General features: G+C 68.7%; 225 protein-coding genes, 1 tRNA gene, 4 pseudogenes and 2 riboswitches (1 of these 232 cut by a window edge). Of the genes and pseudogenes, 135 read left to right on the top strand and 95 right to left on the bottom strand.

Going from position 1 to position 226,159, the window contains the following annotated elements; all coding sequences use genetic code 11:
- From BM417_RS38910 to BM417_RS38890, 5 genes are all read left to right on the top strand, one after another.
- Window positions 1-2,175: the 3' portion of an nSTAND1 domain-containing NTPase gene (locus tag BM417_RS38910; RefSeq protein ID WP_093604868.1), read on the top strand. 540 nt of this gene lie to the left of the window's left edge; 2,175 of the gene's 2,715 nt are visible here — the last part of the coding sequence; its start codon lies beyond the left edge, outside the window; the stop codon is at window positions 2,173-2,175.
- 115 nt (window positions 2,176-2,290) lie between these two features.
- Window positions 2,291-5,023, top strand: coding sequence for an nSTAND1 domain-containing NTPase (locus tag BM417_RS38905; RefSeq protein ID WP_093604866.1), 2,733 nt, complete (start codon window positions 2,291-2,293; stop codon window positions 5,021-5,023).
- Between the two features lie 81 nt (window positions 5,024-5,104).
- On the top strand, window positions 5,105-5,848 hold the full coding sequence (locus tag BM417_RS38900; RefSeq protein ID WP_093604864.1) for an ABC transporter permease: 744 nt from the start codon (window positions 5,105-5,107) through the stop codon (window positions 5,846-5,848).
- Window positions 5,845-6,612: an ABC transporter permease gene (locus tag BM417_RS38895; RefSeq protein ID WP_245822573.1), complete on the top strand. Its 768-nt coding sequence runs from the start codon at window positions 5,845-5,847 to the stop codon at window positions 6,610-6,612. The genes BM417_RS38900 and BM417_RS38895 overlap by 4 nt, the downstream gene beginning before the upstream one ends.
- Entirely contained in the window at window positions 6,596-7,396 is an 801-nt protein-coding gene (locus tag BM417_RS38890) for an ABC transporter ATP-binding protein (protein WP_093604862.1), read from the top strand. Before BM417_RS38895 ends, BM417_RS38890 begins: the two co-directional genes overlap by 17 nt.
- Window positions 7,397-7,640: 244 nt before the next feature.
- Here BM417_RS38890 and BM417_RS38885 read toward each other — a convergent pair whose 3' ends face one another.
- Window positions 7,641-8,378, bottom strand: coding sequence for an IniB N-terminal domain-containing protein (locus tag BM417_RS38885; RefSeq protein ID WP_093604860.1), 738 nt, complete (start codon window positions 8,376-8,378; stop codon window positions 7,641-7,643).
- A gap of 175 nt (window positions 8,379-8,553) precedes the next feature.
- The gene (locus BM417_RS38880) at window positions 8,554-9,723 is read right to left on the bottom strand and encodes a 4-hydroxybenzoate 3-monooxygenase (RefSeq protein WP_093604858.1); all 1,170 of its coding nucleotides are present in this window, start codon (window positions 9,721-9,723) and stop codon (window positions 8,554-8,556) included.
- Between the two features lie 198 nt (window positions 9,724-9,921).
- On the opposite strand from BM417_RS38880, the gene BM417_RS38875 reads away from it, so the two are divergent.
- The 5 genes from BM417_RS38875 (at window position 9,922) to BM417_RS38855 (ending at window position 15,922) form a co-directional block, all read left to right on the top strand.
- On the top strand, window positions 9,922-10,917 hold the full coding sequence (locus BM417_RS38875) for an ABC transporter substrate-binding protein (RefSeq protein ID WP_245822572.1): 996 nt from the start codon (window positions 9,922-9,924) through the stop codon (window positions 10,915-10,917).
- Between the two features lie 219 nt (window positions 10,918-11,136).
- Complete coding sequence (locus BM417_RS38870; RefSeq protein WP_245822571.1) at window positions 11,137-13,932, top strand: sensor histidine kinase; 2,796 nt, start codon at window positions 11,137-11,139, stop codon at window positions 13,930-13,932.
- Window positions 13,929-14,351: a roadblock/LC7 domain-containing protein gene (locus BM417_RS38865; RefSeq protein WP_030468876.1), complete on the top strand. Its 423-nt coding sequence runs from the start codon at window positions 13,929-13,931 to the stop codon at window positions 14,349-14,351. The genes BM417_RS38870 and BM417_RS38865 overlap by 4 nt, the downstream gene beginning before the upstream one ends.
- Before the next feature lie 16 nt (window positions 14,352-14,367).
- Window positions 14,368-14,964: a GTP-binding protein gene (locus tag BM417_RS38860; protein WP_093604854.1), complete on the top strand. Its 597-nt coding sequence runs from the start codon at window positions 14,368-14,370 to the stop codon at window positions 14,962-14,964.
- Window positions 14,965-15,403: 439 nt separating this feature from the next.
- On the top strand, window positions 15,404-15,922 hold the full coding sequence (locus tag BM417_RS38855; RefSeq protein WP_218164703.1) for a snapalysin family zinc-dependent metalloprotease: 519 nt from the start codon (window positions 15,404-15,406) through the stop codon (window positions 15,920-15,922).
- Between the two features lie 42 nt (window positions 15,923-15,964).
- On the opposite strand, the gene BM417_RS38850 is transcribed toward BM417_RS38855, so the two are convergent.
- The 5 genes from BM417_RS38850 to BM417_RS38830 form a co-directional block, all read right to left on the bottom strand.
- Entirely contained in the window at window positions 15,965-17,797 is a 1,833-nt protein-coding gene (locus BM417_RS38850; protein WP_093604850.1) for a diguanylate cyclase domain-containing protein, read from the bottom strand.
- Complete coding sequence (locus tag BM417_RS38845) at window positions 17,797-18,597, bottom strand: SAM-dependent methyltransferase (RefSeq protein ID WP_093604848.1); 801 nt, start codon at window positions 18,595-18,597, stop codon at window positions 17,797-17,799. The genes BM417_RS38850 and BM417_RS38845 overlap by 1 nt, the downstream gene beginning before the upstream one ends.
- 98 nt (window positions 18,598-18,695) lie before the next feature.
- Entirely contained in the window at window positions 18,696-19,139 is a 444-nt protein-coding gene (locus BM417_RS38840; protein ID WP_093604846.1) for a hypothetical protein, read from the bottom strand.
- Window positions 19,117-19,734 (bottom strand): RNA polymerase sigma factor, encoded by a 618-nt coding sequence (locus BM417_RS38835; protein ID WP_093604844.1) that lies wholly within the window; start codon window positions 19,732-19,734, stop codon window positions 19,117-19,119. The genes BM417_RS38840 and BM417_RS38835 overlap by 23 nt, the downstream gene beginning before the upstream one ends.
- A gap of 54 nt (window positions 19,735-19,788) precedes the next feature.
- A complete protein-coding gene (locus tag BM417_RS38830) occupies window positions 19,789-20,676 on the bottom strand; it encodes a S8 family peptidase (RefSeq protein WP_245822570.1) in 888 nt (295 codons plus the stop codon).
- On the opposite strand from BM417_RS38830, the gene BM417_RS49535 reads away from it, so the two are divergent.
- Together BM417_RS49535 and BM417_RS38825 are read left to right on the top strand one after the other, a co-directional pair.
- Window positions 20,647-21,069: a hypothetical protein gene (locus BM417_RS49535; protein WP_245822569.1), complete on the top strand. Its 423-nt coding sequence runs from the start codon at window positions 20,647-20,649 to the stop codon at window positions 21,067-21,069. The genes BM417_RS38830 and BM417_RS49535 overlap by 30 nt on opposite strands.
- Window positions 21,066-23,654, top strand: coding sequence for a CHAT domain-containing protein (locus BM417_RS38825; protein WP_245822568.1), 2,589 nt, complete (start codon window positions 21,066-21,068; stop codon window positions 23,652-23,654). Before BM417_RS49535 ends, BM417_RS38825 begins: the two co-directional genes overlap by 4 nt.
- On the opposite strand, the gene BM417_RS38820 is transcribed toward BM417_RS38825, so the two are convergent.
- Window positions 23,651-24,445: a hypothetical protein gene (locus tag BM417_RS38820; protein WP_143138994.1), complete on the bottom strand. Its 795-nt coding sequence runs from the start codon at window positions 24,443-24,445 to the stop codon at window positions 23,651-23,653. The genes BM417_RS38825 and BM417_RS38820 overlap by 4 nt on opposite strands.
- 70 nt (window positions 24,446-24,515) lie before the next feature.
- On the opposite strand from BM417_RS38820, the gene BM417_RS38815 reads away from it, so the two are divergent.
- A complete protein-coding gene (locus BM417_RS38815; protein WP_093604840.1) occupies window positions 24,516-26,051 on the top strand; it encodes an FAD-binding oxidoreductase in 1,536 nt (511 codons plus the stop codon).
- Here the strand turns inward: BM417_RS38815 and BM417_RS38810 are convergent.
- The gene (locus BM417_RS38810; protein WP_245822567.1) at window positions 26,032-26,268 is read right to left on the bottom strand and encodes a YggT family protein; all 237 of its coding nucleotides are present in this window, start codon (window positions 26,266-26,268) and stop codon (window positions 26,032-26,034) included. The genes BM417_RS38815 and BM417_RS38810 overlap by 20 nt on opposite strands.
- 120 nt (window positions 26,269-26,388) lie before the next feature.
- On the opposite strand from BM417_RS38810, the gene BM417_RS38805 reads away from it, so the two are divergent.
- The 5 genes from BM417_RS38805 (at window position 26,389) to BM417_RS38785 (ending at window position 30,473) form a co-directional block, all read left to right on the top strand.
- Window positions 26,389-26,718 (top strand): TfoX/Sxy family protein, encoded by a 330-nt coding sequence (locus tag BM417_RS38805; protein WP_093604838.1) that lies wholly within the window; start codon window positions 26,389-26,391, stop codon window positions 26,716-26,718.
- 5 nt (window positions 26,719-26,723) lie between these two features.
- Window positions 26,724-27,242 carry a hypothetical protein gene (locus BM417_RS38800; protein WP_143138993.1) on the top strand — a complete coding sequence of 173 codons (519 nt, stop codon included), beginning with the start codon at window positions 26,724-26,726 and terminating at the stop codon, window positions 27,240-27,242.
- A gap of 94 nt (window positions 27,243-27,336) precedes the next feature.
- Entirely contained in the window at window positions 27,337-29,661 is a 2,325-nt protein-coding gene (locus tag BM417_RS38795) for an immune inhibitor A domain-containing protein (RefSeq protein WP_093604834.1), read from the top strand.
- A gap of 10 nt (window positions 29,662-29,671) precedes the next feature.
- Entirely contained in the window at window positions 29,672-30,118 is a 447-nt protein-coding gene (locus tag BM417_RS38790; protein WP_093604833.1) for a nucleoside deaminase, read from the top strand.
- Window positions 30,119-30,128: 10 nt separating this feature from the next.
- Entirely contained in the window at window positions 30,129-30,473 is a 345-nt protein-coding gene (locus tag BM417_RS38785) for a Rossmann-fold NAD(P)-binding domain-containing protein (protein ID WP_218164702.1), read from the top strand.
- On the opposite strand, the gene BM417_RS38780 is transcribed toward BM417_RS38785, so the two are convergent.
- The 6 genes from BM417_RS38780 to BM417_RS38755 form a co-directional block, all read right to left on the bottom strand.
- Window positions 30,458-30,823 (bottom strand): STAS domain-containing protein, encoded by a 366-nt coding sequence (locus BM417_RS38780; protein WP_177320847.1) that lies wholly within the window; start codon window positions 30,821-30,823, stop codon window positions 30,458-30,460. The genes BM417_RS38785 and BM417_RS38780 overlap by 16 nt on opposite strands.
- 21 nt (window positions 30,824-30,844) lie before the next feature.
- On the bottom strand, window positions 30,845-31,612 hold the full coding sequence (locus BM417_RS38775) for an iron-containing redox enzyme family protein (protein ID WP_143138992.1): 768 nt from the start codon (window positions 31,610-31,612) through the stop codon (window positions 30,845-30,847).
- Window positions 31,612-32,679, bottom strand: coding sequence for a carboxylate-amine ligase (locus BM417_RS38770; protein WP_093604827.1), 1,068 nt, complete (start codon window positions 32,677-32,679; stop codon window positions 31,612-31,614). Before BM417_RS38770 ends, BM417_RS38775 begins: the two co-directional genes overlap by 1 nt.
- 113 nt (window positions 32,680-32,792) lie before the next feature.
- Window positions 32,793-33,215, bottom strand: a complete 423-nt coding sequence (locus tag BM417_RS38765; protein ID WP_177320846.1) for a DUF4383 domain-containing protein — start codon at window positions 33,213-33,215, stop codon at window positions 32,793-32,795.
- Between the two features lie 42 nt (window positions 33,216-33,257).
- Complete coding sequence (locus BM417_RS38760) at window positions 33,258-33,977, bottom strand: SigB/SigF/SigG family RNA polymerase sigma factor (RefSeq protein ID WP_093604823.1); 720 nt, start codon at window positions 33,975-33,977, stop codon at window positions 33,258-33,260.
- 12 nt (window positions 33,978-33,989) lie between these two features.
- Complete coding sequence (locus BM417_RS38755; RefSeq protein ID WP_093604821.1) at window positions 33,990-34,454, bottom strand: SRPBCC family protein; 465 nt, start codon at window positions 34,452-34,454, stop codon at window positions 33,990-33,992.
- Between the two features lie 210 nt (window positions 34,455-34,664).
- On the opposite strand from BM417_RS38755, the gene BM417_RS38750 reads away from it, so the two are divergent.
- The 7 genes from BM417_RS38750 to BM417_RS38720 all read left to right on the top strand — a co-directional run bounded on the left by BM417_RS38750 (window position 34,665) and on the right by BM417_RS38720 (window position 41,758).
- Entirely contained in the window at window positions 34,665-35,441 is a 777-nt protein-coding gene (locus BM417_RS38750; protein WP_407656203.1) for an ABC transporter ATP-binding protein, read from the top strand.
- Window positions 35,438-36,256, top strand: a complete 819-nt coding sequence (locus BM417_RS38745) for an ABC transporter ATP-binding protein (RefSeq protein WP_177320845.1) — start codon at window positions 35,438-35,440, stop codon at window positions 36,254-36,256. Before BM417_RS38750 ends, BM417_RS38745 begins: the two co-directional genes overlap by 4 nt.
- On the top strand, window positions 36,253-38,073 hold the full coding sequence (locus tag BM417_RS38740) for an AMP-dependent synthetase/ligase (protein WP_093604815.1): 1,821 nt from the start codon (window positions 36,253-36,255) through the stop codon (window positions 38,071-38,073). Before BM417_RS38745 ends, BM417_RS38740 begins: the two co-directional genes overlap by 4 nt.
- Window positions 38,066-38,953, top strand: a complete 888-nt coding sequence (locus BM417_RS38735; RefSeq protein WP_093604813.1) for a branched-chain amino acid ABC transporter permease — start codon at window positions 38,066-38,068, stop codon at window positions 38,951-38,953. Before BM417_RS38740 ends, BM417_RS38735 begins: the two co-directional genes overlap by 8 nt.
- Entirely contained in the window at window positions 38,950-40,068 is a 1,119-nt protein-coding gene (locus tag BM417_RS38730; protein WP_218164701.1) for a branched-chain amino acid ABC transporter permease, read from the top strand. The genes BM417_RS38735 and BM417_RS38730 overlap by 4 nt, the downstream gene beginning before the upstream one ends.
- Window positions 40,069-40,081: 13 nt before the next feature.
- Window positions 40,082-41,368 carry an ABC transporter substrate-binding protein gene (locus tag BM417_RS38725; RefSeq protein WP_093604811.1) on the top strand — a complete coding sequence of 429 codons (1,287 nt, stop codon included), beginning with the start codon at window positions 40,082-40,084 and terminating at the stop codon, window positions 41,366-41,368.
- A 183-nt stretch (window positions 41,369-41,551) separates the two neighbouring features.
- Window positions 41,552-41,758: a hypothetical protein gene (locus BM417_RS38720; RefSeq protein WP_093604809.1), complete on the top strand. Its 207-nt coding sequence runs from the start codon at window positions 41,552-41,554 to the stop codon at window positions 41,756-41,758.
- Between the two features lie 58 nt (window positions 41,759-41,816).
- Here BM417_RS38720 and BM417_RS38715 read toward each other — a convergent pair whose 3' ends face one another.
- From BM417_RS38715 to BM417_RS38705, 3 genes are read right to left on the bottom strand one after another with little or no spacing between them, the layout of a single operon-like run.
- Window positions 41,817-42,773 carry a TolB-like translocation protein gene (locus BM417_RS38715; protein ID WP_093604807.1) on the bottom strand — a complete coding sequence of 319 codons (957 nt, stop codon included), beginning with the start codon at window positions 42,771-42,773 and terminating at the stop codon, window positions 41,817-41,819.
- Window positions 42,770-43,972 carry an MFS transporter gene (locus BM417_RS38710; protein WP_093604955.1) on the bottom strand — a complete coding sequence of 401 codons (1,203 nt, stop codon included), beginning with the start codon at window positions 43,970-43,972 and terminating at the stop codon, window positions 42,770-42,772. Before BM417_RS38710 ends, BM417_RS38715 begins: the two co-directional genes overlap by 4 nt.
- A 20-nt stretch (window positions 43,973-43,992) precedes the next feature.
- Complete coding sequence (locus BM417_RS38705) at window positions 43,993-45,351, bottom strand: CBM96 family carbohydrate-binding protein (protein ID WP_093604805.1); 1,359 nt, start codon at window positions 45,349-45,351, stop codon at window positions 43,993-43,995.
- 169 nt (window positions 45,352-45,520) lie between these two features.
- Here BM417_RS38705 and BM417_RS38700 point away from each other — a divergent pair, with 169 nt between their 5' ends.
- Window positions 45,521-46,099 (top strand): hypothetical protein, encoded by a 579-nt coding sequence (locus BM417_RS38700; protein ID WP_093604803.1) that lies wholly within the window; start codon window positions 45,521-45,523, stop codon window positions 46,097-46,099.
- On the opposite strand, the gene BM417_RS38695 is transcribed toward BM417_RS38700, so the two are convergent.
- On the bottom strand, window positions 46,062-47,048 hold the full coding sequence (locus BM417_RS38695) for a PHP domain-containing protein (protein ID WP_093604801.1): 987 nt from the start codon (window positions 47,046-47,048) through the stop codon (window positions 46,062-46,064). The two genes, BM417_RS38700 and BM417_RS38695, sit on opposite strands and share 38 nt — an antisense overlap.
- Before the next feature lie 76 nt (window positions 47,049-47,124).
- On the opposite strand from BM417_RS38695, the gene BM417_RS38690 reads away from it, so the two are divergent.
- The 3 genes from BM417_RS38690 (at window position 47,125) to BM417_RS38680 (ending at window position 49,899) form a co-directional block, all read left to right on the top strand.
- Window positions 47,125-47,778, top strand: coding sequence for a TetR/AcrR family transcriptional regulator (locus tag BM417_RS38690; protein ID WP_177320844.1), 654 nt, complete (start codon window positions 47,125-47,127; stop codon window positions 47,776-47,778).
- A gap of 50 nt (window positions 47,779-47,828) precedes the next feature.
- Window positions 47,829-48,242, top strand: coding sequence for a DUF3237 domain-containing protein (locus BM417_RS38685; protein WP_093604797.1), 414 nt, complete (start codon window positions 47,829-47,831; stop codon window positions 48,240-48,242).
- 85 nt (window positions 48,243-48,327) lie between these two features.
- A complete protein-coding gene (locus BM417_RS38680) occupies window positions 48,328-49,899 on the top strand; it encodes an alpha/beta fold hydrolase (protein ID WP_143138991.1) in 1,572 nt (523 codons plus the stop codon).
- 74 nt (window positions 49,900-49,973) lie between these two features.
- Here the strand turns inward: BM417_RS38680 and BM417_RS38675 are convergent, their stop codons facing one another.
- Window positions 49,974-52,775 carry a helix-turn-helix transcriptional regulator gene (locus BM417_RS38675; protein ID WP_093604793.1) on the bottom strand — a complete coding sequence of 934 codons (2,802 nt, stop codon included), beginning with the start codon at window positions 52,773-52,775 and terminating at the stop codon, window positions 49,974-49,976.
- Between the two features lie 160 nt (window positions 52,776-52,935).
- Between BM417_RS38675 and BM417_RS38670 the strand changes: the two genes are divergently transcribed.
- The gene (locus tag BM417_RS38670; protein ID WP_093604791.1) at window positions 52,936-54,156 is read left to right on the top strand and encodes a serine hydrolase domain-containing protein; all 1,221 of its coding nucleotides are present in this window, start codon (window positions 52,936-52,938) and stop codon (window positions 54,154-54,156) included.
- On the opposite strand, the gene BM417_RS38665 is transcribed toward BM417_RS38670, so the two are convergent.
- Window positions 54,153-55,100, bottom strand: coding sequence for an MASE1 domain-containing protein (locus BM417_RS38665; protein WP_218164700.1), 948 nt, complete (start codon window positions 55,098-55,100; stop codon window positions 54,153-54,155). The genes BM417_RS38670 and BM417_RS38665 overlap by 4 nt on opposite strands.
- A gap of 138 nt (window positions 55,101-55,238) precedes the next feature.
- On the opposite strand from BM417_RS38665, the gene BM417_RS38660 reads away from it, so the two are divergent.
- Genes BM417_RS38660 through BM417_RS38650 form a run of 3 tightly spaced genes read left to right on the top strand, consistent with a single transcriptional unit; the run spans window position 55,239 to window position 59,868 of the window.
- On the top strand, window positions 55,239-55,886 hold the full coding sequence (locus BM417_RS38660) for a zinc-binding dehydrogenase (protein WP_177320843.1): 648 nt from the start codon (window positions 55,239-55,241) through the stop codon (window positions 55,884-55,886).
- Window positions 55,887-55,919: 33 nt separating this feature from the next.
- On the top strand, window positions 55,920-58,058 hold the full coding sequence (locus BM417_RS38655) for a molybdopterin oxidoreductase family protein (RefSeq protein ID WP_093604785.1): 2,139 nt from the start codon (window positions 55,920-55,922) through the stop codon (window positions 58,056-58,058).
- A 28-nt stretch (window positions 58,059-58,086) separates the two neighbouring features.
- Window positions 58,087-59,868, top strand: coding sequence for an AMP-dependent synthetase/ligase (locus BM417_RS38650; RefSeq protein WP_093604783.1), 1,782 nt, complete (start codon window positions 58,087-58,089; stop codon window positions 59,866-59,868).
- A gap of 211 nt (window positions 59,869-60,079) precedes the next feature.
- Here the strand turns inward: BM417_RS38650 and BM417_RS38645 are convergent, their stop codons facing one another.
- Genes BM417_RS38645 through BM417_RS38625 form a run of 5 tightly spaced genes read right to left on the bottom strand, consistent with a single transcriptional unit; the run spans window position 60,080 to window position 65,070 of the window.
- Window positions 60,080-61,063 (bottom strand): LacI family DNA-binding transcriptional regulator, encoded by a 984-nt coding sequence (locus BM417_RS38645; protein ID WP_093604781.1) that lies wholly within the window; start codon window positions 61,061-61,063, stop codon window positions 60,080-60,082.
- A gap of 50 nt (window positions 61,064-61,113) precedes the next feature.
- Window positions 61,114-61,938, bottom strand: a complete 825-nt coding sequence (locus BM417_RS38640; protein WP_093604779.1) for an ABC transporter permease — start codon at window positions 61,936-61,938, stop codon at window positions 61,114-61,116.
- Window positions 61,935-62,825, bottom strand: a complete 891-nt coding sequence (locus BM417_RS38635; protein ID WP_093604777.1) for an ABC transporter permease — start codon at window positions 62,823-62,825, stop codon at window positions 61,935-61,937. Before BM417_RS38635 ends, BM417_RS38640 begins: the two co-directional genes overlap by 4 nt.
- Window positions 62,822-63,880: an ABC transporter ATP-binding protein gene (locus BM417_RS38630; protein WP_245822566.1), complete on the bottom strand. Its 1,059-nt coding sequence runs from the start codon at window positions 63,878-63,880 to the stop codon at window positions 62,822-62,824. Before BM417_RS38630 ends, BM417_RS38635 begins: the two co-directional genes overlap by 4 nt.
- Window positions 63,877-65,070 carry an ABC transporter substrate-binding protein gene (locus BM417_RS38625; RefSeq protein WP_245822565.1) on the bottom strand — a complete coding sequence of 398 codons (1,194 nt, stop codon included), beginning with the start codon at window positions 65,068-65,070 and terminating at the stop codon, window positions 63,877-63,879. The genes BM417_RS38630 and BM417_RS38625 overlap by 4 nt, the downstream gene beginning before the upstream one ends.
- Window positions 65,071-65,208: 138 nt before the next feature.
- Here BM417_RS38625 and BM417_RS38620 point away from each other — a divergent pair, with 138 nt between their 5' ends.
- Window positions 65,209-67,275, top strand: coding sequence for a PQQ-dependent sugar dehydrogenase (locus BM417_RS38620; protein ID WP_245822563.1), 2,067 nt, complete (start codon window positions 65,209-65,211; stop codon window positions 67,273-67,275).
- 48 nt (window positions 67,276-67,323) lie between these two features.
- On the opposite strand, the gene BM417_RS38615 is transcribed toward BM417_RS38620, so the two are convergent.
- Complete coding sequence (locus BM417_RS38615) at window positions 67,324-67,647, bottom strand: hypothetical protein (RefSeq protein ID WP_143138989.1); 324 nt, start codon at window positions 67,645-67,647, stop codon at window positions 67,324-67,326.
- Window positions 67,648-67,892: 245 nt separating this feature from the next.
- On the opposite strand from BM417_RS38615, the gene BM417_RS38610 reads away from it, so the two are divergent.
- A complete protein-coding gene (locus BM417_RS38610) occupies window positions 67,893-68,123 on the top strand; it encodes a hypothetical protein (RefSeq protein ID WP_093604771.1) in 231 nt (76 codons plus the stop codon).
- On the opposite strand, the gene BM417_RS38605 is transcribed toward BM417_RS38610, so the two are convergent.
- On the bottom strand, window positions 68,110-68,673 hold the full coding sequence (locus BM417_RS38605; protein ID WP_218164699.1) for a TetR/AcrR family transcriptional regulator: 564 nt from the start codon (window positions 68,671-68,673) through the stop codon (window positions 68,110-68,112). The genes BM417_RS38610 and BM417_RS38605 overlap by 14 nt on opposite strands.
- Window positions 68,674-68,781: 108 nt before the next feature.
- Between BM417_RS38605 and BM417_RS38600 the strand changes: the two genes are divergently transcribed.
- Entirely contained in the window at window positions 68,782-69,654 is an 873-nt protein-coding gene (locus BM417_RS38600; protein ID WP_093604769.1) for an alpha/beta hydrolase family protein, read from the top strand.
- 10 nt (window positions 69,655-69,664) lie between these two features.
- Here the strand turns inward: BM417_RS38600 and araD are convergent, their stop codons facing one another.
- From araD to BM417_RS38585, 3 genes are read right to left on the bottom strand one after another with little or no spacing between them, the layout of a single operon-like run.
- Entirely contained in the window at window positions 69,665-71,371 is a 1,707-nt protein-coding gene (gene araD / locus BM417_RS38595) for an L-arabinonate dehydratase (protein WP_218164698.1), read from the bottom strand.
- Entirely contained in the window at window positions 71,368-72,273 is a 906-nt protein-coding gene (locus tag BM417_RS38590) for a dihydrodipicolinate synthase family protein (protein WP_093604765.1), read from the bottom strand. Before BM417_RS38590 ends, araD begins: the two co-directional genes overlap by 4 nt.
- Entirely contained in the window at window positions 72,260-72,907 is a 648-nt protein-coding gene (locus tag BM417_RS38585; RefSeq protein WP_245822558.1) for a GntR family transcriptional regulator, read from the bottom strand. Before BM417_RS38585 ends, BM417_RS38590 begins: the two co-directional genes overlap by 14 nt.
- A 199-nt stretch (window positions 72,908-73,106) precedes the next feature.
- Between BM417_RS38585 and BM417_RS38580 the strand changes: the two genes are divergently transcribed.
- Complete coding sequence (locus tag BM417_RS38580; protein WP_093604763.1) at window positions 73,107-73,655, top strand: hypothetical protein; 549 nt, start codon at window positions 73,107-73,109, stop codon at window positions 73,653-73,655.
- Window positions 73,656-73,701: 46 nt separating this feature from the next.
- Here BM417_RS38580 and BM417_RS38575 read toward each other — a convergent pair whose 3' ends face one another.
- Entirely contained in the window at window positions 73,702-74,127 is a 426-nt protein-coding gene (locus tag BM417_RS38575; RefSeq protein WP_245822556.1) for a VOC family protein, read from the bottom strand.
- Between the two features lie 69 nt (window positions 74,128-74,196).
- Between BM417_RS38575 and BM417_RS38570 the strand changes: the two genes are divergently transcribed.
- The 5 genes from BM417_RS38570 to BM417_RS38550 all read left to right on the top strand — a co-directional run bounded on the left by BM417_RS38570 (window position 74,197) and on the right by BM417_RS38550 (window position 77,614).
- A complete protein-coding gene (locus tag BM417_RS38570; RefSeq protein WP_093604945.1) occupies window positions 74,197-74,844 on the top strand; it encodes a GntR family transcriptional regulator in 648 nt (215 codons plus the stop codon).
- A 58-nt stretch (window positions 74,845-74,902) separates the two neighbouring features.
- On the top strand, window positions 74,903-75,838 hold the full coding sequence (locus BM417_RS38565) for a DUF1996 domain-containing protein (protein ID WP_245822554.1): 936 nt from the start codon (window positions 74,903-74,905) through the stop codon (window positions 75,836-75,838).
- A 124-nt stretch (window positions 75,839-75,962) separates the two neighbouring features.
- Complete coding sequence (locus tag BM417_RS38560; RefSeq protein WP_093604759.1) at window positions 75,963-76,514, top strand: sigma-70 family RNA polymerase sigma factor; 552 nt, start codon at window positions 75,963-75,965, stop codon at window positions 76,512-76,514.
- Window positions 76,511-77,218 carry an anti-sigma factor family protein gene (locus tag BM417_RS38555; RefSeq protein ID WP_093604757.1) on the top strand — a complete coding sequence of 236 codons (708 nt, stop codon included), beginning with the start codon at window positions 76,511-76,513 and terminating at the stop codon, window positions 77,216-77,218. The genes BM417_RS38560 and BM417_RS38555 overlap by 4 nt, the downstream gene beginning before the upstream one ends.
- Before the next feature lie 51 nt (window positions 77,219-77,269).
- On the top strand, window positions 77,270-77,614 hold the full coding sequence (locus BM417_RS38550) for a hypothetical protein (protein WP_093604755.1): 345 nt from the start codon (window positions 77,270-77,272) through the stop codon (window positions 77,612-77,614).
- On the opposite strand, the gene BM417_RS38545 is transcribed toward BM417_RS38550, so the two are convergent.
- Together BM417_RS38545 and BM417_RS47255 are read right to left on the bottom strand one after the other, a co-directional pair.
- A complete protein-coding gene (locus tag BM417_RS38545) occupies window positions 77,604-78,548 on the bottom strand; it encodes a zinc-binding dehydrogenase (RefSeq protein WP_093604753.1) in 945 nt (314 codons plus the stop codon). The genes BM417_RS38550 and BM417_RS38545 overlap by 11 nt on opposite strands.
- A gap of 34 nt (window positions 78,549-78,582) precedes the next feature.
- Window positions 78,583-78,894 carry a hypothetical protein gene (locus BM417_RS47255; protein ID WP_143138988.1) on the bottom strand — a complete coding sequence of 104 codons (312 nt, stop codon included), beginning with the start codon at window positions 78,892-78,894 and terminating at the stop codon, window positions 78,583-78,585.
- A 220-nt stretch (window positions 78,895-79,114) separates the two neighbouring features.
- On the opposite strand from BM417_RS47255, the gene BM417_RS38540 reads away from it, so the two are divergent.
- The 3 genes from BM417_RS38540 (at window position 79,115) to BM417_RS38530 (ending at window position 81,311) form a co-directional block, all read left to right on the top strand.
- On the top strand, window positions 79,115-79,303 hold the full coding sequence (locus BM417_RS38540; RefSeq protein WP_093604751.1) for a hypothetical protein: 189 nt from the start codon (window positions 79,115-79,117) through the stop codon (window positions 79,301-79,303).
- A gap of 48 nt (window positions 79,304-79,351) precedes the next feature.
- Window positions 79,352-80,220, top strand: a protein-coding gene (locus BM417_RS38535) for an IS5 family transposase (RefSeq protein ID WP_407656199.1) whose coding sequence is annotated in 2 segments (ribosomal slippage) — window positions 79,352-79,720 and window positions 79,723-80,220 — 867 coding nt in all. Because the reading frame shifts where the segments join, the coding sequence is not laid out codon by codon here.
- Window positions 80,221-80,510: 290 nt separating this feature from the next.
- Window positions 80,511-81,311 (top strand): oxygenase MpaB family protein, encoded by an 801-nt coding sequence (locus BM417_RS38530; RefSeq protein ID WP_093604749.1) that lies wholly within the window; start codon window positions 80,511-80,513, stop codon window positions 81,309-81,311.
- On the opposite strand, the gene BM417_RS38525 is transcribed toward BM417_RS38530, so the two are convergent.
- From BM417_RS38525 to BM417_RS38510, 4 genes are read right to left on the bottom strand one after another with little or no spacing between them, the layout of a single operon-like run.
- A complete protein-coding gene (locus tag BM417_RS38525) occupies window positions 81,286-82,674 on the bottom strand; it encodes an aminobutyraldehyde dehydrogenase (protein WP_093604747.1) in 1,389 nt (462 codons plus the stop codon). The genes BM417_RS38530 and BM417_RS38525 overlap by 26 nt on opposite strands.
- On the bottom strand, window positions 82,671-84,287 hold the full coding sequence (locus tag BM417_RS38520; protein WP_093604745.1) for a thiamine pyrophosphate-binding protein: 1,617 nt from the start codon (window positions 84,285-84,287) through the stop codon (window positions 82,671-82,673). The genes BM417_RS38525 and BM417_RS38520 overlap by 4 nt, the downstream gene beginning before the upstream one ends.
- A 49-nt stretch (window positions 84,288-84,336) precedes the next feature.
- The gene (gene speB, locus BM417_RS38515) at window positions 84,337-85,275 is read right to left on the bottom strand and encodes an agmatinase (protein ID WP_093604743.1); all 939 of its coding nucleotides are present in this window, start codon (window positions 85,273-85,275) and stop codon (window positions 84,337-84,339) included.
- Window positions 85,272-86,714 (bottom strand): sodium:solute symporter, encoded by a 1,443-nt coding sequence (locus BM417_RS38510; RefSeq protein WP_093604741.1) that lies wholly within the window; start codon window positions 86,712-86,714, stop codon window positions 85,272-85,274. The genes speB and BM417_RS38510 overlap by 4 nt, the downstream gene beginning before the upstream one ends.
- Before the next feature lie 82 nt (window positions 86,715-86,796).
- Here BM417_RS38510 and BM417_RS38505 point away from each other — a divergent pair, with 82 nt between their 5' ends.
- The 7 genes from BM417_RS38505 to BM417_RS38475 all read left to right on the top strand — a co-directional run bounded on the left by BM417_RS38505 (window position 86,797) and on the right by BM417_RS38475 (window position 92,910).
- Window positions 86,797-88,194 carry a PucR family transcriptional regulator gene (locus BM417_RS38505; protein WP_143138987.1) on the top strand — a complete coding sequence of 466 codons (1,398 nt, stop codon included), beginning with the start codon at window positions 86,797-86,799 and terminating at the stop codon, window positions 88,192-88,194.
- A gap of 143 nt (window positions 88,195-88,337) precedes the next feature.
- Window positions 88,338-88,409 (top strand) — tRNA-Glu (locus tag BM417_RS38500).
- A gap of 119 nt (window positions 88,410-88,528) precedes the next feature.
- Window positions 88,529-89,191 carry an SAM-dependent methyltransferase gene (locus BM417_RS38495; RefSeq protein ID WP_093604737.1) on the top strand — a complete coding sequence of 221 codons (663 nt, stop codon included), beginning with the start codon at window positions 88,529-88,531 and terminating at the stop codon, window positions 89,189-89,191.
- 71 nt (window positions 89,192-89,262) lie between these two features.
- A complete protein-coding gene (locus BM417_RS38490) occupies window positions 89,263-89,934 on the top strand; it encodes a DUF4383 domain-containing protein (protein WP_093604735.1) in 672 nt (223 codons plus the stop codon).
- 84 nt (window positions 89,935-90,018) lie between these two features.
- Complete coding sequence (locus tag BM417_RS38485; protein ID WP_093604733.1) at window positions 90,019-90,699, top strand: M50 family metallopeptidase; 681 nt, start codon at window positions 90,019-90,021, stop codon at window positions 90,697-90,699.
- Window positions 90,700-90,786: 87 nt separating this feature from the next.
- Window positions 90,787-92,520 (top strand): arginine--tRNA ligase, encoded by a 1,734-nt coding sequence (gene argS, locus BM417_RS38480; protein WP_093604732.1) that lies wholly within the window; start codon window positions 90,787-90,789, stop codon window positions 92,518-92,520.
- 72 nt (window positions 92,521-92,592) lie between these two features.
- Window positions 92,593-92,910, top strand: coding sequence for a WhiB family transcriptional regulator (locus tag BM417_RS38475; RefSeq protein WP_093604730.1), 318 nt, complete (start codon window positions 92,593-92,595; stop codon window positions 92,908-92,910).
- On the opposite strand, the gene BM417_RS38470 is transcribed toward BM417_RS38475, so the two are convergent.
- Window positions 92,883-93,695: a SigB/SigF/SigG family RNA polymerase sigma factor gene (locus tag BM417_RS38470; protein WP_093604728.1), complete on the bottom strand. Its 813-nt coding sequence runs from the start codon at window positions 93,693-93,695 to the stop codon at window positions 92,883-92,885. The genes BM417_RS38475 and BM417_RS38470 overlap by 28 nt on opposite strands.
- Window positions 93,692-94,090, bottom strand: a complete 399-nt coding sequence (locus tag BM417_RS38465; RefSeq protein WP_245822553.1) for an ATP-binding protein — start codon at window positions 94,088-94,090, stop codon at window positions 93,692-93,694. The genes BM417_RS38470 and BM417_RS38465 overlap by 4 nt, the downstream gene beginning before the upstream one ends.
- A 191-nt stretch (window positions 94,091-94,281) precedes the next feature.
- Here BM417_RS38465 and BM417_RS38460 point away from each other — a divergent pair, with 191 nt between their 5' ends.
- Window positions 94,282-94,887, top strand: coding sequence for an ATP-binding protein (locus tag BM417_RS38460; protein WP_177320842.1), 606 nt, complete (start codon window positions 94,282-94,284; stop codon window positions 94,885-94,887).
- On the opposite strand, the gene BM417_RS38455 is transcribed toward BM417_RS38460, so the two are convergent.
- The gene (locus BM417_RS38455) at window positions 94,884-95,243 is read right to left on the bottom strand and encodes an STAS domain-containing protein (protein ID WP_245822551.1); all 360 of its coding nucleotides are present in this window, start codon (window positions 95,241-95,243) and stop codon (window positions 94,884-94,886) included. The two genes, BM417_RS38460 and BM417_RS38455, sit on opposite strands and share 4 nt — an antisense overlap.
- Before the next feature lie 152 nt (window positions 95,244-95,395).
- Window positions 95,396-96,064 (bottom strand): ANTAR domain-containing protein, encoded by a 669-nt coding sequence (locus tag BM417_RS38450; protein WP_143138986.1) that lies wholly within the window; start codon window positions 96,062-96,064, stop codon window positions 95,396-95,398.
- Window positions 96,065-96,317: 253 nt separating this feature from the next.
- Here BM417_RS38450 and BM417_RS38445 point away from each other — a divergent pair, with 253 nt between their 5' ends.
- The 9 genes from BM417_RS38445 (at window position 96,318) to gcvP (ending at window position 104,546) form a co-directional block, all read left to right on the top strand.
- Window positions 96,318-96,533, top strand: a complete 216-nt coding sequence (locus tag BM417_RS38445) for a hypothetical protein (protein WP_245822549.1) — start codon at window positions 96,318-96,320, stop codon at window positions 96,531-96,533.
- Between the two features lie 119 nt (window positions 96,534-96,652).
- A complete protein-coding gene (locus tag BM417_RS38440) occupies window positions 96,653-97,234 on the top strand; it encodes a CDP-alcohol phosphatidyltransferase family protein (RefSeq protein WP_093604720.1) in 582 nt (193 codons plus the stop codon).
- 42 nt (window positions 97,235-97,276) lie between these two features.
- Complete coding sequence (gcvH, locus tag BM417_RS38435) at window positions 97,277-97,660, top strand: glycine cleavage system protein GcvH (RefSeq protein ID WP_093604718.1); 384 nt, start codon at window positions 97,277-97,279, stop codon at window positions 97,658-97,660.
- Between the two features lie 113 nt (window positions 97,661-97,773).
- Window positions 97,774-98,223, top strand: a complete 450-nt coding sequence (garA, locus tag BM417_RS38430; RefSeq protein ID WP_093604716.1) for a glycogen accumulation regulator GarA — start codon at window positions 97,774-97,776, stop codon at window positions 98,221-98,223.
- A 48-nt stretch (window positions 98,224-98,271) separates the two neighbouring features.
- On the top strand, window positions 98,272-98,814 hold the full coding sequence (locus BM417_RS38425; RefSeq protein ID WP_093604714.1) for a MerR family transcriptional regulator: 543 nt from the start codon (window positions 98,272-98,274) through the stop codon (window positions 98,812-98,814).
- Between the two features lie 124 nt (window positions 98,815-98,938).
- The gene (locus BM417_RS38420; protein ID WP_030468959.1) at window positions 98,939-99,412 is read left to right on the top strand and encodes a bifunctional nuclease family protein; all 474 of its coding nucleotides are present in this window, start codon (window positions 98,939-98,941) and stop codon (window positions 99,410-99,412) included.
- 305 nt (window positions 99,413-99,717) lie between these two features.
- Window positions 99,718-100,284, top strand: coding sequence for a MerR family transcriptional regulator (locus tag BM417_RS38415; RefSeq protein WP_030476305.1), 567 nt, complete (start codon window positions 99,718-99,720; stop codon window positions 100,282-100,284).
- 87 nt (window positions 100,285-100,371) lie between these two features.
- Window positions 100,372-101,343, top strand: a complete 972-nt coding sequence (locus tag BM417_RS38410; protein WP_093604712.1) for a Clp protease N-terminal domain-containing protein — start codon at window positions 100,372-100,374, stop codon at window positions 101,341-101,343.
- Window positions 101,344-101,399: 56 nt separating this feature from the next.
- Window positions 101,400-101,495: riboswitch (glycine riboswitch) on the top strand.
- A 3-nt stretch (window positions 101,496-101,498) separates the two neighbouring features.
- A riboswitch (glycine riboswitch) is annotated at window positions 101,499-101,605 on the top strand.
- A gap of 49 nt (window positions 101,606-101,654) precedes the next feature.
- Window positions 101,655-104,546 carry an aminomethyl-transferring glycine dehydrogenase gene (gene gcvP, locus BM417_RS38405; protein WP_093604710.1) on the top strand — a complete coding sequence of 964 codons (2,892 nt, stop codon included), beginning with the start codon at window positions 101,655-101,657 and terminating at the stop codon, window positions 104,544-104,546.
- A gap of 46 nt (window positions 104,547-104,592) precedes the next feature.
- Here gcvP and BM417_RS47250 read toward each other — a convergent pair whose 3' ends face one another.
- Genes BM417_RS47250 through BM417_RS38390 form a run of 4 tightly spaced genes read right to left on the bottom strand, consistent with a single transcriptional unit; the run spans window position 104,593 to window position 106,444 of the window.
- A complete protein-coding gene (locus BM417_RS47250; protein ID WP_143138985.1) occupies window positions 104,593-104,775 on the bottom strand; it encodes a hypothetical protein in 183 nt (60 codons plus the stop codon).
- 12 nt (window positions 104,776-104,787) lie between these two features.
- Window positions 104,788-105,393, bottom strand: coding sequence for a class I SAM-dependent methyltransferase (locus BM417_RS38400; RefSeq protein ID WP_093604708.1), 606 nt, complete (start codon window positions 105,391-105,393; stop codon window positions 104,788-104,790).
- A gap of 11 nt (window positions 105,394-105,404) precedes the next feature.
- Entirely contained in the window at window positions 105,405-106,064 is a 660-nt protein-coding gene (locus tag BM417_RS38395; protein ID WP_093604706.1) for a maleylpyruvate isomerase family mycothiol-dependent enzyme, read from the bottom strand.
- 2 nt (window positions 106,065-106,066) lie between these two features.
- Window positions 106,067-106,444 (bottom strand): DUF3224 domain-containing protein, encoded by a 378-nt coding sequence (locus BM417_RS38390; protein WP_093604704.1) that lies wholly within the window; start codon window positions 106,442-106,444, stop codon window positions 106,067-106,069.
- 49 nt (window positions 106,445-106,493) lie between these two features.
- Between BM417_RS38390 and BM417_RS38385 the strand changes: the two genes are divergently transcribed.
- Together BM417_RS38385 and BM417_RS38380 are read left to right on the top strand one after the other, a co-directional pair.
- A complete protein-coding gene (locus tag BM417_RS38385) occupies window positions 106,494-107,465 on the top strand; it encodes a helix-turn-helix transcriptional regulator (protein WP_093604702.1) in 972 nt (323 codons plus the stop codon).
- A complete protein-coding gene (locus tag BM417_RS38380) occupies window positions 107,453-108,268 on the top strand; it encodes an aldo/keto reductase (protein WP_093604700.1) in 816 nt (271 codons plus the stop codon). Before BM417_RS38385 ends, BM417_RS38380 begins: the two co-directional genes overlap by 13 nt.
- A 21-nt stretch (window positions 108,269-108,289) precedes the next feature.
- Here BM417_RS38380 and BM417_RS38375 read toward each other — a convergent pair whose 3' ends face one another.
- On the bottom strand, window positions 108,290-109,996 hold the full coding sequence (locus BM417_RS38375; protein ID WP_093604698.1) for a substrate-binding domain-containing protein: 1,707 nt from the start codon (window positions 109,994-109,996) through the stop codon (window positions 108,290-108,292).
- 63 nt (window positions 109,997-110,059) lie between these two features.
- Window positions 110,060-110,932, bottom strand: coding sequence for a 3-methyladenine DNA glycosylase (locus tag BM417_RS38370; protein WP_093604696.1), 873 nt, complete (start codon window positions 110,930-110,932; stop codon window positions 110,060-110,062).
- Window positions 110,933-110,951: 19 nt separating this feature from the next.
- On the opposite strand from BM417_RS38370, the gene BM417_RS38365 reads away from it, so the two are divergent.
- Complete coding sequence (locus BM417_RS38365) at window positions 110,952-111,410, top strand: DUF1801 domain-containing protein (RefSeq protein WP_093604694.1); 459 nt, start codon at window positions 110,952-110,954, stop codon at window positions 111,408-111,410.
- Here the strand turns inward: BM417_RS38365 and BM417_RS38360 are convergent.
- The 3 genes from BM417_RS38360 to BM417_RS38350 are packed head-to-tail and all read right to left on the bottom strand — an operon-like array spanning window position 111,385 to window position 112,909.
- A complete protein-coding gene (locus tag BM417_RS38360; RefSeq protein WP_093604692.1) occupies window positions 111,385-111,630 on the bottom strand; it encodes a hypothetical protein in 246 nt (81 codons plus the stop codon). The genes BM417_RS38365 and BM417_RS38360 overlap by 26 nt on opposite strands.
- 5 nt (window positions 111,631-111,635) lie before the next feature.
- Window positions 111,636-112,439, bottom strand: a complete 804-nt coding sequence (locus tag BM417_RS38355; RefSeq protein ID WP_093604690.1) for a phosphotransferase — start codon at window positions 112,437-112,439, stop codon at window positions 111,636-111,638.
- On the bottom strand, window positions 112,439-112,909 hold the full coding sequence (locus tag BM417_RS38350; RefSeq protein ID WP_093604688.1) for a glycine-rich domain-containing protein: 471 nt from the start codon (window positions 112,907-112,909) through the stop codon (window positions 112,439-112,441). The genes BM417_RS38355 and BM417_RS38350 overlap by 1 nt, the downstream gene beginning before the upstream one ends.
- A gap of 167 nt (window positions 112,910-113,076) precedes the next feature.
- Here BM417_RS38350 and BM417_RS38345 point away from each other — a divergent pair, with 167 nt between their 5' ends.
- Window positions 113,077-114,405: a tetratricopeptide repeat protein gene (locus tag BM417_RS38345; protein ID WP_245822547.1), complete on the top strand. Its 1,329-nt coding sequence runs from the start codon at window positions 113,077-113,079 to the stop codon at window positions 114,403-114,405.
- Here BM417_RS38345 and BM417_RS38340 read toward each other — a convergent pair.
- Together BM417_RS38340 and BM417_RS38335 are read right to left on the bottom strand one after the other, a co-directional pair.
- The gene (locus tag BM417_RS38340) at window positions 114,398-114,757 is read right to left on the bottom strand and encodes an Imm63 family immunity protein (protein WP_177320841.1); all 360 of its coding nucleotides are present in this window, start codon (window positions 114,755-114,757) and stop codon (window positions 114,398-114,400) included. The genes BM417_RS38345 and BM417_RS38340 overlap by 8 nt on opposite strands.
- Window positions 114,754-115,182 (bottom strand): winged helix-turn-helix transcriptional regulator, encoded by a 429-nt coding sequence (locus tag BM417_RS38335; protein WP_093604684.1) that lies wholly within the window; start codon window positions 115,180-115,182, stop codon window positions 114,754-114,756. Before BM417_RS38335 ends, BM417_RS38340 begins: the two co-directional genes overlap by 4 nt.
- A gap of 79 nt (window positions 115,183-115,261) precedes the next feature.
- Between BM417_RS38335 and BM417_RS38330 the strand changes: the two genes are divergently transcribed.
- A complete protein-coding gene (locus tag BM417_RS38330) occupies window positions 115,262-115,918 on the top strand; it encodes an SDR family oxidoreductase (RefSeq protein ID WP_093604682.1) in 657 nt (218 codons plus the stop codon).
- 139 nt (window positions 115,919-116,057) lie between these two features.
- On the top strand, window positions 116,058-117,524 hold the full coding sequence (locus BM417_RS38325) for a multicopper oxidase family protein (protein WP_093604680.1): 1,467 nt from the start codon (window positions 116,058-116,060) through the stop codon (window positions 117,522-117,524).
- Between the two features lie 9 nt (window positions 117,525-117,533).
- On the opposite strand, the gene BM417_RS38320 is transcribed toward BM417_RS38325, so the two are convergent.
- From BM417_RS38320 to BM417_RS38310, 3 genes are all read right to left on the bottom strand, one after another.
- Window positions 117,534-118,037, bottom strand: coding sequence for a GNAT family N-acetyltransferase (locus tag BM417_RS38320; protein ID WP_093604678.1), 504 nt, complete (start codon window positions 118,035-118,037; stop codon window positions 117,534-117,536).
- Window positions 118,015-118,611 carry a dihydrofolate reductase family protein gene (locus BM417_RS38315; RefSeq protein WP_093604676.1) on the bottom strand — a complete coding sequence of 199 codons (597 nt, stop codon included), beginning with the start codon at window positions 118,609-118,611 and terminating at the stop codon, window positions 118,015-118,017. The genes BM417_RS38320 and BM417_RS38315 overlap by 23 nt, the downstream gene beginning before the upstream one ends.
- A gap of 84 nt (window positions 118,612-118,695) precedes the next feature.
- Window positions 118,696-119,391 carry a DUF2848 domain-containing protein gene (locus tag BM417_RS38310; protein WP_093604935.1) on the bottom strand — a complete coding sequence of 232 codons (696 nt, stop codon included), beginning with the start codon at window positions 119,389-119,391 and terminating at the stop codon, window positions 118,696-118,698.
- Between the two features lie 46 nt (window positions 119,392-119,437).
- Between BM417_RS38310 and BM417_RS38305 the strand changes: the two genes are divergently transcribed.
- Complete coding sequence (locus BM417_RS38305) at window positions 119,438-120,808, top strand: MFS transporter (protein ID WP_093604674.1); 1,371 nt, start codon at window positions 119,438-119,440, stop codon at window positions 120,806-120,808.
- On the opposite strand, the gene BM417_RS38300 is transcribed toward BM417_RS38305, so the two are convergent.
- Window positions 120,769-121,386, bottom strand: coding sequence for a GntR family transcriptional regulator (locus BM417_RS38300; protein WP_245822545.1), 618 nt, complete (start codon window positions 121,384-121,386; stop codon window positions 120,769-120,771). The genes BM417_RS38305 and BM417_RS38300 overlap by 40 nt on opposite strands.
- Before the next feature lie 55 nt (window positions 121,387-121,441).
- Between BM417_RS38300 and BM417_RS38295 the strand changes: the two genes are divergently transcribed.
- Both BM417_RS38295 and BM417_RS38290 read left to right on the top strand, forming a co-directional pair.
- Window positions 121,442-122,218 carry a carbon-nitrogen hydrolase family protein gene (locus BM417_RS38295; RefSeq protein WP_177320840.1) on the top strand — a complete coding sequence of 259 codons (777 nt, stop codon included), beginning with the start codon at window positions 121,442-121,444 and terminating at the stop codon, window positions 122,216-122,218.
- Entirely contained in the window at window positions 122,218-122,556 is a 339-nt protein-coding gene (locus BM417_RS38290) for a cupin domain-containing protein (protein ID WP_218164696.1), read from the top strand. Before BM417_RS38295 ends, BM417_RS38290 begins: the two co-directional genes overlap by 1 nt.
- Here the strand turns inward: BM417_RS38290 and BM417_RS38285 are convergent.
- From BM417_RS38285 to BM417_RS38275, 3 genes are all read right to left on the bottom strand, one after another.
- Window positions 122,553-123,578 carry a hemolysin family protein gene (locus BM417_RS38285; protein WP_093604666.1) on the bottom strand — a complete coding sequence of 342 codons (1,026 nt, stop codon included), beginning with the start codon at window positions 123,576-123,578 and terminating at the stop codon, window positions 122,553-122,555. The two genes, BM417_RS38290 and BM417_RS38285, sit on opposite strands and share 4 nt — an antisense overlap.
- Window positions 123,575-124,885 carry a hemolysin family protein gene (locus tag BM417_RS38280; RefSeq protein ID WP_093604664.1) on the bottom strand — a complete coding sequence of 437 codons (1,311 nt, stop codon included), beginning with the start codon at window positions 124,883-124,885 and terminating at the stop codon, window positions 123,575-123,577. The genes BM417_RS38285 and BM417_RS38280 overlap by 4 nt, the downstream gene beginning before the upstream one ends.
- Window positions 124,886-124,993: 108 nt before the next feature.
- Window positions 124,994-126,010 (bottom strand): LacI family DNA-binding transcriptional regulator, encoded by a 1,017-nt coding sequence (locus BM417_RS38275; RefSeq protein WP_093604933.1) that lies wholly within the window; start codon window positions 126,008-126,010, stop codon window positions 124,994-124,996.
- Window positions 126,011-126,132: 122 nt separating this feature from the next.
- Between BM417_RS38275 and BM417_RS38270 the strand changes: the two genes are divergently transcribed.
- The 3 genes from BM417_RS38270 to BM417_RS38260 are packed head-to-tail and all read left to right on the top strand — an operon-like array spanning window position 126,133 to window position 129,075.
- Window positions 126,133-127,275 (top strand): Gfo/Idh/MocA family protein, encoded by a 1,143-nt coding sequence (locus tag BM417_RS38270; RefSeq protein WP_093604662.1) that lies wholly within the window; start codon window positions 126,133-126,135, stop codon window positions 127,273-127,275.
- Window positions 127,268-128,287 (top strand): dihydrodipicolinate synthase family protein, encoded by a 1,020-nt coding sequence (locus BM417_RS38265; protein WP_093604660.1) that lies wholly within the window; start codon window positions 127,268-127,270, stop codon window positions 128,285-128,287. The genes BM417_RS38270 and BM417_RS38265 overlap by 8 nt, the downstream gene beginning before the upstream one ends.
- Window positions 128,269-129,075 (top strand): sugar phosphate isomerase/epimerase family protein, encoded by an 807-nt coding sequence (locus BM417_RS38260; protein WP_093604658.1) that lies wholly within the window; start codon window positions 128,269-128,271, stop codon window positions 129,073-129,075. Before BM417_RS38265 ends, BM417_RS38260 begins: the two co-directional genes overlap by 19 nt.
- 111 nt (window positions 129,076-129,186) lie before the next feature.
- Here BM417_RS38260 and BM417_RS38255 read toward each other — a convergent pair whose 3' ends face one another.
- The gene (locus tag BM417_RS38255; RefSeq protein WP_177320839.1) at window positions 129,187-130,221 is read right to left on the bottom strand and encodes a serine hydrolase; all 1,035 of its coding nucleotides are present in this window, start codon (window positions 130,219-130,221) and stop codon (window positions 129,187-129,189) included.
- Window positions 130,222-130,274: 53 nt separating this feature from the next.
- Here BM417_RS38255 and BM417_RS38250 point away from each other — a divergent pair, with 53 nt between their 5' ends.
- Both BM417_RS38250 and BM417_RS38245 read left to right on the top strand, forming a co-directional pair.
- Complete coding sequence (locus BM417_RS38250; RefSeq protein WP_322789014.1) at window positions 130,275-130,955, top strand: SDR family oxidoreductase; 681 nt, start codon at window positions 130,275-130,277, stop codon at window positions 130,953-130,955.
- A gap of 19 nt (window positions 130,956-130,974) precedes the next feature.
- Complete coding sequence (locus BM417_RS38245; protein WP_143138984.1) at window positions 130,975-131,580, top strand: alpha/beta hydrolase family protein; 606 nt, start codon at window positions 130,975-130,977, stop codon at window positions 131,578-131,580.
- Here BM417_RS38245 and BM417_RS38240 read toward each other — a convergent pair.
- Window positions 131,567-131,992 (bottom strand): MarR family winged helix-turn-helix transcriptional regulator, encoded by a 426-nt coding sequence (locus BM417_RS38240; RefSeq protein ID WP_093604652.1) that lies wholly within the window; start codon window positions 131,990-131,992, stop codon window positions 131,567-131,569. The genes BM417_RS38245 and BM417_RS38240 overlap by 14 nt on opposite strands.
- Before the next feature lie 82 nt (window positions 131,993-132,074).
- Between BM417_RS38240 and BM417_RS38235 the strand changes: the two genes are divergently transcribed.
- Entirely contained in the window at window positions 132,075-132,950 is an 876-nt protein-coding gene (locus tag BM417_RS38235) for a hypothetical protein (RefSeq protein ID WP_093604650.1), read from the top strand.
- Here the strand turns inward: BM417_RS38235 and BM417_RS38230 are convergent.
- Genes BM417_RS38230 through BM417_RS38215 form a run of 4 tightly spaced genes read right to left on the bottom strand, consistent with a single transcriptional unit; the run spans window position 132,934 to window position 136,232 of the window.
- Window positions 132,934-133,488 (bottom strand): S1 RNA-binding domain-containing protein, encoded by a 555-nt coding sequence (locus BM417_RS38230; RefSeq protein WP_218164695.1) that lies wholly within the window; start codon window positions 133,486-133,488, stop codon window positions 132,934-132,936. The genes BM417_RS38235 and BM417_RS38230 overlap by 17 nt on opposite strands.
- A gap of 8 nt (window positions 133,489-133,496) precedes the next feature.
- The gene (locus BM417_RS38225; RefSeq protein WP_093604646.1) at window positions 133,497-134,300 is read right to left on the bottom strand and encodes an alpha/beta fold hydrolase; all 804 of its coding nucleotides are present in this window, start codon (window positions 134,298-134,300) and stop codon (window positions 133,497-133,499) included.
- A gap of 19 nt (window positions 134,301-134,319) precedes the next feature.
- A complete protein-coding gene (locus BM417_RS38220) occupies window positions 134,320-134,751 on the bottom strand; it encodes a cupin domain-containing protein (protein ID WP_093604644.1) in 432 nt (143 codons plus the stop codon).
- Window positions 134,748-136,232: a GGDEF domain-containing protein gene (locus BM417_RS38215; protein WP_245822543.1), complete on the bottom strand. Its 1,485-nt coding sequence runs from the start codon at window positions 136,230-136,232 to the stop codon at window positions 134,748-134,750. Before BM417_RS38215 ends, BM417_RS38220 begins: the two co-directional genes overlap by 4 nt.
- A 147-nt stretch (window positions 136,233-136,379) precedes the next feature.
- Here BM417_RS38215 and ruvC point away from each other — a divergent pair, with 147 nt between their 5' ends.
- The 7 genes from ruvC to BM417_RS38180 all read left to right on the top strand — a co-directional run bounded on the left by ruvC (window position 136,380) and on the right by BM417_RS38180 (window position 142,606).
- Window positions 136,380-136,946 (top strand): crossover junction endodeoxyribonuclease RuvC, encoded by a 567-nt coding sequence (gene ruvC, locus BM417_RS38210; protein WP_177320838.1) that lies wholly within the window; start codon window positions 136,380-136,382, stop codon window positions 136,944-136,946.
- Between the two features lie 30 nt (window positions 136,947-136,976).
- A complete protein-coding gene (ruvA, locus tag BM417_RS38205; protein WP_093604640.1) occupies window positions 136,977-137,558 on the top strand; it encodes a Holliday junction branch migration protein RuvA in 582 nt (193 codons plus the stop codon).
- A complete protein-coding gene (ruvB, locus tag BM417_RS38200; protein WP_093604638.1) occupies window positions 137,555-138,568 on the top strand; it encodes a Holliday junction branch migration DNA helicase RuvB in 1,014 nt (337 codons plus the stop codon). The genes ruvA and ruvB overlap by 4 nt, the downstream gene beginning before the upstream one ends.
- Window positions 138,569-138,661: 93 nt before the next feature.
- Window positions 138,662-139,012 carry a preprotein translocase subunit YajC gene (yajC, locus tag BM417_RS38195; RefSeq protein WP_093604927.1) on the top strand — a complete coding sequence of 117 codons (351 nt, stop codon included), beginning with the start codon at window positions 138,662-138,664 and terminating at the stop codon, window positions 139,010-139,012.
- A 129-nt stretch (window positions 139,013-139,141) separates the two neighbouring features.
- Window positions 139,142-140,935 (top strand): protein translocase subunit SecD, encoded by a 1,794-nt coding sequence (gene secD, locus BM417_RS38190; RefSeq protein WP_093604636.1) that lies wholly within the window; start codon window positions 139,142-139,144, stop codon window positions 140,933-140,935.
- Between the two features lies 1 nt (window position 140,936).
- Window positions 140,937-142,091 carry a protein translocase subunit SecF gene (gene secF / locus BM417_RS38185; protein ID WP_093604634.1) on the top strand — a complete coding sequence of 385 codons (1,155 nt, stop codon included), beginning with the start codon at window positions 140,937-140,939 and terminating at the stop codon, window positions 142,089-142,091.
- 23 nt (window positions 142,092-142,114) lie between these two features.
- The gene (locus BM417_RS38180) at window positions 142,115-142,606 is read left to right on the top strand and encodes an adenine phosphoribosyltransferase (protein WP_093604632.1); all 492 of its coding nucleotides are present in this window, start codon (window positions 142,115-142,117) and stop codon (window positions 142,604-142,606) included.
- 54 nt (window positions 142,607-142,660) lie between these two features.
- Here the strand turns inward: BM417_RS38180 and BM417_RS38175 are convergent, their stop codons facing one another.
- Window positions 142,661-142,942 carry a hypothetical protein gene (locus BM417_RS38175; protein ID WP_093604630.1) on the bottom strand — a complete coding sequence of 94 codons (282 nt, stop codon included), beginning with the start codon at window positions 142,940-142,942 and terminating at the stop codon, window positions 142,661-142,663.
- A gap of 26 nt (window positions 142,943-142,968) precedes the next feature.
- Window positions 142,969-143,244 (bottom strand): hypothetical protein, encoded by a 276-nt coding sequence (locus BM417_RS38170; protein ID WP_143138983.1) that lies wholly within the window; start codon window positions 143,242-143,244, stop codon window positions 142,969-142,971.
- 283 nt (window positions 143,245-143,527) lie between these two features.
- On the opposite strand from BM417_RS38170, the gene BM417_RS38165 reads away from it, so the two are divergent.
- From BM417_RS38165 to BM417_RS38145, 5 genes are all read left to right on the top strand, one after another.
- Entirely contained in the window at window positions 143,528-144,748 is a 1,221-nt protein-coding gene (locus BM417_RS38165) for an HNH endonuclease signature motif containing protein (protein WP_093604626.1), read from the top strand.
- Window positions 144,749-144,827: 79 nt separating this feature from the next.
- Entirely contained in the window at window positions 144,828-145,682 is an 855-nt protein-coding gene (locus BM417_RS38160; protein WP_177320837.1) for a helix-turn-helix domain-containing protein, read from the top strand.
- Window positions 145,657-145,836, top strand: coding sequence for a DUF397 domain-containing protein (locus BM417_RS38155; RefSeq protein ID WP_093604622.1), 180 nt, complete (start codon window positions 145,657-145,659; stop codon window positions 145,834-145,836). Before BM417_RS38160 ends, BM417_RS38155 begins: the two co-directional genes overlap by 26 nt.
- A 24-nt stretch (window positions 145,837-145,860) precedes the next feature.
- Window positions 145,861-146,076: an SDR family NAD(P)-dependent oxidoreductase gene (locus BM417_RS38150; protein WP_245822541.1), complete on the top strand. Its 216-nt coding sequence runs from the start codon at window positions 145,861-145,863 to the stop codon at window positions 146,074-146,076.
- A gap of 84 nt (window positions 146,077-146,160) precedes the next feature.
- Window positions 146,161-148,446: a RelA/SpoT family protein gene (locus BM417_RS38145; RefSeq protein WP_407656198.1), complete on the top strand. Its 2,286-nt coding sequence runs from the start codon at window positions 146,161-146,163 to the stop codon at window positions 148,444-148,446.
- A 64-nt stretch (window positions 148,447-148,510) separates the two neighbouring features.
- Here the strand turns inward: BM417_RS38145 and BM417_RS38140 are convergent, their stop codons facing one another.
- Window positions 148,511-149,368 carry a peptidylprolyl isomerase gene (locus BM417_RS38140; protein WP_093604618.1) on the bottom strand — a complete coding sequence of 286 codons (858 nt, stop codon included), beginning with the start codon at window positions 149,366-149,368 and terminating at the stop codon, window positions 148,511-148,513.
- Between the two features lie 114 nt (window positions 149,369-149,482).
- On the opposite strand from BM417_RS38140, the gene BM417_RS38135 reads away from it, so the two are divergent.
- The 3 genes from BM417_RS38135 to BM417_RS38125 are packed head-to-tail and all read left to right on the top strand — an operon-like array spanning window position 149,483 to window position 152,072.
- On the top strand, window positions 149,483-150,196 hold the full coding sequence (locus BM417_RS38135) for an MBL fold metallo-hydrolase (RefSeq protein ID WP_093604923.1): 714 nt from the start codon (window positions 149,483-149,485) through the stop codon (window positions 150,194-150,196).
- Entirely contained in the window at window positions 150,193-151,449 is a 1,257-nt protein-coding gene (gene hisS, locus BM417_RS38130; RefSeq protein WP_093604616.1) for a histidine--tRNA ligase, read from the top strand. Before BM417_RS38135 ends, hisS begins: the two co-directional genes overlap by 4 nt.
- Window positions 151,446-152,072: a hypothetical protein gene (locus BM417_RS38125; protein ID WP_093604614.1), complete on the top strand. Its 627-nt coding sequence runs from the start codon at window positions 151,446-151,448 to the stop codon at window positions 152,070-152,072. The genes hisS and BM417_RS38125 overlap by 4 nt, the downstream gene beginning before the upstream one ends.
- Before the next feature lie 51 nt (window positions 152,073-152,123).
- Here the strand turns inward: BM417_RS38125 and BM417_RS38120 are convergent, their stop codons facing one another.
- A complete protein-coding gene (locus BM417_RS38120; protein WP_093604612.1) occupies window positions 152,124-152,960 on the bottom strand; it encodes a spermidine synthase in 837 nt (278 codons plus the stop codon).
- A 45-nt stretch (window positions 152,961-153,005) separates the two neighbouring features.
- Here BM417_RS38120 and BM417_RS38115 point away from each other — a divergent pair, with 45 nt between their 5' ends.
- Entirely contained in the window at window positions 153,006-153,359 is a 354-nt protein-coding gene (locus BM417_RS38115; protein ID WP_093604610.1) for a DUF1304 domain-containing protein, read from the top strand.
- Here BM417_RS38115 and BM417_RS38110 read toward each other — a convergent pair.
- Genes BM417_RS38110 through pnuC form a run of 3 tightly spaced genes read right to left on the bottom strand, consistent with a single transcriptional unit; the run spans window position 153,280 to window position 156,288 of the window.
- A complete protein-coding gene (locus BM417_RS38110; protein ID WP_093604608.1) occupies window positions 153,280-154,626 on the bottom strand; it encodes a YibE/F family protein in 1,347 nt (448 codons plus the stop codon). The two genes, BM417_RS38115 and BM417_RS38110, sit on opposite strands and share 80 nt — an antisense overlap.
- Window positions 154,627-154,660: 34 nt before the next feature.
- Window positions 154,661-155,722 carry an AAA family ATPase gene (locus BM417_RS38105; RefSeq protein WP_093604606.1) on the bottom strand — a complete coding sequence of 354 codons (1,062 nt, stop codon included), beginning with the start codon at window positions 155,720-155,722 and terminating at the stop codon, window positions 154,661-154,663.
- Entirely contained in the window at window positions 155,719-156,288 is a 570-nt protein-coding gene (gene pnuC / locus BM417_RS38100) for a nicotinamide riboside transporter PnuC (RefSeq protein WP_245822539.1), read from the bottom strand. The genes BM417_RS38105 and pnuC overlap by 4 nt, the downstream gene beginning before the upstream one ends.
- 26 nt (window positions 156,289-156,314) lie before the next feature.
- Between pnuC and BM417_RS38095 the strand changes: the two genes are divergently transcribed.
- Complete coding sequence (locus BM417_RS38095) at window positions 156,315-158,309, top strand: intein-containing Rv2578c family radical SAM protein (RefSeq protein WP_093604602.1); 1,995 nt, start codon at window positions 156,315-156,317, stop codon at window positions 158,307-158,309.
- 45 nt (window positions 158,310-158,354) lie between these two features.
- Here BM417_RS38095 and BM417_RS38090 read toward each other — a convergent pair whose 3' ends face one another.
- Window positions 158,355-158,702 (bottom strand): nuclear transport factor 2 family protein, encoded by a 348-nt coding sequence (locus tag BM417_RS38090; RefSeq protein ID WP_245822537.1) that lies wholly within the window; start codon window positions 158,700-158,702, stop codon window positions 158,355-158,357.
- A gap of 19 nt (window positions 158,703-158,721) precedes the next feature.
- Complete coding sequence (locus BM417_RS38085; RefSeq protein WP_093604598.1) at window positions 158,722-159,453, bottom strand: putative protein N(5)-glutamine methyltransferase; 732 nt, start codon at window positions 159,451-159,453, stop codon at window positions 158,722-158,724.
- A 138-nt stretch (window positions 159,454-159,591) separates the two neighbouring features.
- Between BM417_RS38085 and BM417_RS38080 the strand changes: the two genes are divergently transcribed.
- The 8 genes and pseudogenes from BM417_RS38080 (at window position 159,592) to BM417_RS38045 (ending at window position 168,857) form a co-directional block, all read left to right on the top strand.
- Entirely contained in the window at window positions 159,592-160,119 is a 528-nt protein-coding gene (locus tag BM417_RS38080) for a TetR/AcrR family transcriptional regulator (RefSeq protein ID WP_093604921.1), read from the top strand.
- Window positions 160,116-160,850, top strand: coding sequence for a TIGR03084 family metal-binding protein (locus tag BM417_RS38075; protein WP_093604597.1), 735 nt, complete (start codon window positions 160,116-160,118; stop codon window positions 160,848-160,850). Before BM417_RS38080 ends, BM417_RS38075 begins: the two co-directional genes overlap by 4 nt.
- Window positions 160,851-160,935: 85 nt before the next feature.
- A pseudogene (locus BM417_RS38070) lies at window positions 160,936-162,407 on the top strand (acyclic terpene utilization AtuA family protein).
- The gene (locus BM417_RS38065) at window positions 162,404-163,516 is read left to right on the top strand and encodes an acyl-CoA dehydrogenase family protein (protein ID WP_093604595.1); all 1,113 of its coding nucleotides are present in this window, start codon (window positions 162,404-162,406) and stop codon (window positions 163,514-163,516) included. Before BM417_RS38070 ends, BM417_RS38065 begins: the two are co-directional and overlap by 4 nt.
- Window positions 163,516-165,066, top strand: a complete 1,551-nt coding sequence (locus BM417_RS38060) for an acyl-CoA carboxylase subunit beta (protein ID WP_093604593.1) — start codon at window positions 163,516-163,518, stop codon at window positions 165,064-165,066. Before BM417_RS38065 ends, BM417_RS38060 begins: the two co-directional genes overlap by 1 nt.
- A gap of 5 nt (window positions 165,067-165,071) precedes the next feature.
- Complete coding sequence (locus tag BM417_RS38055) at window positions 165,072-166,904, top strand: ATP-binding protein (protein WP_093604919.1); 1,833 nt, start codon at window positions 165,072-165,074, stop codon at window positions 166,902-166,904.
- Window positions 166,901-168,040 carry an acyl-CoA dehydrogenase family protein gene (locus BM417_RS38050; RefSeq protein WP_093604591.1) on the top strand — a complete coding sequence of 380 codons (1,140 nt, stop codon included), beginning with the start codon at window positions 166,901-166,903 and terminating at the stop codon, window positions 168,038-168,040. Before BM417_RS38055 ends, BM417_RS38050 begins: the two co-directional genes overlap by 4 nt.
- A gap of 13 nt (window positions 168,041-168,053) precedes the next feature.
- Window positions 168,054-168,857 (top strand): alpha/beta fold hydrolase, encoded by an 804-nt coding sequence (locus BM417_RS38045; RefSeq protein WP_093604589.1) that lies wholly within the window; start codon window positions 168,054-168,056, stop codon window positions 168,855-168,857.
- Here BM417_RS38045 and BM417_RS38040 read toward each other — a convergent pair.
- Window positions 168,797-169,702: a hypothetical protein gene (locus tag BM417_RS38040; protein ID WP_093604587.1), complete on the bottom strand. Its 906-nt coding sequence runs from the start codon at window positions 169,700-169,702 to the stop codon at window positions 168,797-168,799. The genes BM417_RS38045 and BM417_RS38040 overlap by 61 nt on opposite strands.
- Window positions 169,703-169,883: 181 nt before the next feature.
- On the opposite strand from BM417_RS38040, the gene BM417_RS38035 reads away from it, so the two are divergent.
- From BM417_RS38035 to BM417_RS38000, 8 genes are all read left to right on the top strand, one after another.
- The gene (locus BM417_RS38035; RefSeq protein WP_093604585.1) at window positions 169,884-171,044 is read left to right on the top strand and encodes a S8 family peptidase; all 1,161 of its coding nucleotides are present in this window, start codon (window positions 169,884-169,886) and stop codon (window positions 171,042-171,044) included.
- A 77-nt stretch (window positions 171,045-171,121) separates the two neighbouring features.
- Entirely contained in the window at window positions 171,122-172,195 is a 1,074-nt protein-coding gene (locus BM417_RS38030; protein ID WP_322789013.1) for a S8 family peptidase, read from the top strand.
- Window positions 172,196-172,314: 119 nt separating this feature from the next.
- A complete protein-coding gene (locus BM417_RS38025) occupies window positions 172,315-173,484 on the top strand; it encodes a S8 family peptidase (protein ID WP_093604583.1) in 1,170 nt (389 codons plus the stop codon).
- Window positions 173,485-173,557: 73 nt separating this feature from the next.
- Window positions 173,558-174,589, top strand: a complete 1,032-nt coding sequence (locus BM417_RS38020) for a hypothetical protein (protein ID WP_093604581.1) — start codon at window positions 173,558-173,560, stop codon at window positions 174,587-174,589.
- 5 nt (window positions 174,590-174,594) lie between these two features.
- Window positions 174,595-174,969 (top strand): hypothetical protein, encoded by a 375-nt coding sequence (locus BM417_RS38015; RefSeq protein ID WP_143138982.1) that lies wholly within the window; start codon window positions 174,595-174,597, stop codon window positions 174,967-174,969.
- Between the two features lie 66 nt (window positions 174,970-175,035).
- Window positions 175,036-176,847 carry an aspartate--tRNA ligase gene (aspS, locus tag BM417_RS38010; protein WP_093604578.1) on the top strand — a complete coding sequence of 604 codons (1,812 nt, stop codon included), beginning with the start codon at window positions 175,036-175,038 and terminating at the stop codon, window positions 176,845-176,847.
- Window positions 176,848-177,131: 284 nt separating this feature from the next.
- Window positions 177,132-178,304, top strand: a complete 1,173-nt coding sequence (locus BM417_RS38005; RefSeq protein ID WP_093604576.1) for a hypothetical protein — start codon at window positions 177,132-177,134, stop codon at window positions 178,302-178,304.
- 53 nt (window positions 178,305-178,357) lie between these two features.
- Window positions 178,358-179,131 (top strand): SGNH/GDSL hydrolase family protein, encoded by a 774-nt coding sequence (locus BM417_RS38000; protein ID WP_245822533.1) that lies wholly within the window; start codon window positions 178,358-178,360, stop codon window positions 179,129-179,131.
- 3 nt (window positions 179,132-179,134) lie between these two features.
- Here the strand turns inward: BM417_RS38000 and BM417_RS37995 are convergent, their stop codons facing one another.
- The 5 genes and pseudogenes from BM417_RS37995 to BM417_RS37975 form a co-directional block, all read right to left on the bottom strand.
- The gene (locus BM417_RS37995) at window positions 179,135-180,961 is read right to left on the bottom strand and encodes an ArnT family glycosyltransferase (RefSeq protein ID WP_093604572.1); all 1,827 of its coding nucleotides are present in this window, start codon (window positions 180,959-180,961) and stop codon (window positions 179,135-179,137) included.
- A 38-nt stretch (window positions 180,962-180,999) separates the two neighbouring features.
- A pseudogene (locus BM417_RS37990) lies at window positions 181,000-181,689 on the bottom strand (dolichyl-phosphate beta-glucosyltransferase); the annotation flags it as partial.
- Between the two features lie 5 nt (window positions 181,690-181,694).
- Window positions 181,695-183,416 carry an ArnT family glycosyltransferase gene (locus BM417_RS37985; RefSeq protein ID WP_093604568.1) on the bottom strand — a complete coding sequence of 574 codons (1,722 nt, stop codon included), beginning with the start codon at window positions 183,414-183,416 and terminating at the stop codon, window positions 181,695-181,697.
- 18 nt (window positions 183,417-183,434) lie between these two features.
- On the bottom strand, window positions 183,435-184,829 hold the full coding sequence (locus tag BM417_RS37980; RefSeq protein ID WP_093604566.1) for a sensor histidine kinase: 1,395 nt from the start codon (window positions 184,827-184,829) through the stop codon (window positions 183,435-183,437).
- Window positions 184,807-185,532: a response regulator transcription factor gene (locus BM417_RS37975; protein WP_281251398.1), complete on the bottom strand. Its 726-nt coding sequence runs from the start codon at window positions 185,530-185,532 to the stop codon at window positions 184,807-184,809. Before BM417_RS37975 ends, BM417_RS37980 begins: the two co-directional genes overlap by 23 nt.
- A 109-nt stretch (window positions 185,533-185,641) precedes the next feature.
- On the opposite strand from BM417_RS37975, the gene BM417_RS48220 reads away from it, so the two are divergent.
- From BM417_RS48220 to BM417_RS37945, 6 genes are all read left to right on the top strand, one after another.
- Window positions 185,642-186,157 carry a hypothetical protein gene (locus BM417_RS48220; RefSeq protein WP_177320834.1) on the top strand — a complete coding sequence of 172 codons (516 nt, stop codon included), beginning with the start codon at window positions 185,642-185,644 and terminating at the stop codon, window positions 186,155-186,157.
- A gap of 89 nt (window positions 186,158-186,246) precedes the next feature.
- Window positions 186,247-187,899, top strand: coding sequence for a bifunctional metallophosphatase/5'-nucleotidase (locus tag BM417_RS37965; RefSeq protein ID WP_093604915.1), 1,653 nt, complete (start codon window positions 186,247-186,249; stop codon window positions 187,897-187,899).
- Window positions 187,900-187,973: 74 nt separating this feature from the next.
- Window positions 187,974-188,429, top strand: a complete 456-nt coding sequence (locus BM417_RS37960; RefSeq protein ID WP_093604560.1) for a hypothetical protein — start codon at window positions 187,974-187,976, stop codon at window positions 188,427-188,429.
- A 10-nt stretch (window positions 188,430-188,439) separates the two neighbouring features.
- Complete coding sequence (locus BM417_RS37955) at window positions 188,440-188,760, top strand: sunset domain-containing protein (protein WP_093604558.1); 321 nt, start codon at window positions 188,440-188,442, stop codon at window positions 188,758-188,760.
- 9 nt (window positions 188,761-188,769) lie between these two features.
- Window positions 188,770-189,264 carry a G/U mismatch-specific DNA glycosylase gene (gene mug / locus BM417_RS37950; protein ID WP_218164694.1) on the top strand — a complete coding sequence of 165 codons (495 nt, stop codon included), beginning with the start codon at window positions 188,770-188,772 and terminating at the stop codon, window positions 189,262-189,264.
- Between the two features lie 192 nt (window positions 189,265-189,456).
- On the top strand, window positions 189,457-192,297 hold the full coding sequence (locus BM417_RS37945; RefSeq protein ID WP_177320833.1) for an AfsR/SARP family transcriptional regulator: 2,841 nt from the start codon (window positions 189,457-189,459) through the stop codon (window positions 192,295-192,297).
- On the opposite strand, the gene BM417_RS37940 is transcribed toward BM417_RS37945, so the two are convergent.
- Window positions 192,287-192,838, bottom strand: a complete 552-nt coding sequence (locus BM417_RS37940; protein WP_093604554.1) for an NlpC/P60 family protein — start codon at window positions 192,836-192,838, stop codon at window positions 192,287-192,289. The two genes, BM417_RS37945 and BM417_RS37940, sit on opposite strands and share 11 nt — an antisense overlap.
- Before the next feature lie 146 nt (window positions 192,839-192,984).
- Here BM417_RS37940 and BM417_RS37935 point away from each other — a divergent pair, with 146 nt between their 5' ends.
- The 8 genes and pseudogenes from BM417_RS37935 to BM417_RS37900 all read left to right on the top strand — a co-directional run bounded on the left by BM417_RS37935 (window position 192,985) and on the right by BM417_RS37900 (window position 199,444).
- A complete protein-coding gene (locus BM417_RS37935; protein WP_093604552.1) occupies window positions 192,985-193,455 on the top strand; it encodes a hypothetical protein in 471 nt (156 codons plus the stop codon).
- Between the two features lie 32 nt (window positions 193,456-193,487).
- Complete coding sequence (locus tag BM417_RS37930; protein WP_093604550.1) at window positions 193,488-194,246, top strand: LLM class flavin-dependent oxidoreductase; 759 nt, start codon at window positions 193,488-193,490, stop codon at window positions 194,244-194,246.
- Between the two features lie 75 nt (window positions 194,247-194,321).
- A complete protein-coding gene (locus BM417_RS37925) occupies window positions 194,322-194,951 on the top strand; it encodes a DUF4041 domain-containing protein (RefSeq protein ID WP_177320832.1) in 630 nt (209 codons plus the stop codon).
- 94 nt (window positions 194,952-195,045) lie between these two features.
- Window positions 195,046-196,377: a DUF4041 domain-containing protein gene (locus tag BM417_RS37920; RefSeq protein WP_177320831.1), complete on the top strand. Its 1,332-nt coding sequence runs from the start codon at window positions 195,046-195,048 to the stop codon at window positions 196,375-196,377.
- Between the two features lie 57 nt (window positions 196,378-196,434).
- Window positions 196,435-196,941: pseudogene (locus tag BM417_RS37915) on the top strand (ATP-binding cassette domain-containing protein); the annotation flags it as partial.
- A 224-nt stretch (window positions 196,942-197,165) separates the two neighbouring features.
- Complete coding sequence (locus tag BM417_RS37910) at window positions 197,166-198,131, top strand: ABC transporter permease subunit (RefSeq protein ID WP_093604542.1); 966 nt, start codon at window positions 197,166-197,168, stop codon at window positions 198,129-198,131.
- 43 nt (window positions 198,132-198,174) lie between these two features.
- The gene (locus BM417_RS37905; RefSeq protein WP_093604911.1) at window positions 198,175-198,552 is read left to right on the top strand and encodes a GntR family transcriptional regulator; all 378 of its coding nucleotides are present in this window, start codon (window positions 198,175-198,177) and stop codon (window positions 198,550-198,552) included.
- A gap of 25 nt (window positions 198,553-198,577) precedes the next feature.
- The gene (locus tag BM417_RS37900; protein WP_093604540.1) at window positions 198,578-199,444 is read left to right on the top strand and encodes an ABC transporter ATP-binding protein; all 867 of its coding nucleotides are present in this window, start codon (window positions 198,578-198,580) and stop codon (window positions 199,442-199,444) included.
- Here the strand turns inward: BM417_RS37900 and BM417_RS37895 are convergent.
- Window positions 199,438-200,976, bottom strand: coding sequence for a phytoene desaturase family protein (locus BM417_RS37895; RefSeq protein ID WP_093604538.1), 1,539 nt, complete (start codon window positions 200,974-200,976; stop codon window positions 199,438-199,440). The genes BM417_RS37900 and BM417_RS37895 overlap by 7 nt on opposite strands.
- A gap of 266 nt (window positions 200,977-201,242) precedes the next feature.
- On the opposite strand from BM417_RS37895, the gene BM417_RS37890 reads away from it, so the two are divergent.
- Entirely contained in the window at window positions 201,243-202,481 is a 1,239-nt protein-coding gene (locus BM417_RS37890; RefSeq protein ID WP_143138980.1) for an ABC transporter substrate-binding protein, read from the top strand.
- 52 nt (window positions 202,482-202,533) lie between these two features.
- Here BM417_RS37890 and BM417_RS37885 read toward each other — a convergent pair whose 3' ends face one another.
- Window positions 202,534-204,864, bottom strand: a complete 2,331-nt coding sequence (locus BM417_RS37885; protein ID WP_245822531.1) for a Tex family protein — start codon at window positions 204,862-204,864, stop codon at window positions 202,534-202,536.
- Window positions 204,865-204,913: 49 nt separating this feature from the next.
- Here BM417_RS37885 and BM417_RS37880 point away from each other — a divergent pair, with 49 nt between their 5' ends.
- Both BM417_RS37880 and BM417_RS37875 read left to right on the top strand, forming a co-directional pair.
- Window positions 204,914-206,011, top strand: a complete 1,098-nt coding sequence (locus BM417_RS37880) for an alkaline phosphatase family protein (RefSeq protein ID WP_093604534.1) — start codon at window positions 204,914-204,916, stop codon at window positions 206,009-206,011.
- Between the two features lie 44 nt (window positions 206,012-206,055).
- Window positions 206,056-206,916 carry a patatin-like phospholipase family protein gene (locus BM417_RS37875; protein ID WP_245822529.1) on the top strand — a complete coding sequence of 287 codons (861 nt, stop codon included), beginning with the start codon at window positions 206,056-206,058 and terminating at the stop codon, window positions 206,914-206,916.
- On the opposite strand, the gene BM417_RS37870 is transcribed toward BM417_RS37875, so the two are convergent.
- The 7 genes from BM417_RS37870 to BM417_RS50160 are packed head-to-tail and all read right to left on the bottom strand — an operon-like array spanning window position 206,905 to window position 212,958.
- Window positions 206,905-208,218, bottom strand: coding sequence for an LLM class flavin-dependent oxidoreductase (locus BM417_RS37870; RefSeq protein ID WP_093604532.1), 1,314 nt, complete (start codon window positions 208,216-208,218; stop codon window positions 206,905-206,907). The genes BM417_RS37875 and BM417_RS37870 overlap by 12 nt on opposite strands.
- On the bottom strand, window positions 208,215-208,877 hold the full coding sequence (locus BM417_RS37865; protein ID WP_093604530.1) for an ABC transporter ATP-binding protein: 663 nt from the start codon (window positions 208,875-208,877) through the stop codon (window positions 208,215-208,217). Before BM417_RS37865 ends, BM417_RS37870 begins: the two co-directional genes overlap by 4 nt.
- Entirely contained in the window at window positions 208,853-209,686 is an 834-nt protein-coding gene (locus BM417_RS37860) for an ABC transporter permease (protein WP_093604528.1), read from the bottom strand. The genes BM417_RS37865 and BM417_RS37860 overlap by 25 nt, the downstream gene beginning before the upstream one ends.
- Entirely contained in the window at window positions 209,683-210,708 is a 1,026-nt protein-coding gene (locus BM417_RS37855) for an ABC transporter substrate-binding protein (RefSeq protein ID WP_093604526.1), read from the bottom strand. Before BM417_RS37855 ends, BM417_RS37860 begins: the two co-directional genes overlap by 4 nt.
- On the bottom strand, window positions 210,708-211,667 hold the full coding sequence (locus BM417_RS37850; protein WP_093604524.1) for a TauD/TfdA dioxygenase family protein: 960 nt from the start codon (window positions 211,665-211,667) through the stop codon (window positions 210,708-210,710). Before BM417_RS37850 ends, BM417_RS37855 begins: the two co-directional genes overlap by 1 nt.
- Window positions 211,668-211,711: 44 nt before the next feature.
- A complete protein-coding gene (locus BM417_RS37845) occupies window positions 211,712-212,827 on the bottom strand; it encodes an ROK family transcriptional regulator (protein WP_093604522.1) in 1,116 nt (371 codons plus the stop codon).
- Between the two features lie 41 nt (window positions 212,828-212,868).
- Complete coding sequence (locus tag BM417_RS50160; protein ID WP_322789012.1) at window positions 212,869-212,958, bottom strand: putative leader peptide; 90 nt, start codon at window positions 212,956-212,958, stop codon at window positions 212,869-212,871.
- Window positions 212,959-213,134: 176 nt separating this feature from the next.
- Between BM417_RS50160 and BM417_RS37840 the strand changes: the two genes are divergently transcribed.
- Together BM417_RS37840 and BM417_RS37835 are read left to right on the top strand one after the other, a co-directional pair.
- On the top strand, window positions 213,135-215,315 hold the full coding sequence (locus BM417_RS37840; protein WP_093604520.1) for a pentapeptide repeat-containing protein: 2,181 nt from the start codon (window positions 213,135-213,137) through the stop codon (window positions 215,313-215,315).
- A 222-nt stretch (window positions 215,316-215,537) separates the two neighbouring features.
- Window positions 215,538-217,607, top strand: a complete 2,070-nt coding sequence (locus tag BM417_RS37835) for a discoidin domain-containing protein (protein ID WP_407656197.1) — start codon at window positions 215,538-215,540, stop codon at window positions 217,605-217,607.
- A 13-nt stretch (window positions 217,608-217,620) separates the two neighbouring features.
- On the opposite strand, the gene BM417_RS37830 is transcribed toward BM417_RS37835, so the two are convergent.
- Window positions 217,621-218,526 (bottom strand): phosphotransferase, encoded by a 906-nt coding sequence (locus tag BM417_RS37830; protein WP_177320829.1) that lies wholly within the window; start codon window positions 218,524-218,526, stop codon window positions 217,621-217,623.
- Between the two features lie 71 nt (window positions 218,527-218,597).
- Here BM417_RS37830 and BM417_RS37825 point away from each other — a divergent pair, with 71 nt between their 5' ends.
- The 3 genes from BM417_RS37825 to BM417_RS37815 are packed head-to-tail and all read left to right on the top strand — an operon-like array spanning window position 218,598 to window position 220,958.
- Window positions 218,598-219,167 carry an RNA polymerase sigma factor gene (locus tag BM417_RS37825; RefSeq protein ID WP_093604518.1) on the top strand — a complete coding sequence of 190 codons (570 nt, stop codon included), beginning with the start codon at window positions 218,598-218,600 and terminating at the stop codon, window positions 219,165-219,167.
- Window positions 219,164-220,000 carry a hypothetical protein gene (locus tag BM417_RS37820; protein ID WP_093604516.1) on the top strand — a complete coding sequence of 279 codons (837 nt, stop codon included), beginning with the start codon at window positions 219,164-219,166 and terminating at the stop codon, window positions 219,998-220,000. The genes BM417_RS37825 and BM417_RS37820 overlap by 4 nt, the downstream gene beginning before the upstream one ends.
- 43 nt (window positions 220,001-220,043) lie before the next feature.
- Window positions 220,044-220,958, top strand: a complete 915-nt coding sequence (locus BM417_RS37815) for an alpha/beta fold hydrolase (RefSeq protein WP_093604514.1) — start codon at window positions 220,044-220,046, stop codon at window positions 220,956-220,958.
- On the opposite strand, the gene BM417_RS37810 is transcribed toward BM417_RS37815, so the two are convergent.
- Together BM417_RS37810 and BM417_RS37805 are read right to left on the bottom strand one after the other, a co-directional pair.
- The gene (locus BM417_RS37810; RefSeq protein ID WP_093604513.1) at window positions 220,868-221,371 is read right to left on the bottom strand and encodes a hypothetical protein; all 504 of its coding nucleotides are present in this window, start codon (window positions 221,369-221,371) and stop codon (window positions 220,868-220,870) included. The genes BM417_RS37815 and BM417_RS37810 overlap by 91 nt on opposite strands.
- 50 nt (window positions 221,372-221,421) lie before the next feature.
- Window positions 221,422-223,035 (bottom strand): WS/DGAT/MGAT family O-acyltransferase, encoded by a 1,614-nt coding sequence (locus BM417_RS37805; protein ID WP_245822527.1) that lies wholly within the window; start codon window positions 223,033-223,035, stop codon window positions 221,422-221,424.
- Window positions 223,036-223,256: 221 nt separating this feature from the next.
- On the opposite strand from BM417_RS37805, the gene BM417_RS37800 reads away from it, so the two are divergent.
- A complete protein-coding gene (locus BM417_RS37800) occupies window positions 223,257-224,075 on the top strand; it encodes an esterase/lipase family protein (protein ID WP_093604509.1) in 819 nt (272 codons plus the stop codon).
- Here BM417_RS37800 and BM417_RS37795 read toward each other — a convergent pair.
- On the bottom strand, window positions 224,072-224,851 hold the full coding sequence (locus BM417_RS37795; RefSeq protein ID WP_093604507.1) for a helix-turn-helix transcriptional regulator: 780 nt from the start codon (window positions 224,849-224,851) through the stop codon (window positions 224,072-224,074). The genes BM417_RS37800 and BM417_RS37795 overlap by 4 nt on opposite strands.
- Window positions 224,852-224,919: 68 nt before the next feature.
- On the opposite strand from BM417_RS37795, the gene BM417_RS37790 reads away from it, so the two are divergent.
- Window positions 224,920-225,654 (top strand): SDR family oxidoreductase, encoded by a 735-nt coding sequence (locus BM417_RS37790; protein WP_093604505.1) that lies wholly within the window; start codon window positions 224,920-224,922, stop codon window positions 225,652-225,654.
- 212 nt (window positions 225,655-225,866) lie between these two features.
- Window positions 225,867-226,159: pseudogene (locus BM417_RS37785) on the top strand (helix-turn-helix domain-containing protein); the annotation flags it as partial.

Below are 226,159 nucleotides of genomic sequence, written 5' to 3'. Positions count from 1 at the left end.
GTCGAGCTCGCCGAGGAGCTGAAGGACCCGCGGCAACTGCACCGCAGGCACGGGCACCTCGTGGTCGTCGACCAGTTCGAGGAGCTGTTCACGTTGTGCCGCAACGAAGAGCTCCGCCAGTGGCTGATCACGGCGCTCACCGGCTGCCAGAAGGTGGTGATCGGCATCCGGGCCGACTACTACGGCCACTGCGCGCAGTACCCCGACCTGGTCGAGGCACTCGAAGGCGCCCAGCTCCTGCTCGGCCCCATGACCCCGGACGAGCTCCGTCTCGCCATCACCGAACCCGCCGCGGTGGTGGGCGCCAAGGTCGAAACGGCGTTGCTGGCGCGGCTCATGGCCGACGCGGTCGGGCAGGCGGCCGTGTTGCCGTTGCTGTCGCACGCGCTCGCGCAGACCTGGCAGCACCGGCGCGGCATGACGTTGACCCTCGCCGGGTACGAGGAGGTCGGCGGCCTCGACCACGCCGTCGCCCGCACCGCGCAGGAGGTCTTCGACGGGCTCTCCCCGGCGGGGCAGGAGCAGGCGAAACGGATCCTGCTGCGGCTCGTCACCGCCGAGGACACGAAACGCCGCGCGAACCAGGCTGAGCTCGAAGCCGACGACGAGGTGCTGTTCGCGCTGGCGGCGGCGCGGCTCGTCGTGATCGACCGCGACGGCGTCGAACTGGCGCACGAGGCGTTGATCCGCGGCTGGCCCACGTTCCAGCGCTGGGTGGAGGAGGACCGCGAGAACATCAAGGCACAGCGCGAACTCACGCTCGCCACGCAGACCTGGGAGTCGCTCGACCGCGACGCGGGGGCGCTGTTGCGGGGACGCCGCCTGGCCAACGTTCCGGAAGGACTTTCCCTCAACGCCGGGGAACGTGCCTTCCTCGCGGCGAGCCTGGCCGCGGAACAGGAGGTCTCGGCGAGTGCCCGAAGACGCACCCGCCGCCAACGCCAGCTGCTCGCCGTGCTCGCGGCGCTCGTGGTCGTCGCCGCCAGCTCGACCGTCTTCGCCTTGCAGGCAGGCAAAGCCGCCGACGAGCAACGTGCCAACGCCGCCGTCCTGAGGGCCGTGGGCGAGGCCGCCGCCCTGCGTTCCACGAACCCCGCCCTGGCGCAGCAGGTCGCGCTCGCCGCCTACCAGCTCGTGCCGTTACCTCAGGCGCGCAACGGTTTGCGCCAGGAGGACGTGCCCTCCCAGGTACTGCGCGAGGCCCAGTCCGAGGTCACCGCGCTTGCCGTCGGGCCGACCCTGCAACAGGTCGTGACCGGGCACCGCGACGGCACGGTGGTGCTGACGGGACTGTCCGACCTGCCGGCACCGCGAGCCTCCTACGACGCCACCCGGCACTCCGGTGCCGTCACCGACCTCGCGATGGACTCGACCGGCGGCCTGGTCGCGTCCGCCGGCGACGACGGCAGTGTTCACGTCGTCGACGTGTCCCTGAGCAAACCACGCGAGCTGGCCGTGCTTCCCGTGCGCGCCAATGCGATCGCCTGGCAGGGCACCTCTCTCGTCACCACCGACGAGGACGGCGCTCTGAGCTTCTGGACGGACCTGCGCGGCGAACGCCCGAGGCTTCTCACCACAGCGCAGCTCGGCCTGGGGCCGCTGGCGGGCCTGTCGTTCCGCCCGGACGGCCAGGTCCTCGCCGCGGTCACCACCGGCCGCGCCGTGCACCTGGTCGACGTCTCCGATCCGCGCGACGTCAAGCTCCTGTCGCTGACCAGGGAGTTCGCCGGCAGCGCCCAGTTCGCCGGTGCCGAGAACCTGATGACCACCGCGCGCACGGCCGTGCACCTCTGGGACTCCACCGACCCGCGCGACCCGGTCCTGCGCGCCAGGATCCCGTCCGGTGGCGGCGAGGTCACCTCGGCCTGGCTCGGCGCCGGCCACGTCGCGATCGCCACCGACGACGGACTGGTGCGGCTCTGGCGGCTCGGCGCCCGCGAACCGGTGGAGCAGGCCCTGCTGCGCGGACACGCCGGGCCGGTCACCGCGGTCGGCCTGACGCCCCAGGGTGACGAGGTCGTGACGGGTGGTGCGGACCGGGCGTTGCGGCTGTGGAACGCCGACCCGCGCGACCCGGCGGTCAGGATCTGCGAGCAGGCCATTCCGCGGATGAGCCGCGAGGAGTGGGAGCAGTACTTCGGCGACCTCGACTTCACCCCGCCGTGCCGCGACTGAAGTCCCAGCATGCGGCAGGTGGAACGATCACGAAGCGCACGTCCGGGTGGTGAGCGGTTAGCAGGCCGTTAGACGGAGGGAGAACCTCTGGTGGACAATCCGGCCAGGAGGCGGCATGCCACGAGGGGAACGACCGCTGGGTCCGGAGGACACCGCGTTGCTGCGGTTCGCCGGTGACCTGCGCAGACTGCGCGACCAGGCAGGCAAACCGAGCTACCGCGAGCTGGCTCGGCGGGCGAACTACTCGCCGACCGCGTTGTCCGACGCGGCCGGTGGGCGGAAGCTGCCGTCGCTCGCGCTGACTCTGGCGTTCGTGCGTGCCTGTGAGTCCGATCCCGCCCCGTGGACCAGGCGCTGGCGTGAGCTGGCCGCCGAGCACACGCAGCCGTTGCACCCGAACACGCCGTACCCCGGCAACGCCCCCTTCACCGAGGACGACGCGAAGCGGTACTTCGGGCGCGAGTGCCTCGTGGAGCAGGTCGTCGAGTCGGTCAGGGCCAAGCCCCTCACCGTCGTCTTCGGCGCCTCCGGATCCGGCCGCACGTCGCTGCTGCGGGCCGGTCTGCACCCCGCCCTGGACGACGCCGTGGTGATCACGCCCACGCGGGACCCGATCCAGGACCTGGCCGTCGCCCTCGCCGAGGTCTTCGAGAACACCACCGCCGATCGCCTGGCCGAGGAGTTCCGGGAAGACCCCGACCACCTCAGGCTGCGGATCCGCCAGCACCGCCCCGGCCTCGTGCTGCTCGTCGACGACTTCGAGAAGGCACTGGACGCGGAGGACTTCGTCGCCGCCGTCACCCGTTGCCCCCACGTCGTGCTCTCCGTGCGCGCCGACCACGAGCAGCGCTGGCGCGACAAGCGCATCAACGGCACCGAGATCGTCATCGAGCCGATGAGCGCGGACCAGTTGCGCCGCGCCATCACCGAACCCGCCGCGAAGATCGGCGCCACCGTCGAGACCGCGGTGATCGCGCGACTGGTGGCCGACGCCGCGAACCAGCACTCGCTGCCGTTGGTGCAGCAGGCACTGGTCGAGACGTGGCGGCGCAAGCGCGGCATGACTCTGTCCCTTGCCGGCTTCGAGGAGTCCGGCGGCATCGAGCACGTCGTCGCACAGGCCGGAGAGACGTTCTTCGCGGGCCTGGGCGAGGACGACCAGCGCGCGGCCAGACAGATCCTGCTCAGACTCGTCTCCGTGCAGCGCAACGGGGTCGCGCAACGCCGCAGCCGAAGGCTGGACGTCGGCACCCCCCTGCTGGACCTCCTCGCGAAGGCCAGGCTGGTGACGCTCACCGAGGACGGCGTCGAGCTGACCCACGACGCCGCGCTGCGCTGGACGAGGCTCGCCGGGTGGATCGACGAGGAACGCGAGAACCTCCGGACGCACCAGCAGCTCGTCACCGCGATCGAGCTGTGGGAGGCGAGCGACCGCGACCCGCTGGCGCTCTACCGGGGCCTTCGGCTGCGCAAGGCCAAGGAGCTCGGCGAGTTCTTGACGGTGCGGGAGCGCCAGTTCGTCGACAGGAGCGTCAAGCGGGAGACACGCCGCTCGACGGCGTTGATCGCGGTCGTGGCGGTGCTGCTCGCGCTCGTGCCCGGCGGCGTCGTCTACACGCTCGCGAACGAACGCAAGATCACCGAGATGAACGACCGCGAGCTCGGCGGCAAGGCGCTGTCGCAGTCCGAGGCGTTGCTGGAGCAGCGCCGGCCGTACGCGGACAAGTTCGCGCTGGTCGGCTACGAGGTCAGCCCGTCGGCCGAGGCGGAGAAGGTGCTGCGGCTGGCCAGCGCGGTCGCGCGCGGCATCCCGTTCACCGGCACGCCCAAGGACGACGCGGACGTGGTGGTCGCCCCGCGCGGCGAGATGGCCGCGGTGACCGACGAGGACGGCACCGACCGGATGTGGAGCATCGACGAGGACAAGGCGGCGCCGGGCAAGAAGTTCGCCGACCGCCATCGGGTCGTCAAGCTCGCCGAACGCCGGGCCGTCACGAAGGACTTCAGCGGCCAGGAACACCTGTGGGCCGTCAACGACGCGGGTGACATCACCTACCTCACGGCGCTGCCGAGCCGGTTCCGCACGCTCGACCTGAGCCCGGACGGCTCGCGGCTCGTCGGCAAGGTCGGCGACGCGGTCGAGGTCGGGCTCCCGACACCGGACGAGTCCGAGCACGCGGAGCTCTACGACCTGGGCGACCCGCGCAACCCCCGCAAGCTGCCGATGCCGGTGCGCAACCCCGAGACCGTGGCACTGAGCCAGGACGGCCGTGAGCTCGCGACCGCCCTCTGGGACCGGGCCACCGGCACCACGACCATCGAGTTCTGGAGCATCGGCGGCACCGTCGAGTCCGCGGGGCCGCCGTTGGCACAGCACGTCTACGTCCGCGCCATCACCTACAGCGGCGACGGGCGCTGGCTCGCCGTCGAGCACTCGTCACCGGAGTCGATCGTCGAGGTCTGGCAACGCGTGCCGAGCGGAACGCCCGTGCTGCGCGCACGGCTCGACACCGCGTTGCGTGCCGGAGCGCGTGTCACGTTCTCCGACGACGGTCGCGTGGCGATCGTGCGCGACAACATCTTCGAGGTGCACCAGCTCTACCCGAACGACCGTGCGGCGGATCGGCTCGTGTACGTCGTCGGGCACGGCAGCTCGACGCGCGCGGTGTACCGGCCGCAGAACCGCGACTTCCTCGTGCGCCGAGGAGGCCAGGACCCCGAGCTGCTGCCGTACGACCTCGACACCGGTTCGATCATCAAGCGGATGTGTGAAAAAGACGGCGCACGGCTCACGGACTCCGAATGGGTTAAGAGCTTCGGCGAAGTGGAGCGCGTGGAGGTCTGCTGAACCGCCGCGATGTGTGGGAAACAACCCGGAGTTGAGCAACCACGCATTGTGAAGCAGAGATCCACTCTCTAGGGTGACCGAGTGCGTGCGTTCACAAGGGGACTACTCGGCATTGCCGGGTTCCTCGCGCTCTGGGAGCTCTTAGGACGCTCTCCCCTTCTACCTGCGGACGCGCTTCCGCCACCGTCCCTCGTGTTCGGTGAGCTCGTCACGCAGTTGACCTCTCCTGCCTTCATCAGTCATGTCGTGGCAACGGTCCTGGCGGTGCTGATCGCCATCGCCATCGCGATCGCCATCGCGGTGCCGAGTGGACTGGTGCTCGGCAGCGTCCCCGCCGTGCGTCAGGCGACTCGTGCGGTCATCGAGTTCCTGCGCCCGATCCCTTCTGTGGCACTGATTCCGCTCGCTCTGGTGATGCTGGGGTTCGGCCCGGAAACGAAGATCACGCTCGCGGTCTACGCGGCGCTGTGGCCGATCCTGTTCAACACCATTTACGCGCTCGACGAACTGGACCCGTTGCTTGTTGAGACATCACGGGTTTTCGGCACCGGACGCGTGGGCGTGCTGTTCCGCGTGGCGTTGCCGAGCGCGCTGCCGTTCGTCCTCACCGGAATCAGGCTCGCGGCCACGACGGCGCTGATCGTGATGGTGAGCGTCGAGCTCATGGCAGGCAGCCAGATCGGGCTCGGCTACTTCATCATGGAGGCCCGCAGCGGGCCTGGCCGGATGGACCAGGTGCTGGTCGGCACCGTGGTCGCGGGCGCGATCGGCGTCCTGCTGAACAACGGTCTTGAGCGCGTCCGCCGGCGTTGGGTGGCCTGGTGAACAAGTTCCTTCAACGGTGGACCGTGTTCGCCGGTCTTGTCGTCGTGTGGCAGTTGCTCGGCATGTTCGCCGAGGACCCGTTCTTCCCTCCGCCGTCCGACATCGTGACGGCGGCCTGGGAGTGGTGGGTCCTGGAGCCGCGGAACGTCACCGAGCACATCTTGCCGTCGATCGGCAGGCTGCTGTCGGGCTGGGCGATCGCCTCGGTGATCGGTGTGGCGCTGGGCCTGCTGCTCGGCCGCTCGGACCGGGCGATGGAGTACGCGGGACCGCTGCTGGTGTTCCTGCGCTCGATCCCGCCGCCCGCGCTGGTGCCGGTGTTCCTGTTGCTGTTCAAGACGGGCACGCCGATGCAGCTCGCGACGATCATCTTCGGCGTGATCTGGCCGGTTCTGCTCAACAGCGTGGACGGCGCCCGTTCCGTCGACGTGACCAAAGTGGACACTTCCGCGGTCTTCCAGATCCCGCGCTACCAGTGGGTTCTGGGCGTCGTTCTGCCCGCGGCCTCCCCGAAGATCTTCGCGGGGTTGCGCGTGTCCCTGTCCCTGTCCCTGGTGCTGATGGTCATCTCCGAGCTCGTGGGTACGGACAACGGCATCGGCTCACAACTCATTCAGGCACAGCGCGAGTTCGACTACACGCGCATGTGGGCGGGCATCGTCCTGTTGGGCGTGCTCGGCTACGGACTCAACACCGTGCTTCTGGCGGTGGAACGCAGGGCTTTGGCGTGGCAACCGAGGAGCAGGGATGAGCAACATGCTTGAGGTGGCCGACCTAGGCCACACCTACGGCGACTACGAGGCCATCGGCGGTCTCACCTTCACCGTCCGCGCCGGCGAGCTGGTGTGCGTGGTCGGACCATCCGGGTGCGGCAAGTCCACACTGCTGCGCACCATCTCAGGACTCATCGCGCCCTCCCGCGGTGACGTGTCCCTGAACGGTTCCCACCTCGCGGTGGTGTTCCAGGACTACTCGCGCTCCCTGTTCCCGTGGCTTTCGGTGCAGGGCAACGTCGAGTTCCCGCTGCGGTCCCTGCCGCGCGCCGAGCGGCGCGCCCGCGCCGCCGAAGCCCTGGAGTGGGTGGGTCTCGGCGCGGCGGCGAAGAAGCGGCCGTGGCAGCTTTCCGGTGGTATGCAACAACGTGTGGCTATCGCGCGCGCTCTGGCGTACCGGCCGGCGCTGTTGTTGATGGACGAGCCGTTCGCCTCGGTGGACGCGCAGACCCGGTTCGAGCTGGAGGACCTGTTGCTTCGCGTGCGCCGTGAGCACGACACGACCGTTCTCGTTGTCACGCATGACATCGACGAGTCGGTGTACCTGGGCGACCGCATCCTGGTGCTGTCCGGTTCACCCGCGAAGCTGGTGGCCGACCTGGAGGTGCCGTTGCCCGCCGAGCGCGACCAGGTGACGACGCGCACCGACGAGGCCTTCGTGGCGTTGCGCTCCAAGGTGGCGCGGCTGCTGAACGTCGGTGGCAAGCCCACGATGGACGTCGACAAGTGGGCTGCGGCGGAACGGGAATCGCTGAGCGAGACCGTCTCGTCCTGACAGTCGTTCAAGACAGATCCTGACAGTCGTTCAAGACAGCAGAGCCCCCGGACCACGCGGTCCGGGGGCTCTGCTGCGTTGTGGCGCGGTTGGCCTCACGAGGAGGGTGTATGGGCCAGGCGCACCGGAGAGAGCGTGCAAGCACCTTGTGGGGGCACTACAAGGCATGAGCCCCGGGTTGGCGCCCCGGCGCTCGCTTGGGCAACGCCCTGCCTGTGCTGGTTACTCGTTCAGAACACAGTGCTCAGAAGTGGATGTCGAGGTCGGCGCCGTTGCCGATGCCGCCGTCGAGCAGGTCGATGTCGCCCACCTTGACGTCACCGACGACCTGGCCGAGGTCGTTGTGCACGTCGCCGACCTGAGCGACGTCCTGCACCACGTTGCCGGTGACGTTGTCGGTCACGTCCAGGACGTCCTTGACGTCGACGTCCACCGAGCCGGCGACGTCCTTGACCAGCACGTCGGAGTCCACGACGTCCTTCACGAGCACGTCGGCGTCGAGGTCCTTGACGACCACGTCGGTCACGCCGTGCACGTCGGCGACGTCGGTCACCGTGCTGACGACGGAGTTGTCGTAGGCGATGCCGGTGACGTCCGAGACGACCTCGTTGGCGTTCACCGCGTCGAGGGTGCCGGTCACGTCGCCGAGGCCGTCGAAGTCCTTGACGAGCGCGGTGATCGCGGAGGGGGCGGCGACGTCGGCGATGCCCGTGACGCCCTCGAGGTTGCCGGTGATCAGCTTGAGGCTGTCGACGGCGGTCAGGTCGCCCGCCTCGACCAGGACCTTGTCGATGGCGTCGATCTTCACGACGGACGCGCTGTCGAGCACCAGCGGGAGGATCTCGTGGACGTCGACCGGCGAGATGTCGCCCAGACCCGCGGCCTCGAGAGTGCCTTCCGGGTCGAGCTGGAACGCCTCACGGGCGTCCAGGTCGCCGAGGAGGGTGAGGGTGAAGTCGTGCAGCGTGGTCTGGGTGGCCATGAAACTCGAGCTCCCTGTGGGTGGATCGGGGGATGTCGTGTTGAACCGTATGGATGAACGACATCCCCCAGCATCGGGAGTTGGCCCCAGATTGTGACGTGCTGAGATCCCTAGGGGGAGGGTGTCACCCGTTAGGGGGCCGGGGATTTCACCCTTGAGGGTCGACTTTTCGCCATCAGGGTCCGACGTAGTTCTCCGCGAACGTGGCGCGGTAAGCGGGGGACTCGGCCAGGTGCTCCAGCCGTGCCTGGGCCAACCGTCCGAAGAACGGGGAGCTGACGTCGGTGTGGATCATGTTGACCATCCACTGTGAAAATTCCTGCGCCCGCCAGACGCGGCGCAGGCAGTCCTCCGAGTAGGTCTTGAGACCGGTCTCGGATCCGGTGGCGTAGAAGTCGATAAGCGCACGTCCGAGCGTTGCGGCGTCGTTCATGGCGAGGTTCATGCCCTTGGCGCCGACCGGGGTGATGATGTGTGCTGCGTCACCCAGCAGGAAGAGCCTGCCGTAGGACATCGGCTCGACCACGTGGCTGCGCATGTCGAGAACGCGCTTCTCGATGATCTTTCCCTCGGTCAGTCCCCACGACGAGTCGTGCAGCGCGAAACGTTTGTGCAACGCTTCCCAGACCTGTTCGTCGGACCAATCGGAGGCCTTTGTTCCGACCGGCACCTGCAAGTAGAAGCGGGATATCGACGGCGACCGCAACATATGTCCCGCGAATCCATCTTCGTGCAGCGCGTAAATGATGGCTTTAGTCGACGGAGGGGCCTCCGCGAGAATGGCCAGCCACTCCACACCGTGCTGATGCGTGAATTCCGTCAGCACGCCTTCAGGAATGGACGGCCGGCTCACGCCATGAAATCCGTCACAGCCTGCCACAAAATCGCTGGTGATGGTCTCGCGGGCCCCGTCTTCGCTGGTGAAGGCCACTGAGGGGGACGAGGACGTCAGGTCGTGCAACTCCACGTCGCTGACCGAGAACCGGATGTCCCCACCCGTGTCCAGAAATCCCCCGATGAGGTCCTTGACGACTTCCTGCTGGGGGTAGACGTAGTGTTCGCGGCCGCCGTAGAGGTCGCTGTAGGAGACCTGGAACGCCTGGCCGCTCACGCGGAATTCACACGTACCGTGACGGTCTGCTTCCATCAGCAAACGATCTGCCAGTCCGAGTGACTCCAACATGGTTACAGAGCGGTGCTCCAAGACTCCCGCGCGTGCTCGGGTTTCCACATGGGTTCGACTAGCTTTTTCGAGCACAACGCAGTCGATACCTGACTGCTGGATCAGGTTTGCCAAGGTCAGACCGGCCGGCCCTGCGCCGACAACGGTCACGGAGCGCTTCAACTGGGGTTCTCCTAGCCCTAGACCTGCTGTGCTTAGATGCTCACCGCAGGTAGTTGACTGGAACCTGCTCGTGTCGGTCAACTGGGGTCTTTTGGAGCAGCGTCATTACTCTGAGTGGTTGACCGTCGCGATCCTTCCCCGCAACGACGACACCGCTCCGACAGGAGAGTGCTCCCGATGACTCGAAGAGTCCGCCGTATGGCCATCCGTGGCATCGCCCTTGCCACGCTGCTCGCCACCGTGGCGAGCTGTGGTGCGCTCGGCGGCACAGAGCAGGCACCCCAGACTGGCCAGAACACCGGTGGTCCGGTCGAGAAGGCCAAGATCACTCTGGGGGTCCTTCCCATCCTCGACGTGGCGTCCGTCCACGTCGCGATCAAGAGGGGTTACTTCGCGGCCGAGGGGCTCGAGGTCAACCTCAAGGTCATCGAGGGTGGGGCCAAGGCAATCCCCGGCTTGATCAACAAGGAACTGGACTTCACCTTCGGCAACTGGGTCTCGTTCTTCGCCGCCCAGTCGAAGGACGCCGCGAAGGCGGTCGACGGAATCAAGCTCATCTCCGACGGCTACCAGGCAAAACCCGACATGTTCCTGATCTTGGCCGGTGGTGACTCCGCTATCAAGGGTCCCGCTGACCTCGCGGGCAAGACCATCGCGATCAACACGTTCAAGAACATCGCGGAGCTGACCGCGAAGGCGACTCTCGAGGCCGCGAACGTGGACGTGAGCACGGTCAAGTTCAAGGAGATGCCGTTCCCGGACATGCAGGCCGCGGTCCAGAACAAGGCCGTTGACGCCGCCTTCATGGTCGAGCCGTTCATCACCCGCGCCCAGCGTGCCGCCGGTCAGATCAAGGTGCTGGACGCCGCGACCGGCCCGACGGACAACATCCCGATCGCCGGCTACGCCACCAGTGGCGAGTTCGCCAAGAACAACCCCAAGACCGTCGCGGCGTTCCAGCGAGCGATGGCCAAGGGGCAGGCCGACGCCACCGACCGTCCCACGGTCGAGCCGCTGCTGGTCGAGTACGCCAAGGTCGACAAGGAAACCGCTGGTCTCGTCCACTTCGGTGCCTTCCCGACCACGCTCGACGCGACGCGACTGCAGCGGGTCGTTCAGCTGATGCAGCGGTACCAGATGCTGGACAAGGAGCTCGACGTCAAGCCGATGCTCATCCAGCCCTCCGGTAGTTGACGAACAGCGCGGGTGGCTGTGATCAGGCCGTGATCACGGTCACCCGCGCGAACGTTTCCACCAGATGAATTATCGCTTAGGGGCCGTTTAGTCGCCCAGTTCAAGTTGTTGATTCTCGAACCAGCTGTTTTGTCGTCCGAACGGCGGTATGAGAACAGCGCGTTTTACTCCAAGATCCACCAGGTTTGCAGCTATTAAACGGGGCGGGGAGTGTTGACGGTGCGCGGTCGTGAGGACCAGCGAGGCATCGACCGGTTCCGCCTACGCAACTGGCGGTTGCGGAGCAAGCTCGCGGTGGTGTTGCTAGTTCCAGCCCTGACTACCGCGACTCTCGCGGGTCTGAGGCTGAACACCCAGCTCGACGACGTCGAACTCTTCGGCAGCGTCCAGCGCGAGCTCGCCGTGAGCCACCAGGCCGCGAAGGTGGAAAACGCTCTACAGGTCGAACGTGACTGGGCAGTGCAGTGTGTGGCCGCAGGCAGGCAGAACGCGTGTCCCGAACACGCCGCCCGCACGGGTCTCACCGACACTGAACTGGGCAAGTACAGGGATTCGGGCGCGACGGCCACGGCCTTGAGCGCGCCCCTGCAGGAGTCGTTCACGAAGTCGCTCCAGTCCCTCGACGGACTGGCGAGCCTGCGCGTGACGTTGCTGAGCACGAAGTACCCCGACGTCGCCGTGATCAGTGCGTACAACCAGATCATCGCGGCGCTCGGCACGGTGCACCGTGCCGCGGTGTCGAGCCTCAGCGAGCCGGAGATCGTTCCTCTGGTCACCGCAGCGCAGGCGCTCTACACCGCGCAGGAACAGCTCGGTCAGCAGAACTCGATCCTGACGTCCACCGCGCTGCGCAAGGGTTTCGCGCCCGGCGCCGCGGACGAGCTGCGTGCCGCGCAGTCCCGGCTGGACGCGGCGTTCAACGAGTTCAACGACGTGGCGTCGTCGGGCAACCAGCAGAAGTTCCAGGACGTCGTGTCCGGTGCGGCCGTGGACGGTCGCAACCGGCTGGTGCGGCTCGCGCTCGCGCAGGACGCCGAGCGCAAGCCGGTGACCATCACGGACGCCGAGGTGCTCAAGATCGGTCAGGACACCTCGAACCTGGTTCGCGAGGTCGCGACCGAACTGGAGAGTCAGGCCGACGCGACGACCACGCGCCTTGCCGACGTGGCACGGGGTTCCGCGTGGCGTGACGCCGGACTGGTCGCCATCTCGCTGCTGGTCGCGTTCGGTCTGATGGCGATGGTCGCGCAGTCGATGCTGCGGCCGCTGCGGGTGCTGCGTCGCAGCGCGCTGGATGTGGCACGCAACCAGCTGCCCGACGCGATTCGCCGAATTCGTTCGCACCGCGACCCCGAACGGGCCGCGGAGGAGGCGATCGTCCCGGTGCCGCTCAACACGACCGAAGAGGTCGGTCAGGTCGCCAGGGCGTTCGACCTCGTGCAGCGCGAAGCCGTCCGCCTCGCCGTCGAGCAGGTGGCACTGCGCGCGAACGTCAACGACATGTTCATCAACCTGTCGCGGCGCTCGCAGGCGTTGGTGGAACGGCAGATCAGCGTGATCGACAGGCTCGAGCAGGACGAGCAGGACCCGGACCACCTGGCGTCGCTGTTCGAGCTCGACCACCTCGCGACGCAGATGCGCCGCAACAGCGAGAACCTGCTGGTGCTCTCCGGCACGACGGTCAACCGCCGCGTCACCCGCCCGGTCGCGATCGCCGAGGTGCTCGGCGCCGCGGTGTCCGAGGTGGAGAAGTACGCGCGCGTCCAGATCGCGCCGACGCCGGAGCTCATGGTGCAGGGCCGCGTGGTCAACGACCTCGCGCACCTCGTGGCGGAGCTGCTCGACAACGCGACGGCGTTCTCCAAGCCGACCACCAAGGTCACGGTGCGGACGATAGAGACTCGCAAGGGCGAGGTCGCGATCCGCATCCACGACCGCGGCGTCGGCATGCAGGAGAACGACGTCGTCGAGTTCAACGCGAAGCTCGCCGAGCCGCCGGAGGTCGACGTCTCGGTGGCCCGCGAGATGGGCCTGTACGTGGTCGGCCAGCTCGCGAAGCGCCACGAGATCCGCGTGACGCTCGCGAACAACGACGACATAGAGGGCGGTGTCACCGCCCAGGTGATCCTGCCGATCTCGTTGCTGCACAAGGGAGCCGCGCCCGCGTTGCCCCTGCCGGCCGCGCCGCTGGCCGCCATCGAGTCCACCGGCACCGGCGAAGGCCTGTCCGGTGTGCCGAAGTGGACGCCGGAGCACCCGGTCGTCGTGCCGGCGCCCGCCACCGAGGACGAGAACTCCGGCCGGCACCGCATCGAGCAGACGTCGGCGGACGGCCTGTTCACCGCGCGGATCGAGGCGGACGAAGAGGCCGCCGAGGCCGGGTACTCCTACGAGCCGCCGGTCGAACGCCCGGCAGAGCCCGCCACGGAGATCTTCCCGGCGATCGTCGACGACGATCAGTTGATCTCGCACGACGACCTGTCGAGGTGGTTCCAGACCCCCTCGGCGCCCGAACCCTCTACAAAGGACGTTCCGTCAGCGGAGCCGGAACGCGCCGAGCACGACCGAGCAGCGCACGACGAAGCGGAGCACGACGCGGAGCTCGCCACCGTGAACGGCCTGCCCAAGCGGCAGCGTTCGGCGGCGGACACCGTGAAGATCGAGGCACCGACGGCGGTGCCGCGCGCGGTCGCCGACTACGCCGACTCCGACTGGGGCGCGGCGGACGAGGGCTGGAAGGCAGCGGGCGCGCTCGGCAACGGTGGTACGGCGCAGACGACGGAGAACGGTCTGCCCAAGCGCGTCCCGAAGGCGCGCCTGGTCCCCGGTTCGCTGCCGAAGCCGTCGTCACCGGCACCTCAGCTGACGACCGCCGTCGCCATCTCCGGCCGGTCCGCGGACCGGTTGCGTCAGCGGTTCGCCACGTACCAGAAGGGTGTCCAGATGGGCCGTGAGTCGCTCTTCGACTCGGCCGTCGGAGGCATCCCCGTGATCGCAGAAAGGGAACGCCAGTGACCACCGCGACTGAGGAACTGGACAACTTCAGCTGGCTGGTCGAGGACTTCGTCAGCAGGGTGGCCGGTGTCGCGCACGCGATCGTCGTCTCCGCCGACGGCCTGTTGCTCGCTTCGTCCGACCGTCTGCCGCACGACCGCGCGGAGCAGCTCGCCGCCGTCTCGTCCGGACTGGTCTCGCTGAACCTCGGCGCGGCGCGCTGTTTCGAGGCCGGTGAGGTCAAACAGACCGTCGTCGAGATGGAACGGGGCTATCTTTTCCTGATGTCCATCAGCGACGGGTCCTGCCTCGCCGTACTCGCCGCACCCAACTGCGACATCGGCCTCATCGGTTACGCGATGACCAGGCTGGTGGAACGGGTCGGTCTCCAGCTGACGCCGGAGATTCGCGCCCAGCTGCACGTTTCCATGAGAGCCTGAGTAGAGAGAAGTTCCCATGAGCAACGGTGCTCCGGGTCGTCCGGGGTCACCTGGGGCCGGCCTGACGGCGATGTCGGCGAAGATCGTCGTCGCGGGCGGGTTCGGCGTCGGCAAGACGACGTTCGTCGGGTCGGTCTCCGAGATCACCCCGCTGACGACCGAGGCCGTGATGACCCAGGCATCGGTAGGGGTCGACGACCTGTCGATGGTGCCCGACAAGGTGACCACCACGGTGGCCATGGACTTCGGCCGGGTGTCGCTGGACAAGGACCTGATCCTGTACCTGTTCGGCACGCCCGGTCAGCACCGGTTCTGGTTCATGTGGGACGACCTGGTCCGCGGTGCCATCGGTGCCGTGGTCATGGTCGACACCCGCAGGATCGACGAGGCGTTCGCGCCCATCGACTTCTTCGAGGACCGCGATCTGCCGTATGTGATCGCGGTGAACTGCTTCGACGGTCTGATGCACCACCGTGCTGAGGAGATCCGGGACGCGCTGACGATTCCGTCGTCGGTGCCGATAATTCCGTGCGACGCACGCAACCGGCAGTCCACGAAGCAGATCCTGATCGCGCTGGTGGAGCACGCGCTGCGCCAGCCGTCGTTCGCCTAGACCCGCTTCCCGCGGAAACGGGGCCGGTGCCGTGTGCACCGGCCCCGTTCGCGTTTGCGCGGAAACCACGCCCTACCACGGGATCGCGGAGCGCGGCGCGGCCGAGGACGGTGAGGATCGGGGATTCGAGCGCGGACAACGCCAGTTCTGCGCCGTATCGCCCTGATCGCCGTTCGGCCTTCTGGTCCATCAGAGCCAGAAGCGTGTGAACAGTTATTCGCCCGTTCGGCGGCGGCCGGTCCGGTGCGCGAGTTCGCGCGAAGTCCGGTAGTAGGGCGTGTTTCCCCTTGCTGTGCGGTAGTTTCGCGATTCGGGTCGTCCGATCACCTACGAACGCTCTTGACCGTGCCAGCGTTGGTTCACACTTGACTCTTCTTGTGCCCCAACGGCGCAGCGATACAGTCGGGGTGCAATTACCCTGCATTGCGAGGAGATTCCTGTGTCCCTGCGCAAAACAATTGCTGTGGTCGCCAGTGCTGCCGCCCTCTCGGTCGGTCTCATCGGCACCGCGGAAGCCGCGCCCCGCACGCTGACCTACAACTCGTCCGGCGCCGCTGAGTTCGTGGCGGCCGTCGACGCGGGCGCGAACGTGTGGAACACGCAGCTCCCGAACACCATCAAGCTGGTGAAGGTCCCTGGGAGCGCGAACATCACGATCGTCGCGGACAACGGCTGGCCCCGTGCCCAGACGACGAGCCTCGGCCGCGGCAAGATCTGGATGGGCCGCCAGGCGGTCACCGAAGGCCACGACAAGATCCGGATCGCCGCGCACGAGCTCGGCCACATCCTGGGTCTGCCGGACCGCCGGACGGGTCTGTGCACCGACCTGATGTCCGGCGCCAGCGCCGGCACGTCGTGCAAGAACCCCAACCCGAACGCCGCGGAGAAGGCCCAGGTCGTGCGCAACTTCGGCGGGACCGTGACGGTCCAGCCCACGACGTTCGAGGACGCTGCCTAAACGCACGTGGGTGGTTGTGGTCTCCCTGACGGCCACAACCACCTACAGCGAGACCACGAGATCCACGCCCAACGCCTGAAGCTCGTCCGGGTCGCCCGGCCCGCCGATCACGTGCACGCCGGCCGACCGCAGCAGCGGGACCATGAGCGCGAGCCCTTGCCGCGCAAGACGTTCCGAGGGCGGCTTGGCCAGCCGGACACCCCAGACCGGACTGCGGTCCACAGTGGACAGACCGGCGAACCCGCCGCCGAACTCGTGCAGCAGCACGTGCACGCCCATGTCGTGCAGCACTTCGAGGTTCTCCTCGCCGTCCGGCATCGACCGGACGTCCAGCGCCAGGAACAGCGACGACGCCGGGAACGAGTTGGCCCGCAACGTGGACCGCACGTGCGCCGCGAGGTCAGGGTCCCGCGACTGGTCCCTGGACAACCGGATCAGCACCGGCTCGCCGCGCGAACACGCGTCCTGCAACACCATCCGCGCGAGCCGGGAGGCCAGGCCGAGAGCGTCCGCGTGGGCGACGACGTCGTCGTGCCGGGTGGCACCCCACCGCAGCGATGCCTCCACGAAGGCGAGCGGTCCCGAGACCCACGACACCGGCGCGTACCGCACGGAGATCTCGCCGTTCTCGAAGGCACCGGGCATCGCCGCGATCCGCGCGAACCGGGTGCGGTCGGCGACGTCGGCCTCGTGGTCGTAGATCGCCCACTGCCTCTTGCCGCCGGCTTCCGCTCTTCGCAACGTCGAATGCGCGCGCCGCAGCACCGCCGTGGGATCCACGCCGGGGCCCGCGGTGTGCACGAAACCGATCGACGTCGACACCGCGACGCCGGCGCCCTCCAGGTACACGGGCTCGGACAGCTCCTCGTCGATCGTCGCCGCCAGCGCCGCGACGTCGGGGGAGCCCTGGATCAGCACCACGAACTCGTCGCCGCCGACCCGCGCCACCACCGCCTCCGGCAGCACCACCCGCAACCGCCGCGCCACCTCGACCAGCACCGCGTCGCCCGCCACGTACCCCAGGCCGTCGTTGACGATCGTCAGGCTGTCGACGTCCAAATAGCCCAGCGTGTGCGGCTCGCCGGTCGCGAGAGCGGACTCCAGCTTGTCGGTGAACGACGCCCGGTTCGGCAGTCCGGTCAGCAGGTCCGTCAACGACTGGTGCCGCAGCCATTCCTGGAGCATCCGCTGCTCGGTGACGTCCTCGATCAACGCCACGTGGAACTTCGGCAGCCCGTCCGACCCGCGCAGCACGGACAGCACGACGTTCGCCCACACCGTGTCGCCGTTGCCCTGGGCGAGCTCCCACTCGCGCCGGTCGGTGTCCACAGAGGACGCGATCATGCGCCGGCAGGCCGCGGCCAGCGCGCTCGCGTCCGGTTCGGCGAACAGTTCCTTGGGCATCTCCTCGTGCCCGAGGATGGAGGCCAGCGCCTCGTTCGCCTCCACGACCGCGCCGTCCAGGTCGAAGATCGCGATGCCCACCGCCGTGGTCGCGAAGACCTGGGCGAACCGGGCCTCGCTGTCGTGCAGGTCGCGCTGCGCGTCCTCGACGGCTTTCAACAGCGCGTTCTTGACCTTCTCCTGCTCGGCGAACAACTGGTCGCGCGTCGCCCGCACATATCCCGCCGCCAGTGCGCCGAGCACCTCGGGAGGAAACTCCGGCCCGAGCACCTCCAGCGTGCGGCGCAACGAGTCCGGCCCGGTGAAACGCTTGCGCACCAGCCATTCGCCGATGGCCACCGCCGCCCGCCCAGCACGCAGCCGGGCGGCGTGTTCCTCGAGGTGCTGCGTCAGCTTTCGCCGTGACATCGGCGAATACGCGCTCTCGATCAGAACAGCCGCCCAGCGCTCTGCGACGGACGCGGCGCTCATCAGGGCTTGCGACCCACCGCGGCGTAGAGGTTGGCCCTGGTCGGATCGTCGCCGACGTCCTCGGGCGTCTCCGGCCGCCACTGCGGCGTGAACACGACGCCGGGCTCCACGATCTCGGTGCCCGCCAGCATGTCCGTCACCTGGGCGCGGGTGCGCGGGGTGATCGGCTCCGCGGTCTTCGCGAAGATCTCCTTACCGGCCGCCATGGCCGCCGGCATGCTGTCCGCGGTGAAGTGCGACAGCGCCAGGTACGAACCGGACGAGAGCGAGTCCACGTAGCGGGACAGCACGCCCCAGGGGTCGTCCGAGTCGGGGATGAACTGGAGGACACCCACGACCAGCAGGCCGATCGGCTGGGAGAAGTCCAGGTGCTGCTGAGCCTGCGCCACGACCTTCTCCGGCTCGCGCAGGTCGGCCAGCAGCGCGGTGACGTCCTGCTCGCCCTCCAGCATCAGTTCGGCGTGCGTGATCGCGACCGGTTCGAAGTCGACGTACACGACCTTCGAGTCGGGGGCGACCTCGTGCGCCACCTCGTGCACGTTGCCCACGGTCGGGATGCCCGAGCCGAGGTCGAGGAACTGCCGGACGCCGCGCTCGGCCAGTTCCAGCACGACCCGGCGCAGATAGGCGCGGTTGCGCCGCGCCATGTCCCGCACCGGGAGGACCTTGATCAGCGCTTCCGCCGTCCTGCGGTCCGCCTCGAAGTTGTGTCCGCCGCCGAGCAGGTAGTCGTAGATCCGGGCGGAACTCGGAACCTCGACGTTGACGCCTTCCGGGACCCAGTTGACTCGATCGACCACAGCCACACCTCTCGCGATGCGAATTCTGAGCGTCGATAACCCTACTGGCCGCAGAGGTAGTCCGAACGAGGGAATTCAGCCATCACACGAATGGTGAGTCAGAGGATGAACCAATCGGTGCAACCACTTGCGAACCGGAACTTCACCGGTCCACGTGGCGCGATCCCCATGACGAACATCCCCAGTTCGTCGACCACCGCGGTTTCGTGGTCGCCGGTCGGCGTCACCAGCGTGACCGGCCCCGTGGCAGGCATCAGCTGGCCGGTGATCCCCGCCGCCGACACCTCCACCTGAAGCATCACGCCGTCCGCGTCGAACACCAGCTGCCGCGCCGTCGACGTTGACCGCGCACGGGCGAACAGCGTGTCGTCCAGCACGGAGTCGTACGACGTGATGAGCAGCAGTTCCTCGTCGATGTTCCGCCAGGTGAACGCGGCCTTCGCGGCCTCCACGAACTCCGGCGGCACATCGTCCGAAGGTGTGCTCAACGCGTCGCGCAAGGCGTCGAGCAGTACTTCGTCACTGTCCCAGTCGTGCCGCACCCAGCACACCTCCTCTCTTCGACGGCGATCCCAGGAACGCTGAGAGCGCAGGGGTCTTGCGCAACTTCTCCAGGCAACGTATCCGCGTCGGGCCGATGCTGCCGACCGGCATCGCGAGCTCTTCGCTCACGACCTGGTAGCTCGGCGGCGGATCGGTCATCAGCTTCGTCAGCAACCGCTTGCACTGCTCCGTGAGCTCGGCGAACCCATCGCGCAACGCCTGTCGCCGCTCCACGGCCAGCAGGTCCGCCTCCACGTCCGCGTCCACCTGCTCCGACTCCAGCGCGTCGGACTCGGACAACGGGTCGTAGAGGTGCGTCCGCTGCTGCACGCGCAGCACGCGCAGGCACTCGTTGCGGGTGGTCGTCATGATCCAGCCCGGCAGTGCCTCCGGCTCGCGCAGTCGTCCGATCTGCTCCACGAGCCGAAGCCACAGCGTCTGGTTCACGTCGGCCGCATCCGAAGGGCGCAGCCGGTGCTTGTAGATCACCGACACCACCAGCGGCGTGTAACGGTCCACGATCTCGTTCCACGCCGACTGATCGCCCTCGGCCGCCGCGCGTACGAGCGCGGCGATCGGGGATGCAGAACTCACGTCGACTCCTTGCGGTCACAACTGGCGGAGGCCGAGGTTGCTCCCCAGATACAACTATTTGACAAAAACTCCGTAGCCGGGATGGAGCTCCGGCCCGCTCAGCAGTTTGTCACGTGCCTGAGCTGCGCCGATGCCGTCCGACACCATCGTGGCGGCGATCCGGCCGGTGACCAGTGGCGCGGCGAACGACGTGCCGTACCACTCCGCCCAGAGCGCGAACGGCGTGGCTGCGGCCTCGCCCGGCAGCTGCCACTCGCCCTTGAGGTAGGTGGAGGCCCGGTTGCCGATCGCGCAGGCGTCGACCCAGTGGCCCCAGTTCGAGTAGAAGGCGGGGCCGATCGAACCGTCCCGCTCCTGCTGGGCGGCGGCGACGGCGGTGACCCCGCACAGCGCCGCGGGCCAGCTCGGCCGCTGCGTGCCCTGGTTGCCGGCCGAGGCCACCACGACGATGTCGCCGGGCAGGGCCTCGATGGTGCGCCGCAGCGGTTCGGAGGCGATGTCGTCCTCGGTGAAGCAGCCGAGCGACAGGTTCAGCAGGTTGATCTTCTTCTTGCCCAGCTCGGTGATCTTGCGGCAGAGCCGTTCCTCGTCGCCGAAGCCGTTCGGGTCGAGGCCGACCTCCGGGTCGAACGTGACGCCGGGCGCGGCGTTCTGGATGACGCCCGCGACGAACGTGCCGTGGCCGCCCTGCAACGCGAAGTTGTCGCCGTTGCTGTAGGCGGGGTCGACGTCGTCGGCCTCCTTGGCGTAGCGGCCGCCGAACCAGTCGGAGTGCTCGCTGTCGGCGCCCTGCGAGATGCCCGTGTCGATGATGCCGACCCGGACGTCCTTGAGGCGCTCGTCGAACTTCGGCGCGGACACCGGGTCGGTCGGGTAGGGCCGGTCGCCGGGGTTGCCCATGACGAGGCCGCCGTGCCCGACGATCACGTGGTGCGGCTGCACGAGGGGGACGCGCTCGTTCGGCCAGTTTCGTTGATCCCGCAACAGACGAACAATGCGGGGAATGTCCTCCGCGTTGTTCGGCAACGTCAATCGCGCCAATCCGGCGAATCCTTCGCCGGGCCGGGCGACGATGTTGTTTTCGCGCAGTTTCTCGATCACGCGTTGTTGGTCCTCGGCCGCGACGAGCAACTGGCCGGGTCGATAAAGGAATTCACGCCCGCGTTCGGCGTGGAAGCTGATGTTCTTGTCCTCGGCGATGAGCTGCAGGAAAGCTCTTTGGTAAAGCTCCGCGCTTTCTGGCGTTTTCGACACCACGGCCTCACTAAAGCAGCGTTGACGGGCACCCCGACCGAGCTTGATCAAGCTACCACAGCGGATAAAGTGTTGCCGTGACCGACTTTTGTGCGGAGGACGCGCTGGAGGCCAGGCAGCGCAACCCGCGCGCGGCCGTGGAGATGGCCCGCGCTGTCCTTCGCGCGACGGATGATCGCTCGGAATGGTCGATCGCCGAGCGCGCGATCGGCCTCGCGCTGCGGGAGATGCACGACTTCCCCGGCGCGGCCAGGCATCTGCGCCGCTCGATCAGGATCGCCTCGGACGCGGGGCTGCCCAGGCTGGCCGCCTTGGCCCAGATGAGCCTCGCGTGGGTGCTCGCCTACACGGGCAAGCAGAAGGCCGCGCTGACGTTGCTGGACGACGCCATGCCGGAACTGACCGGCGCGGACTCGGTGGCCGCCCTGATGCAACGCGGCGTCGTCTTCCACTACCTGACCCGCTACGACGACGCGCAGCGCGACTACACCGCGGCCATCGCCGGCGCACGTCGCGTGGGGGACCAACTGGTCGAAGCGCGCGCTCTCAACAATCGCGGCCTCGTGCGCGCGTACGTGGGGAACATGCGTGAGGCGTCGGCGGACTTCGAGCTGGCGGCTTCCTTGCTGGGCGAGCTCGGCCAGGAGCTGGGAGTCGCCGACGTGCACTGGAACGCCGGCATCATGGCGACCCGCGGCGGTGACGTCCCCGCCGCGCTGACGTTGTTCGACAAGGCAGAAGAGGTGCACCGGCGCCTCGACGTGATGCGGCCGGTGCTGCTGGTCAACCGGCTGGAATTGCTCGTCTCGGTGCCGCTGCTGGACGAGGCCCGCGCCGCGGCCGACCGCGCGATCACCGAGCTGAAGGCGCTGAAGAACCCGCTGGGCGTCTCGGAGGCCCTGTACTTTCGCGCCCGGATCGCGTTGCTGGACGACGATCCCGACGCCGCCAACTCCTTCGCCGCCGAGGCGCGTCGTCGGTTCCGCCGCGAGCAACGCCTGCTGTGGGCGGCCGGCGCGCGCTACCTGGAACTGCACGCGGCCGTGCTGCGCGGTGACCGTTCCCGTCCGCTGAGGCTGGCCTTGTCGCGGGTCGCCTCCGAGCTGGACGCGATGGACTGGCGGCTGCCCGCCCTGGAGGCCCGCATCGACGCCGGCCTGGTCGCCGCCGACCTGGGCCACCGCGCCCGTGCCGTCGCGGAGTTCTCCGTCGCCGCCGGTGCCCGCCTGCGCGGCCCGGCCGGTCTGCGCGTGCGCGGCTGGTACGCGGAAGCGTTGCGCCGCAAGCTTTCTGGCGACGTGCGGGGGACCTCCTCCGCGTTGCGCCGGGGGATCGGGCTGCTGGACGAGTACCGGGTGTCGCTGGGCGCGGCCGAGCTGCGGGCGTCGACCGGTGTGCAGGGCCAGGCTCTCGCGCTGGAGGGCTTGCGACTCGCGGTGGCCTCGGGGAACGCGGCGCGCGTGCTGTCGTGGACCGAGAGCTGGCGGGCCGGGGCGTTGCGGATGAAGTCCGTGTCGCCTCCCGACGATCCCCGGCTCGAGGACGCCTTGGCGTCGTTGCGCGCGGTGGCGGCCGACGTGGAATCCGCCGTGCTGGCCGGGAAACCCGCCGGTGTCCTGCGCGCCAAGCTGGTCCGCGCCGAGCAACGCGTCCGCGACCTCACCCGGCAGGTGTCCGGCGAGGTCTCCGTCTTCAAGCCACCGGCGGTCAGCTCACTTGTTTCCGCTCTGGGCTCGTCGGCGCTGATCGAGTTCGTGGAGTACGACGGCGTGCTGATGGCCGTCGTCCTGGCCGGCGGCCGCGCTTCGCTGCACTCCCTGGGCGCCGTGGAGGGAGTGGTCCGCGAGATTCGCCTGCTCCGCTTCGCCCTGCACCGCCTCGTGACCCTGCCGCCGCAGCTGCCGAACATGGCCGTGGCCCGCTCGTCGGCCTCGCACGCCGCTTCGTTGCTGGCTCGCCGCCTGCTCGACCCGTTGGCTTCGCGGATCGACGGCCGGCCTTTGGTCGTCGTGCCGACCGGTGCTCTGAACGGGCTGCCGTGGGCCGTCCTGAACCGCCAGGTGACCGTCGCGCCGTCGGCCTCGGTCTGGCTGCGCGCCACCTCGGTGCCTGATGCCTCCGGTGAGGCCGTACTGGCCGCCGGGCCGCGCATGGCCGCCGCCCCTGCCGAGATCAAGGCCATCAGCGCGCATGTGCCTGGACGCGTTCTGGTCGACGCCGAGGCGACCGTGAGCGCCGTGGCGTCCGCAATGGACGGTGCCGCGCTCGCCCACATCGCCGCGCACGGCTCGTTCCGCGTCGACAACCCGCTGTTCTCGGCTCTGGAGCTGGCCGACGGGCCGTTGACCGTCTACGACATCGAACGCCTGCACACCCCGCCGACGCTGGTGGTGCTGTCGGCCTGCGACACGGGGCAGTCCGCTGTCCGGCCCGGTGATGAGCTGATGGGCTTCACCGCTGCTCTGCTCGGGCTGGGCACCCGGACGTTGATCGCGCCCGTGGTGCCGGTGCCGACCGACGGGACGGCTCCGGTGATGGTGGAGCTGCACCAGAAGCTGGCCGCCGGGATGGCTCCGGCCGAGGCTTTGGCGGCGGTGCAACGGGCCTCTGCCGACGACGCTGCCTACGCGGCGGCCGTCGGCTTCGTCTGCTTCGGCGCGGGTTAGTGCGGCGGAGGCGTGGTGTAGAGGACCAGCGCGCTCTGGCCGGAACAGCCGATCTCGCCCGGCTGGGTCTGCACGCGCGGCGGGTGCCAGGCCTCGACCGTTCCGTTGGCCAGCCGCACTCCGTTGAGGCAGTCGCCACCGCCGGCGGCGATGATGCCGATGGCGCCGTCCTTGACGAACGCGTCGAGGCGCGGCTCCTTCCAGGGCAGCTTGGTCTCCGGATCGACCGGCATCGGCGGGAGTTTCGCGCGCAACTCCGCGAGCACCTCGTCCTGCGTCGGGGCGGGCGGCAGCGCGGTGAGAATGGTCTTGAAGGCTTCGGGGTAGTTCTCCGGAACGCCGGTGCGCTGGGCAGGCGGCGGCACGATCGGTTTGGCGTCGGCGGGGCAGCGGACGCGGTCGGGGCCGCCGTCGGTGACGCCGTAGTAGTTGAAGTCGGCGCGGTAGCAGGCGGTCACCGGGTCCTCATCCCAGAGCCGGAAGCTCGGCGGTGACTCGGAGGTGCCGGGGTCGTAGATCCGGAAGAGCAGGCCGGCGCGCACCTTCTGCGGGTCGTCGGTCGGACTGTCGGTGATCTCCAGGACCGCGAAGTACTTCTGGTCGGTGCTGCCCTCCAACGCGGAACGGGCGTAGGCGTTGCCGTCGGTGCCGCGCGGGTAGCCGATGCGCTCGGCGACCTGCCTGGCCTTCTCGTCGGTGGCGCTGTTGCCGTCCGGGCGTGTCATGAAGTAACCGGCCGCCACCACGGCGAGCACCGCCGCGGTCAAAGCCGTTGTCCCCCCAGGCTTCATGGCAGCGACGCTAGCGCTTTCCGCTCCAGGGCATTCCAGAACTCGAGCGTTTCGCTTATGGTTGCTCGTCATGACAACGAGGTCGTGGTGGGGCTGGGGCAACGTCGAGGACGCCGTCACCCCCGATGAACGCCGTGCGCTGGTCGAGCGGGTCCGGGCCGTGCTGCCGGACGCGGACCTGACGTTCCACGAGCCACCGGATCCGTCGTCGCTGGACCTGCCCGAGTCGCGCATCGACCCGCCGGGCGACCTCTACTCGACCGATCCCGTCGACCGGCTCGCGCACGCCCGCGGCCAGGCTTATCGCGACGTCACCCGCAACCTCGCCGGCGACGTCGGGCCGCTGCCGGACGCCGTGGCCCGGCCGCGCACCGAGCAGGACGTCGTGGACGTGCTCGACTGGTGCGGGTCGAACGACGTCGCGCTGATTCCCTTTGGCGGCGGCACTTCCGTCGTCGGCGGGGTCGAACCTCGTGACCTGGACCGGGTCGTCACGCTGGACCTCGGCAGGCTGGACCAGGTGCTGGAGGTCGACCCGACCAGTCGTGCCGCGCGGATTCAGGCGGGGGTGCTGGGGCCGTCGCTGGAAGCCCAGCTGAAGCCGCACGGGCTGACGTTGCGGCACTTCCCGCAGTCGTTCGAGTTCTCGACGCTCGGCGGCTGGCTCGCGACGCGCGCCGGTGGTCACTACGCCACGCTCTACACGCACATCGACGACCTGACCGAGTCGCTGCGGGTCGTGACGCCGAGCGGGATCTCCGAGTCGCGCCGGTTGCCCGGGTCGGGTGCGGGACCGTCGCCGGACCGGCTCTTCCTCGGTTCCGAGGGCACTTTGGGGGTGATCACGGAGGCGTGGATGCGGTTGCAGGAGCCGCCGGTGCACCGGGCGGGCGCCTCGGTGCGGTTCGCGTCGTGGGAACGGGCCGTCGAGGCGACGCGGCTGATCGCGCAGTCCGGGCTGCATCCCGCCAACTGCCGGCTGCTGGATCCGGCGGAGGCGTTCCTCAACGCAGGGTCGCCGTCGTCCGTGCTGGTGCTGGCCTTCGAGTCCGCCGACCATCCCGTCGACGGGTTGCTCGCCCGCGCGGTGGAGCTCTGCGGTGACGGCGAGGTCGTCGAGGGAGCGGCGCAGCAGTGGCGGAAGTCGTTCCTGCGCATGCCCTACCAGCGGGACGCGATGGCCCAGCACGCGATGATCACCGAGACGTTCGAGACGGCCTGCACCTGGGACCGCTTCGCCGGACTGCACGCGGCGGTGACGGAAGCGGCGACCGAGGCGTTGCGGAAGGTGTGCGGCATCGGCGTCGTCACGTGCCGCTTCACCCACGTCTACCCGGACGGGCCCGCGCCCTACTACGGCATCTACGCGCCGGGTCGCTGGGGCAGCCTCACCGCGCAGTGGGACGAGATCAAGGCCGCGGTGTCCGAGGCGCTCATCGAATCGGGCGGCACGATCACGCACCACCACTCCGTCGGCCGCGACCACATGCCCTGGTACACGCGCCAACGCCCGGACGTCTTCGGCGCGGCCCTGTCCGGTGCCAAGGCCGCACTGGACCCTCAGGGCGTGCTCAACCCCGGCGTCCTCACCACACGATCGACCTGAGGATCAGCGCCGCGATGAACACCACCGTGAACGCGAGGTCCAGCCCGAACCCACCGAACCGCACGGGCGGCAACACCTTGCGCACCGGCGCCAGCACAGGCTCGGTGACGCCGTGCGTCACCCGCCGCACCTTCCACACCCAGTCACCGCGCGCCTGCAGCGTGACCGCCCAGTCCACGATCATCCGGCCGATCATCACGAGGATGAACAGCGTCAAGATCCAACCGACGATCCATCCGACCAAGCCGAACAAGAGGGCCTCCTTACGTCCTGTATGTCCATGAAGCCACACGAAACTGAGAGGCGCCTGGCAACTCGCTGAGACAGTATTCAGCGTGTGGCGTACGACGAGGGCCTTGCCCACCGTCTGGGCGAGTCGCTGGGCGACCTTCCGGACCTGAGCACCAGGAAGATGTTCGGCAGCCTGGTGTTCATGTGGCGAGGAAACATGCTGGTAGGAGCCCTGGGCTCGGACCTGATAGCGCGCGTCGGCCCCGAGGCGCAGGCCGACGCGCTGGCCCAGCCGGGCGCCCGCGTCTTCGACTTCACCGGACGGCCGATGAACGGCTGGGTGGTCGTCGACGGCGAGGCGGTGGCGGAGGACGAGGCGCTGGAGGACTGGATCGCGCGGTGCCGCGAGTTCGTGGAAGCGCTGCCGCCGAAGTGAGCCTGGTGGAACGGGTCCGGGAGGAGCTCGACGGGTGGCGCGACATCACTGAGACGGAGGCGCTCGGTGGCGTCGTGTTCGAGTGGGACGGTGACCCGCTCGTCGGCGTGGTGGACGACGAACTGGTCGTGCGTGCCGAGGGTGGCGGCTGGGCGACGGTGACCGGGGACGTCGGCGAGTGGCTGGACCGGGCGGCCGGGGTCGTGCTCGACGAGTGCGTCGTCCGCTGGCACGGCGAGCTTCGCGCGGGCGGCCTCGACGCTTACCAGGCCATGCTCGCCCTCGTTCGCCACGACCCGGAACGCGAGCAGTTGCAGCGCATCCTGCTCGACGTGACCCGCGGCGCTGACCGGGGTCTCGCCCAGCTCGCCGTCACGTGCCTGGGACACGTGGGCAGGATCGACCGCGAGGTGCTGCCCGAGGTCGTGCCGCGGCTGCGGGAGCTGCTCGGCGATCCGGACTGCGCGGGCAGAGCCGAGGACGCGCTCGGCGACATCGACCACTTCGCCGGTCGCACCGACTGACAGCCTCATGTCCCTTTTCTCCCGACCTTCGGACGTGTCGAGCCGAAAATCCCCTACGTAGCGTGCGCTCGGGATTCCGAGAGGGGAACGACAAGTGCGAAGAGTTCTGGCGGGAGCAGCGGCGCTCGCGCTCATCACCGCTGGCATGGTCACACCGGCGACGGCGACGCCGCCCGCGCAGCCCGAGGCGCAGGAGACGCGGCAGTCCGACGAGCAGCCGCACGAGCTGGAGATCAAGCGCCGCGCGTTGAAGCAGCAGGCGCTCGCCGACGTGCTGACCGGTCAGGCCACGACCGAGAAGCGGGGGAGCAGCACCGTCGCGAAGGTCGGCAAGAAGCAGGACAAGGACCAGTACGTCGAGCTCAAGCGGGAGAAGACCGACAAGATCTTCGTGATCCTCACGGAGTTCGGCAACGAGCGGCACCCCGACTACCCCGACCGCGACACGAACCCGGCCACGCCGGGGCCGCAGCGGTTCGACGGGCCGGTGCACAACCAGATCCCGGAGCCGAACCGGGCCGTGGACAACACGACGATCTGGCGCAAGGACTTCAGCCAGAAGTACTTCCAGGACCTGTACTTCAGCCGCAAGAAGGACGCCAACTCCGTCGCGAACTTCTACGACAAGCAGTCGTCGGGCCGGTACACGGTCAACGGGCTCGTCACGGACTGGGTGAAGGTCCAGTACAACGAGGCGCGCTACGGCCGCAGCAACGGCTACCCGTGCAACGACAACATCTGCAACAACTCGCGTGAGCTCATCAAGGACGCGGTCACGCAGTGGGTCGCCGACCAGAAGGCCGCGGGCAGGACGACCGAGCAGATCAAGGCGGCGCTGGCCGAGTACGACCAGTGGGACCGCTACGACTACGACTCCGACGGCGACTTCAACGAGGCCGACGGCTACATCGACCACTTCCAGATCGTGCACGCCGGTGGCGACCAGGCCGACGGCGACCCGTTGCAGGGCGAGGACGCGCTCTGGAGCCACCGCGGTTACGCGTACAAGAACTACACGTCCGGTCCTGGCAGCAACAAGCTCGGTGGCGCGCCGATCGGTGACACCGGCATCTGGGTCGGCGACTACACCGTGCAGCCCGAGAACGGCGGCGTGAGCGTCTTCGCGCACGAGTTCGGCCACGACCTCGGCCTGCCGGACCACTACGACACCAACGGCGGCACGAACGGCGTCAACTGGTGGTCGATCATGGCCCAGAACCGGGTGAACGCCCCTGGTGAGGCTCCCGGCGAGCGCGCCAACGAGTTCTCCGCGTGGGACAAGCTCCAGCTCGGCTGGCTCGACTACGAGGTCGCGGTCGCCGGTCAGGAACGCGTCTTCGACCTCGGCCCGCACGAGTACAACAGCGCCAAGGCCCAGGGGCTCGTGGTCGTGCTGCCGGACATCTCGAAGAACTTCGACTACGGCGCTCCCTTCGCGGGCAGCAGGATGTGGTGGAGCGAGAAGGGCAACGACCTCGACCACTCCATGACGGCCCCGCTCGACCTGCGCGGCAAGACCAGCGCGTCGCTGACGTTGAAGGCGCGCTTCGACATCGAGGTCGACTACGACTACCTCTACGTCGAGGCGTCCAATGAGGACGGTAGCTGGACGCAGCTCGACGGCACCGCCGGTGGTCAGCCGTTCGCCCGCGACTCCGGCGACTCGCCGGCGATCAGCAGCTCGTCGGACAACCAGTGGGTCGACGTGAACGTGTCACTCGACGCGTACGCCGGCAAGAACACCAAGCTGCGCTTCGCCTACCGCACTGACGGTGCCCTTGCGTTGCAGGGCTTCTTCGCCGATCAGATCACGGTGACCGCGGACGGCGCACCGGTGCTGACGGACGGCGGTGAGACCGCAGGTCTGTGGACCACGCGCGGCTTCCGCACGACCGAGGGCAAGGAGACGAAGGCGTTCGACCAGTTCTACATCGCCTCGAACCGCACCTACGAGTCGTACGGCAAGTACAACCGGACCGGCCCGTACCGCTACAGCTTCCCGGACAAGCCCGACTTCGTGGAGCACTTCCCGTACCAGGACGGTCTGCTGGTGTCGTTGTGGAACACGAGCTTCCTCGACAACAACGTCAGCGAACACCCCGGTGAGGGCCTGATCCTGCCGATCGACGCCAACCCGGCGCCGCTCTACAACCTGGAGGGCCAGCGCTGGTCGCCGACCGTCGGCGGGTACGACGCGCCGTTCTCACTGCAGAAGTCGGACTCCTTCACGTTGCACGTCAACGGCAAGGCGTCCTACGTCCGCGGCGCGGCGGCCCAGCCGACGTTCGACGACACCAAGCAGTTCTGGTACGCCGAGCAGCCGAACGCGGGCGTGAAGCTGCCCGCAGTCGGTGTCGGCCTGAAGGTTCTGCGGCAGAGCGGCACGTCGATGACGGTGAAGTTGTACAAGACGAAGTAGCGTCGAATGCATGACTGCTGCTGAAGACATGCTGGCCGTCGCCGTCGAAGAGGCGCGGATGGGACTCGCCGAAGGCGGAATCCCCATCGGCGCGGCACTCTTCGACGGCGACGGCCGTCTGCTGGGCCGGGGTCACAACCGGCGAGTGCAGGACGGCGACGCCTCGATGCACGCGGAGACCTCGGCCTTCCGCAACGCGGGCCGCCAGCGCGGCTACCGCGGCACGACCATGGTCACGACCCTGTCGCCGTGCTGGTACTGCAGCGGCCTGGTCCGCCAGTTCGGCATCTCGAACGTCCTGATCGGCGAGGCCACGACCTTCCACGGCGGCCACGACTGGCTGGCCGAGCACGGCGTCGGCATCACCGTCGTCGAGGATCCCGCGCTGGTCGAGCTGATGACGACGTTCATCGCCGAACGCCCCGAGCTCTGGTACGAGGACATCGGCCAGGATTAACGTGGGACGCATGGCTTCTGTGCTGATCACCTCGGCCGCGACCCTGGACTCGCTCGACGTGCTGGTCAACCACGGCGGAGCCGCGGAGGAGACGTTCGAGGGCGCACTCGAAGGCGCGGCCCGCGTCCTGCAGGCCTACCTGCCGTTGCTGGAACGGTCGGCGGCCCCCGTCGTGGTGAACGTCAGCGGCCCTCAGGACTCGCCGTCCGCGGCAGCGGTCAACGTGGTCACCGTGCAGTACGCGAAGGCGTTCCCCCGGATGCGGATCAACGCCGCCGAGCAGAACACCGGCGCCGTCGAGCGGATGGCGCGGATCGGGCCGGACGGGCCGACCGGCGGCTACTTCGCCGAGTAGCGCTCCACGGCCTCGTCCATCGAGCCCAGGATCGTGAACACCGCGTCCAGCCCGGTCGCCTCGATCGGCCGCAACGCGGCCCGCGACGAAGCCACCACGACGAACTCGACGCCGGCCTGCGAAGCACGTTGCTGGCCGAGGACGAGAGCCTCCAGCCCGGCGGAACCCAGGAACTTCACGCCGCCCAGATCCACGACGATGGCCCGCTGCCCCTCAGCGACGTTGCTTTCGAGCGGTCCGGTCAGCTCGCCGCTGGACGTGGTGTCCAGTTCGCCGGACACGTGCAGCACGGCGACGTCCGGTGCGATCCGGTCGGCGACCACGGTGGCCAGAGCGGTGGGGTCAGGCACGCGATCTCCTTCAATGGGCGGTCAGCACCCCACGTTAACCCGGCTCGAAACCGGCGGTCGACGGCCCCTCAGCGAGGTGCGGCCTGCCTGCTGGGAAACGTGGACGTGCTGGGTCAGGCGAGCGTGCAGTTCGTGGCACGCGGCGAAGCCGAGGCGGATGTCGTCGGGCGGGCACTGGACGGGCAGCAGTTGCGCGAACGGGTCACCGCCGATCGTGTCGACCGCGGTCAGGAACCCGACCAGGGCACCGACCAGTCGCCGGTGCAGGCCGAACAACGACAGCGCGTTCGCGAGGGCCAGGGTCGGCGCGGGCATTTCGTCGACGCCGACGGACGGTTCCAGGTCGCGCAACGTCACGGTGAACAGCACCGAATGCGTCCGCTCGGAACGCGTGCCGTAGGCGTCGCCCTGGATGTCGCGCAGCACCGACCGCATCTCGCGGCGCGGCTGCCAGAACGCGTGGTGCTGCCGCAGTTCGGTCAGTCCCTCCGCCGACAACGCGGCGGGCGAGGTGACCTCGGTCAACGACCGCAGTGCCTTCTCCCAGCGCGCTTCCAGGGCCGCGTGGAACTGGGCCAGCGCGGGATGGTCCTCCCAGCCTGCGGCGACGTCGTCGAAGCCGCGCATCCGCAGCTCGTAGCAGATCCACAGCGACAGCTGGAGGTCGTCGTCGAGCCACGCGTCCCTGGTTCCGCCGCTGACGAGCAGCGCGGGCCGCGGTGGGGGCGGCAGGCGCAGCGCTGCGACCAGGGCTGAGCTCATGTGGCCGCGGGGAGCGGGGAGGCGCATCAGGTTTCCTCACGCGTTCGGGCGATCAGCATGTCCACAAGGGACTCGGGGTCCGGGCAGCGTCGTTGTCGAGCGGCACCGCAGCCGTTGTGGCGCAACCAGTCCAACTGCTGCTCCACAGTAGACAGAGTGCCACGATCGCGCAGCGCGACCGCGACGTGCTCGACGAGCGACACCGCTCGGTCGAACGCGGGGGAGAGTTTTCCGGTGTGTGGATCGGCGGCCAGTCCGTCGACCCCGTCGCGCGACGCCCGCCAATATGCCGCTCGCAGCACGGAATCGTCCACCCGCTGTTCGGAGGGTTCCGTCACGACGAGGGCCCGGATCAACTCCGCGAGAACCGCGACTTCCGTTGCCAGCTGGGGAATGTCCGCGACGCGCACCTCAACCGTCGGATGATCGGCAGAGGGGCGGACGTCCCAGTACACCATCGCCCTGTCCATCAACGCTTCCGAGCTGATCAACGCGTCCACGGTGCGGTCGTAGTCGGCGGGTCCGTTCCAGAACGGCGGCGGCCCGCTCACCGGCCAGCGCGACCACACCATCGACCGCCAGCTCGCGTACCCGGTGTCCTCTCCCCGGGCGTACGGGGAATTGGCGCTCAGTGCCAGCAACGTCGGCAGCCATGCCCGCAGCTTGTTCGACGCCGCCAATGCTTCGGACTTCGATGAGACACCCACGTGCACATGCAATCCGCACACGCCCGTTCCGGATACAAGTCTTCGATGGGAGTACTCGATCCGGTGATAGCGGGGGTCATCCGATCCGGGAGGGGGACCGGCCTCGCCGATCGGCGGCACGCCCGTCGCCACGAGCCGGCACCCGGCCTCGTCGGCGGCGTTCACGAGCACCCGCCGTCCCTGCCGCACCTGGTCGCTCAGTTCCTCGAAGGACGAGGTGACGCCGGTGGCCACCTCGATCTGGAACGGCGTCAGCTCGCCCTGCACGTCGAGGTCACCGGGCGCGCTGGAGATCTCCCTGACCCGTGGTGCCAGTGCCGCCGGCCGCCGCGAATCGGGATCTACCAGCAGGAACTCCTGCTCCACGCCGACCGTGTAGTGACTCATCGCGGGGCGGGTACCCGCGTTCCACGGTGATCAACCTCGGAGTGGCCGGATGAGACGGCGGCGCGGTCGGTGGCGCGGCCGGGGCGATCCGGAACGGGCGGTCCGCAGGCTGCTCAGACAGACTTGAGGGCGGCCCGGTCGCACTGCCGGCACCACGCGGCACCCTGCGCCGCGGCCAGCGACGCGAACCCGGCCAGGAAGTGCAGCGCGTTCGAGCCGGGGTTCACGTTCAGGAAGTTGACGACCTCGTCGTCGTAGCGGGCCAGGCCCAGCCCGAACAGCACCAGGAACAGCACCGCCACCAGCAGCGCGGTGCCGCTCAGCGCCTTCAGGCGGGGAGCGGACAGCAGCAGTGCGGCGCCGAAGACCAGGTGGATGACGTTCTGCAGGGGGTTGACGCGCAGCCCGAGGATCCAGGTCTCGGACTCGCCCGCGAAGGACGAGAAGCCGGTCACGAGAAACCCGGCCACTCCCCACAGCGCGAGCACGGCGCCAGTGCCGAGCGCCAGCTTCTGAGGCCACCGCAACCGGTTCATGAGGTCAGTATCGCCAGAAACGGACATGCCCGCTCGCTCATTTCACTCTTCCGCCAGCAGGTCGTGCCGCAGCTGCTCCAATGACTTGGTGAGCAGCCGCGACACGTGCATCTGGGAGATGCCGACGCGGCGGGCGATCTCGGTCTGGGTGAGCCGGCCGAAGAACCGCAGGACCACGATGGTCCTCTCGCGCCGGGGAAGGCCCCGCAGCATCGGCTGCAGGGCCTCGTGGATCTCGACGCCTTCCAGCGCCGGGTCGTCGACGGTCGAGCCTTCCAGCGAGTCGAGCGGCGCGAACGCCACGTTCTTCTCGATCCGCAGGCCCTCGTAGACGTCGGTGAGCGACACCCCCAGGTGCCGGGCGATCTCGGAGGGAGTGGGAGATCGCCCGGTCCGGTGCGACAGCTCGGCGGTGGCACCGTCGATCGAGTCGCACAGCTCTTTCAACCTGCGGGGGACCCGCACCGCCCAGCACTGGTCGCGGAAGTGGCGCCGCACCTCACCGGTGATCGTGGGCACGGCATAGGACAGGAAGTCCGTCTGCCGGCCCACGTCGAACCGGTCGATGGCGTTGATCAGCCCGACCGCCGCCACCTGCGCGAGGTCCTCGATGGGCTCGCCGCGTTCACTGAAGCGGCGGGCTATGTGCCGGGCGAGCGGGAGGTACTCGCGCACCAGCCGGTCCCGCAGCGCGTAGTAGCACCGCGAGTCACGGGAGGTGCGGGCGAGTTCCTCGAACGCCGCGTGCTGGTCTGGCGTCAAAGCGCACCGCGATCAGACCTGCGGCGGCGGCGTCACGTCGCCACGCCAGGCGCCGGTCTCGGTGCCGCGGTTCTCGATGAACTCCTTGAACCGCTTCAGGTCGCCCTCGACCCGGTGGCTGACCACGCCGAGCGCGGCTCCGGCCTTCTCGGTGAGGGTCTCGGGCTCGTACTCCATCTGGAGGTGCACCCGAGTCGTCTCGTTGTCGATGCGGTGGAACGTCACCACGCCGCCCTGCGGCGGGCCCTCGACCGACGTCCACGCGACGCGCTCGTCGGCGTGCTGTTCGGTGATCTCGGCGTCGAACTCGCGGACGACCCCGCCGATCTTCGTCGTCCAGTGGGTCCTGGTCGGCGTGACCTGGTCGATCTTCTCCACGCCGTCCATGAACGCCGGGAAGGACTCGAACTGGGTCCACTGGTTGTACGCCGTGCTCACAGGCACTAGGACGTCCACCGACTTCTCAATGGTGGTCACAAAACCTCCTCGATCGGTTGTCGTCATCAGGTGAGTACCCGGGTCGCGCCTCGTTACACATTCGACACCGGTCTACTGTGGACGGTCACGCTGAGTGCTGATCCAATCGCCATCTGCGCATCACGAATTCGCCCACAGTGGTCAAATCGCTATGTGATCCACGTAACAGGAGCGGCATACTGCGCGGTATGTAAGGGGCTCTAGGAGGCGCTGGTGCTCGAGGCGAACAACCTTGAGGTTGTCTACGACGACGTGATGCTGGTGCTCCGGGGCGTGAGCCTGAAGGTGCCCCAGGGCAAGGTCGTGGCTCTGCTCGGAGCGAACGGAGCTGGGAAAACGACGTTGATGAGGGCCTTCAGCGGCCTGCTCGACGTGCACGACGGCAAGGTCACCAAGGGCTCGATCACGCTCGACGGTGAACCGATCCACCGCCTCCCACCGGCGAAGATCGCCGACAGAGGCATCAAACAGGCCCTGGAGGGCCGCAGAATCCTGGCCGAGCTGACCGTCGAGGAGAACCTCAAGGTCGGCGGCCACGCGAGACCCAAGCGGCTCAAGCAGAACCTGGACCGCTGCTACGAGCTCTTTCCGCGGCTGCTGGAAAGGCGAAGACAGAGCGCGGGGTACCTGTCCGGCGGCGAGCAGCAGATGCTCTCGATCGGCCGGGCGCTGATGTCGGAACCGTCCTACCTCCTGCTGGACGAGCCCAGCCTCGGCCTCGCGCCGCTGCTGGTGCAGCAGATCCGCGACCTCGTCGTGAAGATCAACGAACAGGGCACCACCGTCCTGCTGGTCGAGCAGAACGCCAGCATGGCGCTCTCCATCGCCGACCACGGCTACGTGCTGGAGACCGGCAAGGTCGTGATGGACAAGCCGGCGCAGGCGCTGCTCGCCGACGACGACATCCGCGAGTTCTACCTCGGCCTCGGCACCTCCTCGTTCCGTGCGGTCAAGCACTACAAGCGCAGGAAGAGGTGGCTGTCGTGAGCGCCGACGTACGTGCCCCAACGGAGGCGCCGTCCACTTCCGTTCTGGAAGTCACCGACGTCCGGCTCGCGTTCGACGGCGTCGTGGCCGTCGACGGGGTGTCGTTCAGCGTCGAGGAGGGCGAGCTCTTCGCCATCATCGGCCCGAACGGCGCCGGCAAGACGTCCATCTTCAACGTCCTGAGCGGCGTCTACCGGCCGCAGCAGGGCACCGTGCGGTTCCGCGACCAGAACCTGATCGGCATGCGGCCGCACCGCATCGCCGCGCAGGGCATGGCCCGCACGTTCCAGAATATCGAGCTGTTCTCGCACCTCACCGTCGTCGACAACCTCATGCTCGGCCGCCACAACCACATGCGGTACGGCGCGCTGTCGGCGTTCTTCTGGCTCGGTAAAGCAAGGAACGAGGAGCTGAAGAACAGGGCCGCGGTCGAGGACGTCATCGACTTCCTGGAACTGGAGCAGTGGCGCCGGTTCCCGGTCGGCCTGCTGCCCTACGGCGTGCAGAAGCGCGTCGAACTGGGCCGGGCGCTCGCGATGGAGCCCAAGCTCCTGCTGCTCGACGAGCCGGTCGCGGGCATGAACGTCGAGGAGACCGAGGACATGGCCCGGTTCATCCTCGACGTCCGCGAGGAACTGAACATCCCGATGATCATGGTGGAGCACGACATGGGCCTCGTGATGGACCTCGCCGACCGGGTGATGGTCATGGACTTCGGCCGCCCGATCCGCACCGGCACGCCCGCGGAGGTGCAGCAGGATCCCGACGTCATCCGCGCCTACCTCGGCGAGCAGCACAAGAGCGTGACGCCATGACCACAACCGTTGTCACGCGGGTGAAGAACAGGGCCGAGCACACGCCCGACCAGATCGCCCTGCGGGCCAAGGACTTCGGCATCTGGCAGGAGGTCACCTGGTCCGGCTACTGGGCGAACGTCGAACTGGTCGGGCACGCGTTGCTCGCGCTGGGCCTGCAACCGGGCGACCGGGTCGCGATCCACTCCGAGAACCGCCGCGAATGGCTCTACGCCGACCTCGGCATCGTCGCGGCCAGAGGCATCACGGTCGGGCTCTACCCGACGAACCCCGCGTCCGAGGTCGCCTACCTCCTGTCCCACTCCGGCACGCGGATCCTCATCGCCGAGGACCAGGAACAGGTCGACAAGGCGTTGCTGGTGCTGGAGGACACCCCCGACCTGGAATGGATCGTCTACGTCGAGCCCCGCGGGATCAAGGGCCGCTACGACAACCCGAAACTCCTGGCCTGGGAGGACTTCCTGGCGCTGGGGGCGCAGCACCGCGACTCGTTCCCCGGTGAGCTCGCCGAACGCATGGCGCAGACCGAGCCCGACGACGTCATGACGTTGATCTACACGTCCGGAACCACCGGACCGCCGAAAGGCGCGATGCTCACCGTCGCCAACGTCGAGTTCGCCGTCCACGTGCTGGTGGAGGGCGGCGGTTTCACTTCGCCACCGCCGTCCCCCGCCGACGTCACGTTGTCCTACCTGCCGTTGTGCCACGTCGCCGAGCGCATCTTCACGACGTGGTTCAGCGCGGCCAGCGGCGTGCAGGTCCACTTCGCCGAGTCGATCGAGACGGTGCAGGCGAACCTGCGCGAGGTGCAGCCGACGATCCTGTTCGGCGTTCCGCGCATCTGGGAGAAGGTGCTGGCGGGCGTCACGATCGGCGTCTCGTCCGCTTCCCGGCTCAAGCGCACGACGACCCGGTTCTGGCTCAAACGCGCAGAAAGCATCGGCGAAACGCTGGTGCACAACGGCGGCAGGCACACGGGCAAGAGCCGGTTGGTCTACGCGCTGGGCTGGCTGTTCTGCTTCCGCGCGCTGAAGGCCCGGATCGGCATGCGCCACGTCCGGTACGCGGCGTCCGGTGCCGCGCCGATCGCACCGGACGTGCTGAAGTTCTTCATGGGCATCGGGGTGCCGATGCACGAGGTCTACGGCATGACCGAGAACACCGCCGTGGCGACGGGAAACCGGCCGGGCCGCGTCAAGATCGGCACGGTCGGCGAGCCCCAGCCCGGCACCGAGCTCCGGATCGACGAGGAGACCGGCGAGATCCTCACCAGGCACGGCGGCACGTTCGCGGGCTACTGGCAGGATCCCGAGTCCACCGGCCGGGTCCTGAACGACGGCTGGCTGCACACCGGCGACGTCGGCGAGTGGGTCGACGGCACGCACGTCAAGATCACCGACCGGATGAAGGACATCATCATCACCGCGGGCGGCAAGAACATCGCGCCGTCCGAGCTCGAGAACGCGCTGAAGACCTCCCCGTACATCAAGGAGGCCGTGGTGATCGGCGACCAGCGGGCGTACCTGGTGGCGTTGATCGGCATCGAGCTCGAGACGGTCGGCCACTGGGCGCAACAGCGCCGGATCACCTACACCACCTACCGGGACCTGTCGGAGAAACCGGAGGTCCTGGAACTGGTGCAGAAGATCGTGACCGAGGCGAACGGCAAGTTCGCCACGGTCGAGCAGATCAAGAAGTTCCGCATGTTCCCCAAGGAGCTCGACCACGAGGACGGCGAGCTGACCGCGACGCAGAAGGTCAAGAGATCCGCGCTGGGCAAGATGTTTGACGACCTCGTGGAGAGCATGTATGGATGAGTTTCTCCAGTCGCTGATCCGGGGTCTCGGCACCGGATCCATTTACTCACTGCTCGCGCTCGGCTTCGTGATCATCTACAAGTCGACGCAGGTGATCAGCTTCGCGCAGCCGGCGTTCATGCTGGCGGGCGCGGTGCTGGTCTCGTACCTCTCACCCGCGGTGTCGTTCGTCGGCGCGGTTCTCGTGGCCGCCGTGGTGATCGCGGTGCTGGCGCTGGGAGTCGAACGCACGGTGCTGCGGCCGATGGTCGGCAAACCGGTGTTCGTGGTCGCGATCATCACCATCGGCGTGGACGTCGTGGTCAGGGTGGTGACGAACGCGTTCATCGGCCTCGACGTCCGGCAGGTCGGTGACCCGTGGGGCCTGAACACGGTGAACTTCCTGGGCGCCGAGGTGCAGCAGCGGTATCTGGTGATGATCGCGACGACCGCTGTCGTGACGGTCGCGCTGTTCGCGTTCTTCCGCTACTCGCGGATCGGGCTCGCGATGCGGGCCGTCGCCTACGACCAGGAGGTCGCGCTGGCGCAGGGGATCTCGGTCGGGTCGGTGTTCGCGCTGTCGTGGGCGCTGGCGGGCGGGCTCGCCGCGCTGGCCGGCGTGTTCGTCGCGACGGGCGCCGGTGTCGACCAGCAGCTCTGGATCGTGGCGCTGAAGGCGTTGCCCGCGATCATCCTCGGCGGCCTGGAGTCGTTGGGCGGGGCGGTGGTCGGCGGGCTCGCGGTCGGTGTCGTCGAGTCGCTCTTCGGCACCTACCAGGGTGATTTCGCGCCGTGGCTCGGATCGAACTTCGGGCTGGTCGCGCCGTACGCGTTGATGCTGCTCGTTTTGCTCGTCAGACCGTACGGACTATTCGGCAAGAAGGAGGTGGAACGGCTGTGAAGAGGCCAACGACCATCAAGGGCAGGCCAGAGCTGTACACCTCTTACAAGCAGGACATGGGTTTCCTGAACACGCGTCCCAAACGCGCGTGGTCGGGCGGACTCGTCGTTGTCGCACTGGTGCTGCCGTTCATGATCACCGACGATCTGCTGCAGTTGCTCGCCACCGGGTTCGTGGCGGCGATCGGTGCGATCGGGCTGAACATCGTCACGGGCTACGCGGGCCAGGTCTCGTTGGGGCACGCGTTCTTCCTCGCGATCGGTGCGTACACGGGCGCGGCTTTGAGCGGCCCCGAGACCGGGCGGGTGATCGGCTTCGGCATCACGTCGCTGCCGATCTGGCTGCTGGCCTCGGGATTGGTGGCCGCGCTCTTCGGCGTCCTGGTGGCGCCGGTGGCGGTGCGGCTGCGGGGCCTCTACCTCGCGATCGTGACGCTGGGGCTGGTCTTCCTGGGAGAGCACGTGTTCCGGGAGTGGACGTCGCTGACCGGCGGCCCGGGAGTCGGACGGCCCGCGGCCGTGCCGGAGCTCTTCGGGGTGCGGCTGGATCAGGACAACGGGATGTTCACGGCGGCACAGCAGCTGTACCTGCTGATGTTCGTGCTGCTGGTGATCTTCGGTGTGCTGGCGCGGAATCTGGTGCGCTCGCGGGTCGGGCGGGCGTTCGCGGCGGTGCGGGACCGGGACCTGGCCGCGTCGGTGATCGGCGTCGACCTGACGAAGTACAAGGTCCTGGCGTTCGCGGTGTCCTCGTTCTACGCGGGTGTCGCGGGCGCGTTGTTGTTCGTGGTGAACGGGTTCTTCGATCCGGGCTCGTTCAACCTGCTGTTGTCAGTGCAGTACATCGCGATGGTGCTCATCGGCGGCGCGGGCACCATCTCCGGAGCGATCATGGGCGCGCTCTTCATCACCTTGCTGCCACGCATCACCAGGGAACTCCCCACGGTGCTGCCGTTCATCAGTGGTGACGCGACCGGCGTGATCACGGTCTTCCAGTTGGAGGCCGTGCTCTACGGCGTGCTCATCATCGTGTTCCTCATCGTCGAGCCACGCGGGTTGTTCGGCATCTGGGTCCGCGTCCGCAACTACTGGCGCACCTGGCCGTTCTCGTACTGAGGAGAGAATCCCCATGTCTGGTAAGAGACTCGGAGCAATACTGGTTGGGGCGTTGCTGCTCGCCTCGTGTCGAGGAGGGGATGGCGCGGCGCCGCAGGAGGGCGCGGGCGGCATCAAGGTCGACGCCGGAGTGACGAAGGAGGCCTGCCCCAACGCCGTAGACAAGTCCAAGGGCTGCATCTACCTCGGCACCATCTCGGACCTCACCGAAGGCCCGTTCAAGACGCTGGCCGTGCCGATCACGGACTCGCAGAAGGCGTTCTGGAAGCGCGTGAACGACAAGGGCGGCATCGGCGGCTACGAGATCGACGTCACCAAGTACGTCAAGGACAACAAGTACAACCCGCAGATCCACAACCAGGTCTACCAGGAGATCAAGGGCAACATCCTGGCGCTGACCCAGACGCTGGGCTCTCCCACGACCGTCGCGATCCTGCCGGACCTCGAGAAGACCCCCATGGTCTCGGTGCCGGCGTCGTGGACCTCGTTGTGGGGCCACGAGGAGGTCGTGCTGGAGTCCGGCGCGAACTACTGCGTCGAGTCGATGAACACCGTCGACTACGCCGCCGAGAAGATGGGCGTGAAGTCCGTGATGGCCGTGCACCTCGCCGGTGACTACGGCGACGACGCGGCGGCCGGAGCGAAGATCGCGGCCGAGAAGCGCGGGCTGACGTTCGAGAACGTGACCACCCAGAGCGGTCAGGACAACCAGGGCGGGGCGATCGACGCCGTCGTGTCGAAGAAGCCGGACCTGGTGATCCTGACGACCGGACCGACCGACGCGGCCGTGATCATCGGCCAGGCCGCCGCCCGTGGCTTCAAGGGCAAGTTCATCGGCACCTCGCCGACGTGGAATCCCGGCCTGCTCAAGTCGCCGGCCGCTCCCGCGATCAAGGCGCTGTACATGCAGTCGGCGCCGTGGAAGGCGTGGAACACCGAGTCCGTGGGACACACCGCGATGCGGGCCGCGCTGCCCGGCGTGACGCCGAACGACGGCTACACCGCCGGTTGGGTGTGGGCGTACCCGCTCAAGGCCGCGCTGGAGAAGGCTGCCTCGAACAAGGATCTGACGCGTGCCGGTGTGCTCGCCGCTGTGCGCCAGCTCACCTCTGTGGACTACGAGGGCATGCTTCCTTCGGGTGCGGGTAATTTCTCCGCTTCGCCCCAGGACGCACTGTTCCGTCAGTCGACCCTCTACAAGCCCGACGACGCCGCTCCGACCGGAGTGACGCTGGTAGAGGACTTCTTCACCGGTTCCACGGCAAAAGATTTCAAGTTCGAGAAGCCCTGCTACCAATGAACCGAACGGGTGACACCCGACGCTGAAAACGGACATCGCTGACTAGGCTCCCTGGTGAGCTTGTGTAGGAGGTAGTGAGCGGTGTTGTCGTGCGTCGAGGTTCGCCGATCCGCTGGAGGACTCCGGTTATTCGTTCGTCCCCTGGCCGCGTCGCGTTGGAGCGCGCGGCTGGGGTACGAACGGGTGTCGGAGTTGCTGGCCGCGATTCGTCAGGCGGAGTCGTGCACCGTGCCGGACGTGGAACTGCGGTACGTGCCCGACCAGCGCACCGGCGAGGCGGTGCTGGCGTGCGAGACGGGGTCCGTGCTGCTGGACGCCGACGAAGTGTGCGCGTTGCACGACACGCTGCGCGCGCACATGCCGGACCGGATGCGTCCCCTGCCCGTCTAGCCCGTCTGGCCCGGCTTGCGTGCGCGCCACTCGGTACGGTTCGCCCAATCCTGTCGATCTAGCTGATGGGCGCCGGTGAGCTTGCTTCCGGAACCAGGACAGCGGGCGCTCCGGTGCCGTCGGCGGGCACGGCCCACACGTCGTTCAGGCCGTCGTCGCGCTGGATGCCGTACGCGACCGTCCTGTCGTCGACCCAGGCCGGCTGGTCGTCGATGCTGCGGGTCTCGGCGAGTTCGGTGATCCTGCGCGTCGCGAGGTCGAGCACGGACACCCGCCAGCCCTTCTGCGGGTCGCCGTCCACCGCCTTCTTGTAGGCGATGCGGGTGCCGTCCGGGGACAGCGACGGGCACTCGACGTTGTCCGCGTCGGTCAGCGGGCGGACCTTGCGCGCCGCGAAATCGCCTTCGAGCAGGTAGCGGTGGCCGCCGGTGGACATGGTGGCGTAGAAGCGGTTGTCGTCGGCGGTGAACGTGACGCCCCAGTAGTTCGTGTCGACCGGTCGCTGGGGCATGCCTTCGACGGCGAACTCCTCCAGCGACGTGACCAGCGCGCCGGTCTTCGTGTCGAGGATGCCCGTGCTGGTGGAGAAACCGTTGGCGGCGTAGGAATGCCCGTCCACGAACAACGTCCACGCCACCATCCGGCCACTGGCCGACACGCGCGTGCGGTTCGGGAAACCGGTCAGCGGAACGGTTCTGAGTTCCTCGAGGTCGCTGTCGAGCACAGCGAGTTCGCTGGCCTTCAACGCTCCGGCCGGCCGCAGGCAGGAGATCGTGCCCGCGGCCGAGTACACGCGGTCGCAGCGCTGCTCGGTGACCTCCCGCGAGCCTGCCGGATCGGTGCGGGACACCGTGGACAGCTTGCCGTTGCTCAGGACCATCAGCCGCGGGCCCGCGCCGGTCGGGACGGACTGCGCGGCGTTCTCGGGTGTGGCACCGGACAGCGCGGTGTAGCCGACGGCGACGCCGCCGAGCAGGACGGCGGCGGTCAGCGTGATCAGCAGGCGCTTGTTCATTTGCGGCGTCCCAGCAGTGCGGCGGTGGCGATCAGGGCGCAGACCACCGCGACGGCGGCGATCCTGGTGGCGGCCTCGGGGCTCCAGAACTGCCAGGCGAGGCCGAACAGCACGGACGAGCCGAGGTAGGCGAGCGCCTGTCCACTTTGGATCAGCGCGATGCCGGTGGTGCGCAGGCGTTCCGGCAGGACCGGGCCCGCGAGCGCCATCAGCACGCCGTCCGTGCACGCGTAGAAGACGCCGTACAGCACCACGACCAGCACAAGGAGCGGCCAGCCGCCCAGCGGTCCGTGCAGCAACAGGTAGACGGCGGTCAGCGCGCCGTATCCGGCCAGCATGACCTTGAGCCTGCCGACGCGGTCGGCGAGCGCGCCCAGCGGTGCGGCGAGCAGCAGGTACACCAGGCTCGTGCCCACGGCCAGCAGCGGGAACCAGCCGAACGCCAGCCCTTCGCGCTTCTGCAGCAACAGGTACACGAACCCGTCGCCGATGGTGACCAGGCCGAGCAGTGACGCGGCCAGCACGATCTTCCGGACGGCGGGGTCCTTGAGCAGGGTGAGCTTGAGAGGTTCCTTGCGCCGCACGGGTTCCGGCCGGTCCCGGACGTAGAGCACGAGGACCAGCACGCCGAACGCGGCGATGCAGAAGCTGGTGACGAAAACGGCGTCGAACGACTGGGCGGAGGCCGCGAGCACGGCCATCGCGACCAGCGGCCCGGCGAACGCGCCGATGCCGTCCATCGCCCGATGCACGCCGAACGCCCGGCCCAGGTCACCGCTGGGGGTCGAGAGAGTGATCAGCGCGTCGCGTGGCGCGGTCCGCAGACCTTTGCCCGCGCGGTCTGCGGTGATCACGAAACCCAGTGCGGTCAGGGAGTTGCCGGCGGCCAGGAGCCCGAGCTTGGCCGCGGCGGAGAGCCCGTAACCGAAGCCCGCGACGGCCTTGCGCTTGTTCGTCCGGTCGGCGAGATAGCCGCCGGCGAGTCTGAGCAGGGTGGTGGCGCCGGTGTAGACGCCGTCGATCAGCCCGTACGCGGCCGGACTGAGCTGGAGGCCGATGACCAGGTACAGCGGCAGGATCGCGGCCACCATCTCCGACGACACGTCGGTGATCAGGCTGACCGTGCCGAGCGCGAAGACGTTGCCGCTCAGCCCTTTCCAGTTCGCTGACTTCGGTTTGTCGATCGTGGACAGGTACATCATCGGCCTCCAGCGGTCCGTCAGTGACAGTTGGTCGTGCCGCTGTCGGTGTAGGTCTTGCCCGCCTCGGGGACGAACTGCCAGTCGAAGCTGTTGCTGTGCAGCGTCAGCTTCAGCACACCGCGGGTGCCGGTGTTGCGGGCCTCGCTGTTGGGCTTGATCGTGCCGAAGCCGTACGCGCCCGCACCGCCCATGCCCGCGACGAACGACCTGATGCCACGCGCGTTGTCCAGCCCGCCGGTGGGGTTCTGCGGGGCGAACCGCTCGTACTGGTGGTTGTGGCCGAAGAGCACCAGGTCGGCGTTGGCGTCGTACAGCGCCTGGAACAACGGCCGGGTGGCCGTCGAGGGCGCGTGGTTGGCACCGCTGGTGAACAGCGGGTGGTGCCAGTACGCCGCGGTGCACGGCTTCGTGCTCGCCGCCAGGTCCTGCCGCAGCCACTGCTCCTGCGCGCTGCCCGCCGACATGCTGATGTTGGAGTTCAGCGACACGATGTGCCAGTTGCCGAGGTCGTAGGAGTAGTAGCCCCGGCCGGACGGCCCGGCCTGCGCGCCGAAGTAGTTGTAGTAACCCGTGGCGCCACTGGTGTTGTAGTCGTGGTTGCCGGGCGAAGGCCTGGTGCGGGCCTTGTGCCGGCCCCACGTGGGCTCGTAGTAGGTGTTGAACTGGCTGGCGGTGCCGTCCGGATAGACGTTGTCGCCCGTGGTCCAGACGGTGCCCTGGATGTTGTCCAGCAGCGCGGCGGTGGCCGTGTCACCGGAACCGGAGTCGGCGATGTCGCCCGCGCCGACCCAGACCGGGTCGCCGGGAGGCGGCGTCGTGCCGTCGGTGACGACGAGCTGCGGCGCGGTCGACCCGCTCTCGCGCGAGTCGTAGTCGGCGCCGTCCGTGCTGCTGGACGTGATGCCGATGCTGTAGGTGCCGTTGCCCGTGACGTAGCTGCTGACGTCGACCTCGTACCAGGCGTTGCGCACGACCGCGCCGAGCGAGCCGAGCGTGGCGCCGTCGACCGCGGGCTGGTTGTTCCAGGTGACCGCGGTCTCGGTCCAGCTGACGTTGGACATCGCCCGGAACGTGCCGCCGTTCGGGCTTTCCGCGCCGGAGACGTCGTCGGTGTGGATGCGCAGCTTGGCGTTGCTGACGCTGCCGCTGATCCCGGAGACCGTGAACTTGAGGAACGTCCGCTTGACCGGCGAGTTGTCGAGGCCGAGCTGGCCGGACGTGCCGTAGTTCGTGCCGGTCGACCCGTTGTCGACGTAGGTGTCGGCGGTGGGGGTGAACGTGGTCGTGGCAGCGTGAGCTGCGGTGGAGGCGGTGAGTGTGGCCGCCGTGACGATGACGCTGGAGAGCACGGCTAGGGGAGCCCTGCGACGTGACATGCCTGTCCTTGTGGTGGTGGGCGGACATGGGCCGTCGCGAAGGGTAGGGCTCAAATGAGCCATACGCGGTGATCGTTTGGCGGCCACTTGGTGAACGGCCGGAAAATCCCCCTCAGGGGTGGCTGTGGCGCGGAGGTATTTCCGCGCCGGACAGGTGCTCAGTACAGGTATGGGAGTCGAGGTCCACGACCCTCGCTGGCTCGCCGCCGTGCCGGGAGCCGAGCTCGTGGTCGCGCTGGACGAGGTGGGGTCGATTGCTGCCGACGGTCACCGGGTGACGGTGTTGATCGATCTAGTACCGGACAACGTGTCGATGCTGCGGAGTCTCGCCGCCGAAGCCGTGGGGGAGGGCGCCCGCAAGGTGCGCGTGCGCCCGTACGGCGTTGACCGGGTCGACCTGGTCTACGCGGCCGTGGAGCTGAACCGGGTCGCCGAGGACGACGCCGTCGAGGTCCAGTTCGACGTCACGTCCGCCTCGCTGCTGCGAGCAGACCCCACGGCGTTCGTGCGGGTCGATCCGCTCGTGGTCACGGCCGACGGGACGGTCGTGCCGATCTGCGCGGGCCTGGAGCGGTACGCGCTCGGTTCGCTGGGGTCGCTCGACGACCTGGTGGCCGCGTGGGACCCCGAACCCGTCCGGGACCTGTGCCGGGTGGCGCTGACCCGCGCGCTGGCCGACACCGGGCCGCTCGTGTCCTGGTACGAGCACCTCACCCGGACAGCAGACGGGATGCGGGCCGAGTGTTGATCACGCTCTCCGGGTCGACACCGACCTCCTCCGCCCGCGCGCAGCCGTAGTTCAGCCAGTCCAGCTGGCCGGGCGCGTGCGCGTCGCTGTCGATGGAGAACGTGCACCCGGCGTCGACAGCCAGGCTGAGGAGTCTGCGCGGGGGATCGAGCCGCTCCGGCCGTGCGTTGATCTCGACCGCCGTGCCGTGCTCCGCGCAGGCCTCGAAGACCTTCTCCGCGTCGAACTGGGACTCCGGACGGCCCTTGCCGACGACCAGCCGGCCCGTGCAGTGGCCGAGGATGTCGACGTGCGGGTTCTTGACCGCGTTGACCATCCTGCGCGTCATCTCGGCTCGCGGCATCTTCAGTTTCGAGTGGACGCTCGCGACCACGACGTCGAGCCGTGCCAGCAGGTCCTCGTCCTGGTCGAGCGAGCCGTCGTCGAGGATGTCGACCTCGATGCCGGTGAGGATCACGAACGGTGCCAGGCCGGCGTTCAGCTCGGCGACGACCTCGAGCTGCTTCTCGAGCCTGTCCCTGCTCAGTCCATTCGCGACGGTCAGCCGCGGCGAGTGGTCCGTCAGCACCATGAACTCGTGGCCGAGATCGCGGGCCGCCTCGGCCATGTCCCTGATCGGGCTGCCGCCGTCGGACCAGTCGGAGTGGACGTGGCAGTCGCCCTTCAGCTTCGCCCGCAGCTCCTCGCCGCCGGTGATGTCGACGTGCCGCAGCTTCGCCAGGTAGGCCGGCTCGCGGTTCGCCAGCGCGTCCGCGACGACACCGGCGGTCGACTTGCCGACGCCCTTGAGATCGGTGAGCGTGCCGGCCTTCGCTCGTTTCTCGACGTCGGCGGGGTCCAGCTCGGCGAGGACGGCGGCCGCGTTGCGGAACGCCTGGACGCGGTAGGTCGGCTCGCCGGCTCGTTCCAGGTGGAAGGCCACCTGCTTCAACGCCTTGACCGGATCCATGCCTCTTCCTACCTCATCTGGAACCATCACGCGGTTTTTGTTGTTGGAGCCCTGCCGATCAACGATGATGTCCGCCATGTCCCCACGTCCGGCCGGTGCGCCACCGGCGACCGGAGCCGGTTCACGGCGAAAGCGGAGCAAGGGCGACCTGACCTCGCAGGCCATTCTCGACACCGCGGAGCACCTGCTCCAGACGCGGTCGCTCGACGACATCGCCGTCGACGAACTGACCTCCGGCGCGGGAATCTCCCGTTCCACCTTCTACTTCCACTACGAGTCGCGCGAAGCCGTGCTGTACGCGCTGTCGGAACGGGCCGCGGAAGGCCTCTACGACTCGGCCGCGCTGTGGCTGCGGCGGGGCAGCGAACCACCGGAGGACTCGATCCGGCGCGCGATCGCGGGCACCGTCGCGTTGTGGCGGGCGCACGGCCCGGTGCTGCGCGCGGCGGTGCGGGCGCGCGACACGAGCGAGCTGGTGCGCGGGTTCTGGTCCGGGGTGGCGCGGCGGTTCGTGGACTCGACGGCGCAGCAGATCGAGATCGAGCGGGAGGCCGGGATCGCGGTGCCGGGACCGCCGACCGCACATGCCCTCGCCACCGTGCTGGTCACGATGAACGAGTCCATGTGCTACAGCCTGTCGCTCTCGCGGAGGTCGGCGGCACGCGACCGTGAGGCGGTCGAGACGCTGACCGCGGTGTGGCTGCGTTCGGTGTACGGGGTTTCCCGGTAGATAAGCCGCGTCCGTTGTTTCTCGACACCGTGTCGAATAATTTCGCGGCCATGGAACTCGTGCCCTTGGGCGTCATGACCGCGCAGCTGCGAAAGCCTTTGAGGTTACCGAAAACGCCCGTCGGCGATCGTCTCATCTACGAGGTCGAGTCGGGAACGTTCTCCGGCGACCGGTTTTCCGGGGTCATGCACGGCTCGTCGAGCGCGGACTGGCTGACCATCGGCCCGGACGGCACCGCGACCCTCGACGTGCGTTCCGTGCTGCGCACTCACGACGACGCGTTGGTGTATTTGCACTACTCAGGGCGGGTTGACGTCTCGAATGGCTTCGGTGCGCCGCTGTACGCGGCCCCGTTGTTCGAGACCGGCGACGAGCGCTACCGCTGGTTGAACCGCGTGCAGGCCGTCGCGAAGGGCGTTATGGACGGTCTCGTGCTGACCTACGAGGTGTGCGAGGTGCGGTGAATTTCACCCGACCTTCGGGGGTGTCGATCGGGTCGGCGACTGCGGAAGCGTTCCGTCGCTGGCCGACGATCGTGAGGGGTACGCGGTGAGGAAGCGTTGGGGTGCGGCGGCTTTGGTCGCTCCGCTGTTCATGTCTCTGGTGGGAACGGCCCAGGCGGCGCCGGGACCGTTGGACGAGTACTACAGCCAGACGATCGCCTGGGCCGAGTGTCCGGCCGGGTGGGTCACGCCCTCGACGGGGGTCGAGTGCGCCAGTGTCGTCGTGCCGATGGACTACAAGAACCCGGGCAACGGCAACCTGGAAATCGCCATCTCGCGCAAGAAGGCCACAGATCCCGCGCGCCGCAGAGGCGTGCTGATGACGAACCCCGGTGGCCCCGGCGGTTCGGGCCTCGGCGCCGTGCACTGGTTCAACGCCCAGACCGAGATGTTGAAGATCTACGACGTCATCGGCATGGACCCGCGCGGTGTCGGCCGGTCGACGCAGATCCGGTGCATCTCGACGCCGTCCGACGACGAGTTCCCTTCGCGCCCAACGGACTCGCAGCTCGCGAACTGGTCGGACTACGCCCGTGCCGTCGAGGAGAACTGCCAGCGCGGCGGCGGTGAGATGCGCCGGTTCATCTCGACCATGAACACCGCCCGCGACATGGACGTCATCCGCGGAGCCATGGGGGAGAAGAAGATCTCCTACGTCGGCTACTCCTACGGCACGCAGCTCGGCGCCGTCTACGGCTCGATGTTCCCTGCGCGCCTTGACCGCAGCGTGCTCGACTCCGCGCTGGACCCGTTGAAGACGTGGCACGAGCAGGACGTCGACGTGGTGGACGCGATCACCGACAACCTTCGCAAGTGGACGGAGTGGACCGCCGCCCGCAACGGCACCTACGGCCTCGGCACCACGCCTGCCGCGGTGCGCGCCGAGCTGGACGCGATCGCGGCGAAGCTGAAGACGGCCCCGTTCGGCGGCTACGCGGACGTGACCTCCTTCGACTACGCCGTCGGCGCCACCCGCTACCGCCGTTCCTGGGCGGCGTTCTCCCGCCACATCGCCTCGATCAAGGCAGGCGTCGCCGACCCCGCGGAGGCCTCCGCGATCGTGGCGGCGCTGAAGAAGGGCGACATCGAACCGACCTCGGCCGGCACCTTCCAGGCCGTGGTGTGCGAGTGGGACTGGTTCACCGACGTCAACACCTACTACAACGACATGAAGCGCTGGCGCGACACCAACCCGTACGGCGGCACTGTCGACTACATGGCGCCGACCAACTGCACGTTCCGCGCCTTCCAGCGCCCGGAGAAGATCCCGGCCATCACCCGCAAGTACCCGGCCGGCCTCGTCGTCAACTCCGACGGCGACACCCAGACCCCGCTGGCCAACGGCCGCGTCATGGCGGAGCACCTCAGCCAGCCGCTGATCAGCGTGTCGAACGACGGCCAGCACGGCCACTACGCGTTGCGCCGCAACGCCTGCGTCGACAACCTGGTCAACAAGTACCTGGTGTCCGGCATCCTGCCGGCCTCGCGGGTCACCTGTGCCGGCACGGACATCGCGGAGACCGTGCCTCCGGGTGCGGCGGCTTCGCTGGGCGCGCAGTCGGCCCGTCCGCTGAGCGACGTCCTGGGCGAGATCGCGGCGGAGACCAAGCCGTTCTGATCGCCTGAACGATCTTGTCAGACCTCGTGAGTAAGTTATGACGCAGGGGTTCCCAGCAAAGGGGGACCCCTGCGTCAGCGTTGCTGCATCGCGTCCAGCACGCGCGCGAGCTCCAGCCGTGACGAGACGTGCAGCTTCGCGTAGATCCGCGACAGGTACACCTCGATCGTGCGCGGGCTGTAGTGCAGCGCCGCCGCGATGTCCCGGTTCCGCATTCCCTGCTGCACCAGCCGTGCCACGTTCTCCTCGGCCTCGGTGAGCAGTCCCGGTGCCTTTGACCGCGCGCGCGGCACCTTGGCGCCGAGTGCCCGCAGCCTGGTGCCCGCCTGGCGCCGCAACCCGTGTGCGCCAAGGCGTTGGAACGCCGTGTAGGCCTCGACCAGCACCGGCACCTCGTCGTCGGAGATCTCGCCCAACGCGAGCTGCGCGCGTGCCTTCTCGAACTCCAGCCCGCCCAGCGCGGCCTCGGACACCGCCTCCCGCAACGACTCCACGTCCCGGCGGACGATCCCGGTGACGCGGCGGACGGTGGTGCGCGACCACGGCGACACCCGCGTGGCGGACACGTCAGAGAGCCGGGCGAGGGCCTTCTCCGCCGCCTCCGGGTGCCCGCGTTCCAGGTCGAGCTCGATCATCCGCGCCACCAGCACGCACGAGTAGGCGGCGTCCAGGCCGGAGCCGACGTTGTCGTCCAGCAACGCGTACGCCTGGTCGGCCTCGCCCCGCGCGATCAGGTACTCGGCCAGCGACACCGCGTGCAGGCGCGAGATGTTCACCGACTGCGGCGCGGGCAACGCGGCGAGCCGTGCGGCGACGTCGAGTTCGCCGCGCCACGTCCTGATCGACAGCTCGATCGCCTGCAGCACGCCGAGTGCCTGGTCAGCCTGCGCGGCCTCGACGTCGGGCAGCCAGCGGCCGATGCCGTCGAGCGCCGCGTCCCAGCGGCCGCCGAGCCAGTCCAGCGCCACCCGCGAGGCGGCCCGTTCGGCGCGGAAGCCGTGGGAGCCGACCTGGTCGAGGAGGTCCTCCGCCCGGCGGACGCGCCAGGACGCGTCGTGCACCAGACCCGCCAGCGCGGTGATGGAGGCGCAGACGGAGAGTGCCTGTAGTTCGAGCATCGGCTGTCCGTCGCTGTACGCCAGCGCCCGGTTCGCGTACTCGACGGTCCGGTCGTGCTGGAACAGCAGGGAGGTGAGCATCGCGAGGTGCTCGAAGACGATCACGCCCTCGGCCGGGGAGCTGATCGGCAGCGCTTCGATTCGGGCGACCTCGGAGACGGCGTCGTCGTGGCGGTTGTTGTAGACGAGGAGCACGGCGCGTTGGGCTTCCAACGACGCCGGCGCGTCTCCGCGTGCGACCTCGACGTCCGCCAATGCCATGGCTTCCGCCGTGCGGCCGACCGAGAAGAGCGACGAGATCACGGCGGTGGCGACGCGCGTGCGTTCCTGACCTGGTTGGAGGGACTCCAAGGCGGCGAGACCGGGGTCGATCGCCAGCGCCGGACGGGAGGCACGAGCCAGGACACGGCATTGCAGCGCCAGCAGCTCGGCGCGTTCAGGGGCGTTGCGCGGCAACAGCTGAAGCGCCCTGAAGCACAGCGCGGCAGCGGTCTCGGGCGCGGAGGCACGGGCCTGAGCGGCGGCCTCGGCGAGCACCCCGACGGCCACCCGGTCGCCGGGAGCGGCGGACTCGGCGAGGTGCCAGGCGAGTTGGAGGAGGTCCACGGGCAGGCCCTGCTCGCGGTCGTCCAGCAGCCGCGCCGAGATCAGCGAGTGCAGGTGACGGCGTTGCGCCGGGCCGACCTCGTGGTAGAGCGCCTCACCGACGAGAGCGTGCGAGAAGCGGTAGCCGTTGTCGTCGTGCACCACGATGTGCACGCGCAGCAACTCGTCGAACGCGGCGACGACCGTCTCCTCCGGGAGCGAGGCCACGCGCGCCAGCAACGAGATCTGGTCGAGTCGCACGCGCCGGAACACCGAAACGGCCCGTGCGACGAGCCGCGTGTCGTTCTCCAACGGAGCCACACGACGCAGCAACGCCTCACGCCGGGTCAACCGGATCGCGTCCGGTGACACCGCGAGCCGGGCGCGGTTGCCGTCCACCGTCACCAGGTCGAGCTCTCGCAGCGAGCGCGCGATCTCGGTGACGAAGAACGGATTGCCGTCGGATCGTTGCTGGACCTCGCGGGCAAGACCCTCGTCCACGGACGTCTGGAGGACGGCCTCGACGATGCGCGCGACGTCCGCGCCCGACAGCGGGGCCAGGTCGAGGCGCACGACCTCGGCGTACGGCTCGACGCGGTCCAGCAGAACCGCGTCGGCGGACCGGCTCGCGGTGACCAGCACGAGCGGTGCGGAGGACACGCGCCGCAACACCAGCGTCAGCAAAGCGAGGGAGTCGTCGTCGACGTGGTCGAGGTCGTCGATCAGCAACGCGGCGGGGCGCGTCGCGGTGAGCTCGGTGAGCAGCCGCACCACCCGGTCGCACGCGCGCCCGAACCACGCCCCGGCGTCCTCGTTGCCCGAGATCTCCAACGCCGCCAAGGCATCCGCACGGATCCTGTCCGGCGGCAGCGACCGGATCAGCGCCGCCACCGCGCCGTACGGGATGCGCTTGCCCAGCACGTCCGACGCCGACGTCAGCACCCCGCACTGCCGCTCCCGCAGCCGCCGCGCGATCTCCGTGAGCAACGACGTCTTGCCGATCCCCGGCTCACCGCTGACCTGGACCACGACGAGCCCGGTCGCCGGCGCCTGGTCGACCCGGCCGAGCACGGCGCGCAGTTCCGGTTCGCGGCCCACGAGCGGCGTGGTGCGCGGTGGAGTGTCGGCGATGACGGCCTCCCGGCGGGACTTCGGCTGCTCCGAGTCTTCCATGTGGGTGTCCTGGCCAGGCAAGCGCAGCTTTCCGTACCGGATCAGTCACTCCGGGTGCGCGTCGCAGGGCCGAACGTGTTAGTCGATGAGGGTTCCCTACTGACCCGTGGTTCCTCTCGGTGATGCCCTTGAGACAACCGCCGCCCGCCTAGGAGGGTCAATGTCGATCCAGGGAACCTGCGCCCCGCAGTTCGCAGAGGTGCGCACCGAGTTCGAACGCAACTTCGCCGAACGCGGCGAGGTCGGGGCCTCCGTCCACGTGACACTCGACGGCGAGCCCGTCGTGGACCTCTGGGGCGGTGTCGCCGACCCCGCCACCGGCCGCCTCTGGTCCGAGGAGACCATCGTCCACGTGTGGTCGTGCACCAAGGCCGCCACCGCGCTGTGCGCGCACATCCTGGCCTCGCGCGGTGAGCTGGACCTGAACGCACCGGTCGTGAAGTACTGGCCGGAGTACGGCGCGAACGGCAAGGACGCGACGCTCGTCCGGCACGTGTTGTCGCACCAGGCCGGCCTGCCCGCCGTCACCACACCGCTGCCCGCGGGCGCATTCTACGACTGGGACATGATCACCTCGACGCTCGCCGCGCAGCAGCCGTTGTGGGAACCGGGCACGCGGCACGGCTACCACGGCCTGACGTTCGGCTTCCTCGTCGGCGAGATCGTCCGCCGCGTCACGGGCCTGTCGCTCGGCGGGTTCTTCGAGAAGGAGGTCTCCGGCCCGCTCGGCCTGGACTTCTGGATGGGCCTGCCCGAGGACCTCGAACCGCACGTCGCCCACACGATCCCGGTCGACCCCACCCAGCCGGGGATCCTGCTGCCGTCGCTGTTCATCACCGCCCTGACCAAGCCGGAGTCGGTGCCGGGCCTGATGCTGCTCAACAACGGCGGCTACATGGCCCCCGGCGAGTCCGACTCCCGCCAGGCGCACACCGCCGAGATGGGCGCGATCGGCGGCATCTCGAACGCCCGCGGCCTGGCCGGTCTGTACCGGCCGCTCGCTCTCCACGGCGCCTACAACGGCGTGCGGCTGGTCGAGGAGCACCAGATCCCGCAGATGTCGAACGTGGCCGTCGCCGGGCTGGACGAGGTCGTCCTGGTGCCGACGCGGTTCGCGCTCGGTTTCCAGAAGGCCACCGACAACACCCACCTGCAGCCGAACGACCGCGAGGGCCTGCTGATCTCCGAAGAGGCCTTCGGGCACAACGGAATGGGCGGCTCGCTCGGGTTCGCCGACCCCGGAGCCAGGATCTCGTTCGGCTACGCGATGAACCGGCAGGGGCCGGGACTGGGCGTGAACGAACGCGGTCAGTCCCTTGTGGACGCTGTCTACCGCACGCTCGGCTACCGGCAGACGGGTGGCGGGACCTGGTTCCGCTAGCCGGGCGGCACGACGCGGCCGAGCCGTTTGCGCACACCGTCCTGCTGGTACCGCGCAACGGTGTCGGCCAGCTGCTCGCAGGCACGCTCGATGGACTCCCTGGCCTCGTTGCGCTCGCTGGTGATGGCGCTCAGGATCAGCCCGGTCAGCGCCACCGACCCGTTGAACGCCTGGAGCACGATCATCGTGGTCAGCAGTCCGGCGGTGGAGAACTGCCCGGAGGCCGCGGACATCACCGCGGCCACCGAGATGATCGCGGCGCACGGCGCGGCGATCGCGTGCTGGAACCGCAGCGCCGCCCAGATCAGCATCGGGAACACCAGGAACAGCAGCCGCAGCTCGGACGTCGTCACGTAGGCCGCGAGGACGGCGGTGACCACGAGCAGCGCGATGGCCTCCGCGAGCCGGCGGCGGGAGACGTTCCCGCGGCCGGTCAGGGTGACCAGCAGCGGCGTGAAGATCAGCACGCCCATGGCGTCGCCGGTCCACCACACCGCCAGCACGGCGGGCACTTCGCTCCACGGGACGACGCCGTCGATCTTCAACGCCGCCGCGCCGACCAGCGCGCTGACGAGCATCGCTCCCAGCGCACCCGCGAACACGAGCAGCATCGCGTCCTTCAGGCGGTTGAGCGCGGGCCGGAACCCGTAGCGCGTCAGCAGGTACCACGCGGTCAGCGGCGCGAGCGTGTTACCCACGGTGATCATCGCGATCGCGCCGGGTCCCGCGCCGAGCGCGAGGTTGGCGGACAGCGCGCCGAGCGCGATGCCGGGCCAGACCTTGCGGCCGGACATCAGCAGGGCCGCCACGGAGATCCCGGTCGGCAGCCACAACGGGGTGACCTGTCCCTTGACCAGTGCCAGGACGAGGCCCACCTTCGCCGTCGCGTAGTAAGCGATCGCCACCAGGGCGATCGTGACCGCGGTGCGGAGAGTGGCGTTCACCGCCACATGCTGCACCGGCGCACACCCGATCGCCATACCTCGCGACAGGGCGTACCCACCTGGACCCATGGCGTGGATTCTTAGCTGTTGTGGAAGCCGCACTACAGCCCGTCACCACAACGCCGTGAGATGGAGGGCATGCGCACAGCCGAGGCGGCCGACGAGGTCCGCGTGGAGGACGGCGGACGTCGCGTGGTGGTCGTCGCCGGCCGCCTGCGCCTGCCGGTCTCCGCGGGCGTCACGGATGCTCAGGCACTGACCCTCGCCAGAGCGGGCACAACGGCGTGGCACCTCCTCCGCACGTGCGCGCACCTCAGGCCGGACGAGTCGATCGTGGTGCACGACGCCGCGAGCGAGATCGGCGCGATCGCGGTGCAACTCGCCCGCAGTTTCGCGGCCGGCCGGGTCATCGCGACGGAGACCAGCCAGGCCCGCCGGCGCCGAGCCGTGAAGCTCGGCGCGGACGTCGCCGTCGACTCCGGCCGAGACGGTCTTGCACAGCGCGTGATCGGGGCGAACGAGGGCAGACAGGTCGACGTCGTGCTCGATCCCGGCGGCGCCCTGGAGGCCTCGTTGGACGCGCTGGCGCCGTTCGGCAGGATCGTCTGCTATGGCGCTGACCAGGACGAATCCATCAAACTGACGGGTCTGCTCGGCGGCTCACGCGCGGTCATCGGGTTCCGTTTCGAGCACACTCTCGACCGGCCGGACATGATCGCGAGGGCTGTCAGTGAGCTGTTCGGGTTGACCTCGGCTGGGCGATTGCGTCCGATGGCAGACAGCTAGTACTCGTTGGTAACAAGCCGCTTAAGGGGACCCATGAGGACCGTGTTCACGACCTGCCCGCTCTGCGAAGCGACGTGCGGGCTGGAGCTGACGGTGGAGGGCGACCGCATCACGAAGGTCCGCGGCGACCGCGAGGACGAGTTCAGCCGCGGCTTCATCTGCCCCAAGGGCGCCTCGCTCGGCACGCTCGACGCCGACCCCGACCGCCTGAGCACCCCGCTGATCAAGCGCGACGGCGAGTTCCAGGAGGCCACCTGGGAGGAGGCCTTCGCCTACGTCGACGAACGCCTGAAGGACTTCCCCGACCGCAACGCCGTCGCGATGTACCTCGGCAACCCGGTCGTCCACTCGCTCGCCGGCGGGCTCTACGCCGGACCGCTGCGCAAGGCCCTGGGCAGTCGGAACGTCTTCACCGCCAGCACCGTCGACCAGATGCCCAAGCACGTCCAGTGCGGCCACATGTTCGGCAGCATCTTCTCGATCCCGGTGCCCGACATCGACCGCACCGACTTCATGCTGGTGCTGGGCGCGGACCCGTTCTCGTCCAACGGCAGCCTGTGGACGGTCCCGGACGCGCCGGGCCGGTTCAAGGACCTGCGGAAACGCGGCGGCTCCTTCGTCGTCGTCGACCCGCGCCGCAGCCGCACCGCACAGGCCGCCGACCAGCACGTCGTGATCCGGCCGGGCACCGACGTGTTCCTGCTGCTGGCGCTGATCCACGAACTGTTCGCGCAGGACCTGGTCGATCTCAAGGACCTCGCCGGGCACGTCACCGGCCACACGGCGATCCGCGCGCACGTCGAGGCGTTCAGCCCGGACGCCGTCGCCGAACGCACCGGCATCGACGCCGGCACGATCCGTGCGCTGGCCAGGCAGCTGGCTGGGGCCGAACGTGCCGCGGTCTACGGCCGGATCGGCACGACGACCGTCGAGTTCGGCACGGTCGCGTCCTGGGCGGTCGACACGCTCAACGTCCTCACCGGCAACCTCGACCGTCCTGGCGGTGTGATGTGGCCGCTGCCCGCGCACAGCAGGCGCGGAACGGGCAGCGGCAAGGGTTTCGGCATCGGCCGCTGGCACAGCCGCGTCAAGGGACATCCCGAGGTGATGGGGGAGTACCCGGCCGTCACGATGGTCGACGAGATCGAGACACCCGGCGAGGGCCAGGTGCGGGCGCTGTTCACGATCGGCGGCAACCCCGCGCTGTCGTTGCCGAACTCGGCGCGCGTGAACGACGCTCTGTCCTCATTGGACTTCATGGTCAGCGTCGACCCGTACCTCAACGAGACGACGAGGCACGCGGACGTCATCCTGCCGACACCGCCGCCGTCCCGCCGCGACCACTACGACATCGCGTTCCTCAACAACTCGGTGCGCAACGTCGTGAAGTACTCGCGCGCCGCGATTCCGCTGGAGGAGGGCAGGGTCGACGAGACGGACATCTTCTTCCGGCTCGCCACCATCCTGGGCGGACTGGGCCCGGCGGCGGATCTCGACGCCATCGCCGCGTTCCAGCTGGCCGACCTCGCGAAGAAGGCCGGTGCCGACTTCGAACCCGAGGGCGAGACGCGCGAGGAACGCCTGCTGGACCTGAAACTCCGCACCGGCGCGTACGGGGTCTCGCTGCGGCAGTTGCTCGACCACCCGCACGGCATCGACCTCGGCCCGCTCACCTCGCGCCTGCCGGAGATCCTCCGCACGCCGTCCGGGAAGGTCGAACTGACCCCGCGGCCGATCATGGACGACCTGCCGCGCGTCCGGGAGGCGCTGGGCGCCCGCGAGACCGACCTGGTGCTCGTCGGCCGCAGGCACCTGCGCACCAACAACTCCTGGATGCACAACGTGCCCGCGCTGGTGAAGGGCAAGCCGTTGTGCACGCTGCTGGTCAACCCCGGCGACGCCACCCGCATCGGCTTGACCGACGGCGCGACCGCCCAGGTGACCTCGCGCGTCGGCAAGATCGAGGTGCTGGTCGAGGTCACCGCCGACATCGCGCCGGGCGTCGTCTCGATGCCGCACGGCTGGGGCCACGACCAGCCCGGCACGCGGCTCACCGTCGCCCAGGAGCACGCCGGCGTGAACGTCAACCTCCTCACCGACGACCTCCGCATCGACCCGCTCTCGGGCACCGCCGTGCTGAACGGCACCCGCGTGCAGGTCGTGCCCGCCTGAAGCCCTTCCCCAGCGCCTAGGAGCCGCCATGACCGCCGGTGTCACCATCCCGAACGCGGTGCAAGCCGTCCGCCGGATAGCCGACCTGCCGTTCCTCGCGGAGCAGGCGTACGGCGACGCGGTGGCGTGGCGGTTCAAGCAGGACGGACAGTGGCGCGAGCAGACCTACGCCGAGATCTCCGAACTGGTGCTGGACCTCGCGTCCGGGTTCGTCCACGCCGGACTGAAGGCGGGCGACCGGGTCTGCGTGCTCGCGAACACCCGTCCTGAGTGGACGGCGGTCGAACTGGCCGTGCTCGCGGCGGGCGGCATCATCGTGCCGATCTACCCGTCGAGCACGGCCGAGGAGATCGCCTGGGTGGTCGGCGACTCCGGCGCGTCGATCGTGGTGGCCGAGAACGAGGAGCAGTGCGTCAAGGTCGAGGTCGTCAGCCCCGAACTGCCCGAACTGCGCTCGGTGTTCTCGATCGACCCCGCCGGTGACCGCCCGCGGATCGCCGAGCTCCAGGACACCGGCCGCACCTCGCCGCTGGCCGACGTGCTGGACGTCCGCCGCGCCGCGATCAGGCCGGAGGACCCGAGCCTGATCATCTACACCTCGGGCACCACCGGGCCGCCCAAGGGCTGCATTCTCACCAACGCGAACTGGGTCGCACTTTGTCGCGTCGCGGAAGAGGCCCGCATCGACGCGATGACCGGAACCGTTTACCTGTTCCTGCCGCTCGCGCACGTCTTCGCGCAGATCATCATGTTCGGAACGATGTACCGGGGCGGTGCGCTGGCCTACTTCGGCGGCGACATGAAGGCGATCGTGCCGGAGCTGTCCGAGGTCCGGCCGACCTTCCTGCCGTCGGTCCCGCGCATTTTCGAGAAGATCTACACGTTCGTCACGTCGAACGTGCCCGCGGAGCAGCTCGCGCAGGCCGTGACGCTCGGTCTGGAAGTACGGCGCCGGCGTTCGGCAGGCGAATCCGTGCCGCCGGAAATGGCAGCCGCGTTCGAACAGGTCGACGCGCTGTTCGCCAACGTGCGCGCGGTGTTCGGCGGCCGGCTCGTGCAGGCGCTGTCCGGTGCCGCGCCGATCTCACGTGAGGTGCTGCGGTTCTTCCACGCGGCCGGGGTGCCGGTGCTGGAGGGCTACGGCATGACCGAGTCCACGGCGGTGGGCACCATCAACACGCTCGGCCGCTTCAAGCTCGGCTCGGTCGGCGCGTCCGGCCTGGCCGGGCTGGAGATGACCGTGGACTCCGACGGCGAGCTGCTGATGCGCGGCCCGCACGTCTTCGCGGGCTACTGGCGCAACGACGAGGCCACCGCCGAGACGCTGCGGGACGGCTGGCTGCACACCGGTGACCTGGGCGAGATCGACGCGGACGGCTTCGTGACGATCACCGGCCGCAAGAAGGACATCATCATCACCGCGGGCGGCAAGAACATCGCGCCGGCGAACGTGGAGAACGTGCTGCGCCAGTCGCGCTGGATCTCGCACGCGGTGCTGTTCGGCGACCGCAAGCCGTACTGTGTGGCGCTGATCACACTCGACGCCGACGAGATCGTGCCGTGGGCGACGGCGCGTGGACTGCCGTCCGACGTCGAATCATTGGTGGGTCACCCGGACGTGCGAACCCTCGTGCAGGAAGTTGTCGACGAAGCCAACTCGCACTTCGCCAGTGTTTCCCGGGTGAAGAAGTTCGTGCTGCTCACCAGGGACCTGTCCCAGGAGGAAGGGGAGCTCACACCGACGTTGAAGGTCAAACGCAACGTTGTACATCGACTTCACTCTGGGTTGTACGAAGGGCTCTACGAGTAACCCGTACGTACGAGAAATCCAAAAACAGGTACATCCACCCTGGCGGAATTCTTCCGCTCAGGGCAGAGTGGGACACCAAGCGGCGCTAGGCCCCCTCCCCCCTCGGGCCCAGCCGCTTCGCGGCCCCGGCTCAAGGCGTACTCCCCCCAGACGCCCAGCCGGGGCCGCCTTGCATTTCCAGTGCCGTGGCCCGTTTCGGGTCACGGCACTTTCACTTCCGCGGCGGTGTGGTCGTGCCGCGCACGATCAGTTGCGTCTCGGCCACGATCTGCGGCACCTCGGTGTTGTCCGAGTCCAGCCAGTCGAGCAGGAGGTTCACGGCGGTGCGGCCGGCCTGCGCCACAGGCATTGCCACCGTTGTCAACGCGGGCGAGCACAGCGCGGCGTACGTGAGATCGTCGAACCCGGTGACCGACACGTCACCAGGCACGGAGATGCCGCGATCACGCAGCCGTGCCAGCACGCCCAGCGCCATGATGTCGTTGTAGGCCACGATCGCCGTCGTGTCGGCCGCCACGGCCAGATCAGCCGCCTGCAGGCCGCCCTCGTAGCGCGGCGCGAACGGGCCGAGGTCGACCAGGTCCACCTTGTGCTGGGCGACCGCCTTCATCAGCCCGCGGCGACGCTCCTGGTTGGACCATGACGTGCGAGGCCCGTTGAGGTAAGCGATCCGGTGGTGTCCCAATGCGACGAGGTGGTCGATGATGGCGTGCATGCCGCCCGCCGAGTCCATCAACGCGGCGGGCACGCCCGGCAGGCGCCGGTTCAGCAGCACCAGCGACGTCGCGCCGGCCACCTCGTAGACCTGCGAGTCCTCCAGGCCCGGGGCGCACAGCACGACGCCGTCGACCTGCTTCGCCATCGCGTGCACGAGCTTCGCCTCGGCGACCGGGTCCTCGTCGCTGTCCGCCACGAACACCGCGTAGTCGGCCTGCATCGCCCGCGCCTGCACGGCCTTGAGCACGCCCGTGAAGAACGGGTTGTCGAGGTCGGGCACGACGATGCCGATGTTGCCCGTCTTGCCCGTGATGAGCCCGCGCGCCGCCCTGTTGGGCTGGTAGCCGAGCTCGGTCGCGGCAGCCAGCACGCGTGATCTGGTCTCCGGGCGCACGAGCTCAGGAGACGTCAGCGCACGCGAAACGGTGGCTACCGATACGTGCGCCCTGCGAGCCACGTCGCGGATGGTGACTGCCACAGATACCTCACCCTCAACTGCCGGTTGAAACAATCATGACGGGTCAGGCATCAAGAAGGGTCCTTGAGTCTGGTCACGAGCTGGGTCGGGTTCACAAACCTAAGCGCGATCACCAGTAACACCAACATCGACCCCGTGTAGATCACGGCCATCGAGTCGACCATCTGCTGTGGCCGGATGCCCGCCGACGACATCGCCTCGTACAGCGACACGACCAGGGTCTGGCTGGTCGGGCCCGCCGTGAGGAACGTCAGCTCGAACATGCCCACCGTCCTCACCAGCACCAGGATCGACGCCGCGAGGACGCCCGGCACGAGCAACGGCGCCAGCACGCGGGTGAAGATCGCGAACGTCGAGGCGCCGCACATCCGCGCCGCCGACTCGATCTTCGTGTCGATCTGCTCGATGAACGGCGTCATCGTCAGCACGACGAACGGCACGGCCGGTACGAGGTTCGCCGCGATCACCCCGGCCATGCTGCCCGCCAGCTGGAACTTGTAGAGCACCGTCGCGAGCGGGATGCCGTACGTCATCGGCGGCATCAGGATCGGCAGCAGGAACAGCACGTTGAGCAGCTTCTTGCCGGGGAAGTTGCGTCGCGCCAGCGCGTAGGCCGTAGGAACTCCGATGAGGACGGAGATCGCCACGACCGTTAGAGCGACCTGGAACGTCACGACCAGCACGTCCAGCAGCCGGTAGTCCCGCCACGCCTCGCCGTACCACTTTCCCGTGTACCCGTCGGGAAGCCAGGTGCCGAACCACGTCTCCGCGAACGAGTTCGTGACCACCGCGCCGACGATCCCCGCGAGGTTGAGCAGGAAAAACGCCAGAGCGCCCCACGTCAGCCATACAACAGGGCGAGCAGTGAGCTTCATCCCTTGCCTCCCGTCGCGCCGCGGTACAGGGTCGTGCGCCAGATCAGCACCACGCCGATCACGATCAGCATCACCAGCGCCATCAGCATCGCGATCGCCGATCCCAGCGCGAAGTCGTTGTCCCGCAACGCCGTCTCGTACGCGGCGATCGACATCACGTGCGTCTCGCCGACCGGGTCGCCGACCATGACCGCACTCGGGAACACGCTGAACGCCAGCACGAACGACAGGCAGAACGTGACGGCGAGCCCTGGTGCCAGCAGCGGCATGGTGATCGTGCGGAACCGCTGCCTGCGCGAGGCCCCCAGCGTCGCCGCGGCCTGTTCCAGCGTCGGGTCGATGCCGGACAGGTACGACAGCGTCAGCAGGAACGCGAACGGGAACCCGGTGATGATCAGGCTGAACAGCACGCCCCAGTAGTTGTGGGTGAGCTTCGCCGGTTCGTCCGCTCCCAACGCCATCCAGATGCGGTTGAACCACCCGGCCGGCCCGAAGAACGCGAGCAGCCCCTCCGCCGTCAGCACGGTGCCGAGGGTGATCGGGACGACCAGCACCGTCGTGAGCGCCCGCTTGCCCCGGAACCGCCCGCGCATCCGGAACGCGATCGGGATGGACGCCAGCACGTTGAACAACGCTGCGGGCAGCCCGAGCCGCAGCGTGATCCAGACGGTCTCCGCCAGGTAGGGGTCCGAGAAGAAGGTGATGTAGTTCTGGAACGGGCTGCCGCCGCCCTTGGGCTGGAACGACAGCTGCAACCCGTACAGGAACGGGTAGACGAACAGCAGCACCACGAAGACCGCGCCCGGCACCAGCAGCCACAGCACGCGGTCGACGCCCTTCTCGGCGAGCCGGTGCCGCAGCGACGCCCGCTCGAGCACCGCCGTCATGAGAACACCAGCACGCGTTCGACCGGCACCTTCAGCATGATCGTGTCGCCGGGCGCCAGCCGGGAGTTGGTGCGGACGTGCAACGGCGAACCGTCGCGCAGCCGCGCCTCCACCGCCTGCTCACGCCCGTGGTACTCGACGATCTCGACCACCGCTTCGAGCGTGTTCTCGCCGGATTCACCGACCACCGCGAAGTCCTCGGGCCGCACCGCCGCCACGGCCTCCGGCCCGAGCTCTTCCCGTTTGATCCCGACGAGCTTCACGTCGTCTCCAGTGTGGACGGTCGTGCGTTCGCCGTCCTGGGAGGTGACGGTCACCGGGATCATGTTGCGGTAGCCCATGAACCCGGCCACGTACCGGTTCACCGGGTGCGCGTAGACCTCCTCCGGCGACCCGACCTGCTGCACCTCGCCCAGCCGAAGGACCACGAGACGGTCGGCGAGGGCCAGCGCCTCCTCCTGGTCGTGCGTGACGTAGACGGTGGTGAGCCCGAGTGACTGGTGCAGCCGCCGGATCTCCGTGCGCATCTCCAGCCGCAGCGCCGCGTCCAGATTGGACAGTGGTTCGTCCATCAGCACCAGCGGCGGCTCCAGCACGATCGCGCGGGCGATCGCCACCCGTTGCTGCTGCCCGCCGCTGAGCTGGGCCGGGAACTTGTGCTGGTGCTCCTCCAGCTGCACGAGTCGCACGGCCTCGTCCACACGCCGGTGCAGTTCGGCCTTGGGCGTCCTGCGCATGGACAGCCCGAACGCGATGTTGCGCCGCACCGACATGTGCGGGAACAGCGCGTAGTTCTGGAACACCATCCCGAACCCGCGTTTCTCCGGCGGCAGGTCGTCGATCCGCTTGCCGTCCAGCGTGATCCGCCCGCCGGTGAGCGGCAGCAGGCCAGCCAGGCAGTTCAGCGCCGTCGACTTCCCGCACCCGGACGGGCCGAGCAGGGCGACGAACTCGCCGCCCTTGATCGTCAGATCCATGCCTTGCAGGGCAACGGTGTCACCGAACGCCCGCCGCACGTGGTCCAGGTGCAGCTCCGCGAAGCGGTGGCCGGTCACTTCTTGCCGATCTCTCGGTCCCACCGCTGGAACGCCTTCACCTGCTGGGTGGCCGGCAGCGACTGCTCCTTCGGGTTCTCCTCGATCAGCTTGTCGTACTCGGCGCGGCCGAACTTCGCGATGGCCTCCTGCGACTCCTTCGGCGCCATGTCCAGCGTGACGCCCTTGACCGCCGGGCCGGGGTAGAAGTAGCCCTTGTCGTAGGCCTTGGCCTGCTGCTGAGGCTCCAGCATGAACTTGATCAGCGCCAGGTTCGCCGACAGCACGTCCGCCGAGACGCCCTTGGGCACCACGGCGTAGTGCGCGTCGGTGACCCAGTGGAAGCCCTTGAACGTCGCGATCTTCATGCCCTCCGGCACCGAACCGAGCACGCGAGGGTTGATGTCCCAGCCGGTCGTCGAGGCGACCATCCACGACGTGCCGTTCGCCAGGTTCTTCATCACGTCGGTCGTGCCGCCGGGGTAGTTGTCGACGTACTGGCCGAGTTCCTTCAGGTACGCCCAGGTCTTGTCCCAGCCGTTCTCCGGGTCCTTGGGGTCCTTGTCTCCCAGCAGGTACGGCAGTCCCATGAGGAACGTCCTGCCGGGGCCCGAGTTCGCGGGCCGCGCGTACTGGAACTTGCCGGGGTGCGCCTTCGCCCACTCCAGCAGTTCGGCGGGAGACGACGGTGCGGCGGGCACCTTCGCGGGGTCGTACTCGAGCAGTGGCCCCGCCGGGTAGTAGGTGATCGCGACGCCCTGGTTCTGCGCCAGTTTCTGCATCTCGTTGGCGGCCGGAAGGTACACGTCCTCGAGCTTCGGCAGCTTCGCCGAATATTCGGGGAGCAGGGTGTGCACGAGTTTCTGCTCGATGACGCTCGCCAGGCCGTCCGTTCCGGTAAGCACCAGATGGGTCTGCGAGGTGCCCGAGTTCTGCTCGGCCTTCAGCTTGCCCGGCATGTCCGGCGCCGTCGCCTTGGTGGCGTTCACCTTCGACACGAAATCGGGGTGTGTCTTCACGAACTCGTCGATCATGCCCTGCGTGAGCTGCAGGTTGCCGGCCACGTCGAGCACGTTCAGCTCGACCGGCTTCGACGGCTTGTCGGGGACGGACGAGGGCGCGTCCTGCGCCTGTGGGGCCTCCGGCGCACCACACGCCGTGACGAGCAAGAGGGCGGGGATGACGAGCCGTAACTTCATTGTCCAGCGCATCTCGTGGCTCCCTAACTGACTCTGGACCTGGCGCGCGAAAACGTTTACGGTTTTTCTGTAACACTCGTACACCCGCCGCCGGGTCGAACGCAATGCCGCCGCCGCACAACCCGTTCCCAACGAAAGTGGGAGGCTCCTGTGGCACCCCGTTCACGGCGGTTGCCGGCGAGAACCGGCATCCTGGCCACCGCGCTCACAGTGGCGGTGAGTTCGCTCGTTTCCGCCGCGCCCCCAGCCGCCGCCGCGGATGTCCTGCTGTCCCAAGGAAAACCGGCGACCGAGTCGGCATCCGGTGGCGCGAACTACGCGCCTCGCAACGCCGTCGACGGCAACTCGGCGACGCGCTGGGCCAGCAAGTCGAACACCGACCCGGCCTGGATCCGCGTCGACCTCGGCGCGTCCGCGACCATCAGCAGGGTCCGGCTCCAGTGGGACCTCTCGTGCGCCAAGGCGTACCGGGTCGAGACCTCGGACAACGACTCCACGTGGACGCCGATCCACACCACCGCCGACGGCAAGGGCGGCGTCGAGGACCTGACGGTCGCCGGCCGCGGCCGCTACGTCCGCGTGTACGGCACCACGCGCTGCCGCACCGGCACGTCGTACGGCTACTCCCTGCAGGAGTTCCAGGTCTTCGGCAACACCGGCCCGGTCGACGGTGAACCGCCGTCCGCGCCCGCGAACCTCGTCGCCTCGGACGTCAAGCCGGACTCGGCGAAGCTGACGTGGGAGCCGTCGACGGACAACGTCGCGGTGACGTCGTACGAGATCTACAACCTGGGCCAGTTCGTGAAGTCCGTGCCCGGCACGTCCACCACGATGACGGACCTGAAGCCGAACACCACGTACGGCTTCTACGTCAACGCGAAGGACGCGGCCGGCAACATCTCGCAGGCCTCCAACACGGCGGAGTTCAAGACCCCGCCCGCCCAGGACGACCCGATCCCGCCGACCGCGCCGAAGAACCTGCGTTCCCCGGCACAGACCGCGAACTCGGTGTCACTGGCGTGGGACGCGTCGACCGACAACATCGGCGTGACGCGCTACGAGGTCTACAGCGCGGGCGCGAAGATCGGTGACTCGACCTCGACGTCGGCCACGATCGGCGGCCTCAAGGCGAGCACCGACTACAGGTTCACCGTCAAGGCCTTCGACGCCGTCGGCAACGCCTCGCCCGCGTCGAACGAACTGACCGCGCGCACCAAGTCCGGCGGTGACCAGGTCGGCGCCGTCACGCAGATCGCGACCGACAACGACGTGCCGTGGGGCCTCGCGTTCCTGCCCAACGGCGACGGCGTCTACTCGCGCCGCGACGCGCAGGACATCGTGCGCATCACGCCTTCCGGTCAGAAGACCACGCTGGGCAAGGTTCCCGGCGTCTCCGGCACCAACGGCGAGGGCGGCCTGCTCGGCATCGAGCTGTCCCCGACGTTCGCCTCGGACGGCCTGATCTACGTCTACCACACGGCTTCCGGCGACAACCGGATCGTGCGCGCGAAGATCGAGGGCAACGCCCTGACGGGCTGGACGACGTTGCTGACCGGCATCCCGCGCAACAAGTTCCACAACGGCGGCCGCCTGCGCTTCGGCGCCGACGGGAAGCTCTACGCGGGCACCGGCGACGGCCAGAACGGCGCGAACGCCCAGAACAAGCAGAACCTGGGTGGCAAGGTGCTGCGCCTGAACCCGGACGGCTCCGCGCCGTCGGACAACCCGTTCTTCAGCGAGGGCGGCAACGCCCGCTACGTCTGGACCTACGGCCACCGCAACGTCCAGGGCCTCGCCACGGACTCGCAGGGCCGCATGTGGCAGGCGGAGCTCGGCAACTCGAACATGGACGAGGTCAACCTGCTCCAGAAGGGCGGCAACTACGGCTGGCCGTCCTGTGAGGGAACGTCGGGCTCCTGCGGCGGTTACGTGGCACCGAAGAAGACCTTCTCGGTCGGCTCGGCCTCGCCCTCGGGCCTCGCGATCGTGAACGACGTGCTGTTCCTGGCGGCGTTGCGCGGCGAACGCCTGTACCGCATGCAGATCAGCGGTTCGTCGGTCGGCACCACGACGTCGCACTTCCAGGGCACCTACGGCCGGCTCCGCACCCCGGAGCCCGCGCCGGACGGGTCGCTGTGGGTCACGACGTCCAACGGGGACAAGGACTCCACGGCGGGCAACAGCTCCACCAAGCTGTTGAAGGTGGCGCTGAACTAGCGTTAGACGCCTTGAGGGGCACTCCGCGCGGAGTGCCCCTCATCGTCGTCAGGCGGACCGGGTCCGCCGCCGGCGCACGAAGATCGTCGTGACCACGTACGCCAGGAACACCAGCTGCGCGCCGACCACGGCCCCTGTCGCCCACGCGGGCGTTCCGTCGGGAAGTGCTCCCAACGCCAGCGTCGGCCCGGCCGTGCCACCGATGGTGGCGACGGTCAGCGACATCGAGTCGGTCAGCTCGTGCAACCGGCCCGACGGTCCTCTCACGTCCACGGCTTTGTCGTCGAACTCGATGCGCAGCTGTGCCGTGTCGCCAGGCTCGTCGTTCGGCTCCGGCTCGCCCAGGTCCGGAGTCACAACACCTGTGTTCACAAGTGTTCTCCTTGCAACCCGGCACCAACCGTTGCGCCCGATTTGAGCGCGGCGTCCGGGGGACCGTGTCGGCGTTCGCCACGAACACCTCGTCACGCGACCCTGGTGGTCGTCCCCCTAGACCACTGGGAAGCGCGTGGCGTTACGGTCCGCCGTCAGCATAGCGCCGCCCTGCCAGGGTTCCGCAACCGATTCGCCACATTTTCTGTGTCAAAAAGCTGCCGGACATGTGCGACCATGGGTGCATGGGAACCGAGCAGGGCAAGCCGGCCGTCGTCGAGCGCGTCAACGTCGCGTTGATCGCGGACTCGGTCGCCGCGCTGGGCAAGCTTCAGGCGCGCACCGGCATGAAGAAGGTCGACATCGTCAACCGCGCCGTGCAGCTCTACGAGTTCCTGGAGGCGCAGATGCGCGAAGGCAGGGAGCTCGTGGTGCGCGACGAGGACGGCATCGACCGCATCGTCAAGATCTTCTGACCGTCAGCCCGTTCAGCAGCAACGAGATCAACCGCCGCGGGTCGTAGCGCGGGTCGTCGTCCCGCCCGATGCACAGGTTGCCGATGCCGCGCATCAGCTCGAACGGCCGCACGTCGTCCCGGATCTCGCCTGCCTCGGCCGCCGCCGAGAGCAACGACTCGCACACCGGTCCGAGCCGGTCCAGGAAGTACGCGTGCAGCGACTCGAACCCGCTGCTGTCCGACTGCAACGCGTTCGCGAGTCCGTGCTTGGTCACCAGGAAGTCCACGAACAGGTCGATCCACGCCCGCAGAGCCGCGAAGGCGGAGTCCGAAGTGGACAGAAGGGTGGGTCCCGCTTCCGCGCACGCCTCGACCTGGTGCCGGTAGACGGCCACGACGAGGTCCGCGCGGGTGGGGAAGTGGCGGTAGATCGTGCCCATGCCGACGCCGGCCTCGGCCGCGATCTCGCGGATCGGCGCGTCGACGCCGGACCTGACGAACACCTCGGCCGCCGCCGTGAGCAGCGTCTGCTCGTTGCGCACGGCGTCGGCCCGCTTGCGTGGTGGCACGGCGCGCCCTCCCGGACTCGAACTCGCACGGTTGACAAAGCGGAACAGTGCTCCGTATCGTTCCGGAACGTCGCTCCGCTTGAGTGGACTGTACTCGAAGGGAACCCCATGACCGTCTTCACGGTGAGCCCTGTCGTTCTCGACATCCCCGGCAGGCCCGTTGACCTGCAGCTGAAGGTGTCCGCGCCCACCGAGGGCGTCGGCCTGCCGATCCTGCTGCTGTCGCACGGGCAGGGCTACTCGAACCACCTGTCCTCGCTGAACGGCTACGCGCCGCTGGCGAACCACTGGGCCGAGCAGGGCTTCGTCGTCCTGCAGCCCACGCACCTGAGCAGCAGGTCCCTGAACCTGCCCGACACCACGCCCGGCGCGCCCATGTTCTGGCGTTCACGCGCGGAGGACATGTCGCACGTCATCGACCGGCTCGACGAGATCGAGAAGGCCGTGCCGCAACTGCAGAACCGCTGGGACCGCACCAAGATCGCCGTCGTCGGCCACTCGATGGGAGGCCACACCGCGAGCCTGCTGCTGGGCATGAGGACCGAGGGCGTGAGTCTGAAGGACGACCGCGTCAAGGCGGGCGTGCTGCTCGGTTCGACCGGCCGCGGCGACGCGGTCACCGACGTGGTGAAGGAGCACTACTCCTTCATGCAGGACGCGGACTTCAGCGAGATGACCACGCCCGCGCTCGTGGTCGCCGGTGACGCGGACGCCTCCGAGCACCTGACCACGATGGGCCCGGACTGGCACGCCGACCCGTTCCACCTCGCGCCCGGCCCGAAGGACCTGCTCACGTTGTTCGGCGCGGAGCACGGGTTCGGCGGCGTCTCCGGGTACGACGTCGCCGAGACCACGGACGAGAGCCCCGAACGGGTCGCGGCCGTGCAGCAGCTCACCACGGCCTACCTGCGCGGTCAGCTGCTCGGCACCACCGACTGGCAGGACGTGGCCACCGATCAGGGCAGCATCGAGTCCAAATAGGACCCAGGACCTAGTGGGCGTTGGGCTCCGGGTTCGTACCGGGGCGTGACAGGAACTCGAAGTCGCAGCCCTCGTTGGCCTGCGTGATGTGCTCGTAGTACAAGGCGCCGTACCCGCGTTCGAACTTCGGCGGTGGCGCCGTCCACGCGTCCCGGCGACGCGCCATCTCCTCGTCGGAGATCTCCACGCGCAACACCCGCGCCTCGACGTCCAGCGTCACGAGGTCGCCGTCCCGCACCAACGCCAGCGGCCCGCCGATGTGCGCCTCTGGTGCCACGTGCAGAACGCATGCGCCATAAGAAGTTCCGCTCATCCGCGCGTCCGACACGCGCACCATGTCCCGGACACCCTCGCGCAGCAGCTTGTCCGGGATGGGCAGCATCCCGTATTCCGGCATGCCGGGCCCGCCCTTGGGACCGCCACCGGCCAGCACGATCACCGAGTCCTTCGTGACGTCCAACGACGGTGAGTTGATCCGTGCCTGCAAGTCCTTGTAGCCGTGGAAGACCACGGCGGGCCCGGTGTGCCTCCACAACGCGGGATCAGCCGCCACGTACTTGATCACCGCGCCGTCGGGAGCCAGATTGCCGCGCAGCACAGCCAGCCCACCTTCGAACGAAATCGGATCGTCGACCGGGCGGATCACCGCGGAGTCGTACACCTCGGCTCCTTCGAGGTCCTCGCCGAACGTCCGCCCGGTCACCGTGATCCGCTTGAGGTGCAACGACTCCCGCAACCGCGACAGCAACCCGCGCAGCCCGCCCGCGTAGTAGAAGTCCTCCATCAGGTGCTCGCCGGCGGGCTGCACCGAGGCCAGCACCGGCACCTCGCGCGACAACCGGTCGAAGTCGTCCAGCGACAACGGGATCCCCGACCGCCCTGCCATCGCGATCAGGTGGATGTACGAGTTCGTGGACCCGCCCAGCGCCAGCACGGTCCGAATCGCGTCCTCGTAGGCCTCCGCCGACACCACGTCGTCGATGGTCAGCCCCTCGCGCACCATCTCGACCACGCGCATTCCGGACGCGGCCGCCATCCGGTAGTGCGCCGAGTCGACGGCCGGAATCGACGACGCCCCGGGCAAGGTCAGTCCCAGCGCCTCCGCGGCGGCCGTCATCGTCGAGGCCGTGCCCATCGTCATGCACGTGCCGGGGGAGCGGGCCAGCCCGGACTGGATCTCGGCCCAGTCAGCAGACGAGATCGTGCCCGCTCGTTTCTCGTCCCAGAACCGCCACATGTCCGTGCCGGACGCGAGCTTCTCGCCCCGCCAGTTCCCGCGCAGCATCGGCCCGGCCGGCACGAAGACCGTGGGCAGCCCAGCGGAAGCCGCCCCCATCAGCAACGCGGGAGTCGTCTTGTCACAGCCGCCCATCAGCACGCAGCCGTCGACTGGGTAGGAGCGGAGGATCTCCTCGGTCTCCATCGACAACATGTTCCGGTACATCATCGGAGTCGGCTTCTGATACGTCTCCGACAACGTGGAGACCGGGAACTCCAACGGATAGCCGCCCGCCTCCCACACCCCGCGCTCGACCTGCTGAGCCCGTTCGCGCAGGTGCATGTGGCACGGGTTGATGCCGCTCCACGTGTTCAGGATCGCGATGACCGGCTTGCCGAGGTGCTCGGCCGGGTTCAGGCCGAGCTGCCGCATGCGGGCGTTGTGCGAGAACGCCCGCAACCCCTCACCCTCGAACCACGCAGCGCTCCGCAAGGTCACAGCAAGCTCCACGAGTTCAGCAGCACGCCCACGGCCGAACGATCAGCCTCCGACAGAACCGAAGCAGGCGGCCGCACGTCCCGACGGCACAAGCCGAGCTGTGCCAACGCTTCCTTCACCACGGACACGTTGTTCGCCGACTCCGAAGCGGCCCGCATCTCCTCGAACTTCCGGATGAACTCCCAGAACTCCATCGCCGCACCGAACTCACCAGCCTGCAGACAACGGAACATCTGCACCGACAACTGCGGCGCCACGTTCGCCAGGCCCGACGTGAACCCGGAGGCCCCGACCGCGAAGTACCCCGGCGCCGACAGCTCGGCCAGCCCGGCGACCCACGTCAGCCGCTCCAGCCCGGCATCCCGCGCGACCGACGCGAACCGCACCGGATCCGGCACCGCGTACTTCACGCCGACGACGTTCGGGCACGCGTCCGCCAGAGCGGCGATCTGCGCGCCGCCGATCCGCGGGTTCCGCACGTAGAGGATCACGCTCAGCTCGGGCACCGAGGAAGCGATCGCCCGGTGGTAGTCGACCCACCCGTCCAGCGAGACGTACGGGTGCACCGGCTGGTGGATCATGATCCCCCGAGCGCCGGCCCGATCCGCGAACCGGGCGGCGGTGACGGCGGACGACAGGTCGTGCCCGACCCCGGCGACGATCGCGGCACGGTCCCCGACCGCGTCCACGGTGATCTGCAGCGCGCGCTCGGTCTCAGCGGAGGACAACGTGTAGAACTCGCTCGTGTTGCCGTTCGGCGTCACGACCGAGACACCGCCCACGACCATCCGGTCCACGATCGCGGCGTAGTTCTTCTCGTCGATCGCCCCGTCCGCGTCGAACGGGGTCACGGTGATCGCCACGACGGACGCCAGCTGTGCGGAGAGGTCATCGAACGACATCGGGAAGCTCCTCGACTACTCGGTCGGCGAAGGTCTGGATGTGGCGGCGGAGCAGGTCGGCCGCGGCGTCACCGAACCCCTCCTCGGCGGCGACGAGGATCGCCCTGTGCTCGGCCTCCTCGGCGTCCCAGGTCGGGCTGATGCCCCAGCCCGCGACGGTGATCAACGCGGCCTGGTCGCGCAGCCCGTCGAGGATCTGGACCATCAACGGGTTGCCGCACCCGGCGTAGAGCGCGCGGTGGAAGCGGCGGTTGGCCAGGCTGCGTCGGGCCAGGTCAGAGGTGTCGTCCAAGGCCGATCGGGCCTCGCCGAAGTCGGCCCCCGCCACGACGGAACGGCGCAGCGCCTCGGGCTCCATCAGCATCCGCACGTCGTAGACGGACGCGGCCATCGCGGCGTCGACCGCGCGGACCGTGGCCCCCTTGTACGGGCTCATCACGACGAGCCCCGATCCGGCGAGCGTCTTGAGCGCCTCGCGCACGGGCGTCTTCGAGACGTTGAGCGTCGCGGCGAGATCGGTTTCGACGAGCGCCTGTCCGGGCTTCAGCTTTCCATAAAGAATCGCTTCTTTGATCGATTCCAGAACGAAGTCCGTCCGGGACGCCGGAAGTGCTCCAGCCCGGTCATACATCATATATGAGAGCGTAGGAGCTGCTGGAGACCCAGGTCAACCGTCTTGTGTGGGCTGCACAACGTCCTTGTATCTGCGTTGAACCAACTTCCTCATCGGCTCGTTTTGAAGGTGTTGGTCACCGCTGCGCGCGGGACTGGAGAAGGAGAAATTTGAGTGCATCGTTCCGCGTAACCGTGTCCATTGCCGCGTCCGCCAGCGCATGGCACCGAACGTCCTGGGCACCAACGAGTTGAACGAGAACGACATGCTGATGGAAGAACTGCCACCGGAGGCCATGCTTGACGGACCTCCACCGAACGCGGACCACCTGCTTCAGCGCACGCTGGGCACGGTCCGCGATGAGAGACATCGGGCCGTGCGTCGCCGTGGGCGCATCACGGCCCTGTCATCGACCCTTGTGGTCGCCGGAGTGCTCGCTGGGGGCGTCTGGATGGGCCAGGGCCTGGGGGTGGGTGGCACCGCCGACGCGCTCTTGCAGGGGACCTCGTCGACGGGCGCGCACATGGCCGTGCAGGTCACCGACACCGAGGGTGGCCTGAAACTGGTCGCGACGGTCGACGGGATGCAGGACGGGGAAGCCTGCTGGCTGGTCGTGCACACGAAGGACGGACGAACCTTCACCGCCGGCTCGTGGAGGGCGCACGGCGGTGAGGTGACCTTGGCCGGGTCCGCGATGGTGCGGGCGGGCGACGTCGCCGGGGTCAGCGTGGTGAACCACGATCGCCTGCCGCTGGTGACCGCCCAGTAGAGAGCCGCCCAATAGGAAGGCGCTCAGTAGAGACGTGGAGCAGGACTCAGGTCGCGAAGACCTGCGAGTCGTCGGCGAACGCCTTCACCTCGAGGGCGTTCCCCGACGGGTCGCGGAAGAACATGGTCCACTGCTCGCCGGGCTGCCCGGCGAACCGGCGGTAGGGCGCGATCGCGAACTCCGTGCCCGCCGCCTGAAGCTTGTCCGCGAGCAGCAGGAACGCCTCGACGGTGAGCAGCACCCCGAAGTGCGGCACGGGCACGTCGTGGCCGTCGACGGCGTTGTGCGCCGCCTCGGGTCTTGGCCCTTCGACCAGGTGCGTCACGAACTGATGGCCGAAGAGGTTCCAGTCGATCCAGCTGTCGCTCGACCGGCCTTCCGGGCAGCCGAGCACGCCTCCGTAGAACGCGCGGGCCTTCCCCAGGTCGGTGACGGGCACCGCGAGGTGGAAACGAGGGATGGTCTGGGTCACGTGATGACTTCCTTCCACACTCGACCCAGGAATTTGACCCTCCTGTTTCCGCGATGTCAACATTTGGACATGTCCCTTCCCGCGGTCCGGCCCGTCGCACGCAGAGGTGTCGCGGGGGAGGCCGCCGACCGGATCAGAGACGCGATCCTGAGCGGCGAACTGGCCGCCGGCACGGCGCTCAAGGAGGTCGAGCTCGCGAGCCGGCTTGGTGTCAGCCGCGGTTCGGTGCGCGAAGGGCTCGTGCTGCTCGAAGGCGAAGGTCTCGTCGTGTCCGAGTGGCACCGCGGCACGTGGGTGCGCGCGCTGGACCCGGAGGACGTCGAGGAGATCTACACGCTTCGCACGGCGCTCGACGTCCTCGCGATGCGGACGGCGGCGGTCAAAGCCCGGAATTTCGACGCTCTCGACGCGGTTGTCGGGGCAATGAAACTTGCCCGGACGGACGCCGAACGGGTCGCGCTCGACATCGAGTTCCACGACGCCGTGTACGCGGCGACGGGGCATCGGCGGCTCGTGGAGGCCTGGCAGGCGATCCGCAGCCAGGTCCACCTGTTCCTGCTCGCCCGGATCGTCGGCGACCCCTCCTACCAGGACAACGTCGTTCCGGAACACGCCGGTCTGGTCGCGGTCCTGCGCTCCGGTGACGCCGCGAAGGCAGGGCGTGTGGCAGAGGAACATCTGCGCGGTTCGTACGCGAAACTCGTGGAGCAGCGGTGACCGGTCCAAATGAGACTGGCCACTTTGGTTTGCCCGAACGGGTTGGCAGGCTGTGACCGTGGCCCGGAACAAACCGGCGACCTTCGCGGTCGCGGTGGTCGCGGTCCTCGTCGTCGCGGGCTCCGCGGTCCTGCTCAACGGCACGTCCAACGGCGCGCCGTCCGCTGACCAGTACGTCAGCGAGCTCGACCAGGTGCTCACCGAACCGAAGACGCCGAACGTCGTCATCCGGTGCGGTGCGAACGAGGAACGCCACCTCAACGCGGACAACCCCGTTGTCTCGCCAGGCATCCCGTTCGGCGCGCACCACACGCACGAGTACGTCGGCAACAGGTCGGCCGGCGCCAAGTCGACCGACGACTCTCTCGCGGCAGCGTCCACGACGTGCGAGAAGGACGACCTCTCGACCTACTACTGGCCAGTGCTGCGCCTGACCGACGGCACCGGCCACGACGCGCACGCGGACGGCGGCGGCCTGCACGGCAACACCGGTGAGGTGCTCAAGCCGAAGAGCGTGGAGATCCGGTACGACGGCAGCCCGGTGAGCCCCGTGCTGCCGATGCCGCGGTTCCTGCGCCTGATCACCGGCGACCCGTCGGCGTTCACCGACGACTACGGCCCGAACGTGCGGGCCCGGTGGGGCTGCTCGGACCAGCCGGGTCGCTACACGACGAAGTACCCGTTGTGCGGCAACGCGACCACCATGCGCAGCTTCGACTTCGGCAGCTGCTGGGACGGCAACAACACCGACAGCGCGTCGCACCGCACCCACGTGGTGTTCCCGCTGGCCGGCGGGATGTGCCCGGCCAAGACGTTCCCCATCCCGCGGCTGCACGTCACCGTGGGCTACGACGTCCCAGCAGGTCGTCCGTACGCGATCGACAGTTTCTCCGAGGAGTTGCGAGACCCGGCGACCGACCACGGGATGTACATCAACGTGATGCCGGACGCGCAGATGGCGGAGCTGGTCGGCCACCTCAACCGTTCCCGCTAACATCCGGCAATTCCATTTTTTGGTTGAAACCCGTTGAACCGAAGCTCTCTGTCGCTCGTGTGTCGGCTGAGGTCTTGAACAGGACGCCCGCAAGAGGTGTTCGCGGGCGGGGAGGAGTGGGTGGATGGCGGCTTTGTTCTCCCGCAAACGGGAGACCGCGGCCGACGAGGCACTGATCCGATCGCTCTACGAGGAGCACGGTCGGGCGCTGCTGGCGTACGCGACGCGGTTGACCGGCGATCGGGCGGCTGCCGAGGACGTGGTCCAGGAGACCCTGGTCCGAGCGTGGCGCCATCCCGACGCCCTCGTGAACGGCAAGGGATCGGTGCGCGGCTGGTTGCTGACGGTGGCGCGCAACATCGTCACCGACAGGGTGCGTGCGAAGGCGGCGCGCCCTCAGGAGGTGGCGGAGTCCCCGACGACGCCACCGATCGAACGCGACCACGCTGACCAGGTCGTCGACTCGGTGGTGGTGCTCGAAGCGCTCGACAGGCTGTCCTCCGACCACCGCGACGTGCTGATGGAGATCTACTTCCGCGGCCGGAGCGTGACGGAGGCGGCGGCAGCGCTCGGGGTGCCACCGGGAACGGTGAAATCAAGATCGTATTACGCGTTGCGAGCCTTGAGGGAGACCTTCGGAGGTCAGAAGGTCGCACTGAAGGGGGTGGCCGGATGACCACGCAGCACGACCCGCAACTGCTCGGTGCTTACGTTCTAGGAGCACTGGACGAGCAGGAGGTGCGTGAGATGGACGAGCACCTGGCGTCCTGCCCTGAATGCACGCGTGAACTCGGAGAGCTCCGCGACATGGAGGCCTTCCTCGGCGAGGTGCCGCCGGAGGCCATGCTGGACGGGCCGCCCGAGGGCGGCGATCTGTTGTTGCAGCGCACCCTGCGCCAGGTGCGTTCGGAACGAGGCGGCGTCGCGCGCCGTCGGCAGTACACGCTTGGTGCCGCTGCGGCTGTCGTGGCCGCGCTGGTGCTGGGCGCCGGAGTCTTCGTCGGTAAGGCCACTTCACCCGAAGTGAACTCGGCCCTTCCCACACCGACGGTGGCACCGGACCCGGCGGGCACCAAGCTCGCCACGTTCACGGACCCGGTGACGAAGGCGTCGATGACGGTGAAGGTCGTCCCCGCCGCCGGATGGGTTCGCACGAACATGGCGATCAACGGCATTCCCGAAGGCGAGAAGTGCCGGATCTTCGTGGTTTCGAAGGACGGCAGCCGCCAGGAGGCAGGCTCCTGGGTGGTGTCCAAGAAGGGCGCCGCCGAGGGCACGAACCTGGACGGTTCCGCGTTGGTCGACCCCAAGGACGTGCAGTCCGTGGTGGTCGAGAACTTCGCGGGCAAGAAGTTCGTCGAGGTGCCGGTGCAGGCGTGACCGACAGATAATGGGGTCGTCCTCTTTGGACGGCCCCATTATCCTTTCCGCATGTCCGGAATCTTCAACCTCGACTGGCCCGATTTCCCCGACCGCGACTACGAGACGTGGAACCCGTCGCGTGGCGCGATGCTGTGGGCCGTCGAGGTGTGCGCGGACCACGTGCGGGACGAGCGACTCGCCGTCTCGCTGCGGGAGATCGTGGACGGCGGATACGGCTACTTCGGGCTGAGCTTCTACAACCAGGAGCAGGCCGCCGAGATCGTGCGGGTCATCCGCACCGACCTCAAGGCAGCGACCGAGTTCGTGCAACCGATCGCCGAACCGCGGAACGCGATCATCCACGCCATGGTCGACGAACTCATCGGCATGGCCGACCGCTGGGTCACGGCCTGAGCACGACTTTCCCTGCCGTGGCACGCGATTCCAGCGCTTCGTGCGCCTTCGGGGCGTCCTTCAGCGCGAACGGCGGGTGGACCAGCGGCACGAACCGGCCGCTCGCCAGCCCCGCCATCGACTCGTCCTCCAGCGCCCGCAGCCCACGCCGCATCAGGCCGGGCCCGAGCGCGACGGTCGCCGTGAGGCTGTTCGCGAACAACGCCTCGGTGCTGATCGGCGTCATGCTCCCGGACGCCCAGCCGTAGATGACGTGCCGCCCGCCCGGTCCGAGCGTCTTCAACGCCAGCGCGCCCGCCTCGCCGCCGACGCCGTCCAGCACCACGGTCATGTCCTTGAGGCCGTCCGCCCAGCCGGCCCGGGTGTAGTCGATGGCGGCGTCCGCGCCGTTGTCCATGACGAGGTCGAGCTTCTCGGTGCTCGCGAGGCCGATGACCTGCGCGCCGACGTTGCGCGCCTCCTGCACGAACAACGCGCCCATGCCGCCGGCCGCCGACGTCACCAGCACGACGTCGTCCTTCGTGAGCTTCGCCGAGTCGAGCACCGCGACCACCGTGCGGCCGGTGCCGATCATGGCGACCGCCGTCTCGAACGACACGTCGTCGGACAGCGCGTGCAGGGCGCTCACACCGGCCACCGCGAGTTCGGCGTAGCCGCCGTTCGCCTGGCCGAGGTGTGCGACGACCCGGCGGCCGAGCCACTCCGGCTCGACGTCCTCGCCGAGGGCGGTGACGACGCCGGCGACCTCACGTCCGGGCGTCATCGGGAAGCCGACCGGGCCGAAGCCGCCCTTGCGGATCGTGGTGTCGACGAGGTGGACGCCGGCGGCGGCCACGGTGACGCGGACCTGGCCCGCGGCGGGTTCCGGGTCGGGAACCTCCTCGAACCTCAGGTTCTCCGCCGGGCCGAACTCGTACTGCCGAATCGCGAACATGCTCGTGACGCTACGAACTCCACTTAACTGGAGGTCAACAGTCACTACGCTTCGGCGGGTGTCCTCCTCCGTCTTCCTGAACAGGCCCGGCGAGGATCCCGCCTGGACCTTCAGCTGGAACGCCTCCGCCGGGATGGTCGACTGGGTGGTCGAGGTGCTCGAGCGCCTCGTTCCGAGCCCGGAACTCGCCGCCCGCCTCACCGCGCACCGTGACCACGGCCCCGACTGGCTCGCGTTCAACAACTTCGACGACGACGAGGTGCGCGAGATGGTCCGGGTGATCGGGCAGCGGCTGGAGATCGAGGCGCGCAAGCGCTTCGGAGACCGGATGGACGTGCGCGGCCACGTCCAGGAGCTCATCGACCTGGTGCTGGGCTGGGGCGGTGGCCGCGGCTTCTGGGGAGGGTTCCGAGACCCGTTCCCCCTGTGGGTGCCCAGGGACTTCGCCGTGCGCTGGCACAACGAGGAGCGCCAGGTGATCTGCTTCTGCTCGGAGCGGGGGCCGGACGAGCCCACGGACGTCCTTCTGATCTTCGAGGGCGTCACGGAGATGAAGGTCCCCCCCAGTGCTGAGCCGCGTCGCGGTCGGCCTGGTCGACGGTGGCTACTCGCTGACCACGCCGGACTTCCCGGACGGGTACGTGCTGGCCGAGGCGTTCCAGTACCGGGAGAACGACATCACGGACTGGGACGCGTTCGGCTCCAGGGAGTACGAGAAGTACGTGATGAAGATGCTCGACCACCCGCTCGACTAGAGCCTGTCCTGTAAGCCCGTTGATCTGGGCATCTGGTATTTCTCTGCAGTGGTTGGTCGTGGTGAGTTGACGGATCGTGCGTGGGCGGCGATCGCGCCGTTGCTTCCGCCGGTGTCGGGTGGTGGGCGCCGGTGGCGCGATCACCGTCAGGTGATCAACGCGATCCTGTGGAAGCTGCGGACCGGTGCGCCGTGGCGTGACCTGCCGGAACGGTATGGGCCGTGGAAGACGGCGCATGAACGGCTGCGGTTGTGGACCAAAGACGGCACCTGGGCGCGCATTCTGGACGAGGTGATCGTCAAGGATGACTCCGTCGGCGATGTCGAGTGGGTGATCAGCGTGGATTCCAGTGTCGTGCGGGCGCATCAGCACTCGGCCGGAGCCCGGAAAAAGGGGGCTGCGCGGCCGAAGTCGACGCCCTCGCGGTCGACGGGGAGGGACTCGGCCGGTCCCGCGGAGGGCTGAGCACGAAGATTCATCTCGCGGTCGACGGACGTGGACTGCCGATGCGGGTGGTGCTCACCGCCGGGCAGGCTGGCGACAACCCGCAACTGCTGCCCCTGCTTGACGGTATCCGCGTCCGGCGTGACGGGCCTGGGCGTCCGCGATCACGCCCAGACGTCGTGATCGCGGACAAGGCGTACTCGCATCCCTCGACACGGCAGGCATTACGCCGGCGCGGGATCACGTTCGTCAGCCCAGAACGCACCGACCAAATCGCTCAACGCGCGGCCAAAGGCGCACGTGGAGGACGGCCACCTGCGTTCGACACCGAGTTGTACAAGCAACGCAACGTGGTCGAACGATGCTTCAACCGGCTCAAGCAGTTCCGCGACCTTGCGACCCGTTACGCCAAGCGCGTCGCCTACTACCAGGCCGAACTCACCATCGCCGCCATCGTGCTCTGGCTCCGATGACTTACAGGACACGCACTAGTCGGTGGCGCGATATGACACGATCGTGTTGAAAACACGGTCGCGTGGAAAACCGTCATCGCGAGCCTGTTCCTGGTCACGTCGGCGCCTGTGGCGCCGGCGGCCGGGCCGGAGCAGGTGCCGCACGTCGTCGCGTCTCACTACCGCGGCCTGGGGGACGGCATCGGTCTCGGGCAGGCCAGGGACCGCCTGTGCGAGCTCGCCGCTCTGTGGCCGGCGGGGCCGGTAACACCTTCGGGTGCTGATCTTCGTCGGGTGGCCCGACTCGCGGAATGATCATGGTCGTGACGCTGGGACCGGAGTCGGTGACGTGGCGGCTCGGCTGGTACACCCGGTTCGAGCTGGTGGTGCTGGGCCGTGCCGTGCTGATGCAGGTCGCGCACCCGGTGATCGCGGCCGCGGTGCGCGACGGCTATCGCGCCGACCCGTTCGCGCGGCTGACGAGGACCATCACCTCGTCGCAGCTGCGGTTGTTCGGCGGTGAGCTGGCTGCCCAGGAGGCGGAGCGGCTGGTGCGGTCGCACGCGTTGATTCCCGGCGCGGACGAGGAGTTGTTCCGCTGGGTGCACGCGACCAGCTTCGACTCGCTGCTCACGGCGTACCGGCTGCTGCGGCCCAGGATGCCCGCGATCCACGAGGAGCGGCTGTACCGGGAGTGGCGGGAGACCGGGGAGACGCTCGGCATCAGGACGATGCCGAGCGATCTCACCGCGTTGCGCGACTACCTCGACGACGTGGTCGCCACCCAGCTGGCGTGCACGGACGGGGTGCAGAACCTGCTGGAGGCGTTCGAACTGCGGACCGGCAAGGCGCCGGGCACCGAGCACCTGCCGAGCGCCCTCTGGCCGTTGGTGCGGCCCGTCGCGGCACGGGTGCTGCCGGACTTCGCCGTCGGCACGTTGCCGGAGGCGTTGCGGGACAAGCTCGGTCTGGAGTGGACGGACCGGGACGAGCGCAGGCTGCGCCGGTGGATCCGGGTGATCCGGCTCGTCTCCGCGTTCGTGCCGGCCAGCCTGCTGCACTACCCGATGCCGTACAAGGCAATGCTCAGTGCGCGATCATCACGTGCTTGACGCGCGTGTAGTCCTCCAGGCCGTGCATCGAGAGGTCCTTGCCGTAGCCCGAGGCACCGAAACCGCCGTGCGGCATCTCGGACGCGACGAGACCGTGCGTGTTGACCCAGACGATGCCGAAGTCGAGCCGTGCCGTCAGTGACGCCACCCGGCCGGTGTCGCGGGTCCAGATCGAGGACGCGAGCCCTTGCGGCACACCGTTGGCGAGTGCGACGGCCTCGTCGTCGTTCGCGAACGCCTGCACGGTGATCAACGGGGCGAACGCTTCTTCTTGAACGAGCTCGTCGTCCTGCGCGAGGCCCGAGACCACGGTGGGTTCCAGGAAGAACCCCGCGGTGCCGTGCCGCTTGCCTCCACAGTGGACGGTAGCGGTGGAACCGGACAACAGGCCGAGCACGCGGTCCAGCTGGGCCTGGCTGTTCAACGGCCCGAAGTCGGTGCCGGGAACCTGGGCCGAGGCCGCCTTCACCAGTGCCTCGACGAACTCGTCGTGCACGGCGGAGTGCACCAGCACGCGTGACGCGGCCGTGCAGTCCTGGCCCGCGTTGTAGAACGCGGCGCCGACGATGCCCTCCGCGGCGGCGGCCACGTCCACGTCGTCGAACACCAGGACCGGCGCGTTGCCACCGAGTTCGAGGTGCGTGCGCTTCACGGTCGCGGCGGCGCTGCGAGCCACCTCGACGCCGGCGCGGGTGGAGCCGGTCAGCGACACCATGGCGGGCACGGGGTGCTCGACCAGCAACCGGCCGGTGTCGCGGTCGCCCAGCACGACGTTGAACACGCCCGCCGGCAGCACTTGAGCCGCGAGGGTGGCCAGCAGCACCGTGGACGACGGCGTGGTGTCGGCGGGCTTCAACACCACCGTGTTGCCCGCCGCCAGGGCCGGCGCGATCTTCCAGACGGCCATCATCAGCGGGTAGTTCCACGGCGTGATCTGCGCGATCACCCCGACCGCCTCACGGCGCTGGTACGAGGTGTGGCCGGGGATGTACTCACCCGCGGCGGCGGTGCCCAGAGCGCGGGCGGCGCCGGCGAAGAACCGGATCTGGTCCGCGCACTGCGGGATCTCCTCGTCCAGCAGGACCGAGCGGACCTTGCCCGTCTCGCGGACCTCCGCGTCGGCGACCGCCTCGGCGTTGGCCTCGAGGAGGTCGGCGAGCTTGAGGAGCGCGTGCTGACGTTCGCCGGGCGTGGTGCGTGACCACGCGGGGAAGGCGTCGGCGGCGGCCTGGACGGCGGCGTCGACCTCGGCGGCACGCGAGACGACCGCGCGGCCGAACTCCTCGCCGGTCGCGGGATCGACGAGCGGTGAGGTCTCCTGGGCGGAGGCTGAGGTGCCGTTGACGAAGTTCGCGACGATCACGTGTGCTCCAGATGCGTGGGGGCGAACATGCGCAACACCGCAGGCAGCACGACCACGTGCGGGCCGTCCCCGGCGAACGCCTTGGCGAGATCCTCGCGCAGCGACTCGGGCGTGCTGCGGGTGGCGGGCACGCCGAACGCCTCGGCGAGCGCCACGAAGTCCGGGCGGGTCAGTTCGGTGGCGGTGGCCTGGCCGAACGCGTCGGTCATGTACTCGCGCAGGATGCCGTAGCCGCCGTCGTCGACGATCAGCCACACGACCCGCGACCCGTGCTGCGCGGCCGTGGCCAGCTCCGAGATCCCGTACATCGCGCCGCCGTCACCGGACACCGCGAGCACCGGCCCGTCGACGGCCGCCGCCACGCCGAGCGCGGCGGGGAAGCCGTAGCCGAGCCCGCCGGCGCCCTGGGCGGAGAACTGCGCACCGCCGCGCGGATCCCAGGCCGACCAGGCCCAGTACGCGAGGATCGTCATGTCCCAGCAGGTCGGCGTGCCGTCGGGAACCGCGGCCCGCACCGCCGACAACACCTGCCACTCCAGGTCGAGCTCCTGGGTGGCCAGCCGTTCCCGCACGCTCGCCAGCAGCCCCAGCACCCGTTCCTCCGCGGCACCGTCCACCGCGCGGCCCGTCACGCCGGAAGTCAAGGCACGCAAGGCATGGCGGGCATCCGCGTGGATGCCGAGCGCCGGGTAGTTCGACTCCAGCTTGCCGAGGTCCGCCTCGATCTGGATCACCGCGCCGCGCGGCGCGAACGTCCGGTAGTTGCTGGACAGCTCACCCAGCCCCGAGCCCACGACGAGCAGCACGTCCGCGTCGGCCAGGAACTCCGTGGTGTGCCGGTCCTCCAGCCACGACTGCGCGGAAAGCGGGTGCTCCCAAGGGAAGTTGCCCTTGCCGCCGAACGTCGTCACGACCGGCGCCCGCAGTTTCTCCGCCAGCTCCAGCAGTTCGTCACGTGCGTGCAGAGCGCCACCACCAGCGAGGATCACCGGCCGGGCAGCACCGTCCAGCAACCGCACGGCCTCCTCGACCAGCTCCGCGCGTGGGTGCGACTCGCGCGCCGACCAGGACACCGACGTCACGGGCGGCACGGAAGCGGGCCCGAGCAGCACGTCCTGCGGGATCTCCACCCACACCGGCCCGAACGGCGCGGTCAGCGCGATCTCCCACGCCTCGGCCAGCGCAGACGGGATCTGCGACGCGTGCCGGACGACCCGAGCGTGCTTGACCACGTCCCGGAACGACGCCAGCTGATCGGTCAGCTCGTGCAGGTACCCGCCCCGGACCCCACCCAGCCCGGCGGAGGGGATCTGCGACGAGATGCCCAGCACCGGAGCCGAGCCCGCGGCCGATTCCTGAAGCCCGGCAAGGGTTTGCAGCGCGCCGGGCCCGGTCGACACCAGCAGCGGCGTCACCGATCCGGTGATCCGCGCATGGCCGTCGGCGGCGAAGGCGGCGTTGACCTCGGTCCGCGAACCGACGTAGCGCAGCTCCGATCGCCGCAGCGCGTCGAAGAGGCCGAGCGCGTGCTGGCCGGGGATGCCGAACACGGTGTGCGCGCCGAGCGCCTCCAGCGTCTCGACGACGACATCGCCACCGTTGCGCTCGCTCACACGCCCTCCCCAGCCGCCGCCCGACTCACGACGTCGTTCGTCGTCGCGCTCACAGGCCCTCCTTCAGTGCCAGCAGACTCACCAAGTCATACGCCACGTGCGAGGCCGCCACCGAAGTGATGTCCGCGTGGTCGTAGGCAGGAGCCACCTCGACCACGTCCGCCCCCACGAGGTTCAGTCCCCGCAGCCCGCGCACGATCTCCAGCAGTTCGCGCGAGGTCATCCCGCCCGCCTCAGGCGTTCCGGTGCCGGGAGCGTGCGCCGGGTCCAGCACGTCGATGTCGATCGACACGTACAGCGGCCGATCACCGATCCGTTGCCGCAACGCGTCCACGGTCTCGTCCACACCCCGCCGCATCACGTCCGACGACGTCACGATGCCGAACCCGAGCCGCCGGTCGTCCTCCAGGTCCTTCTTGCCGTACAACGGTCCCCGCGTGCCGACGTGCGAGATCGCCTCGGTGTCGAGGATCCCGTCCTCGACCGCGCGCCGGAACGGCGTGCCGTGCGTGTACGGCTCACCGAAGTAGGTGTCCCACGTGTCGAGGTGCGCGTCGAAGTGCAGCAGCGCCACCGGCCCGTGGATCCGCGACACGGCCCGCAGCAACGGAAGCGCGATCGTGTGGTCACCGCCGATGGTGACCAGCCGAGTGCCGTCGCGCTGTAGATCAGTGGCCGCGCCCTCGATCGTCTCGATGGCCTCGCCGATGTGGAACGGGTTGACCGCGATGTCCCCGCCGTCCGCGACCTGCACGCGTTCGAACGGCGACACGTCCAGACCGGGGTTGTACGGACGCAGCAGCCGGGACGCCTCCCGCACGGCCGAGGGAGCGAACCGCGCGCCCGGCCGGTACGAGACGCCGGTGTCGAACGGGACTCCCACCACCGCGACGTCCGCGTGCGCCACCTGGTCGAGGCGCGGCAGCCGGGCGAAGGTCGCCGGACCCGCGTAACGCGGGACCTTCGAGGAGTCGACGGGGCCGATCATGCGTTCACCAGTTCCTCTTCTGTCGCGTCACCGGCCACCCGGCGGTCCCAGTTCGCGAGCACCTCGGACGAGGTGGGCGGGGTGGCCAGGCTGACCAGGACGTACGTCACGAACGACGCGCCGAGGCTGTAGTAGATGGCCTCGTTGGCGTAGACGTCCACGAACACCATGAACCCGATCGCCGTCAGGGACCCGACCGCCATCGACACCATCGCGCCGAGCCGGGTGCCGCGCTTCCACACCAGACCGCCGATGATCGCGACCAGCAGCCCGCCGACGAGGATGTTGTAGGCGACCGTCAACGCGGCCACGACGTCGTTGAGCGCCACCGCGATGGCGATCGCGACGACACCGATCACGAGCGTGAACATCCGGTTGTCGTGCACGTCCGAAGCAGCATCGCGGCCAGCCTTGGCTTTCCTGCGCCAGATGTCGTTGGACGCCACCGTGGCGCAGGCGATGAGGGCACCGGACGAGGTGGACATCATCGCGGCCAGCGCGGCGGCGAGCACGAGTCCGCGCACCCCGGTCGGCAGCAGGTTCTCCACGATCGTCGCGAACGCCTCGTCCTTGTTCGCGATGTCCGGGTACAGGGCCTTGCCCGCGAGCCCGATCAACGCGCCCGCGACCGCGTAGACCAGGCAGTAGAGGCCGGAGGTGATGCCGCCCCAGGTGGCGACCTTCGGCGACTTGGCGGTGAACACGCGCTGCCAGATGTCCTGGCCGATCAGCAGGCCGAACACGTAGATCAGCAGGTAGGTGACGATCGTGCTGACGCCGATGTTGCCGACCTCGAACATCGCCGGGTCGTTGAGCCGAGCCTGAATGCCGTCGAAGCCGCCCGCGGTGGCGAGGCTGATCGGCAGCAGCAGGAACAGGATGCCGACCGTCTTCACGACGAACTGCACGATGTCGGTCAGCGTGATCGACCACATGCCGCCGAGAACGCTGTACAGCACCACGATGCCGCCACCGATGATCACGCCGACGGACTTCGGCAGTCCGAAGAGGACGTTGAAGATGGTGGAGTACGCGATCGTCGACGTGACGGTGAGCATCAGCGTGTAGGCCGCCATCACCAGGCCGGAGATCATGCTGGAGTTGCCGCCGTACCGGAGATCGAGCATCTGCGAGACGGTGTAGACCTTCAACTTGACGATCCGGCGGGCGAAGAGTGCGCTGAGCAGCAGGATGCCGAGCCCGATGGCGAACACCATCCAGGCGCCGGAGATGCCGAACTTGTAGCCGAGCCCGACACCGCCGATGGTCGACGCGCCGCCGAGCACGACGGCCGACATGGTGCCGGAGTACATCGTGAAGCCGAGCCTGCGTCCGGCGACCAGGTACTCGCTCTTGCTGGTGGCGCGGCGCATGCCCCACCAGCCCATGCCGATCATGCCGAGCACGTAGGCGGCGATCACCGCGTAGTCGAGAGCCACTGTCGGACCTCCTTGGGTTGCAGGTCACAGTAGGAACGCGCACTGGCGCCGGTAAGTGGTCGTTGTGCACAATCGGCAGACCATGGTTGTGCAAACCGTCCCACTGAAGGATCTCGTCGCGCGAGTCGATCTCGGGCTGACCGTCCTGTGTGGAGCCGACGCGCTGGACCGGCCGATCCGCTGGGCGCACGTGTCCGAGCTGGAGGACCCGACGCCGTACCTGGTCGGCGAGGAGCTGCTGCTCACGGCCGGCGTGCGGTTCCCGTCCGACGTGCCCGCGTACGTCGCCGGGCTGGTCGCCTCCGGTGTCTCCGCGATCGGGTTCGGCGTCGAGCCGGAGTTCCCGACGGTGCCGTCGTCGCTGGTGGAGGCCTGTTCGACGCAGGGGATGCCGCTGCTGGAGGTGCCGCCGTCGACCCCGTTCCTGGCGGTCTCGCAGGCGCTCGGCACGTTGCTCGCGGAGATCGCCGTGCGGGAGCAGCGGATGCTCGCCGACAGTCAGCGCGCCCTGACCCGTGCCGCGACCCGCGTCCGTCCGGTCGAGTCGGTGCTGACCACGCTGGCCGTGGTGCTGAACTGCCAGGCCGATCTCGTCGACGTCGTGAACGCGCCCGAGGACGTCGCCTCGCTCGTCGGGCGGGTCGCGTCGGGCCGGGGACCCCGTTCGGCCTCGACCCAGGTGGGTGAAGACCACGTCACGCTCGATCCCGTCGAGTCCTCGGTGCTCGTGGTGCGCCGATCGGCCCCGCTGTCGCCTGCCGAACGGGCCGTCGTCGCGGTCGCGCTGGCGTTGCTCGGGCTGCTGCGTCGGGACCTGGAGAGCGAACGCGGCCAGATCGCCCGGCTCGCCGCCTCCGCGTTGCTGCGGGCGGAGGTGTCCGGGGTGGAGAAGGTGCTCGGACCCGGCCCCCATCGGGTGGTGGCGGGGGAGTCGAAGGCGGACTACGACGTGCTGGCGCAGCGGTACGGGCCGCTGGTGTCGAAGGAGGGCGTCGGGTTTCTGGCGCTGGTGCCCGCGGGAGTCGAGGCGTCCGGGCCGGTCGGGGTGTCCGGCCCGGTGGAGGTGTCGGGCCAGGCAGGGCCGTCGCCGGTCTCCTCTCCCGGCGACACCGCCGCTCCCGTGTCCCGGTCCGCGATCGACACGGCGGCGGCCGAGGCCACGTCGTTGCTGGCCCGTGCCAAGGCCACCGGCGAGCCCGCCTTCCCGGCGTCCGGCCTGTCCTCTCTCGTGGACCCGGTGGCGGCACGGGAGTACGCCCGCCGCGAGCTCGCGGGGCTGCTGGGCCGCCCCGAACTGATCGACACGCTGAGGGTCTGGCTCGGCCAGCACGGCAGCTGGGACCGCGCCGCGGGAGTGCTCGGCGTGCACCGCAACAGCGTTCGGCACCGAATCTCACACGTCGAACGGTTGCTCGGCCGTGATCTTGGAACGGCCGACGCGCGGGCTTCGCTGTGGCTCGCGCTGACGTGGCTCGATTAATTCCTTTGCGGTGGGTGCGCGTTCTCGGTCATCATTGTTCCATGATCCGAGCAGATGAATGGGCCGGAGCGCCCTCCAAGCTGTGACCTGCTAGTTCACTTTCTTCTATTTCTGCGAGCATTTTTGTGTCAATGCTCGTTCCTGGCGTGTTCGTCTAGTGGTCAGGACGTCGGATTCTCAATCCGGAAACACGGGTTCGATCCCCGTACGCGCTACGTGGCCCGGTCTCAGTGGGGTGGACCGGGCCCTCCCGCAGAGGTGTCCATGTCAGACGGACCCAAAGAATCTTCGAAAACTTCGCCCGAATGGTCTAGGCGCCAGTTACGCTCTGCGAATGGCTGCGGTCCCCGCCTTCGCACGCTACGAGGTCGACGTACGTCGGCCGAATGCCGCACGGATCCATGACTTCTATCTCGGTGGCGCGCACAACTACGCCGCCGACCGTGCGTTCGCCAAGCAGGCAGTCCGGATCGACCCGGAGCTGCCGCTCGTGACCCGAGCGCAGCGGTCGTTCCTGCGCCACGCCGTCCGCCACTGCTGGGCGGCGGGCGTACGCCAGTTCCTCGACCTCGGCTCGGGCATACCGACGTGCGGCGCCACGCACCAGACGCTGCCGGACGCGCGCGTTGTCTACGTGGACTCCGATGCGGTGACGGTCGCGTTCTCACGTGGACTGTTGCGCGGCGAACCGCGAGCGTGCGCGATCGAGGCGGACCTGCGCCGTCCCGACCAGGTGCTCCGGCATCCGGGCGTGTTGTCCCATCTCGACCTTCGTGAGCCGTACGCGGTGCTGATGGTCGACGTCCTGCGGTACGTCGACGACGTCACCGGACCCGGCCGCGTCGTGCGCCGCTATCGGCACGCGCTCCCGGCCGGCGGGTTCCTCGTGGTGTCGCATCCGGCGCCCGTCGAGCAGCTGATGGAAGGTCTGTCCATCGAGGCGCCCGCGGTGGTGCCGGGGGCGTACGCGGGCATCGGGCGCAAGGGGCACGGCTGACACCGAGCGTTTGGTCCCTGTGAAGGTGGGGTAGTCCGCCGGGCGACAAGACACGGAGCCTGGAGGGCGAAATGACCCACCGCATCAAGGTCGCCGGTCTGCAGCCGGTGCAGCTGCTGGCCGGACTGGCCGGCATCGCGTTCATCGTGTTCGGCGTCGTGGGCTTCACCCGCACCGGGGTCGGCGACTGGGCCGCCAACTCGTTCGTGCTCGGGTTCTCGGTGAACCCGTTGCACAACACGGTGTTCGTGGCCGTCGGCGTACTGGGCCTGCTGATGGCCCTCGGTTCGGGTCTCTCGCGGCTGTACGGCTGGCTGCTGTTCGCCGGCTTCGCCGCGCTCTTCGTGTGGGACCTGATGATCACCGGGATCCTCGCCCAGAACCCGGCGGAGCAGTACGGCAACCCGCTGGCGGTCAACGCCAACGACAACTGGCTGCACCTCGGTCTCGCCGTGTTCGGCCTGCTGCTCGCGGTCATGCCCGCGCGCCGCAAGCTGGTCGAGGACGAGGAACCGGTGGTGCCCGAGCCGCGTTCGGAGGCGTTCCGCGACGAACGGGACGGCTCGCCGCGCGTCGAGCAGATGGACCCGACCGTGAGCACCGGACCGACCGCGCCCATCACCGAGCCGATCCCGACCGGCTCGGCCCGCAAGGACGCTGCCCGCACGGAGCCGATCACCCAGGAACAGGCGGTGGTCGACCCCAAGACCGAGCGGGTCAGCAAGGACAAGATCAAGCACTGATCCCCGGACGAACCACCAGTCCGGCACAGACGCGTCGTGCGAGCCCACATACGGCTCACACGGCGCGTCTGTTTCGATGTCGCGATGCCTTCCGAGTTGCTGACCGACGAAGTGCTGATCACGTGGGGAACCGCGCTGGCCGCGTTCCTGGCCGTCGCCGTGCACGGGCTGTGGCGGCTGACCCGCAACGTCATCACCATCGCGCACGAGGGCGGGCACGCGTTGCTCGCGGTGCTCTCCGGGCGGCGGCTGAGCGGGATCAAGCTGCACTCCGACACGTCCGGCCTCACCGTGTCCCGGGGCAAGCCTCGGGGGCCTGGGATGGTGCTGACGGCGCTGGCCGGGTACGTCGCGCCGTCGTTGCTCGGGTTCGGGGCGGCAGTGCTGATCACCAACGAGCAGATCCAGCTGATGCTGTGGATCAGCATCGGGTTCCTCGCGGCCATGCTGATCATGATCCGCAACGTGTTCGGCGTGCTGTCGATCATCGTCACCGGCGGGGCGTTCTTCTTCGTGTCCTTCTACGCCTCCGCGGAGGTGCGGGACGCGGCCGCGTACGTGTTCGCCTGGTTCCTGTTGCTGGGCGGGGTCCGGCCGGTGTGGGAGTTGCAGGTCAAGCGGTGGCGGCGGCAGGCTCCCCGCTCGGACGCCGATCAGCTGGCCTGGCTGACCGGGGTGCCCGCGCTGGGATGGGTGACGGTGTTCGGGGTGGTCAGCGTGGCCGCCCTCGTGGGTGGCGGGGCGTTGTTGCTCGGGCGGTGGTGACGAGGCCTTCCGGCGGGCGCTGTCACCACTGGTTTGGCGCGGGTGAAATACTTGTGCGAACAAGCCGGTGGTGGAGAGGTGGGTTCAGTGCTGCGTGGGGATGTCGGGCTTGAGCTGGGCCAGCGGGTCGCGCGGGCGTTGCGCGTCGCCCTGGACGTGGACATCACTGCCGAGGAAGCGCTGATCCGACCGTCCAACCGGGACGGTGCCGACTATCAGTGCAACGTCGCGATGAGTCTGGCCAAGAAGATCGGGAAGAACCCGCGTGAGGTCGCCGCGCTGATCGTCGAGCACCTGGACGCCCAGGACGCCATCGAGACGCCGGAGATCGCCGGGCCCGGCTTCATCAACCTGAAGCTGCGGCGGGAGTGGCTCGAGGCGCAGGCCGCGAACCTCCTGGGAGACGACCGGCTCGGCGTGCCGAAGACCGACGAGCCCCGGCGGATCGCCATCGACTACAGCAGCCCCAACGTGGCCAAGGAGATGCACGTCGGGCACCTGCGGTCGACGATCATCGGGGACGCGTTCTGCCGGCTGCTGACGTTCGCCGGGCACGAGGTCATCCCGCACAACCACCTCGGTGACTGGGGAACCCCGTTCGGCATGCTCATCGAGCACCTGACGGACGAGGGTCAGGGCGCCGAGCACGAGATCAGCGACCTCAACGCGTTCTACCAGCAGGCCCGGCAGAAGTTCGACAGCGATCCCGGTTTCGCGGACCGGGCGCGGCGCCGGGTGGTGTTGCTGCAAGGGGGCGACGAGGCGACGCTCAAGTTGTGGCACGAGCTGGTCGGGGAGTCGCAGCGGCACTTCAACCAGATCTACGAGCTGCTCGGCATCGGGTTGTCGGCCGGGGACAACTACGGCGAGAGCTTCTACAACCCCTACCTCGCGGACACGATCACCGAGCTGCAGCAGAAGGGTCTCATCGAGACCAGCGACGGCGCGCTCTGCGTGTTCCCGCCGGGGTTCAGCAACCGCGAGGGTGACCGGCTGCCGCTCATCGTGCGCAAGAGCGACGGCGGCTACGGGTACGCCACCACGGACTTCGCGACGGTGCGGTACTGGGTGCGGGACCGGAAGGTCGACGAGCTCATCTACGTCGTCGGGACGCCGCAGTCGCAGCACTTCCAGATGATCTTCGCGACGTCCAAGCAGGCCGGCTGGCTGGACGACGCGCACACCGCCGTGCACACCGGGTTCGGCACGATCCTCGGGGCCGACGGCAAGACGATCCGGACGCGGGCCGGCGGCACGATCAAGCTGATCGACCTGCTCACCGAGGCGGTCGAGAACTCGTACAAGGTGATGCCGCCGACGTCCGAAGTGGAGGGTGAGGAGAAGGACGCGCTCGCCCGCACGATCGGGCTGGGTGCGGTCAAGTACGCGGACCTCTCCAACGACCGGGAGAAGGACTACGTCTTCACCTGGGAGAAGATGCTCGCCACCACCGGCGACACCTCGGTGTACATCCAGTACGCGAACGCCAGGATCCTGTCGATCGGGCGCAAGGTCGGGCGCGTGCCCGCCGAGAACACGCCGCTCGTGCTGCAGGAGCAGGCCGAGCGGGAGCTGGCGTTGAAGCTGCTTCAGCTGCCCACCGCGATCCAGGCGGCCATCGACGAGCTGGCCCCGCACAAGCTGACGAACTACCTGTTCGAGACGGCTACGGCGTTCTCCGCCTTCTACAACGACTGTCCCGTCGCCACGGCGGAGACGCAGGAGCTGCAGGACTCGCGGCTGCACCTGCTCACGCTGACGTCGCGGGTGCTCACGCTCGGACTGTCACTTCTGGGTATCGGGGCACCCGAACGGCTGTAGCAGGTTTATCCCTGGTCAGACCACGGGTACGCAGTGATCGCAACTCTTTCCCCCAGCCCACCGGGAGTCGCGATGACCTGCACCACCCGTTTGCCCAAGCCGGTCACCGAGGTGTGGGACTGGCAGATGGACGGTCTGTGCCGCGGGCAGAACAGCGCCGTCTTCTTCCACCCCGACAACGAGCGCGGCTACGCGCGAGCGGCTCGGGAGGAGAAGGCCAAGGCGATCTGTGGGGCCTGCCCCGTGCTGGCACAATGCCGCTCCCACGCGCTCGAGGCTCAGGAGCCGTACGGCGTGTGGGGCGGCATGGGGGAGGACGAACGGCGCCAGATCGTCGTCGCGGCCCGGCGCCGTGTCCGTGCCTACTCCTCCAGCACGTCCCTGAGCTGACGCAACGTCTTCGCGAGCAGACGCGAGACGTGCATCTGGGAGATGCCGACCTTCTGCGCGATCTGGGTCTGGGTCATGTTGCCGAAGAAGCGCATGACCACGATCTTGCGTTCGCGCTCGGGCAGCTTCTCCAGCAACGGGTGCAGCGCCTCGCGTTGTTCGATCATCGCGATCTCGGGATCTTCCTCGCCGATCGTGCTGCCCAGCGAGATCGACGAGTCCTCCGACATCAGCATGTCGTCCAAAGACGCGCTCTGGTAAGCGTTTCCGGCCGCGAGTCCTTCGTGGATCTCCTCGCGTGACAGGCCCAGGTGCTCGGCGAGCTCCGACGGCGTGGGCGCGCGGCCCAGCGACTGCGAGAGCCTCGACGTGCCCGCGTTGATCGCCAGGTGCAGCTCCTTGAGCCGCCTCGGCATCCGCACCGACCAGCTGGAGTCGCGGAAGTACTTCCGGACCTCACCCATGATCGTCGGCACCGCGAACGACAGGAAGTCGCTGCCGCGGTCGGGGTCGAAGCGGTCGACCGCGTTGATCAGCCCCACCGTCGCGACCTGCACCAGGTCCTCGTGCGGCTCGCCGCGGTGGCCGAATCTGCGTGCGATGTGCTGGGCCACCGGGAGGTGTTCGGTGACGAGCCTGTCCCGCAACGTCTCGCGCGCCGGGCCGGCGGCGGTGACCGCGAGCTCGGCGAACAGCGGAGCCAGGTGGTCGTAGTCACCGGAGCGGGAGGACTTGGCCTCCGGCTTGGTCTCCTCCGTCTTGGTGGCCTCTTCCGCCCCGGTCACGCATCCACCGCCCCTGCCGTGGACTTCACGAGGTCGATGTGAACCACGAACCCTTCGGTCTCCTCGACTCTGGTCTGCACCGAGTCGACGAGCGCGGTCAGCACCCGCCAGCCGAAGCTGGCCTCGTCCGGGCCGGCCGCGGACTTCGCCGACACCTTCGCGGCGACGTGCACGGCACCCTTGTCGTCCACCGCGAAGTGACAGCTGAGCACCGCGTCCTGGGCCGCCAGCGTGATCAACGTCGAGCACGTCTCGTCCACGGCGAGCTTCAGGTCCTCGATCGAGTCGAGGTCGAAGTCCTGCCGCATCGCGATGTCCGCCGCGACCGCACGCACGATGGACAGCTGCGTGGGATCCGCCGCCATCCGAAGCTCGACGCCTGACAATTGAGTCACAGCCACCTCGTAGTCCGTTCTGCTGAAGGCGGGCACGTCTCCGTACCCGAATCGATCTCGTTTCACACGTGTATTAGCGCCGTGGCCTGGGAAGTCACCTGGCAGAAGCAATCAACGGGAGGGGCGCTGTGCTTGTGCACGAGGACTTCCTTGCCCTCAGATTCCCGGCAGACGCGCACGAGGTGGCGCCAGTGCGGCACCAGCTTCGCCAGTGGCTGCAAGGAACCGGCTTCGGCGAGGACGAGACCGGCGACCTCGTTCTCGCGGTCAGTGAAGCGGTCAGCAACTCCGTGGAACACGCCTACCCCGGCCCGGCGGGCGGCACCATCGAGGTGCGTGCCCGCGTCGACGCGGACGGCGCGGCGCGCGTCGACGTGGCCGACCACGGCCAGTGGCGCGTACCGCCTCCCGCGCTGACCACGCGGGGACGGGGACTTCTGCTCATGCGGGAAAGCGTGGACGAGGTCGAGATAGACCGCAGAGCGAGCGGCACCACCGTGCGCCTGCGTCGAGCCCGTTCGCCCGCACTGCCCGTGGCCCGGGCCACGCCTGAATGCGACATCCAGGTCCACGAGACCTCCTCCGGCGTAGTAGCGGTGGTGCGCGGAAACGTGCCGGCCGAGGCGGGCCCGTCGTTGCGTCGCACGTTGATCACCGCCGCGCGCGGCGGCACCGTGCCGCTGACCGTCGACCTCGGCGGGCTCGGCGTCGAGAAGAGCGGAGTGGAACAGGCTCTCCGCGACGTCGCCGAGGCGCTCACAGCCGCGGGGAACCGCCTCACCGTGAGGACGCGTTAGCCGAGGGCCGAGTCGACGGAGTCGTGCAGGCTGAAGACCTCGCCCAGTCCAGTGGCCTCCAACGGGCGCGTCACCGCCCGCGCGGTCGCCACCACCTTGAGGGCGGCGTTCTCTCGCTGGGCCAGCCGAGCGGCCTCCACGAGCACCGCCAGACCGGCGGAGCCGAGGAACGTCACGCCCGTCATGTCCACCACGAAGGTGCCGCCGTCGCCGATGCCGTTGACCAGGGCGTCGCGCAGCGTGGGCGCGGACACCATGTCGACCTCGCCGGACACGGCGAGGACCGTGGCACCGGGTGCCGGCTGCCTCACCGACAGCGCGATGGTCTGCTCCGCACGCGGGTCCTGCACAGTCACCGATGTACTCCCTCTCGCGATACAGGAACAAGGGGAGCCGCCAACGCAGCGGCTCCTGTGCGGCTGCTGGCTCAACCGCTGCGGACACCACCGTACGGGAGTGACCGCTCGACAGGACAGATCGAGCTATCCGTACCCGGACAATGGTCGGTTCAAACGCGCAGCGCCTCCCAAAGTCTTCGCGCCACGTCGAACGCGGCGGCCGGCGGCTCGACGACCTCCTCCGCGCTGTCCTCCAGCGTCCCGCCCACGACCAGCACCAATGCGGTGGCCACGTCCCGCAGCTTCACGTTGGCGTGCTGGCTCGCCCGCACCAGCAGTTCGAACGCCTCGCCGGGCGCGCTCGGCCGCGCTCCCATCACCAGGCCCTTCGCCTGTTCGATGTAGCGGCGGTGCTGGACCATCCGCACCATCTGGTCGGCGCGCATCACCTCGCCCGCGCAGAACTCGACCACCGCCGCTGCGGTCGCGATGAGCGGTTCGATCTCCTCGATGGCCTTCAGATCCGCGACCTGGGGCGAGTGCGAGAGGTACACGGTGAGCACCACCGGCCCGCTGTCCCCCCAGCTGCCCGGCACCGCGACCACGTCCATGCCGCCGACCTTGCCGGACACCTGCCGCTCGTCGCGCGAGGCCTCGACGAGCGGTCCCGCGCCGCTGGTCAGTTGCTCGGCGTCCAGCTCCACGGCGACCCCGAGGGCCTTCAGCAACTTGCCGTCCGGCCACACGCTCAGGCCCACGCCTTCGCAGCCGTCGAGCTGCGAGCACAGATGATCCATCACCCGCGAAATGAGTTCCGCACCGAATTTCACCTGGTTCACGCGCTGAGATTAGGCCCGGCCGATGAACTGGACGAGCCGTGCGGTCATCGTCGTACGACGAACGGTTGCGCAGGCAAAGACCCCGTCTTCCGTTCCGCTTCGGGCCCGAACAGCTCGGCGCGCGGTTCGATCCAGTTAACGCTTAGGACCCAAACAGGACACGTGTTCTGAACCACAGTCCGACAGAATTCGTTTCCAGGGATAACGCCGGAGCCCCGGTGCGCGACATCCCTGATGTCACGGAGGGACTGAAATGAGAACCGCCATGGAAACCCAGCCGATGCAGGACGCGGACTGCGATTCCGCTCTGCCGACCACGCCGTGCAGCGTGGTGTGGAGCCGGGGTCACGCCTACGTGCTCGAGGGTTTCCGCGCTCGCTGGGTGGGCCGCGACGACCGGGGCCGCCCGCACGCCATCACCGGTGCCGAGATGCAGCGCCGAGGATGGACGTTCACCCGGACAGCCTGAGATTTACCTGTAGGAAACGAACTAGGGATCGAACACAGGGCACCACCCGCAACCAGTCGCACCGCGTGCCGTGACGCCATCCGGCAGCCCTTGCGCAGTCACTCGTTTAGAGTGCGGGTGTGCGTGATCCGGCTGATCGCCTGCTGACGATTCCGAACCTGCTCAGCGTGTTGCGGCTGGCCGGTGTTCCGCTCTTCCTGTACCTGTTGCTGGGACCCCGCGAGGACGGCTGGGCGCTGCTCATCCTCGTCTTCGCGGGCTTCTCCGACTGGCTGGACGGCAAGCTCGCCCGCTGGCTCAACCAGATGAGCAACCTCGGCGCGCTGCTCGATCCCGCCGCCGACCGCCTCTACGTGTTCTGCACGCTGCTGGCGTTCGTGATCAGGGACATCGTTCCGCTGTGGATCGCCCTCGTGCTCGTGGGGCGAGAGGTCGTCGTCGGCATCTGCCTGCTGATCCTGCGGCAACGGGGCTGGGGCCCGTTCGAGGTGACGTACCTGGGCAAGGCCGCGACCTTCAACCTGCTGTACGCCTTCCCCCTGCTGCTGCTCGCGCAGGGCGACTCGGCGTGGGCGCAGGCCGCCCAGCCCGTCGCCTACGCGTTCACGGTGTGGGGCGGGGCGCTCTACCTGTGGTCGGCGCTGCTGTACGTCTACCAGTTCTTCCTGGCCCTGCGGGGTACACCTCGCACGGTCGCGTGAAAAGATCACCCCATACAGGTTCAGCACGAGGAGCGCAGTCAGTTGATTCCCGAGGAGCTTCGTTACACCGAGGAGCACGAGTGGGTCGCCGCAACCGGCGAGAACACAGTGCGCGTCGGCATCACCGACTACGCCCAGGAACAGCTCGGTGACGTCGTCTTCGTCCAGCTGCCCGAGGTCGGTCACACCGTGGCGGCCGGCGACACGTTCGGCGAGGTCGAGTCCACCAAGAGCGTGTCCGACCTCTACTCGCCGCTCGACGGTGAGGTCGTCGCCATCAACGACGCGTTGGTCCAGACGCCGGACTCCGTCAACACCGATCCGTACGGCGAGGGCTGGATGGTCGAGATCAGGCTGAACGACCCCGAGGCGCTGGAAGGCCTGCTGGACGCGGAGGCGTACAAGGCGTTGGTGGAGAAGGAGTGACGTCGATCTTTCGCCGGATCTTCGGCCGGAAGGGGAGCCGCGCTGAAGGCGGTGACCCCAACGCGATAGGTTTTACCGGAAGTGACGGATCCAGCAGCAGGAGGAGAGCTCAGGTGAGCACGAACGACGGCCCAGGCGTTCCGCCGGAGCAGTCCCCGGAGCGGACCTCCGTCTTCCGGGCGGACTTCCTCCAGGAGATGGAAGGCACCCCCGCCCCGGAGCCGGCTGTTGCCGGTGTTGACGCCCTTCCCGCCGGTTCCGCGCTGCTCGTGGTGAAGCGCGGCCCGAACGCCGGTTCCCGGTTCTTGCTGGACCGTGACACGACGAGTGCGGGGCGCCACCCCGACAGCGACATCTTCCTGGACGACGTGACGGTCTCGCGCCGCCACGCCGAGTTCCGCCGGGAGAGCGGTGAGTTCGTCGTGATCGACGTGGGCAGCCTCAACGGCACCTACGTCAACCGTGAGCCGGTCGACCAGGCCGTCCTCGCGAACGGCGACGAGGTTCAGATCGGCAAGTTCCGTCTCGTCTTCCTGACGGGTCCTGGCTCCGCGGGAGCCTGACGCGTGACGGCCGGGCGGCCACAACGCGGGGGCTCGAGCATCGGGGCTGTGCTCGCACAGCTTCGTCCCGAGTTCCCCGACGTCACCATCTCCAAGATCCGCTTCCTGGAAGCGGAGGGGCTGGTCCGCCCGGCACGCACCGCCTCCGGCTACCGCCAGTTCAGCGTGGCGGACGTCGAGAGGTTGCGGTTCGTGCTGTCCGCACAACGAGACAGGTACCTGCCGCTCAAAGTGATCCGCGAGCAGCTCGACTCCGTCCCCGAGGACGCCACGTCGCTGTCGCGGATCGATCTGCTGTCCCAGACCGGTTTCAGCGCCGAACAGCTGTCCCAGCTGGAGCGCGACGGTCTGCTGCGCGCCGGCCCAGGCGGCCGGTTCACCACCGAGGACATCACCGCGCTCCGCACGATCCGGACGATGACCGGGCTCGGCGTCGAGCGCGAGCACCTGCGCGCGGTCCGTGCGGCAGCCGATCACGAGGTCGTCGTGCTGAAGTCTTTCTCAGATCCCGAGACGGTTCGGGAATTGGCTGACCTGTTCACCTCGTTGCACACGTTGTTGGTGAGAGCGGGTCTGCGGCAATCATCTTGATCACTTTCTACCCGCAACAATTGAGCACACGGCCCGCTTGGCGGGTAGCGTCGAACGCATACGCCGGGGGATGCTCGGAGACGAACCGGGTACTCCCCAACGAGTCAGAGGGAGGCGAGACCCGATGAGTGAGATGCGCGTCGTGGGCGTCCGGGTGGAGCTGCCCCAGAACCAGCCGATCCTCCTGCTCCGTGAAACCGAGGGTGAGCGGTACCTGCCGATCTGGATCGGCTCCGTCGAGGCCACGGCGATCGCACTCGAACAACAGGGTGTCCGCCCTGCCCGTCCGCTCACGCATGACCTCCTCAAGGACGTCATCGGGGCACTGGGACGCAACCTCGAACAGGTGCGGATCACCGACCTCCAGGAGGGCACCTTCTTCGCCGAGCTCGTGTTCGACGGCGACGTGCGGGTGTCCGCGCGGCCGTCCGACTCGGTGGCGCTGGCGTTGCGGGTCGGCGTGCCGATCCACGCGGAGGAGTCCGTGCTGGCAGAGGCGGGCCTCATCATCCCGGACGAGCAGGAGGACGAGGTGGAGAAGTTCCGCGAGTTCCTCGACTCCGTCTCCCCGGAAGACTTCCGAGGTGCCGACACCTGAGTTTTCGGGGGTGTCGCACTCCGTCTCGTATGGACCGTGAGTCAGTTCGTTTGGATGTCCCTCGATCGGACTACTTACGGTCGTTTTATTCGCTAAACGATCACTAAACGTCACCTGAACGTCCCGGTTCGGGTGACGGTATGACTCTCCACTTGAGGTTGAGGGTCGCAACTCCCCGCGCGTCGCGTTGACCTGCCCTCGGACCGGTCCTACCGTCGAACTCGAGTGGACGTCGCTGGTTCGCGCGAGCTGACGTAGCGGCTTGACGGTCATGAGTTTCGTGGCCGTTCCGAGGGGAGGCAGGCGTGGTCGAGGAAGCGCCCTTGAGGGCCGAATCCGGGCTGCAGGGTGAACTGTTCCCGGACTCCTCGCTGCCGGACGAGCTCGTCGGTTACCGAGGACCCGCGGCATGTCAGATCGCGGGGATCACGTACCGGCAGCTCGACTACTGGGCAAGGACCGGGCTGGTCGCGCCGACGATAAGGATGGCGCACGGCTCCGGGAGCCAGAGGCTGTACTCCTTCAAGGACATCCTGGTGCTCAAGGTCGTGAAGCGGCTGCTGGACACCGGTGTCTCCTTGCAGAACATCAGGGTCGCGGTCGACCACCTGCGCCGCCGCGGCGTGCAGGACCTGGCGCGCATCACGCTGTTCTCCGACGGCACCACCGTCTACGAGTGCACCTCGCCGGAAGAGGTCGTCGATCTGCTGCAGGGTGGTCAGGGCGTGTTCGGCATCGCGGTCAGCGGTGCGATGCGCGAGATCTCCGGCACTATCCACGAGTTCCCGGCCGAACGTGCGGACGGCGTCGAGATCGCTCCGATGACCGAGGACGAGCTGACCCGCCGGCGTCGCGAGCGCGCCACCGGCTGACCGGCCCGATGATCGTGGCCGACCGGCGGTTCCACGTGGCCGGTCGGCAGCAGCGATCAGACCTCACCGATCCCTAGCGTCTCCGGTATGACGATCACCCCCTCCTATCAGGTCGTGAAGGTGCTGGAAGCGGCGGCGCAGCGCGCGTTGCGGCTGGAGTTCGGCTTCCTCGGCACCGAGAACCTGCTGATCTCGCTGATCGACACCATCGGGCCCGGCCGCAAGCTCGGCGTGAAGTCGCTGCGGGCCCAGGCGATGGCGCGGGGGTCCGAGCACTGGGCCGACGACGACGGTGGCGTCGTTCCCGAGGCTCATCCGGACGTCACGGCGTTGATGAACGTCGCCTGCGACCGCCTGCTCATCGAGACTTCGCCGTCCGTCAGCCGCGCGCTGGAGGAGTGTCTGCTCGCGGCGGCCGCGCAGGCCGGCGACGGCGTGCTGACCACGACCCACCTCTCCCTCGCGTTGCTGGAGCAGGGTTCCGGACGTGCCGCTGACCTGTTCGTGCTGCGCGGAGTGGACGTCGAGGTGACGGCCGCCGCTGTGCGAGCCGATGCCGCGCGGCCCCACGCGGAGGTCGAGGAAGCGCCCGCCGTGCGGTTGCTGCGCAAGGCGGGAGCGTTGGAAGGGGAGTCCGGCGGCGGGTACGTGCGCTGGCTGGTGCGCTGGGTCGCGCGCGGTCAGGGGCTGGGCGGGCCGGTGCTGACCGTCGTGCGCAACGAGGCCGGACGGCTGGCGGCCGCCGCGAGACGAGACGTCTCGTCCCGGGATCTGGTGGCCGCGGTGCTGACGGTCGACCACCAGCTGACGGTGGCGGGCCGGAGGCTGAAGCCGGAGTTCGAGTCCGGTGGCGCGGCGGCGTTGCGCGAGGCGGGGATCGAGCTGGCCGCGTTGCCCGTCGGCGGCGGCAAGGTGGAGCGTGCGATGGAACGGGCGAAGCTCGTCGCGGCCCGGCGCGGAGACGCCGTCGTGGGCACCCAGCACCTGCTCGTGGCGTTGCGCGACGACCCCGCGGACCCGTTGTCCGGGGCGCTGTCCGGTCTTGGCACTGAGATGTAGGTCGCCTCCCTGACGACTAGCGGGGCTGCCTGCGGGTATTCTTCTCGGGTAGTCGCTGAACTCAGGCGGGAGAGACCGGGCCCCGAGCCCGGCGCCGAAGGAGCAAGTCCCTCCCCGGGAACCTCTCAGGCATCCAGGACCGCCGAGCGAGACGCCTCTGGAAAGTGGATCACCAGGTGTTTTCTGGGGATCCCGCCGACGGTGAAAGCCCATCCTGACCGGTGGGTGAACCTCTCAGGCGCCCTTCGGGGTACGGACAGAGCGGGGAGGGCACCAGGACACGTGTGCCCGCAGCCCCCCGGAGGCGTTTGATGACGCAGGACCGCATTCCGCTCGCCGCTCTCGAGCACGGCACCCCGTTCGCCGACCGCCACGTCGGTCCGCGCCCCGCCGAACTCGCGCGCATCCTCGACGTCATCGGCGTCGGGTCGCTCGAGGAGCTGGCGCAGCACGCGGTGCCTTCGTCGATCCACGAACGCGACCTCGTGCTGGATCTGCCCGCCCCGGCCACCGAGACCGAGGCGCTCGCGGAGCTGCGTGAGCTCGCGTCGCGCAACCGCCCGATGACGCAGATGATCGGCCTCGGCTACTACGACACCGTGACGCCGGGCGTGATCCTGCGCAACGTGCTGGAGTCGCCCGCCTGGTACACCGCCTACACGCCGTACCAGCCGGAGATCTCGCAGGGCCGTCTCGAGGCGCTGCTGAACTTCCAGACCATGGTCGGCGACCTGACCGGCCTGCCGGTGGCGAACGCGTCCATGCTGGACGAGTCGACCGCCGCCGCCGAGGCGATGACTCTGGTGCGCCGCGCCGGCAAGTCCAAGTCGAACAAGTTCGTCATCGACTCCGACACGCTGCCGCAGACGCTGGCCGTCATCGAGACGCGCGCCGAGCCGCTGGGCATCGAGATCGTCGTCGCCGACCTGTCGCAGGGCATCGAGGGCCTCGGCCTGGGCGGCGACTTCTACGGCGTGCTGCTGTCCTACCCCGGCGCCTCCGGTGTCGTGCGCGACCAGGCCGCGTTGATCGAGGAGATCCACGCCGCCGGCGCGCAGGCCGTCGTCGTCGCCGACCTGCTGTCGCTGACGCTGCTGCGCGCGCCGGGCGAGATCGGCGCGGACGTCGTCGTCGGCACCACGCAGCGCTTCGGCGTGCCGATCGGCTTCGGTGGCCCGCACGCCGGCTACATGGCCGTCCGGTCCGGTCTGGAGCGTCAGCTGCCCGGCCGTCTCGTCGGTGTCTCCGTCGACTCCGACGGCTCGCTGGCCTACCGCCTCGCGTTGCAGACGCGTGAGCAGCACATCCGCCGTGAGAAGGCCACGTCGAACATCTGCACCGCGCAGGTGCTGCTGGCCGTGATCGCGTCCATGTACGCCGTCTACCACGGCCCCGAGGGCCTGCGGTCGATCGCGACCCGCGTGCACCGCCTGGCCACCGTGCTCGCCACGGGCCTGTGCGAGGCCGGTCTCGACGTCGTGCACGGCGAGTTCTTCGACACCGTCCAGGTCCGCGTCGAGGGCCAGGCCGCCGCCGTCGTCGAGAAGGCCCGTGAGGCCGGCATCAACCTGCGTCAGGTCGACGCCGACGTCGTGGCAATCGCTTGCGACGAGAAGACCACGCGCGCGCACATCGTCGCCGTGTGGGAAGCCTTCGGTGTCACCGGGTCCGATGTGGACGCGATCGACGCCGACACCGCCGACGGCATCCCGGCCGACCTGCGCCGCACCTCGGACTACCTGACCCACCCGGTCTTCCACGCGCACCGCTCCGAGACCGCGCTGCTGCGCTACCTGCGCGCGTTGTCCGACAAGGACGTCGCGCTCGACCGCAGCATGATCCCGCTCGGTTCGTGCACGATGAAGCTGAACGCCACCGCGGAGATGGAGTCCATCACGTGGCCGGAGTTCTCGACGCTGCACCCGTTCGCGCCCGTCGAGGACGCCGCCGGTCTGCTGAAGATCGTGTCCGACCTGGAGGCGTGGCTCGCCGAGGTCACCGGCTACGACGCGGTGTCGTTGCAGCCCAACGCCGGTTCGCAGGGTGAGTTCGCCGGTCTGCTGGCGATCCGCGCCTACCACCGCGCCAACGGCAACGCCGACCGCGACGTCTGCCTGATCCCGTCGTCCGCGCACGGCACCAACGCCGCGTCCGCCGTCATGGCCGGCATGCGCGTCGTCGTCGTGAAGTGCGACGACAAGGGCAACATCGACATGGGCCACCTGCGTTCGACGGTCGCCGAGCACGCCGACGACCTCGCCGCGATCATGATCACCTACCCGTCGACCCACGGCGTGTACGAGGACACCGTCCGCGAGGTCTGCGGCCTGGTCCACGACGCCGGCGGCCAGGTGTACGTCGACGGCGCGAACCTCAACGCGTTGATCGGCCTGGCCCGCTACGGCAAGTTCGGCTCGGACGTCTCGCACCTGAACCTGCACAAGACGTTCTGCATCCCGCACGGCGGCGGTGGCCCCGGTGTCGGCCCGATCGGCGTGAAGTCCCACCTCGCCCCGTTCCTGCCGAACCACCCGCTCCAGCCGACCGCGGGCCCGGCCACGGGCGTCGGCCCGATCTCGGGCGCCCCGTGGGGTTCCGCGTCGATCCTGCCGATCTCGTGGGCGTACGTGCGCATGATGGGCGGCGACGGCCTGCGCCGCGCGACCCTGACCGCCGTGGCCGCCGCGAACTACGTGGCCCGCCGCCTCGACGAGCACTACCCGGTCCTCTACACCGGCGAGGGCGGCTTCGTGGCCCACGAGTGCATCCTCGACCTGCGCCCGATCACCAAGGCCACCGGCGTGACGGTGGACGACGTGGCCAAGCGCCTCGCCGACTACGGCCTGCATGCCCCGACCATGTCGTTCCCGGTCGCCGGCACGCTGATGGTCGAGCCGACCGAGTCCGAGGACCTGGCCGAGATCGACAGGTTCATCGACGCCATGATCGCCATCAAGCACGAGATCGACCGCGTCGGCGCCGGTGACTGGCCCGTCGAGGACAACCCGCTGCGCAACGCCCCGCACACCGCGGCCTGCGTGACCGTCGGCGAGTGGAACCACCCGTACACCCGCGAGGAGGCCGTCTACCCGGCCGGTACCGGTGCTCCGAAGATCTGGCCGCCCGTCCGCCGCATCGACGGCGCGAAGGGCGACCGCAACCTGGTCTGCTCCTGCCCGCCGCTCTCGGCGTACGGCAGCTGATCTGGCTGGAGGAAGAACGGGCGCACTCGGGGGTGCGCCCGTTCTTTCACGCTCCGACGGGGCAGGTGTCGTCGCCGCAGTTCTCGTCGGTGCTGATTCCCGGCTTGTTCAGGTCGTGCTCGAACGCGAAGTGGAAGCAGTCGGGATGCATCCGCTCGAACAGCTCGAAGTCTTCCCGTTCCAGCTCCACCGTCTCGCCACACCGCTGACACGTCTGCTCTTCTGACACTCGCAAATGGTCTCACCCGCGCCGTGCGAACAGGACCGCGCCGTCGGTGCCCAGCAACCACTGCGCCTCCACGGTGAACCCGGCCTCTCGCAGCCACTCCGCCACCCGCTCGGGTTGCCGCAGGTGAACGTGCACGCGCATCGGATGCCCGCCGTAGCCCTGCGTCTTGAGGTTCGTGCGGTCGCCGACGTGAAAGCCCAGCTGCAGCAGCCCGTCCGGCCGCAACGCCTCCCGGAAGTGCCCGAACACCACGGGAACGAGGTCGTCCGGCACGTGGATCAACGACCACCAGGCGAGGATCCCGCCGACCTCCTGGCCGAGCGGCTCGGTCATCGACCCCACCTCGAACCGCAGCCCGGGGTGGTTCTCCCGCGCGAGCGCGATCATCGCGGGGGAGAGGTCGATCCCGAACGCGTCCACCCCGAGCCCGTGCAGCAGCGCCGTGACGTCACCAGGCCCGCAGCCGACGTCCGCCACGGGCCCGCGCACCTCCTCGGCGAACAGCCGCAGCGCCGCCCGCAGGTGTGGCAGGCCGTCGAGCAGCCCACGCGTGTAGCCCGCGTAGCTGACCGCCACCGTGTCGTAGGAGTCCCGCGTGTCCGCCAGCCAGTCGCTCACGCGGCCAGAAGCTACTCCTCGAACGGCTCCGGCCGGTGCCGTCCGAACAACGCCAGCGAGGAGATCCACACGTCCGGATCGCCGTCCCAGTCCAACGCCTTGATCTGGTCGGCCGACCGCCGCCCGCCGATGGCCCGCAGCAGCTCGAACGACGTCGTCCGCAACGTCCCGGCGGGCTCGCCGTGCCCGAGCACCCGGTCGCCGTGCTCCAGCGTGATCCGCAACGCCGGCACGTCGTTGTCCCGCATCCGCTGGTCGAGCTGCTGCAACGGTTTCACCAGCGCTGCCCGCACCTCGACACCGTCCCGATCGCCCGGAACCCCCAGCGCCGCACGGAGATCGTGCTCGTGCGCGATCACCTCGGACACGAGGACCGGCCCCATCGGCGTGTCGAACAACGGCTGGACCAGTGCGAGGTTCGCGTCCCACTCGGCGAAGGCGTCCTCCAGGGAGTTGTCGCGGCGGTCGCGCACCTGCCGTTCGCCCCACTCACCCGATTCCACGCCGTCGAACCGGCGGTCCGCGAAGTCGCGCAGACCGCCGGCGAGGTGCGCCACCACGTCCTTGACCGACCAGCCGGGCGTCGCCGCCACGGGTGTCAGCGGGTCACCGCCGTCGACCAGCGAGGTGATCCGGGTCTTGGCCGCGTCGTAGATGGGGGCGTTGGTCATCGTCAGACCTCGTACTCCAGGGTGTAGGTGCCGCTGCCATCCTCCGCCCAGTCCACCGTCACCGCACCTCGCGCGTTCAGGTACTTCCCGGTGCCGTCGACGATCTCGATGACGGCCTCCACAGAGGACCGGTACGCGCCGACGTGCCGCAGCACCAGCGTGCCCTCGTCCGCCACGATCTCCTCCAGCGCGGTCGTCCACGCCACGTCGTCGCCGTAGTACATGAGGTACCGGCAGCTTCCGACGCCGCTGACGTCGCCCGCGTAGCCGAACTGGACGTGCGCCTCGGTCAGCTTGCGTCCCTCGACCTCCTTGTAGGACCGGCCGTCCCAGGTCTTCTCGTCCCAGCTCTTCACTTCGATGGTTCCGGTTGCCTTCATGAGGACCACTCTGCTGGCAATTCCTGACAGATCGTGTCAGGTTTGGTGAATGAAATCCGGCAGGCTCCTCCAGGTCCTCCTGCTCCTGCAGTCCAGGGGCCGGATGACGGCCGACGAGCTGGCGTCCGAACTGGAGGTCTCGCCGCGCACGATCTACCGCGACGTCGAGGCCCTCTCGGCCTCCGGCATCCCGATCTACGCCGACCGCGGCCCGGCCGGCGGCTACCAGCTGATCGACGGCTACCGCACCCGGCTGACCGGCCTGACGACCGGCGAGGCGCAGTCGCTGTTCCTCGCCGGGCTCCCCGGACCGGCCGAAGCGCTGGGGCTGAAGGAGTTCGCGGCCGCCGCCCAGCTCAAGCTCCTCGCCGCGCTGCCGTCCGAGCTGCGGGACCGGGCCGACCAGATCCGTCAGCGGTTCCACCTCGACACCCCGACGTGGTTCCGCGGCGACGAACCGACCGAGCACCTCGCCGCGATCGCCGACGCCGTGTGGGAGCAACGCCGCGTGCGGATGACCTACCAGCGTTGGGGCAACCAGACCGTCGAACGCGAGGTCGACCCGTACGGTCTCGTGCTGAAGGCGGGCACCTGGTACTTCGTCGGCAGCGGCCGCACCTACCGCGTCTCGCGCGTGCTGTCCTTTCAGGCCACACCGGACTCCTTCGAACGTCCCAAGGACTTCGACCTCGCGCAGTACTGGGCCGAGTGGTCCGAGCAGTTCGAGGCCCGCATGTACGGCGAGCGCGTCACGGTCCGCATGACCCGCTCCGGCCTCGACAAGTCCCAGTACCTGCTCAGCGGCTACCAGGCACGAGTCATTCGAGACGCCGCGCCCGAACCTGGACAGGAGTTCGGCTTCCCCACGGAGTCACACCGGCACGTTGTGGCTGACCTGCTCAAATTCGGCGCGGACGTGGAAGTGCTGGCACCAAACGAGGTGAGACACGAACTCGTCGAAACAATCAAGGCGATGCACGACGTCTACAACGATGCGAAGCTACCCGCATGGTTCCGCTGATCTCGTTGAACAACGGAGTACGGATCCCGCAACTCGGCTTCGGCGTCTACCAGGTGCCGGAGCAGCAGGTGGCCGGCGCGGTCACGACCGCCATCGAGGCCGGCTACCGCAGCATCGACACCGCTGCCGCCTACGGAAACGAGTCCGGTGTCGGCGACGCCATCGCCGGCGTCCCCGACCTGTTCATCACGACCAAGCTGTGGAACGCCGACCAGGGCCACGACTCCACGCTGCGCGCCTTCGACGAGAGCATGCGCCGCCTGCGCCGCGACGTGCTCGACCTCTACCTCATCCACTGGCCGACACCCAAGCGCGACCTGTACGCCGACACGTGGCGTGCGTTGGAACGGCTCTACGCCGATGGCCGCGTGCGCGCGATCGGCGTGTCGAACTTTCACACCGCGCACCTGCAGCGCCTGTTCGACGAGTTCCCGACCACGCCGGCGGTGAACCAGATCGAGCTGCATCCGTTGCTGCAACAGGAAGAGATGCGCAAGGTGCACGTGACGCACCGCATCGTCACCGAGGCGTGGTCGCCGCTGGCGCAGGGCGGCGCGTTGCTGCGCGAGCCCGACATCGCCGGTCTCGCCGAGAAGTACGGCAAGACGCCGGCCCAGATCGTGCTGCGCTGGCACGTCCAGCTCGGCATCGTCGTGATCCCGAAGTCCGTCACGCCCTACCGGGTCAAGGAGAACATCGACATCTTCGACTTCGAGCTGGCCCAGGACGACATGCTGGTGATCACCGAGCTCGACAACGGCACCCGCACCGGCCCGGACCCCGACCGCTTCAACGCCGCTTAGACGACGAGCCGCGCGACTCGGTCAGGCGTTCGTCGACAGCACCTGACCGAGCGCCGCCTCCACGCCGTCCACGTTCTCCACCACCGACACCGACCCGCCGGTCGTCTGCGCGATGTCCGTCAGCGCCGCCTTGTCGACGTCGCCGCCGATCGCGATGAAGCTGACCGGCAGATCCGTCCCGTGCAGCTGCGACTTCAGCGCCGCCAGGTCGATCCCGCCGTCCGAGGTGCCGTCGGTGATCACCACGACCCGGTTGACCCGTCCGGCCACGAACCCGTCGTGCGCCGTCTCGTAGCAGGCCGCGAGCGCGCTGTAGAGCTGCGAACCCTCCGCGGTCTTGAGCGCGTCGATCGATCTGCGCAACGCGTCGCGCTTGTCCGCGACGGGTCCGGTCGCGACCAGCTGCTTGTGCGGCTTCGAACCGTCGAGGTCGCGGGCGAACTCCCACAGCCCGAACGAGCCCGACACCGATCGGTCGACCTGGCCGCGCAGTGCCGCCTTCACCTTGTCCAGCCGGGGTTTCATCGACGTGGACACGTCCGCCAGCACCGTGACGACCTGCCCGCCGCGGTCCGCCGACGCCCAGGCCGAGGAGATCTGCTGCGTGGTCGTCGCGTCGGCGGCGACGAGATTCTCCGTGACAGGGGACCAGGACACGCCCGGCGAAGGCGACGGACGGTCCTGAGTGGACTCGACCCGCAACCCGCCGGCGGCCAGGATGGCCTGCTGCTTCGGTTCGGTCGCGAAGTCGCGGAACGCCTGTGCCGCACGGACTTCCGCCTCGCCGACCTCGGTGCCGGCCAGCGCCACGTACGGGAAGTCCGCCACCGGGGCCGGTCCGGCCGGCAGCACGCCGACCAGAGGCTTCGACGGGGCCTCCTTGCCCGTGTTGTGCTTGAACAGGTCCACTTCGGACACCGGCGTGGCCGAGAAGCCCGCCGCGTTGACCGTCGCGCTGTCACCCAGGCGCCGCAACGCGTCCCGCGTCGTCGGCGGAACCTCCGGCGGCACCGTGGCCGCGAGCTTAGTCAGCGCGGCCTTCGAGGCGTCCGACCCGAGCGACTCCGGCGTGACGGGACCCACGCCACCGGCGAGCGCCGACTGGATCGCGAGCGCGGAGGCCGTGTTCGTGGCCGGATCGGGCATCGCGACGCTGAACCGGCCCCAGGACTGGCCGTACTTGCTCCAGTCCGTGACCTCGGGCATGTCCGACCAGCGGAAGTTCTTCAACACCGGCGCGGCGGCCTCGGGAGCCGCGAGCAGCACCGGCGACGTGCCGACGGACTTCGGTGCCGCGCCGACGAGCTTCGCGTTCAGCGCGGACAGCCGGTTCGCCCAGAGCGTCGAGTCGGGCAGCCACGCGTGGGGCCGCTTGCCGAGCTTCGACTCGTCCCAGGTCGTCGTCAGGCCTTCCAGCACCGCGGAGGAGTCCGCGGAAGTCACTTCGATCGCGATGCAGTGGTCGTACACAACGGGCCGTGTCGCGCTGTACGCGCGTGCGACGTCCCGGACGGCCTCCGCGATGCTCGGCGTCACGGCGACGCGCAGCACGGAGTCGCCCTCGCTGCAGTTCTGGGCCAAGGCCTGCGAGCGCTTGTCGAGCACGTCACCGGCCCACGACAGGGCGAGCCAGCTGAGGCCAAGCAACACCACGAGCACGACGATGAGCACGGGCCACTTGGCGATTCCGCGCTTCACCTTCGCCCGCAGAGTGCGGTGTCGAGACATCGATCCCTCACAACTACTCAGCGGCCCCCGACGACCGCCAATCACGCTAACAGGTGAACTTCGTCAGCGAAGTGAAGTCACTCCATGTATCGACTGGCAAACGAAGATGAGCCGTTCTCGCAACGGTCGTGCCTGCTCAGCGAACTCCGCCTGCCTGCGCGCGTACTCCGCACGCCCCTCCGGCGTCTCGATCCGCACCGGTCCGTACCCGAGTCCCGCCAGGTCGTACGGGGAGGCCTGCATGTCGAGTTCGCGCACGTCAGCGGCCAGTTCGAAGCAGTCGGCCACCAGATCCGAGGGCGTCGCGGGCTCCAGCTTGTAGGCCCACTTGAACAAGTCCATGTTCGCGTGCAGACACCCGGGTTGCTCGTTCAGCAACTGTTCGTCGCGAGTGGGCTGCAGAGCGTTACGCGGCCGAGCGGGTGGTGTGAAGAACCGGAACGCGTCGAAGTGCCCGCACTGGATCCGGCTCGCCTCGACCACCTGGTCCGTGCCGTCACTGCCCAGCCGCAACGGCCACGCGTTGTGCCGGACCTCCTCGGGCTGCTGCCGGTAGACCATCGCCCACTCGTGCAGCCCGAAACAGCCGAGCCGGGCAGGGCGGCTGAGTGTCGCCGTGAGCAACGCCCGCACGAACTCCAGCGTCTTGGCCCGCTGCCCGACGAAGCTCTCGACGTCGAGCGTGACGCCGTCTTCGGTGGCCTTGTAGTGCGGGAACTCCAGGTACTCGGCCGCGTCCTCCAGGACGACGCCGGGCCCCGGATGCCACCGTTCGAGCCGCACGGGCCGATGGCTGTAATAGGTGAAGAGGAAGTCCATCACCGGGTGCTTCTCTTTGCGAAGCTTCCGCTCCTGATGCGGCCCCGTGAACCGGCGGATGCGTGCGATGTGCGAATCGCGCAGTTCGTGCCATTGGGCTCGGGACAGGACCTCCACGAGCGATTACCGTACGCGCATGGTGAAGAGCCAGGCCTCCACGGTCGCCCAGTACCTCGCCGAACTGCCTGATGAGCAGCGTGCCGAGGTCGAGACCGTGCGCGACGTCATCCTCGCCCACCTCCCCGACGGCTACGTCGAGGCCATGGACTGGGGACTGATCACCTACGGGGTGCCGCTGGAGGTGAGCGGCCCGACCTACAACAAGAAGCCGCTCCTCTACGTGGCCCTGAGCGCCCAGAAGCGCTACTACTCCGTCTACCTCACCACGGTGATGGAGGAGTTCGAGGAGTCGTTCCGCGCCAGGTGGGCCGAGACCGGCAAGAAGCTCGACATGGGCAAGGCCTGCGTCCGCTACAAGCGAGCGGCAGACCTGGCCCTCGACATCATCGGCGACGAGGTAGCACGCCTGTCAGTACCCGAGTTCCTCGACTGGCACGCCGAGAACAGGGCTAAAGCGGCGGCACGAGCCCGGTGAACGTCCGCGCGCCGGCGCAGTGCGGGCACTCCCGCCCGTTGTCCACGGTCCGCGGCGCACCGCCGATGATCGCCAGCGTGGGCGCCGCGATGTAGCTCGCACCCCCGCACAGGTGACAGACCGTGCGCGGCTCAGGCGTGACGGCGAAGAGGTCGTCCGGGTCTTCTTCGTCCTCGAAGTCGTCGTCCTCGGCGAACTCGTCCTCGTCGTCCTCACTCATGCCGATCAACCTACTCGGTGCCGTGCCCACCGCCGCGCAACGTCCGCCAGCCTGCGCGGCTTGCCTCGCCGCGCGTTGTGCAGCCACACCCCGTACACCGCCACCACGAACTCGTCCGGCACCTCGTCGTCGTGCGGTTCGTGACCCGCGAGCATCAGCCTGAGGTGCAGGAAGGCCAGGTCGACCCAAGGCTGCCCCTTGCGGGCCCACGCCCAGTCCACGACCCGAGGCCGATCGCTCATCAGAAAGTTCAACGGGTGCGGGTCGGTGTGCAGCAGTGTGTCGCCCTCGGCGAGCTCCAGCGCCTTCCGCTCCATCTCCCGAAACCGGTCGATGTGCTGCCGAGTCCACGGATCGACGGTGTCCGGGTCGATGTGCTGCCACGCGGACAGTTGCCGCCAGTGCTCCGCGAAACTCGCCACTTTCGCGGGACACGGGGTGAGCTTCGCGTGCAGTTCGTCGAAGACTGCGGCGATCGGGACGATGTCCGGCGAACCGGGGGAGAAGCCGGGATGTCGTCCGTCGACGTGCTCGAAGCCGAGCACCAGCCAGTTCCCCGTGTCGACGTGCCAGCGCAGCGCGGGCGCGACGTCAGGCAGGTGCGGATGGACCGCGAGTTCGTTGCGAAGCATCCAGGCCGTGCGACCGGTGGCGCGGGTGGCCTTGCAGAAGAAGCGACCGTGCGCGGAGTCGAGCATCGCGGTGAAGTCGGAGTTCACGCCACCGGTGACGGGCTCGGACGCGGCGACCCTTCCGATGCGGAGCCCGACGGCGTCCCGCACCTCGGAGGGCAGGTCCTTCCAGCGCATCAGGCTCCTCGGTAGGGCGGGACAGGCGGCGGATCGTCGTGGCAGCCGCTCGCGCACCCGTGGCACTTGTCGGTGTCACACCGGCCGGGACCTTCCCACAGTTCGAGGTCGACGTCGTAGCCCGACGCGATGATCGCCGCCATCGTGTCGGCCGCTCCCACCTCCGGCTGATCGCTTCGTTGATCGGTCGGCACGTGGTGGACGAAGCGACCGGCGATCTGGTGGCAGAACTCGGCGTACTCCCGCGTGTACAGCAGGAACGCGTGCCATCCCACGTCCACGAGCCAACTGGGTGACAGCGGCACCCCGCGGTTGTCCGCGCACGCCTTGAGGAACGCGAGCGCCTGGTCCACCACCCGTTCCGCGAGCAACCGGTTGAAGCCGTGGTCGGACCTGACCCTCGTGACGAGCCGGTCGAAGAGAGCAGGCGAAACGAGCGTGCGAGCGCGTTGTCGTTGCTGAACGTGCATGAGATCTCCTCCCGAGAAGCTGATGTGACCAGTGAACGGGGCTGTGTCGTTCGGCGGCAGTCGCACAGTCCGCCCTGGTGGGAGAGCTTGGGTCGCAGGGGTCCCACTTCAGTCCCACTTCAACGCGGCGCTGTTTTGGAAGCGAACGAAGCGCTACCGTCGGTGACGTGGAGAACGTGGCGCTGCGCGCGTTGCTCGCCGAGGCCGGCTTGAGCAACTGCGCGCTGGCTCGCGCGATCGTCACGACAGGCGCCAAAGAAGGCGTGCACCTCGGCACGACGACGACCTCGGTCAAACGGATGCTGGAAGGTGCCCAGCCGCGCTGGCCGGTACCGCGAATAGTCGCGAAAGTGCTGACCACACGACTCGGCTACCGGATTCGCATCGGTGACTGCGGGTTCGCTGACCGCAGCCCGGTGGACGACACGTTCGACGGGTTCGCGTGCGCGTCCACCATCGATGGCACGATCACGATCGTGGCTGAGCTATCAGGGCGCGATCTGAACCGGCGGAACTTCCTGATGGGGTCTGCTTTCACAGCGGCGGCGTTCGCCCAGCCCGCATGGCTGGCGCTCACGATGACACCCGCGAACGCGGAGGGCGCTCGGGTCGGTTCCGCTGATGTCGAAGCCATGTCGATGATGGTCAGGCAGTTCGAACAGATGCATCGGCGGCATGGCGGCGGAATCACGCGTCCGCTGGTGGTGCAGTTCTTGCATCACCAGGCACAAGCGGCGTTGCGTGGGACTTATACGGAAAGCGTTGGTCGTGACCTCTGCTCTGTGGTGGCGGAGGCGACCTGGCTGGCCGGGCTCAACAGTGTGGACAGCGGACGCCACGCGCTGGGGCAGCAGTACTACACCCAGGCGCTGAACCTCGCGCGGCAAGCCGGTGACACCCTCTACGCCGCGAACGTTCTCGGCGAGATGAGCCGGGTGACCATCGAAGTCGCCCAGAACCCCGGCGACGCACAGCACGCGACCGCGCTGGCCCGGTCGGCGCTTCAACTCGCCAACGGCGACGCGACGCCGGCGCTCGGCGCCTACCTGCACGCCATCGAGGCGCGTGGTCTCGCTCTCCTCGGCGACGCCAAAGGCACTCAGGAGGCTCTCGGCAACGCCCAGCGCTCGTTCGACCGCGACGGCACCGAACCCGACTGGCTGAGTTTCTACGGCGAGTCCGACCTGATGTCCGACATCGGCCAGTGCCTGCGGGACACCGGCCGTCCGCAACAAGGTGTCGCCCTCCTGGAGCGTGCCCTGGGCACGCTTCCCGACCATCGTGTGACAGCCCGGGCCAAGACGCAGATCCACATCGCGGCGGCCTATCTCGAACTCCGCGACTACGACAAGGCCGACCAGGTGACCGCGGAGGCGCTCGCCGCGATCGGGCCGTTGTCGTCGTCCAGGATCGTCGAACGCGTGAAGGGCTTGCGGCGACGCGCGAACGGTCGCCACGACGACCTCGACGAACGCATCGCGGACTTCCTCAGCTAGGCCGCGACGCCCGCGCGCGCTCCGCCCAACGCGGGTCGAGCCCGCCCAGCAGTTCCTCCTGCCGCCGGAACGCCGTGAACCGCTGCTCCTCACCCTCCACCGGGTTCCGCACCGCCGACGCGTACGCCATGCTCCGCGTGACCTCGTACAGCGCCCAGTAGAGGATCTCGTCGAGCTTGCGGGTCTCCTGCGCGAACAGGCGGCGGCCGCGCTCGTAGGCCACGAGCCGGTACACCGGCCCCTCTGTCACCTCGATGAACGGGTGGCCGCCGTCGAAGTTCTCGAAGCCGACCATCCAGGTGGCGCCGACCTGTACGCGCAGTGCCTCCAGCCGTGCCGCGAGGTCGGTCACGCTGCCGACTCCGGCGCACGGCTGAGCGACTCGAGAGTGGCTTCCTCGCCGCAGTGAGCGCACACCACGCGTGGCTCCAGCACAGCGCCGCATGAGTGTTGATACACGAGCGGGAGGGGCCCCTGCGTCACGTAGGTGTCGCCCCACTCCTTGAACATCAGCAGCACGTTGTGCAGCGCTCGTCCCGCGTCCGTGAGGTGGTACTCGTGCCGTGGCGGGTGGTCCGAGTACTGGTGCTTCTCCAGTACGCCCGCCGCGACCAGCTTCTTCAGCCGCACGGTCAGCACGTCGCGGGACGCGCCGGTGTTCGCCGCGATCTGGTCGAACCGGGTGTTGCCGAAGAAGACCTCGCGCAACGCCAGCAGTGACCAGCGCTCGCCCACGACCTCCAGAGCGTTCGCCACGGAGCAGCTTCGAGGTGCCATGTGACCATCCTATCAGTGAGTTGGCAAATCCAACTTACCTCGCTAGTGTGAGTTGGGAAAGCCAACTTAGGAGGTAGCGATGGACTTCAACGGTGCAGCGGTGCTGGTGACCGGAGCCAACCGCGGGCTCGGCCGGGCGTTCGCGCAGGAGTTCGTGAAGCGCGGGGCGAAGGTCTACGGCGGGGCGCGGAACCCGGCGTCCGTGGTGGACGAGGGCGTCGTCCCGGTCCAGCTCGACGTGACCGACGACGCGTCCGTCGCGGCCGCCGCGAAGGAGCTCGGGGACGTCTCGATCGTCATCAACAACGCCGGAGTGCTCGTCGCGGGCGAGGACGTTGACAGCATCAAGGCAGAATTCGAGGTCAACTTCTTCGGCCTCGTCCGCACGACGGACGCGTTCGCACCCATTCTGAAAGCCAATGGCGGCGGCGCGCTCGTCAACGTGCTGAGCATCCTGTCGTGGGTCGGCCGTCCGGCCTGGCGCGGGTACGCGGCGTCCAAGGCCGCGGGCTGGTCGCTCACCAGGTCGACGCGGGAAGCGTTGCGGGAGCAGGGAACCAACGTCATCGGGGTGCACGCCGGCTTCATCGACACCGACATGGCGGCAGCCCAGACCGGACCGAAGGTCAGCCCGGAGGAGGTCGTTTCCCAAGTGCTGCAAGCGATTCAGAATGGTGATGAGGAAGTGCTCGCCGACGACCGCACGCGTGCGGTGAAGGCCTCACTGGCCTCTTGAGACAGTGGGCTCTGCATACGTGAGCCCAACTCGGAACTAGGTGTTACCCCCGATCGCCCGGCGTAGGTTTCCGCCGCATCCAACCGCTGCGGGAGCGTTCTCATGATCGCATCCGCCTGGGGCGCTTAGGGGAACAGTGATGCTCAACAGACGAGGTGTGCTCGCCGCGGGTGGAATCGCGGCGGGCGTGTTCGGGGTGCCGAAGCTGCTCGCGCCGGCCGAGGGACACGAGAGCACGACGCACGCCGCGCACGAGCCGGTGGCGTTCCAGGAGTCGAAGACGTTTTCGGGCACCAGACCGGAAATAGTCCCGTGGACACGTCCGATGCCCGTCCCGCCGGTGCTCAAGCCGCTGGTCTCCACCTCGAGGCAGGAGATCTACCAGCTCTCGATCGAACGCACGACCGCCGAGATCCTGCCCGGCCTCCAGTCGCCGGTCATGGGCTTCGGCGGTCAGTTCATCGGCCCGACGATCAAGGCCAAGACGGGCCGCAAGACCCTGATCATGTTCCAGAACAAGATGGACGAGGCCGCGAACGTCCACCTGCACGGCGGCCACGTGCCACCCGAGCACGACGGCCACCCGAAGGACCTCATCGAGCCCGGCCGCACGCGTCTGTACCTCTACCCGAACTCCCAGCAGGGCACGACCCTCTGGTACCACGACCACAGCCACGGCACCGAGGCCGCGCACGTCTACTTGGGACTGCACGGCGCCTACGTGATCGAGGACGACTCCGAACGGGGCCTGAACCTCCCGTCCGGCGCCTACGACGTCCCGATCATGCTGCGCGACATCCAGTTCGACGACAGCGGCAACATCGTGGTCTTCGACGACCCGAGCAAGCGCACCACGGTCCTGGCCAACGGCGTGCCCCAGCCCTACTTCGAGGTCGCCGCCCGCAAGTACCGCTTCCGCCTGATCAACACGGCGAACCAGCGGGTCTTCCGCCTCAGGCTGACCGGCGACAAGTTCACCCGCATCGGCTCCGACGGCGGCCTGTACTCCGAGTCCGTGGAGGCGGAGGAACTGCTTCTGTCCTCAGCCGAACGCGCCGACGTCGTCGTCGACTTCTCGAAGTACCCGGTGGGCTCGAAGGTGACGCTGACCGACTCCGCGGGCGGCGAGATCCTCCGCTTCGACGTGGTCCGCCGCGCCTCCGACTCGAGCCGCGTCCCGGCCGCCCTGCGCCCGCTGCCCGCGCTGCCGCTGTCCACAGTGGACCGCGAGGTCGACCTGTTCTACGTCTTCAAGCCCAACGAGCGGCCGGACGGCGTGATCAACGGCAAGGTCTTCGACATGGACCGCGTCGACTTCACCATCAAACGCGGCGCCACCGAGACCTGGCTGATCAAGAGCTCCGACCCGGCCGGCGTCAAGCACAACTTCCACCTGCACCTGGTGCAGTTCCGCGTGCTGGAGCGCAACGGCGGCCCGCCCCACCCGAGCGACGCGGGCCTCAAGGACACCATCCCGATCACGGCGGGGGAGACCGTGAAGGTGCAGGCGACGTTCACCGGCTACACCGGCCGCTACGTCTACCACTGCCACTTCCTCGAACACTCGTGGATCGGCATGATGGCGCAGCTCGAGATCGTCCCCTAGTCGCGTTCCCTAGCGGCGCAGCTCCCACACCACGTCCACCCCGACGCGGTTGCCGATCGCGGGTTCGCGCGGCGGTGTGCGGCGGTCGATCTCGGTGAACCCGAGCCGCCGCGGCACGCCGCTGCTCGCGACGTTCGCCTCGTCGTGCCAGATCTGGATCCTGCGCACGCCGTCCAGCGCGAACGCGAACTCGACCAGTTCCGCGGCCGCGGCGGTGGCGTGACCCTGTCCGGTGTGCGCGGGATGCAGCCAGTAACCGATCTCCACGAGATCGGCCCCGCGGTTCCGGTTCGCGGTCACCAGGCCGACGATCGCGTCGTCGACGGTGATGGCGTGGGGGAACAGCGTCCCGCGGTCCCAGCCCTGTGCGGCGTCGGCGAGGAACTCCGCCAGCATCGACGCGTCGTAACCGTTGGCAGCCCACGGCATCCACAGGCGTAGATGCGGGAGCGACTCCGTGACGGCCTGGAACAGCTCCGCCGCGTCGGCGTCAGTCAGTCTCCGGAGCTTCATACTTCACTTTGTAGCGCAGGTGGGTTACCGAGGTGCTCTCCACGACCGAGATCGGTCCCTCCAGCTCGTATCCCTTGCCGGGCGCGAAGAACGGCGTGCCTCCGCCGAGGATCACCGGCACCAGGTCGAGGAAGATCTCGTCCACCAGGCCCGCGTCGATCGCCTGACGCGCGATCTCGCCGGAGTTCAGGCCGACGCCCTTCTCGCCCGCGTGCTTCTGCGCCACCGCGACTGCCTCTGCGATGCCGCCGGTGACGAACGTGAAGTGCTCGTTGTCCTCCAACGGCCGATGGGTGAGCACGACCGTGTGCACGCCCATCGGGTGCCGGCCGCCCCAGCCGTTGGTGAAGTCGTAGAGCTTGCGCCCCACCACCAACGCGCCGGTCGCCTGGATCAGCCCGCCGAAGTAGGCGGCGCTGGCCGGCGTGAGGTTGACCGTCATGGCGCCGGTCGGGACGGTGAACGCGATGTCGCCCGCCTCGTACCAGGCGAACAGCTTGTCGAAGCCGGAGAAGTCCGGGCCCGAGACGTAACCGTCGATCGAGGTGCTGGCGCCCGTGTAGACCTTGCCCATCTTGTGCCTCCCTGTGCTCGTCCGTCGCCCATGAGTCGAACGAGCGACACCGATCTCGACAGGCCTCAGGAGGCGCATACCGGCTCAGCCGATGGGGTCGGGCAGCCTCGTCACCTCGTAGTCGCAGTCGATGACATCACCGGTGGCGGGGTCGCGCAGCTCTACCCGCCACTTCGACGCGAACTGGTCCACGCCGTGGTGCATCGGGATCGTGCCGGACAGCAGCACGGTGCCGGGCTTGAGCAGGCCCAGTTCGCGCAGCCGCTCCACCCAGTACCGCGGGGTCAGCAGCTCGGCGAGGGTGCCGCGCTGGATCTCCACGCCGTCGGCCCACGCGGTGAGCTCGATCGCGTCGATCCGGTCCGCCACCTCGGACAACCGCCACGCCTTGCGGCCCAGCACGTCCGGGCCGGCGTTCTTGCTCCACGCGACGCCGTGCACCTCCAGCGCGCGGTCCGTGTGGTCGCATGCGACCGTCAGCAGGACATCTGAATCACTGGTCACGATGAGCGCCCACTCGGCCTCGCCGGACGTCCTGCCGTGCTGCGCGGGGACCGTCGAGGTCTGCTGCGCGAGGTACGGCGAGACGGGGTAGAGGCTCGGCGTCACGGACGGCGCCGGCACGCCCAGTTCGGCCAGTTCGCGCACGTGAGCGGCCACGTCGTCCTGGCTGCGACCCGCGTATCCGCCGTTGAGCAAGGTCGTCACGGCGACCTCGGTGGTGCTGCCGTCGGGAAGACCAAAGACCAGCGTAGCGAGCTGTGTACGAGCAGTAGACATGCGGTACTCCTTGCGCATACGAGTTGTATACAGGCAGTATTACGCCATGCCGCCAGTAACTTCAAATACAGGTTCAGCAACGACAGCCACGTCACCGGACGTACCTCGTTCGGCCCTGGTACGCGCCTTCGTGGCCTCGCTCTCCGGTACCGCCCTGGAGTGGTACGACTTCGCGATCTACAACGTCGCCGCGGCCGTCGTGCTCGGCCCGTTGTTCTTCCCGAGCTCCGAACCGCTGACCGCGACGCTGCTCGCGTTCTCGACGTACGCCGTCGGCTACCTGTCCCGGCCGCTCGGGGGGTTCCTGTTCGGCCGGCTCGGCGACAAGATCGGCCGCAAACGCGTGCTCGTCACGACGTTGCTGATCACCGGCATCGCGACGCTGCTCATCGGTCTGTTGCCGACGCACGCCGCGATCGGCCCCGCGGCCGGTGTGCTGCTCGTGATGCTGCGGTTCGCGCAGGGCGTCGGCCTCGGCGGCGAGTGGGGCGGCGCGGTGCTGCTGTCCAGCGAGTACGGCGACCCGAAGCAACGCGGCTTCTGGGCGTCGGCCGCCCAGATCGGCCCGCCCGCCGGCAACCTGATGGCGAACGGCGTGCTCGCGCTCCTCGGCGTCGCGCTGTCGGACGCCGCGTTCATGTCGTGGGGCTGGCGCGTGGCGTTCCTGCTGTCCGCGGTGCTCGTGATCTTCGGCCTGTGGATCCGGGTGAAGCTCGAGGAGACCCCGGTCTTCAAGGCGATCGAGGCACGCGGCGACCGTCCGTCCGCGCCGATCAGCGAGGTGTTCCGCACGCAGACCCGGCCGCTGGTCGCCGCCGTGCTGTGCCGCGTCGGCCCGGACGTGCTGTACGCGCTGCACACCGTGTTCGTGCTGACCTACCTCACGACCCAGCTCAAGCTGCCGCGCAACGTCGGCCTCGTCGCCGTGCTGATCGCCTCGGGCTTCCAGCTGTTCCTGATGCCGCTCGCCGGCTGGCTGTCCGACCGGGTCAACCGGCGCGGCCTCTACGCGGCGGCCGCGGTGTGCGGCGCGATCTGGCCGTTCGTGCTGTTCCCATTGATCGACACGAAGTCGTGGCCGCTGATCGTGCTCGGGGTCGTGGTGGGACTCGGCTTCCACGCGTTCATGTACGGGCCGCAGGCCGCGTTCATCTCCGAGCAGTTCACCGAACGCCTGCGCTACACCGGCAGCTCACTCGCCTACACGCTCGCGGGCGTGATCGGCGGCGCGATCGCCCCGTTGCTCTTCACCGCGCTGCTGGCCGGGTTCGGCACGTGGGTGGTCGTCGGTCTCTACGTCACGGTGGCGTGCGTGGTGACGCTGATCGGCCTCAAGCTGGGCCGCAACCCGCAGGAGGACGAGGCTCAGCCCCAAAATCAGGTGCCGAGCAGCACCTTCAGCGTGGTGTCCAAGTGAGCGGTGATCGCCGCGGTGGCCGCGCCGACGTCTCCGGACTCGAGCGCGGCCACGATCTCGTTGTGCTCGTCGATCACGGCCTGCTGCCTGCCGTGCGCCCGGTACAACGCGACCACACCCGCGCGCACCTGCCGTGCGCGCAGCCCCTCGTAGGTCTTCGTCAGCAGCTCGTTGCCCGTCGCCGCCACCAGAAGCGCGTGGAACTGCCTGTCGACGTCGATGAACTGCCGCGCGTCCTCGACCAGGAACCGCTGCTGCTCGATGAGTTCCTGCATCTTCCGCAACGGAACGATGCCGTCGCCCATCGTGCGCTCGGCGGCGTACCGCTCGATGACGCCACGAAGCTCCATCAACTCGCTGATCTGCCGCGACGACAACGGCGCGACGTACGCACCCTTCTTCGGCACGAGCTGGACGAGGTCTTCGGCCGCGAGCAGCAGCAGGGCCTCACGGATCGGCGTGCGGGAGACACCGATCTGGTTGGCGACGTCCTGCTCGCTGATGAACCGCCCCTGCATCTCGGGGTCGGCGAGGATCGTGTCCTTGAGGAACTCGTAGGCCTTTTCTCTGCCAGACAAACTGTCGCTATCCCTGGCTGCACCCTGCATACAACATGTATACCAGAGGAGGATCATGCGCTTCGCGTTGTGCCAGATCAGTTCCACCGCTGATCCGCAGGAGAACCTTGCCACCGTCCGCGCCGAAGTAGCCGCTGCTGCTGCGAACGGCGCACGCGTGGTGCAGTTCCCGGAAGCCACTCAGTGCCGCTTCGGCGTGCCACTGAAGCCGATCGCCGAACCGCTCGACGGCCCGTGGGCGACAGCGGTCCGCGACATCGCCGACGAGCACAACGTCGTCGTGGTCGCCGGCATGTTCACACCGGGCGAGGGCGACCGGGTCACCAACACCACGCTCGTCACCGGCGCCGGCCTGCACCTCGGCTACGACAAGATCCACCTGTTCGACGCGTTCGGCTTCCGCGAGTCCGACAACGTCACCCCCGGCGAGAAGCCCGTGACGTTCGAGGTCGACGGCACCACGATCGGCCTCGCCACCTGCTACGACGTCAGGTTCCCCGAACTCTTCCGCGCCCTCGCCACCACCGCGCCGGTCATCCTGCTCGGCGCCTCCTGGGGAGCGGGCCCCGGCAAGGCGGGCCAGTGGGACCTGCTGGTCCAGGCCCGCGCCCTGGACGCGACGTCCTGGATCCTCGCCTGCGGTCAAGCCGACCCCGACGCCGACTACGGTTCCGCCCCAACGGGAATCGGCCGCAGCGCGGTGATCGACCCGCTCGGCTCGGTGCGCGAGCGACTCGACGGAGCCCCCGGCACAATTCTGTCCGATGTGGACGTTCAGGTCGTCGAGGAGGTCCGCGCGAAGCTGCCCGTGCTGGCGAACCGGAGGCTGTGATGCGTGAGGAGCACGAGTTCTTCCCGGTCGAGGCGATCGACTGGCGCCCGGCCGATCCGGGCGTCACCGAACGCGTGCTCAGCCGCGACCCGGACACCTCGACCCTCACGAGGATCGCCCGCTGGGAACCGGGCCTCGAAACGAGCGGCGTGATCCGCCACGACTACCACGAGGAGGTCTACCTGCTGGAGGGCGATCTCACCGATCTGACCCTCGGCAGGACGTTCCGGACCGGCGACTTCGCGAGCCGCCGCCCCGGAATGCCCCACGGTCCCTATCGGACGGACGAGGGCTGCACGATGCTGGAAATCCGCACAGCCCCCGGCCACAGCACCTAGACCCAGCGCACGTGGGTGCCGTCGCGCACGGTGCCCACGTACTCCTCCACCAGGTCCTCCAACGCCACGACACCGATCACCGTGCCGTCGGCGGCCACCGCGCGCGCGAGGTGCGACTGAGCCCGGCGCAACGCGGCCAGAGCCTCGTCCAGACGGGCGTCGACGGGCACCTCGGGCAACCCGCGCACACGATCACGCGGCACCGAGGTCTCCGCGCCCTCCAGATCCAGCACGTCCTTGACGTGCAGGTACCCGATCAGCCTGGCATCGGCGAGCACGGGGAAGCGCGAGAACCCGGTCGTCGCGACCACGTTCTCGATCTCGCCCACGGTGGGCGTGGCCGACACCGTCGTCAGTTTCTCCAGCGGCACCAGGACATCGGCGACCGTGCGCGCGGCGGACGACAACGTCTGCGCCAGCCGCCGGTGCTCCGAGTCCTCCAGCAGCCCCTCGGACCGGGACTGGCCGATCAGCAACGCCAGCTCGTCCGGCGTGTAGGCCGACTCCAGCTCGTCGACCGGCTCCACGCCGAACCGGCGCAGCACCCACCGGCCCACGGCGTTGAACAGCGCCAACACCGGCGCGATCATCCGCGAGAACCCGTAGTGCACGGGAACCAGCCACACCGCGGCCCGTTCGGGACCGGCGATCGCGAGGTTCTTCGGCACCATCTCGCCGAGGATCGTGTGCAACGCGACGACGATGACCAACGCCACCGCGAACGCCACACCGTGCACCACGGCCAGCGGCAACCCGATGGCGCCGAGGGGCCCCTCCAGCACGGAGGCCAGAGCAGGTTCGGCGATGGCGCCCAGCCCCAGCGAGCACAGCGTGATGCCCAGCTGCGCGCCCGCGATCAGCAACGGCAGCTCCTGCGACGCCTTGATCGCGGTACGGGCCCGTGCGGACCCCTTGTCCGCCAACGCTTCCAGTCGATCCCGGCGCGCGGTGATCACCGCGAACTCGGCGCCGACGAAGAAGGCGTTACCGGCCAGCAGCAAAGCGATGACGAGGAAGTTCATGAGGACGACACCACCCGCAGCTCGGCCACGCGGTGCTTGTCCATCCGCATGACGGTCACCCTCCAGCCGTCGACGCGAATCTCGTCGCCGACGTCCGGGATCCGTCCGAGCCGCGCCAGCACCAGGCCGGCCAGCGTCTCGTAGTCGCCCTCGGGCATGGTGAACCCGGTCGCCTCGGCCACCTCGTCGTCGCGCAGCAGCCCGGACACGATCCAGCTGTCCTTGCCCAGCGAGCGCACCGGCGCCGCCTCACCGCGGTCGTGCTCGTCGCGCACGTCGCCGACGATCTCCTCGACCACGTCCTCCAGCGTCACCAGCCCGGCCGTGCCGCCGTACTCGTCGACGACCAGCGCGGTCTGGAGCCCGGACGCCCGCAGCCGGTCCAGCAGTGCGTCGCCCTCGAGCGTCTCCGGCACCGAGTACACGGGCCGGGTCAACGCCGACAGGGGAGTGGACACGCGCAAAGCGGAAGGCACTGCGAACGCCTGCTTCACGTGCACGATCCCGCTCACCTCGTCCAACGAGCCGTTGTGCACCGGGAACCGCGAGAAGCCGGTCTCCCGTGCCTTCAGCACGAGATCCGCGACCGTCGCGTCGGCCCGCAACGCCTCGACCCGCACACGCGGCGTCATCAGCTCGCCGGCGGTTCGGTCACCGAAGCGCAGCGACCGGTCCAGCAGCACCGCGGTGCCCTGGTCCAGCGTGCCGTGCTCGGCCGAACTGCGAACCAACGCGCCGAGTTCCTCGGGCGACCGCGCCGACGCCAGCTCCTCGACCGGCTCGACACCCAGGCGCCGGACCAGCCAGTTCGCCGAGTTGTTCATCCAGTTGATCAACCAGCGGAAGACCGTGGAGAACCCCGCCTGGATGCTGACCACGCCCCGCGCGGTCTCCAGTGGCTTCGCGATCGCCAGGTTCTTGGGCACGAGCTCGCCGAACACCATCGACAACGACGTGGCGATCGCCAGCGCCAGGGCCAGCGACAACCAGTCGGCCACCGGCCCGGACACGCCCACCGCGGTGAGGCCGGGCTCGATCAGGTTCGCGATCGCGGGCTCCGCGATGTAACCGGTGATCAGCGTGGTCAGCGTGATGGCGAGCTGTGCGCCGGAGAGCTGGAACGAGAGAGTGCGATGCGCACGGTCGATGGTCCGCGCCTTCGCGTCACCGACCTCGGCGACATGGCGTTCGACGGTGCTTCGTTCCAGCGCGGTCAGCGAGAACTCCGCCGCCACCGCGATGAAGGTGCCCGCGGTCAGCGCCACGACGGCGACCAGACCGAGCACGCTCAGAAGTATTCCGGTCACCTACGCGCTCCAAGCGAGCGGATGACCGGGTTGGTATGCCAGCCAGGGCCAGACCCCATGGGGACGGCTCAACTCCTCATGACTAAGTACGTGAATAGCCAGACGAGTCTAATTGTGGGCAGTCGAGGCCCTGAGCACCACCTCACCCGCCACACGGATGGTGCGGGCCTCGTCACCCCCGGCGTCCAGCACGAGACCTGCGGCGATCTCGCCCATCTCCTCCAGCGGCAGGCGCACGGTGGACAGTGCCGGAACCGTGTCGCGCAGCGTCGGGATGTCGTCGAACCCGGCGATCGAGATGTCCTCCGGAATGCGCACGCCCCGTTCGCGCAGCGCGGCCATGGCGCCCATCGCCATCACGTCCGTCACGGCGAACACGCAGGTGGAGCGCGACTTCGACCCCAGCAGCTCCATCGCGGCGGCATACCCGCCGTCACGGGTGAAGGCGCCGTTGATCACCACGGGCGGCGCGATCCCGGCGTCGGCGAGCCCCGCCTTGAACCCGGCGAGCCGGTCGCGGGCCACCACGAGTTCGGAAGGTCCACCCAATACGGCGAACTTCTTGTGCCCGAGCTCAGCCAGCGCACGGGCCAATGCGCGACCACCCGCACGGTTGCCGGGAACGACCGTGTCGGTGCCGAGCTTCGCCTGCGACACGCACGCGACACGCCCACCCTGCTCGGTGAACGCGTCGATCTCGGCCGCGAGCCGGGACTGCGCGGCACGGTCCGTGGTGCGGGAACCGGCGAGCACCACCGCACGCGCCCGATGCGCACGCAGAGTAGAAAGCAGCTCCGCCTCACGCTCCGGACGGCGCCCGGTCGTGCCGAGGACGACCGAGAGACCGGCGGCCTCGGCCACCCTCGTCACCCCCGCCGCGATGCACGAGAAGTACGGGTCGGTGATGTCGTGGACCACCAGCCCGACCAGCGAGCTGGAGTTGCGGGCCAGCGCCTGCGCGGACGCGTTCGGCACGTAGCCGAGCTCCTCCGCGGTGCGCAGGACGCGCTCGCTCAGATCCTCGCTCACCTGCCGCGTGCTGCCGTTGAGCACGCGAGAAGCGGTCGCCAGCGACACACCCGCCTGCTTCGCCACCTCGGCGAGCGTCACCTGTCGGGCGGACACGACCACCTCCGTCAACGTGCATGTGAGCGCTGAGACTAACTCGCGAGGAGGTTGACGGCCGTGAAGCACCGCGATTAGCGTGGCGGGAAAGCGCTTTCCAGCGCTGCTACCAGGGAGGTGCGATGGCGGTCAGGACCATTGGCGTGGCGGTCAACGGCGTCACGGGGCGGATGGGATACCGCCAGCATCTGGTCCGTTCACTGCTGCCGTTGCGCGACGAGGGCGTGCGGTTGCAGGACGGGACCGTGCTGAAGGTGGAACCGGTCCTCGTGGGCCGCAACGCCGACAAGCTCAAGGAGATCGCCGAGCGGCACGACCTCGCGCGGTGGACGACGGACCTCGACTCGGCGCTCGCGGACCCGTCCGTGGAGATCTACTTCGACTCGCAGGTCACGTCGAGGCACGTCGAGTCGATCACGAAGGCGCTGCGGGCCGGCAAGCACGTCTACACCGAGAAGCCGGTCTCCGACACCGTCGAGCAGGCCCTGGAGCTCGCGCGCCTGGCCGACTCGCTGAGCCTGCGGCACGGTGTGGTGGCGGACAAGCTGTACCTGCCGGGCATCCGCAAGCTCAAGCGGCTCATCGACGGCGGCTTCTTCGGCCGGATCCTCAGTGTGCGCGGCGAGTTCGGCTACTGGGTCTTCGAGGGCGACTGGCAGCCCGCGCAGCGCCCGAGCTGGAACTACCGGGCCGAGGACGGCGGCGGCATCGTCTCGGACATGTTCTGCCACTGGAGCTACCTGCTGCACGACCTGTTCGGCCGGGTCGAGGCCGTCACGGCGAAGGCCGTCACGCACATTCCAACCCGCTGGGACGAGCAGAACAACGCCTACGAGGCGACCGCGGACGACGCCGCGTACGGGATCTTCGAGATCGCGAACGGCGTCATCGCCCAGATCAACTCGTCCTGGTGCGTGCGCGTGCGCCGCGACGAGCTCGTCGAGTTCCAAGTGGACGGCACCGAGGGGAGTGCGGTCGCGGGTCTGCGCGAGTGCTTCGCGCAGACCCGCGCCGTCACGCCGAAGCCCGTCTGGAACCCGGATCTCCCGGTCACGCACCCGTTCCGCGAACAGTGGCAGCAGGTGCCGGACAACGAGGAGTTCGACAACGGCTTCAAGGTGCAGTGGGCGGAGTTCCTGCGGCACGTCTACGACGGCGCGCCGTTCCCGCACGACTTCCGCGCCGGGGCACGGGGCGTCGCGCTGGCGGCGGCCGGTCTGCAGTCCTCTTCGGAGGGTCGCCGAGTGGAGATCGCCGATGTCTAGCCGGATCGTGTTCGCCGCGGCACACGTTGTGGCGAAGGACGAACACAGCGTCGACTGGGACGCGACCCTCGAGTTCCGGCATCACCTGTGGTCGCACGGCCTGGGCGTCGCGGAGGCCATGGACACCGCGCAACGCGGCATGGGCCTGGACTGGCCGACGGCCGCCGAGCTCGTCCGCCGCAGCGCCGCCGAGAAGACGGGACGGATCTGCGCGGGCGTCGCGACCGACCACCTCACCGGTGAGCCCGGCCTCGACGACGTGCTGAACGCCTACCTGGAACAGCTCGACATCGTCCAGGAAGCCGGTGCACAGCCCGTGCTGATGTGCTCACGTCAGCTCGCGGCGGCGGCACGCGGCCCAGAGGACTACGAGAAGGTCTACGGCACGTTGCTCGACCGCGTCAGCGAACCGGTGATCCTGCACTGGCTCGGCACCGCGTTCGACCCGAAGCTGGAGGGCTACTGGGGCGCCGGCGAGATCCCGCAGGCCACCCGGAACTTCCTGGAGATCATCCACTCGCGGCCGGACAAGATCGACGGCGTGAAGGTCTCGCTGCTCGACGCCGATCACGAGATCGGCCTGCGGCGCGCGCTGCCGGACGGCGTCCGCTGCTACACCGGCGACGACTTCAACTACCCGGACCTGATCGCGGGCGACGAGCAGGGCCACAGCCACGCGCTGCTCGGCATCTTCGACCCGATCGCGCCGGTGGCCGCTCGTGCCCTGGCCGAACTGGCCAAGGGCGACACCGACGAGTTCCACCGGATCATGGCGCCGACGGTTCCGTTGTCCCGCCATCTGTTCAGCGCGCCGACTTACTACTACAAAACGGGCGTCGTGTTCCTGGCGTGGCTGGCCGGACATCAGGAACGATTCCAACTCCTCGGCGGCCTGGAATCAGCCCGGAGCGTCGAGCACCTGGCCGAGGCGAAACGTCTCGCGGAGATCGCCGGAGTGATCGAACCGGAGTTCGCGGAACGGCGGTGGAGCCAATGGCTCGCCTCTCGCTGAACCAGGCCACGATCAAACGCGCGACGGTCACCGAGGCCGTCGAAGGCTGTGCGCGGCACGGCATCGAATCGATCGGACTGTGGCGCGAACCCGTCGCGGACCACGGCCTGGAACGCACCGCCAAACTCGTCGCGGACGCCGGACTGCGCGTGTCGTCGTTGTGCCGCGGAGGGTTCCTCACCGCCGTGGACAACCGAAGCGCGATGGACGACAACCGCCGCGCGATCGACGAGGCGGCGGCGTTGCGCACCGACACGCTGGTCATGGTCGTCGGGGGAGTGGCGGCCGACAAGGACCTCATCGGCGCACGTCAGCGCGTTGCCGACGCCATCGCGGAACTGTCGGTGTACGCGGCGCAGGCGGGCGTGGTCCTGGCGCTGGAACCGATGCATCCGGTGTTCTGCGCGGATCGCGGCGTGCTGTCGACGTTGGCGCAGGCGCTGGACATCGCCGAACGACACGAGTCGGTCGGCGTCGTCGTGGACGCGCTGCACGTGTGGTGGGATCCCGACCTGGACGCGCAGATCGTGCGCGCGGGGCCGCACATCGCGTCGTATCAGGTGTGTGACTGGCTCACGCCCGTGCCCGCCGATGTGTTGCTCGGACGCGGATATCCCGGCGACGGAGACATCGACCTGGACCGGCTGACGCGGCACGTCGCGGCGACCGGATATTCGGGGGATGTCGAAGTGGAGATCTTCAACGCGGCCATCTGGGCGGCGGACTTCGACGAGGTGATCGAACAGGTGACGCGCAGGTACCACGACATTGTGGAACCGGCGCTCTGACCAACGCGGGGAAGCCGGTCGTCGACGGCGGCGACGACCGACCCCGGCGTTGGTATGTATATATCCGAAAATCAGTGCTCTTTGGTCCAGATTTCAGATAAATCTCAGGAATCAGCCGCCGTTGACGACCCTGTAAACCTTTGCACGATGTTTCGGCTTCGTGGTCGTGATCTTGATGACGGCGTCGAACATGGACCGTCCGAGCTCCGCGCGGGCCGCGACGGCCGGGTGTGTGGTGCTGAAGTCCTCGTCGTTCACGGCCTTGTCGCCGGAGAACGTTCCCGACGCGAACATCGAGTAGATCAGGATCGCCCGGTTGTCCGCGCTGAACATGATCCCGGCCTCGTTGCGGCCGTCCTCGAACCAACCGGCCTTCGTGGCGACGCGCAGACGCTCGTTCGTCGTGAGGTTGAGCCGCACGCCGTCGGTGAAGCTCGCCGTCGCGCGCAGGATGTTCAGCAGGTACGCGGTGGACGCGGCCGAGAGCAGCTGACCGTCGACCAGCTTCTGCAGCAACGTGTGCGTCTCACGCGCCGTCGTGGTGCCGAGGAAGAACCGGTTCGGGTTCGCGACCGGGACGACCTGCGTGTGCACGAAGCCCTTGGACCGCAGGATCTCGTTGAGCTCCAGCGCCGGCACGACCAGGCCGCACAGGCGGACCGCGGTGTTGTCCGAGACGGTCAGCAGGTTCGCCAGCGCGTGGCCGACCGTGACCTCGCTCGGGTACGCGCCGTCGAGCGCGAAGATGCCGTCGGTGTCCTGGATGACGATGGCGGCTGACACGGTGACCGTCTGGTCGAGCTTGATCAGCCCGCGGTCCACCTTGTCCAGCACCGCGACCGCGACCGCGATCTTGTTGACGCTGTAGGCCTCGACCACCTTGTCGGCGTCCTCGTCGACAGCGGCTTTCGTCGTCCCGTCGAGGTCGGCGACCGTGATCAGCGACGACCAGCTGCCCTTCGCCTTGCGGGCCTGTCGCTTGTAGATCTGGGCCACGCGCCTGCGCGACCGGTCGGCCGTCGCCGGGGAGCGTTCGATCTCTACCTCCGCGTCTTCCTGGGCTTGTGCTGCACCGTTGGAGCCGAGCACGGCCGTCGCGGCCGCGACGGTTCCCAGCCCGAACACGGACCTGCGGTTCAAAGTCATGAGCGCAATCAAAACAGGCGCCCCTGACGTTTCCCTGACTAGGGTTCCGGATCATGGAACACGTCTTCGTGGTGACCGGCGCTTCCCGCGGAATCGGGGCGGCGACCGCCGCCCTCGCAGCTCAGGCGGGGTATCGCGTGGTCAGAGCTTCCCGCAGCGCCGAAGAATCTGTCGGCGATCGCGGCTGGGACGCCCGATGCGACGTTTCTTCCTGGGATTCCGTGCAGGATCTCATGGCGCGGGTGGAGTCCCGGTGGGGCCGGATCGACGTCGTGTTCGCGAACGCGGGCGTCTCGGTGGACACGTCGTTCGTCTCTTCGGCGGGCGCCAAGCCTTCCGAATGGACGGACATGGTGGTCACGAACGTCTGCGGGCCCGCGTTCACCGCCCGTGCCGCGATGCCGGCGCTGATCCGTTCGGGCGGCCACTTCGTGATGACGGGATCCGCCGCCGGCCGCGGTGTCCGTCCGGGCAACCTGTACTCGGCGACGAAGTGGGCGATCACCGGTCTGGCGCAGGCGATCCGCGCCGAAGCGGTGGATACGGGGGTTAGGGTGACGGTGGTGCAGCCGGGCCTGGTCGACACCGACGCCATTCCGGCGTCGCGTGTGGATGACCCGAAGCTGGCGCCGGAAGACGTTGGCAGGGCGGTGCTCTACGCCGTGTCCCAACCGTCCACTGTGGATGTGAACGAGATCCTGCTGCGGCCCACCGGACAGGCCGCGCATCGCTGATGGGGGTACTTCGTTGATCGTGCTTTTCGCCGTGGGTGGCGGTGGCGACCCGGAACGGCACCGCCCGCTCCTGGACCACTTCACCGCTCAGGGCCACCAGGTCATCGCGCCGTCCTTCCCGCGCCTGCACCCGCAGCAGGCCACCTGGGACGACTACCTGGCGCGGCCGTTGGGCCTGGTCGAGGCCCTGCGCGACGTCGCCCCGGACGCCGAGGTGGCCGTGATCGGCCACTCGATCGGCGCCTGGGCGGGCCTGTGCCTGGCGGGCGCGACACCGTGGAGCAAGGAGGGCGAGCCCCTTGACGTGCCAAGGGATTCCCGCGTCAGCCGCCTGGTGCTCTACACGCCGCCCGCCGGCTGGTTCGCGGCCCCCGGCGCGCTGGACGCGGTGAAGGTGCCGATCCTCGCCTACGTCGGCGAGCTGGACACGTTCGTGCCGGCCTCCGAAGTGGAGGTCCTGAAGACCGCTCCGGCCGAGGTGGACCTGCGGGTCGTGCCGAAGGCGGGCCACTTCAGCTTCGTGCACGTGCCGCCGCCCGGCATGGACGAGGACCCGGAGTTCGACCGCGACCGGTTCCTGGCCGCGATGGTCGACGAGACCTACGAGTTCGTCACGACTGGCTGAGCACGTCCGAACATCGCTGCAGGAGCGCGCGCAACTGTGCGCGTTCCTCGTCACTGAACGCGTCCGCCAGCTTCTGCTCCACCGCCACCGCCGCCCTGTCGGCCTCGTGGAACCTCGCCTGACCCGTCTCGGTCAGCCGGTTCTCCAGGACGTTGCTCTGCCACTGGTTCGGTGTGCGCTCCACGAGCCCCAAGGCGACCAGGTTCTGCAGGATCGTCGTCATCGTCTGAGGCGTCGTCAGGCACAGCCGCGCGAGCGTCGCCGCGGGCGCGCCGGGGTTCTCGCTCAGGGCCAGCAACGCCGAGTACTGCGGCACGGTCAGCCCCGCGGGCCTCACCGCCGCCGACTTCGCGGCCATCAGGTCCTGCTCGGCGCGCTTGATGGCCCCGCCGATCCGATCACCGCTGCGCATCGCTCCAGCATAAGAGTGTGGTAAGAGTATGGATGGATATCAGAGCTCTGATATCCATCAGTGTTCGTACTGGAGGGAAGCAATGCGCGTCCTGCTCGCCGTCTTGGCCGTGCTGGTGCTGTTCACGGGCACGGCCCAGGCCACGCCGAGACATATCGAGGCCCGCTCACCGTCGCTGCACCCCGAGGGCGTGGCCTGGGACCCGGGCCGCGGCCAGTTCCTCGTCAGCTCGCTGCGCCACGGCACGGTGTCGCTGGTCGGCACGAACGGCCGGGTCCGCCCGCTCGTCACCGGAACCCACATGGTGTCCACGTTCGGCCTCCACGTGGACGGCGGCCGCCTGCTCGTCACCTACGGGGACATCGGCTTCGGCGAACGATCGGTGCCGGGCCAGTCCGGCCTCGGGATCTTCGACCTGCGCACCGGCCGCGCGCTGAAGTTCGTCGACGTCCCCAACGGCGCCAACGACGTCGCGGTCGACCCGCACGGCAACGCCTACGTCACCGGCACGATGGGCGACACGATCTGGAAGGTCGCCCGCGACGGCACCGTGACACCGTTCGCCCGCGACCCCCGGCTGGGCGGGACGTCGTTCGGCAACAACGGAATCGTCTGGGACCCCAGGGGATTCCTCGTCACCGGCCACTACACGAACGGCACGCTGTTCAAGGTCACGCAGAACCGCGTCGAGGAGCTGCCCGCACCGAAACTGCCGGGCGCGGACGGCCTCACGCTCACGCCGCAGGGCCTGGTCGTCGTGACGAACACCCTGGCCGCACCGGGCAAGAACGCGGTGACGGTCCTCGACACCCGCACGTGGCAGGTGAAGTCCCAGCGTGACTGGAAGACGGCGCCGACCACGGCCGCTCGCACACCGCACGGCACCTACGTGCTCAGCGGCCGCGTCGACCTGCTGGTGAACGGGGAGACGACGGACGAGTTCAGCCTCGACCGCTAGTCAGGTTCACGCGGCGCCGCTCGCGGTCGACGTCCGCCACGACGACGTGGAGTTCGTCGCCTTCCCGGGGCGGCGCCGCACCGAACTCGTCCTCGTGCAGGAACCCCTCGACGCCGTCGGCGACGCGGACGAAGACGCCGAACGGAACCGCCTTGGTCACGAGGCCGCGGAGCTCGTGTCCGGCGGTGACGGCGTCGGCGAATTCCTGGAAGGGGTCCGGCTGCAGCGCCTTCAGGGACAGCCGGGCCTCCATGTTCCACGTGTCGTAGTCGAGGAACTCGCCGGTGACGCGCTGCCCGGCCGACACGACCTCGGACATGTCGTCGATGTGGTGCCAGGTCAGGTCCGGAATCGTCACGAATCCGACGCCGGGGAAGAACGGGTGGGCGGGACCGTCGTCGAGCCGCACGAACACGCCGAACCGCTCCACCGCCGCCACCGTGCCGGAGAGCACGTCACCGGAACGCGGCCCGGACAGGAACGCGTGAAGATCCGGGTACTCCCGCACCATCTCGAGCCACCGCTCGTGCGGTGACACCCGCGCCATCAAGCGCCGCCCAGGAACTCGACCAGCAGCCGGTTCACCTCGTCCGGCCGCTCCAGGTACCCGACGTGCCCGGCGTCCGCGACCTCCGCGTACCGGGCGCCGGGAATCGCGTCCGCCACCTCGCGCGACAGCCGCGGCGGCAGCACGAGGTCGTCGGCGAACCCGATCACCAGCGACCGCACGGCGATGGCGCGGTAGGCGTCCAGGCGCGTGTCGTACTCGCCCAGGCCGAGCTGGATCCGTTCGCCCGCGCCGAGCGACGACCCGGCGAACTCGTACATCTGCAACCAGTCGCGGGCGATCATCGGGTCGGTCAGCGTCGTCTGCGACAGGTTCCTGACCACCGACGCCACCGAGTAGAACGACAGCGGGATCTCGACGCCCTTGTCGTGCAGGTCGCACAGCGCCTGCGACCACGCCTGCTGCACCGGTTCGGGACGGCCGGCGGTCGCCATCATCACCGCGCTGCGCACCAGCGACGGACGCGTCAGCGCCAGTTCCTGGGTGATGCGCCCGCCCAGCGACGTGCCGATCACGTGCGCGGGACCGCCCAGGTGCTCGATCAGCGCGGCGGTGTCGGCGACCATGTCGTCGAGCGTGAAACCGCCGGCGCACTCCGACGAGGGCCTGATGCCGCGGTTGTCGAAGTACGCGACCCGATATCCGGCCTTGACCAGCGCGGGCACCTGGTAGGTCCGCCAGACCCTGCCGGGACTTCCGGTGCCCATGACGAGCACGACGAGGTCGCCGGAACCCTCGGTCTGGACGTTCAGCTCGATGCCGTTGAGCGGGACAAGCGCCATTCCGAAGATCTTAGAGACGCTAGAACCGGCACAGGGGCCGAATCAGAGCAGCGTGTGAGGGATAACGCGAGCACAGGTCGTCCGCGTGACCGAACGACACGATGTCGTCGGTGTACGGCGGCACCACGACCGTGCCGACCAACGACCAGTCCCCGGCCGGAGTGCTGCCTTGCCACACCCCCGCGGGCACCACGACCTGCGGGTTCGACGCGCTCAGCACCGGTTCGGTCACCGTGCCGTCCGGGTGCAGCAGCAGCATCCGCAACGGCGACCCGGCGTGGAAGTGGTAGATCTCCAGGTGCTTCAACACGTGCATGCCGGAGAAGTCCGGGCTGCGCAACAGGTACGCGATCGCGGACACCTCGCCGGACCGGTGCGTCTGCGCGAAGTACCCGCCCTCGACGGGCAGTTCCTGCATGTCCAACGCGGAAATCAACTGCTCTGGGGTCACGTCATCTCCGGAAGCGGGGAACCGTGCACGACGACCATGCCCTTGCCGAGCCGCTTCGCCGTGTACATCGCGGCGTCCGCGGCCCCGAGCACGTCGTCGGCGGTGATCTTGGGATCGTACGAGAACCGTTGCGCCACACCGATGCTGGCGTGCACCTGGTGCACCCGGCCGAGCACCTCGTGCGGATGCCCCAGCGCGTCGAGCAGCCGTGCGCCGATCTCGTCCGCGTCGCCGCCGTCGATCAGCACGCCGAACTCGTCGCCGCCGAGCCGTGCCACGGTGTCCTCGGGCCGAACGTTGTTCTCCAGCCGTGCGGCGACGTTGCGCAGAACGCTGTCGCCCTCGGCGTGCCCGTTGTTGTCGTTGACCGCCTTGAAGCCGTCCACGTCGATGAACAGCAGGATCAACGGCTTCACGCGGTCACGAACCGCGAGCGCGCGCTCCAGCCGTTCGCGGAAGAGCGAGCGGTTCGCGACGCCGGTCAACGGGTCGTGCGTCGCCTCGTGCCGTAGCTCCTCGCGAGAGACGCGGAGCTGGTCCATCAGCCGGACGTTGTCCATCATCGTGAGCAACTGACGCACGATCACGAGGCACACGACCAGAAGCCCGACGTAGATCTCGACCGGGTTGAGGCGGCCGCCCGTCGCGGTGTTCCAGCTGACGAACAGGCCGGTGATCGCGAGCGGCAGGTACGGCACGAGCAGGTGCAGCAGGTCGGCCGTGCGCATGCGGCCCGGCGTGGGGTCGAGGTTGCGGACCGGCGCCAGCGCGCTCAGCAGGAAGAACGCCGGGCACAGCATGAACCCGATGTCCGCGGCCGCCGGGATCGCCGTGTTGCCCTTGGAGATGTAGAACGCGAACACCCAGCCCGACGACGACTGCGCGATACCGGCCAGTGCGACGAAGAGCATCGGCCACTGACGCACGGCCTGATGCGTCCACGACATCACCACGATCGCCACCAGCAGCACGAGGTACGCGGCGGGATGCGCGATGACGGTGGCGAACCCGGGACCTTCGGTGGCCCACGCGCGGGTCAGCGACTCCAGCGCCGACACCCACGTCAGCACGAACAGCGACCCGATCACGATCAGCCCGTCGAGCACGAGCACCGTGCGGCTGCGGTAGTTCGGCAGCAGGTCGTCGGAACGGCGCTTCTGCGCCTTCGCGATCACGGCGGCCAGGCACAGCACCGGCACCATCGTGAAGCCGATCGGCGCGATCGTGGACGACGGCAGCTGCACGCCCATGATCTGCTGGCCCCAGATCCACGCGGACAACCCGACGCTCAAGCTGGTCATCGCCGCCGTCATCCACCGGTCGCGCGCCCGCGCGTAGGCGACCAACGCCGCGATGGCGAACACCAGCTGCACGAGCTTGTCGATTGCGATACCGATATCGCGCGGCGCGGAGAGGGCGGTGAGGATGGCGATCGCGATGAAAGTGCCGACGCACCCCGCGATGATCCAGAACCTCTTCACCGTTGCTCCCGATGATCGAAACCCGACCACCGTAGTAACGGCGGCGTGGACTTGTCGAACCGCGTCAGCCCGTGTCGGTGCAAGTCGCCTATCGGTGTACCGGATATGGTTCGAACTGTTGTTCGTTCAGCGATCCGGGGAGCTGTTGTGCGGGTGTTCGGGGTCGACCCCGGTCTGACCAGGTGCGGCTTCGGCGTCGTCGACGGCGGACCGGGCCGAGTCGTGCGCGCCGTGGCCGTCGATGTCCTGCGCACGCCCGTCGACGCTCCGCTGTCCGTGCGTCTTCATGAGCTGTACGACGGCGTCTGCGTGTGGCTGGACCGTTACGAACCTCAGGTCGTGGCCATCGAACGCGTCTTCGCGCAACACAACGTCCGCACCGCGATGGGGGTCGCGCAGGCGTCGGGCGTCATCGCTTTGGCTGCCGCGCAACGAAACCTGCCGGTCGAGTTCCACACGCCGTCCGAGGTGAAGGCCGCCGTCACGGGCTCGGGCCGCGCGGACAAGGCGCAGGTGACCGCGATGGTGACCAAGCTGCTCGGCCTGAAGGTCGCGCCGAAGCCGGCGGACGCGGCGGACGCGCTGGCCCTCGCGATCTGCCACCACTGGCGCGCGCCGATGCGGTCACGCCTGGAGGAAGCGCAGGCCCGCGCCGCGGAACTCGCCCGCGTGCACAAGGCGAAGCTGGCCGAAGCGGCCAAGCGAACTAACTAAGGTCCAGCAAGTGAAGTCCGGAGGAACCAGGTGATCTCGTCACTGCGCGGCCAGGTGCAGCACGTCGGCCTCGACCACGCCGTCGTCGAGGTGGGCGGCGTCGGGTTCGCCGTCCAGATGACGCCGACCACGCTCGCCAGCCTGCGGCGCGGCGAGGAGGCGAGCCTCGCCACCACCCTGATCGTCCGCGAGGACAGCCTCACCCTGTTCGGGTTCGCCGACGCCGAGGCGCGCGAGCTGTTCAGCCTGCTCCAGACGGTCAGCGGTATCGGCCCGCGCATCGCCCTGGCCACTCTCGCGGTCCTGGAGCCGGACAAGCTCCGCCATGCCCTCGCGGAGGGCAACATCACCGTGCTCACGCAGGTCCCGGGCATCGGCAAGAAGGGCGCGGAACGCCTCATCATCGAGCTGCGCGACAAGGTCGGTCAGCTCCCCACGCCCACGACGCCCGCGCACAGCCAGACGCGTGACCACGTCGTGGAGGCGCTCCTCGGCCTCGGCTTCCCCGCCAAGTCCGCGGAGACCACGGTCGACAACGTCCTCGCCGCGAACCCCGACCAGTCCACGTCCGCCGTCCTGCGCCGTGCGCTCGCGACCCTGGGGCGCAAGTGACCGAGGACGAGCTCAGCCCCTACGTCGCCCCGGCCGAACGCGACCTCGAGACCAGCCTCCGCCCGGCCGACCTGCACGAGTTCGTCGGTCAGCAACGTGTCCGCGAACAGCTCGAACTCGTCCTGCACGGCGCGATGAGGCGAGGGACGGCCCCGGACCACGTCCTGCTCAGCGGCCCTCCCGGCCTGGGCAAGACCTCCCTCGCCATGATCATCGCCAAGGAGCTGGGCAGCGCCATCCGCATCACCAGCGGCCCGGCCCTGGAGCGGGCGGGCGACCTGGCCTCGATGCTGTCCAACCTGGTCGAGGGCGACGTCCTGTTCATCGACGAGATCCACCGCATGGCCAGGCCTGCGGAGGAGATGCTCTACCTCGCGATGGAGGACTTCCGCGTCGACGTGATGGTCGGCAAAGGGCCCGGAGCGACCAGCATCCCGCTCGACATCGCGCCGTTCACGCTGGTCGGAGCCACCACCAGGTCAGGAGCGCTGACCGGCCCGCTGCGCGACCGCTTCGGCTTCACCGGCCACATGGAGTTCTACAGCGCCGACGAGCTCGACCTCATCGTGAAGCGCAGCGCCAAGATCCTCGGCGTCGACGTCGCCGTGGACGCCGCGATCGAGATCGCCGGCCGCTCCAGGGGCACCCCCCGCATCGCGAACCGCCTGCTGCGCCGCGTCCGCGACTTCGCCGAGGTCAGGGCAGACGGCAGGGTCACGGAGGAGATCGCGAAGCAGGCCCTCGAGGTCTACGACGTTGATCAGCTCGGCCTCGACCGGCTCGACCGCGCGGTGTTGAATGCCCTGGTCAAGAGCTTCAACGGCGGCCCGGTCGGCGTCTCCACCCTCGCGGTCGCGGTCGGTGAGGAACCGACCACCGTGGAAGAGGTGTGCGAACCGTATTTGGTGCGGGCTGGCATGCTGGCCCGGACACCGCGCGGCCGAGTGGCGACGCCCGCCGCGTGGTACCACCTGGGGCTGGAACCGCCCGCCGGTGATCAACTGTGGTGACCTGGCACAATCGGTGAAAGCACCTGGACATATCGGACGTGCGTCGAGGCATGTCCACCTGATCGGAGAATGATGGGCAACCTTTCGTCTTTGATGTTCCCGTTGCTTCTGGTTCTGCTGGCGGTGCCGCTGTTCCTCAGCGCGCGCAAGCAGAAGCGGGCGATGGCCGAGCAGAAGAACCTGCAGGACTCGCTCGCCCCTGGCGACAAGGTGATGACGACGTCCGGCCTGTACGGCACCGTTGCCGACGCGAGCCACGACACCACCATCGACATCGAGATCTCCGAGGGTGTGGTCACGCGCTGGCTGCGTGCCGCCATCCGCGAGAAGGTCGCCGAGACCGAGGAGGCTGTCGTCGCGGACAAGACCGACGACGTCGAGGAAGAGGTGCCCGCGACCACCGCACAGGTCGCCGAGCCCCTGGACCACAGCGCCAAGAAGTAACCAACAAGCCCGTGACACCTGGAGTTGGCAACTGTGAACACCGCCAACTCCAGGTAGTGACGCGCAGCTCACGCGGCGCGCGTTACGCTGCGCGCTCGGAAACCATAGCTACTAGGAGACGGACGGATCGTGGCACCTCCGGCCGGGCAAATTCGCCCTGCGAAGTATTTGGCGAGTTTTGTCCTCATCGTGGTCGCGCTCTACGCCCTGGTGTTTCTCACCGGGAACGGTTCGGCCAAACCCAAGCTCGGAATCGACCTCCAGGGCGGCACTCTCGTCACCCTGACAGCTCGGCAGGAAGACGGCGCACAGCCGAGCGAGGAAGCGCTCAACCGGGCACGTGACCTCATCGAGGTCCGCGTCAACGGTCTCGGCGTCTCCGGTGCCGAGGTCGTGCGAGACGGCAACAACCTGGTGATCACGGTCCCGGGCGCGGACAGCGAAGGCGCGAAGGGCCTCGGCCAGACCGCTCGCCTCGCGTTCCGCAAGGTCATCGGCCAGCCGGTTCCCGCGGGCGCCGTGCCGCAGACCCAGACGAGCACGCCGCCGTCCGGCAGCGCGAGCACGCCGCCGTCGACGCCGCCGAGCCAGAGCGCCGGCAGCCCGCCGCCGTCGAGCGGTGCTCCGCAGGGCCGCCCCGCGCCGAACCTGGCCGCGCAGCCGTCCAGCACGCCGCCGTCGAACAGCACCGCGCCGTCGAGCAACGCGAGCACCCCGCCGAGCACGCCGTCCGCTCCCTCCAACATCGACCCGAAGGTCGCGAAGGAGATCCAGGAAGCGAAGGCCCTCCGCCAGGCGACCGACCCGCAGATCCTCCAGCAGGCCGCGCTCATGCTCGACTGCTCGCAGCCCGACCCGCTGCGCGGCAACGACGACCTCGACAAGCCTCTCGTCACCTGTGACGAGAAGGGCGAGTTCAAGTACACGCTGGCCCCGGTCAACCCTCCCAAGGAGGACACCGAGACCAAGGCGGACGACTACACGAACTACTCCCGCCTGACCGGTGAGGACATCAGCAACGCCGCGGCGAACAACAACCCGAACGGCACCGGCTACGTCGTCAACCTGGACTTCAAGTCCGAGGGCGGCACCAAGTGGGGCGCGTTCACCGCGGCCAACGTCCAGCAGGCCGTCGCGGTCGTGCTCGACGGCGAGGTCATGTCCGCGCCGACCATCCAGTCGGCCATCTCGGGCGGCTCGACCGAGATCAGCGGCAAGTTCACGCTGAAGGAAGCCCAGAACCTCGCGAACACGCTGAAGTACGGCGCGCTGCCGCTGTCCTTCGACTCGTCCGAGGCGCAGACGATCTCCCCGACGCTCGGCCTGCAGTCGCTCAAGGCGGGTCTCATCGCCGGCGGCATCGGCCTCGCGCTGGTCTTCGTCTACTGCCTGTTCTACTACCGCCTGCTCGGCATCCTGACGATCCTGTCGCTGGTCCTGTCCGCGGTCGTCATCTACGCGGTGCTCGTCCTGCTGGGCCGCCTGATCGGCTTCACGCTCGACCTGGCCGGTATCGCCGGATTCATCGTCGCCATCGGTATCACGGCGGACTCGTTCATCGTCTTCTTCGAACGATTGAAGGACGAGGTGCGTGAGGGCCGCACGTTCCGTTCGGCCGTGCCGCGAGCATGGATCCGTTCGCGACGCACGATCCTCTCCGCCGACGCGGTCAGCTTCATCGCCGCCGCCGTGCTGTACATCATCGCGGTCGGCCAGGTGAAGGGCTTCGCGTTCACCCTGGGCATGTCGACGGTCCTCGACCTCGTGGTCGTGTTCCTCGTGACGCACCCGCTGGTCGTGATCGCGTCGAAGTCCAAGTTCCTCTCCAACTCGAGCCTGTCGGGCCTGGGAGGTGCCGCCCGCGAGGGCGCCTCGCACCGCGCCACCTCGACCGGCAAGACGACCGCCGTGAAGGAGGCCTGACATGAGCAGCGTGTTCTCACGCCTCTATGTGGGCAACGGCGCCTTCGACATCGTCGGCAAGCGCGTCCGCTGGTACATCACCTCCGGCATCATCCTGCTGATCTGCATCGGCTCGATGGTGTTCAACGGCTTCAACCTGGGCATCGACTTCAAGGGCGGCACGAAGATCTCGATGCCGTCCGTGTCGGCCACCGGACAGGCCATCACGACGTCCACCGTCGAGGACGTCTACTCGAAGGCCCTGCCCGGCAAGAAGCCGAACGCCGTGCAGGCCGTCGGTTCCGGTGCCAGCGCGACGATCCAGCTCAAGTCGCCCGCGCTGAACATCGCCGAGGTCGCGGCACTCAAGACGGCTCTCGCGACGGACACCAACCCGCAGGGCGGCCAGACGGCGATCTCCGACAGCGCCGTCTCCGCGTCCTGGGGCGGTGAGATCAGCGGCAAGGCCCTGTGGGCCCTGTTCTGGTTCTTCATCGCCGTGACGATCTTCCTGGTGTTCTACTTCGAGTGGCAGATGGCCGTCGGCGCGCTCGTCGCCGTGTTCCACGACGTCATCATCACCGCGGGCGTGTACTCGATCGTCGGCTTCGAGGTGACGCCGGCGACGGTGATCGGTCTGCTCACCATCCTCGGCTTCTCCCTGTACGACACGGTCGTCGTGTTCGACAAGGTCAAGGAGAACACCCGAGGCCTGCTGGGCCTGACCCGCCGCACGTACGCCGAGGCGTCGAACCTGGCGCTGAACCAGACCCTGATGCGCTCGATCAACACCTCGCTGATCGCGCTGCTCCCGGTCATCGGCCTGCTGGTCGTCGGCGTCGGCGTCCTGGGCGTCGGCACTCTGCAGGACCTGGCGCTCGTGCAGCTCGTCGGCATGTTCATCGGCGCCCTGTCCTCGATCTTCCTCGCCACCCCGGTGCTGGTGGACCTGAAGATGCGCGACCCGAAGTTCATCGCGCAGGCCAAGCGCGTGGCCACCCGCCGCGCCAAGGCCACGGGCCCGCAGGTCGCCGAGGGCATCGAGTCGGTCGACGACGACGCCCTCAACGCCGACCTGCGCAAGGAAGAGGCGTACGCCGCGGCCGCGTCGGTGCCTCACCGCACCGCCAAGGCAGGCGACGCCCGCCGCCGTCCGACCGGAAAGCGTCAGCGTTGAAATTGGATCGTGCTCTGGGACTGATGCGTGAAGTCCCGGACTTCCCCAAGCCAGGGGTCGTCTTCCGGGACTTCACGCCGGTTCTCACCGACCCCGACGCCCTGCGCGCCGTGGTCGACGCCCTCCAGGACAAGATCGACGACAGCACCCAGGTGATCGCCGCCATCGAGTCGCGCGGCTTCCTCCTGGGTGCTGCTCTGGGTTACGGCTGGCGCTACGGCGTCGTGCCGCTGCGCAAGCCGGGCAAGCTCCCGGTCGTCGCCGACTCGGTGTCCTACGAGCTGGAGTACGGCACGGCGTCGCTGGAGTTGCCCGCGGGCGCCATCCAGCCCGGCCAGCGCGTGGTCGTGGTGGACGACGTTCTGGCCACCGGTGGCACCGCTGAGGCCGCGTGCGCCCTGGTCGAGCGGGCCGGCGGCATCGTGACGGGTGTGTCCGTGGTGCTGGAGATCGCCGCTCTGGGCGGACGCTCCCGGCTGGCGGGCCGTGAGGTCAACGCTCTGCTGGCTGTGTAGAGGACTTTTCACGTGAGGGGACCGGTGACGCTTGTCGCCGGTCCCTTTCGCATGTCAGCCCGCGACCGGCACTACGAATCTGTACGCGACCACGACCGTGATCGCCCACAGGAAGTAGAAGATCGGCAGGCCCAGCAGGATCAGGCGCCAGGCCTTCATGTCACCGTGCCCGACCCGCGTCAGGGCGGCCGAGGCGCCGAGCCACGGGACGACCCCGAGCATCACCGCGCGGAGTGCCTCGCTGCCGCCGTTGGTCGTCAGGTTGAGCAGGACGATCGCGGCGTACCAGATGCCGGCGAACGCCAGACAGTGCCAGATCGGGCGGTGCGAGTGCATGAGCCCAGTTTCTCAGCCGGACGATCTCAGGCGATCGGCGGCGGGGCCACGAAGGCGGCGCCGATGCTGACGAAGACCAGGGTCACCAGTGATGCCGGTGCCGTGACGACTGCGATCTCCCACAGTTTTGGGGTCTTTGCTCGGCGCAGCACCAGCCAGCTCAGTGCGGTCGCGACCAGCCAGCCGACCGTCGAGCCGACGATCGACCGTTGGTCGATGTAACTCGGGTCGTCGAGGGCGAGGTACGCCATCGTGCCGAGCCACACGAACGTCATCGCGGCGCACCAGATCAGAGTCCTCACCGTGCCGAGTGTTCCAGGCGTGCACGGCTGCGCCGAACCGGCACATGCCCTCCTTCGCCGGGCGTGTGCCGGACTGCATTTCTGTGGTCCGTTTTCCTTGGTGGTTGCGGGGCGTGGTCGGTGGGCGTATTTCGCGTTTTTGTGCGTGCGTGGTTGCTAGTGGTTGCGTTGCGTCTAGAGAGATGTGCACTAACGGAGCCTATGGCCGTTGGCCAGGTCGTTCACCCGAACGTGTAGCGCTTGACGTGCATTTATGCTGTGATCTTGCGGTAACGTCGAACGCATGAGCGAACGAGACTTCTGCCTCCTGTCTACTGACGAACTGCTTGCCGCAGTCGTCGGAGACGTGGTGGAAATTCGCGTTCTTGAGAATGTGATGATGCAGAAGATCGCCGAGTTGGAGCGGCGTGGCGCGGCATCCGAGCTGGGGTACAGGAATGTGGCGCACGTGTTGCGTCATGCCGTGCGGTGGGACCTGAAGACCGCGCGTCAGTGGGTTGCGCGAGCCGAATCGCTGACCCGCCAGCTCACGCCGACCGGCTCGTTTCTGGAGCCGGAGCTGCCGGTCACCGCCGCTGTGGTGGCGGAGGGCGCGCTCTCCGGTGAGCACATCTCTGCCGTGGCCGAGGTGATGAAGGACCTGCCGCCCGAGGCCGAACAGCCCGTGGTCGAGTTTGCGCAGGCCCATGAACCCAGCGCGGTGCGCTCGTTCGGCAAGGAGCTGGCGTACCGGCTCTACCAGCAGGACGCGGAGCCGAGTGAGGCTGTTCCGCCGACGCCGGTCAACCGGCTGCGGATGGAGTGGAAGGGCGACCAACTGGAGGTGTCGGCGAAGCTGGACAAGATCGCCGGCGCCAAGTTCGAAGCGATGATCGACCCGCTGGCCAAGCCCCGCCCGACCACCCCGGAGGAGGGCCAGGACCCCCGCTCGCGCGCCGAACGCGAAGGCGACGCCTTCGCCGACCTGATCGACCTCATGCTGCGCGCCGACCGCCTCCCCGAACACGGCGGCGAGCCGGTCACGCTGACCCTGACGATGACTTACCGAGAGCTGGCCGAGCAGACCGGCTTCGCCACTCTGGACACCCGCGAACGCATGCCGGCCACGCTGGTCCGCCGCCTGGCCTGCAACGCCGGCGTCATCCCGGTGGTACTGGGCGGCCGGTCCGAGCAGGTCGACATCGGCCGCAAGACCCGCACCTTCCCGGCCTCGATCCGCCGCCTCCTGGTCGCCAGAGACCAGGGCTGCACCTTCCCGGGCTGCGACCGCCCGCCAAGACACTGCGACGCCCACCACATCAGATTCTGGTCCGAGGGAGGCGAGACATCGGTCGAGAACGCGGCCCTGCTGTGCCGCCACCACCACACCCTGATCCACCAAAGCGAATGGGAGGTAAGGCTCCTCAATGGCACCCCGACGTTCACCCCGCCCGCCTGGCTCGACCCCACCCGCACTCCCAGAACCAACACCACCACCCACCCCGACCGCAGCCAAGTCGCCTAGCGCCACCAGCACGATCAGCGACCGTTTTCACCCGAACGAGCAGGTTCGTGGAGGAGGGCCAATGCCTACCGTCGGACGAATGACTGCGATCACCTCCACCGCCTACAGCCGCGACCTGGGCGACGAACTGCGCCGCCTGCGCGAGAAACACACCAGGCTGACCGGCTTCGGCTTCGCCGAACAACTCGGCTGGGACCCGAGCAAGGTCTCCAACATCGAAAACGGCAAAGCCCGCGCGAGCGAGATCGACCTAGTCCAGTACCTGATGACCTGCGGCCGAGACAGCAACTACTTCGAGGCCTTCCGCAACCGCTACCGCTACGCCTTCGACCCGTACGTGCTGGTCGTGCCCGACAACCTGCGCACGCTCGCCATGGCGGAGGCGCAGGCTACGAAGATCACCAGTTTCGACGGCTTCACCATGCCCGGTCTCGCCCAGACCCCTGAATACGCACGAGCCTTGCTCACCGAGGGTGGCAACGAGGCGCCGGAGAACATCGAGAAGTACGTCCAGCTCCGCATCGACCGGCAGTCGATCATGAGGCGCCCCAATCGGCCGGAGTGCACGTTCTACGTGCATGAGCTCGCGTTGCGAATGCGCGTGGGCAACGCCCAGATCATGGAAGAGCAGTATCTACGCCTGCTTTTCCAGTCCCACAGCCTGCGAATCGTGCCCATGTCGGCGGGCATTGCCATCGCGATGAGGTCGGCACGGAGGTTGTTCAGCTTCGAGAAGATGGTGCCGGTCGCCTACAGCGAGACCGACGTGGCGCAGCTGTTCGCGCACGATGGCAAGGCCATCGCGAGCAGCCGGGAGTTCTTCAAGTGGCTGGATGCCCTTGCGTTGGATGAGGGACAATCGCGGAGCGTGCTGATGGACTACGTCAGCGGACTGCGAGAGGACCTCAATGACGCTCGACCGGAGCTGGCGTAAGAGCACCTACAGCGGCAGCACAGACAGCGGTACCTGTGTCGAAGTGTCTCTACGTCAGACCGCTCTCGTGCGTGACTCCAAGGCCTCGGGCGGCGCCGTCCTGGCCTTCTCGCTCTCCGCCTGGCGTGCGTTCGTGGCGCAAGCGCAGGTCTAGGCCGCTGTGCAACTGAGCGGTGAAGTGCGGTCGCGGGTAGCGCTCGTCACGGGTGGCGGTTCGGGTATCGGCCAGGGGATCGCCCTCGCGCCGGCCGCCCAGGGGCATCGGGTCGCCGTGCTGGACCGGGTCGAGGAGGCCGCCCACGCGGTGGCCGGCGAGATTCGTGAGGCGGGCCTCACGGCTGAGGCGCGTCGCCTGATCGGCCCAGCAATAGTTTGGCTCGCGTTCACCGTGTGAGCTGCGCCGCTCAGCGCGCCATCGGAAGTTTCGTCAGCGTAAACGCGTTATCCTCGGTACTCGCGAGACCCGAGGAGCGTGGGGTTGAGTCAAGACACCGAACCCGCTGCGACGGTTGTTCAACCGTCGGCTACCCGGCGTGTGCGTGCCCGCCTTGCGCGGCGCATCACCGCCCAACGTGCGGCCCCGGTGAAGCAGGTCCTCGAACCTCTCGCCGCCGTGCACCGTGACCTCCATCCCAAGGCCGATCTGGCGCTTCTGCAGCACGCGTACGACGTTGCCGAGGAGAAGCACCGCCCGCAGCGCCGCAAGTCCGGCGACCCGTACATCACCCACCCGCTCGCCGTGGCGACGATCCTCGCCGAGCTGGGCATGGACACCACGACGCTGGTGGCCGCGCTGCTGCACGACACCGTGGAAGACACCGACTACTCGCTCAACCAGCTCAAGGAAGACTTCGGCGAGGAAGTCGCCCGGCTGGTCGACGGCGTCACGAAGCTCGACAAGGTCAAGCTGGGGGCAGCGGCCGAGGCCGAGACCATCCGCAAGATGGTCATCGCGATGGCGAAGGACCCGCGGGTCCTGGTCATCAAGCTCGCCGACCGGCTGCACAACATGCGCACCATGCGGTTCCTGCCGCCGGAGAAGCAGGCCCGCAAGGCCAGGGAAACGCTCGAAGTGCTCGCTCCGCTCGCTCACCGGCTGGGCATGGCGACGGTCAAGTGGGAGCTGGAGGACCTCGCGTTCGCGATCCTTCAGCCCAAGAAGTACGACGAGATCGTCCGCCTGGTCGCGAAGCGCGCGCCGAGTCGCGACACGTACCTGCGCACCGTCGTCCAGGAGCTGAACTCGCAGCTCGAGACCGCGCGGATCGTCGCCAAGGTCGAGGGCAGGCCGAAGCACTACTACTCGATCAACCAGAAGATGATCGTCCGCGGCCGGGACTTCGACGACATCCACGACCTCGTGGGCGTCCGGATCCTGGTGGACGAGGTGCGGGACTGCTACGCCGCGATGGGTGTCGTCCACGCCGCCTGGCAGCCCATGCCGGGCCGGTTCAAGGACTACATCGCGCAGCCGCGGTTCGGCGTGTACCAGTCGCTGCACACGACCGTGATCGGTCCCGACGGCAAGCCTCTCGAGGTGCAGATCCGCACCTCGGAGATGCACCAGCGGGCCGAGTACGGCATCGCGGCGCACTGGCGCTACAAGGAGACCAAGGGCACGCACAACGGCAAGTCCGTCGAGATCGACGAGATGGCGTGGATGCGCCAGCTCCTCGACTGGCAGCGGGAAGCCGCGGACCCCGGTGAGTTCCTCGAGGGCCTGCGCTGGGACCTCGCCGCGCGCGAGATCTTCGTGTTCACGCCCAAGGGTGACGTGGAGACGCTGCCGACGGGTTCCACGCCCGTCGACTTCGCCTACTCCGTGCACACCGAGGTGGGTCACCGCTGTATCGGCGCCCGCGTGAACGGTCGCCTGGTCGCTCTGGAGCGCAAGCTCGAGAACGGCGAGGTCGTCGAGATCTTCACCTCCAAGGCGGAGGGTGCGGGTCCGTCCCGCGACTGGCTGAGCTTCGTGGCGTCCCCGCGCGCCAAGGCGAAGATCAAGCAGTGGTTCGCCAAGGAGCGCAAGGAAGAGGCGATCGAGCAGGGCAAGGACGCGATCACCAAGGAGGTCCGGCGCGTCGGGCTTCCGATCCAGCGTCTGGTCAGCGTCGACTCGATGCAGGCCCTCGCCAAGGAACTGCACCACTCGGACATGAGCGCGCTGTACGCGGCGGTCGGCGAGGGGCACACCTCGGCCCGCCACGTCGTGCAACGGCTCGTCGCGCAGCTCGGCGGTGTCGATCACGCCGAGGAGGAACTGGCCGACCGCGCCACCCCGTCCACGGTCACCCGGCGCCGCCCCACCGGCGACGCGGGCGTGATCGTCAAGGACGCGGGCGACGTGTGGGTGAAGCTCGCCCGCTGCTGCACCCCGGTGCCGGGCGACGACATCCTCGGCTTCGTGACGCGCGGCGGCGGCGTGTCCGTGCACCGCACCGACTGCACGAACGCGGACGAGCTGCTGAAGTCGCCGGAACGCCTCCTCGACGTCGAGTGGGCGCCGTCGGCCTCCAGCGTCTTCCTGGTCGCCATCCAGGTGGAGGCGCTCGACCGGCACCGGCTGCTCTCGGATGTCACGAAGGTGCTGGCCGACGAGCGCGTGAACATCCTGTCGGCGTCGGTGACGACGTCACGCGACAGGGTGGCCGTCAGCCGGTTCTCGTTCGAGATGGGCGATCCGAAGCACCTCGGCCACGTTCTGAAGGCCGTGCGGAGCGTTGAGGGCGTCTACGACGTCTACCGCGTGACGTCAGCGTCGTAAAAACTGGGGCAGGATGCGAAACGGGCCCGGAGCGAAAGCTCCGGGCCCGTTTTCTGCGTGAGATCTAGTTCGCGACCAGCGCCGACTTGATGTCGACCGGGGTCTTCGGCTTGCCGTCGCCCTGGCCGGGCTGCTGCGAGATCGTGCCGGTCTTCGCGACCTCGTCGATCTTCTTCAGCGACTCCTCGTCGACCGTGCCGAAGATCGTGTACTTCGGCTGCAGGTTCGCGCCGTCGCCGTAGACGATGAAGAACTGCGAGCCGTTGGTGTCCGGGCCCGAGTTCGCCATGGCGAGCACGCCGCGGCCGTAGGTGAGTTCCGGGTAGACCTCGTCCTTGAACGAGTAGCCGGGGCCGCCCATGCCGTTGCCGCCGGGGTCGCCGCACTGGAGGACCTGGATGCCGGTCACCACGAGGCGGTGGCAGGTCGTGCTGTCGAAGTACTTCTGCTTCGCGAGGTTCACGAAGTTGTTCACCGTGCACGGCGCGAGCGCGCGGTCCAGGTTGAACTTGAGGTCACCGATCGAGGTGCCGAGCGTGACGCCGACCGTGCCGGTGGCGGGCTGCTCGCCGTTCGCGGGCGGCGTGTTCTCCTTGGCCGCCGGCTCCTGGCCCTTCGTGTATTCACAGTTCACTTTTTCCGGCAGCGCGGCCGGGCGCTTCGGGATCTGGTGCAGCGCGGTGGGAATGTTCTCCGCCTTGTCCACCGACTCCTGGGTGGGAGTCTCCGACGCGGCGGCGTCACCATTTCCGAAGACGTCGTTAGTCGCGAGGAACCACACGCCACCTCCGACGAGCGCAACAACGACGACCGTCGAGACGACGGCGATGATGCGACGCTTCTTGGCCCGCTCCTGGCGGTAGACCATCTGACGCTCAAGCTTGCGCTTGGCTGCCGCGCGTCGCTGCTCGTTGGTGGGCACGTGCTCCCTCCCCAGGGACTCATGCGAATAGGGCGGTCGGCTCGGCAGTCTAGGGCCTGGGCATATGAGCTTTGTGTGGTGGTTAGGCTGTCGTTGAACAGGGAGGTCATTTTCGTGCTCGTGATCGGGTTCCCCACTGGTGCGCTCCAGGCGAACTGCTTCGTCCTGGCGGCCGGTGAGGGCGAGCCCTGCGTGATCATCGACCCCGGTCAGGACGCGGTCGAGCCGATCGAACAGGCCCTGCGTCAGCACCGTCTCGCGCCTGTCGCCGTGCTGCTCACGCACGGGCACTTCGACCACACCTTCTCCGTCACCCCGGTCTGCGACGGGAACGACATCCCCGCGTACATCCACCCGGATGACGTAGCGATGCTCGCCGACCCGCTGAAGGGCATCAGCCGCGAGTCGGCCGCCTTCTTCGGCGGCAACCTGGAGATGCGCGAGCCCTCGGAGGTGCGCGAGCTGACCGACGGCGCCGTGCTCGACCTCGCCGGTCTGCAGATCACCGTCGACCACACGCCGGGCCATACCGGCGGGTCGGTGATGTTCCGCTCCGGCGTGCAGGAAGGGGGTCGCCTGGTGATCTCGGGTGACACGCTCTTCGCCGGTTCCATCGGACGCACCGACCTGCCTGGCGGTGACCACTCACGCATGTTGTCGTCTCTGCAGAACAAGGTCATGACCTTGCCCGATGACACAGTGGTGCTGCCCGGCCACGGCCCGACGACGACCATAGGCCGCGAGCGTGCGACGAACCCTTACCTGCTTCAGCTGCAGGACGCTGTTCAGCCGAACGACGCGCAGGCCGCCCCGCACCGAGGACTCTGAGAAACGTGTTTTCCGCACCCAAAGGCGTTCCCGACTACATCCCGCCGACGTCCGCCGCGTTCGCGCACGTCCGGTCGACGCTGACCCGTGCCGCCGAGCTCGCGGGCTACGGCTACATCGAGCTGCCGGTCTTCGAGGACACGGCGCTGTTCTCGCGCGGTGTCGGCGAGTCGACCGACGTCGTGACGAAGGAGATGTACACCTTCCTCGACCGCGGTGACCGCTCCATCACGCTGCGCCCCGAGGGCACCGCGGGCGTGATGCGGGCCGTGATCGAGCACAGCCTCGACCGCGGCTCGTTGCCGGCGAAGCTCTACTACGCGGGCCAGTTTTTCCGCGCCGAGGCCCCGCAGGCCGGCCGGTACCGGCAGTTCCACCAGGTCGGCATCGAGGCCATCGGCATCGACGACCCGGCGTTGGACGCCGAGGTCATCGCCGTCGGTGACGCCGGGTTCCGCGCGATCGGCCTCACCGGCTACCGGCTGGAGCTCACGTCGCTGGGCGACGCGAACTGCCGCCCGGCCTACCGCGAGCTGCTCCAGGCGTTCCTGGCGAAGCTGCCGCTGGACGAGGCGACCCAGAAGCGGGCCGAGCTGAACCCGCTGCGCGTGCTGGACGACAAGCGCCCCGAGGTGCGCGCGCTGGTCGCCGAGGCGCCGCTGATGGTGGATCACCTGTGCGACGCGTGCCGTGAGCACTACGAGCTCGTCAAGGGGTACTTGACCGAGCTGGGCGTGAAGTTCGTCGAGAATCCGCGCATGGTCCGCGGCCTCGACTACTACACGAAGACGACGTTCGAGTTCGTCCACGACGGCCTCGGCGCCCAGTCGGGCATCGGCGGCGGCGGCCGCTACGACGGCCTGATGGAGCAGCTCGGCGGCCAGTCGCTGTCGGGTGTCGGCTTCGGTCTCGGCGTCGACCGCGCGCTGCTCGCGGCCCAGGCCGAGGGCGTGCTGCCGGAGTTCAGCCGCGTCGACGTGATCGGCGTGCCGCTGGGCGAGGCCGCGCGGGCCCGTCTGGTCGCGATCGCCGGCGAGCTGCGTGCCGCCGGGGTGCGGACGGATCTGGTCTACGGCGGCCGGTCGATGAAGGCGGGCTTCAAGGCCGCCGACAAGTCGGGCGCGAAGCTGGCGCTCGTGCTCGGTGAGCGCGATCTGGAGGCCGGCAACATCGGGGTCAAGACCCTCGCGACCGGCGAGCAGGTCACGGTGCCGCTGGCCGACGTGGTCGAAGAGGTGCGGAAGGCGCTGTGAGCGACGACAAGCTCGTTCTCGACCTGCTCGACAAGGCGACGGTCCGCAAGCGTGCGCGGATGGTGGCGATCGGCGGCATCATGGTCGCCCTCGCCTTCGGCGCGATCGTGGGCCTGATCGGCGGCCGCTGGCCCGGCGTCATCGCCGGACTGATCGTGTCGGTGCCGGTGATCCTGCTGGCGATGTCCGAGGCGCGCCGCACGGTGTGGCTCGAGGGCACGACCGTCTACGTCCGGGCGTTCGGCACCCGCAAGGTCGACCTGGCCGTCGCCGACGGCCTCGACCTCCTGGTCACCGACCTGCGCGGCGCGCGGACCGTCGGCCTGTTCGTGCGCGGCAACAAGAAGGCGATCAACATCGCCCTGTCGATGTACGCGGGCACCGGTGGCCGCGAGCTGGGCGTCTACCAGCTCCGCCGCCTCGCCGACGCGCTGGCCGCACGCGGTGACACGCCTGGTCTGGTGTTCTCGGAGCTGCTCGTCGCCCAGCTGCGGGCCGAGGCGCGCGGGCTGGCTGCGGCGGAACGGCCGCTGTACCGGCTCGGGTCGCTCGCGCCGGCCGGGCGGATGGCGCAGAAGCTCCATCCCGACGCGGTCTCGAAGTTCGTGACCTCGCTGGACTGAAGTCCCAGGGCCCGGACGCCGTCACGACACTTCGTGGCGGCGTCCGGCCTCTTACGTGCCCCAGAGGCCCGAGGGCGGCGCGGGGGACAGGATCGCGGTCGCGTCGGTGGTGACAGGCGCGCCGCCGATGAACTTCGTCAGCCCCGTGCCGTGCTCGACTCGGCCAGGGAACGGGTCGCCGGCCGTCGCGCGGGTCAGCTGCTGCATCGGCAGGCCGTTGTGCGAGGCCATGATCACGAAGTTGCCGAAGCGCCGACCGCGGAACACGCCCGGTTCGGCGAGCACGCAGACGTGTTCGAACACCGAGCGCACGGTCGCGCACTGGGCCCGTGCGAACTGAAGGCCGTTGCCGTCGCCGATGTTCGCCGTGTAGATGCCGTCGTCGGCCAGTGCCGTGGACGCCTGCTTCACGAACTCGACCGACGTCAGGTGCGCGGGCGTGCGGGCTCCGGCGAAGCAGTCGCTCACGATCAGGTCGAACGAGCCGGGGCGTGCTTTGACCAGCACGGCGCGGGCGTCACCTGTGGTGATCTTCACTCGTGGGGGCGGCGGGAGCTCGCGGCGGATGAACGCGATCAGCCCCGCGTCGATCTCGGCCACCTGCTGAGACGCCCGAGGCAGTAGGTCGGCCACGTAGCGCGCTAGCGTGAGAGCGCCACCACCGAGGTGGAGCACACGCGAAGGCGCGGTGAGATCGACGATGTGACCCAGCCGGCGGACGTACTCGAACTCCAGATAGGTCGGGTCGTCCAGGTCCACATGCGACTGTGGGGTTCCGTTGACCCGCAACGTCCAGGAGTGCCGTCCACCGAGATCGGGGACCAGTTCGGCAACGCCGGAGTCGATCGACTCGGTGATCGCCTCGGTGTCGGGCCGCTGTCTTCCCACTGCTCTATTGTCTCACCGGGTGTGTCAGTCCAGAGGAGGACCCAAGTGCAGGTTGTCGCGAACGTTCTGATCGCCCTCGTGGCGGTGATCCATCTCTACATCGTGGTGCTGGAGATGTTCCTCTGGACGACGCCGCGCGGCCAGAAGGCCTTCGGCCTCACTCCCGAGTACGCGCAGTCGACCAAGGCTCTCGCCGCGAACCAGGGCCTCTACAACGGCTTCCTCGCGGCCGGCCTCATCTACGCGCTGATCCGCCAGGACTTCGGCGCGTCCGTGCTGTTCACGGTGTTCGTGATCGTCGCCGGGATCTACGGCACGTTCACGGCGAGCCGGAAGATCTTCTTCGTGCAGGTGGTGCCGGGCGCGCTGGCGCTGCTCTTCGTGCTCTTGGCTCACTAGGGCGTTCCCACGGCCCCTTGTCGGGGTCGTAGCCGATGAAGAGGTCGCCCTCGATCCGCGCGGGCCGTGGTTTCACGGGCTTCGCGGCGCGCTTCACGGTCTTCGGTTCGGGCTGTGACTTCGGTTGGGGCTCGGGTTCGGGATCGGGGGCCGCGGCAGCGATCGGGGCGACCTCTTGGCGCACGGCGATCAGCGCGGCCAGCGCCGTGGTCACCGGGATCGCCGCCACCAGGCCGATGCTGCCGACCAGGGTCCGCACGATCTCCTGCGCGATCTGCTGTGACGTGAGGATCTCGCCCATCGACCGCCCGGCCAGCGAGATCGCCAGCAGCAACGGCAGCGCCGCGCCCGCGTAGGCCATCACCAGCGTGTTCACCACGGACGACATGTGGTCGCGCCCGATCCGCGAGCCCGCCGCGAACAGCTCGCGCCACGTCAGCTTGTCGTTGGCCCGCCGAAGCTCCCACACCGCGCTGGTCTGGGTGACCGTCACGTCGTCGAGCACGCCCAGCGCGCCGATCAGGGTCCCGGCGAGCAGCAGCCCGCGCGTGTCGATGCTGGTGCCGAGCAGCGTGACGAGGTTCGTCGTGTCCTCGTCCAGGCCGGTCAGCTTCGAGAGTGCCGAGAAAAGCGCGCCCAGCACCCCGATCAGCGCGAGGCTGACCAGCGTTCCGAGGACCGCGGTCGACGTGCGCGCCGATATGCCGTGCGTCAGGTACAGCACCACGAACATGATCAGTCCGGCGCCGACCACCGCGACCATCAGCGGGTTCTGGCCCGCGAGGATCGACGGCATGATGAACAGCACCAGCACCACGAAGCTCAGCAGCAACGCGCCCAACGCCGCGAGGCCCTGCCATCGCCCGAGCAGCAGCACAGCGGCCGCGAACAGCAGCGCCAGCACGGCGAGCGACCAGCCGCGCTGGAAGTCGACGATCTGGTACGACTCGGCGGCCTGCGGCTGGCTGCCGGAGTAGGACAGCACCACCTCGTCGCCGAGTTGGAAGCTCGGCGCTCCTGGGCCCTTCACGCTCGGGATGGTGATGCTCTGCCCGCTCGCGGCGCCGTCGGTCATCTTCACGGTCACCGCGACGCACTTCTCACCGCAGTTCTCGGCCACCCCGGTGACGACCGCTTCGACCGGCGTCTGGTGCAGACCGATCTCCGCGCCGGTCTTCTGCTCGACCCCGAACGGGTAGAGCAGTGCCGCGCCGACGATCGTGGCCAGTGCCAACGGCACCAACAGCCACATCAGCAACGTGCGCACGCGCTGCGACGCCGGTTCCTCGCTCAGCGCATGGCTATGCCCGTGACCGTGACCCACGCGCGACATCCTGCCCCATGAGATGTTCGACGGCGGTTATGGCCGTCGCGAACCTGTCCTCGGTGAGCTTCAGCCACGGCACGCCGCGCCGCGTGAGCTCGCGTTCGAACAGGCCCGTCATCCACCCGCGGAGGTGTTCGCCGTCACGCCAGCCGTCCTGTTCGAACGGAACGCCGACGTGGTCGGTCAGCAGGTAGAGGTCCGGTTCGGTGCCGAGGAAGAGCTCCGGCCGGAAACCGAGGTAGCGCTCTCCCCAGACGGTCGCGGCGAACGCGTCGTTGTCCGCCACGACCAGCGGTGCGGTCTCGGCCCGGATGCGGCGTTCCTGTTCGCGGGCAACGTCCTCGAAGTCGCCCAGCGTCCACACCAGACTGTCCACGGTGGCCGACGGATCGAACGATCGTGCGGCGGTGAGCTTGTGTTCGGTGTGCTCGCGGCCGTACTCGGCGATCCACGGCGCCTTGAAGTGCTCGGCGAGCTGTGTGGACAGTGTCGTCGTGCCGGTGCTCTCGGCGCCGACCACCACTACCTTCCAGCCCAGGCCGCGCTGGGTCGCGGGCGCGAGGTGGTGCCAGTTCGCGACGGGATCGGTTCGCATCGCCGTGCCGGAGACCGGGTGTGCGAGGCGGTCGAGGTCGACGAGCACGTGCCGCGCGCCGAGCCGTTCGGCCAGCTCGTCGCCGTACTTCTCGCTGGAGAACACGACGTCGACCGGGGCTTTCGAGGGGTCGCCGTCCGCGATCGCCCGCCTGGCCAGCACCGCGCGCGTCAGTGCGACGTGCAGGCTCCAGATCTCGTCGGAGTCGAAGTCCATCGGGTGGTCGTCGAGGTCGCCGATGATGCGCACACCCGGCGTCTGCCGATGGGTCTCCGTCAGCCAGCGCACACGGTGTTCGAGCGGGATGGTCTCGTTCGAGGCCGCCAGCACCGTGACGGTCGTGCGAACGCTCCGCGAGGCCGCCGTCTCGATGAGGTGACGATGCCCGTTGTGCGGCGGGTAGAACTTGCCGAGCACGAGGGCGTGTTCGAACTCCTTCACACGCGCACCTCGTCCTTCATCCAGTTACGCAGCCCGATCACGCACAGCACCATGAACCCCACGTACAACACAGCCGTCAGATAGAGCTCCTTGTACGCGTAGAGCGGCACGTAGATCACGTCCGCGGCGATCCACAGCCACCAGCACTCGATCTTCTTGCGTGCCTGTCCCCAAGTCGCGAGCAGCGACAACACCGTCGTGATGGCGTCCCAGAAGGGCACGTTCGACTCGGTGAAGGTGGTCAGGACCCAGTGCAGCAGGCCGGTTCCGAGCACGCCGGCGACCGCGAGCCAGATCCACTGCGGCGTCGTTGTGCGGCTCACGTGCAGCGTCGTGTGCTGGTCGCCGCCGCGCACCCACGCCCACCAGCCGTAGACCGCGAGCACGACGTACACGACCTGGAGCCCGGAGTCGGCATACAGGCCGCTGCCCCAGAACAGCACTAAGAACGCGATGTTGTTGGCGATGCCGATGGGCCAGTTCCAGGGGTTTTGCCTGGCCACGAGCCACACGCAGAGTGCTCCGGTGATGAAGCCCGCGATCTCGACAACCTTTTCGGGTGACACGTGCGCTCCTTGACCGCTGTTCGAACATGTGTTCGAATCGAGGTGTGCGATGGGACGGACAGAAACTCGAGGCAGAGCCGCAGCAGGCGCTACCGGGGCTACCGGGACTGGTGCGCAGCGTACGAACTCCTGAGTTCGCGGACGTGGTGTTCCACGAGGTCCGCGCCAAATCCGTGCTCAACGGAGTGCCGGGTTCGTCGCTGCCCTTCTCGTGGACGGTCAACCCGTATCGCGGCTGCTCACACGCCTGCACCTACTGCCTGGCCGGTGACACGCCGATCCTCATGGGCAACGGCCGCACCAAGCCGTTGTCCGAACTCCGGGAGGGCGATGAGATCTACGGCACCGAACTGGTCGGCAACTACCGGCGCTACAAGCTCACGACCGTGCTGGCGCACTGGGAGACGCGCAAGACGGCGTACCGGTTGACGCTGGAGGACGGCACTTCCGTGGTCGCCTCGGGTGATCACCGCTTCCTGACCGACCGCGGCTGGAAGCACGTGACGGGCGAAACGGCGGGCACTGGCCGTCGTCCGCACCTCACGACCGGCAACAAGCTGATGGGCACGGGGGCTTTCGTCGAGCAGCCCGCCGTGACCGACGACTACCGCCGCGGCTACCTGCGCGGCATGGTGGACGACGAGCACGAGATCCGCATCCCCGCGGCCGACATCGAGGCCATGGACCGCACACGGGAGTATCTCGACTACTTCGGTGTGCGAGAAGGGAGGGGATTTCTGCCCCAAGTGCGCGAGCTCGCGCACTGGCAGATAGCCCCGAACCCCGACTGGCTCAAGGGATTCCTGGCCGGCGCGTTCGACTACCTCGGGACCTGCTCGCGCAGCATCCTGCGGATGTCGACGCGCAACGCCACCGTTCTGGAAGCGATCTGCCTGGCACTCAAGCACTTCGACTTCGACTTCGCGATCGAGGAACTGCGCCGCCGTCGTGGCGTGCGAGTCGTGCGGTTGCGCGGCGGACTGCGGGAGAACCTGCGTTTCTTCCACACCGTCGACCCGGCGATCACGCGCAAGCGCGACATCGACGGCGTGGCGATCAAGTCGCAGCAGCCGCTGGGCGTCGTGTCCGTGGAACCGCTGGGAGAGATGACGCTCTACGACATCTCGACCGGCACCGCGGACTTCATCGCCAACGGAGTGGTGTCCCACAACTGCTTCGCGCGCAAGACTCACTCCTATTTGGACCTCGACACCGGCCACGACTTCGACAGCCAGTTGATCGTCAAGGTCAACGCGGGGGAGGTGCTGTCGCGCCAGCTGCGTTCCTCGAAGTGGAAGCAGGAGCACGTGGCGCTGGGCACGAACACCGATCCGTACCAGCGGGCGGAGGGGCGGTACGCCTTGATGCCAGGGATCATCGAGGCGCTGACCGCCTCCCGCACGCCCTTCTCGATCCTGACGAAGGGCACGCTGCTGGCCCGGGACCTGCCGCTGTTGTCGGCCGCCGCGGAGGTCGTGCCGGTCGGGATCGCGGTGTCGCTCGCGTTGATGGACCGGGATCTGCACAGGTCGCTGGAGCCCGGCACGCCGACGCCCGCCGCGCGTCTCGATCTGGTGCGGAAGGTGCGCGAGGCCGGCTTACCGTGCGGGGTGTTCGTGGCCCCGGTGCTGCCCGAGCTGACGGATTCCGTCGAGCAGCTCGACTTCCTGCTGGAGCAGATCGCGGCGGCCGGTGCCACCGGTGTGACCGTGCTGCCGTTGCACCTGCGTCCGGGAGCCAAGGAGTGGTTCGCTGCCTGGCTTCGCCGTGAGCACCCGGATCTCGTCGAGACGTACCGGTATCTCTACGGACGTGGGTCCTATGTGGACAAGCGGTATCGCGCCCGGCTCGCGGCGCGGGTCGTGCCCTTGATCGAGAAGCACGGACTGGCGCCGCGTGGGCGTTCCACCGACGCCGTCACCGGAGTGCCCGGCGACGACGACGGCGTGTGGCCCGACGGCAGCCTGCCGGTGGGTGTACCGGCGCCGCGCGTGGATCAGGAACAACTCACCCTGCTGTGATCTTCAGAGTGCGGAGCACCCTCTTCCCCAGGGTGTCCTTCGCGGTTATTCGGCCCAACCGCCCTGGGCCATCGTCTGGAACTTCCACTCGCCGCCGACCTTCGTGAGCAGGTCGCCGTAGCGGACCGTCATCCCGTTGATCGTGCCGTCCGTGATGACGAAGACCAGGTTGTCGTTGATGAAGTGCGGTGTCCTGGTGGACTCCATCTGCACGTCACCGCCCAGCTGGGCCCCCATCTCCTTCAGGAACGTCTCGCGGTCCCACGACGTGGCCGAGCCGTCGGTGACCGTGTTGATCGGGAACAGGGCCATGTCGGCCATCGCCTCGACGTCGCCCTTGACCGCGAGCGCGTCCCACTTCGCAAACCACTGCATGACCTCGTCGTACGCCATACCGTACATTGTACGGAAGTTAGGCGCTGCCGACCACTGCCGTGGTGTCCTCGCTGGTCACGAGCTTGGCGTCGAGTCCTGCGGTGGTGAAGGCCTGGAGTGCGGCCGGGGCCTGGCGCTCGCTGGTCTCGCTCATCAGGTGACCGCCGGGGCGCAGCCAGGTCGCTGCCTGGGCTGCCACGCGACGCATCACTTCGAGGCCGTCCTCGCCGCCGTCGAGCGCCACCCGCGCCTCGTGGTCGCGGGCTTCGGTGGGCATGAACCGGATGTCGTCGGTCGGTACGTACGGCACGTTGGCGACCACGACGTCGATGTGTCCGCGTAGGTGCGTGGGGAGGGCGTCGAACAGGTCGCCCTCGAACACGTTCGTGAGGTTCTGGCGTGCGCACGCCACGGCCACGGGGTCGATGTCGGCGGCGTAGACCGTCGCGGTGGGCAGCCGGTGTTGCAGCACCGTGCCGACCGCGCCTGATCCGCAGCACATGTCGACGACTACCGCGGGCTTCAGGTCGGTGGCGAGGTCCACCAGCAGTTCGGTGCGGTGGCGCGGGACGAAGACGCCCTTCGTGACCACGATCCGTTGCCCGCAGAACATCGCCCAGCCGACGGCGTGCTCCAGCGGCAGGCCGTCGACCCGCTGCCTGACCAGCTCTTCGAGGTGCCGGCTGTCGTGAGCGGCTTCTTGCAGTAGTGCGGCCTCTTCCTCGGCGAAAACGCAGCCGGCGGCCCGCAGTCGTTCCACGATGCTCATCGCGCCGGACGCTAGCAGTAGCTCTTCTTGGGCCATTTACAAGCAGGCTTGACTGTTTGTTTGTTCGGCGGAACACTCGGGGGCGTGGAGACGAGGCAGCGCCAGGCCGACCGCAGCCGCGAGACCAAGCGGAAGCTGATGGAGGCGACCGTCGAGTGTCTGGTGGAACGCGGCTGGTCAGGCACGACGACGACCGAGGTGGCCGAACGCGCCGGGGTGTCGCGCGGCGCACAGCTGCACCACTTCCGCACGCGCGGTGAGTTGGTGGCGGCCGCTGTGGAGCACGTGGGCGCGGAGAGCGTCGAGGTGCTCAAGCGACGCGCGGAGATCGCCGAGAAGAGCACGCACGCCGTGGTCGAGCTGATCGCGGACTTCCACGCCAGTGACCTGTTCACCGCGGCCCTGGAGCTGTGGGTGGCCGCGCGCACCGATCCGGAGCTGCGCGAGCAGGTGCTGGAGCTCCAGGCACGGCTGGGGCGCGAGGTGTACGGGCTGGCGCTGGAACTGCTCGACGTCGACGACACCAGGCCAGGTGTGAAGGACGCGGTGCAGGCAACCCTGGATCTCGTGCGCGGGCTGGCGCTCGCCAACCAGCTCGCCGACGACGCCAAGCGCCGGGCGCACGTGGTGCGCTACTGGGCGCGGATGCTGGAGGAACAGCTGTGATCACCGAACTGCTGGCCGACCTCGACGCCGAGTCCCGCTCGCTCGACGAGATCGTGTCGGCGGCGGACGACTGGTCCGTGCCGACACCCGCCGAGGGCTGGACCGTCGGGCACCAGATCGGCCATCTCCTGTGGACGGACAAGGCGTCGATCCTCGCCATCACCGACCCCGAGGCGTTCCAGGCGCAGCCGCTGACCGCCGACATCGTCGACCGCACGGCGGCGGAGGGTGCGGCGTTGCCGGACCTGCTGGAGCTGTGGAGGGACAGCCGGAAGTCGTTGCTGGAGCACCTCGCTCAGGCCTCCGGGAAGATCCTGTGGTTCGGGCCGCCGATGAGCCCCGCCTCGATGGCGACCGCGCGGATCATGGAGACCTGGGCCCACGGGCAGGACGTCGCGGACGCGCTCGGGGTGGTGCGGGAGCCCACCGCGCGGATCAGGCACGTGTGCCACATCGGGGTGCGGACGATGGGGTTCGCGTTCCTGCTCAACGGGTTGGCGGCGCCCGCCGCCGAGGTGCGGGTCGAGCTGACCGGGCCTGGCGGGGAGTCGTGGGCCTGGGGGCCGGAGGACGCCGAGAACAGGGTTTCCGGGCCGGCACTGGACTTCGCGTGGCTGGTGACGCAGCGGCGCAACCGCAAGGAGCTCGCGGTCGAGGCCGTGGGTCCGGTCGCGGAGGAGTGGGTGCCGATCGCGCAGGCCTTCGCCGGCCCGCCCGGAGGTGGCCGGTGAGCGCCGGAGCGGCATCGCGTTCGGGAGGCCGGCGGTGATCAGGATCGGCAACGCGTCCGGGTTCTACGGGGATCGGCTTTCCGCGATGCGGGAGCAGCTCGAAGGCGGCCACCTCGACGTCCTGACCGGTGACTACCTCGCTGAGCTGACCATGCTCATCCTCGGCCGCGACCGCATGAAGGACTCGTCGCTGGGATACGCGAAGACGTTCCTGCGGCAGATGGAGGACTGCCTGGCGCTGGCCCTCGACCAGGGCGTCAAGATCGTCGTCAACGCGGGCGGGCTCAACCCCGAGGGGCTGGCGCGCAAGCTCGACGCGAAGGTCGGGTACGTCACCGGAGACGATCTCAAGGCGCGGTTCCCGGAAGCCTTGACCGCCAACGCCTATCTGGGCGCGTGGGAGATCGCCGAGTGCGTCAACCTCGGGGCGCAGGTCGTGGTCACCGGGCGCGTTACCGACGCGAGCCTGGTGGTCGGGCCTGCCGCGGCGCACTTCGGGTGGGCACGCGACGACTGGGATCGGCTCGCCGGAGCCACGGTCGCCGGGCACGTGCTGGAGTGCGGGACGCAGGCGACCGGTGGGAACTACTCGTTCTTCACCGAGATCGACGTGACCAGGCCGGGGTTTCCGATCGCGGAGATCGACGAGGACGGGTCGTGCCTGATCACCAAGCACGACGGCACCGGTGGCGCGGTCACCACGGACACCGTGACGGCGCAGCTGTTGTACGAGATCGGGGCGCCGGAGTACCTGGGGCCGGACGTCACCACGCACTTCGACACGATCCGGCTCGAAGAGCACGAGCGCGGTGTTCGGATCAGTGGTGTCAAGGGGAGTCCGCCGCCGGACACGCTGAAGGTGTGTCTGAACACGTTGGGCGGGTTCAGGAACTCCACGACGTTCGTCCTCACCGGACTCGACGTCGACGCCAAGGCCGAGCTCGTCCAGCGGCAGCTCCACGACGCCATCGGTGCGGAAGGGCTGACGTGGACGCTGGCCCGGACCGATCAGCGGGACGCGGCCACCGAGGAGCAGGCGAGCGCGTTGCTGCACGTCACGATCAAGACGGCGGATCCCAAGCGGGCCAAGGGGTTCAGCCGGGCGGCGATCGAGCTGGCGCTGGCGAGCTATCCGGGGTTCCACGTGACGGCGCCGCCCGGTGACGGGACGCCGTTCGGGGTCTACAAGGCCGCGTACGTGAACCGTGACGAGGTCAGTGCCAAGGCGGTGTTGCTGTGAAGCGGCCACTGGGAACGATCGTCGGCGCGCGCAGCGGCGACAAGGGCGGGGACGCGAACCTCGGCGTGTGGGTGCGCAGCGACAAAGCCTACGAGTGGCTCAACGGGTTTCTCACCACCGAGAAGCTCAAGGAGTTGCTGCCCGAGGCGACTGAGGTCAGCAGGTACGAGTTGCCGAACCTCAAGGCGCTCAACTTCGTGCTGCACGGCCTGCTCGGCGACGGGGTGGCGAGCAGCACGCGGTTCGACCCGCAGGCGAAGGCGCTGGGCGAGTGGTTGCGCGGCAGGGAAGTCGAGATCCCCGAGGAGCTCCTGTGATCACGAAGGACCTGTACGAGCGGAAAGAGCTCAGGGAGCTCGTCCGCGACTTCACCCGCAGGGAGATCGCGCCGCACCTCGGTCAGTGGGAACGTGACGGCGAGGTTCCGCGCGAGCTGCACAAGAAGGCGGCGGAACTCGACCTGCTCGGCATCGGGTTCGAGCACGGCGACCTGCTCGACTCGGTGGCGCTGACCGAGGAGATCATCCAGAACGGCGGGTCGTCGGGCGTGATGGCGGCGCTGTTCACGCTCGGCATCGCGATCCCGCACATCTGGCAGTCGCGCAACGAGGACCTGATCGAGAGGTTCGCGAAGCCCGCGATCCGGGGCGAGAAGATCGGCAGCCTCGCGGTCACCGAGCCCGGAGCCGGGTCCGACGTCGCGGCGATCAGGACCAGGGCGGTCAGGGACGGCGACCACTACGTCGTCACCGGCGAGAAGACGTTCATCACCTCGGGCTGCCGCGCGGACTTCGTCACCACCGCGGTGCGGACCGGCGGCGAGGGCTACCAGGGCATCTCGCTGCTGGTGATCGAGGACGGGTTCACCCGGCGCAAGCTCGACAAGATGGGCTGGCACTGTAGCGACACCGCCGAACTGCACTTTGACGACGTGCGCGTGCCGGTGGCGAACCTGGTCGGCGAGGAGAACCAGGGGTTCGCGCTGATCATGCAGCAGTTCCAGGTGGAACGCGTGACGATGGCGGTCGAGGCGTATGCGACGGCACAACGGGCGTTGGACCTGACCGTCGAGTGGACGCGCAACCGCGAGACGTTCGGCAAGCCACTGATCAAGAACCAGGTGGTGCGCCACAAGCTCGCCGCGATGGCGCAGAAGATCGACCTGGCGCGGACCTACACGCGCGAGGTCGCGGCCAGGATCAACCGCGGCGAGGACTGCGTGACCGAGGTCTGCTTCGCGAAGAACGCCGCTGTGGACGCCTGCTCCGAGGTGGTCGACGAAGCGGTGCAGCTGCACGGAGGCATGGGATACATGCGGGAGTCCGAAGTGGAGCGTCACTACCGGGACGCCCGCATCCTCGGCATCGGGGGCGGGGCGAGTGAAGTGATGACCGAGCTCGCGGCACGACGATTGGGGTTCGCCTGATGGGCAACAGGGAGGCGCTGCTCGCGAAGATCGCGGGGCTGGACGCCGAACACGCCAAAGCGCTCGCGGGAGGTGGGCCGAAGTACGTCGAGCGGCACCACAAGCGCGGCAAGCTCCTCGCCCGCGAACGGGTCGAGCTGCTCATCGACGAGGACAGCCCGTTCCTGGAGCTGTCGCCGCTCGCCGCCTGGGGCACCGACTTTCCCGTCGGCGCCTCGGTCGTCACCGGTATCGGGCGGATCGAAGGCGTCGAGTGCGTGATCGTCGCGAACGACCCGACGGTGCGTGGCGGCTCGTCGAACCCGTACACGTTGCGCAAGTCTTTGCGGGCCAACGACATCGCGTTGCAGAACCGGCTGCCGCTGGTCAGCCTGGTCGAGTCGGGTGGCGCCGACCTGCCGACGCAGAGCGAGATCTTCATCCCCGGCGGCCGGGCGTTCCGCGACCTGACTCGTCTCAGTGCGGCGGGGATTCCGACGATCACGGCGGTGTTCGGCAACGCGACGGCCGGTGGCGCCTACGTGCCGGGCATGTCCGACTACGTGATCATGATCAAGGATCGCTCCAAGGTGTTCCTGGGCGGTCCGCCGCTGGTCAAGATGGCGACCGGGGAGGACTCGGACGACGAGTCGCTGGGCGGCGCGTCCATGCACGGCGCCACGTCCGGGCTCGCGGACTTCGTGGCCGAGGACGAGACCGACGCGATCAGGCTGGCCCGCCGGGTCGTCGCGCGGCTGAACTGGCGCAAGCTCGGGCCGGAACCGGCGGAGATCGAGGAGCCGAAGTTCGACGCCGACAGCATCCTGGACATCGTCTCCGAGGACCAGCGCGTGCCGTTCGACCCGCGGGACGTCATCGCGCGGCTCGTCGACGGGTCGCACTTCGACGAGTTCAAGCCGTTGTACGGCAACAGCCTCGTCACCGGGTGGGCCCGCATCCACGGCTACCCGGTCGGCATCCTCGCCAACGCGCGCGGCGTGCTGTTCAGCGAGGAGTCGCAGAAGGCGACGCAGTTCATCCAACTGGCGAACCAGAGCGACACGCCTTTGGTCTTCCTGCAGAACACCACCGGTTACATGGTTGGCGCCCAGTACGAGCAGGGCGGCATCGTCAAGCACGGCTCGATGATGATCAACGCCGTCTCCAACAGCCGGGTCCCGCACCTGACGATCACGATGGGCGCCTCGTACGGCGCCGGCAACTACGGCATGTGCGGCAGGGCGTACGACCCGAGGTTCCTGTTCACCTGGCCCAACGCCAAGTCGGCCGTGATGGGACCTGCGCAGCTCGCCGGCGTGCTGTCGATCGTCGGACGGCAGGCGGCGATGGCGAAGGGGCAGGAGTACAACGAGGAGCACGACGCCGCCATGCGCAAGATGGTGGAGGCGCAGATCGAGGAGCAGTCGCTGGCGCCGTTCCTGTCCGGGAAGCTCTACGACGACGGCGTGATCGATCCGCGCGACACCAGGACCGTGCTCGCACTCTGCCTCTCCGCTGTCCACAGTGGACCGATCAAGGGCGCCGACGGCTTCGGCGTCTTCCGGATGTGAGCCCCGTGATCAAGACCCTCCTGATCGCCAACCGCGGCGAGATCGCCCGCCGGATCATCCGCACCTGCCGGGACAACGGCATCCGCACGGTCGTGGTCTTCTCCGACCCGGACGCCGACGCGCCGCACGTCCGCGAGGCGGACTTCGCGGTGCGGTTGCCCGGTGCGTCGCCGACCGAGACCTACCTGCGTGCCGATCTGCTCGTCGAGGCGGCGACGAAGGCCGGTGCGGACGCCGTCCATCCCGGCTACGGGTTTTTGAGTGAGAACGCCGACTTCGCACGCAAGGTCCAGGCGGCGGGCCTCACCTGGGTCGGCCCGGAACCGGACTCCATCGAGGCGATGGGCTCCAAGGTCGCCGCGAAGAAGCGGATGGCCGCCGCGGGCGTGCCGACGCTGCCCGAACTGGACCCGGAGACCGTCACCGAGTTCCCGGTGCTGATCAAGGCATCGGCCGGCGGTGGTGGCCGGGGCATGCGGATCGTGCGGGAGAAGGCCGAGTTCGGCGACGCCCTCGCCAGCGCGCGGCGTGAGGCCGAGTCGGCGTTCGGCGACCCCACGGTGTTCTGCGAGCCGTTGCTGGAGCACGCGCGGCACGTCGAGGTGCAGATCCTCGCCGACACGCACGGCACGGTCTGGGCGCTCGGCGAACGCGAGTGCTCGATCCAGCGGCGGCACCAGAAGATCGTCGAGGAGTCGCCCAGCCCGGCGGTCACCGACGACGTCCGCAAGCGTTTGTTCGCCGCGGCGACGGCGGCGGCCGAGTCGATCGGGTACGTCGGCGCGGGCACCGTCGAGTTCATGCTGAAGGGCGAGGACTTCCACTTCCTGGAGGTCAACACTCGGCTTCAGGTCGAGCACCCGGTCACCGAGCTCGTCCACGGCGTGGATCTGGTCGAGTGGCAGCTCCGGATCGCCGAGGGCGCCCGATTGCCCGTGGAGACGCCGGAACCGCGCGGGCACGCGATCGAGGTCCGGCTCTACGCCGAGGATCCGGCGAACGACTGGCGGCCGGCGAGCGGCACGCTGCACCGGTTCCACGTGCCCGGCGACGTCCGGCTCGACAGCGGCGTCGAGGACGGCTCTGTCGTGTCGGTGCACTACGACCCGATGCTGGCCAAGGTGATGGCGTACGCGCCGACTCGCCGTGCCGCCGCTCGCAAGCTCGCGACGGCGTTGGAAAGCGCCCAGATCCACGGCCTGGTCACGAACCGCGCACTGCTCGTGGACATCCTCGGGAACGAGGCGTTCCTCGACGGTGACACGCACACCGGGTTCCTGACCGAGCACGACTTCACCCGAACCGTTGACCCGCAACCGTTTGCGCGCGCGGCGGCGTTGGCTCAGGCGGCGAGTCGCAGGATCGGGCACCTGCCGCTCGGCTGGCGCAACGTGCGGTCGCAGCAGCCGAAGGCGAAGTTTCTGTTCGGTGAGGAACTCGTCGAGGTCGAGTACGACCCCGCGCAGGCGACTCCCGACGTGGTCACGCTGGAGCTGGACGGCGTGCGGACCCCGTTCCACGTCGCTCGGTACGGCGATCTGGTCGAGGTCGACTCGCCGCGCGGATCGGTGTCGCTGAAGGTCGTGCCGCGCTTCCCCGAACCGGAGACGAAGCTCGCGCCGGGCGCGACCGTCGCGCCGATGCCCGGAACCGTGGTCAGGGTGTCGGTTCAGCAGGGCGATGTGGTCGAAGCCGGTGCCGAGCTGCTGGTGCTGGAGGCCATGAAGATGGAACACCGCGTGCTCGCGAACAACGCGGGCACCGTCACCGAACTCCTTGTCGAGCAAGCACAGCAGGTCAATGCCGGAGATGTCCTGGCCGTAGTGGAGGAATCGTGAGCTTCGTCGAGTCCGAAGAGCGGATCGCGCTGCGCAAGGCCGTCTCCGAGTTCGGTGCGAAGTACGGCCATGACTACTTCATCGCCAAGTCCAGGGCGGGGGAGAAGACCACCGAGCTGTGGGAAGAGGCCGGCAAGCTCGGCTACCTCGGTGTCGCCGTCCCGGAGGAGTACGGCGGCGGTGGCGGCGGCATCGGCGACCTCGCGGCGGTGTGCGAGGAGCTGGCGGCGGCGGGATGCCCGTTGCTGCTCATGGTGGTGTCGCCGGCGATCTGCGCGACGGTGATCGCCCGGTTCGGCACGGACGAGCAGAAGTCCAAGTGGCTGCCCGGTTTCGCGGACGGCACGCTGAAGATGGCGTTCGCGATCACCGAGCCGGACGCGGGTTCCAACTCGCACAAGCTGAAGACGCACGTCCGGCGCGACGGTGACGACTGGATCCTCAAGGGCACCAAGACGTACATCTCCGGCATCGACGAGGTCGACGCTGTTCTGGTGGTCGCGATCCAGAAGACCGGGCCGGTGCTGGTGGTCGTGCCGACGAACTCCGAGGGCTTCACCCACCACCAGATCGAGATGGACCTGGTGGCGCCGGAGAAGCAGTTCACCCTGTTCTTCGACGACGTCAGGCTGCCTTCCGACGCCGTCGTGGGCTCACCGGACCAGGGCCTGCTCCAGGTCTTCGCCGGCCTCAACCCCGAACGGATCATGGGCGCGAGCATGGCGACCGGATCGGCCCGGCTGGCGATCAGCAAGGCGGTGTCGTACGCCCAGCAACGACAGGTCTGGGACAGCCCGATCGGCGCGCACCAGGGCCTCTCGCACCCGCTGGCGAAGATCCACATCGAGATCGAGCTGGCCCGGCTGATGACGCAGAAGGCGGCCGCGCTCTACGACTCCGGCCGGGACAAAGATGCTGGTGAGGCCGCGAACATGGCCAAGTACGCGGCGGGCGAGGCGATCGCGGCGGCCGTCGACCAGGCCATCCAGACGCACGGCGGCAACGGGCTGAGCTCCGAGTTCGGGCTGGCGTCGATGCTCGGCATGTCCCGGCTGTCCCGCATCGCGCCCGTCTCGCGGGAGATGGTGCTCAACTTCGTCGCGCAAAACTCGCTGAAGTTGCCGCGCTCCTACTGACACACTGCCGGGCATGGGGACCTTCACCACTTCGGACGGCGTCGGCCTCGCCTACCACGGCGAGGCCGGCGACCCGTTGATCTGCCTGCCCGGCGGGCCGATGCAGGCGTCGTCGTACCTGGGCGGACTGCCGCTGGACGACGTGATCAGACTCGACCTGCGCGGCACCGGCGACTCCGCACCTGCTGGCGCCTACCGCGTCGATCACCAGGTGGACGATGTCGAGGCGCTGCGCCGGCACCTCGGCCTCGGCAAGATCAGCCTGCTCGGCCACTCGGCGGGCGGCACGCTCGCGATCCTGTACGCGACGCGATTTCCGGAGCACGTCAAGGAACTCGTCCTCGTCGCGCCCAGTCCGCGGGTGGCCGGCATCGACGTCACCGACGACGACCGCAGGGAAATCGCGCTGCGGCGCAACGGTGAGCCCTGGTACGCCGAGGCGATCAAGGGGTTCGAGGAGATCTGGGCGGGCAACGTGACGCCCGAGGCGTTCGCGAGGATCAGCCCGTTCTGGCACGGCCGCTGGGACGACGCGGCGCGGGCGCTGGACGATCACCCCCGCAACCCCGAGGCCGCCCGGGAGTACTACGCGGAGGGCGCGTTCGATCCGCTTCAGGTCCGCGAGAAGCTCGCGAACCTCGACGTGCCAACACTTCTGGTCGCGGGCGAGTACGACGTGGCGTTGCCGCCGAACCGCGCACAGGAGTACGCGAAGCTGTTCCCGCGCGCGACGCTGGTCGTGCAGTCCGGCGCCGGTCACTTCCCCTGGGCGGACGACCCCGAGGCGTTCGCGGCGGCGGTCCAGCGCATTCCGTAGAGACCGGGACCGAAGTCGAGCGCGGCGGCGTGCGCGTAGCCCCCTTCGTCCACAGGGGCCGGGCGGGCGCCGCCGGGCATTTCCGTTCCGGCCGGGCCGGACGCGAATTGCTCGCAGGACTCGGGCGGGGACTCGGCCGGGAATTTGATCTCCAGGACGTAGTCGTGCACGCGTTCGCCGAACCGCCGGAAATGCGTGTGCTCGACGGTCGGATGTGGATAGATCAATTCGTACTCGATCGCGATCGACTCGCCGGCGGAGATCGGTTCGTCGAACAACAGCTCCGCGACGAGCACGCCGTTCGTGCGTTCCCTGGCGATCCGGCCGACCCGGCAGGAACGGACGGCCGTGAGCGCGGGCTGCGCGGAACCCGTTTCCTGGCACAGGATCCAGCGGTCCACATTGGCGGAACTGGCCTGCATGACCTGCCGTGAGCGGATGCCGCGCACACCACCGCAGGGCGCGACGTCGACCCGGTCGTGCTGGGCGGTCAGCATGAGGCCGGAACCGTCCCACGGTGCCCGTGACGACAGCTCTCGCCTGCGCGAACGGCCACGCGGCCGAGGTGGTCCGAGCAGGCGGCTCAGGGCGGTGTCCGGCAGCCCGAGCACGTTCTCCAGGTGCGTGAGCGCCATCAGCGACTCGGGCCGCTCGGGTCTGCGCCGGCCCGACTGCCAGTAGCTCAGCGCCGTCACGCTGATCGGCGCTCCCCGCACTTTCAGGCGGTGCTGCAGCCGTTCCAGACTGAGTCCCCGCACCTGGATCGCGACCCGCAACGCGTCCGCGAACGGACCCGTCACGAGAAGGTCGGCGAGCTCCTCGCGCGGTGGGTAAATCGTGAGCATCGCTCCTCCGGTTTCACGGAGTCAAGGTCGGAAGGCTATCGGCAGCAAAGGGAACGCGGTACAGCCGATCGGCGGTTTTGTCCGGGTTCGAAACTCGGCAGGTTCAGATCTCGGGACTATTACGCCGCCAATAGCCCCCGATTGGGTTCCTGAGCATCCCTGCGACGAACAGGACTACACAATGCGCAAGACCGCAACTCTGCTGGGCTCGGCGGTCATGATCGCCGCGTTCGCGGCACCCGCTACCGCCGCGGTGGGCGAGATCCGGGTGTCACCAGGTGAGAACATCGCGGGCAGCTTCATCGTCAAGTTGAAGGACGGCGGGATCACCGCGAGCGCGCAGACTCTCGGTTCCCGGTTCGGCGGCCAGGTCGGTCACGTCTACGACGCCGTCTTCCAGGGCTTCTCGATCAAGATGAGCGACGCGCAGGCGCGCAGACTCGCCGCTGACCCCTCGGTCGAGTACGTGGAACGCGACCAGGTCGTCAGCATCCAGGCGACCCAGGTCAACCCGCCGTCGTGGGGTCTCGACCGGATCGACCAGCGCAACCTGCCGCTCGACCAGCGCTACACCTACAACAGCACCGGCTCCGGCGTGAACGCCTACATCATCGACACCGGTGTCCGCATCACGCACCGCGACTTCGGTGGCCGCGCCCGTAACGGCTACGACTTCGTGGACAACGACGCCGTCGCGCAGGACGGCAACGGTCACGGCACGCACGTCGCCGGCACCGTCGCGGGCACGCTGCACGGTGTCGCGAAGCAGGCGAACATCATCGGCGTCCGCGTGCTGAACAACTCGGGCTCCGGCACCATCGCCGGTGTCGTCGCGGGCGTCAACTGGGTGGCGTCCAACCACGTCAAGCCCGCTGTCGCCAACATGTCGCTCGGCGGCGGCGCCAACACGTCGCTCGACAACGCCGTGTCGGGTGCGATCACGCGCGGTGTGACGTTCGCCGTCGCGGCGGGCAACTCCAACACGAACGCGGCGAACACCTCGCCCGCACGTGTGGCCGCGGCGCTGACGGTCGGCTCCACCGAGCGCACCGACGCCCGCTCCTCGTTCTCCAACTACGGCCCCGTGGTGGACGTCTTCGCGCCCGGTGGGGGCATCACGTCCACGTGGAACACCAGTGACACGGCCACGAACACCATCTCCGGCACCTCGATGGCGGCGCCGCACGTCGCCGGCGTGGTGGCGCGGTACCTGCAGGGCAACCGGAACGTGACGCCCGCCCAGGTGGCGACCGCGATCACCTCCAACGCCACCAACGGCAAGGTGACCAACCCCGGTCCGAGCACGACCACGAGGCTCCTGCACTGGGCCTCGACCAGCTGAGCGCAGCCCTGAGATGTGCGGCCCCGGCTCCCTGTGAGCCGGGGCCGTTTTCCCTGCAAATGAAAGGAAGTCTGCCCGTGAGAGCCCTGCTGGCAGTCGCCGCCCTCGCGGCAACGGTCGTGGTCGCCCCGGCGTCCGCGGCCACGTCGTCGTACATCGTGGTGTTGAAGGACGGCGCCGTGTCGTCGTTCAGCGGTGCCGTCGAGCACCGGTACACCAGTGTTCTGAACGGTTTCAGCGCCCGGCTGACATCGGCGCAGCTGAAGGCCTTGAAGGCCGACCCGAACGTGTCCTCCGTGGAGCGTGACGGGATCGTGCACGCCAACAGCGTCCAGCTCAACCCGCCCTGGGGGCTGGACCGGATCGACCAGCGCGCGTTGCCGCTCAACCAGCGCTACGAGTACACGACCACAGGCCGTGGCGTGAACATCTACGTGATCGACACCGGTCTTCGCGTGACGCACGCGGACTTCGGCGGCCGTGCGCGCAACGGCTGGGACACCGTCGACAACGACGCGGTCGCGCAGGACGACAACGGTCACGGCACGCATGTGGCCGGTATCGCGGCGGGCACCAAGTACGGCGTCGCGAAGCACGCGACGGTGTGGGGCGTGCGGGTGCTGAACGGGTCCGGCTCCGGCACGATCTCCGGTGTCATCGCGGGCGTCGACTGGGTGACGACCAACGCGGTCAAGCCCGCGGTGGCCAACATGTCGTTGGGTGGCAGCGCTTCCGCGGCGCTGGACACGGCCGTGAAGAAGTCGATCGACTCCGGCGTCTCGTACACGGTCGCCGCCGGTGGCAGCAACACGGATCCGGGGAACTCGTCCCCGCAACGGGTTTCCCAGGCGATCTGCGTGGGTGCGTTGACGCAGAACGACACCAAGTCATCGTCGTCCAACTTCGGTCCCCTGGTGGACATCTGGGCGCCGGGTGTGAGCATTCCCTCCGCCTGGAACACTTCCGACACGGCGACCAACACGCTGAGCGGTTCGTCCATGGCCGCACCGCACGCGGCCGGTGTCGCGGCCAGGTTCCTGGAACGCAACCGTGCCGCCACGCCCGCGCAGGTCGAGCGCGCGCTGGTTACCACGGGCACTCCGGGGACACCACCCGTCACTCGTATCCTTTACTGGCCGCCATCCCTGTGAAAGGTGAATTGTCCGTCAATGCAAGCCCGTCTTAAATCTTAAGACACCCTTGGCAGGAACCGGATCTCTCCATAACGTCGAAAGCGCTTCGTTCCCCTGCAAAGAACGGAAAGCGAATCATGACGCGAAAGATCCGGTTCCTGGCCGGTGCCGGCGCGGCGACTCTCGCCATGTCGGTTCTGATGGTTCCCAACGCCTCCGCCGCCGAAGGCGAGGTGCTGTCGCTCAACGCACCGGAGAAGATCGCCGGCAGCTTCATCGTGAAGCTGAAGGAGGGCAAGGCGAACGGGCACGCGCTCGCTTCCCGTTTCGGCGGGACGGTCGAGCGCGAGTACAAGACGTTCGGCGGCTTCAACGTGAAGCTCACGGAGAAGCAGGCCAAGCGCCTCGCGGCCGACCCGTCGGTCGAGTTCGTGGAGGCCGACCAGGTCGTCCACACGCAGGCCACGCAGACGAACCCGCCGTCCTGGGGTCTCGACCGCATCGACCAGCGCAACCTGCCGCTCAACAGCTCCTACAGCTACACCTCCACCGGCGCCGGCGTGACGGCGTACGTCATCGACACCGGCGTCCGCATCAGCCACTCCACGTTCGGTGGCCGCGCCGCCAACGGCCGTGACTTCGTGGACAACGACAACGTCGCGCAGGACGGCAACGGCCACGGCACGCACGTCGCCGGCACCATCGCGGGCTCGCAGTACGGCGTCGCGAAGGCCGCGAAGATCGTCGCCGTCCGCGTGCTCGACAACGCCGGCTCCGGCACCCTCGCGGGCGTCGCGGCCGGCATCGACTGGGTGGGCGCGAACGCCGTCAAGCCGGCTGTCGCGAACCTCTCGCTCGGTGGTGGCGCCAACGCCACGCTCGACACCGCGGTGCGCAACGCCGTCGCCAAGGGCGTCACGTTCGCCGTGGCGGCGGGCAACTCCAACGCCAACGCGTCCGGCTTCTCGCCGGCCCGCGTGACCGAGGCGATCACGGTCGGCTCCACCGACCGGACCGACGCCCGCTCGTCGTTCTCGAACTTCGGCGCGGTGCTCGACATCTTCGCCCCCGGCCGTGACATCACCTCGGCCTGGAACACCTCCGACAGCGCCACCAGCACCATCTCGGGCACGTCGATGGCCACCCCGCACGTCGCGGGTGCGGCCGCTCGCTACCTCTCGACGAACGCGTCGGCCACGCCGGCCCAGGTCGCCTCGTACCTGGTGGGGCAGTCGACGCCGTCGAAGGTGACGAACCCGGGCACCGGTTCGCCGAACCGCCTGCTGTACCTCGCGCCGACCGCGTGAGCTAGCTCCGAACGCAGTGTTCGATCAAAAGGGCCCGCGACCTCGGTCGCGGGCCTTTCCTATTGTTGGGTCCATGGTGGACGGCCTGAAGAAGATCGACTGGTACCGGTTGCGGAGCCACGACGGGTTCGCCGACGACCTTCCCAGGCTGTTGAGGCAGGCCCGGACGTCCGTCGAGCCGCACGAGGAGCTGGTGCGTCACCTGACCGGAGACGAGTCCGAGGTCAGCGAGGCGACCGCGGCGGCGTGGCCGTTCCTGCTGGACCTCGTCGCCCACGACAACACTCCGAGCCGTGACTGGCTGCTGGAGAACCTGTGCGGCGCGATCGCGGTCGCCGGAGGCAGTGGTTCCGACGGCGTCGACCCGAGCTGGGCACCCGCCTGGGAGGCCTCGAAACCGGCGTTGCTCGCCCTGCTCGACCACGGTTCGGCGGCGGTGCGGCGGGGCGTGTTGTTCATGCTGGGGAAGGGGCTCGGGGACAGTGCCCTCGTGCTGCCCGCCCTGTCCCGGCGGTGGGAGGAGGAGATCGATCCGGCCACGCGGTTGTGCGTCGTGATCGTCGCCACGGAGTTCGCCGGGCGGGCCGACGAGACGGCGGCCGCGTGGTTGCGGGAGCTGACGGTCGCGGACGACGAACCGCTCGCGCGGATGCTCGTGTCCGCGGCGACCCGGCCCGACGCCGACGTGATCCTGCGCGCGCTGACCGGGGACCTGGAGCTGTTCCTCGCCACCGGGTCGTTCCAGATGGGCTACGAAGAGGTGCTGGAGCACGTGCTCTGGCTGGTGGGGCCCAAGGACTTCGACGGCATGGACCTCGTGCTGGCGCTGGTGGACGTGCTGCCGTGGCGGACCGAGGCACTCGACTACCTGCGCAGGCTCTTCGAGCGCGACACGACCGACGTGGGGCTGGTCGTGCCGTTCGTGCCGGTGTGGATCGCCGACCCCGACGTCCGGTTGCGGGCCTTCGCGGTGTGGCTGGCCGGCGTCGCGCGGGCTCGCGAGTACCGGGACCTCGTCGCCGAGAGGGTGCACGACCACTCCGTGACGTCGTTGGGGCAGAAGGTCTCGACGCTCGCCACGTCGGTGCTGCTGGACCTGGGGTGAGGCCGGTGCTGGAAGGGTTGGACGACGTCGCGTGGCACTCGATCGACCACGCCTACGGCCCCGCGCTGGACACACCCGGTCACGTGCGGGCGCTGCTGTCCGGCGATCCCGAGGTGGTCGAGCGGGCCATCACCGACCTGGACTCGACGGTGCACGAGGAAGGCGGGTTCGTGTGCGGGGCCGCCACGGCGGTGCTGCCGTTCCTCGCCGAGGTGCTGCCGTCGCTCGCGCCGGCACCGCGGGCGCGGCTGCTCGACCTGCTCCACCGGATCGCGGAGCAGGGCGACGCCGAGCAGGTCGACCCCGGCTGGCACGCGGCCTGGGCGAAGGCGAAACCGGTGCTGGAGAGATCATCTCCGCAGGGAGAAAGCCCTGCCTGAAAATCTGTCGGTGGGTCCGGCTAGCCTTGACGGCAAAGCTGACTTCGTCTACAAGGAGCCACCACCGTGTTGCGCACGCACGAGGCCGGATCACTCCGGGCCGAGCACGCCGGGCAGTCCGTCACCCTCACCGGGTGGGTCGCTCGCCGGCGGGATCACGGCGGTGTCATCTTCATCGACCTTCGCGACGCCTCCGGTGTGGCCCAGGTCGTGTTCCGCGAGGGCGAGATGGCCGAGCGCGCGCACCGGCTGCGCAGCGAGTACGTCATCAAGGTCACCGGCGACGTGAGCAAGCGTCCCGAGGGCAGCGAGAACCCCGAGCTCTCCACCGGCGCCATCGAGGTCTACGTGACCGACCTCGAGGTCCTCAACGAGGCCGCGCCGCTGCCGTTCCAGGTCGAGAGCGACGTGGAGCCCGGCGAGGAGGCCCGCCTCAAGCACCGCTACCTCGACCTGCGCCGCTCCGGCCCGGCCAAGGCCATCCGGCTGCGCAGCGAGGTCAGCCGCATCGCCCGCGAGGTGCTGCACGGCGAGAAGTTCTCCGAGATCGAGACGCCGACCCTGACCCGCTCCACGCCCGAGGGCGCGCGTGACTTCCTGGTGCCGGCGCGACTGCGTCCCGGCTCCTGGTACGCGCTGCCGCAGTCGCCGCAGCTGTTCAAGCAGCTGCTGATGGTCGGTGGCCTGGAGCGCTACTACCAGATCGCGCGCTGCTACCGGGACGAGGACTTCCGCGCCGACCGCCAGCCGGAGTTCACCCAGCTCGACATCGAGATGAGCTTCGTCGAGCAGGACGACGTCATCGCGCTCACCGAGAAGCTGCTCGCCGCGATCTGGAAGGAGACCAAGGACGTCGAGCTGCCGCTGCCGTTCCGCCGGATCTCCTACGCCGACGCGATGGCGAAGTACGGCTCGGACAAGCCGGACCTGCGCTTCGAGCTCGAGCTCACCGACCTGACCGAGTACTTCAAGGACACGACGTTCCGCGTGTTCCAGGCGCCGTACGTCGGTGCCGTCGTCATGCCGGGCGGTGCCTCGCAGCCGCGTCGCACGCTCGACGCGTGGCAGGAGTTCGCCAAGCAGCGCGGTCACAAGGGTCTCGCGTACGTGCTGGTCCAGGAGGACGGCACGCTGGGCGGCCCGGTCGCGAAGAACCTCACCGACACCGAGCGCGAGGGTCTCGCGAAGGCCGTCGGCGCCAACGCGGGCGACTGCATCTTCTTCGGCGCGGGCGACCCGCGTGACGCGCGTGCTCTGCTGGGCGCGGCCCGGGTCGAGATCGCGCACCGCGTCGGCCTGATCGACGAGAACGCCTGGGCGTTCGCGTGGGTCGTCGACTTCCCGATGTTCGAGTCGGTCGACAAGCTCGACGCGGGCGACGTCGCCGTCGGTGGCGGCAACTGGACGGCGCTGCACCACGCGTTCACCTCGCCGACCCCGGAGTGGATCGACAACTTCGAGTCCGACCCGGGCAACGCGCTGGCCTACGCCTACGACGTGATCCTCAACGGCAACGAGCTCGGCGGTGGCTCGATTCGTATCCACCGCGCGGACGTGCAGCAGCGCGCGTTCAACGTCATGGGCATCGGTGCCGAGGAGGCGCAGGAGAAGTTCGGCTTCCTGCTCGACGCGTTCAAGTTCGGCGCCCCGCCCCACGGCGGCATCGCGCTCGGCTGGGACCGCCTCTGCATGCTGCTCGCGGGCGCCGACTCGATCCGCGAGGTCATCGCGTTCCCGAAGTCGGGCGGCGGCTACGACCCGCTGACGGCCGCTCCGGCGCCCATCACGGCGCTCCAGCGCAAGGAGGCCGGCGTGGACGCCAAGCCGCAGGAGAAGACCGAGCAGAAGGCGGCCGACAAGGCCGAGCAGAAGGCGTAACGATCTGTTCGCGCGCGGAGGCAACCCGCCGGGTGCCTCCGCGCGTCCCAGAACATGAGACCCGTTCGCCCGATCGGGCAGCTACTTGATCGGTATTGACTCATGGGCGGCGATCGATCGGGTTGATCGGCACGTAGTGGGCAACGGAAGGTGTTTCCACACGTCCACACGTCGGAGGGGATCCGGAAACAGCGCGAGCCGTTATCAACGAGTAGTGGTGGTCGCAGCCTGGCCGGATTAGCGTCGGTCCGGCTCACGGACTTTGGGGAGTAGGGTCGGAGGGGATGAGCGTGGAGATCACCGCGGGCCCTCCCGACACGACTTCACCTGAGATCGCAGACGCTGTCGGGGCGGCTGAGCGCGTACTGACCAGAAGACTGGGCGCACAGGTGCGCCTCGCGGACCCCGAGACTCTCGGGGGTACCGGTCGTTCCGTCGTCATTCGTGTCAGAGTCGCCTCCTCGCCGTTCTCCATGCCGCGCACGCTGGTCGTGAAGCGCTATCCCGCAGGGACCGGCGACCGCGACCCGTGGGCGCACGAGGCCGTCAGCCACCAGTTGCTCACGGCTCTTCCGGCCGAAGAGCGCGCCACACCGGAACTCTTCGCCCACGACGCGGCGACGCGTCTCGTCGTGCTGGAAGACCTGGGCCGTGCGCCGCGGCTGTCCGAGAAGCTGCACGCGCCGGACGCGCGCGCTGCGGAACGTGGCCTGCTCTCGTGGGCACACGCCATGGGCCGCCTGCACGCCACGACGGCGGGCCGTGACGCGGATTTCGACGCGTTGATGCGCCGGGCCGGCGCGCAGTGCTGCCAGGACCCGATCGCGGTCGACGTGCACGCGGCGATCGCGGGCTTACCGGCGTTGCTGGAGTCCACCCTGGGCGTCGGCACGTCTCCGCAGGCCGTCGAGTTCGCGGCCGAGTCCGCGCGGGCGTTCAGCACCTCGCGGCGGCGGGCGTTCAGCCCGTCCACGTCCTGTCCGGACAACCACCTGGTCACCTCACGCGGTGTCCGGTTCGTCGACTTCGAGGGCGGCTGCGTCCGCGACATCGTGTTCGACGCCGCCGCGCTGCGCGTGCCGTTCCCGTCCTGCTGGTGCGGCTGGGGTCTGCCGCCGGGGATGTCCGAGGCCATGGTCGCCGCCTGGCGCGCGGAGGTCGGGTCGGTGTGGCCCGAGATGGACGACGACGCGGTGTTCTTACCGCGGCTGTTGGAAGCCCAGCTGCTGTGGGTGTGGCTCGCGACGTGGCGAGCGCTCTCGAAGCCGATGCCCAACGTTGTCAACGCGCCGCCGCGCAGTGTCGTGCTGACCGGCCGGTGGATCCGGTTGCGGTCCGACGCGTTGCTGCTGGGCGAGAAGACGGTCGCGTCGCACGCCGACGCGGTGATCGGGGCACTGGCCGACCGCTACGGCCCTGAGGTGCTCGAACTCCCGCTTTACCCAGCATTTCGCTGAACCGTTCCCGCACGGTCATTCCGAGATCACCGGGCCAGCTGATCCTGAACCGCGTGCTGGTGTTACTAGGTGACTCGACAGCGGTCGGGATCGGCGACCTCGTGCCCGGCGGATGGCGTGGCTTCGGCCCGATCCTCTCGTCCGCCTACTCGGACAACGGCTATCGCAACTACGCGGCCTCCGGCGCCCGGCTGGCCGACGTCAGACGCACGCAGTTGCCGCAGGCGTTGCGCGACAAGCCCAGCGCGGCCGTCGTCATCGCCGGGGTGAACGACACGCTGCGGTCCGACTTCTCCGTGCGGCGGATGCACGAGGACCTCGACCACGTCTGCCGCGAGCTGATCGCGGCCGGAGTCGCCGTCGTCACCGTGCGGTTCCACGACCAGGGCCGCGTGTTCAAGCTGCCGGGCCGGTTGCGGCGGGTGCTTAAGGACCGCATCGACGAGTACAACCGCGTGGTCGACGTCGTGGTCGCGCGGCACGGTGTGCGGTGCGTCGACCTGCACACGATGCCTGGCGCCTACGAGCTGGACACGTGGGCCGTCGACCGGCTGCACCCGTCCGAACGGGGTCATCGCATGCTGGCGCGGGCGTTCGCGGCCGAACTGCGGGCGGTCGGGCTCCAGTTCGGCGACGTCAGCCTGGAGTGCTCCGGTGGCCGTGAGCTGACGGTGTGGCACCACATGGCTTGGCTGATGCTCAAGGGGATTCCGTGGCTGTGGAAGCGCGGAGCCGACCTGCTTCCGCTGCTGTGGGCTGACGAGTCGGCCGAAGCGATCGGGCCGGTGCCGGGGGAAGTGTTCCCCGCCGACACCGGCCGTCTCTGAGACTCAGCCCGTGGTCAGGTCGTAGAGGGTCTGGCCGCCTGCCGTCGTGGACTGGAAGGTCGCCGCGACCCATTCGGCGATCGCGCTGTCGCCACCACGTCCGCCGCCGCCACCACCGCCCTCGACGTAGTACCGCACCTTGCCCTGCGCGACGAGCTCCTTGAACTCGTCGAGCGTGGGCGCGGGATCGCTGCCGTTCCAGCCGCCGATCGCGATCACCGACCGGCCGGACGCCAGTTGCAGCGACGCCGCGCTCTGGGCGCCGACCGTCGCGGCCGCCCACTCGGTGTCCGTGGCCTTCAGCAGCTGCACGACCTCCGTCGACGAGCCGCCTTCCCGCATGCCCATGCCGCCGCCCTGCTGGGAACGCGGGCCGGACAACGGGATCGAGCCGCTGTGCGTCGTCGAGGCGGTGGCGAACGCGTAGCCGGACGTGCCGAGCAACGCGGCGGCCACCAGCGCGGCCGCGATCCAGCGGCGTCCGTTCAGTCCGAACACCAGCGCGAACACGGCGATCGCGGTGACGGCCAGCAGGACCCAGCGCAGCCACGGCGTCCAGTCCGGTGTGCGGTCGAGCAGGATGAAGCCCCACACGCCGGTCGCCGCGACCATCGCCGTCAACGCCATCCGCACCGGGAAGTGGCCACGGCCGCGCCACAGCTCACGTCCGGCGATGCCGACCACCGCGGCGATCGCGGGCGCCAGCGCGACCGTGTAGTAGGGGTGCGTGATGCCGCTCATGAAGCTGAACACCGCGCCGCTCACGAGCACCCAGCCGCCCCACACCACCAGCGCCGCACGCGTGCGGTCAGTCCGTGGCGCACGACGCAGGAACCACAGCCCGGCGCCCAGCCCGATCAACGCGGCGGGCAGCAGCCAGGAGATCTCCGGGCCCATGCTGGCGCCGAACAGCCGCCCGATGCCCGTCTCGCCGCCGAAGCCGATGTTCCCGTTGCCGCCCATTCCGCCGCCACCAGGACCGCCTGAACTGCCGAAGATGCGGCCGAGCCCGTTGTAGCCGATGGCCAGTTCCCACAACGAGTTGTTGGTCGACCCGCCGATGTACGGGCGGCTGTCCGCCGGCCACAGCTCGACCAGCGCGATGAACCACCCGGCCGAGACGACGACCGCGACACCGGCGCCGAGCAGGTGCAGGAGCCGCCTGAGCGGTGAGGTGGGAGCCGCGATCAGGTAGGCCAGCGCGAGCGCGGGCAGCACCAGGAACGCCTGGAGCATCTTGGTGAGGAACGCGAACCCGATCGCCGAGCCCGCGAGCGCCAGCCACAGCGGGCTCGCGTTCTCCAGCGCCCGCACCGTGCAGTACGCGGCCGCGACCATCAGCAGCACCAGCAGCGCGTCCGGCAGGTTGAACCGGAACATCAGCGTGGCCACCGGCGTGAGCGCGAAGGCCGCACCGGCGAACAATGCCGCGGTCGGACCGGACGTGCGCTTCACCGTCGCGTACAGCAGTCCCACCGCCGCAACGCCTTCCAGCGCCTGCGGAGCGAGCACGGTCCAGCTGGAGAAGCCGAACGCCTTCGCGAACAGGCCGCTCACCCACAGGAACGCGGGCGGCTTGTCGACGGTGATCGTGTTGCCGGGATCGAGCGAACCGAACAACAACGCCTTCCAGCTCTGCGACGCCGCCTGCGTGGCCGCCGCGTAGAACTCGTTGCCGTAGCCGGACGCGGTGAGGTTCCACAGGTACAGCACGGCGGCACCGGCGAGCAGACCGAGGAAGGCGATGCGGTGCAGCATTTTCGGCTTCAGCCTGCGTTGTGGTTCCGGTGCAGTGGCAACGGTCGGCGCGGGGGCGAGTGTGGCGGTCATGCCGTGACCCTTTCCGGTGTGGTGACCGGCAGGGCCGGCGTGGAGCGGCGCAACCGCGCGATGCCGCGCAGGTCGGCCAGGGCGGTGGCGAGGATGTCGACGCTGGAGTCCGGGTCCTCCACCCAGTCGACGGGGACCTCATGGACGCGCAGTCCAGCGCGTTGCGCGAGCACGAGCAGTTCGGTGTCGAAGAACCAGCCGGTGTCCTCGACGTGGGGGAGCAGCCGGTGCGCGGCGCGGGCGTGGATCGCCTTGAACCCGCACTGCGCGTCGGTGATGTGCGTGCCGAGGGTGGCGCGCAGCAACACGTTGTAGCAGCGGGAGATCACCTCGCGCTTGGCGCTGCGGGTCACCCGTGCCCCGTGCGCGAGCCTGCTCCCGATCGCGAGGTCGGAGTGCCCGGACAGCAGCGGCGCGACGAGCGGTGCCAGCGCGCGCAGGTCGGTCGAGAGGTCGACGTCCATGTACGCCAGCACTTCCGCGTCCGACACGGACCAGACCTCCTTGAGAGCGCCACCCCGGCCCTTGCGCGGGAGGTGGACGCTGCGCACCTGGTCGTGCGCGCGCGTCAGGTTCTCGGCGATCTGGAGCGTGTGGTCGGTGCTCGCGTTGTCCGCGATGGTGATGCGGAAGTCGTGGGGGAAGAGCTTCGGCAGTTCGGTGAGCAGCCGGTCGACGCACCTCGGCAGGTCGCGTTCCTCGTTGTAGACCGGGATCACCACGTCGAGAGTGGTCATGACGCGTCCAGTTCGTAGAGGGTGGCACCGGCGACGGTGGTCGCGGTGTAGTTCTCGGCGACCCACGCGGCGATGTCGTGGGCGGCGTCGCTGCCGGTCTCGCCCTGCATCATCCGGCCGGCCGCGACGTAGTAGTGGATCTGTCCACTTCGGACCAGTTCCTGGAACTGCTCCAGGGTCGGCGCGGGATCGGTGCCGTTGAAGCCGCCGAGCGCCATGACCGGCTGCCCGCTCGCGAGCTGGAGTCCGGCCGCGTTGTTGGAGCCGATCGTCGCGGCGGCCCACTTGTAGCTGTCCGCTTTGTCCTGCAAGAGGGTCACGACCTCGGCGTCCGGTGTCGTGGCGTCGAGCAGCCCGCCGCCCGCGCCGCCCATCCGCCCGCTCGACGGGCCCGCTACGGGCAGCGCGCCGGTGTGCGGAGTCGTGACGGTGGCGAAGGAGTACGTGGTGGGGCCGAGCAACGCGGCGATGAGCGCGACCGGGATGGCCCAGCGCATCGACAGCACCAGGCCGACCGCGGCGATCAGTCCCGTCATCAGCACCAGCACCGCGACGGGCGTGGAGAACTCGTTGATCAGCACGTAGCACTGCAGCGCGCTCAGCGCGACGGAACCCGAGAGCACCGCTGCCGCAACGGGTTCACTGCGGCGTTCCCAGAGTTCGGTGGCCGCGATGCCGACGACGGCGGCGATCGCGGGAGCCAGCGCCACGGTGTAGTAGGAGTGGATGATCCCGTTCATGAAGCTGAACACCCCGGCGGTGACGACGAGCCAGCCGCCCCACAACGCGAGTGCGGTGCGGGCGCGGCCCTTCGTCAGCCACAGCCCGGCGACCAGCAGCACCACCGCGGCCGGCAGCAGCCACGCGATCTGACTGCCCATCTCCGCGCCCAGCAGGCGGCTCCACCCGGCGGAGCCCCAGCCGCGGCCACCGCCGACGCTGCCGACCTCGTCACCGGTGAGGCGGCCGAAACCGTTGTAGCCCAGCGTCAGTTCGAGCACGCTGTTCGTCTGCGACCCGCCGATGTAGGGCCGGTCCGGCGTGAGTTCGACGGCGACGATCCACCAGCCGCCCGCGACGACCATGGCGCCGAAAGCACCGGCCAGGTGCAGGATCTTCCTGCCTGTCGAGATCGGGGCGGCGAGCAGGTAGACCAGCGCGAACGCCGGCAGCACCAGGAACGCCTGCAACATCTTGGTGAGGAAGCCGAAGCCGACCGCCACCCCCGCGAGCGCGAGCCAGAACGGACTGGCCTTCTCGACCGCGCGGGTCACGCAGTAGGCGCCCGCGATCATCAGCAGGACCAGCAGCGCGTCCGGGTTGTTGAAGCGGAACATCAGCACCGCGACCGGGGTCAGCGCGAGCACGGCGCCGGAGATCAGCGCGGCCGCGGGGGAGAACCAGCGCCGCACCGTCGCGTACAGCAGCCAGACGCTGCCCACGCCCATCAACGCCTGCGGCACCAGGATGCTCCACGCGTTGACGCCGAACAGCCGCGCGGACAGCCCCATCACCCACAGCGAGGCGGGCGTCTTGTCGACGGTGATCGCGTTCGAGGCGTCCGACGAGCCGAAGAACCACGCCTTCCAGCTCGTCGCACCGGCCTGCGCGGCGGCCGAGTAGTAGGCGTTGGCCCAGCCCGAGTCCCCCAGCCGCCACAGGTACAGCGCGCCGGTCGCGATCAGCAGGACCGCCAGCGCCAGGCGTTCTCGTCTCATGGGGACGAGAGTCGCGGCCTAGCCTGGGTCGGTCGTGTGCTCCCGCTGTGAACGACCTGTGCGCAGGGAGACTTTGAAAGTCGTGTGCCCCGGCTTGCTCGTCACGGACACATCGCCGTCGTGCGCGCCGACCACGGCCGACACGATCGACAGCCCCAGGCCGGTGCTTCCCGCGGCCCGCGAGCGTGAGGAGTCGCCGCGCGCGAACCGTTCGAAGACCTCCAGGCCTTCGGGGATGCCCGGGCCGTCGTCGGTGACGGTCAGGTCGACCTGTCCGTTGTGGACGGACAGGCCGGTCGTGACCGTGGTGCCCGGCGGGGTGTGCGCGCGGGCGTTGGACAGCAGGTTGCCGATGACCTGGTGCAGTCGTTGCACGTCACCGGGAACTGTGACGGGCTGCTCGGGCAGCGCGAGCTTCCAGCGGTGGTCGGGGCCCGCGATCCGGGCGTCGCCGACCACGTCCAGCACCAGCCTCGACAGGTCGACGTCCTTGCTCTCCAACGGCCTGCCCGCGTCGAGGCGGGCGAGCAGCAGAAGGTCCTCGACCAGTGACGTCATCCGCACCGCCTCGGACTCCACCCGGCCCATCGCGTGGGTGACCTCGGGAGGCAGGTCCGCACTGGTCCTTCTGGTCAGCTCGGCGTAGCCGCGGATGGCGGCGAGGGGTGTTCTGAGCTCGTGCGAGGCATCGGCGACGAACTGCCGGACCCTGGTCTCGCTGTCGTGCCTGGCTTTCAGCGCTTCGCCGACGTGGCCGAGCAGCTTGTTCAGCGCGAGGCCGACCTTGCCGACCTCCGTGGCCGGATCGGTGTCCTCCTCGGGCACGCGTTCGGCGAGCGCGACCTCGCCCTCGTGCAACGGGAGCTCGGAGACGCGGGTCGCGGTGTCGGCGACCCGGTCGAGCGGCACGAGGGCGCGCCGCACGATCACCCTGCCCGCCAGGGCGACCGCCGCCGCTCCCGCGACGATGAGCCCGGCGAGGATCCAGACCATCTGCCACACGACGTCCGTGACGTTCTGCAGGGACATCCCCCTGATGCCGCGCTGGTCGGTGACCACGCGGAACTCGCCGGCCTCACCGAGGTCGACCGTGTGCAGGCCCGACGGGGCGGTCGCCAGAACCTTGATCTCGTCGTCGGTGAGCATGCGCGGCTCCTGCCAGCCCGGCAGTTCGATCGTGCCGAGGATCTTGCCGTCCCCCCTGATGATCGCGTTGATGCCGGGAGGGCCGTACAGCGAACCGGGTGGCGGCGGCCGCATGGTCGTGACCTCGCGGTCCAGGTTGCTCATCAGGAACGCGTGCAGCGCGAGCACGGAGACTCCGCCGATCACCAGGCACAGCGCGGTGAGCAGGACGATCTGGCCCGAGACCAGCTTCGCCCGCAGCGTTCTAGGTCGCAGGCTTGAGGACATAACCGGCGCCTCGCATCGTGTGGATCATCGGGGAGCGCCCGGCGTCGATCTTCTTGCGCAGGTAGGAGATGTAGAGCTCGACGATGTTGGCCTGTCCGCCGAAGTCGTAGCTCCACACGCGGTCCAGGATCTGGGCCTTGCTCAGCACGCGCTTCGGGTTGCGCATCAGGTAGCGCAGCAGCTCGAACTCCGTCGCCGTCAGGTCGATCGAGGCGCCGGCGCGTTCGACCTCGCGCGTCTCCTCGTTCAGCGACAGGTCGCCGACGATCAGCCGGGTGCCCGCGTCCGCGTCGGTCACGCCGGTGCGCCGCAGCAGTGCGCGCAGCCGCAGCACGACCTCCTCCAGCGAGAACGGCTTGGTGACGTAGTCGTCGCCGCCCGCGGTGAGTCCGGCGATGCGGTCCTCCACCGCGTCCTTCGCGGTCAGGAACAGCACCGGCAGGATCGGTGCCTCGGCGCGCATCCGGCGCAGCACCTCGAAGCCGTCGAAGTCCGGCAGCATCACGTCGAGCACGACCACGTCCGGGCGGAACTCACGTGCGGTCCGCACCGCCGTCGTCCCGTCGAGCGCCGTGCGCACGTCCCACTTCTCCATGCGCAGCGCCATCGACATCAGCTCGGCCAGAGTGGACTCGTCGTCGACGACGAGCACCCGGACCGGCTGCCCGTCCGGCCTGCGGAGTTCGGTCTTCATCGCGCGCATGGCTCCCATCGTGAATGCCGATCCTGTGTACCAGCTGTGAGCGAGGCGCACAGGTCGTGCCTACGTCAGGCACAGGTTCGGCACAGCCGGCGCCGCCACGGTGGCTGTCATGACCGAACAACAGCCCCCGGAGTGGGGCGCACCCCAGCCCGCAGCAGAGCCCGCGGCGCAGTCTTCTGGGCGCCCGGCGTGGACCGCGAAGAAGACGGTGGCGGCCGTGGCCATCGCCGTCGCGATCGCCGGTGCCGGTGGCGTCGCGATCTACGCCGCCAGCGGCACGAACCAGCAGACCGGAGCCGGAGGCATGGGCCCCGGTGGCATGGGCGGAGCGCCGCCGGACGGTGGCGGCGGCATGCGCGGCGGTCTCGGGTTCGGCACGGCGACGCACGGCGAGTTCCAGTCCGGTGAGGTCACCGCGCTCAGCGACTCGTCCATCGAGGTGAAATCCACCGACGGCTACACGAAGACGTACGTGATCGACGCCGACACAGTGGCCGAAGGTGTCGAGAAAGGCGACACGGTGACAGTGATCGCCACCACAGAGGACGGCAAGTCCGTCGCGTCCAGCGTGGCCGAACCTGGTCAGCGCGGCCAGCAGAACGGGCAGACCCCTCCTTCGAGGTGATTTGGGGTCAAGTGTGAGCGGTTATGGTCGGGTGATCAGCCCGACCACAACCGGAGGTGAGCGGCGTGCGCACGTTCACACTGACTGTGATGGGGTCGACAGACCTGCACGGCAATCTCTTCAACTGGGACTACTACCTCAACCGCGAGTTCGACGACTTCGCGCACAACGACGTCGGGCTCGCGAAGATCTCGACTCTCGTGAACGACGTGCGTGCCGCCGTGGGACGCCAACGGACGTTGCTGCTCGACGCCGGTGACACCATCCAGGGCACACCGCTCGCCTACTACTACGCGAAGGTCGAGCCGATCACGCGCGGCGCGCACGTCCACCCGATGGCCGCCGCGATGAACGCCATCGGCTACACCGCCGCCGCGTTGGGCAACCACGAGTTCAACTACGGGCTGCCGGTGCTGCGGACCTTCGAGCGGCAGCTGGAGTTCCCGCTGCTGGCGGCCAACGCGCTCGACGTGGCCACGGGCCTGCCCGCGTTCCAGCCGTACGTGGTGAAGACGGTGTGGCTGACGGGCGGGGCGCCGTTGCGGGTCGGGATCCTCGGGCTGACGAACCCCGGCATCGCGGTGTGGGACCGCGTCCACGTCGACGGCGTGCTGACGTTCCCCGGTCTGGTGGAGCAGGCGCTGCACTGGGTGCCGGAGGTCCGGCACAAGTCCGACCTGGTGATCGTGGTGGCGCACTCCGGGGCCGATCTGTCGTCGTCGCTGGGCGACCAGGTGCCGTTCCCGGAGAACTGTTCCGAGCTGCTGGCGGAGACGGTGCCGGGGATCGACGCGGTGCTGGTCGGGCACGCGCACGTGGAGATCCCGTCGCGGTTCGTGACCAACAAGGTGACCGGGCGGCCGGTGCTGCTGACCGAGCCGTTGTACTCGGGCAAGCGGCTTTCGGTGATGGAGTTCGACCTGCGCTACGACGGGCGCTGGGAGCTTGTGGCCTCGCGGTCGTCCGTGCTGTCGTCGGCCACGGTGGCGGAGGACCCGCGGATCCTGCGGCTGCTGCGGCACGACCACGAGCGGGTCGTGTCGTACGTCAACGGACGGGTCGGCACCTGCGCCTCGGCGATGTCGGCCGCGCGGTCGCGGTTCGAGGACACGCCCGCGTTGCGGTTCATCAACCACGTGCAGGCGCTGGAGGTCGCGAAGTCCACGTCGCTGCCCGTGCTGTCGTTGTGCGCGCCGTTCAACCGGGCCGCCGCGATTCCGGCGGGGGAGGTGTCGCTGCGGGACGTCGCCGGGCTCTACATCTTCGACAACACGCTGGTGGGCGTGCGGATGACCGGCGCGCAGCTGCGCGACTTCCTGGAGGAGTCGGCGCGGTACTTCCTCCAGGTGTCCGGTCCTGGCCCGTTCTCGGCCGCCGAACTGTCCGCCGACGTGCCGGACTACAACTTCGACATCGCCTACGGGCTGACCGCGCCGCTGACCTACGACGTCGACATCGCACAGCCGGTCGGGTCCCGGATCGTGCGGCTGTCCTTCGACGGTCAGCCGGTCTCGGACTCGTTCGAGTTCGCCGTGGCCGTGAACAACTACAGGCAGGCGGGCGGCGGCGACTTCCCGCACATCGCCTCCGCGCCCGTGCTGCACAACCAGCAGCAGGAGATCCGGCAGCTGCTGATCGACTGGGTGAAGGCCGCGGGCGTGCTCGATCCCGCCGGCTTCGCGGGCACGGACTGGCGCCTGGTGGCGTCCGGCGAGCCTGTCGTGGTCTCCACGAACGAGTGAATTCGGATGCGGTGTCCTGGGTGTTCCGCTCCAGGTGGTGGCACCCGGTCGGCCGAATGAGATAGGCCAGGCCCGTGCAGTTGCCGCTACGCGTCTTCGTCGGTGCTCTCGTCGTGCCGGCGTTGCTCGCCGCGGTGGGCCTCGCCGCGCACCCCGCCCCGGCCCTGTCCTTCGGCCACCTGGTGCTCGCGGTGCGGTCGTCGGAGATCGTGCTGGCGGGCACCGCCGCGTCCGCCGAGGAACGCCAGGAGGTCGTGGACGCCGTGCGCGCGCTGACCGCTCACCGGATCACCGACGCGATCACGCCCAACGCCGGCGAACGCCTGCCTGTCTCCCCGGCTCAGGCCGCCGCCCTGCTCGGGGCCGTGCTGGATCGGGGCGTCACCGACTTCACCGGTGTCGTGCGCGTCGGACACCTGACCGCGTCGGCACGCGTCGCGGACCCGGAGCGCGCGGGCTCCCTGAGCGACGCCCTGCGCTCGGCCGCCCCCGGACTGCGCGTCGACGAGGACTTCACGACTACGGGCTAGGAGCTGTTCGGTGTTCGGGTTCTTCTTCCAGATGTTCCTGCTGTGCGCGGGCGCCTTCCTCGCCGGCGTGGTGCTGACCTGGCTCACGATGCGCTCCCGCGAGTCCGCCGCCGCTTCTCCGGACGTCGCGCCTCTGTCGATCATGGAGGAGCCCGCCGCCGTCGCGCCCGCGATCAAGGCGAACTCGCGCACGATGATGTTCCACACCCCCGAATCGCCCTACTACAAGCGCATGAAGGGCGACGCGTTCTTCCACTCGCCGGAGGACGCCCGCCGAGCCGGCTACACGATGTGGACGCCACGCCCGCGCGTGCCCGCTGTCACCTCGTAAGCTCGGCGCGTGATTGCCGACGTGATCAAGCCCGGGCTCGACGTGCTCTTCTGCGGCATCAACCCCGGCCTCGTGTCGGAGGCGACCGGGCACCACTTCGCGCGGCCTGGAAACCGGTTCTGGCCTGCTCTTCATTTGTCCGGTTTCACGCCGTCTCAGTTCGCGCCCGCCGAGCAGGAGAAGCTGCTGGACCTCGGTCTGGGCATCACGAACGTCGTCGCGCGGCCCAGTGCCAAAGCTGACGAATTAACAATTGACGAAATGTGTCGAGGTGGGATCGAGCTCGCTGAAAAGGTTGAGCGGTATTCACCGAAGGTTCTCGCGGTGCTCGGCGTGACGGTCTATCGTGCAGCCTTCGGCCGCAAGAAGGCGCAGGTCGGGGCGCAGCAGGACACCGTGGGCGGTGCTCGGGTGTGGGTCCTGCCGAATCCGAGTGGGCTGAACGCGCACTGGCAGTTGCCGGCGTTGGCGGAGGAGTTCGGGCGGCTCAAAGCCAGCCTCTAGAAACAGAACAGAAGTTCACATTCATGCCCACTGAAAGTGGGCTGGACGGAGTGGGCTCTGGTCTGGTTGCATCCAGATCTGCGTCCGTTCGAGTGCATTCACTCTGAAGTGGAACCCCCGCGCACCGGAATGCGTCAAAATTTGGCAATGCCGTGCAGAACTTGGTGAATGTTCAACACTGGTGGGGGCGCAGTGGAGATCAGGATTCTCGGGCCGGTCGAGCCGTCAGTGCCGCCGAAACCCGCGCAGATCTTAGCCGTCCTGGCGGTCGAGTGCGGCAAGATCGTGCCCGTCGAACGGCTCATCGACCTCATCTGGGGCGAGGAGCCGCCGCCGCAGGCGCGCAAGTCGCTTCAGGTGCACATCTCCAGCCTGCGCCGCTCCGGGCTGCCGGTCGAGCACCGGGCGGCGGGCTACGTGCTCAACGCCGACCCCGAGAGCGTCGACCTGCACGCGTTCCGGCGGCTCGTGGCCAGGGCGGGCGACGAGGCCGACCTCAAGGCCAAGGCCGAGGTCCTCAACGAGGCGTTGCAGCTCTGGCGCGGCACGCCGGTGGTGTTCGCGCAGACGCTCGACGTGCAACGGCTCGCGGCCGCCGAGGCGTGGGTCGACGCCGAGCTGGCGCTGGGGCGGCACGCCGAGCTCATCGACCGGCTCGGGGCGTTCGTCGCCGAGTACCCGCTGGCCGAACGGCTGCGCGGGCAGCTCATGACGGCGCTCGCCAGGGCCGGGCGCCGCGCGGACGCCATGCGGGTGTTCCGGGAGACGCGCAAGGTGCTCGTCGACGAGCTCGGCGTCGAGCCAGGCGAGCAGCTCCAGCAGCTCTACCGGGACGTGCTGGAGGGCTCGCGGGACAGCCGCCGCAACTACCTGCCGCGCGACGCGGGCGACTTCACCGGGCGTGACCGGGAGCTGAGCAGGCTCCTCGACAGCGACGGCGGCGTCTGGTGGATCGAGGGGCCGGCCGGGGTCGGCAAGTCGGCGCTCGCGGTGCATGCGGCGCATCGGCTGGCCGACCGGTATCCGGACGGGCAGCTGTTCGTGGACCTGCACTCGCCGTCCGGGGCGCTCGACGCGTTGCTGCGCGCGATGGACGTGCCGAGCGAGCGGATTCCGGAGTCCGCCGAGGAACGCGCGGCGTTGTGGCGGGCCACGGTCGGCGGGCGGCGCGTGGCGATCGTGCTGGACGGCGTCACGAGCGTCTCGCAGGTCAGGCCGCTGTTACCGGGCAGCCCCGGCTGCCTGACGCTGATCACGAGCCGCAGCCGGTTGTGCGGGCTCGAAGGCGTGCGCCGCATCCCGTTGGACGTGCTGAGCAGCGACGAGGCCGTCACCCTGCTCCAGCGCATCCTCGGCGACGACCGGGTCTCCGCCGAACCCGACCAGGCGCAGGAGGTCGCGCGGCTGTGCGGGTACCTGCCGCTCGCGGTGCGGATCACCGGCGCGCGGCTGGCCGGTCGCGCGCACTGGCCGGTGTCGAAGCTGGTCAGAAGGCTCTCCGACGAACGCAGCAGGCTCGACGAGCTCGTCGCGGACGACCTCGCGGTGCGGGCCGGCCTGGAGCTGACCTACCGGGCGCTCGACGAGAACGTCCGCCGCGCGTACCGGATCTTCGGGTTCCTCGGGCTGCCCGAGGTGCCGAGCTTCCTGTGGGTGCACCTGCTGGACGAGGACGTGCTCGACCAGCTCGTGGACGCGCGGCTGCTCGACGTCATCGGCAGCGCGCGGTACCGGATGCACGAGCTGGTGCGGCTGCACGCCCGCGAGCTCGCCGAGGCCGAGGACCAGCAGCAGGAACGCGAGGACGTCGTCAGAAGGGCCGTGGTCGCCGCTCTGTCCACTGTGGATGGACTGACCGAGCAGCTCTTCCTCGCCGTGCCGCGCATGCAGGACTCGCTGGGCATCGTCGCGACGGCGGCGCGCCCGACCGACAAGGACGCCTGGTTCGCACGCGAGGAGCCGTTGCTGACCAGGCTCGTGGAACGCGCGGCGGAGCTCGGCCTCGCGGAGATCGCGTCGCAGCTGGCCGAGGTGCTGGTGTTCGCTTGGTTCGGGCTCAGGAACCGTTACGAGGCCTGGGAACGAACACACACGGCGGCGCTGGAGGCCGTGTGGAGGACCGGAGACCTGCGCCTGGAGGCGGTGCTGCGGTGCAGCCTCGGGCAGATGCACTACAAGCGCGACAACCTGGTCGAGGCGCGGTCGTGGTTCGACACCGCGCAGACGTTGTTCGTGGACATGGGCGACCGGCGCGGCGAGGCCGTGGCGATGAACGGCATCGGCATGGTGTGCCGCGATCTCGGCCAGTACCCGTGTGCGCTGGAGGCGCTCGGCCGAGCCCGTGAGCTGATGGAGTCCCAGGACCTCGAAGGCGAAGCGCACGCGCTGTACGGAATCGGCTCCATCAAACGAGAACTCGGCGACGACGAGGGTTCGTTCGACACTCTTCGCCTCGCCGAGTCCCTCTACCGGAAGGCGCGCAGCCGCAGGGGCGAGGCGCTGGCGGCCCGCGGGATCGGGCTCGTCCACCGCGCTCGCGGTGAGCTGGACCTCGCTGAGGACCACATCCGGCGCGCCCACGAGATGGTCGCCGGCACCGGCGACGAGCTGCTCGGCTGCTACACCGCCCAGGCGTGGGCGAAGGTGTTGCTGCGCAGGGGTTTGCTCGACCCCGCGGAAGGACTGCTGCGGCAGGCGCTGGACGGCTGCCGCGACGTCGGCGACCGGTTCGGCGAGGCGCTCGTCCGCCGCACGCTGGGGGAGTGGCGGCTCGCGGCGGGCGACCACTCCGGCGCGCGGGTGGTGCTGACGGACCTGCTGCCGGTGTGGAACGACCTGAGCCTGCCGTTGTGGCGGGCCAGGACGCTCCGGGACCTGGGAGCGGTCCACGCCTGTCTGGGGGACGTCGAAGGCGCGGACCGCTCCTGGGACGAGGCCGCAGAGCTCTTCACGCGACTGGGCACCCGAGAGATGGGGGAGGTGCGCCAGTGGCCTGCTCAGTGGGGCCTCGCGACCGTCCGCCTCAGCCGGTGATCTTCTTGTACTTCCACGGGGCGTAGCCACCGCTCTTGAGCGACGAGATCGTCACGGTCTCGTGGTCCATGTCGGTGGCGGTGCTGCCCTCTTCGTAGATCCACGCGGACGTCTTCGCGGTGTTCGCCCACTTCTCGAACAGCTTCACGTGGCCGTTGCGCAGGATCATGTCGCCCGGCTTGAGGTTCGCCCACGAGATCTTGGTGGCGACCTCGTCCAAAGTGGACGTGTTGCGGCTGGTCGTCAGCTTCCACGTCATGGACACGAAGCCCGAGCAGTCCGTGCGGTACTTCTTGCCCTTGTTGATGTCCCAGGCGTAGGCGGACTGGCTGTACGGAACCTTGCGGTCCCACCAGTCCTTGGCCCGCTTGATGACCTCGGTGCGGGAGATCGAGCCGCCGTATCCGGCCGCCGCCTCGACCTGCGAGATGGCGGTCTCCTGCTCGGCAGGACCCTCCGGCGCGGCCTGGGCGATGCCGCTCAGGCCACCCAGCAGCCCCAGCGAGATCGCGGTCGCCGCGACGGCGTGGCGAATGCGCATTGTTGTAGCTCCGATCGACTTGCTGTCGGTGATGACCGGAACTGTCCACGGTGGCGCCAAAGATCGGCCTAAGACTGATTTAGGCGACTCTTTACCGCTCCTTCCTAGCTTCGCGGCACCTTGCTTTGGGCTTAAGGAGAGAGCACATGTTCGTTCGCACGATCGCAGCCGTGATCGCGATGTTCGCCGCTCTGATCATGGGCGCGTCCGTCGCGTCGGCGGCCCCGGCCAAGTACACCCACGCGCAGGCGGCCGCGCAGCTGCGCGCGGCCGGCATCACCTGGACGTCGAGCGGCGGTTGCAGTGATCGCAACCGTCCGAACTGCACGTCGTTCGAGCAGATCAACCAGACGACCATCGCGGGTGCCAAGACGTTCAAGAGCGCGTCGGGCTGTGCGCTGACCATCACCGGCGGCACGGAGACCGGCCACGCGTCGGGCACGTACTCGCACTGGAACGGCTACAAGGTGGACTACCGCCTGACCAGCTGTGTCACGAACTACATCAAGGGCAGCTTCTCGTCCATCGGCGGCAACAAGTGGAAGTCGAACGCGGGCAACATCTACTACCTCGAGTCGAACCACTGGGACGTCACGTACTACAACTGCGGTTGCTGAACTAGGGGCAGGGCCGGTAGTAGGTTTGCGGGGTGACCACACTCGGCGCCGTCTACCGGCCTCAGCTCCCGCCCGAGAACCTGCGTTCCGTCGTCCTCGCCGCGGAGGAGTCCGGTGTGGACTCGTTGTGGCTGTGGGAGGACTGCTTCCTGGAGAGCGGCATCGCCTGCGCTTCCGCCGCCCTGGCCTGGACCTCCCGGTTGAAGGTCGGCGTCGGCCTGCTGCCGGTCCCGTTGCGCAACGTCGCGATCGCCGCGATGGAGGCCGCGACGCTCGACCGGTTGTTCCCGGGACGCGTCACGATCGGCGTCGGGCACGGCGTGCAGGACTGGATGGGTCAGGTCGGCGCGCGGGTGTCGTCGCCGTTGACGCTGCTGCGCGAGTACACCGGCGCGTTGAAGGCGTTGCTGGCGGGCGAACGGGTCACCGTGGACGGCCGGTACGTCAAGCTGACCGGCGTCGCGCTGGACTGGCCGCCGGCCGCGCCGATGCCGATCTACGTGGGCGGGCTGGGCCTGAAGACACTGGACCTGGCGGGTGGGGTCGGCGACGGCACGATCCTCGACGCGTCGGCGGATCTGGACCGGGTCCGGGCCATCAGGGCGACCCGCGAGCACCCGCTGGTCGTCTACGTCGAGACGGACTCGCGTGACCGCGCGTTCGTCACGGACCTGGTCGCGCAGGTGGCCGAAGCGGGCGCTACCAGCGTGATCTTGCAGCAGTCCGCCACGAGCGAGGACCCCGAAGGGTTCGTTCGTTTCGTGGGATCACTCGATGGTGTGAGTGCATAGCGTCGTAGATAACGGCGGATTCCTCCTTGCGATGGAACGGTCATGGGCCTTTCGTCGCTGTTCGGGGAGGTAAGCATGCTCGGGCGCAAGAACCGCCGGATCGCAGAGCTGCAGCGGGCCGTGGAGGGCCTGCAGGAACTCCTCGCCCGAATCGGTGACGCCCGGTCAGCGCAGACCGACGTGCTCGACGAGGTCGACCGAGCCGGTGCCGAACTAGTAGCGCTGCGGCACCGGATCAAGAACGCGCGCGCCGAACTCCAGCCGCTGAAGGAAGAACTGACCTTCCAGCGGGCAGGTGTGTTCCGCGCCGACGCCGTCGCGGACCACCAGGCGCAGCTCGACCTCATCCACGACGAGATGAAGACCCTGATCAAGACCGGTGCGGCGATCGAAGGTGGCGGGCAGGTCACCTACAACGGATCGGACGCGACCGGACGCAGGCTCGTCGAGGACTGGTCCGCGCTGATGCTCCGCTCGTACAACTGCGAGGCAGAGAACTGCCTGCGCATGCTGCGAGCCGGTGGCCTGGACGCGGCGAGAAGGCGGCTCGATCGCTCGGCGTCGGCGATCGAACGTCTCAGCGGGACGTTCGCGCTCCGCGTCTCGCCGCGTTACCAGGCCTTGCGCACGTACGAGCTCGAACTGACCGCCGACCACCTCCAGCGCAAGGCGGAAAGCCGCCGCACCCGCCGAATCGCCTCGTGATGGTCCGTTCGGGTGGGTTTGCCCGATTGGTCTAACGGTCGCGGCGCGCCTCGCGATGACGCCGATACACGTCGTCGCCCGAGGGAGTCCACCGATGTTCGGCAGCAAGCAGAAGAAGATCGTTTCGCTTGAACACGCCGCGGGCGGACTCCAGGCACAGGTCAACCAGTTGAACGGGTACCTGCAGCAGATCGGTGGTCTCGACTACCTGCAGGTGCGCCAGGAGATCGACCGCATGCGCGCAGAGCTCGCCGGCCTACAGCAGACGCACGCCGGAGAGAGACAGGCGCATCAGAACGCGCTGGCCGCCGAACGCCGGGCACAGGACGAAGCGCTGGCGTTGCAGAGGCAGGGTTTCGAGCAGGGCCTGGCCCAGCAGCGCGCCGAACTGGCGTCCGCGCAGGCGATGTTGGTGCCGTTCAGCGACGAGCTGCTGTTCCAGGACGCCGGCGTGTTCCGCTACCACCACCCGCTGGAGAACGCCGAGGCGTACAAGCGCGAACTCGACCGCGTGCAGGACGCCATGAAGCAGATGATCAGAGACAAGACCGCGGTTACCGGCAGCACCAACTTCACCTTCAACAAGTCGAGCCGGGAAGGCGCCAAGATGGTCGCCGACTGGTGCAAGCTGATGCTGCGCTCGTACAACGCCGAGGCGGAGAACAGCCTGCGGGTGATGAAGGCGGGTTCCGTCGACGCGGCGAAGAAGCGGCTGCTCCGCGCGGCCGAGGCGATCGAGAAGCTGGGCAAGATGCTCAGCATCCAGATCAACGACCGCTATGAGGCACTGCGCATGCGCGAGCTCGAACTCACGGCGGACTACCTGCAGAAGAAGCAGGAGGAGAAGGAGAATGAACGCTCCGAGCGCGAGCGGTTGCGCGAGGAGGCCAAGGCGCAGGCGGAGTTCCGCCGCGAGCTGGAGAAGCTTGAGAAGGAGCGCAAGCACCTGGAGAACGTCCGCAGGGCGTTGCTGGCCAAGGGGGATGTCGCCGCCGCCGAGGAGCTCCAGTCTGAACTGGACAAGGTCGTGTCCGGTATCGAGGGCGTGCACCAACGCGAGGCCAACATCCGTGCCGGGTACGTCTACGTGATCAGCAACCTGGGCGCGTTCGGGCCGAAGATGGTCAAGATCGGCATGACCCGGCGACTGCATCCCGAGGAGCGCGTGCTCGAACTCGGTGACGCGTCGGTGCCGTTCCGCTACGACACCCACATCCTGCACTACTCGGCGGACGCGGTCTCGTTGGAGACCAAGCTGCACCAGGCGTTGTCCGATCGCCGGGTCAACCGGGTCAACATGCGCCGGGAGTTCTTCTACGCCACTCCCGAGGACGTGCGCGAGCTGCTGAAGACGCACTCCGGCCAGATGCTCGAGTACGTCCTCGAACCCGAGGCAGCGGAGTACCGGCAGAGCCTGACCAGCTGAAACCACTTCAGCACCCTTTCACTAGGTAACTAGTGAAAGGGTGCTACGGTGGTCCGCATGGGACAGAGGGAGCACCCGCCGGTCCTGGCGGAGGACCTGGGGAAGAAGTACTCGCGGGGCTGGGCGTTGCGTGGCTGCACGCTGGAGATCCCGGCGGGCCGGATCGTCGCGCTCGTCGGGCCGAACGGGGCCGGCAAGAGCACGCTGATGGGCATGATCACCGGACTGCTGCGCCCGACGACGGGCCGGATCTCGGTGTTCGGGGACGCGCCGAACGGGCGCGGGATGCATGGGGCGGTGGCGTTCCTGACGCAGGCCAAGCCGTTGTACCCGCAGTTCACGGTCACCGAGACGCTGAAGTACGGGCGCAACGCCAATCCGGGGTGGGATCAGGCGTACGCCGAGGAGCTGGTCGAGAAGGCGCAGGTGCCGTTCGCGGCCAAGGTCGGCACGTTGTCCGGCGGGCAGCGGACGCGGGTCGCGCTCGCGCTGGCGCTCGGGAAGCGGCCGAAACTCCTGATGCTGGACGAGCCGCTCGCCGACCTCGATCCGCTGGCGCGCGAGAACGTCCTGCAGACGCTGGTGGAGGAGTGCCGGACGCAAAAAATCACGGTGCTGTTGTCGTCGCACGTGCTGGCGGAGCTGGAAGACGTGTGCGATCACCTCGTGCTGCTGGCCGACGGACGCGTCCGGCTCGCGGGCGACGTCAGCGCGCTGCTTCAGGCCCACGCGGAGCACCGGACGCTCAGTCAGCTCGCGCTCGCCTACATGCGGATGGAGGTCGCGGCATGACCTGGATCGTGTGGCGTCAGCAGCGGCCCGTGTTCATCACGCTCGTCGCCGGGCTGGTCGTGGCGGTGGCGGCGATCCTGTTGTTGCGCGCCGTAATGGTCGCCGACCTCACCGCAGGCAACCTCCTCGACTGCGTGGGCAAAGGGCTCGAAGCGTGTGGCCCTGCCGCGAACGACTTCCAGACCACGTGGTTCGACCGGCTGCACCTCGCTGAGGCGACGGTGCTCGCGGCGCCCGTGCTGATCGGCGTTTTCGTGGGCGCGCCGCTGTTCGCGCGGGAGTTCGAGCAGGGCACGCACGCCCTGGCGTTCACGCAGTCGGTCAGCAGGACGCGCTGGATGGCGACCAAGTTCGTCGTCGCCGCGCTGCCCGCGTTGGTCGTGGTGCTCGTCTACCAGCTGGTCGTGCACAGCTGGCTGGACGCGGCCGGTCAGCTCGGACCGCTGAGCACGGGGCCGTTCTACTTCACGACGTTCGAGGCTCAAGGGGTCTCGCCGGTCGCGTACACGCTCTTCGCCTACACGCTCGGCATGTTCGCGGGCGCGGTGTTCAAACGGACGCTCGTGGCGATGACGCTGACGCTCGGGCTGTTCGTCGCGGTACGGGCGGTGCTCACCGGGGTGCGCGAGCATCTGATCACGCCGACCAGGGTGCTCTCCGACGACCTGGACGCCCGCACGGTCGAACGCGGCCCGCTGGTGGTGGAGTCGGGCTTCCTGGACGCCAAGGGCGCGGTGGTGGCGGATCCGACACCGATGATGAACTGCGCGGGCAAGGGGGACGCGCAGGGAGCGGTGGACTTCGCGGCCTGCTACCGGGAGAACGGCCTCGCGCAGCGGTACTCCGACGTCATCCCCGTCGACCAAGTGACGACGCTGCACCTGCTGGAGGCGTCGATCTTCGCGGGGCTCGCGGTGCTGTTCGTGCTGGGCTCGGTGTGGGCCGTGCGCAGGCAGGTGTGACGGACGGCGATCGCGGGACGGGTGGACACCTATGCTGAGCGGCGTGATCGAGTTTCGCATCGATCGGCACTCCGGGGTGTCCACCTATCTCCAGATCGCCGCTCAGGTCAAGCAGGCCATGAGGATGGGGCTGCTCGGACCCGGCGACAAGCTGCCGACGGCACGCGAGGTGGTCGAGGCCACCAGGGTCAACCCCAACACCGTGCTGAAGGCGTACCGCGAGCTCGAACACGAGGGTCTCGTGGAAGGCCGCCGGGGCATGGGCACGTTCGTCACGGCCTCGCTCGCCACCGACGCGGCGAAGGCGGACGCGCCGCTGCGGCAGGACCTGGAGCGGTGGATGGACCGCGCCGTGGACGACGGGCTGTCGGCCGACGAGGTCGACGCGATCTACACCGACGTGCGGGGCACGCACTACTGATGTCCACTGTGGACTTGGGAGCACGATGAACGCCAGTCCTGTGCAGGCGGAGAACGTCGCGAAGCACTTCGGGCGCACCAGAGCGCTCGACGGCTGCTCGTTCTCGTTGCCCGAGGGCAGCGTGACCGGGCTGGTCGGGCCGAACGGCGCGGGCAAGAGCACGTTGCTGTCGTTGATCGCCGGGCTCGCGAAGCCCACCAGCGGTGAGATCACCGTGCACGGCACCGCGGTGCACGGCCGGATGCACCCCGACGTGTCGCTGCTGACCCAGAAAAGGCCGCTCTACGACCAGTTCACCGTCCGCGAGATGATGCGGGCGGGCGCGGCGATGAACGACCGCTGGTCGTCCGCCAGGGCAGACGAGGTGCTGGATCTCCTTGCGGGCGTGGACAAGGACGCGAAGGTGCGCACCTTGTCCGCCGGCGCGCGCACGCAGGTCGCGATCGCGTTCGCGCTCGGCCGGCTGCCGAAGGTGCTGCTGCTGGACGAACCGTTGTCCGACCTCGACCCGTTGGCGCGCGACGAGACGTTGCGGATCGTCATGACCGACGTCGCCGAACGCGGCACGACGGTGCTGTTGTCGTCACACCTGCTCACCGACCTCGGCGACGTCTGCGACCACCTGCTGCTGCTCGACGAGGGCCGCGTGCAGGTGGCGGGCGACATCGACGGGATCCTGGACGAGCACCGGGTCGTCGTCGGGCCCGCCGGGCTGGACCTGGAGACGGACGGTGTCGTGGTCGACTCCTCGCACACGTCCCGGCAGACGACGGCGCTGGTGCGTGGCGGCGGCGTGCCCGAGGGCTTCCAGGCCACGCACCCCGACCTGGAGGCGCTGGTCATGGGGTATCTGCGGGCGTCACGCACCCGCAAGCTCGTCCGTGCTCAGTAGATGGCTTTGTGCAGGCCCTGGATCAACGTCCGGTAGAGACCGCCGGCCGCACCCCAGCGGGCCAGCGCCGCCCGTGCCGCGTTCGCCCCCGCCGCGCCGTGCACGCCTCCGCCGGGCCACGCCGAGGAACCCGCTAGGTAGAGCCGGTCGAACGGGGTGTCCGCGCGGCCGAGCCCCGGCACTGGCCGGAAGACCAGCTGCTGGTGGATGGCGCCGGTGCCGCCGTTGACCGAGCCGATCTCGGCCGGCCCGAGCACCGAGCGCCCGAGGATGCGGGACCGGAAGCCGGGCGCGCGTTCCTCGATCATCACCTCGATGCGGTCGGCGCGGCGCTTCAGCCGGTCCGGCGTCCAGTTCCCGCCCAGCGGCACGTGCGTGTACGCCCAGGCGGCCTCGGTGCCGGCGGGGGAGCGTGACGGGTCGGTCGTCGTCATCTGGCCCATGACCAGGAACGGAGTGCGCGGCACCTTGCCGCACGCCAGCTCGTGGGCCACACCGGCCAGGCCGTTGACGTCGCCGCCGAGATGGATCGTGCCCGCCCGCGCCGCCTCGGGGTTGGTCCACGGGATCGGGCCGGACAGCCCCCAGTCGACCTTGATCGTGTCGCTGTCCCACTGGAACCGCGACAGGTCCTCGGCGAGCTTCGACGGCAGCGCGTCGGCACCGATCAGGTCCAGGTAGAGCGACGGCGCGGGCACGTCGGCCAGGACCGCACGGCGTGCGCGCACGACCGAGCCATCGGCCAGACGCACCCCAACGGCGACACCGCGCGCGTGCAGCACGCCCGTCACCTGGGCGTTCGTCTCGATGCGGCCACCGAACCGCCGCACCAGCGACGCCGTCAGCTCGCCCGCGCCGCCACGGGGAACCGGGTTGCCGACCTCCTGCGCGAGCATCGCCAGCAACCAGCCGAAGCCGGCGCCGCCCGCCTGATCCGGGCCGAGGTCCGTGTGCATCGTGTTACCCGCCAGTAACACGCGGGCGCCCTCGCCCTCGAACAGCTCCTCGCCCAGCCGGCGCACCGGCAACGTCAGCAGGCGGGCCAGCCGCAGGGCGTCGCCGGCCCCCGCCGAAAGCAGCAGTGAAAGACCACCGCGCACCGGTGGAAACGGTTGCAACAGAGAGTGAAGTACCGCATCGCGCACCTGGAGCCATCTCGAGTACTCCGTTTGCCAGCGTTCGGCGTCCGAGTGGGCAAAAGTACCGACGGATTTGGCCGTTTCCGCGACATCTCGCGAGAGCAGAGCCACTCGGTCATCCGGCAGAACGTGCGCTAGTACGGCCGGAGCGTGCTGCCACCGCACGTCGAGGTTCAGCGCACCGAGCACCGGCGAGCCCAGGCCGAGCGGGTAGAACGCGCTGAAGACGTCGTTGGAGAAGCCCGGCGCGGTGAGCTCGGCCGACGTCACGGCCCCGCCGGGCCTGTCGCGCTGCTCCAGCACGAGGACGTCCCAGCCCGCGTCCGCGAGCAACGTCGCGGCCACCAGCCCGTTCGGCCCGGACCCGATGACGACCGCGTCGACCTCGTTCACGCACGCCTCCTGTTGACCGTGTCCGGGCCACGATTCCAGATCTTCACGCGTTCGGATGCGTCCGTACGGAGGTGTGAAATTCGGCCGGGAACGCCGTATCTCATTTCGTTCGGCACCGAAGAGCTAGCACACTCCGTAGTCGAGCGGTAGTCACATGAACCTTACGTATCTGTGTTACGTATCACATAGAGAGGCATTATGTGACGACGAAATCAATACTGAGCTACCGCTTAGTATGCCGAGATCATTTGGACAAGGACTGCTGCATGCCCCTCCGCCGTGTACTGCCCACCGCCGCCTTGGCGCTCGCCGTCCTCGCGGCCGGTTGTGGCGCCAAGTCAGACGAGAAGGTCCAGGTGAAGACCGGGCCGGGCGTTACCGACGACACGATCTCGCTCGGCATCCTCACGGACATGACAGGTCCGTTCAAAGCCTCCGCGTTGACCCGCATGAAGGGCTATGACCTGTACGTGAAGCAGGTCAACGACCGCGGAGGCATCTGCGGGCGCAAGATCGAGCTCAAGCAGAAGGACCACGCGTACGACGTGCAGAAGGCACTCGACGCGTACTTCGACCTGGAGCCGCAGGTGCTCGGTCTGCTGGAGCTCGCGGGCACGCCGATGACCGCCGCGATCGAGCCCGACATCATGCAGACCCGCACGCTGACCGCCCCCGCGTCGTGGGCCGCGTCATTGCTCGGCAACCCCCACATGATGATCGTGGGCACCACGTACGACCTCGACGTCATCAACGGACTTGATCACTACAAGCGTCGCGGCGTCATCAACGAGGGCGACACCGTCGGCCACGTCTACGTCCGGGGCAGCTACGGCGACAACGCCGTCGAGGGCAGCCGGTTCGTCGGGACGCAGTGGAACATGAAGATCGCCGAGCAGCCGATCGGCGAGACCACGGCCGACCTCGCGCAGCAGATCGGCGCGCTGAAGGCCGCGGGCGCGAAGGCCGTCGTGCTGAGCACCACCCCCGCCCAGACCGCCGCCGCCGTCGGCGTGGCCGCGGCGCTCAAGTGGGAGGTGCCGTTCATGGTCAACGTGGTCGGCTTCGACACCGCCATCCTCGACTCCCCGGTCGGCCCGGCCGTGGAGAAGCAGGTGTCCGTCGTGACGTCGGTGGCGCCGTTCACCGGCACCCAGGCGGGCCCGCGCGAGGTGGCGGCGGAGTTCAACAAGTACTACCCGAACGACAAGCCGGCGATCTACGTCGACCACGGCTACACCGTCGCGAAGGTGTTCCTCTCCGTCGTGGAGAAGGCCTGCCAGGAGGGCGACCTCTCGCGGGACGGCGTGCTGAAGGCGTTCCACGACACCAACGGCCTCGACACCCAGGGCCTGACAGGCGCGCTGCACTACTCGCTCGTCGGGCGGCCTTCGGCCACGCAGTCCTACATCACCAAGGTCGACTCGAAGGTGCCCGGCGGTCTCACGACCGTGGAGGAGCTGTTCGAGTCCGAGCTCGTGAAGGCGAAGGGCACCCGCGCCAAGTAACGACCACATGAGAAAGGGCCCCTCCCGGCGGGAGGGGCCCTTCTTCGTCGTTCTACTTGCCGAAGCCGGCCTTGCGGAGCGCGTCCGCCATCGACCCGCTCGCGGGCGCCTGCGTGGTGCGCTGCTGGCCGCCACGCTGCTGCCCACCGCGTTGCTGCTGCTGCGGACGACGGTCACGGCCACCGCCGCCACCGCCCTGCTGCTTCGGAGCGGGCTTGCCCGGCTCGTCGGTCAGGCGCAGCGTCAGGCCGATCCGCTTGCGGGCCTCGTCGACCTCCAGCACCTTCACCCGCACCACGTCACCGGACTTCACGACGTCGCGCGGGTCCTTCACGTAGGTGTTGGACAGGGCCGAGATGTGCACGAGACCGTCCTGGTGCACGCCGATGTCCACGAACGCGCCGAACGCGGCCACGTTCGTCACGACGCCCTCCAGCACCATGCCGGGCTTGAGGTCGGCGATCTTCTCGACGCCGTCCGCGAAGGTCGCTGTCTTGAACGCCGGACGCGGGTCGCGGCCTGGCTTCTCGAGCTCGCGAAGGATGTCCGTGACGGTCGGCAGACCGAACTGCTCGTCCACGAACTGCTCGGGCCGCACCTTCGTCAGCACCGCGGTGTTGCCGATCAGCTCGGCACCCGCGGCCTCCTGGATCCGCCGCACCACCGGGTACGCCTCGGGGTGCACCGAGGAGGCGTCGAGCGGCTCGTCGCCACCGCGGATCTTGAGGAAGCCCGCGCACTGCTCGAACGCCTTCGGGCCGAGCCGCGCCACGTCCTTCAGGGACTTGCGGGACTTGAACGGACCGTTGGCGTCGCGGTGCAGCACGATGTTCTCCGCGAGACCGGCGGTGATGCCGGAGACGCGGCTCAGCAGCGGCACCGAGGCGGTGTTCAGGTCGACGCCGACCGCGTTCACGCAGTCCTCGACCACCGCGTCCAGCGAGCGCGACAGCTTCGACTCGGCCAGGTCGTGCTGGTACTGGCCGACACCGATCGACTTCGGGTCGATCTTCACCAGCTCGGCCAGCGGGTCCTGCAGGCGCCGCGCGATCGACACCGCGCCGCGGATCGACACGTCCAGGCCGGGCAGCTCGGACGACGCGTAGGCCGACGCCGAGTACACCGACGCGCCCGCCTCCGACACCACGATCTTGGTGAGGCCCAGGTCGGGGTGGCGCTTGATCAGGTCGGCGGCCAGCTTGTCGGTCTCGCGCGAGGCCGTGCCGTTGCCGATCGCGATCAGGTCGACGTTGTGCTGCTTGGACCACGCCGCGAGCTTCGCGATCGACTCGTCCCAGCGGTTCGCGGGCACGTGCGGCTGGATGACGCCGTGCGCGACGACCTTGCCGGTGGCGTCGACGATCGCGACCTTCACGCCCGTGCGGTAGCCGGGGTCGAGGCCCATCGTGGCGCGCGTGCCGGCCGGGGCGGCCAGCAGCAGGTCGCGCAGGTTCGAGGCGAACACCTTCACGGCCTCGTCCTCCGCGAACGAACGCAGGCGTCCGCGCAGGTCGATGCCCAGGTGCACGAGGATCCGCGTCCGCCACGCCCAGCGCACCGTGTCGGTGAGCCACTTGTCGCCGGGACGGCCCTGGTCGTCGATGCCGAAGCGAGCGGCGATGCGCACCTCGAACGTCGACGGACCCTCCTCACGCGGCTCCTCCGGCTCCAGGACGAGGTCGAGGACCTCCTCCTTCTCGCCGCGGAACAGCGCCAGGATGCGGTGCGACGGCAGCTTGGAGAACGGCTCGTCGAACTCGAAGTAGTCGGAGAACTTGGCGCCGTCGGTCTCCTTGCCCTCGCGGACCTTGGAGACGACCCGGCCGCGCGTCCACATCTGCTCGCGCAGGTCGCCGATCAGGTCGCCGTCCTCGCCGAACCGCTCGACCAGGATGGCCCGCGCGCCCTGCAGGGCTGCCGCGGTGTCCGCGACCTCCTTCGCCGGGTCGACGAACTTCGCGGCTTCCTCCTGCGGGTTCAGGCCAGGATCACCCAGAAGTGCGTCGGCCAGCGGTTCGAGACCGGCCTCCTTCGCGATCTGGGCCTTCGTGCGGCGCTTCTGCTTGTACGGCAGGTAGAGGTCCTCCAGCCGCGCCTTGGACTCGGCGGCGAGGATCTGCGCTTCCAGGGCCTCGTTCAGCTTGCCCTGTTCGCGGATGGAGTTGAGGACGGCCGCCCGGCGCTCCTCCAGTTCGCGCAGGTAGCCGAGCCGTTCCTCGAGTGTGCGCAACTGGGTGTCGTCGAGACCGCCGGTCGCCTCTTTGCGGTAGCGGGCGACGAACGGGACGGTCGCGCCACCGTCGAGCAGTTCGACAGCAGAGCCGACCTGGCCTGCGGCCACTCCGAGCTCGTCAGCGATCTTCTGGTGGATGAGCGTTGTCACAGCGCGCCATTCTGCCCGCTGCCCGATCCGACGTGGCACGGTGTCCTTCATGACCATCGCCGAGGTCGTCCCCTCACTGCTGTCGGGCCTGGACGTACCGGGTGCCGACAACACGCTCGGGCTGCCGGCCGCCCGGCGTGTCGTCCTGCTGCTCGTCGACGGCCTGGGCCACGAGCTGCTGCGGGCCCACGCCTCCCACGCGCCGTTCCTGTCCTCGCTGCCCGACCGTTCGATCGACGCCGGTTTCCCGTCCTCGACGGCCACGAGCCTCGCCTCGATCGGCACCGGGCTCCAGTCCGGCGAGCACGGGGTCGTCGGCTACACGTTCGCCGTCGGGGACGAGGTGCTCGACTCGCTGACCTGGACGCGGGCCGGCGAACGCGCCCACGACCTGCGCAAGACGCTCGTGCCCGAGGTCGTGCAGCCGCACCCGACGCTGTTCGAACGCGCGGCGGCGGCCGGGGTCGCCGCCAGCACGGTCGCGCCGCTCGCCCAGCGCTCCTCCGGCCTCACGCGGGCGGTGCTGCGCGGCTCGTGGTTCCGCGGCGCGGCGGGGTTCGGCGACCTCGCGCTGGGGGCGGTGGCGGCGGTGCGGCAGGACCGGTCGTTCTGCTACGCCTACCACGCCGATCTCGACACGATCGGGCACATCTACGGGCCAGGCTCCGAGGAGTGGTTGCTCCAGCTGGAGTTCGTGGACGCGCTGGCCGCGCGCATCGGCGCGCGGATGCCCCCGGACTCGTTGCTCGTCGTGACGGCGGACCACGGCATGGTCACCGCGGGCGAGCGGATCGACTTCGACACCGAACCGCTGCTGTGGCAGGGAGTCCGGGTGATCGCCGGTGAGCCTCGGGTGCGTTACCTGTACACCGAGACCGACGAGGTGCTGTCCGTGTGGCGGGAGTTCCTCGGCGACCGCGCGGACGTGCTGACCCGTGAGGACGCCGTGGACGCCGGGTGGTTCGGCCCGGTCAGCCCGCTGGCGGTCGACCGCATCGGGGACGTCGTGGTGGCGATGAAGGGCGCGGACGTGCTGGTGCGCAGCCAGGCGGAACCGGTGCTGAGCGGCCTGACCGGGTTCCACGGCTCGCGCACCCGTGCGGAGCTGGCCATCCCGCTGCTGGTCCACGCAGTACCTTCAGTGTAGACCGAAATCGGCCTTTCCGTTACCTCGCTTTAGGATCACCGGACGTGACGATCGAACTGCCAGGACCAGTCGGGTTCGTGCTCGGAGGAGGCGGAAGCCTCGGTGCCGCGCAGGTCGGCATGCTGCGCGCGTTGCGGGAGCACGGCGTCCGGCCGGACCTCGTCGTCGGCACCTCGGTGGGGTCGGTCAACGGCTCGCTGCTCGCCCTCGACCCGGACAAGGCAGCCGAACGGCTGGGCGTGCTGTGGGAGGGCATGACGCGGCAGCGGGTGTTCCCCGGCGGGCCGATCGCGCAGCTGAGGTCGTTGCGCACCAACAAGACCTATCTCTTCCCGAACACCGGTCTCGCGGACGTGCTGACCGAGGGGCTCGGCGGGTGCACGTCGTTCGCCGAGCTGATGCTGCCGTTCGGCGCGGTGTCCGTGGACGGCGTGACCGGTGAGGCCGTGAACATCGTCGAGGGGGAGCTGATCCCCGCGATCCTCGCGAGCTCGGCGATTCCGGGCGTCTATCCGCCCGTGCGCATCGGCGACCAGGTGCTCTACGACGGTGGTGTGCTGGCGAACGTGCCGATTCGGCAGGCCTTGGCGATGGGCGCGAAGTCGTTGGTGGTGCTGGACTGCGCGTTCCCAGGCCACCTGCCGACCGTGCCGGAGACACTCGCCGAGACGTTGTTGTTCTGGGCGACCCTGGGGATGCGCAACCAGGCCGTGCTGGAGGTCGAGCTCGCCTCCCAGACCGCCCCGGTGCTGTACCTGCCCGGCGCGCCCGTGCAGGCCGTGACGCCGCTGGACTTCTCGCACACCGCGGAACTGGTCGAGGCCTCCTACCTGGCCTCGACCACGTTCCTCACGACGCTGGAGATCGCCGGCGCGGGACTGTACGGGCACCCGTCACACGGGTAATGCGAACTGGTTGGCGGGGCGCGGCAGGCCGTAGTGCTCGCGCAACGTCCGGCCGGTGTACTCGGTGCGGAACAGGCCGCGCTGCCGCAGGATCGGCAGCACCTCGTCCGCGAACCGCTCCAGCCCGGACGGCAGCACGGCGGGCATGATGTTGAACCCGTCCGCCGCGCCCGCCCGGTGCCATTCCTCGATCGTGTCGGCGACCTGGAGCGCGGTGCCGGCGAACGTCTTGTGCCCGCGCCCGCCACCGAGCCTGCCGATGAGCTGGCGGACGGTCAGCCGTTCGCGCCGGCCCAGTTCCACGATCAGCGTGTACCGCGACTTCGCGCCCTCGATCGCGGCCTCCTCCGGCAGGTCGGCGGGGAGTTCCTCGTCCAGTTCCAGGTGGTCGACCCTGAGCAGGGTCGCGAGCTGCCTGGCCGCGTGCTCCGGCACGATCAGCCGTTCCAGTTCGGCGTCGAGCGCGTGTGCCTCCTCCTCTGTCGAACCGATCACCGGGACCAGGCCCGGCAGGATCTTGACCTCGTTCGGGTCGCGGCCGAACTCGATCGCCCTGCGCTTCACGTCCCGGTAGAACGCGATCGCGTCTTGGAGGGTCTGCTGCGCGGTGAACACGGCCTCGGCGTGCCGGGCGGCGAAGTCCCTGCCGTCCTCCGAGCTGCCTGCCTGGACCAGCAGCGGGTAGCCCTGGGGTGAGCGCGGCACGTTGAGCGGGCCGCGGACCTTGAAGTGCGGGCCGACGTGGCCGATCGTGTGGACGCGGTCGTCCCTGGCGTGCACGCCTTGAGTTTTGTCGGCGATGATCGCGTCGTCGTCCCAGGAGTCCCAGAGCTTCTTCGACACCTCCACGAACTCCGCCGCCCGGTCGTAGCGGGTGAGGTGGGCGGGCTGGGCGTCGAGGCCGAAGTTCTGGGCCGCGTCGTCGCCGGCGGTCGTGACGATGTTCCAGCCCGCGCGGCCGCCGCTGACGTGGTCGAGCGAGCTGAACCGGCGGGCCAGGTTGAACGGCTCGTTGTAGGTGGTGGACGCGGTCGCGATCAGGCCGATTCTTGTTGTCACGGCGGCGATCGCGGTGAGCAGGATGGTTGGTTCGATCTTGCCGGACGGGCGGCGGCTCGGTTTTCCCCACAGCACGGGGGAGTCGGCGAGGAACACCGAGTCGAACCTGGCCTCCTCGGCGATGCGCGCGATCCGCTGGTGGTAGGCGATGTCGATGTGCGCCAGCGGTTCCGACTCCGGCAGCCGCCAGGACGCCTCGTGGTGGCCGGTGTCGTGGAGGAAGAGGTTGAGGTGCAGCGTCATGCGGCGACTCCGATGCCGAGTGCGGACAACAGGTGCGTGCGGTCGGCGTCGTGCGCCGGGAGGTCGAGGCCGATGCGGCCTTCCTGCAGAACGACCACGCGGTCGGCGAGTTCGATCGCCTCGTCGACGTCGTGCGTGACCAGCAGAACGGCGGGCCGGTGCTTCGCGCACAGTTCGCGCAGCAGGGCGTGCATCTTGATGCGGGTCAAGGCATCCAGCGCGCCGAACGGTTCGTCGGCCAGCAACAGCCGGGGCTCGCGGACGAGGCATCGGGCGAGTGCGACCCTCTGCTGCTCGCCGCCGGAGAGTTCGGCCGGCCAGGCGCGTTCGCGGCCCTTGAGCCCGACTTCTTCCAGTGCTGCCTTGCCCCTGCCCGGTTTCACGCCGAGTTCGACGTTGTCCAGCACCCGCAGCCACGGCAGCAGCCGTGAGTCCTGGAACGCGACCGCGACCTCTTGGGGGACTTCGAGGGTGCCCTCGCCGGTCACGTCGTGGTCGAGTCCGGCGATGGCCTTGAGCAGCGTCGACTTGCCGGATCCGCTGCGGCCCAGCAGTGCCACGAACTCGCCGGGCGCGATGGTGAGGTCGAGGTCGTCGAGCACTTTGCGTTGCTGGAACTGCCTTGTCAGGTTCTTCACCCGGACAGCGTGCGTCGCCATGCCAGCGCCCTCCGTTCGATGATCCGCAGCAGTGCGTCCGACACGAACCCGAACAGGCCGTAGACGACGAGCCCGACGACGATGACGTCGGTCTGGCCGTAGTTCTGCGCCTGGAACATCAGGTAGCCGATGCCGCTGGTCGCGTTGATCTGCTCCAGCACCACCAGCGACAGCCAGGACGCGGTGACCGCGAGCCGCAGTCCGAGGAAGAAGCCGGGGAGCGCGCCGGGGAACACGACCTTGCGCACGTACTGGGTGCGTTTGAGTCCGACGGCTTCCGCCAGCTCCACGTATCGGCTGTCGATGCCGGTCAGTGCCGCGTACGTCTGGAGGTACATGATCGTCGCGACGGTCACGGCGATCACCACGATCTTGAACTCCTCGCCGATGCCGAGCCACAGGATCAGCAACGGGATCAGGCCCAGCGACGGGATCGCGCGCTTGACCTGGACCGTGCCGTCGATCAGCGCCTCGCCGACGCGGCTGAGTCCGGAGAGGATCGCGAGCACCGTGCCCGCCGTGGCACCGAAGAAGAATCCGAGGGCTGCCCGCTGGAGCGAGGTGAGGATGCTCTCGGGCAGCTTGCCGTTCGCGGTCAGCTCGAATCCTGTTTGGATGATCGTCCACGGTGCGGACAGGATCCGCGGGTCGAGCGCGCCGGTCGCGGACGTGATGCTCCAGACGGCGATGACCAGTGCCGGGCCGAGGACCCTTCCGTACGGGATGGGCTTGCCGAGTCCCAGCCGCTTGCGTTTCGGTGCTTTGGCGGGTGTCGTGATCGTGGCGGGACGATCGAGCACGTGGGTCATGTCCGGCTCCGGTACTTGGCGTCCACGGCCTCGGCGGCGACCTTCTCGAACCGCCGGTCGAACAGCTCGGTCACGTCGAACCTCGGCACGAAACCGCCTTCTGCCAGCAGGTCCGCGGTCTCCTGCTCCCACTGGACCGCGCGGTCCCAGTTCGTCGGGAAGGTCAGCGGTGGCTGGGACCGCACGATCCGGTCACCGTCGGCCTTGGAGACGTTCTGGTCCTTCACGTAGTAGTGGTCGACCCACTTGTCCGGGTTCTCGTAGCTCCACACGGTTCCACGGGCCCAGAACGGGATGAACGCCTTGATCGCGGCGAGCTTCGCCGGGTCGTTGAGCACCTCGACCGGCGCCCACAGGACCGTGAGCAGGTCGACGGACTTCATCTCGATCGCCCGCGCGTCCGGGTACTGGCCGAGGTACTTGGTGAGCTGCGGTTCGGCCAGCACCGCGACGTCGACCTGTCCCGCCTGCACCGCCGTGAGGAACTGGTTGCTGGTCAACGGGATCAGCTCGACGTCGGTGATCTTGAGCCCGAGCTCCTTGAGCGTGCGCAGCACGACCACGCCCTGAGCCTGGCCCTGGCTGAACGCGATCTTCTTGCCCTTGAAGTCGTTCAGGGACTTGATCGGCGAACCTGGCTTGGTGGCATAGGTGTAGAGGGGCTTGTCGCGCTCGCCGACCGCGACGATCTTCGTGGCGAGCTTGGTCGCCTGCGCCTGGATCGGCGGGATGCCCGCGTTGGCGCCGAGATCGACGGACTTCGCGCGGAACGCCTGGATCACGTCCGGGCCTGCCTGGATGTTGGGCCAGTCGGTGACCTGGAACGGGAGCTTGCCCAGCTCACCCGATGCTTCCAGCTGCTTGAGCGTGGTGCGGATGGAGATCGTGAGCTTGGTGTCCGGCGGCGGGGCCGTCGTGGGCAGGTCGCCGAGGACCTGCTGCGTGGTGGTGCCGTTGCCCGCGGAGCACCCCGCGGCACCGAGAGCCGCGAGGCCGAGCAACAGGGAACGCCGGGTCAGCATCAGTCCACCACCACGGCGTGGTCGGCGGTGAACGGGCGGCCCGCGAGCAGCGTGGACTCGCGCCCGTCCGGCCCCACCGGGGTGTCGCCGATGAGCGTGACGCGGTGCAGGGTGCGCTGGACGTCGAGGTGCTCCAGGTCGCGCGGCGCGAGGTGGGCGGTGGCGCGGTTGTCCCAGAACGCGACGCTGCCCGGCTCCCAGCGGAACCGCACGGTGTACTCGGGCCGGGTCAGCTCGGCGTACAGCAGGTCCAGAATCGCCTTGCTCTCGCTGGGGGAGACGCCGACGACGTGGCTCGTGAAGCCGGGGTTGACGAACAGGCCCTTCTCGCCGGTGACGGGATGCACGCGCACGACCGGGTGTTCGGCGACCAGCAGGTTGTCGTTGACGCGCTTGGCGTACGCGCCGTCCGCGACCTTCACCGAACCGCCGTAGCGGTGCTCGGCCCGCAGGCCGTCCACAAAGGACTTGATCGGCGCGGAGAGTCCGTTGTACGCGGCGACGAGGTTCGTCCACGTCGTGTCGCCGCCAACCTCCGGCACCACCTCGGCGCGCAGGATCGACGCGGCCGGCGGGTTCACCGCGGCGGTGACGTCGGTGTGCCAGCCGGAGAAGTAGCTGTACTGGCGCTTCTGGTTCTGCTGCTTGAAGTCCTTGCCGTAGCGCTCCTCGTACCGGCGCGGGTCGATCGTGAAGATCTCCGGGAAACCGGTCGGCGGGGCGTCGTCGTGCGGGTGGGCGTAGGTGAGCTCGCCGAACTGGCGGCCGAACGCGATCTGGCTCGCGTGGTCCAGATCCTGGTCGCGGAAGAAAATCACCTTGTGGGCGTGCAGCGCCTTGTGAACCGTTTCCAGCTCTGCTGCTCGGAGCGGCCGAGAAATGTCGATACCCGAGATTTCCGCGCCGATGTGCCCGGCGATCGGCTTGACCGTGATGGTCTTTTCCTGAACTGAGGTCATGAGACAAGCGTGCAGTTCAGGGGCTGGCGATGTCTATTTTCCGCTCAGGGAAAATAAGTCGGGCCACCGTAGATCTCACTGAGCACGACACTTCCGGCGGCGACGCTCAGAACGTCACTGCCGAAACTCGTCTGAATGACGTCGCCACTACGTTCGCCGATTTCCGATGTCAATTCCTCCCAGCATCCGGGAATGAGGATCGCGCCGGCCTCCACGACCACGAGCACGTCCGGGTTGATCACGTCGAGCAGCAGTCGCGCGGCCTGCCCGACGAGTCTCGACCGTCGCCGGAACAGCTCGATCGCGCGCGGATCCCCCTGCCGGCCGACCTCGATCAGCAGGTCCAGCGACGGTTCCGCGGTGATCCCGGCCCGCGCGGCCCGTTCCGCGAGCGTCCGGTTCGACGTCGCGGCCTGAAGACACCCGCGCCGCCCGCAGGGACAGGGCGTGTCGTCGTGGCGCAGCCGGAGGTGCGCGATCTCACCCGCCGCACCACCCGGCCCGCTGTGCACGCCGCCGCCGGTGACGATGGCCGCGTCGACCACGTTGCCCACGAACAGGTGCACCAGGCTGGTGCGGGCTCTGGGGTCAGCCCCGAAGAGCTGCTCGGCCCGCGCGAGTGCCCTCGAGTGCGACTCGACCTGAACCGCCGTGTCGAGCGCTGTGGTCAGAAACTCCTTGGCGCGCACGTCCTTCCAGCCGAGCTGGCTGTGCTCGACGATCGCGCCGTCGTCCACCCGTCCGCCGGTGGCGACCCCGACGCCGATCGGCACGCGGTCGTGCCTGCGCAGGAACGCGGGCACCCGCTCGGCGATCCGCCGCAGCGCCCAGTCCGGCGCCGGCCGGTCGTGCGGCTCGCGTTCCTGCGCGAGCACCCGCCCGCGCAGGTCGACGAGCGCCAAAGTCGTGTGCCCGTAAGCGATGTGGACGCCGCACACCACGTGCCGGTCCACGTCGATGTCCACCGGCACGTGCGGCCGCCCGATCGTCACGCGCGGAACGCGGGTGTCGACCTCGCGCACCAGCCCGCGTTCGGCCAGTTCGGCGTACTGCTTCGTGACGGTCGCGGCGCTCAGCCCGGTGAGGCGCGCGATGGTGCTGCGCGCGACGGGTCCGTGGTCCAGCACGGACCTGAGCACGGTGGCGGCGGTGCGGCTCATGCGGTCCCTCCCCTTCTCGCAGGGGCTCGTCTGATCTCCGGTCAGGCGAAGGCGGGCACCGCACAGATCGCGCTCGCCTGCCGACGGAGGTCGACGTGACGGCGCGTGCTGAGCACGGATGCCTGGGACATGTCTCCGATGCTGACATCCGCCCGCTGCCGCGGCCAAGGGCGTTCACGTGGTGAGACATGCCGCTGAACAGGTGAACGTTCGCTCATCGGCTAACAAGCGCCCGTCCAGGTCTGACTTACCCTGCACACCAGATCGCGCTTGGCGGACGCGGTCGCGGCAGAGGAGTGCGCGCGACATGACGCCAGCGGAGACAGAACTGTTCAACGCCATGGACGAGCTGGGCCGGGTCGAGTTCGCCGGCGCCGGCCGAGAGATCGGCGCCGAGTTCCTCGGCACGCAACTGCTGCGTGGCGTGGGCTCCCGCCCACGCAAACTCACCCTGCACGACGTTGTCGTCGTCGGCGAACTCGACGTGGAGGCTGGTGAGGTCGGCTTCCCCGTCGAGTTCGAACGATGCACGTTCGAGCATGCGCCGAACTTCGAACAAGCGACCGTGGCGGGCCTCTACTTCGCGGACTGCCGGCTGCCCGGACTGCGTGCCTCCCAGGTCCGGCTTCACGACGGGCTGGCGTTGCGCGACTGTGTGATCAACGGTTGCCTGCGGTTGACGGGTGCCCACGTGGCCGGGCAGTTGGACATGGTCGACTGCGTGATCGACGGACCGGCGGACGGTGCGTTCAAGGCGGACGGGCTGCGAGTGGAGCTGGACGTCTATTGCTCGGGCCGGTTCAGGGTGACCGGGCTGACGCGCATGATCGGCGCTCACATCGGTGGCCAGTTCATCTGCGAGGGCGCGACGTTCCGCAATCCCGAGGGGGAAGTGGCGTTGCAACTGAGCACTCTCACCGTGGACGAGCACGTCTTCTGGCGAGACGGGTTCACGGCAGAGGGCGACGTGATCCTGAGCGGTGCCACCATCGCCGGACGCCTGATCTGCGACGGAGCGCGATTCCTCAGTCCCGGCAGGATCGCGCTGCTCGCGGGCGGGATGACTGTGGGGCAGGAAGCGGAGTTCTCCGCGGGCTGCGTCGTCGACGGCGAGATGAACATGGTCGGCAGCCGATTCGGTGGCTGGTTGAAGCTCACCGGCGGCGAGTTCTCCAACCCCGGCGGCGTGGCCATCAACCTCACCCGCTCGCTGACCTCCCTGAACCTAGTTCTACGCGAAGGCACGGTCGTGCGCGGTGAGCTTCGCCTGGCCGGGGCGCGAGTCGACGGTCTGCTGGGTGCGCAGGGCGCACACCTCGAGAACGAGCGCGGCGTGGCGATGAACGCCTTCGGGCTCAAGGTGAGCAGCGATCTCAGTCTCTCCGTCCGGGGCGACGAGCGTTTCCGTGCACAAGGGCGGGTTGTGCTCAGCGACGCGCACATCGGAGGCGATCTCGACTGTTCGGGCGGGCGGTTCGACAGCGACGACGGAGAGGCGTTGATCGCCCGCGGTGTCGACGTGGTCCGGGACATCAAACTGTGCAAGGTTTTCGTCGCGCACGGCAAGGTCGACCTCGCGGGCGCGTCGGTCGAGGGGAAGATCGACTTCACTGGAGCGGAGCTGGAGCACGGCGAGGACGCGGTGCGGTGCGACCGGGTGAAGGTCGGCCACTCCGTGATCTTCGACAAGGTCCGGGCGAGCGGACGCGTGCGGATGTGTGACGCGCGGATCGGTTCCGAGCTCACCTTCCACAAGGCCCTCCTGCGGGGAAGGAAGGCGCTGAAGCTCAGGGGCACCCAGGTTCGAGGGGCGTTGCGGTTCAAGTTCGCTGAGCGGCCTGCGGGCCGGATCGACCTGCGCCAGGCGCAGGCAGGGTCTTTCGGCGACAGCGAGAACGACTGGTCGGCCGGCAGCACGCTCGACGGGTTTGTCTACGGCGCACTTCGCGAGAACTCGATGGAGTTGAACAAGCGCCTTAGGTGGCTGCGGGACAACCATCGGTATGTTCCGCAGGTCTATCTGCAACTCGCCGCCACCTATGCGAGTGCCGGTCAGCACGACGAGGCGACGGATGTGCTGATGGCCAAGGAGGACGCCCGGCGCCGGTCTTTGAGCGGGTTCTTCGGCAGGCTGCACAGGTCGGTGTGGTGGTTGCTCAGTCCGACCGTCGGATATGGCTATCGGCCGCTGCGGATCCTGTGGTGCCTCGGGGCGCTCACGTTGGTGGGCGGCTTCGTCTTTCACCTGCTCCGGCAGGACGCGGACAACTTCGCCAAGGCCAGGCCCCACCTCGATCCGCACTGGTTCGATCCGTGGCTGTACACGGTCGACCTGCTCCTGCCGATCATGAGCCTCGAACACAGCCAGCTCTGGGTGCCGTTGCACGGTGCGAGGTGGGCGTCGCTCGCGTTCACCGTCCTGGGCTGGGTGCTCGCGGTCTGCCTGGTCACCGGGATCGGCCGGCTCTTCAAGCGAGACGAGCGCTAGACATCGGCTCATTGGGGCAATTTGTTCCCCCTTCGACCATGTAACCACGTCAGACCTCCGATGAACTCTTGAATCTGAGGCCTCGGGAGGCGTAAACCTGTCCGGGTAACACCGAGCACGTCTTCCTACCGCCGCAGGGAGCGTCCACCAGGAGGCTGGCTCGTGCGCAAAACATTGCGTCGTCTCGGCGTGTTGATGACCGCCGTTCTACTCGTTGCAGGCGTGAGCACTCCGGCGCGCGCCGAGGTGCTGCATCCGCGGCAGGACTGGCTGCGGGCGTCCACGTCCGGCCTGTTCCTGCACTGGGGGATGCGGACGAGTCCTGGCTACACCAGTTGCAGCGCCTGGGAAGCCGCCGTCACGGGCGGCGGGTGGAGTGCGCAGTACTGGGTCGACGAGGCGAAGAAGCTGCACGCGCAGTACCTCGTGCTGGCGTCGTTCCACTCGCGGCTGGGCTACGCGCGGGCGTGGCCGTCCGCCGTCCCCGGCAGTTGCTCGACCAAGCGCGACTTCCTCGGCGAGCTCATCGAGGCCGCTTCCGCGGAGGGGCTCAAGGTCATCAACTACATGACCGACGACCCGCAGTGGCACGACGAGGGCGGGCACGAGTGGCTCGACTCGGCCGCCTACTCGAAGTACAAGGGCAAGTCGGTGAACCTCCAGGAGCGGCCGGGGTTCGGGCAGTTCAGCTACGACAACTTCGTCGAGGTCATGGCGCGCTACCCGAAGCTCGCCGGGTTCTGGATCGACAACGACAACGCGTACTGGGAGCAGAACGGCCTGTACGAACGGATCCGGCGCGATCGGCCGGACATGGTCCTCAGCAACAACAACGAGGACACCGCGATCATGGACACGATCAGCAACGAGCAGAAGACCGGCATGACGCCGAACTACGACTACCCGCAGGCGGTCTACACGGCGGCGCCACGGCTGATCGAGGCGTGCTTCAAGCTCCCGAGCAGCGGCGCGTGGTGGTACTCCGGCTCGAACTCCGCCGTCGACTACAAGCTGACGCTGGGACGCCTGATCACCAACGCGGGCAGTGACGTCAAGGCGTTGATGGCCGAGACCGCGATGGTCAACGGCAAGTTCCCCTCGAACCAGGCCGCCTTCAACAACTTCACGAACACCTACCTCGGCGACGTCTGGGAGTCGATCGGCGGCACGTACGGCGGCGGTTACCTCAACGGTGGGCTCAAACCGGGCTTCTGGAACGACGGCGCCCACGGCGTCACGACCGTCTCCAAGACCAACCCGCAGAACCACTACGTGCACGTGCTCACCAAGCCGTCCGGCAGCACGTTGAAGGTGCGCGACAACGGGTACAAGGTCAGCCGTGTCACGAACCTGCGCACGGGCGCGGCGGTGAGCTGGTCGCAGGCCGGTGGCACGATCACGCTCAGCGGCATCTCGAACTGGGACCAGTACGACACGGTGTTCAAGGTCGAGACCGCCGGGCGTGAGGGGATCATCCCGGCCTCGTCGTACACGATGAGCGCGTCGGCCGCGGGTTCCGGCCACCCGGCCTCCCACGCCGCCGACGGCAACTACCAGACCTATTGGGACGCAACGGGTGCGGGCACCGTGTCGCTGCGCTTCGACCTGGGTGCGGCGAAGAAGGTCTCGTACGTCGCGCTCAACCAGCGCGAGGACTCCACCACCTACCCGTCATCGAACTCCGCGCGCGTCAAGAACTACAACGTCTACACGTCCAGCGACGGGTCCAACTGGACGAACGTCAAGTCCGGATCGCTGGCCAACCATCGCGGTGTGCAGTTCATCGACCTTCCCGCGAACACGACCGCGCGGCACATCCGGGTGGAGAAGACGTCCACGCAGGGCAAGGCGCAGCTGCGGATCGACGAGGCGTGGCTCGGCTCGGCCTATCCAGGAGCGGGCGTGCCGACGCCGGAGTCGCGGTACGAGGCCGAGAACGGCACGCTCACCCAGGGAGTCGTGGAGTCCAACCACGCCGGCTTCTCCGGCACCGGATTCGTCAACTACGACAACGTCTCCGGCTCCGCGGTCGAGTTCACGGTGCGTGCCGAGACCGCCGGGCCGCGCCAGGTGACGCTGCGGTTCGCCAACGGCACGACGGTGAACCGGCCGCTGGACATCTCGGTCAACGGGCAGCTCGCGGTCGACGAGCAGGCGTTCGCGGGCACCGGGGCGTGGACGACCTGGCAACCGGTGACCGTGACGCTGAACCTGGAGGCCGGTGACAACACCGTCCGCGCGGCCGCGACCACCGCTAACGGCGGCCCCAACCTCGACTACCTGGAGATCTAGCAGCGACACGCCACTAGCAGACCAACACGCGTTCGACGTTGTGCTCGGCGATCTCCCGCATCGCGTCCCGGTGCGGGAAGTCGCCGTCCAGCAGGCGAAGCGGACCCTCCACGAGGGACAGGTGCTGCGCCAGCCGGTAGAACGACGTCCGCGCCGGATCGAGCCCGGCGACCGGCCGGTAGTGCGGGCCGAACCGCAGCTCCAGGAACACGTGTTCCCACTCGATGTCGAAGAACATCACGCCCTCGATGTCGATCAGCACCGGCCGTCCGTCGGCCACGAGCACGTGGTCGGGGCCGAGCTCGCCGTGGATCAGCCCGTACGCCGTGCGCGGTTCGATCACCGAATGCCGTTGCCGCAGCTGGGTTTCCAGGCGGTCACGCTCGGCCGCGATGCGCGGCACCCGTTCGCAACAGGCTTCCAGATGTCCGAGAGCGCGTTGTAGCACCACGTCCGGCACCGGCGGCGCGTCCAAGGGCTGTAGCGCGCTCGGACGGCCGTAACGCGGGCTGGTTCGCTGGTGCATGGCCGCGAGGTCGTCCCACAGCCGTTCGAGTGCCTCGGTGTCGTGGTCGAGCAGTTTCTCCAGGAACTCGGCGCCGAGGTCCTCGACCACGATCACGTCGCGGTCGACCAGCACCAGCCTCGGCACGCACACCCCGGCCTCGGACAGCGCGGTGTGGGCGGTGAGGAACAGGTCGCGCCCGCTCGCGTTGCCGAACAACGGATCGTGCTCGTGCGCGGGCCAGTAGTCCTCGGTCGCGCGCCACACATAGGCGACGCCCGTCGTGCCGTCGTCGAGTGTCAGGCGGTAGACGCCCTTCTTGGTTCCGCCGTGCAGGCGGACCACGTCGCTCAGTTCCCGGCCGTACGCCGCCTGCGCGATGTCCGCGAGGTCGGCCACCCCCAGATGTGCCACGGTGCGGAACGGTAGTGGGAGGCACGTGAAACTGGTGCCAACACTTCTGCCATGAGCGGACACGAACAGACATGACGACCGAAGACGACCGAGCGTTGTGGTCGCAGGCCGCTGGGGGCAGTGCGCACGCCTTCGGAGTGCTGTTCGACCGGCACGCGAAGGCGGTCTACAACCACTGCTTCCGGCTGACCGCGTCCTGGGCGGAGGCCGAGGACCACCTGCAGGCAACGTTCCTGCTGGCCTGGCGCAAGCGCGACGACGTGCGGCTGGAGCGCGAGTCGGCGCTGCCGTGGCTGCTCACGGTCGCGACGAACGTGGTGCGCAACGAGCAGCGCTCCCTCACCCGGCGGCTCAGGAACCTGCGACGCGTCGGCGAGGAACGGCCGGTGCCCGACCACGCGGACCGGGTCGCGGAGCGCCTCGACGACCAGCGGCAGATGAAGGACCTGCTCGACGCCGTGGCGGACCTGCCGCGCAACGAACGTGAGGCGCTCGCGCTGTGCGTGTGGTCGGGGGTGTCGTACGCGGACGCGGCGGCGGTGCTGGGCATCACCGAGGGCAGCGTGCGTGCGCGGGTCAGCAAGGCGAAGTCGAAGCTCCAGCAGCACCGGGAGCTCGTGCACACCGGGGAGGACCGATGACCAGCATGCTTCCGCCCACTCGCGACCTGCCACCCGGTCGCCAGGCACGCATCCGCGCCGAGATCGAACGCGCGGCCACTCGACGCGGGTCCCGGCGGCTGGCCGTCCCGATCCTCGCCGCCGCGGCTGCCGTCGCCGTCGTCACCGCCGGCATCGTGGTGTTCAGGCCCCTCCCGACGCTGCCGGTGCCGGCAGTTCAGATCACCACGTCACCGGCGACACCGTCCGCCGACTTCGGAATCCCGCGCGAGGAGGTCGCCGCGATCGAGAAGGGCTGCGCCGAGTCCGCCGGCTCCAAGCCGCCGAAGCTGCGCCAGCTGTTGAACGACCAGACCCGGTGGGCAGTGCTCTACAGCGAGAAGGAAGGCCTCGTGTGCAGCATCGGCGTCGGTGGTGTCGCGTACAACTCGGCCTTCGGGCAGACCGCGGTGCAGTGGCTGCCAGGGCACTTCTCCATCGACTACCAGGGGGCGCGCTCCGGCGGTGCCATGGACGGCAGGCCCGAGTCGGCGAACGTGCCCGGCAACCGCACCTCCGTCGGCAGGGTCGACGACAAGGTCGCGCGGGTGACCTTCACGGTCGATGACCAGACCGTCGAAGCCAAGGTCGCCAACGGCACGTACGCCGCGCGCATCTACTACCCCCCGAACTGGGGCATTCCGAACGCGCCGACGAACGAGGTCGTGCGGGCCTACGACGCCGAGGGCACCCTGCTCGGCGTCAGCAGCGACCTGGAGCGCGCCTGCTACCTCGACCCGCGGACCGGAGAGGTCGTCTTCGGTGACCGGCGCACGCCGAAGGCTGACTGCCTGCCCGCCCAACCGTGGCGCTGAACGTCACTACCGACTGGTTGGTTCAAGCGACATACTGGTTGGTATGACGACTGTGGCGAACTTCGGCGGCACCAGCCACCACGCGGACCTCGACGGGCCCGTGCACTGGGTCGACTTCGGCGGACCGGCGGACGGGCCGCGCATCGTTCTCGTGCACGGCCTCGGCGGTTCGCACCTCAACTGGGTGCTGCTGGCGCCGTTGCTCGCGCGGAAGGCCCGCGTCACGGCCGTCGACCTCGCCGGGCACGGCCTGACCAACCCGGAGGGCCGGCAGACCACGGTCCAGGCCAACACGAGGCTGCTGGGCCGGTTCCTGCGCGAGGTCGTCGGGGAACCGGTGATCCTGGTCGGCAACTCGATGGGCGGGCTGATCTCGCTCTTCCAGACCGCCTACGACCCCGAGCTGGTCAGGGGCCTGGTGCTGGTCGACCCCGCGCTGCCGATGGTGCTCGGGACGCGGCCGGACCCGGCGATGCTCGGCACGTTCTTCCTGTACTCCGTGCCGGGCCTCGGCGAACGCTTTCTGGCCAGGTCGAAGGCCGTCCCGGCCCGCCGTCAGGTCGAACGCCTGCTGGAACTGGTCTGCGCGGACCCGTCGGGCATCCCCGAGGAGCTCAAGCAGGCCAGCGAGCACCTGATCGGCGAGCGCGCCAAGGTCGAGGGACTGGACAGGGCGTTCCTCGACGCCGCGCGCAGTGTCGTGTTCACGTCCTCGAAGCGCGGTGCCTACTACGGGGCGATGTCCAAGGTCCGCGTGCCGGTGTTCCTGATGAGCGGCGACCGCGACAGGCTCGTCAACGTCGCCGCCGCCCGGTACGTGGCGCGCAAGTACCCGCACTGGCGCTACGACGAGTACGCGAACGTCGGTCACGTGCCCCAGATGGAGATCCCCGAGGTCGTGTCCGAGCGGGTCCTGGACTGGATGGACGCCAACCGCCTGAGCACGTCCGCGAGCTGACCCAGGGTGAGCCGCTCCCGCAGCACGGGGGCGGCCCCGGTCAGCACGAAGTGGTCGTCGAGCTGCTCGACCCCCGTCAGCTGGATGCCGCGCGGCAGCTCCGGCACCGCGAACACGCGTGCGGGCAGCCACTTGTGCAGCCGCACGTGCAGCTCCGAGCCGACCAACTGGACGGTCAACGGGAACCAACTGACCGGTTGTAACTCCGGAATGTCCGCGAAGTCCACTTCGACCCGGAACTCCACAGGCGACGACACGAGGACCGCGGGCGGGTTCACGTGCACGTCCCGGCACACGACGGTCGCGCGGCGAGCACGCCAGCGCGACCACCGAACGTCCTCCAGCTCGATGCGGACGTCGTCGACCTGACCGAGCGCCAGTCCCAGGGCGCCCAGCCGTGCGTCGAGTCCCACTACGGTCAGCTGCAGGTCGTGTGCGCCCGCCTGAACCGTCAGATCGTGTCTCAGGCCGTCGTCTCCGGCTTCACACCGTTGGCAGAGGTGGTGGTCGCCGCCTTGGTCGTCGCCCGCGGGGCACGAGGCTTGGGAGCGGGCTTCTTCGCCGCCGGCTTGGCAGCGGCAGGCTTGGCGGCAGTGGGCTTGGTGGCAGCAGACTTGGTGGCAGCAGGCTTGGTGGGAGCGGGCTTGGCAGCGGGCGTGGCGTCGACGACCTTCTGGGCGGTCTCCGCCCTCTCGGTCGCCTCGGCGGCCAGCGCGACCATCTCGTCGAAACCGGCGCGGATGCCGTCGGCGAGCAGCTGGACGTCCGGCACACCGTCGAAGTCGGCGTTGATGCCGAAGGTGAACCGGTCGAGGTAGGAGAAGATGCCGACGGTGATCCGGATCGTGGACGCGACCGGCACGTACGGGAACATCTCCACCAGCGGGCGGCCGAGCATGTAGAGCGGGATGCGCGGGCCGGGAACGTTCGTGGTGACGGTCTGCAGGATCTGCTGCGGGAACCGCATCGCGGTCCGCGACCCCAGCGCCATCAGCGTCGGCGCGGCGAAGTTCGACAGGTTCGTGATGACGTCGGCACCCGCGGCCTGGCGCGAGCTCTTCAGGTCGTCCATCTGCGCGCGGATCGACGCGAGGCGCTGCACCGGGTCCGACTCGCCCACGGGCAGGTTCACCAGCACGGCGCTGACGCGGTTGTTCAGCTCGTTGTGCTGGTCGGACTTGCGCATCGACACGGGGACCATGGTCCGCACGACCATGCCCTCGGTCAGCTCGCCGCGCTTCTCCAGCAGATCCCGGAAACCACGCGTGATCGCCGTCAGGATGACGTCGTTGACGGTGCCACCGGCGGCAGTGCGGATCTGTTTGATCTCAGCCAGGTTCGCACGCGCCCACACCCACCGGCGGTGCGGTCCGATCGGACCGTTCAAAGAGGTCGCCGCGCGCGTGACCAAACGCTTCGCCGTACCGGGAAGAGAACCGAGAACGGTCTTGCCGAAGTCCATGATCTCGCTCAGGGAGCGCACGTTCCGCGCGACGGCGGGCAACGCGGACAGGTGCTGCACCGGCGTCACCACGGCGTCGCGGACACCGTCGATGACCAGATCGAGCGTGGACGGCTGCGGCTGCGGCTTCCACTCCTTCGGCTCCGGAAGGACGCTCTCCTTCTTGAAGTCGAGGATGAGCTGGAGCATGTCCGAACCGGACACTCCGTCGATCATGCAGTGGTGGACCTTGGAGATGATCGCCCAGCGACCGCCCTCGAGGCCCTCGACCAGCCAGGCCTCCCACAGCGGCTTCTTGTCGTCGAGCTTCTGCGCGAAGATCCGGCCCGCGAGGTTGCGCAGCTGGTCCTCCCCGCCCGGCGACGGCACCGCGGTGTGGCGCACGTGGTAGAGGATGTTGAAGTGGTCGTCGTCGACCCAGACCGGACGACCGACGTGGAACGGCAGCGCCTTCACCTTCTGCCGGTAGCGGGGCACCTGGTCCATGCGCGCCAGGAAGAGACGGATCACGTCGCCGTAGGACGGGGCCGGTCCGTCGAAAACCAGGACGGAACCGACGTGCATGGGCACGTTCTCGTCCTCGATGAAGTAGAAGCTGGCGTCCAGAGAGCTCATCCGATCCACTTGAAAAAGAGTAGAGGACCGAAGCGTCTCAATCGACGTCCATGCAGGTGAGAGGCAGTGCACACGTGTGAGGTTGCCAACGTGTTACCTGCACGTGGCGAATCGAGACTCGAAAGTACTGGCAAAAAGATCGTTCACGAAACATCATGGACTCACTGGGCAACGCCGCCCAGGGCGCCGGCTCGGGGTTGTCGACGTGTGGGGAGGCTCCTATGTCTGCCGTTCCTTCGGACGAAGTCTACGAAGTGCCTGTCGCTTCGCCCCTCCACCTCGTCAGAGGCAGTGCGCCCGGCCTGTTCTGGTATCTCACCGAGCCCACCCGCTGCGCGCTCGACGTCAGCGAGTTCGTGGCCACCCGGTCGATGCTGCGCGGCGCGCCGTCCGGTGACGGCCACCCGGTCCTGGTCTTTCCCGGCCTCGGTGCCGCCGACTCGTCCACGGTGATGCTGCGCCGTTTTCTGTCCGGTTTGGGCTATCAGGTGAATCCGTGGGGCCTGGGCCGCAACATCGGGCCGACGCGCAAGGCCGTGGACGGCATGCACGCGTTGGTGAAGAAGGTCTCGGACGCCCACGGCGGGCCGGTCACCATCGTCGGCTGGTCGCTGGGCGGGATCTTCGCGCGCGAGATGGCGCGCGACCACCCGCACCGCGTCCGCCAGGTGATCACCATGGGTTCGCCGTACAACATGAGCGATCCCGTGCAGTCACGGGCAATGCCCGCTTTCGCGTTGTTCTCCCGGCTGCACATCCCGAAGGACGAGTTCCCGCCGCTGGAGTCGACGAGGCCGCCGATCCCGGTGCCCGCCACGTCGATCTACTCCAAGACGGACGGCATCGTCTCGTGGGAGTCGTGCGTCGAGGAACCGGGACAGCGCAGGGAGAACGTCCAGGTGTCGTCCTCACACCTGGGATATGGCTTCAACTCCAGCGTTCTGTGGGTGGTAGCGGACCGGCTGGCACAGGCGGAGGGCACGTGGGCGCCCTTCGCCGCGCCGCCCGGGATGGCCCGCCTGTACCCGCGCGCCGCCTAGCACGGCCGTTCGTCCGAGTAGACGACCAGCGTCTGGTCGGGCTGCTCGGCGAGGTGGAACGCGGTGTACGCGTAGTCGAGCGGCCCGAGCCTGGGGTGCCGCAAGCGTTTCCGGCCGCCGTGCCGGGGCTGCACGTCGTAGTGGGGCCACCAGGAGCGCACCTCCTGGCTGGCCTCGTGCAGGTCCTCGATCAGCCGGGTGAACCGCTCGTCGGCGGGATGCCGGCCGGCGAGCGCGCGCAGCCGGGCCAGCAGGCCGCGGGCCTCCACCTCCCAGTCGATCAGGACGTGCCGCGACTCCGGATCGGTGAACACCCAGCGCGCGAAGCTCGGTTTCTCCTTGCGGAGACTGGGAAAGAGCTCGCCCGCCGCCTCGTTGTGGCTGAGCACGTCGTAGGTGGCGCCGATGATGAACGCCGGATGCGGGTCCAGAAACCCCGGCACGGCAGCGACTTCCGCGGCCAGTTCGGCTTCGAGGGTGTGCGGTCGCGCGTGGCCCGCGAGCCGGAACAGATGGTCCTTTTCGGACGGACCGAGCCCGAGGGCGGAGGCCAGCGCGCCGAGCACCTGGTCGGACGCCTGCACGTCGCGGCCCTGCTCCAGGTACGTGTACCAGGTGGCGCTGATCCCCGCGAGCACCGCGAGCTCCTCCCGGCGCAGGCCTGGAGTGCGCCGCCGGCCGGTGCGCGGCAGGCCCGCCGCGGCAGGGGTGAGCCGTTCGCGGCGGCTGCGCAGGAACGCGCCCAGCTCGCGGCGCTGATCGTCCGTTCGTCGCATGCTGGCACCTCCAGTACCAGAATAAAGGGGCTCTGGATACCAGGCTGAGCCTAACGCAGGCTGGGTTCATGGCAACTACGGACAAAGTCGTGGCGATCACCGGCGCCAGCAGCGGGATCGGCGAGGCGACCGCCTTGCTGCTCGCGGAACGGGGCGCGCGCCTCGTGCTCGGGGCACGCCGGTCGGAGCGTCTCGCGGACCTCGTGGCCAGGATCGAGAAGGCGGGCGGCACGGCCGTGCACACGCGCACCGACGTGACCCGCCGCGAAGACCTGCACGCGTTGGTGGCACTGGCCCGCGAGCGGTTCGGCCGGCTCGACGTGCTGGTCGGCAACGCGGGAGTCGGCCCGATCTCGCCACTGGACGACCTGCGCGTCGACGAGTGGGACGAGATGGTCGACGTCAACATCAAGGGCGTGCTGCACGGCATCGCGGCCGCGCTACCGGTGTTCCGTGAGCAACAAGCAGGGCACTTCATCACCACGGCCTCCACGGCCGCGTTCAACGTAGTGCCGGCCATGGCGGTCTACGCGGGCACCAAGGTCGCGGTCCGGTCGATCTGCGAGGGCCTGCGTCAGGAGGCGGGCCCTTCGGTGCGGGTGACCACCGTGTTCCCCGGCTTCGTGCACACCGGTTTCGCGGAGGCGTCGAGCAACACCGCTGTGCGGGAACGGATCGCGGGCATGCGCGACGAGATCGCGATCCCGCCGGACGCCATCGCCCGCGCCATCGCGTTCGCGATCGAGCAGCCGGCCGACGTCGACGTGAACGAGATCGCCGTGCGGCCGACCGCCCAGAGCTAGTGGCGCGACCCAGAACGTTGACTGGGTAATTCACGCTCAGCAGGGCACCTCGTCGTACCGCCCCCACGCCCACGTACAACCAGTACGAGGACGTGGGGGCGGTACGACGATGCACCCGTCTGACCGCGAATTCGCCCGGCAACGTTCTGGGCCACGCCACTAGTAGTGTGTCGCTGCTTAGTTTTGATGCATGTGGCTGGGAGGCTGTTGTCATGGCCTCCCAGTTGAAACGGCCGGTCACGTTGTCGGCGCGGGATCGTGAAGAACTGCTCCGGCTGACCACCACGGGCGTGCACTCGGCGTCGGCGATCCGGCGGGCGCGGGTGCTGCTCGCGCTGGATACCTCGGTGGGTGAGCCTGATCCGAAGGAAGTGATCGCGGCCCGGCTCGGGGTCTCGGGTGAGATGCTGCGGCTGGTCGCCAGGCGGTTTGCCGAGACCGGCGGCGACATTCAGGCCACGATCGGCCGTAAGAAGCGTGCTCTTCCGCCGGTGCCGTCCCCGGT

The sequence above is a fragment of the Lentzea waywayandensis genome, assembly GCF_900115955.1.
Classification (GTDB): domain Bacteria; phylum Actinomycetota; class Actinomycetes; order Mycobacteriales; family Pseudonocardiaceae; genus Lentzea; species Lentzea waywayandensis.
The sequence above is the reverse complement of the archived record's forward strand: the minus strand, read 5'-3'. Positions and strand labels throughout refer to the sequence as shown.

Coding starts and splice junctions, on each gene's coding strand:
- BM417_RS38905 (WP_093604866.1), top strand. CDS start 2,291: ATGCCACGAGGGGAACGACCGCTGGGTCCGGAGGACACCGCGTTGCTG.
- BM417_RS38890 (WP_093604862.1), top strand. CDS start 6,596: ATGAGCAACATGCTTGAGGTGGCCGACCTAGGCCACACCTACGGCGAC.
- BM417_RS38885 (WP_093604860.1), bottom strand. CDS start 8,378: ATGGCCACCCAGACCACGCTGCACGACTTCACCCTCACCCTCCTCGGC.
- BM417_RS38875 (WP_245822572.1), top strand. CDS start 9,922: ATGGCCATCCGTGGCATCGCCCTTGCCACGCTGCTCGCCACCGTGGCG.
- BM417_RS38860 (WP_093604854.1), top strand. CDS start 14,368: ATGAGCAACGGTGCTCCGGGTCGTCCGGGGTCACCTGGGGCCGGCCTG.
- BM417_RS38850 (WP_093604850.1), bottom strand. CDS start 17,797: ATGAGCGCCGCGTCCGTCGCAGAGCGCTGGGCGGCTGTTCTGATCGAG.
- BM417_RS38820 (WP_143138994.1), bottom strand. CDS start 24,445: ATGAAGCCTGGGGGGACAACGGCTTTGACCGCGGCGGTGCTCGCCGTG.
- BM417_RS38815 (WP_093604840.1), top strand. CDS start 24,516: ATGACAACGAGGTCGTGGTGGGGCTGGGGCAACGTCGAGGACGCCGTC.
- BM417_RS38790 (WP_093604833.1), top strand. CDS start 29,672: ATGACTGCTGCTGAAGACATGCTGGCCGTCGCCGTCGAAGAGGCGCGG.
- BM417_RS38785 (WP_218164702.1), top strand. CDS start 30,129: ATGGCTTCTGTGCTGATCACCTCGGCCGCGACCCTGGACTCGCTCGAC.
- BM417_RS38775 (WP_143138992.1), bottom strand. CDS start 31,612: ATGCGCCTCCCCGCTCCCCGCGGCCACATGAGCTCAGCCCTGGTCGCA.
- BM417_RS38770 (WP_093604827.1), bottom strand. CDS start 32,679: ATGAGTCACTACACGGTCGGCGTGGAGCAGGAGTTCCTGCTGGTAGAT.
- BM417_RS38765 (WP_177320846.1), bottom strand. CDS start 33,215: ATGAACCGGTTGCGGTGGCCTCAGAAGCTGGCGCTCGGCACTGGCGCC.
- BM417_RS38740 (WP_093604815.1), top strand. CDS start 36,253: ATGACCACAACCGTTGTCACGCGGGTGAAGAACAGGGCCGAGCACACG.
- BM417_RS38735 (WP_093604813.1), top strand. CDS start 38,066: ATGGATGAGTTTCTCCAGTCGCTGATCCGGGGTCTCGGCACCGGATCC.
- BM417_RS38725 (WP_093604811.1), top strand. CDS start 40,082: ATGTCTGGTAAGAGACTCGGAGCAATACTGGTTGGGGCGTTGCTGCTC.
- BM417_RS38715 (WP_093604807.1), bottom strand. CDS start 42,773: ATGAACAAGCGCCTGCTGATCACGCTGACCGCCGCCGTCCTGCTCGGC.
- BM417_RS38710 (WP_093604955.1), bottom strand. CDS start 43,972: ATGTACCTGTCCACGATCGACAAACCGAAGTCAGCGAACTGGAAAGGG.
- BM417_RS38705 (WP_093604805.1), bottom strand. CDS start 45,351: ATGTCACGTCGCAGGGCTCCCCTAGCCGTGCTCTCCAGCGTCATCGTC.
- BM417_RS38700 (WP_093604803.1), top strand. CDS start 45,521: ATGGGAGTCGAGGTCCACGACCCTCGCTGGCTCGCCGCCGTGCCGGGA.
- BM417_RS38695 (WP_093604801.1), bottom strand. CDS start 47,048: ATGGATCCGGTCAAGGCGTTGAAGCAGGTGGCCTTCCACCTGGAACGA.
- BM417_RS38690 (WP_177320844.1), top strand. CDS start 47,125: ATGTCCCCACGTCCGGCCGGTGCGCCACCGGCGACCGGAGCCGGTTCA.
- BM417_RS38685 (WP_093604797.1), top strand. CDS start 47,829: ATGGAACTCGTGCCCTTGGGCGTCATGACCGCGCAGCTGCGAAAGCCT.
- BM417_RS38675 (WP_093604793.1), bottom strand. CDS start 52,775: ATGGAAGACTCGGAGCAGCCGAAGTCCCGCCGGGAGGCCGTCATCGCC.
- BM417_RS38670 (WP_093604791.1), top strand. CDS start 52,936: ATGTCGATCCAGGGAACCTGCGCCCCGCAGTTCGCAGAGGTGCGCACC.
- BM417_RS38660 (WP_177320843.1), top strand. CDS start 55,239: ATGCGCACAGCCGAGGCGGCCGACGAGGTCCGCGTGGAGGACGGCGGA.
- BM417_RS38655 (WP_093604785.1), top strand. CDS start 55,920: ATGAGGACCGTGTTCACGACCTGCCCGCTCTGCGAAGCGACGTGCGGG.
- BM417_RS38650 (WP_093604783.1), top strand. CDS start 58,087: ATGACCGCCGGTGTCACCATCCCGAACGCGGTGCAAGCCGTCCGCCGG.
- BM417_RS38640 (WP_093604779.1), bottom strand. CDS start 61,938: ATGAAGCTCACTGCTCGCCCTGTTGTATGGCTGACGTGGGGCGCTCTG.
- BM417_RS38635 (WP_093604777.1), bottom strand. CDS start 62,825: ATGACGGCGGTGCTCGAGCGGGCGTCGCTGCGGCACCGGCTCGCCGAG.
- BM417_RS38625 (WP_245822565.1), bottom strand. CDS start 65,070: ATGCGCTGGACAATGAAGTTACGGCTCGTCATCCCCGCCCTCTTGCTC.
- BM417_RS38610 (WP_093604771.1), top strand. CDS start 67,893: ATGGGAACCGAGCAGGGCAAGCCGGCCGTCGTCGAGCGCGTCAACGTC.
- BM417_RS38600 (WP_093604769.1), top strand. CDS start 68,782: ATGACCGTCTTCACGGTGAGCCCTGTCGTTCTCGACATCCCCGGCAGG.
- BM417_RS38590 (WP_093604765.1), bottom strand. CDS start 72,273: ATGTCGTTCGATGACCTCTCCGCACAGCTGGCGTCCGTCGTGGCGATC.
- BM417_RS38585 (WP_245822558.1), bottom strand. CDS start 72,907: ATGATGTATGACCGGGCTGGAGCACTTCCGGCGTCCCGGACGGACTTC.
- BM417_RS38580 (WP_093604763.1), top strand. CDS start 73,107: ATGGCACCGAACGTCCTGGGCACCAACGAGTTGAACGAGAACGACATG.
- BM417_RS38570 (WP_093604945.1), top strand. CDS start 74,197: ATGTCCCTTCCCGCGGTCCGGCCCGTCGCACGCAGAGGTGTCGCGGGG.
- BM417_RS38560 (WP_093604759.1), top strand. CDS start 75,963: ATGGCGGCTTTGTTCTCCCGCAAACGGGAGACCGCGGCCGACGAGGCA.
- BM417_RS38555 (WP_093604757.1), top strand. CDS start 76,511: ATGACCACGCAGCACGACCCGCAACTGCTCGGTGCTTACGTTCTAGGA.
- BM417_RS38550 (WP_093604755.1), top strand. CDS start 77,270: ATGTCCGGAATCTTCAACCTCGACTGGCCCGATTTCCCCGACCGCGAC.
- BM417_RS38545 (WP_093604753.1), bottom strand. CDS start 78,548: ATGTTCGCGATTCGGCAGTACGAGTTCGGCCCGGCGGAGAACCTGAGG.
- BM417_RS38530 (WP_093604749.1), top strand. CDS start 80,511: ATGATCATGGTCGTGACGCTGGGACCGGAGTCGGTGACGTGGCGGCTC.
- speB (WP_093604743.1), bottom strand. CDS start 85,275: ATGATCGGCCCCGTCGACTCCTCGAAGGTCCCGCGTTACGCGGGTCCG.
- BM417_RS38505 (WP_143138987.1), top strand. CDS start 86,797: ATGGTTGTGCAAACCGTCCCACTGAAGGATCTCGTCGCGCGAGTCGAT.
- BM417_RS38495 (WP_093604737.1), top strand. CDS start 88,529: ATGGCTGCGGTCCCCGCCTTCGCACGCTACGAGGTCGACGTACGTCGG.
- BM417_RS38490 (WP_093604735.1), top strand. CDS start 89,263: ATGACCCACCGCATCAAGGTCGCCGGTCTGCAGCCGGTGCAGCTGCTG.
- BM417_RS38485 (WP_093604733.1), top strand. CDS start 90,019: ATGCCTTCCGAGTTGCTGACCGACGAAGTGCTGATCACGTGGGGAACC.
- BM417_RS38475 (WP_093604730.1), top strand. CDS start 92,593: ATGACCTGCACCACCCGTTTGCCCAAGCCGGTCACCGAGGTGTGGGAC.
- BM417_RS38445 (WP_245822549.1), top strand. CDS start 96,318: ATGAGAACCGCCATGGAAACCCAGCCGATGCAGGACGCGGACTGCGAT.
- BM417_RS38420 (WP_030468959.1), top strand. CDS start 98,939: ATGAGTGAGATGCGCGTCGTGGGCGTCCGGGTGGAGCTGCCCCAGAAC.
- BM417_RS38410 (WP_093604712.1), top strand. CDS start 100,372: ATGACGATCACCCCCTCCTATCAGGTCGTGAAGGTGCTGGAAGCGGCG.
- gcvP (WP_093604710.1), top strand. CDS start 101,655: ATGACGCAGGACCGCATTCCGCTCGCCGCTCTCGAGCACGGCACCCCG.
- BM417_RS38395 (WP_093604706.1), bottom strand. CDS start 106,064: ATGACCAACGCCCCCATCTACGACGCGGCCAAGACCCGGATCACCTCG.
- BM417_RS38390 (WP_093604704.1), bottom strand. CDS start 106,444: ATGAAGGCAACCGGAACCATCGAAGTGAAGAGCTGGGACGAGAAGACC.
- BM417_RS38385 (WP_093604702.1), top strand. CDS start 106,494: ATGAAATCCGGCAGGCTCCTCCAGGTCCTCCTGCTCCTGCAGTCCAGG.
- BM417_RS38380 (WP_093604700.1), top strand. CDS start 107,453: ATGGTTCCGCTGATCTCGTTGAACAACGGAGTACGGATCCCGCAACTC.
- BM417_RS38375 (WP_093604698.1), bottom strand. CDS start 109,996: ATGTCTCGACACCGCACTCTGCGGGCGAAGGTGAAGCGCGGAATCGCC.
- BM417_RS38365 (WP_093604694.1), top strand. CDS start 110,952: ATGGTGAAGAGCCAGGCCTCCACGGTCGCCCAGTACCTCGCCGAACTG.
- BM417_RS38360 (WP_093604692.1), bottom strand. CDS start 111,630: ATGAGTGAGGACGACGAGGACGAGTTCGCCGAGGACGACGACTTCGAG.
- BM417_RS38355 (WP_093604690.1), bottom strand. CDS start 112,439: ATGCGCTGGAAGGACCTGCCCTCCGAGGTGCGGGACGCCGTCGGGCTC.
- BM417_RS38350 (WP_093604688.1), bottom strand. CDS start 112,909: ATGCACGTTCAGCAACGACAACGCGCTCGCACGCTCGTTTCGCCTGCT.
- BM417_RS38335 (WP_093604684.1), bottom strand. CDS start 115,182: ATGGCACCTCGAAGCTGCTCCGTGGCGAACGCTCTGGAGGTCGTGGGC.
- BM417_RS38330 (WP_093604682.1), top strand. CDS start 115,262: ATGGACTTCAACGGTGCAGCGGTGCTGGTGACCGGAGCCAACCGCGGG.
- BM417_RS38325 (WP_093604680.1), top strand. CDS start 116,058: ATGCTCAACAGACGAGGTGTGCTCGCCGCGGGTGGAATCGCGGCGGGC.
- BM417_RS38320 (WP_093604678.1), bottom strand. CDS start 118,037: ATGAAGCTCCGGAGACTGACTGACGCCGACGCGGCGGAGCTGTTCCAG.
- BM417_RS38315 (WP_093604676.1), bottom strand. CDS start 118,611: ATGGGCAAGGTCTACACGGGCGCCAGCACCTCGATCGACGGTTACGTC.
- BM417_RS38310 (WP_093604935.1), bottom strand. CDS start 119,391: ATGTCTACTGCTCGTACACAGCTCGCTACGCTGGTCTTTGGTCTTCCC.
- BM417_RS38305 (WP_093604674.1), top strand. CDS start 119,438: ATGCCGCCAGTAACTTCAAATACAGGTTCAGCAACGACAGCCACGTCA.
- BM417_RS38295 (WP_177320840.1), top strand. CDS start 121,442: ATGCGCTTCGCGTTGTGCCAGATCAGTTCCACCGCTGATCCGCAGGAG.
- BM417_RS38290 (WP_218164696.1), top strand. CDS start 122,218: ATGCGTGAGGAGCACGAGTTCTTCCCGGTCGAGGCGATCGACTGGCGC.
- BM417_RS38285 (WP_093604666.1), bottom strand. CDS start 123,578: ATGAACTTCCTCGTCATCGCTTTGCTGCTGGCCGGTAACGCCTTCTTC.
- BM417_RS38270 (WP_093604662.1), top strand. CDS start 126,133: ATGGCGGTCAGGACCATTGGCGTGGCGGTCAACGGCGTCACGGGGCGG.
- BM417_RS38265 (WP_093604660.1), top strand. CDS start 127,268: ATGTCTAGCCGGATCGTGTTCGCCGCGGCACACGTTGTGGCGAAGGAC.
- BM417_RS38260 (WP_093604658.1), top strand. CDS start 128,269: ATGGCTCGCCTCTCGCTGAACCAGGCCACGATCAAACGCGCGACGGTC.
- BM417_RS38255 (WP_177320839.1), bottom strand. CDS start 130,221: ATGACTTTGAACCGCAGGTCCGTGTTCGGGCTGGGAACCGTCGCGGCC.
- BM417_RS38250 (WP_322789014.1), top strand. CDS start 130,275: ATGGAACACGTCTTCGTGGTGACCGGCGCTTCCCGCGGAATCGGGGCG.
- BM417_RS38240 (WP_093604652.1), bottom strand. CDS start 131,992: ATGCGCAGCGGTGATCGGATCGGCGGGGCCATCAAGCGCGCCGAGCAG.
- BM417_RS38235 (WP_093604650.1), top strand. CDS start 132,075: ATGCGCGTCCTGCTCGCCGTCTTGGCCGTGCTGGTGCTGTTCACGGGC.
- BM417_RS38225 (WP_093604646.1), bottom strand. CDS start 134,300: ATGGCGCTTGTCCCGCTCAACGGCATCGAGCTGAACGTCCAGACCGAG.
- yajC (WP_093604927.1), top strand. CDS start 138,662: ATGTTCCCGTTGCTTCTGGTTCTGCTGGCGGTGCCGCTGTTCCTCAGC.
- secF (WP_093604634.1), top strand. CDS start 140,937: ATGAGCAGCGTGTTCTCACGCCTCTATGTGGGCAACGGCGCCTTCGAC.
- BM417_RS38180 (WP_093604632.1), top strand. CDS start 142,115: ATGCGTGAAGTCCCGGACTTCCCCAAGCCAGGGGTCGTCTTCCGGGAC.
- BM417_RS38175 (WP_093604630.1), bottom strand. CDS start 142,942: ATGCACTCGCACCGCCCGATCTGGCACTGTCTGGCGTTCGCCGGCATC.
- BM417_RS38165 (WP_093604626.1), top strand. CDS start 143,528: ATGAGCGAACGAGACTTCTGCCTCCTGTCTACTGACGAACTGCTTGCC.
- BM417_RS38160 (WP_177320837.1), top strand. CDS start 144,828: ATGACTGCGATCACCTCCACCGCCTACAGCCGCGACCTGGGCGACGAA.
- BM417_RS38155 (WP_093604622.1), top strand. CDS start 145,657: ATGACGCTCGACCGGAGCTGGCGTAAGAGCACCTACAGCGGCAGCACA.
- BM417_RS38095 (WP_093604602.1), top strand. CDS start 156,315: ATGTGTTCGAATCGAGGTGTGCGATGGGACGGACAGAAACTCGAGGCA.
- BM417_RS38090 (WP_245822537.1), bottom strand. CDS start 158,702: ATGGCGTACGACGAGGTCATGCAGTGGTTTGCGAAGTGGGACGCGCTC.
- BM417_RS38085 (WP_093604598.1), bottom strand. CDS start 159,453: ATGAGCATCGTGGAACGACTGCGGGCCGCCGGCTGCGTTTTCGCCGAG.
- BM417_RS38080 (WP_093604921.1), top strand. CDS start 159,592: ATGGAGGCGACCGTCGAGTGTCTGGTGGAACGCGGCTGGTCAGGCACG.
- BM417_RS38060 (WP_093604593.1), top strand. CDS start 163,516: ATGGGCAACAGGGAGGCGCTGCTCGCGAAGATCGCGGGGCTGGACGCC.
- BM417_RS38045 (WP_093604589.1), top strand. CDS start 168,054: ATGGGGACCTTCACCACTTCGGACGGCGTCGGCCTCGCCTACCACGGC.
- BM417_RS38040 (WP_093604587.1), bottom strand. CDS start 169,702: ATGCTCACGATTTACCCACCGCGCGAGGAGCTCGCCGACCTTCTCGTG.
- BM417_RS38035 (WP_093604585.1), top strand. CDS start 169,884: ATGCGCAAGACCGCAACTCTGCTGGGCTCGGCGGTCATGATCGCCGCG.
- BM417_RS38025 (WP_093604583.1), top strand. CDS start 172,315: ATGACGCGAAAGATCCGGTTCCTGGCCGGTGCCGGCGCGGCGACTCTC.
- BM417_RS38020 (WP_093604581.1), top strand. CDS start 173,558: ATGGTGGACGGCCTGAAGAAGATCGACTGGTACCGGTTGCGGAGCCAC.
- BM417_RS38005 (WP_093604576.1), top strand. CDS start 177,132: ATGAGCGTGGAGATCACCGCGGGCCCTCCCGACACGACTTCACCTGAG.
- BM417_RS37995 (WP_093604572.1), bottom strand. CDS start 180,961: ATGACCGCCACACTCGCCCCCGCGCCGACCGTTGCCACTGCACCGGAA.
- BM417_RS37985 (WP_093604568.1), bottom strand. CDS start 183,416: ATGAGACGAGAACGCCTGGCGCTGGCGGTCCTGCTGATCGCGACCGGC.
- BM417_RS37980 (WP_093604566.1), bottom strand. CDS start 184,829: ATGTCCTCAAGCCTGCGACCTAGAACGCTGCGGGCGAAGCTGGTCTCG.
- BM417_RS37975 (WP_281251398.1), bottom strand. CDS start 185,532: ATGCGCGCGATGAAGACCGAACTCCGCAGGCCGGACGGGCAGCCGGTC.
- BM417_RS48220 (WP_177320834.1), top strand. CDS start 185,642: ATGACCGAACAACAGCCCCCGGAGTGGGGCGCACCCCAGCCCGCAGCA.
- BM417_RS37965 (WP_093604915.1), top strand. CDS start 186,247: ATGGGGTCGACAGACCTGCACGGCAATCTCTTCAACTGGGACTACTAC.
- BM417_RS37940 (WP_093604554.1), bottom strand. CDS start 192,838: ATGCGCATTCGCCACGCCGTCGCGGCGACCGCGATCTCGCTGGGGCTG.
- BM417_RS37935 (WP_093604552.1), top strand. CDS start 192,985: ATGTTCGTTCGCACGATCGCAGCCGTGATCGCGATGTTCGCCGCTCTG.
- BM417_RS37925 (WP_177320832.1), top strand. CDS start 194,322: ATGCTCGGGCGCAAGAACCGCCGGATCGCAGAGCTGCAGCGGGCCGTG.
- BM417_RS37920 (WP_177320831.1), top strand. CDS start 195,046: ATGTTCGGCAGCAAGCAGAAGAAGATCGTTTCGCTTGAACACGCCGCG.
- BM417_RS37910 (WP_093604542.1), top strand. CDS start 197,166: ATGACCTGGATCGTGTGGCGTCAGCAGCGGCCCGTGTTCATCACGCTC.
- BM417_RS37900 (WP_093604540.1), top strand. CDS start 198,578: ATGAACGCCAGTCCTGTGCAGGCGGAGAACGTCGCGAAGCACTTCGGG.
- BM417_RS37890 (WP_143138980.1), top strand. CDS start 201,243: ATGCCCCTCCGCCGTGTACTGCCCACCGCCGCCTTGGCGCTCGCCGTC.
- BM417_RS37880 (WP_093604534.1), top strand. CDS start 204,914: ATGACCATCGCCGAGGTCGTCCCCTCACTGCTGTCGGGCCTGGACGTA.
- BM417_RS37870 (WP_093604532.1), bottom strand. CDS start 208,218: ATGACGCTGCACCTCAACCTCTTCCTCCACGACACCGGCCACCACGAG.
- BM417_RS37865 (WP_093604530.1), bottom strand. CDS start 208,877: ATGGCGACGCACGCTGTCCGGGTGAAGAACCTGACAAGGCAGTTCCAG.
- BM417_RS37860 (WP_093604528.1), bottom strand. CDS start 209,686: ATGACCCACGTGCTCGATCGTCCCGCCACGATCACGACACCCGCCAAA.
- BM417_RS37855 (WP_093604526.1), bottom strand. CDS start 210,708: ATGCTGACCCGGCGTTCCCTGTTGCTCGGCCTCGCGGCTCTCGGTGCC.
- BM417_RS37850 (WP_093604524.1), bottom strand. CDS start 211,667: ATGACCTCAGTTCAGGAAAAGACCATCACGGTCAAGCCGATCGCCGGG.
- BM417_RS37845 (WP_093604522.1), bottom strand. CDS start 212,827: ATGAGCCGCACCGCCGCCACCGTGCTCAGGTCCGTGCTGGACCACGGA.
- BM417_RS50160 (WP_322789012.1), bottom strand. CDS start 212,958: ATGTCCCAGGCATCCGTGCTCAGCACGCGCCGTCACGTCGACCTCCGT.
- BM417_RS37840 (WP_093604520.1), top strand. CDS start 213,135: ATGACGCCAGCGGAGACAGAACTGTTCAACGCCATGGACGAGCTGGGC.
- BM417_RS37825 (WP_093604518.1), top strand. CDS start 218,598: ATGACGACCGAAGACGACCGAGCGTTGTGGTCGCAGGCCGCTGGGGGC.
- BM417_RS37820 (WP_093604516.1), top strand. CDS start 219,164: ATGACCAGCATGCTTCCGCCCACTCGCGACCTGCCACCCGGTCGCCAG.
- BM417_RS37815 (WP_093604514.1), top strand. CDS start 220,044: ATGACGACTGTGGCGAACTTCGGCGGCACCAGCCACCACGCGGACCTC.
- BM417_RS37805 (WP_245822527.1), bottom strand. CDS start 223,035: ATGAGCTCTCTGGACGCCAGCTTCTACTTCATCGAGGACGAGAACGTG.
- BM417_RS37800 (WP_093604509.1), top strand. CDS start 223,257: ATGTCTGCCGTTCCTTCGGACGAAGTCTACGAAGTGCCTGTCGCTTCG.
- BM417_RS37795 (WP_093604507.1), bottom strand. CDS start 224,851: ATGCGACGAACGGACGATCAGCGCCGCGAGCTGGGCGCGTTCCTGCGC.
- BM417_RS37790 (WP_093604505.1), top strand. CDS start 224,920: ATGGCAACTACGGACAAAGTCGTGGCGATCACCGGCGCCAGCAGCGGG.